Below are 186,147 nucleotides of genomic sequence, written 5' to 3' on the forward strand. Positions count from 1 at the left end.
AGCACCATCGCCAAGGTGGCCCCGGCCAACAGCCGGGTGCTGATCTCGGGCCCGCCGGGCTCCGGCAAGGAGCTGGTGGCGCGGCAGATCCACGAGGCCAGCGCCCGGGCCCGCGCCGAGTTCGTGGCCATCGCCGCCGCCGGCATGACTCCCGAGCGCCTCGACGTCGAGCTGTTCGGCGAGGAGGGGGTCGACGGGCGGCCGCGCAAGATCGGCGTGTTCGAGCGCGCCCACGGCGGCACCCTGTACCTCGACGACGTCGGCGACATGCCGCGCGAGAGCCAGAGCCGGGTGCTGCGGGTCCTGGTCGAACAGCGCTTCCGCCGGGTGGGCGGGGAGCAGGACGTCCAGGTCGACGTGCGCGTGATCACCTCGACCTCGCGCGATCTCAAGGAGGAGATCGCCGCCGGCCGCTTCCGCGAGGACCTGTTCCACCGGCTGAACGTGGTGCCGATCCGGGTGCCGCCGCTGGCTGAGCGGCGCGAGGACATCGCCGAACTGGTGGAGTATTTCATCGAGAGCCTCGCCGCCTCCCAGGGCCTGCCGCGCCGGCGGCTGGGCGAGGACGCCATCGCGGTGCTGCAGGTCCATCCGTGGCCGGGCAACGTCCGTCAGCTCCGCAACAACGTCGAGCGCCTGCTGATCCTCGCCACCGGAGATCCGTCGGAGCCGATCGGCGCCGACGCCCTGCCGCAGGAGGCGACCAACGCCGGCTCCAGCGGCTCGCTGGGGGCCGAACGCATCATCGCCCTGCCGCTGCGCGAGGCGCGCGAAGTGTTCGAGCGGGAGTACCTGGCGGCGCAGATCATGCGCTTCGGCGGCAACATCAGCCGCACCGCCGCCTTCATCGGCATGGAGCGCTCGGCCCTGCACCGGAAGCTCAAGTCGCTGGGCGTGTCGCCGGCGCGGGGCGGCGAGGACATCGACGAAGGATCGGTCGAGGAATGAGTCGCGTCGCCTATGTCAACGGAACCTATCGTCCGCTGCGCGACGCCGTCGTGCACGTGGAGGACCGCGGGTTCCAGTTCGCCGACGGGGTCTATGAGGTCTGGTCGGTGTTCGACGGCCGCCTGGCCGACTTCGAGGGGCACCTGACCCGCCTGTGGCGCAGCCTCGACGAGCTGCGCATCGATCGCCCCATGACGCGCGAGGCGCTGGCGCGGGTGTTGAAGGAGACGGTGCGCCGCAACCGGGTGCGCGAGGGGCTGGTCTACATCCAGATCACCCGCGGCACGGCCCGCCGCGACCATCCGTTCCCGGCCGAGGGCACCCCGCCCAGCGTCATCGTCACCGCCCGCACCCTGCCGCTGGCGAAGGGGAACGCCGCCGCCGAGAAGGGCGTGGCGGTGATCACCCAGCCCGACATTCGCTGGGGCCGCTGCGACATCAAGACCGTGGGCCTGCTGCCCAATGTGCTGGCCAAGCAGGCGGCGAAGGAGCGCGGCGCGGCCGAGGCCTGGATGGTCGACGAGATGGGCCTGGTCACCGAGGGCTCCTCGACCAACGCCTGGATCGTCGACGAGCACGGCAAGCTGCGCACGCGCGACACCCAGTCCAACATCCTGCGGGGGATCACCCGCGCGGCCGTGCTGGAGCTGGCGTCGAGCGAGGGCGTCGAGCTGGAGGAGCGGGCCTTCTCGGTCGAGGAGGCCAAGCGGGCGAAGGAGGCCTTCTACACCTCGGCCAGCGGCTTCGTGATGCCGGCGGTGTCCATCGACGGCGTGAAGATCGGCGACGGAAAGCCGGGGCCGATCGCGACGAAGCTGCGCACCCTCTACCTTGAACGGGCGCGGCGCGAGGCCATCTAGGCGTTGCGACGGACGCAGGCGCCGTTAAGGTGGCCCGACCGGCCCCTCCCGCCGGCAAGCAACAAGAACAGGACCAACCTGCCATGTCGCACGACAAGCGTCAGAACCTTCAGGACACCTTCCTCAACTCGGTCCGCAAGACCAAGACGCCGCTGACCATCTTCCTCGTGAACGGGGTCAAGCTGCAGGGGATCGTCACCTGGTTCGACAACTTCTGTGTGCTGCTGCGTCGCGATGGCCAGTCGCAGCTCGTCTACAAGCACGCCATTTCGACCATCATGCCGTCCGCGCCCGTGCAGCTGTACGAGCCCGACGCTGAAGAAGACTGATTGACCACAAAGCACATCGACCACGCCGTTCCGCTGATCCGGGCGGTCGTCATTCACCCCGACGGACGTAGCGACAGCCCGCGCCTCGCCGAGGAGCGGCTGGAGGAGGCCGTGGGCCTGGCCCGCGCGCTCGACCTCGACGTGCGCGCCGAGGAGATCGTGCGCGTGCGCAAGGTCGCGCCCGCCACCCTGTTCGGCTCCGGCAAGGTCGACGAGCTGGCCGCCCTGGTGCGCGCCGCCGAGGCCGAGGCCGTGGTCGTCGACGACCAGCTCACCCCGGTCCAGCAGCGCAATCTGGAGAAGGCCTGGGACTGCAAGGTCATCGACCGCACCGGCCTGATCCTCGAGATATTCGGCCGTCGGGCGCGGACCAAGGAAGGCCGGCTGCAGGTCGAGCTGGCGCGGCTGGACTACGAGCGCTCGCGGCTGGTGCGGACCTGGACCCACCTGGAGCGCCAGCGCGGCGGCACCGGCTCGACCGGCGGCCCCGGGGAGACCCAGATCGAACTCGACCGCCGTCTGATCGCCGACCGCATCGTCAAGCTGAAGGCCGAGCTGGAGGAGGTGCGCCGCACCCGCGGCCTGCACCGCAAGGCGCGCCAGAAGGTCCCGTTCCCGACGGTGGCCCTGGTCGGCTACACCAACGCCGGCAAGTCGACCCTGTTCAACCGCCTGACCGGGTCCGAGGTGTTCGCCAAGGATCTGCTGTTCGCCACCCTCGACACCACCCAGCGCACCATCCGCCTGCCGCAGGGCCGGCCGGCGATCGTCGCCGACACCGTCGGCTTCATCTCCGACCTGCCGCACGAGCTGGTCGAGAGCTTCCGGGCCACGCTGGAGGAGGTGGGCGAGGCCGACCTGATCCTGCACGTGCGCGACATCGCCAGTCCCGACAGCGACGCCCAGGCGAAGGACGTCGAGGCGGTGCTGGAGCAGATCCCCGCCGTCGAGGGCCGCACCCGCCGGGTGCTGGAGGTCTGGAACAAGATCGACCTGCTGGACGGCGAGGCGCGCGAGGCGACCCTCGCGCAGGCCGAACGGCTGAGAACGCAGGGGCAGGCGGTGGCGGTCTCGGCCTGGACGGGGGAGGGGGTCGAGACGCTGCGCGAGACCATCGCCTCGCTGATCGACGACGACCCGGAGACGGAGCTCACGCTGGAGCCGAGCGAGGGCGAGGCGTTGGCCTGGCTGTACGAGAACGGCCGGGTGACGGGGCGCGAGACGGACGACGCGGGACGGACGCACGTGAAGGTGCGCCTGCATCCGGCGGCGCTGGGGCGGTTCGAGCGGATGTTCGGCTAACCGCCCTTCCACCCTCTCCGACGGGATGGGGACGCCGCTTCCGTCTCCTCCCCGCGCAGCGGGGAGGGGTCAGCCGCCGCGCCGCTCCGCCGCCTTCGCCGCGTCCCACAGCGCATCCATCTCGGCCAGATCCGATTTCTCCGGCGTCCGCCCGGCCTTCGCCAGCTCGGCCTCGATGAAGGCGAAGCGCTTCACGAACTTGGCGTTCGTCCCCCGCAGCGCGTCCTCCGGCTCGACCCCCAGCTTGCGGGCCAGGTTGGCCATCACGAACAGCAGGTCGCCCAGTTCGCCGCGCGCCTTGTCGAGATCGCCGGCGGCGATCTCGGCCTTCAGCTCGGCCACCTCCTCGTCGAGCTTGTCCAGCACTTCGGCCGTGGACGGCCAGTCGAAGCCCACCCGGGCGGCGCGTTTCGTCAGCTTGGCGGCGCGGGCGAGGGCGGGGAGGCCGACCGGCACGTCGTCGAGCACGCCGTGCTGCGCCTTCGCCTTGCGTTCGTCGGCCTTGATGTCCTCCCAGCGCGCCTTCTGGGCGGCGCCGTCGGCCCGGGCCGCCTCGTCCCCGAACACGTGCGGGTGGCGCCGCTCCAGCTTGTCGGCGATGGCCGTGGCCACATCGTCGAAGGCGAACAGCCCGGCCTCCTCGGCCATGCGGGCGTGGAACACCACCTGGAACAGCAGGTCGCCCAGTTCGCCCTTCAGGTCCTCCATGTCGCCGCGCTCGATGGCGTCGGCGACCTCATAGGCTTCCTCGAGGGTGTAGGGGGCGATGGTGGCGAAGGTCTGCTCGACGTCCCAGGGACAGCCGCGCTCCGGATCGCGCAGCCGGACCATGATGGCGTTGAGGCGGTCGATCGGGCTCATGCGGACGGGCTCGGCGGGGTTTCGCGGGCGGCCAGGGCGGCGCGGATGTCCGCATGGCGGGCGGGGGTCAGCGGATAGACGCGCAGGACCGCGGCGGAGACGACCAGCAGCACGACGGGGGCGGCGATGAACAGCCACTGCAGCCCGAGGATGACGCCGGGCGCGTTGACCGCGCCGGGCGCGGCGTCGAAGCCGATCCACTCCAGCACCGCGAAGGCGCCGACCGAGATGGCGTAGCCGAGCTTGGAGGTGGCGTTCAGGATCGAGAACAGCAGGCCGGTGCGATCGGCGCCGTCGTCCAGCCGCACGGCGTCGGAGGCGTCGGCCATCATCGCCCGCAGCAGCAGGTCGGCGGCGCCGAAGGCGAGGCCGGTGATGAAGATGGCCGCGACGGCCGCCGGGAAGTTCCCGGCCGGCACGAGCAGGGTGGCGGCGGCGAAGCTGACCGCGAAATAGAGGCTGCCGACCGCCAGGGCGTGGTGCTTGCCGATGCGGGTGGCGAGGGCGGCCCAGACCGGCGCCCCGACCAGGCCGGCGACGAAATAGACCAGCAGGAGGATCGAGGTCTGGTCGCGCTCGAAGCCCCGCGCCTGCTCGAAGAAGTAGAAGAACAGCACCCCGATCAGGCCCCGGGCGGCGCCGAGCATCAGGTCGGAGACCAGCAGGCGGCGCAGCACCGGGCGGGAGATCAGGGCGAGCGTGGCGCCGAGCCCGCCGTGCGGCGGCGGCGTGACGTTGCGCGGCTCCGGGGTGAACCGTAGGGTCACCAGCAGGGCGAGCGGCAGCAGGATGACGATGAAGCCGCCCTGCATGCGCACGGCCTCCACGTAGGAATAGCCGAGGCCCTGGGCGATGGCGGGAATCAGCAGCACGGCCAGCACGCCGAGGATGTTGAACACCTGCCACCAGCCGTAGATGCGCGAGCGCTGGTCGTAGTCGGGCGAGAGCACCGCCGCCCAGCTCATCTGGCTGAGCAGGCTGATCGAATAGCCGAGGTACATGATCACCAGCCAGGCCGCGAGATGGGCCGGGCCGGCGCCGCGGGCGACGAAGAACAGCATGGCGACGGAGATCATCAGGATCGGCGCGCCGGCGGCCATCCACACCCGGTAGCGGCCCCACTTCGTCGAGGTGCGGTCGATGACCATGCCCAGGAAGGGATCGACCACGATGTCGGCCAGCCGCACGATCAGGAAGATCAGGCTGACCGCCGCCAGCGGCACGCCGACGTGGCTGGCGTAGAACTCCGGCAGGGTGACGTAGACCGGCAGGCCCAGCGCCGCGTACGGCAGGCAGCTGGCCGCGAAGGCGGCGAGCACGGCGTTGGACCGACGCGGGGCGGCGGCGGGGCTGGGGGCAGGGGCCTCGGTCATGGAGGGATCCGCGAACGGCCCGCTGAGTCGGCCGCGACGCCACCATGCCAGCATTCGCCGCCGCCGCTCCATCCCCGCGCGAAGCCCCTTGCCGGGCGCGGCCGGCCGGAGGCACCCTGTCAGGATGAGGTCCGGTCGTCCGCTGCTGTCGCTGCTCGCCGCCGCCGTCGTTCTGGCCGGCGCCGGGGCGGCGTGCGCCCAGGGCCGCGACGGGGCCGAGGCCTGCGATGCGGACGACCTGGAGTGGGCCGCCCCGGCCCTGGCCAACGCGCAGTCGCTGGGTCGGCTGGAGTGGACCCCGTTCGGCGCGGCCGAACTCGGCTGGGAGGCCTACCTGCCGCTGATCCAGCACGAGCTGGGCACCGGCTGCGCGCCCGGCTCGCCGGTCTTCGCCCGCGCCCTCGCCGGCTTCCAGGGCCGCCATGGCCTGCCCGTCACCGGCTGGTTCGACCCGGCCACCTTCCAGGTCTTCCGCGGCCTGTGGCAGGAGCGCCGGCCCTTCATCATGGCGCGGGTGCGGGACGAGCCCTGCCCGGAACCGCCGCCGCTGAACCAGCTGGGCTACCTGGTGGCGGAGGAGGAGCACGCCGACCGCCTGACCCGGCTGCTGCGCCGGGACGTACTGGACGCCTACCGGCGGATGGTCGCCGCCGCCCGCGCCGAGGTTCCGGAGGTCGCCGCCGATCCGGAGCTGCTGCAGATCTTCTCCGGCTTCCGCGATCCCGAGGCCGATGCCGCCCGCTGCGCGCAGCAGGGCAATTGCGACGGCCTGCGCCGGGCGGTCTGCTCGCCGCACCGCACCGGCGCGGCCGTCGACCTGTACGTCGGCCATCTCGCCGGCCTCGGCGTCGACGACACCTCGCCGGCCAGCCGCCTGCACATGAGCCGGGGCCCGGTCTATCGCTGGCTGGTGCGCAACGCCGGGCGCTTCGGCTTCACCCCCTACGTCTACGAACCGTGGCACTGGGAGTGGACCGGCGTCGTCGCCGATCCGCCGGTCGCGGCGGCCCCGTGATCCGGGGGCTGTCTCCGGCCGAAATCGCCCTGGCGCGCGAGGCCTTCGGCGAGGCGCTCGACTACAGCGTGGTGCGCCTGCTCGCCGCCCCGTGGCCGGTCGTCCGCGCCTTCGTCCCCGGCCGCTGGTTCGGACGAGCCTGGATCGTCTGGCCGGCGCGCTCGCTGCCGGCCGACATCGCCGCCGCGCCGCTGGGCCTGCAGGCCACCTTCATCCACGAACTGACCCACGTCTGGCAGGCGGCCCGCGGCGTGAACCTGCTGACCGGCAAGCTGAAGGCCGGGGACCGGCCGGAGTCGTACCGCTATCCGCTCGACGTGGACTGCGCCTGGGACCGGCTGAACATCGAGCAGCAGGCGATGGTGGTCGAGCACCGGTTCCGGCTTGCGCGCGGCCAGAAGGTCCCCGCGGACCGGGCCTTCTACGACCGGGTCTGCCCGATCAATCGGGCCTGAGGCCGGAACCGCGCTGCGTCCGGGGCGATTGTCGGCGAGGGGGCTTGCGCCGGGCGCAACGCGCCCACATTAAGAACCGTAGCTGTTGCAGACAGATCGGAGCAGATCATGACCCGCGTACTCGTTCTCTATCACTCGACCTACGGCCACGTGGAGCGGATGGCCGAGGCCGTCGCCGAAGGGGCGCGGTCGGTCGAAGGCGTGGAGGCCGAAATCCGGCGCGTGCCGGAACTGGTGCCGGAAGAGCTGGCCCGCAAGAGCGGCTACAAGCTCGACCAGGCGGCCCCGATCGCGACCGTCGACGAACTGGCGGACTACGACGCGATCATCGTCGGCGCCGGCACCCGCTACGGAACGGCCGCCTCGCAGATGCGGAACTTCCTCGACCAGACCGGCGGGCTGTGGGCCCGGGGCGGCCTGGTCGGCAAGGTCGGCTCGGCCTTCACCTCCACCGCCACCCAGCACGGCGGGCAGGAGGTCACCCTGATCGGCCTGATCCAGACCCTGCTGCACCACGGCATGCTCGTCGCCGGCCTGCCCTACGCCTGGGCCGGGCAGTCGCGGATGGACGAGATCACCGGCGGCAGCCCTTACGGCGCCACCACCATCACCGGCGGCGACGGCTCGCGCATGCCCAGCGACAATGAGCTCGAGGGGGCCCGCTGGCAGGGCCGCTACGTCGCCGAAACGGCGCGGAAGCTCGCGGTCTGAGCCGCGGGCGTCCGGCTCAGGCCGCCTTGTCCAGCTCCACCATCTGCTGGATGGCGACATAGTCGGTCTTGCCGGTGCCCAGCACCGGCACCTCGCCGACGCGGACGATCTTCTTCGGCACCGCGAGCTCGGGCGCCCCGTGCTCGCGGGCCCATTCCGCCAGCCGCGCCACCTCGGCGTCGGCGCGGTCGGTGACCAGCACCAGCTTCTCGCCCTTGCGATTGTCCGGCACGGCGACCACCGCATGGCGGGCGTCGGGCCAGACCGCGCTGGCCAGTCCCTCCACCGCGGTGAGCGAGACCATCTCGCCGCCGATCTTGGCGAAGCGCTTCGCCCGCCCGAGGATGCAGATGTAGCCCTCCGGGTCGATGTCCACGATGTCGCCGGTGTCGTGCCAGCCGCCCTCGAGCGGCTCGATGGACATCGGATCGTCGGCGGAGAGGTAGCCCTCCATCACGTTCGGACCGCGCAGGAACAGGCGGCCGCCCTCGTCGATCCCCGGAACCGGGTCCAGCCGCCATTCCATTCCGGGCAGGATCTGGCCCACCGTCCCCGGACGGTTGCGGTCCGGATGGTTGACCGCCACCACCGGCGCGGCCTCCGTCGCCCCGTAGCCCTCCAGCAGCTTGAGGCCGTGGAAGCGGGTGTTGAACAGGTGATGCGTCTCGTCGCGCACCCGCTCGGCCCCGGCGACCACGAATTCGAGGGTGTCGAAGTCGTCCGGTCCGGCGACGCGGGCGTACTGGTTCAGGAAGGTGTCGGTGGCGAACAGGATCGAGGCCTTCACCTCCGGCAGCAGCTCGACGATCTGCCTGGCGTGCAGCGGGGAGGGATACTGGAAGGCCTTCATCCCCTGCAGCAGGGGCAGCAGCACGCCGCCCGTCAGGCCGAAGCAGTGGAAGGTCGGCAGCGGGTTGAACATCACCCACTCGGGCTTCAGCTCGATATGCTGGGCCACCTGCCGGCAGTTGGCGACCAGGTTCCACTGGCTCAGCACCACCCCCTTGGGCGCGCCGAAGCTGCCCGAGGTGAAGAGCACCACGCCCGGCGACGACGGCTCGGTCTTCACCCGGAACCGCTTCGGCATCAGTCCGGCCATCAGGCCGTACAGCTTGTCCTGCAGCCCGATCGTGGCGCGCACGTCGTCCAGCCAGACGATCTCCGCCGCCTGGCCGATGTCGGCGACCAGCTCCTCCAGCTTCGCCTGCTGGATGAAACGGCGGGCGGTCAGCACCTTCTTCACCCCGGCGGCGGCGATGGCGGCCCGGATGTTCCGCTCGCCGGCCGTGAAGTTGATCATCACCGGCACGCGTCCGTGGGCGTGGAGGCCGTAGAAGGTGACCACCACCCCCATGCTGGACGGCAGGAGGATGCCGACGCGTTCGTCGGGTTCGGTCATGGCTGCGACCTTGCGTCCCAGCACGAAGGCGGCGCGGATCAGGCCGGTGTAGGTCAGCGGCTTGCGATCCTGGTCCTCGAGGATCTCCTTGTCGCCATAGCGCTCGCGCGCGGCGATGAGGGCGTCGAAGATGGTCTCCTCGCCGGCCTTCGGGTCCAGGGCTACGCGCAAACCTTCATCCTCCGTGCCGGCGCGTTGTCCGCGCCTGTTCTGGGCGCGGCAAACTAGTGCGCGGACCCGGCGTTGAAAAGATGCGTTACCTTGCGTGAGGTTCGGGGCCGCCTTGCCATGGCCGTGCGGAAGGACGACATAGCCGGTTCCCGCCCCCGCCGCGCGAGTTCGCCTTGGTCACCCTGATCGACGCCCTGAAGAAGACGCCCGCCGAGCTGCGTCACCCGGAGAAGCAGAACCGGCCGGAGACGGCGGTGCTGAGGAAGCCCGACTGGCTGCGGGTCAAGGCCCCGGGATCAGGCCAGTACAACGCCACCCGCTCGATCGTGAAGGAGAAGGGCCTCCACACCGTCTGCGAGGAGGCCGCCTGTCCGAACATCGGCGAGTGCTGGAGCCAGAAGCACGCGACCCTGATGATCATGGGCGACACCTGCACCCGGGCCTGCGCCTTCTGCAACGTCAAGACGGGCCTGCCCGACGCGCTGGACCCGGACGAGCCGGTCAAGGTCGGCCTCGCCGTGCAGCAGATGGGTCTCAATCACGTGGTCATCACCAGCGTCGACCGCGACGATCTCTCCGACGGCGGCGCGGCCCACTTCGCCGAGGTGGTGCGCCAGATCCGCCTGCAGGCGCCGCAGACCACGGTCGAGATCCTGACCCCCGACTTCCTGCGCAAGGACGGCGCGGCCGAGGTGATGATCGACGCCCGCCCGGACGTGTTCAACCACAACCTCGAGACGGTGCCGCGGCTGTATCTGAAGATCCGCCCCGGAGCCCGCTACTTCCACAGCCTGCGCCTGCTGCAGATGGTCAAGGAGCGCGACCCGAACCAGTTCACCAAGTCCGGCATCATGGTCGGCCTGGGCGAGACCCGGGAGGAGGTCATGCAGGTGATGGACGACATGCGCTCGGCCGGCGTCGACTTCATCACCATCGGCCAGTATCTGCAGCCGACCCGCAAGCACGCCGCCATCGACCGTTTCGTCACGCCCGAGGAGTTCAAGGCCTACGAGGCCATCGCCCGGGCCAAGGGCTTCCTAATGGTGTCGTCCTCGCCCCTGACCCGCAGCTCGCACCACGCCGGCGAGGATTTCGCCCGGCTGAAAGCGGCGCGGATGGCGCAGAGCGGACGCTGAGCCGCCTTGGCCGTTCACCGCGTCACCCGGATCCTGCCGTATCAGCCCGACCAGCTCGCCGATCTGGTGGCGGACGTGCGCGCCTATCCCGACTTCGTCCCCTGGGTCACCTCGATGCGCGTCTGGAACGAGCGCGAGGAGGCGCCGGGGGTGTCGGTGCTGGACGCCGAGGCCGGCGTCGGCTTCTCCTTCCTGACCGAGCGGTTCTCGACCTGGGTCCGGCACGATCGCAATGCGCCCAAGGTTGAAGTCGGTCTGCTGCGCGGCCCGTTCCACCACCTGAAGAACCGCTGGGAGTTCTTCCCGCACCCGGAGGGCGCGCGGGTGGAGTTCTTCATCGACTTCGCCTTCAGGGCCCGGCTGCTGGACATGATGCTGCAGGCCAACTTCGACCGCGCGGTCGGCAAGCTGATGCACTGCTTCGAGGCCCGCGCCGACGCCCTCTACGGCCGCAAGGCGTGAGCTTCGACTTCGACGCCGTCGTCGTCGGGGCCGGGGCGGTCGGCCTCGCCTGCGGGCGGGCGCTCTCCCGGCGCGGGCTGACGGTGCTGGTGCTGGAGAAGGAGCCGGCCATCGGCCAGGGCGTCTCCTCGCGCAACAGTGAGGTGATCCACGGCGGCCTCTACTATCCGTCGGGGTCGCTGAAGGCCCGCTTCTGCGTCGAGGGCCGACGGGCGCTCTACGCCTTCCTCGACAGCCGCAAGGTCGATTACCGCCGGTGCGGCAAGCTGGTGGTCGCGACCGAGGCGGCCGAGGCCCCGCGCATCGAGGCGATCTTCCAGCAGGCGACGACCAACGGGGTCGAGGGCCTGGCGCACCTCACGGGCGCCCAGGCCCGGGCGCTTGAGCCCGCGCTCGCCGTCCATTCCGCCATCCTGTCGCCCGAGAGCGGCGTGTTCGACAGCCACGGCTACATGCTCGCCCTGCAGGGCGAGATCGAGGACGCCGGCGGGTCGGTCGTCGTCTCCACGCCGTTCGAACGCGCCGAACCGCTGCCGGGCGGCGGGTTCACGATCACCGCGGGCGGGGAGGGCGGGGCGACCCTGACCTCTCGCCTGCTGGTCACGGCGGCCGGGCTGGGGGCGCAGGACGCCGCCGGACGGATCGACGGCTACCCCGCCGACCGCATCCCGGCCGGCCATTTCGGCAAGGGCGTCTACTTCCGGCTGGCCGGCAAGGCGCCCTTCGACCGGCTGGTCTATCCGCCGCCGATCCCGGGGGCGCTGGGGACCCATTACCGCAAGGATCTGGGCGGGCAGGCGGTGTTCGGCCCCGACCTGGAATACGTCGACGTCGAGGACTATTCCGTCGACCCCGCCCGCGCGGCGGCGTTCGAGCGCACCATCCGCCGGTTCTGGCCGGCGCTGCCGGACGGCGCCCTGACCCCGGACTACGCCGGCATCCGGCCCAAGCTGCACGGCCCGGGCGAGCCGCAACCGGACTTCCAGCTGCGCGGGCGGGACGACCACGGCCTCGACGGCCTCGTCGCCCTGTTCGGCATCGAGAGCCCGGGCCTGACCAGCTCGCTGGCCATCGGCGAGGCCGTGGCGGGGATGCTCTCCGATGGTTGAGTCCGACTTCCGGCTGGCCCGCCCGGACGACGCGGTCGCCCTGCAGCCGCTCGTCCACCGGGCCTACCGGGGGGACAGCGCCCGCCGGGGCTGGACCCACGAGGCCGACCTGCTCGACGGCCAGCGCATCGACCTGGCCTCGCTGGAAACGATCCTCGCCGATCCGACCCAGGCGGTGATCGTCGCCGAGCGCGGCGGTGCGGCTGTGGGCTGCGTGCAGGTCTCGAACCGGCGGGGCGGCCTGGCCTATCTCGGCATGCTGACGGTCGATCCGCTGCTGCAGGGCTCCGGGCTCGGACGGCGTCTGATCGCGGCGGCCGAGAGACACGCCGTCGAGCAGTTCGGCGCGCGCCGCATGGAGATGACGGTCATCGTCCAGCGCGTCGAGCTGATCGACTGGTACGCCCGCCGCGGCTATTTGCCGACGGGCGAGGTGCGGCCTTTCCCGGCCACCGACCCGCGGTTCGGCCTGCCCAGGCGTGACGACCTCGCCTTCGTGGTGCTGGCCCGGTCGCTGGCTTGACCCCGGCCGTCGCGTACGGCGACGCTGACGCATGGAGATCGTCACCCCGCGCCTGAAGCTGCGGTCCGCCCGGACGGACGACCTGGCGGCAATGCACGCGGTCCTGTCGGATGCGCGCGCGACCCGCTGGTGGTCGACCCCGCCTCACGCGTCGCTGGACGAGACCGCCGCCTGGCTGGACAGCATGATCGCCAACGGTCCGCGACATCCGGACTTCGTCATCGAGCGCAACGGGGCGGTGATCGGCAAGGTCGGGTTCTGGAAGCCGCCGGAGATCGGCTACATCCTGCATCCGGACCACTGGGGCCAGGGCCTCGCCTTCGAGGCGGCCGCGGCGGCGATCGCCCACGTCTTCGCCACCCTGCCGTTCGCCGAGCTCACCGCCGACGTCGATCCGGACAACGCCGGCTCGATCCGTTTGCTTGAGAAGCTCGGGTTCGTGCGGACGGGCTTCGGCGAACGCACCTGGAACGTGGGCGGCGAGTGGAAGGACAGCGTCTACTACGCCCTGGCCCGCACGGCGTGGGAGGCCGCTCAGAGCACCTCCACCCAGCCCTCGCCCAGATAGTCGCCCTTCTTGCCGTAGCAGAACAGGCCGAGCCGCTCGGCGCTCCGTTCGTCCCGCTGCGAGCTCCAGCGCACCTGCTTGCAGGGCCACGCCCCCACGGGCGCCTCGCCGATGACGGTCAGCGCCAGTTCGGCTCCGGAAATCCCCGTCCATCGGATCGCCTCGCCCACCGCCATCTCGCCCACCCGGTTCTCGAGCGCCCCCATCGGCTGCACCTCCGGAACGTGGTGGCGGATCCAGGAGTCGTAGGATCGTCCGCCCTCGCAGTCGGCGCAGGCGACGCGGTTGAACTCGTCAAAGGCGCGCTCGGCGTTCGCGAGCTCCGGCGAGAACTCCAGACGGTAGGGACCCGGGAGCGCCGGGCTGTAGTTCACCGGTGCGGGATCGGCGAAGGCGGAGACCGGCGCCGCCCCGCCGCCGCCCCGCGCGCCGTCCGACGCTTCCGCCGCGGCTCCATCGGCGGCGCGGCGGTCCCGACGGCCGAACAGGCTCGCCGCGGCCTCCCGGGCGGCGCCCTCGGCGAGGGCCTGCCCCGCCCCGCGGGCGGCGCGTTCCAGCAGGCTCTGGGCCGAGGCGGGGCCGGCGAGGGCGGACAGGGCGGCGGCGGCGAGCAGCACACGGGTGAACATGTCGGTTCCTTCGGGTCTTCACGGGGAAGCGCGGCTGTAGGGAGCCGGCCGTTGGTCAGCCAGTGAATTGCGTGCAAGCTTTGAGACTCGATTTCGTCATCTTCCAACGTCACCGCCCCCGCGCGGCGGCGCTTGAAAAGCCCGGCGGCTTCATGCATAAGCCCGCGCTCGCGTGGCGGCTCTCCCGGGGGCCGCCGCTGTTGTTTTCGCGCCCTCCGGCGCCCGACCAGAAGATTGAGACGGACATGGCCGTTCCGAAGCGGAAAGTATCGCCCTCGCGTCGCAACATGCGCCGCGCCCACGACGCCCTGGGCACGAACGCCTACGTCGAGGACAAGGACACCGGCGAGCTGAAGCGCCCGCACCACATCGACCTGAAGACCGGCACCTATCGCGGCCGCCAGGTCCTGACGCCGAAGGAAGACTAGGTCTTTCCACGCGTTGACGCCGATTGACGGCGCGCGGTTCTCCGCGCGCCGTTTTCGTGCGTTGATAGGGACCCGACCTGCCGGAGCCCTCGCCATGATCCGTCGCCTGCTGCTCGCCTCCGCCGTCCTGGCCCTCGCCGCCTGCGGGGCGCCCGACCCGGACGCCCCCGAGGCCGCCGCCCCCGAATCGGCGGCGCCCGAACCCACGCCGCCGCCGGCGGCTGTTTCGACGAGCCCGCGCCTGACGGCCGACGGATGGGGGCCGCTGCGAATCGGCATGACCCGCGCCGAGGTGGTCGCCGCCCTCGGCGAGGATGCGAACCCGGACGCCGTGGGCGGACCCGACCCCGCCAGCTGCGACGAGTTCCGGCCGGCCCGCGCCCCCGAGGGCCTGCTGGTGATGATCGAGAACGGGCGCCTGACCCGCATCTCCGCGATCCGCGATTCGCAGGTGACGACCGAGCGAGGCTACGGGATCGGCGACCCGGCCGACGGGATCGCCGCCGCCTACGGCGCGGAGGCCCGGCGCGAGCCGCACAAGTACGAGCCGGCGCCGGCGGAGTATATCACCGTGTGGAGCCGCGGCGGCGCCGCCGGCTACGTCGAGAATCCGGACGCCCGCGGCCTCGTCTTCGAGATCGGCCAGGACGGGGCGGTGAAGGCGATCCGCGCCGGCGGGCCCTCCATCCAGTACGTCGAAGGCTGCGCCTGACGCGGAGGGGGGCGGGCGTCCGACAGCAACCCGTTCCTGCGCCTCGATCTTTGAGCCCCCGCCGGTTGGCCTTTCGCGACGGCGGGGCTAAAGCACGGCGCAATTGTCACGGCCGTACACGGAACCGCTCCCATGACCGACATCGCTGAAATCGTCGCCCGCCAGATCCTCGACAGCCGCGGCAATCCGACGGTGGAGGTCGACGTGGTGCTCGACGACGGCAGCTTCGGTCGGGCGGCGGTGCCCTCGGGCGCCTCGACCGGGGCCCACGAGGCGGTCGAGCTGCGCGACGGCGACAAGGATCTGTGGGGCGGCAAGGGCGTCCAGAAGGCGGTCGACGCCGTCAACGGCGAGATCTTCGACGCCCTGTCGGGCATGGACGCCGAGGACCAGCGCCGCATCGACGAGGCGCTGATCTCGCTGGACGGCACCCCGAACAAGGGCCGGCTGGGCGCCAACGCCATTCTCGGCGTCAGCCTCGCCTGCGCCAAGGCCAGCGCGATCAGCTCGAACCTGCCGCTGTACCGCTACCTCGGCGGCGTCTCGGCGCGGGTGCTGCCGACCCCGATGATGAACATCATCAACGGCGGGGCCCACGCCGACAATCCGATCGACATCCAGGAGTTCATGATCCTGCCGACCGGCGCCGAGAGCTTCTCCGAGGCCCTGCGCATGGGCGCCGAGATCTTCCACGCCCTGAAGAAGGCCCTCAAGGACGCCGGCCACAACACCAACGTCGGCGACGAGGGCGGCTTCGCCCCCAACCTGCAGTCGGCCGAGGCCGCGCTGGAGTTCATCACCAGGGCCGGACAGTCGGCCGGCTATCTCGCCGGCGAGGACTTCCACCTGGGTCTCGACGTCGCCTCGACCGAGTTCTTCAGGGACGGCAAGTATGTGATGTCGGGCGAGGGCAAGACCTTCGACCAGGACGGCATGGTCGGCTACCTCGCCGACCTGTGCGAGCGCTTCCCCATCGTCTCGATCGAGGACGGCTGCGCCGAGGACGACTTCGACGGCTGGAAGCTGCTGACGGAACGCCTCGGCGACCGGGTGCAGCTGGTCGGCGACGACCTGTTCGTCACCAATCCGGCCCGCCTGGCGGCCGGCATCGGCGAGGGCCTGGCCAACTCGATCCTGATCAAGGTCAACCAGATCGGGACGCTTTCCGAGACCCTGGATGCGGTCGATATCGCCCAGCGCGCGGGCTATACGGCGGTGATGAGCCACCGCTCCGGCGAGACCGAGGACTCGACCATCGCCGACCTCGCCGTGGCCACCAACTGCGGGCAGATCAAGACCGGCTCGCTGGCGCGCTCGGACCGCACGGCCAAGTACAACCAGCTGCTCCGCATCGAGGAGATGCTGGGTGACCAGGGCGCCTACTACGGCGACGGCATGCTGCTGAAATAGGGGCGGGCGCGACCGCAAAACCTGCGGTCAAGCTACGGTTCGTTAGGCATTTTCGGGCAGGACTGGTCAATCACGAGTTCGCGCTCAGAAGGAGCGTCCGAGTGCCCGAGCGGATGAAGCCCTATCTACCGTCCTGCGTGTTGCTGCTGCTGATCGCCTATTTGGGGGTGCAGGCCCTGACCGGCGAGCGCGGCCTGCTGGGCGGCGGCGAGCGTGAGGCCCTGCTGCTGCGCCGCGAGGCCCAGCTGGCGCGGATCATGGAAGAGCGCCGCGATCTCGAGGTCCGTGTCCGCTACCTGCGCACCGACAGCCTGTCCCGCGACCTGCTCGAGGAACGCGCCCGCGCCGTCCTGGGCTTCGCCGACCCCCGCGACTATGTGATCCGGGTCTCCCATCCGGTGTCGGAACGGGCCTCCGCCGCCAGATCGTGAACTTTAGTTACAGCTTCACCGGGCCGCTTTGCGTTTCGGGAACGAAGGCTGCTAAAGCCCCTTTCCGTAACGACAAGAGGCTCCGCCCGGCGGGGTCCAGCCGGGAGATGACGGATGGCGAAAGCCGCCGCTAAAGCGACCTCGACGAAGATTCCCAACACGCCCCGGGCCTCCAAGGAGGACCTGCTGCGCTTCTATCGCGAGATGGTGCTGATCCGCCGCTTCGAGGAGCGCGCGGGCCAACTGTACGGCATGGGCCTGATCGGCGGCTTCTGCCACCTGTACATCGGCCAGGAAGCGGTGGCGGTCGGCGTCCAGGAGAGCGTGAAGCAGGGCTACGACAAGATCATCACCGGCTACCGCGACCATGGCCACATGCTGGCCGCCGGCATGGATCCGAAGGAGGTCATGGCCGAGCTTACGGGCCGCATCGGCGGCTCGTCCAAGGGCAAGGGCGGCTCGATGCACATGTTCGACGTGCCGACCGGCTTCTACGGCGGCCACGGCATCGTCGGCGCCCAGGTGGCGCTGGGCACCGGCCTGGCCTTCGCCGGCAAGTACCGCGGCGACGACTCCGTGGCCTTCATCTACTTCGGCGACGGCGCGGCCAACCAGGGCCAGGTGTACGAGAGCTTCAACATGGCCCAGCTGTGGAAGCTGCCGGCCATCTACATCATCGAGAACAACCAGTACGCCATGGGCACGAGCATCGACCGCTCGTCCTCGACGACCGACCTCAGCCAGCGCGGCGCCAGCTTCGGCATCCCCGGCGAACAGGTCGACGGGATGGACGTGCTGGCGGTGCGCGACGCCACGGCCCGCGCGGTCAAGCGCGCCCGCGAGGGCGGCGGCCCGTACATCCTCGAGGTCAAGACCTACCGCTACCGCGGCCACTCCATGTCGGACCCGGCCAAGTACCGCACCAAGGAGGAGGTCGACGAGGTCAAGAAGACCCGCGACCCGATCGAGCACGTCAAGGTGCTGCTGGAGCAGGCCTCGGCCACCGAGGACGAGCTCAAGGCCATCGACAACGAAATCAAGGCGATCGTGGCGGAAGCTGTCCAGTTCGCTCAAGAGAGCCCGGAGCCGGATCCGTCCGAGCTCTATACCGACGTTTACGTGGAGGCCTGATCCGTGACCGACATCCTGATGCCGGCGCTGTCTCCGACGATGGAGGAAGGCACCCTCACCAAGTGGCACATCAAGGCGGGCGACACCGTGTCGGCCGGCCAGGTGATCGCCGAGATCGAGACCGACAAGGCGACCATGGAGGTCGAGGCCGTCGATGAGGGCGAGGTGCTCGAGATCCTCGTGCCCGAGGGCTCCGAGAACGTGAAGGTCAACACGCCGATCGCCCGGCTGTCGGGGGACGACGCGGGCGCGACGCCGGCGCAGAACGCCGCCTCGGTCCAGGCGCCGGTGGCCAAGCCCGAGGCCGCGGAGGAGAAGTCCGGCGATCCGGAAAAGGCCCCGCCGCAGACGCCGAGCCCGAAGGTCGAACTGCGCGACCCGGAAATCCCGGCCGACGCGAAGCTGGTCAAGACGACCATCCGCGACGCGCTGCGCGACGCCATGGCCGAGGAGATGCGCCGCGACGAGGCGGTCTTCCTGATCGGCGAGGAAGTCGCCCAGTACCAGGGCGCCTACAAGGTCAGCCGCGAACTGCTGCAGGAGTTCGGCGCCCAGCGGGTGGTCGACACCCCCATCACCGAGCACGGCTTCGCCGGCCTGGGCGTCGGCGCGGCCATGGCCGGGCTGAAGCCGATCGTCGAGTTCATGACCTTCAACTTCGCCATGCAGGCGATCGACCACATCATCAACTCGGCGGCCAAGACCCTGTACATGTCGGGCGGCCAGATCCGCGCGCCGATCGTGTTCCGCGGCCCGAACGGCGCCGCCTCCCGTGTCGCGGCCCAGCACAGCCAGGACTATTCGGCCTGGTACGCCCAGGTGCCCGGCCTGAAGGTGATCGCCCCCTATGACGCGGCCGACGCCAAGGGCCTGCTGAAGGCCGCCATCCGCGACCCCAACCCCGTCGTCTTCCTCGAGCACGAGATGATGTACGGGCTGGAGTTCGACGTGCCGGAGGTCGAGGACTACGTCCTGCCGATCGGCAAGGCCAAGGTCCGCCGCGAGGGAACCGACGTCACCATCACCGCCCACAGCCGGATGGTCGGCTTCGCCCTGCAGGCGGCGGAGGCGCTGGCGGAGGAGGGGATCTCCTGCGAGGTCGTCGACCTGCGCACCCTGCGCCCGCTGGACCACGAGACCATCGTCGAGAGCGTGAAGAAGACCAGCCGCCTGGTCTCGGCCGAAGAGGGCTGGGGGCCGATGGGCGTCGGCGCCGAGGTGGTGGCCCGGGTCATCGAGCACGCGTTCGACTACCTCGACGCGCCGCCGCTGCGCGTCCACCAGGAGGATGTGCCGCTGCCGTACGCCGCCAATCTGGAGGCGCTGTCCCTGCCGGGCGTGGACCGGATCGTCGCAGCCGTGAAGCAGGTGATGGCATGAGCATCGAGAACCAGAGCCTGCCGATCCCCGACGAGGTCCTCCTCGAGGAGGAGACCGAGGTGGCCGAGCTGGCCCGGGTCTGGTGGTGTCGCAACCGGCCGCAGATGACGATCCGGCCCGCCGCCCGGGACCCGCGGCTCATCGGGCTGATCCTCGCCGAGCTGGCGTGGAACTACTCCAACGCCTACGAACGGGCGGTGGGCATGGATCCGGAGAAGGCGTTCTCCGACATCCTGGCCGGCTGGCAGGATGGTCTGGAGATGGTGGCAGAGACCAAGGCGCGAGCGGCGAAATGACCGATATCCTGATGCCCGCCCTCTCTCCGACGATGGAGGAAGGCGTCCTCGCCAAATGGCACGTCAAGGCCGGCGACACCGTCAAGGCCGGCGACGTTATCGCCGAGATCGAGACCGACAAGGCGACCATGGAGGTCGAGGCCGTCGACGAGGGGGAAGTGGCCGAGATCCTCGTCCCCGAGGGAACCGAGGCGGTCAAGGTCAACACGCCGATCGCGCGGCTGAAGGGGGAGGGCGGCGCGCCGGCCCCGAAGCCGGTCGAGGCGCCGAAGCCGGCCGAAGCCGCAAAGCCGAAGGCCGAACCCGCCCCCGCGGGACATGAGAGCGGCCAGGCCGTCGCCACGCCGCAGGGCGTCAAGGCCGCGGCCTCGACCCTGGCTCCCGCGACGTCGGAGGACGGCGGCCGGCTGTTCGCCTCGCCGCTGGCGCGTCGCCTGGCCGCGCAGGCCGGGCTGGATCTGAAATCGATCAAGGGCTCCGGCCCGCGCGGCCGCATCGTGCGCCGCGACGTCGAGGCCGCCGGCAAGGGCGGCGCGGCCGCGCCCGCGGGCGCCCCGGCCGGCGCGGAGCCGCGCAAGGTCCTGTCGCTGGCGCAGATGGGCATTCCGGACGGCAGCTACGACCTCGTGCCGCTGGACGGCATGCGCAAGGCCATCGCCCGGCGCCTGACCGACAGCTTCCGCGACGTGCCGCACTTCCCGCTCACCATCGACTGCGAGATCGACGGCCTGCTGGCCGCGCGGGCGAAGGTGAACGCCCTGCTGGAGAAGGACGGGATCAAGGTCTCGGTCAACGACTTCGTGCTGAAGGCCTCGGCCATGGCGCTGAAGGCGGTGCCGGAGGCCAACGCCAGCTATTCGCCCGAAGGCATCGCCATGCACCACCACGCCGACGTGGCGATGGCGGTGGCGATCGACGGCGGGCTGATCACTCCGATCATCCGCAAGGCCGAGACCAAGACCCTGTCGCAGATCGCGACCGAGTCGAAGGACCTCGCCAAACGCGCCCGCGACCGCAAGCTGAAGCCCGAGGAGTTCCAGGGCGGCACCTTCTCGGTCTCCAACCTCGGCATGTTCGGGATCAAGGCCTTCGCCTCGATCATCAACGAGCCCCAGGGCGCGATCATGAGCGTGGGGGCAGGGGAGCAGCGGCCGGTCGTGAAGAACGGCCAGCTGGCGGTGGCGACGGTGATGACCGTGACCCTGACCTGCGATCACCGGGTCGTCGACGGGGCCGTCGGCGCCCGCTTCCTGCAGGTGTTCAAGGCCATGATCGAGGACCCGGTCACCATGCTGGCCTGAGGCCGGCGCGGGCCCGCAATGCGGGCTACGGGAGGGGGGATGACCGACGCAGCCGCGCAGGCGACGCCGACCGGCGATCCGAAAGGCTGCGGAGCCTGCGGGGCGGCGCTCCACGGCCGCTATTGCCACGCCTGCGGCCAGGACTCGGATGATCGCCCCCGACCCCTGCGCGACTGGGTCGAGGAGGCCTTCTCGGAAGGCAGCCTCGTCGACGGCCGCACCGCCCGCACCCTGATCGCCCTTGCGACCGCGCCGGGCCGCCTGCTCGAGGCGTACCGCAGCGCCGCAGGCAGTCGCTACCAGACACCCACCAAGCTGTTCGTCGTGGCGACGGCGCTGTTCCTGCTGGCCCTGGGGTTCGCGGACGTCGCCCTCTACCAGTTCGTCGCGCGCCCGGTGGACGCGGGACGGCCGGTGACCGCCGTCGCTGACCCTGATGGCGCGACGGTGCACATGGACAACGTCGCCCAGGGCGAACTGTGGATGCGGCGTCGGGTGGAGCCGACGATCGATCCGGCCGTGACCGCGGCCCTGCGCGCGGCGGCGGCGCAGGCGGTCACCGAACGCGACCGGCAGAACCTGCTCTACGAGATCCAGAGCAACCGGGAGCAGGCGCTGATCTCCGAACGGCTGGCGGCGTGGCTGCCGAACGCCTTGTGGCTGCTGATGCCGCTCTATGCGCTGCTTCTGGCGCCGTTCTTCGGCCGGCGGCGCTTGCTGATGGAGCACCTCGTCTTCGCCATGTGGGCCCACGTCATCGGCTTCGGCCTGCTCAGCCTTCTCGCCCTGGCCAACAAGTGGGGCCCGGGCTTCCCGGCCTGGCCCGTGGTCATCCCGTATCTGCTGTACTTCACCGCGGCGGCGTCGTCGTACTACCGGACGCCGCCGTTCAGCGCCCTCTGGCGCGGCGCAGCCCACCTCGCCGCCTATGTGCTGCTCGTCCTGATGCCGGCCACGATCGTCGTCGCCGTCTCGGCCATGGACGTGGAAGCGTTCATCGCCTTTCTGATGGCCTGACAAATTGTATCGCTGCAGGGCAGGGGAGTGGCCCGCCCGGCCCCCGGCGCGTTAAAGAGGCTGCCCGCGGGAGACTCGCGCCAAGGAGGGCCTATGGCTGACTTCGACCTCATCGTGATCGGTTCGGGCCCCGGCGGGTACGTCGCCGCCATCCGCGCCTCCCAGCTGGGCCGGAAGGTGGCGATCGTCGAGCGCGAGAACCTCGGCGGCATCTGCCTGAACTGGGGCTGCATCCCGACCAAGGCGCTGCTCAAGTCCGGCGAGAAGTTCGAGAGTCTGTCACATCTCAAGGACTACGGCCTTTCGGCCGAGAAGGTCGGCTTCGACTTCGACGCCATCATCCAGCGCTCGCGCGGGGTGGCCGCCCAGATGAACAAGGGCGTCGCCTTCCTGATGAAGAAGCACAAGATCGAGGTGATCGAGGGCTCGGCCAGGCTGGAGAAGGGCGCCGCGGCCCCGAAGGTGGTCGTGAAGCTGAACGCCGGGGGCGACCGGACGGTTGAGGCGAAGGCCGTGATGCTGGCGGTGGGCGCGCGGGCGCGGGCGCTGCCGCAGATCGGCCTCGAGGCGGACGGCGAGCGGATCTGGGCCTATCGCGAAGCGCTGGCCCCGAAGCGGCTGCCGAAGTCGTTCGTGGTCATCGGATCAGGGGCGATCGGACTGGAATTCGCCAGTTTCTACAGAGCCCTGGGCGCGGAAGTTACGGTCGTGGAAGCGGTCGACCGGATCATGCCGGTCGAGGACGAGGAAGTGTCGAAGGCGGCCCAGAAGGCGTTCGAGAAGCGCGGCATCCGGTTCCGCGTCGGCGCCCGGGTGACGAAGGTCTCGAAGTCCGCCGCCGGCGTGAAGGTCGACATCGAGGCGGGCGGCAAGGCCGAGACCCTCGAGGGCGAGGTCTGCATCTCGGCCGTGGGCATCACCGCCAACACCGACGGCATCGGCCTGGAGGCGCTCGGCGTCGAGATGGACCGGGGGCACGTCAAGACCGGCCCGCACGGCGAGACCAATGTGAAGGGGCTCTACGCCATTGGCGACTGCGCCGGCGCGCCCTGGCTGGCGCACAAGGCCAGCCACGAAGGCATTCACGCCGCCGAGCACATCGCGGGCTTCCGCTCGCCGAACGTGGTCTCGCCGATCGCGGGATGCACCTACACCCAGCCCCAGGTGGCGTCGGTCGGCCTGACGGAACAGGCGGCGAAGGCCGCGGGCCGCGAGATCAAGGTCGGACGCTTCCCGTTCCGGGTGAACGGCAAGGCGGTCGCGGCCGGAGAGGTCGAGGGCTTCGTCAAGACGATCTTCGACGCGAAGACCGGAGCCCTCATCGGTGCTCACATGATCGGCGCGGAAGTCACGGAAATGGTGCAGGGTTTCGTCACCGCCATCACCATGGAAGCGACCGAGGAAGACATGCACGGCATCGTCTATCCGCACCCGACCATGAGCGAGGCCATGCACGAGGCGTCGCTCGACGCCTGGCAGCGCGTCCTGCACATCTGACCCGCGGCGATGCGGCCGGGGCTGGGCGCCGCCGGCGGCTCAGTTGCGGATCCGGCCCGGCCGCGGCGGCCGGAACCGCGCGCCGGACACTGCGCGTCCGATGCGGCGGATGACGTCGCGACCCTTGCCGATGCGGCCGGCGAACAGGACGAAGCCGTGGATCGTCCCCTTGATCCGCCATTCGCGCGCAACGGCTCCGGCGCGTTTGAGCGCCTTCACATAGGCGGCGCCCTCGTCGCAGAGGGGGTCCAGACTGGCGGTGATCACCACGGTCGGCGGTTGCCGCGACAGCACCTCCGCCGGCGCCAGCAGGGGGGAGGCCGGTGCGGCCTCCCGATCGGCGTCGGGCGGGAAATACTCGCTTTCGGCCCGCAGGATGTCGAACTCGCGGAGAAACCAGGTCCCGTCGCCCAGCGTCTTGCGCGAGGCGAAGCCGGCGTGGGCGCTGGCGGTCGTCACCGGGTAGACAAGGATCTGCAGCGCCACCGGGATCGACGTCTGCTGGCAGGTCGCCGCCGCCAGGTGGCCGCCCGCACTGTCGCCGGTCACCACAAGGCGCATCGGATCGCCGCCGAGCGCCCGGGCGTTGGCTGCGGCCCAGGCGAGAGCCGCCAGGCAGTCGTCCAGCGCCGCCGGGTGTTTGTGCTCCGGCGCCCGACGATAGTCGACGTCCACCACGACGCAGTCGCCGGCCGCGCAATAGGCCCGGCAGACCCGCTCATAGCCGTCGGGATCCCCGAGCACCCAGCCGCCGCCGTGGATGTGCACCACCAGGGGGCGGAGACGGTCGCGCTCGGCCCGGGGCGGCCAGTAGACGCGCAAGGGAACGGGTCCGCGGGGACCCGGGGCGACCCGCTCCTCGACCCGACCCACCGGCGCCGGCGCCGGGCCGTACAGGCCGGCGGCGATGTTCAGTCCCTGCCGGCGTTCGTCGACCGTGGGCTCGGCGGGAGCGCCCGCGAAGTCCGTGGCCATGGCCGCCAGCAGCGCCGCCGTGTCCGGCTCGACCCAGGGCCTTCGCGCGCGGGTCATCTCAGAACCTGAACCCGGCGGTGAGGCGGACCGTGCGGGGGGCGCCGAAATAGGCGAGCTGGTATCCCAGCGAGTCCGACAGGTCGAAGCCCTGCTCGATATGCCGCTCGTCCGTCAGGTTCTGGCCGCCGAGCTGGAGGAACAGGCGGTCATCGCCGTCGCTCCAGCGCACGAAGGCGTCCACCAGGGTGTGGCCCTCCTGGGCGAGGACCTCGCTGGACGAGACGGTCGGATAGACCTTGGAGCGGTACGCCGCGTCGGCTCCCAGGGTCAGGGAGCCGTTCGGCCCCAGGTCGACGACGTAGACGCCGCCGAGCCGCGCCGACCACTCCGGCGCGTTGACCAGATGGCGCTGGTCGCTGATGTCCACCCCGCCGGGGCCGATGTACTCGTCGTACCGTGCGTCGAGATAGCCGACCGTCGCGTTCAGCGTCAGCGCCGGGACCGGACGCGCGGTCAGTTCGAGCTCCGCGCCGCGGATGGTCGCCGCGCCGGCGTTGGTGAAGAGGGCGATGAAGCCGCCGCCGCCGTCTGCGGAGAAGCTCGACAGCTGCAGGTCGGTGTAGTCGTTCCAGAACACCGCCATGTTGGCGACCAGACGCCGGTCCATCAGAGTCGACTTCAGGCCCGCCTCATAGGCCCACAGGGTCTCCGGGTCGTAGGGCGCGGCGCCGGAGGCGTCGTTGGCGCGGCCGTCGAAGCCGCCGGACTTGAAGCCCCGGCTGACGCTGACATAGGCCATGACGTCTTCGGAGATCGCGTAGTCGAGCCCGACCTTCGGCGACCAGGAGTCCCAGCTCGCCGCGGTGTCGATGTCGGTCACCAGCAGCCCGGGATCGTCGCGTTCGGGCGGTGTTGTGATCGGGCCGTAGAAGGTCTGGGTCCGGCGGAAATCCTTGTCCTCGTAGGTGTAGCGCAGGCCCGCCGTCAGGCTGAGCCGTTCGGTCAGGTCGTAGGTCGCCTGGCCGTAGGCCGCATAGGAGCGGTTGCGCTGGTCGTTGATCGAGCCGGTGACGAGGCTGATGACCGGGCCGAGCAGGCCGGAATAGGTCAGGTCAGTCTCGTCGAAATAGAAGACCCCGGCCACGGCGTTCAGACGCTCGCCGGCGTAGGTCAGCTGGAACTCCTGGCTGAACTGGTGCTGGTCTTCGTCGACGTAGACGCCGAACACGGCCAGCGGCGTCGCGTCGAGGTCGAGGTGGCTGGCGTAATCCATGGAGCGCCAGGCGGTGACCGACTTGAACGACCACAGGTCCGACATGGCCCAGTCGGCGGTCAGGGCGACGCCGAAGGTGTCGAGGGCGCTGAGGTCGTTGAAGTCGGCCTCGACCCTGAAGGGATCGGCCAGGGTGTCGGGGTAGAGGCCCAGCACGGGCGTCGCACGCGCCGGGGTTCGCGAGGTGTCGGGCCGATCGCGCGACGCATCCACGTTCAACCGGACCGACAGGTCCCCGGTGGGGCGGTATTCGAGGGACACCCGGCCCGCGATCTGATTCCTGTCGCCGTCGTCCGCGCCGGTGAAGGCGTTGTCCGAATAGCCGTCGCGGCGCGACAGCGACACCGCCGCCTTGCCCAGAACAGTGGCGTCGTCGTTCAGGGCGCCGCCGACGCTGATCCGCGACTCGACCAGTCCGTAGTCGCCGATCGAGGCCTCGGCCCGGCCGCCCGGGTCCGCAGCCAGCGGCGTCGAGACGAACTTCACCGCGCCGCCGATGGTGTTGCGGCCGTAGAGGGTGCCCTGCGGGCCCCGCAGCACCTCGATCCGGTCCACGTCGTAGACCGACAGGAAGGCCCCTTGGGCGCGGCCGAGATAGACGTCGTCCACATAGACGCCCACGCCCGGATCCGCGAAGGCGAGGCTGTCCACCTGGCCCACGCCCCGCAGGTAGACCACGGCGTTGGCGGCGTCGCCCTCGTGCAGGGTCAGGTTGGGCACCGCGCCCTCGAGGGCGGCGATGTCGGACGCCTGCAGGTTTTCGAGGGATTCCGACGACAGGGCGGTGACCGCCACCGGCACGTCCTGCAGCCGCTCTTCACGCCGGCGGGCGGTGACCACCACCTCGTCGAGGGTCGAGGCCTGATCCGTCCCCGGGGGCGCTTCCTGCGCCACGGCGGGCAGGGCGGCCAGCACGGTTGCGGACACGCCGGCGAGCATGAGGGCGCGGCGCGCGCCACGAGCGGTCTGTATCGTCATTGTCGTCCTCCCCCGGTCGCCGCTGACGGGCGATCTCGATGGAGGGATCGCAGCACGGAGCAGGGCAGGCGACTAGCGCAGAGTTGCGCGCGAAACTGTCCGCAAATCCTGCACCCAATCAGGCGTCAGCGAGGGCCGTCCGGATGATCTCGCGGGTGCGCCGCAGGTGGCCGACCATCAGGGCCTCCAGCTTGGGCGTCGGTCGGACCAGGGCCATCCGGCCGTCGTCTCCGGTGCGCTCCTTGACGAGGAAGCCGTCGTCCACCGCGCGCTTGATACGCTCCTCGCGGGTCCGGTTGGAGCCGCTCTTCATCTGCTGACAGGCCTGGCTCATGGTCATGGGGCGACCGTGCCAGTTGGCGATCATGCAGCCGACCAGCAGGTACCAGAACTCCTGGGTGAAGTAGCCGGGGCGCTTCTCGAAGGTCTCGTCCCAGTCGCGGGCATAGGCCTCCAGCGCCTGCGCCCAGACGACGAGTTCATCAGTGTCGCGCGACTCCATGGCCGCAATAGTCCCGAAACGGACGTCAAATTCCAGATTTTCTGCAAGCAGGGGACGCGCGGCGGCCTCGCGCCCACGCCCGGCGCCCGCCGGATCCGCTCGCCGGAGAGCGACGGGCGGACGCGCCCCGGAAGCCGCCTAAGAGATATTATGCGAAACTCCGGCTTGTGGAGTCAGCCTCGCAACGATCGCTCCTGCAGCCTCGCGACGAGGCTGGAGGTGTCCCAGCGCCGGCCGCCCATGGCCTGCACTTCGGAATAGAACTGGTCGACCAGCGCCGTGAGCGCCAGATGACTGCCGTTGGCGCGGGCTTCCTGCAGCACCAGCCCCAGATCCTTGCGCATCCAGTCGACAGCGAAGCCGAAGTCGAACTCGCCCCGCGCCATGGTCTTCCAGCGGTTGTCCATCTGCCACGACTGGGCGGCGCCCCGGGACACGGCTTCGTACACGGCGTCCGGATCGAGTCCCGCCGCCTGGGCGAAATGCACCGCCTCGGCCAATCCCTGGACGACGCCGGCGATGCAGATCTGGTTGACCATCTTGGTCAGCTGGCCGGCGCCCGGCGGTCCCATGTGGCGGACCGCCTTCGCATAGGCGTCCAAGGCCGGCTGCACGCGGGCCAGCGCTGCTGCGTCGCCGCCGACCATGACGCTGAGCTGGCCGCTCTCGGCCCCGGCCTGGCCGCCCGACACCGGGGCGTCGAGGAAGCGGGCGCCCTGCCCTTCAGTCAGCGCAGCCATCTCGCGGGCGACGGTTGCTGAGGTGGTGGTGTGATCGACGATGACGGCGCCGTCGGCCAGGTGCGGCAGCGCCGCGGCGACCACGCCGCGGACATCGTCGTCATCGCCGACGCAGAGGATGAAGAGCCCGGCGCCGGCGGCGGCCTCGGCCACGGTGGCGGCGAAGCGGCCGCCGCAAGCCTCCGCCCAGGTCCGCGCCTTGTCCGGCGAACGGTTGAAGCCGGCGACCTCGTGGCCGGCGGCGACCAGATGGCGGGCCATCGGCGCGCCCATCACGCCGAGGCCGGCGAAACCGATCTTCATGCCAGGTCTCCCAGCGACCCGTATCGGCCGCGCCAGTAGGTCAGGGCCGCGCCGTCGGCGGCGGTGAAGGCGTAGACCCGGCCGACGATCATCATGTGATCGCCCATCGGCAGGCGCTCGTGCGCCTCGCATTCGAACCGGGCCAGGGCTTCCGGCAAACAGGGCGGTCCGTCGGGCGGGCGCTCGAACTCGTCCGGCTGCAGGAAGGCCGCGCCGCGGGCGAAGCGGGTCGCCTTTTCCTGGTCGGCGGCCGGCAGGACATGGATGGCGAACCGCTCGGCCGCCGCGAAGGTCGGCCACCGCTCCGAGCGTTCGTCGAGGCACCACAGGACCAGCCGCGGCTCGAGCGAGACCGAGGTGAAGGAGTTGATGGTCAGGCCGAGCGGGCCCTGGTCGCTGTCGGCCGTGACGACGCAGACGCCTGTGGCGAAGGTCCCCAGCGCCCGGCGGTAGGCGACGGTGTCGGCGGACGGTCGGGCGGGCGGCGGTTCGAGGGTCACGCCCCCGACCTAGGGGGCGCAAGGCCCGGGAGCAAGCCGGGTATGGGAAACGTGGCCTTAACTTCGCATCCGCAGGATGGCCGCCGTCACCACGGAGTCCGCCCCCATGTCCCTGAGCGATCGGCCGATCCTCATCAAGAAGGTCAAGAAGGTCGCCGGGCACGGACATCACGGCGGCGCGTGGAAGGTCGCCTACGCCGACTTCGTCACGGCGATGATGGCCTTCTTCCTGCTGATGTGGCTGATCAACACCACGGATCCGGAGCAGAAGCGCGGCATCGCCGAGTATTTCGCCCCGGCAAGCGTGTCCCAGACCACCTCCGGCTCGGGCGGGATCCTGGGCGGCACGGCGCTGGGCGACGACGGCGCCAAGGGCGCGGGCTCCATGTCGGTGATCACCCAGCTGGCGCCCGAGGCGCCGCCGGACGCGCCCCAGGAGGCCGGGCAGAGCTCGAACCTGGCGGCGGCGAGCGAGGCGGAGCTGCGCGAGGAGATCGAGCGGCGCGAGGCGGCGGACTTCGCCTCGGCGGCCGAATCGCTGCGGCAGGCGATGCAGTCGATGCCCGAGCTGGCGGAGCTGTCGAAGCAGCTGATCATCGACCAGACGCCCGAGGGGCTGCGCATCCAGCTGGTCGACCAGGAGGGCCGCTCGATGTTCGAGGCCAACTCCTCGCGGCCGAACCCGCGGGCGCAGCTGCTGCTGCGGGCGGTGGCGCGGGTCATCAACCAGCTGCCCAACCGGATCTCGATCACCGGCCACACCTCGGCGACGCCGGGGTCGAACCGGGCCAGCGGTCCCAACGACTGGACGCTGTCCTCGGCCCGCGCGGACGCCTCGCGCCTGGTGCTGCAGGGCGCCGGCGTCGATCCCGACCGGGTCTACCAGGTCTCGGGCAAGGCCGGGTCGGATCCGCTGTACCCGGACGATCCGACGCTGGCGGGCAACCGGCGGATCGCCATCGTGCTGCTGCGCGAGGCGCCGGTGCTGCCGACGGACACCAGCCTGTGAGCCGCGCCCGGCCGTCGCAGGCCGGGCTTGCGCGGAAACGCGGAGCCGTCCCACATAGGGACATGCGGGCGTGGCCGGATTTCGGGCGGATTTGGGTGGCGAGGTGAGGCCGTGACCCGCTTCGTCCCGCATCGCCAGCTACGCTTCTACCTGACCTCGGTCGCCCCCTGCCCCTATCTGCCCGGGCAGACGGAGCGGAAGGTGTTCGCCAACCTGCCCTTCTCGGACGGGGCGCACGTCAACGACGAGCTGACCCAGGCCGGCTTCCGGCGCAGCCAGAACATCGCCTACAGGCCCGCCTGCGAGAGCTGCGACGCCTGCGTGTCGGTGCGGATCCCGGTGGGCGGCTTCGCCTTCTCGCGATCGCAACGGCGGGTGCTGGCGCGGAACGGCGATCTGACCCGGGACATGGTCGAGGCGGAAGCGACGACCGAGCAGTTCGACCTGCTGCGCCGCTACCTGCTCGCCCGGCACCCCGGCGGCGGGATGAGCGGCATGGGCTGGCTCGACTATGTGGCCATGGTCGAGGACACGGCGGTGCGCACCCACCTGATCGAGTATCGCCTCCCCTCCTCCGACGGAGGGCCCGGCGACCTGGTGGGGGTATGCCTGACGGACCTGCTCTCGGACGGGCTGTCGATGGTCTACAGCTTCTTCGATCCGGCGCTGGAGGCCCGCAGCCCGGGGCGGTTCGCCATCCTCGACCACGTGCGGCAGGCGCAGGCGGTGGGGCTGCCCTACCTGTACCTCGGCTACTGGGTCCGGGGGTCGGAGAAGATGGACTACAAGGCCGGCTTCCGGCCGATGGAGCAGCTGACCCGCCGCGGCTGGGAGCCGCTGGCCTAGCCGCTGGCGGGGACCGAGGTCCCCTGCCCCGCCGCCGGGCCAGTCCCCGGCGCGGTCCAGGGGCCCGGATCCCGGCCGCCGGCGAATTTCACGAGCGCTTCGACCCGCTTGCCGATCGGCGGATGGGTCGCCATCAGCCCCTCGAGCCCCCGGCCGTCGGGCTGGTTGTCGAAGAACATCTGCTGCACCTCGTCCGGCCCCTTCAGCGCGGACCGGCCCTCGATCTTGCGCAGGGCCGAGATCATGGCGTCCGGGTTCTTGGTCAGCTCGACCGCGCCGGCGTCGGCGACGAACTCGCGCGTGCGCGACAGCATCATCCGGATGACCACGGCCAGGGCTACGCCGATGGCGGCGAACACGAGGCCGATGAGGATCAGCGGGCCGCCGTTGGAATTCCTGGAGCGGCCTCGGCCGGCGTAAAACAGGCCGCGGAAGACCAGCTCGGCGAGCACGCTGATGATGCCGGCGAAGATCGAGGCGATCACCATGGTGCGCACGTCCCTGTTGATGACGTGGGTCAACTCATGGGCCAGCACCGCCTCGAGCTCGTCCCGGGTCAGGGCGTTGACCAGGCCGCGGGTGACGGTGACGCTGTAGCGGCCCTCGTGCAGTCCGGTGGCGAAGGCGTTGAGGCTGTCGCTCTCGATCATGCGCAGGGCCGGGGTCCGCATGCCGCGGGAGATCGCGAGGTTTTCCAGCAGGTTGTAGAGCTCCGGTTCAGACCGTCTCTCAACCTTCCGGGCGCCGGTGACGGCGTCGATGATGAGCTGGTTGCCGAGGTAGGCGATGGCGAACCAGACGGCGGCGGCCGCGAGGGCCATCGGCACGGTCCAGCCGAGCCAGGAGGCGGCCAGGGCCATGTCGTCGCCGAGCCCGCGGCCCGTGCCCGGCAGGACCCCGAACCCCATCAGCACCAGCTGGCCGCCGTACAGGATCAGGACCAGCAGCACCGGGAAGCCGGCGAGCAGCAGGATCGACCGGGTGTTGTTCGCCCAGATGTGGGTCTGGAGCCCGACCGCGCCCATGTCCCGGTCAGGCCTGGAAGCTCACCGTCGGCGGGGCCGCGGTCATGGCGGCGCGCTCGCTTTCGCCGACGTCGAAGAACGGCTTGTCGACGCCGAAGCCGACGAGGCCGGCGAACAGGACGGTCGGGAACTGGCGGCGGACGGCGTTGAACTCGGATACCGCGCTGTTGAAGAAGCGGCGGGCGGCCGCCAGCTTGTTCTCGATGTCCGACAGTTCGGACTGCAGCTGCTGGAAGTTGGTGTTGGCCTTGAGGTCCGGATAGGCCTCGGCCACGGCGAACAGGCGGCCCAGGGCGCCGGAGAGCATGTTCTCGGCCTGCACCCGTTCGTTGACGTTGTGGGCGCCGGCGGCGGCGGCGCGGGCCTGGGTGACGGCGTCGAGGGTGCCGCGCTCGTGGGTGGCGTAGCCCTTCACCGTCTCGACGAGATTGGGGATCAGGTCCTGGCGCTGCTTCAGCTGGACGTCGATGTCGGCGAACGACTGGTCGGCCCGCTGGTCGAGGGCGACGAGACGATTGTAGCCGCCGACCACGACGAACAGGACGACGGCGATGATGACGCCGATGACGATCAGGGTGATCATGTCAGTCTCCACGGCGGGGCGGAGGCCCCTTTCGCCCGACTATCGCCGGTTCCGGCGACGGCGATAAGTGAAATCCGCGTCACGCCGGCCGGGCTCACCGGAACTTCCGCAGCCCCCGCGGGCCCTGACGCCCGGCCTGCGCCCGCTTGCCCAGCCAGTCCTTCCAGTCGGGCCACTGGCGGCGACGACCGCCGCCGTCGACCCATTCGGGACCGGCCTCGGCGTTGAAGGTGGTCACGTCGGCGAGGCCGCCCTGCTTGAACGACTGCAGCTTGACGCCCTTGCCCCGGCCCATCTCGGGCAGTTCGTCGACCCGGAAGATCAGCGCCTTGATGTTGTCGCCGATGGTCGCGACGTGGTCGCCGGCGACGCGCAGCGCGGCCAGCATCTCGCCGTTCAGCACCTGCCGGCCGCCGCGCTTCTGGGCCAGCAGGTCGTCTTCCGGGGCGATGAAGCCGTAGCCGGCCTTCGAGGCGACCAGCAGGCGGGCGCCCGGCTGGTGGGCCAGCAGATTGACCACGCCGACGCCCTCGTCGAGGTCGATCATCAGCCGCACCGGCTCGCCGTGGCCGCGCCCGGAGGCCAGCTTGTCGGCGCCGATGGTGAAGATGCGGCCGTCCGAGGCGGCCAGCAGCAGCTTGTCGGTCGTGTACGCCGGCACGAGGAAGGCGAGGCTGTCCCCCTCCTTGAACTTCAGCTCGGACGGATCGTCGACCTTGCCCTTTGCGGCGCGGATCCAGCCGCGTTCGGAGAGGATGACGGTGATCGCCTCGCGCGGGATGAAGGCCTCCACCGGGGCGAAGGCGGAGGCGTCGACCGCCTCGGCGATCGTCGTCCGGCGCGGCGAGACCAGCGCCTTGCGCACCGCCTCCAGGTCCTTGCCGATCTGCTTCCACTGCTTCGCCGGCGAGCTGGAGAGCGCGCGCAGCTGGGCAAGTTCCTCCGTCAGCTCGTTGAATTCCTTCTCGATCGTCATCTCCTCCAGCCGCGCCAGCTGGCGCAGGCGGGTGTCGAGGATGAAGTCGGCCTGGAGTTCGGTCAGGCCGAAGCGGGCGATCAGGACCGCCTTGGGCTGCTCTTCCTCGCGGACGATGCGGATCACCTCGTCGAGGTTGAGGAAGACGATGCGCAGGCCTTCCAGCAGGTGCAGGCGCTTCTCGACCCGGTCGATGCGCCAGCCGGCCCGGCGCACCAGCACCTCGCGGCGGTGATCGAGGAAGGCCTGCAGACAGGCCTTCAGCCCCATGACCCGCGGCGTGCCGGTGGCGTCGAGCACGTTCATGTTGATCGGGAAGCGGACCTCGAGGTCCGACAGCCGGAACAGGCTCTCCATCAGCACGTCCGGCTCGACCGTGCGGGCGCGCGGCTCGAGCACCAGGCGGATGTCTTCGGCCGACTCGTCGCGCACGTCGGCGAGCAGGGGCGCCTTCTTGTTCTCGATCAGCTCGGCGAGGTCGGCGATCAGCTTGGACTTCTGGACCTGGTAGGGAACCTCGGTGACGACGATCCGCCAGACGCCGCGGCCGAGATCCTCCGTCTCCCAGCGGGCGCGCAGGCGCACGCCGCCGCGGCCGGTCTCATAGGCGTCGAGCAGGGCCGCGTGCCCCTCCACCGCCACGCCGCCGGTCGGGAAGTCGGGGCCGGGGACGATGGCGCACAGATCCGCGGTCGACGCTTCCGGGTTTTCCAGCAGCAGCTGGCAGGCGTCGATCAGTTCGCCGACGTTGTGCGGCGGGATGGAGGTGGCCATGCCCACGGCGATGCCCGACGAGCCATTGGCCAGCAGGTTGGGGAAGCCGGCGGGCAGGACGACCGGCTCCTCGTCCTGGTCGTCATAGGTGGGGCGGAAGTCGACCGCGTTCTGGTCGATGCCGTCCATGAGCAGGACGGCGGCCGGGGTCAGCTTGCACTCGGTGTAGCGCATGGCCGCGGCGCTATCGCCGTCGATGTTGCCGAAATTGCCCTGGCCGTCGACGAGGGGGTAGCGCTGCGAGAAGTCCTGGGCGAGGCGGACGAGGGCGTCGTAGATCGAGGCGTCGCCGTGCGGGTGGTAGCCGCCCATCACCTCGCCGACGACCTTGGCGCATTTGCGCGCCGCCGCCTGCGGGTTCAGCCGCATCTGGTGCATGGCGTACATGATGCGCCGGTGCACCGGCTTGAAGCCGTCGCGCACGTCCGGCAGGGCGCGGTTGGTGATGGTCGACAGGGCGTAGGCGAGGTAGCGGCGCGACAGGGCGTCGCTCATCGGTTCGTCGACGATGCGGCCGCCTTCCGGCGGCGGGGTGTGAACGGTCATGCCAAACTGATTCGAGCGAGGAAGCCGTCAGTCTAGCGCAGGATGGCCGTTCGCGCCGGAAAGCGCCTGTGGGCGATCAGCCCACCGCCTGTTCGATGCCTGTGAGCAGGGTGGCGGCGGTCACCGGCTTGGCGACATGCAGGTCGGCGCCCGCGGCGCGGGCCTCCTCGCGATGCTCGGGCATGGCGTTGGCGCTGAGCATGACGACCGGCGTCGGCGGGACGCCGCGCCGGGCCTCAAGCTCGCGAATGGCGCGGGTGGCGGTCAGGCCGTCCATCCCGGGCATCTGCATGTCCATCAGCACCACGTCGTAGGCTTCGGCCGCAAAGGCCTCCAGCGCCTGCTGGCCGTTCCCGACGATGGTCAGTTCCGCCCCGGTCGAGGCGAGGATCAGCTGGACGACGCGCTGGTTGGTCGGGTGGTCCTCCGCCAGGAGCACGCGCAGCGGCCTGTCGCGACGGGCGGCCTGGGCCGGTTCAGCGTCGTTCGCGGCGCTGTCCGCGCCGGCCTCGGCCCGCGCCAGCGGCAGGTGGACCGTGAACCGGCTGCCGACGCCGGGCGTCGAGACGGCGGCGATGTCGCCGCCCATCATCCGCGCCAGCGAGCGGCAGATCGAAAGCCCCAGTCCCGTGCCGCCGAAGCGGCGCGTGATGCTGGTGTCCGCCTGGGTGAAGCGCCCGAACAGGCGCGCCCCCGTCGCGGCGTCGAAACCGATGCCGGTATCCTGCACCTCGATCCGGATGCGACCGGCGTCGTCCAGGTCGATCCGGATCGTGATCGCTCCGTCGGCCGTGAACTTGACGGCGTTGGACACCAGGTTGTCGACGATCTGGCGCACGCGGGTGCTGTCGCCGATGTACCGCCCCCGGGCCGCCGGATCGTGGTCGACGACCACCTCCAGCCCCTTGTCCGCGGCGCGGGAGCGGCAGCCCTCGATGGAGGCTGCGAGGGTCCGCGCGAGGTCGAACGGCCGGCTCTCGAGATCCAATTGGCCCGCCTCGATCTTGGACACGTCCAGGATGTCCGAGACCAGCCGTTCCAGCACCACGCCGGAATCGCGCACCAGGGCGACCATCTCGGACTGTTCAGCCGTCAGCTCGGTGCGCGACAGGGCGTCGACGATTCCGATCACCCCGTTCAGGGGCGTCCGGATCTCATGGCTCATATTGGCCAGGAAGTCGGACTTCGCGCGGCTGGCCGCCTCGGCGGCGGCCTTCGCCTCGGCCATGGCGCGCTCGGCCGCGACGCGATCCGTCACGTCACGGGCCACGGCGTAGATCAGGTCGCCGTAGCGCTGCGCCCGCCATTCAAGGATCCGGTACGAGCCGTCCGCGTGGGCATAGCGGTTGATGAAGCCCAGCACCGGATCGCCCGGCTTCCGGTTCTCGACCTCGTTGACGCTGACGCGCGTGGCCGCCGCATCTTCCGGGTGAAGGAAGCGCAGGAGAGGCCGCCCCTCCATGTCCTCAGGGCGATGCCCCAGCACCGTCTCCCACGAACGGCTGACCTTGACCGCCCGTCCCTCAAGATCGCGGATGACGAGGAGGTCCAGCGAAACATCGAAGAAGGTGCTGAGGTGCGCATCCTCACCCTCGCGCGGCTCCGACACCGGCTCTTCCGCCACAAGGGACGTTTTGACGAGGGACGCAATACTCATGTCGACTGGCCTTCGGCGGACCCACGGATGCGGGTCGGCGACCGTACAAATCGAGGGTTAAGGCCGCTTGAAGCGGTCAGTCACAGCCGCCCCGCCTCGCGCAGGCGGTCGATCATCCAGACCCGGGCGGGCGGCAGGGGGCGGTCGAGAGGATGGAAGACGAACTGCTCGAGGAAGTGTCCGGTCAGCTCGAGACCGGAGCCGACGTCGCCCTCGCCGAGGCCGGCCTGGGCGCCGAGCAGGAAGGGGGGCAGCTTCAGCAGCTTGTCGGCGTACGGCTCCCCTGCGGCGCGGCTGACGGCGCGGCCGGTGCGGGGGCTGACCCAGACGAGGTCGTCGACCGCCCCGGTGGCGGCGCAGCGGCTGAGGTCGAGGCCGAAGCCGAGGTCCTCGAGCAGACCGGCCTCGAAACGGACGAAGACCGCGGGCCAGACCTCCGGGACGGCGAAGGCGCCGATCAGGGCCTCCAAGGCGAGGAAGGCGCCCGGATGCGGCTCCCGCTCCGGCAGGGCGCCCTGGGCCACGGCGGCCGCGGCGGCGAGGCCGGTCAGGGCCAGGGAATCGTCGAACAGGGCGCTGGGCCCCTCCCCCACCGGCTCCAGCCGGGCCGAGCCGAGGTGCTCGGAGGTGCGGGCGCGGACGTCGGCGACGACGCGGGCGCCGGCCTGCAGGAAGGGCTTCATCCGGCGGGAGGCTCCGCCGGCGACATAGGCGGCGCGGCGGCCGTGGTCGCGGGTGAGCAGCTCCACGACGGCGCCGGTGTCCCCGTGGGCGCGGGCGGCGAGGACGAAGGCGTCGTCGGTGAAGTCCATGGCGACGGCTTAGAGCGGCCGGCGGGGGTTGGCCATACGTTCCGGGCGCCTGTCCGTCGGCGGAGGCGCTACTCCGCGCCGCGGATGACCTCGACCACCTCGCGCGCCCTGTCGTTGGGGACCGCGAAGCTCAGCACATACTGCTCGATCTTCCAGCCGTCGTCGGTCAGGCGCAGGACGCCCGAGCCGCGGGTCTCGCCATAGCTGTCGTTGACGAGCTTCTCCTCGAACCAGGCGATGCAGCGGCACGCGATGGGGGCGAGGGTGATGGTCCGTTCCGTCGCCGGGTAGGACCAGCCGTTCCCGCGGGCGAAGTGGGGCGCGGCGAAGGCCCGGAACTGGTCGAGGGTCCAGTGTTCGGAGGCGTCGGTGCCGACGAAGCGGGCGTCGGGCGTGAACAGGGCGAAATAAGCCTCGCCGTCGGCGGCGGTCGAGGCGGCGTTCAGCCGGTCGAGCACGGCGGCGACCTCCGCGACGGCGGGGTCCGGGGCCTGGACGGACAGGGCGAGGGCGAGGAGGGGCGCGATCATCTGGCCAGCCTAGCGCGGCTGCGGCCTTGTGTCGTCCGCCGCGGGAGCGGGTTGGCGCGGCGGGCGGCGCAGTCCTAGGGTCGGGGCCCCTCCCCGGCCCAGGTCCGCCCATGTCCCGCATCCGCTCCGCCGCCTTTCGCCCGAAGATCATGTCGGCCGACGACGCCGCCTCGCTGATCCGGCCGGGGTCGACGGTGGGGATGAGCGGCTTCACCGGGTCCGGCTATCCGAAGGCGGTGCCCACGGCGCTGGCGGCGCGCATGGAGGCGGCGCACGCGCGCGGCGAAGCCTTCCGGCTGAAGGTCTGGACCGGGGCCTCGACCGGGCCGGAGCTGGACGGGGCGCTGGCGCGCGCCGACGGGATCGAGTTCCGCCTGCCCTACAACTCGGACCCGATCGCCCGCGAGAAGATCAATCGCGGCGAGATGGAATACCTGGACATGCACCTGTCGCAGGTGGCGCCGGCGGCGTGGCAGGGCTTCCTCGGGCCGCTCGACGCCGCCGTGGTCGAGGTGTCGGGGATCACGGAGGACGGATCGCTGATCCCCTCCTCCTCGGTCGGCAACAACAAGACCTGGCTGGACCGGGCCGAGCGGATCATCCTGGAGGTCAACGCCTGGCAGAACCCGGCGCTGGAGGGGATGCACGACATCTACTACGGCACCGCCCTGCCGCCGAACCGCGTGCCGATCCCGCTGGTCCGCGCCGACCAGCGCATCGGGCAGCCGACCTTCCGGGTCGACCCCGCGAGGGTCGTGGCCGTGGTGGAGACCGAGGCCCCGGACCGCAACCTGCCCTTCGCCGATCCCGACGAGAGCGCCCGGGCCATCGCGGGCCACCTGGTCGAGTTTCTGGCGCACGAGGTGAAGGTCGGGCGGCTGCCGGCCAACCTGCTGCCGCTGCAGTCGGGCGTGGGCAATATCGCCAACGCCGTCATGGCCGGGCTGAAGGACAGCCCGTTCGAGAACCTCACCGCCTATACGGAGGTGCTGCAGGACGGCATGCTGGACATGCTGGACTCCGGCAAGCTGCGGGTGGCCTCGGCGACCGCCTTCTCGCTGAGCCCGGAGGCGGCGGCGCGGCTGAATGCGGAGATGGCCGCCTTCCGCGACCGGATCATCCTGCGGCCGCAGGAGATCTCCAACCATCCCGAGGTGATCCGCCGGCTGGGCTGCATCGCCATGAACGGCATGATCGAGGCCGACATCCACGGGGCGGTGAACTCGACCCACCTGATGGGGTCGCGCATCCAGAACGGCATCGGCGGCTCGGGCGACTTCGCCCGCAACGCCTACATCTCGGTGTTCATGAGCCCGTCCACGGCCAAGGGGGGCAAGATCTCGACCATCGTGCCGATGGCCAGCCACGTCGACCACATCGTCCAGGACGTGCAGGTGATCGTCACCGAGCAGGGGCTGGCGGACCTGCGCGGGCTGTCGCCGAAGCAGCGGACGAAGCTGATCATCGGCAGGTGCGCGCACCCCGATTTCCGGGACACCCTGGCCGACTACCACGCCCGGGCGCTGAAGGGCTCGTACGGGCTGCAGACGCCGCACCTGCTGACGGAGGCGCTGTCGTGGCACCAGCGCTTCGTCGAGACGGGCTCGATGCGGCCCTAGCCGCCGCTTTCCGGGACCGGATAGGCGTCGGGCCGGAGCACGCGGGCGAGGGCCAGCAGGTTGCGGGCGGCGATGCGGCCGGTGCGGTCCGACCAGTCGTGGGCCTGGTCGGTGTCGGTGTAGTCCGGGCCCGGACCGGGGCCGAGGTGCCAGTAGGTCCAGCTCTGGCCGGGGATGGTGAAGCCGATGTCGATCAGGGCCTGGCAGACGCTGGCGACGATGTGGTGGGCGCCGTCCTCGTTGCCGGTGATCACCACCCCGGCCACCTTGCCGTAGGCGACCGGCCGGCCGTCGTCGCGGGTCTCGGACAGCATGGCGTCCATCCGCTCGAGGGCGCGCATGCAGACGCTGGAGTGCTGGCCCAGCCAGGTCGGGGTGGCGACGATCAGGATGTCCGCGGCGAGGATGCGCGCATGCACCGCCGGCCAGTCGTCGCCCTCGCCCTGGTCGGTCTTCACGCCGGGCTTCAGGTTCAGGTCCACGAGACGGACGAGCTCTGTCTCCGCCCCGCCCTTCTCCAGCTCGGCCATGACCACCCGCGCCAGCGCCTCCGTGTTCGAGGTCTCGGGCGAGGGCTTGAGGGTGCAGTTCAGGACCAGGGCCTTCATCGCGGTCTCCTTGCGCTGGAGCCGGCGCAATGCGCGGAAACGGATCGCCGTTCCGGCGCTCGTTATTTAACCGGCCGGTTGACAACGCTCGGCCGGCCTCGTATTTAACCGATTAGTTACACAAGACGCCGCGATGCAGACCGATCCGCTCTCCGCCCAGTTCGCCGCCCTCGCCGACCCGACCCGTCGGGCCATTCTGGCGCGGCTGAGCGAGGGCGAGGCCAGCGTCAACGAACTGGCGGAGCCGTTCGACATCAGCCTGCCGGCGGTGTCGAAGCACCTGAAGGTGCTGGAGAAGGCCGGACTGATCAGCCGCGGGCGCGAGGCGCAGTGGCGGCCGGCGCGGCTGGAGCCGATGGCGCTGAAGGGCGTCGCCGAGTGGCTGGAGCACTACCGCCGCTTCTGGGACGCCAGCTTCGACCGGCTCGACGCCTACCTGAAGAAGATCCAGCAAGGAGACGACAATGGCCCAGGAAACTGAGACCAACCCCTGCCACACCGACGGCGTCGCCCACGCCTTCGAGCTGGAGCTGCGTCGGACGATCGACGCCTCGCCCGAGCGGATCTGGAAGGCGTGGATGACGCCGGAGTTGCTGGAGCAGTGGTTCGCCCCGAAGCCGTGGCGGATCTCGGACGTGACGGTCGATCCGCGCCCGGGCGGGGTGTTCAACTTCGTCATGCACGGGCCTGACGGCGAGCGCTTTCCGAACCACGGCGTGTTCCTCGAGGCCGAGCCGAACCGGCGCTGGACCACGACCGACGCCTTCACCCCGGACTGGAGGCCCGCCGGGCAGCCGTTCATGGTGGGGACGGTCGAACTGACGCTGCTGGCGGACGGCCGGACCGAATATGTCGCCACCGCCCGGCACTGGAACGCCGAGACGATGAAGCAGCACGAGGCCATGGGCTTCCACGAGGGCTGGGGCCAGTGCGCCGACCAGCTGGAGCAGTTGCTGAAGAACCACTGATCCCCTCCCCGACCGTCGACCGGAGCCGGCCCAAGGAAGCCTCATGAGCCACGTCGAAGCCATCGCCCGACCGTCCCTGCACCTGCAGCGCGTCTTCGACGCGCCCCGGGCGCTGGTGTGGAAAGCCTGGACGACGCCCGAGACCGTGGTGCTGTGGCTGGGTCCGGTCGAGTGGCCGGCGGTGAGCGTGTCGCAGGACCTGCGGGTCGGCGGCGCGTGGCGAGCCTGCCTGCGGTCGCCGGAAACCGGGCAGGACCTGTGGCAGGGCGGCGTCTATCGCGAGATCGTCCCGCCGGAGCGGCTGGTGTTCACCTTCCGCTGGGACGAGTCCCACGAGGACGGGCCGCCGGTGGACACCCTGGTGACGGTGGCGTTCGCCGAGCTGCCGGACGGCCGCACCCGCATGGACTTCACCCACGAGGGCCTGAAGTCGGAGCAGAGCCTGGTCGGTCATCGCCACGGCTGGACCTCGACCTTCGACCGTCTGGTGGCCTTCCTCGAAAACCAGAACGACGGAGACAATCGATGAAGATCGTGACCAGCCTGAGCTTCAACGGCCAGTGCCGCGAGGCGTTCGAGTTCTACGCGAAGGTGCTGGGCGGCAGGATCACCGCCGCCATGCCCTATTCCGATGCGCCGCCGGAGATGCCGGTGGGCGACAGGTACCGCGACTGGCTGATGCATTGCTGGCTGGAGGTCGGCGACCAGGCGATCATGGGCGCGGACATGGACGTCGACTGGGCGCCCAACGTCGACAAGCCCAAGAACGGCTTCGACGTCACCCTGCACACCGAGGACCGGGCCGAGGCGCAGCGCTGGTTCGAGCAGCTGTCCGAGGGCGGCCGGGTGGTCATGGCCTTCAGCGAGACCTTCTGGTCGCCGGGCTACGGCAGCCTGATCGACCGCTTCGGCGTGCCGTGGATGGTCAACACCGTGCCCGCGGGCGAGTGGCGCGGGCCGCAGGACTGACGACCGGGAGCGGTTCCGGCGCCGCGCCTGCGCGCGCCCAGGGAGGTCATGAGATGCGTACGATCAGAGCCGCCACCTTCGTCTCGCTGGACGGCGTGATGCAGGCCCCCGGCGGGCCGGAGGAGGATCCGACCGGCGGCTTCCGCTTCGGCGGCTGGGTGTTCCCGCACTTCGACGAGGCGCTGGGCGGGTTGATGGATCGCGCCATGGGCGCGGACTACGATCTGCTGCTGGGCCGCCGGACCTACGAGATTTTCGCCGCGCACTGGCCGCACCAGGAGGACGAGATCGCGCGGGTGTTCAACAGCGTGAACAAGTACGTGGTCGCCGGACCGGACGCCCCGATGGACTGGGCCCACAGCCACCGGCTGGAGGGCGATCCGGCGGAAGCGGTGCGGCGGCTGAAGGCGACGCCGGGTCGTGACCTGCTGATCCAGGGCTCCGGCGAGCTGATCCACGCCCTGCTGGCCCACGACCTGATCGACCGACTGACCCTGCTGACGTTTCCGATCGTGCTCGGCCGCGGCAAGCGGCTGTTCGACGCGGGCTCGCAGCCCCAGGCGTGGCGACTGACCGACAGCGAGGTCACGCCCGCGGGCGTGGTGGTCGCCGCCTACGAACGGGGCGGCGAGGTCCCGACCGGCTCGTTCGGCGACCAGCATCCCGGCGAGGCGGAACTGGCCCGGCGCGCGCGCTGGGCCCGCGAGAGCTAGCGCGCCACCGCGGTCGGGAAGGAACGGCCGAGCGCCTCGGCCATGGCCTGCTGCGAGAGCAGCAGGACAGCCTCGCGCTGGTGGAAGTTGTTCGACAGGACGACAACGGTGATCTCCTCGTCCGGCTGCCAGCTCACCAGGTTGCGGAAGCCCGACCAGCTGCCGGTGTGGTAGATCTGGCGGTCGAGGAAGTCGGGGCGGACCTGCCGGCCCAGCGCCTTCTCGTAGAGGCCGAAGCCCCACAGGCGGCGCGGCCGGCCCCGTTCGTCGGGCGTGTCCTCCGGCGCGTGGTCCGCGATCATCTGGCGGTAGCTTTCCGGCGACAGCACCCGTCCCGAGTGGAGAGCCCGGGTCCAGACGAACAGGTCGTCGAGGGTCGAGTACATGGCCCCGGCCCCGAAGATGATGCTGACGTTGGCGTCCGGCTGGGGCGACGGCGGGCCGCCGAGGTTGGCGTAGCCCATGACCACGTCCGAGGCGCCGTCGTCGTAGCCGGTGTCGGCCATGCCGAGCGGCTCGTAGAAGGCTTCGCGCAGATAGTCGTGCAGCGGCCGGCCGCTGGCCTTCTCGACCACGGCGCCGAGCAGGTTGTAGCCGGCGTTGTCGTAGCGGACCTTCGTGCCCGGGGCGAACTGGAGCCGGAACTTCTTCGAGTCCTCGGTGAGTTCTTCCGGGGTCGCCGGCGTGACGCGCCGCAGCCCCCAGCCGGGCCGCGCCATCAGGTCGGGGATGCCGGAGGTGTGGGCCAGCAGGTGGCGCAGCCGGATCGGCGCCCAGGCGGCCGGACAGTCGTCGACCCAGCGGCAGACCGGATCCTCGATCGTCAGCACGCCGTCGTCCTGCAGGCGCAGGATGGCGGCAGCGGTGAACTGCTTGCTCACCGAGGCGAGGCGGAACCGGGAATCGAGCGCCAGCGGACGGCCGGTGGCGCGGTCGGCCATGCCGTGCACCTGGCGGAACAGAATCTCGTCGCCGCGCGCCACCAGCACGCCGCCGGTGAAGCGGTCGGCGCCGCCCCAGCGGTCGAGCTGGTCCTTCAGCTGCGGGAGGCGCTCGACCACTACGAGCGGCGGGCGCGGGGGCGGTGCGGCGGCCACGGCCTCGCCGGCGGGAGCCGGTCGCTGCAGGGTGGCCCAGCCGACTCCGCCGGCGAGGAGCGCGGCGGCGATGGCGAGGAGGCCGAAGGTCAGCCGGGGGTGGTTTCCGGCGCGGCGGGGAACATGGAACAAGGGATCAGACGTCGTACTCGAGACCGAACTGGGCGTAGAGCGCCCGCGAATCCTGCCATTTCGGATCGACCTTGACGGTCAGGAACAGGTGGACGGGACGGTCGAACAGCTCGGTCAGCTCCTCGCGCGACTTCTGCCCGATCCATTTGAGGGTCTGGCCGCCCTTGCCCAGCACGATCGGCCGCTGGCTCTCGCGCTCGACGTAGATGGTCTGCTCGATCCGGGCCGAGCCGTCCGGGCGTTCCTCGAAGGCGGTCGTCTCGACGGCGGCCGAATAGGGCAGCTCCTCGTGGACGCGGAGGTAGACCTTCTCGCGGGTGATCTCGGCGGCGAGGACCCGCAGCGGCACGTCGGCGGACTGGTCCTCGGGATAGAGCCACGGTCCCTCCGGCATGGCCTCGGCGAGGCGGCGGCCGAGGTCGTCCACCCCGTCGCCGCTGAGCGCCGAGATCATGAACACCTCACTGTAGACGCCCGTCTCGAACAGCTCCTGCGACAGGGCCAGCAGGGTGTCGCGACGCATGCCGTCGATCTTGTTGAGGGCGAGGATCACCTTCTTCCCCGACTCCTTCAGGGCCGAGATGATCATCTCGGTGTCTTCGGCCGAGCGGCGGTCGGCGGCCGAGCCGTCCTTGCCCTGGGCGGCGATGTGGGAGGCGGCGTCGACCAGGTGGACCACGGCGTCGGCCTCGTCCGCCCCGCCCCAGGCCGAGGCGACCATGGCCCGGTCGAGACGGCGGCGGGGGCTGAAGATGCCGGGGGTGTCGACCAGCACGATCTGGGCGTCGCCATAGATGGCGATGCCGCGCACGGGGAAGCGCGTGGTCTGAACCTTCTGGGTGACGATCGAGACCTTGGTTCCCGTCAGGCGGTTGACCAGCGTCGACTTGCCCGCATTGGGGGCGCCGATGATCGCGGCGAAGCCGGCTCGCTGGGTGGGGGCCTCGGCCCGGGGTTCGGTCAAATCACGCCTTCACGCTGGAGAAGGGCGGTCGCAGCCGCCTTCTCCGCGTCCTGACGCGAACGCCCCTTCGCGGTCAAGGGCGGATATCCGGCCACGCTGACCTCGACAGTGAAGGTCGGGGCGTGGTCGGAGCCGGTGCGTTCGACAATCCGGTAGGTCGGCAGCGCCTTGCCGTGGCCCAGCGCCCACTCCTGGAGGGCCGACTTGGGATTGGTCAGGGCGGGCCGCGCGGGGGCCGTGAGCTCCTTCTCCCAGACCCGGTCGAACACGGCCCGCGCCGCCTCCGTGCCGCCGTCCAGCCAGACCGCCGCCAGCAACGCCTCCATGGCGTCGCCCAGCACGCTCTCGCGACGCCGGCCGCCCTGTTTCGCCTCGCCCGGCGACAGCCGCATGGCGGGCCCGACGCCGAGGCGCTCGGCGACCCGGGCGCAGGCGCTCTTGTCCACGAGGGCGTGCAGGCGGGCCGACATCTCGCCCTCGTCGGCCGCGGGAAAGTCGCGCAGCAGGCGGTCGGCGACCAGCAGGCCGAGCACCCGGTCGCCGAGGAACTCGAGCCGCTGGTTGTCGAGGAAGGGCCGGCCGCGAGCGTCGCGGGCCGCGCCCTCCCCCACGCTGGGATGGGTCAGGGCCCGCTCCAGCAGGTCGCGGTCGCGAAACTCGTGGCCCAGGGCGCGAACCAGGGTGGAGACGGCCTCGGCCCTGCGGTCGGCCATCAGTGGAGGACGGTGAAGAACCGGCTCGGGCGGACCTTGGTGAACCAGCTGACCGGGTTCCACAGCGAGGCGCCCGGCTGCCACGAGAACAGGATGACCTCGGCCTTGCCGATCAGGTTCTCGGCCGGGACCAGGCCCACGCCCATCGACTGGTCGACGCGGCTGTCGACCGAGTTGTCGCGGTTGTCGCCCATCATGAAGTAGTGGCCGGCGGGCACCTCGAACACCGGAGTGTCGTCGAGGTCGCGGCCGGGGCCGAAGTCCTGGATGCGGAAGGTGCGGCCGCCCGGCAGGGTCTCGTCGGAGGTGACGATCAGCTCGCCGTACATGTTGGTGACGTCCTGGCCGGTGACGGTCACGTTGCGCGCGGCCTCGCCGTTGATGTGCAGGACGTTGTTGATCATCTGGATGCGGTCGCCGGGCAGGCCGACGACGCGCTTGATGTAGTCGGTCCGGTTGTCGCGCGGCAGCTTGAAGACGACGATGTCCCCGCGCTCGGGCTGGCTGCCGAGAATACGGCCCTCGAACACCGGCGGGCTGAACGGGATCGAGTGCTTCGAATAGCCGTAGGTCCACTTGGACACGACGATGTAGTCGCCCTCGTACAGGTTGGGCTCCATCGAGGCCGACGGAATGGTGAAGGGCTGGAACAGCAGCACGCGCAGCACCAGGGCGATCAGCAGGGCGAAGACGATGGTCTTGATGATTTCCCAGCTTTCGCTGCCGCCGCCGCCCTTCTTCGCCTTCTTCCGGCCCTTGCCGCCGCGGGCGTAGACCGGGGTGGCCTCGACGCTCTCGAAGGGCGCGTCGCCGGAGTCGCTCCACACCGGCTTGCGGTCAGTCGACGTCGCCGCCGCGGCCGCAGCCCCGTGATCGGCGGCGGGGGCATGACCCTGGTGGTCGTGGTCGACGGCGTGGCCGTGATGGTCCTGGGCCGCCCCGTGGTCGTCGTGGGACGGCGTCGCATGGCCATGATCGTCATGGGACGCCGCGGCGTGGCCGTGATCGTCATGGGTCGGCGCGTGGGCGTCGTGAGCTGCGCCATGGGCATGGTCGTCGTGGGCAGGCGCGGCGTGACCGTGCTCTTCATGACCGGGGGCGGCATGATGCCCGTGATCGTCGTGGGGAGGCGTGGCGTGACCGTGGTCGTCGTGACCGTGGTCGTCGTGGCCGTGGTCGTCGTGGCCGGCGGCGGCGTGGCCGTGGTCCTCGTGCCCGGTCGCGGCGTGGCCGTGGTCGGCGGGCTGCGGCGCAGCGGCGGCCCCGTGCGCATCATGCGCCGGATCGTGGCCGTGCTCGTCGTGCGGCTTGTGCTCGTCGCTCATGATGACCTGTCCCCCATGCCGCTGCGCGCGGTCTTCAGCCGCGAAACGGGTATAACGTGATTAAGCCATCGGCAAGGCTTCGATCACCACGAAGGCGAGCGCGTACGGGTGCTCGTCGCTGAGGGTCAGGTGGATGCGCGGCGCGTGGCCCGGCGGCAGCAGGCGGGCCAGGTGGTCGGCGGCGTGGCCGGTCAGGGCCAGGGTCGGCTGGCCGGAGGGCAGGTTCACCACCCCCATGTCGCGCCAGTAGACGTCCGACCGCATGCCGGTGCCCAGCGCCTTGGCGCAGGCCTCCTTGGCGGCGAAGCGCTTGGCGTAGCTCCACGCCGGGTCGGGCTTGCGGTCCGACCGCGCCTGCTCGAGGTCGGTGAAGCAGCGGCGCCGGAAGCGGTCGCCGAAGCGGTCCAGCGAGCGCTGGATGCGGCGGATGTCGGTCAGATCCGCGCCGACGCCGAGGATCACGGAAGGTCCGCCGCCGCGGCGTCCATGGCTGCGCGCATCCGGTGGATGGCGGCGGCCAGGCCGACGAACACCGCCTCGCCGATCAGGAAGTGGCCGATGTTGAGCTCGCGCAGCTCGGGGATGGCCATCATCTCGGCGGCGGTCGTGTAGTCGAGCCCGTGCCCGGCGTGGACCTCCATGCCGAGACCGACGGCGCGGGTGGCGGCGGCCTGCAGGCGCTCGAACTCGACCAGCCGGTCGTCGCCGGACAGGTGACAGTAGCGGCCGGTGTGGAACTCGACCACCTGGGCGCCGACGGCGGCGGCGGCGTCGACCTGGTCGGGCGAGGGCTCGATGAACAGGGAGACGCGGACGCCCGCCTCCGAGAGGGCGCGGACGACCGGCGCGACGCGCGCCTCGTGGCCGGCGACGGCGAGGCCGCCCTCGGTCGTCACCTCCTCGCGCCGCTCCGGCACGAGGCAGGCGGCGTGGGGGCGATGTCGCAGGGCGATGGCCAGCATCTCGTCGGTGACGGCCATCTCGAGGTTCAGCGGCCGGCCAGCCTCGGCGCAGAGGTCGCTGAGGGCGGCGATGTCGGAGTCGGTGATGTGCCGCCGGTCCTCGCGCAGGTGGGCGGTGATCCCGTCGGCCCCGGCGGCCAGCGCCTCGCGGGCGGCGCGCACGGGGTCGGGATGGCTGCCGCCGCGGGCGTTCCGGACGGTGGCGACGTGATCAATGTTGACGCCGAGGCGGACGGGGCTGGTCATCGGATCGCAGGCGCAACGGCTGGGTGAAGAGTGCTAGTGAGCAAGGGGTGAGCAGGAGCGTGTCGCCAGGCGCCGCATCGGCCCACTGCTTCGCTTACTAGCACCTTTCATCTCCCGGCCGCGCCCTATTTCGCCAGCCGGCGGCTGCCGGGGTCCTCGACCGGCAGGGCGGCCAGCTCGGGCGGCAGGGCGTCAGCGGGCCAGGCGGGCACATCGAGGGTGGCGAGGGCGACCAGCGGCACGCCCACGTCGGCGCGCCCGCCGGAGCGGTCGACGATGCAGGCGGCGGCGACGACCTCGCCTCCGGCGGCGCGGATCGCCTCGATGCACTCGCGGGAGCTGAGGCCGGTGGTGACGATGTCCTCGACCATCACCACCCGCTGGCCCGGCTCGACATGGAAGCCGCGCCGCAACCGGAAGGCCCCGCCTTCGCGCTCGACGTACATCGACGGAACGCCGAGCCAGCGGGCGGTCTCGTACCCGGGGATGATGCCGCCCACGGCCGGCGAGATGGCCACGTCCACCGGCCCGACGGCGGCGACGATCTTCTCCGCCAGCGCCTTGCACAGCCGGGCGCAGCGGTCGGCGTGCATGAACACGAGGTTCTTCTGCAGGAAGACCGGGCTGTGCAGGCCCGAGGAAAGCACGAAGTGGCCTTCGCGCAGGGCGCCCGCGGCGCGGAATTCGTCGAGGACGTCTTCGGAGGTCAGGGGGGAGCTCATGCCCCTCCCCTACCCCGTCACGCCCTCGCTTTGAAGCGCCGGCTGGTGCGGATCCTCGGCGCTGCGGGCGCCGGGCCGGAGGCCGCGGGCCAGCAGCTCGCGCCAGATCCCCTCGGCGTCCTCGGCGAAGCCGATCAGGTCGAGGTCCTCGGGGGCGATCATGCCGTGCTCGACGAGGGTGTCGAAGCCGACCGCGGCGCGCCAGTACGCCTCGTCGACGAGGACGATCGGCGTGTCGCGGACCTTGCCGGTCTGGCGCAGGGTGACGATCTCGAACAGCTCGTCGAAGGTGCCGAAGCCGCCGGGGAAGACCACCAGGGCGTTGGCGCGCATGGCGAGGTGCATCTTGCGCATGGCGAAGTAGTGGAAGCGGAACGTCAGCTCCGGCGTCGACCAGGGATTCGGCTCCTGCTCGTGCGGCAGGGTGATGTTGAAACCGATGGAGGGGGCCCCGACGTCGTGCGCCCCGCGATTGGCTGCGCCCATCACGCCGGGGCCGCCGCCGGTGGCGATGACGTTGTCGCGCGGCTGCCCGGGGCCGGCGTGCAGGGCCCCGCCCCGCTCGGACGCCAGCCGGCCGAAGGCGCGGGCCTGTTGATACCAGCGGGCGTGGCCGTTGCCGCCGTTCTCGACCACCCGGGCGCTGCCGAACACCACGATGGTGGAGCGGACGCCCCAGGCGCGCAGGGCCTCCTCGGCCTTGGCGTACTCCATCAGGAAGCGGACCCCGCGCATGGAGTCGCCAAGCAGGAAGTCCTGGTCCAGCGCCGGCAGGCGGTAGGAGGGCGAGGCCAGCTGGGCCGCGTTGTCCGGGACGGCGTCCTCGCTCACCCGCGGGCCCGCTCGACGGTGTCGACGGAGGGGTTGGCGCGGAGCGCGGCCATGATGGTCGTGGCGTGACGGGCGTCCTCGACCTCGACGTCGATGTCCACGTCGAAGAAGTCCTGCTGGCGGTGGCTCATCACCAGGTTGAGGATGTTGCCGCCGGCCTCGCCGATGATGGTGGCGACCTGGCCGAGCACGCCGGGGGCGTTCTTGATGGTCGCGCGCAGGCGGGCGGCGGCGACGGCCCCGCGCTCGGCCTGGGCCGTCCACTGCAGGTCCTGCCAGACCGAATCGTCGTCGGCGAAATCGGCCAGCCGCTGGCAGTCGATGGTGTGCACTGTCAGGCCGACGTCCGGCTCGAGAATGCCGACGATGCGGTCGCCCGGGACCGGCGAGCAGCAGTGACCGAAGTGGATGCTGACCCCGGGGGTCAGGCCGCCGCCGCGGACGAAGAGCCGCGCCTGCTCGTCGCCGATGCGCTTGCGGTCGGGGCCGGCCTTGAGCCGCCCCTTGAGGCTGGGGAACAGGGTCTCGCCGACCTTGCTGGCGGACAGGCGACCGCGGCCGATGGCCTCGAACAGCTCGTCCTCCGAGGCGATGGCGAGAGTCTCGAGCGCCGGCTTGAGCGACACCTCGGCCAGCGCCTTTCCGGCCCGGGCCAGGGTCTGGTCGAGGGTGGCGCGGCCCAGCTTCTGGAACTCCTCGCGCTCGGAGCTGCGGATGTGGCGGCGGATGGCCGAGCGGGCGCGGCCGGTGACCGTGAGGGAGCGCCAGTCGGAGGGGATCTCGCGCTTGGCGCCGCGGATGATCTCGACGACGTCGCCGTTCTGCAGTTGGGTGCGCATCGGCTTGAGCTCGCCGTTGATCTTCACCCCCACGGCCGAGTCGCCCACCTCGGTGTGCACGGCGTAGGCGAAGTCCAGCGGCATCCCGCCGCGCGGCAGGGTGATCAGCGCCCCCTTCGGGGTGAAGACGAACACCTGGTCGAGGTACATCTCGAGCTTGGCGTGTTCGACCCAGTCCTCGCCGCCCTCGCCGTGCTCGATCACCTGGACGAGGTGGCGCAGGTTCTGCAGCGGGTCGCGGCCGCCCTGGGCGGCCATGGCCTCGCGGTCGAAGCCGTAGGCGTGGTTCTTGTACGCCCAGTGGGCCGCGACCCCGTCCTCGGCGACGCGGTCCATCGCCTCGGTGCGGATCTGCATCTCGATGCGCAGGCCCGAAGGCCCGACGACCGTGGTGTGCAGCGAGCGGTAGTTGTTCGACTTGGGCGTCGAGATGAAGTCCTTGAACCGCTCGGGCACGACCGGCCAGGCCCGGTGGATGACCCCGAGGGCGCGGTAGCAGTCGTCCTCGGCCTCGACGATGACCCGGAAGCCGTAGATGTCGGACAGGGAGGAGAAGCCGACGGACTTGCGCTGCAGCTTGCGCCAGATCGAGTACGGCGTCTTCTCGCGGCCCAGCACCCGGGCCTTGACCCCCGCCTCCTGCAGCACCCGCTCGACCTCGCGCGAGACGCCCTCGATGGCGCGGCCGTGCTCGAGCTTGAGGGCCTCGAGCCGACGCTCGATGGCGGTGCGGGCGGTCGGGTTGAGGTGCTCGAAGGCGAGCTCCTCGAGCTCGGAGGCGATCGAGTGGATGCCGATCGAGCGGCCGAGCGGGGCGTAGACCTCGAGCGTCTCGCGGGAGATGCGTTCCCGCTTCTCCGGCTTCACGTAGCGCAGGGTGCGCATGTTGTGCAGGCGGTCCGCCAGCTTGACCAGCAGCACCCGCACGTCGCGCGAGATGGCGAGGATGAATTTGCGCAGGTTCTCGGCCTGGCGCGTGTGCTCGGCCTGCAGCTCCAGCCGCGACAGCTTGGTGACGCCCTCGACGAGGTCGGCGATCTCCTCCCCGAACATGCCGGCGATGTCGTCGCGGGTGGCCGAGGTGTCCTCGACCACGTCGTGCAGCAGGGCGGTGACGATGGTGGCGGTGTCGAGCCGGTAGTCGGTGAGGATGCCGGCGACCTGGATCGGATGGGCGAAATAGGGATCGCCCGAGGCGCGCAGCTGCGAGCCGTGCATCTTCATCGCATAGACGTAGGCGCGGTTGAGCAGCCCCTCGTCGGCGGTGGGATCGTAGGCCCGGACCGCCTCGACCAGTTCGAACTGGCGCAGCACCTTGCTGCGGCCGGAATGGTCCGCGGCCGAGGCCGGCGGCGCGGCGCCGTCCGGCTCGTTCAGATTGGCAGCTTCAGGGGTCGGCGCGGGCGATCGCGCCGGCAGGATGGTGATACCGCTGGCGGGGTCCGCCGTCAGTACCGCTCCTCCTGCCCGCCGTCGCGATCGCTCTGCAGCGCGCGGATCAGCTCGGCCTCGGCCATGTTCATGTGCTGCGGCTCGGCCAGCAGGGCGACGGTCTCGGCCTCGTCCTCGGCCTCGGTGCGCTCGTCGACGCGCTGCAGGGTGGTGATGATGTTCTCCTGCAGTTCGGCGGGGACGACGGTGTCCTCGGCCAGTTCACGCAGGGCCACGACCGGGTTCTTGTCGTTGTCGCGGTCGAGCGTCAGCGGCGCGCCGTTGGCGATGTTGCGCGCGCGGTGACCGGCCAGCAGAACCAGACCGAAACGGTTCGGCACCTTCTCGATGCAGTCTTCGACAGTGACGCGGGCCATGAATATCCTCGGACGCGGGGGGAGAACCCGTCAAAATAGAGATGTGACGGCGATTGTGCAACGCCGCATGGGCGGGAATGAGGCGGCGGTTCAGTTCGGGAGCGGATGCGCGTCGCGCCCGACCGGGGCGCTCCGCGCCAGATCGGCGGCCGTCCGGTCGAGGGCGGGATGCCGCCACGCCGGAGCGATCTCCGCCAGCGGTCCCATCACGAACAGGCGCTCGGCCGCGCGCGGGTGGGGCAGGATCAGGCCGTCGAGATCCCCCGCGAGCCGTCCGCAGGCGACGAGGTCGAGGTCGAGGGTGCGCGGCGCATTGGCCCGCGCGCGCTCGCGGCCGAAGGCCTCCTCGATGCGCCCCAGCGCCGCCATGAGGGCGTGGGGCTCGTGTTCGGTGCGCACCAGGACGACGCCGTTCAGGAAGGGCGGATCGTCGGGGTCGGGCCAGGCCGCCGAGCGCCACCAGGCGGAGCGGGCGACGATGTCGATCCCTTCGGCCCGGAACCGCGCCAGCGCAGCCTCGAGCGCTTCCCGGCAATCGGCCCACGGCCCCTTGTCATTGCAGCCGAGGGCGACGATGACGGCGGCCTCCAGGTCGAGACCGCCGTCCGCATCGGAGGGCGGGACCGGATCGGATCTTGCGGAGTCGCTGCTCATGACGCCTGTTCCCGGCGAACGCGTCGCCCTCTTCATCGACGGCGCGAACCTCTACTCGGCGGCGCGCGCGCTGAACGCCGACCTCGACTTCCGCAAGCTCCTCAACCTGTATCGCGAGAGCGGCGTCCTGGTGCGGGCGTATTACTACACCGCCGTGGTCGAGGGCGAGGAGTTCTCGCCGCTGAAGCCGCTGGTCGACTGGCTGGACTACAACGGCTTCTCGGTCGTGACCAAGCCGGTGAAGCGGTTCACCGACAGCGAGGGCCGGTCGCGGACCAAGGGCAACATGGACATCGAGATCGCCGTGGACATGCTGGAGCTGGCCCCGCGGCTGGACCACGCGGTGCTGTTCTCGGGCGACGGCGACTTCCGGCGGCTGGTCCAGGCGGTGCAGGCGAAGGGGGTGCGGGTGACGGTCGTCTCGACGATGAAGTGCCAGCCGCCCCAGATCGCCGACGAGCTGCGCCGGCAGGCCGACGCCTTCGTGGACCTGAACGACCTGCTGCCGGAGATCGGCCGCCCCCGCGCCGGCGGCGCCTGAGCTCAGACGTCGCCGGCCGCCGGCAGGGTGTCCGGAAACAGGCGACGGCCCAGCCACAGGGCCGCCGAGACGAGCAGGATCAGCACCGGCACCTCGACCAGCGGCCCGATGACGGTCGCGAAGGCCACCGGCGAGGCGAGGCCGAAGGCGGCGATGGCCACGGCGATGGCCAGTTCGAAGTTGTTCGACGCGGCGGTGAAGGCCAGGGCGGTGGTGCGCGGATAGTCGACCTCGATCAGCCGCCCCATCAGGAAGCTGACCGTGAACATGACGAGGAAGTAGATGGCCAGCGGGAGGGCGATGCGCAGGGCGTCGAACGGCAGGGCCAGCACCTCCCCGCCCTTCAGGCTGAACATGGCGACGATGGTGAACAGCAGGGCGATCAGGGTCAGGGGCGCGATCCGGTCCAGCACGCGCCGGCGATAGCCCTCCTCGCCCAGCCGCGGGATCAGGATGCGGCGGGTCAGGAAGCCGGCGAGGAACGGCAGGCCGAGGTAGACCAGCACCGCGCCGGCGATGGTCCAGAACGACACCTGCACCACGCTGCCCTCGAGGCCGAACAGCGGCGGCAGCACGCTGAGGAACAGCCAGGCGTAGAGGCTGAAGAAGGCGATCTGGAAGAGCGAGTTGAAGGCGACCAGCCCGGCCACGTACTGGCCGTCGCCGCGGGCCAGCTGGTTCCACACCAGCACCATGGCGATGCAGCGCGCCAGACCGATCAGGATCACCCCGGTCATGTAGGCCGGCTCGTCGCGCAGGAAGATGATCGCCAGGGCGAACATCAGCACCGGGCCGAGCACCCAGTTCTGGAACAGCGAGAGCGCCAGCACCCGCCGGTCGGCGAACACCCGCGGCAGCTCCTCGTAACGCACCCGGGCCAGCGGCGGATACATCATCAGGATCAGGCCGATGGCGATCGGCACATTGGTGGAGCCCACCGACAGCCGGTCCAGGCCTTCCGGCAGGCCGGGGAACAGGGCCCCGAGCGCCACGCCCAGCGCCATGGCGGCGAAGATCCACAGCGTCAGCCAGCGATCGAGGAAGGACAGGCGCCGCGGCGCGGCGGCGCTCACCGGCCGGCCCCCGGGCCGGGCGAGACGACCTCCCCGTCCTCCTTGACGAAGGGCGTGGCGAGCGGCTCCGGCAAGAGGTCCAGCACCGCCTCGGACGGGCGGCAGAGGCGAACCCCCAGCGGCGAGACGACAACCGGGCGGTTCATCAGCACCGGATGGGCGACGATGGCGTCGAGCAGCTGGTCCTCGGTCAGGCCCGGATCAGCCAGCCCCAGCTCCGCGTACGGCGTGCCCTTCTCGCGCAGCAGCGGACGCACCCCCGTCCCCATCCGCTCGACCAGCGCCGCGAGCATCGGCCGCGACGGCGGGGTCTTCAGGTACTCGATCACGTGGGGCTCGATCCCGGCGTGGCGGATCAGGGCGAGGACGTTGCGCGACGTCCCGCAGGCGGGGTTGTGATAGATGACGATGTCCATCGGTCAGCTCCGGGCGGCGGCCAGGGCGGAGGTCAGGGGACCGCACAGCGCGGCGCGGCCCTGACAGCAGTCGTTCAGCAGGAAGCCCACCAGTTCGCCCAGGCGGTCGAGCCCGGCCCGGTAGACGATGGAGCGCCCGTGGCGCTCCGAGGAGATCAGTCCGGCGCGGCTCAGAACGCCGAGATGGGCCGAGAGGGTGTTGGCGGGCACCGCCAGCAGATCGGCGAGCGCCCCTGCCGCCAGGCCCTCCGGCGCGGCCTGGACCAGCAGGCGGAGAGCCTGCAGCCGGGTGGGCTGGGCGAGGGCCGCGAAGGCGGCGATGGCGTCGTCCGATTCCATCCTTCCACGATAATGGAAATGTGCCGCCGGGCAAGCGCCCCGGGCCGGAATCACGCTAGCGGGCCGGGAGATGACGCCCTTTCCGCCCGAAGCCCCGCGCGACTGCCCCCTGTGTCCGCGGCTGGTCGACTACCGGCACGAGAACGCCCGCCGGAACCCGGACTGGTGGAACGGCGCCGCGCCCTCGTTCGGCGATCCGCAGGCGCGCCTGCTGGTGGCGGGACTGGCGCCGGGCCGGACCGGGGCCAACCGGACAGGCCGGCCGTTCACCGGCGACCACGCCGGCTGGCTGCTCTACGAGACCCTGCACCGGACCGGCTTCGCGCGCGGCGGCTACGATCCCGACGGGAAGGACGCCCTGGAGCTGGTCGACTGCATGATCACCAACGCCGTGCGCTGCGCCCCGCCGGGCAACAAGCCCCTGCCGGTCGAGGAGGCGACCTGCCGCCCGTTCCTGCAGGCCCGGCTGGCGGCCCTGCCCCGGCTGAAGGTGATCGTCACCCTCGGCGACGTGTCGCGGCGCAACGTGCTGAAGGCGCTGGGCCGACCGGCCTCGGCCATGGCGGCGGGCCACGGCTCGGAGGGCGAGGCCGGCGGCTATGTGCTGCTGAACAGCTATCACTGCTCGCGGCTGAACACGAACACCGGCCGGCTCACGGCGGAGATGTTCGAGGCGGTGTTCCGGCGGGCCCGCGCGCTGATCGAGGCCTGACAAGGCGGTCGGCCGGACCGGGTGTTGCGCCCGCGTCACGCGAATCACGCAGCGTCCGATGCGCCGTCCGCGGCAGGAACGGCGTCCGGGAGGATGCGTTGACCGGACAGCTTTGGAGGGCTGTCATGCACAGGGGCGAAGGGGTGTTCACCTCACGCGAGCGAAAGGCCGCGCTCTGGGCGCTGGTCGGCGCCGCGCTGATCGCGGCGAGCGGGGTTCTGGTTCAGCAGTACAGCCGGCCGTCGGTCGGCGGACTGAACGGCGATGTGTCGGCGCCGCCGCCCGGCGTGCTGCAGGCGCAGCCGCTGCAGGGCTGAAGCGCGGTCAGCCGCGCTCCTTGAGCAGGCGGGCCTTGTCCCGCTGCCAGTCGCGCTCGGCGGTCGCCTCGCGCTTGTCGTGCACCTTCTTGCCCTTGGCGAGGGCGATCTCGAGCTTCGCCTTTCCCGCCTCGTTCAGATAGAGGCGCACCGGGATGATGGTCCGCCCCTCGCGCTGGACGGCGCCGATCATGCGGTCGATCTGGCGGCGGTGCAGCAGCAGCTTCCGGTGGCGACGCGGCTCATGGTTGAAGCGGTTGGCCTGCTTGTAGGGCGGGATGTCGGAGTTGATCAGCACCAGCTCGCGGCCCTCGGGCGCGACATAGGACTCGGCGATATTGGCGCGGCCGTCGCGCAGCGCCTTGATCTCGGTGCCGAGCAGCTGGATGCCGGCCTCGGTGAAGTCCTCGAGGAAGTAGTCGAAGCGCGCGCGCCGGTTCTCGGCGATCACCTTCGTCTTCGGCTTTTCCGACGCCATCAGCCCAGGCCCGCCGCGGCCATGGCCCGGTCGATGGCCGGCTTGACCGCGTCCGCCGTCGGGACCAGCGGCAGCCGCACCTCCTCGGTGCACAGACCCAGCCGCGACAGGGCGTACTTGGCCGGCGACGGCGAGCTGTCGAGGAACAGGCCCTTGTGCAGGCCGATCAGGCGGTCCTGCCAGTCGCGGGCCGCGGCGTAGTCGCCCGCGGCGGCCGCCTCGTGCAGGGCGACCATGGCCTCGGGGGCGACGTTGGAGGTCACCGAGATCACCCCGACGCCCCCCTGGGCGTGGTAGCCGAGATAGCTGGGATCGTCGCCGGAGATCAGGTCGAACTGCTGGCTCTGGATGTGGGCGCGCATCCAGCTGACCCGCGACAGGTCGCCGGTGGCGTCCTTGATCCCGACGATGTTGGGATGGGCGGCCAGGGCGGCGACGGTCTCATTGGCGAGGTCGACGCCGGTGCGGCCCGGCACGTTGTACAGCAGGACGGGCAGCTGGACGGCGTCGGCGACGGCGCGGAAATGCGCCTCCAGCCCGGCCTGCGAGGGCCGGTTGTAGTAGGGCGTCACCACCAGGGCTCCGTCGGCCCCGACGGTCTTGGCGTGGCGGACCAGGTCGATGGCCTTGTCGGTCGCCGAGGCGCCCGCGCCGGCGATGACGCGGACCCGCCCGGCGGCCACCTCGACGCACAGCTCGACCACCCGACGGTGCTCGTCGGGGTGCAGGGTGGCGCTCTCGCCCGTGGTGCCCATCGGCACGAGGCCGTGAACCCCGGCGGCGATCTGGCGTTCGACCAGCGCCCGGAAGGCGGCCTCGTCCACCTTTCCGTCACGAAGTGGTGTGATCAGGGCGGTGATCACGCCCTTGAACAAGGGGGCGGTCATGGGAACGATGATCCTGCGTGGAAATCGGGCGGCGGTCGCCGGGTAGGCGCGAAGGGTAGGTGGCCGGTCGAGCGACCGCAACCGCAACGAATGGGGATCGGACACGGGATGATCGGAATCAGCTTCGCGGCCGCGCTGGCCCTCCTCGCCCCCGCGCCGGAAAGCCTGATGCCGCCCCAGGTCCCCTACAGCTCTGTCGGCGGCCCGGTCGGCGACGAGCCGCGGGTTCTGGGCGAACAGGACGCGGCCCTGTTCCGCGAGGGGCTGGCCCTGGCGCGGGCGCGCGACATCCCCGGAACCCGCGCGGTGATGGCCCGCATCGGCGACCCGGCCGCGCGCAAGCTGGTCGAATGGGCCCTGCTGGACACCTCAGCGGACCGGATGTCGTGGGCCGAGCTGGCCGACGTCGAGAGCCGCTTCGCGGGCTGGCCGCGCGGGTCGAGCCGCCGCGAGGCGATCGAGAAGGCGCTGGAGCGGGACTACGCCGGGCCGGACGCGGCCCTGGCCCTGTTCGCCCGCTCGGGCCCGACCACCATCGAGGGCGTCATCGCCCTGGCCGACGCGCTGGAGCAGCGCGGCCGCGGCGACGAGGCGCGGCGGCTGGTCCGGGAGTGGTGGACGACCCGGTCCTTCGACGAGGCGAGCCAGAACCGGATCCTGGCGCGCTGGGGCGGCGCCCTCACCGCCGCCGACCACGAGGCCCGGCTGGGTCTGCTGCTGGCGGGACCGCACGGCCCGGCGACGCGGGCGATGACCACGCTGGTCTCGGCGGAGCGGCGGGCGGTGGCCGAGGCGGCCATGGCGCTGCGCACCGCCTACAGCCCCGACGCCATCGTCGCCGGGCTGACGCCGGCGCAGGCGCGCGATCCGGCGGTGGCGCTGGAACGGGCGCGGATCCTGCGGGCGCAGAACCGGCAGTCGGAGGGCTTCGCCCTGCTGTCCGCCCTGCCCCCGGCGGGCACGGCCTCCAGCGACGCGCAGAACACCCTGTGGTCGGAGCGGCGCAACTACTTCCTCGACGCGCTGGAGCGGCGCAACTGGCAGGCGGCCTACGACGCCATGGCCGGACACGGCTTCGTCTCGGGCGAGCGGATGGTCGACGCCGAGTTCTTCGCCGGCTGGGCGGCCCTGACCAAGCTGAACGACCCGGCCCGGGCGGCGCGGCATTTCGAGGCCCTGCGGCAGGCCTCCTCGACCCCGATCACCCAGGGCCGGGCCCTGTACTGGCTGGGGCGCGCGGCGGAGGCCCAGGGCAACACCCCCGCGGCGGTGGAGTTCTACCGGGCCGGCGCCCAGCACATCCAGACCTTCTACGGCCAGCTGGCGGCGGAGAAGGCGGGGCTGACGACCCTCACCCTGCCCGGGGATCCGGTTCCGTCGGCGGCCGACCGGTCCGCCTTCGAGGCCGACGAAAGGGTGCGGGCGCTGCGCATTCTTGGCGAGACTGGCGAACCGGCCCTGTTCCGGGTGTTCGCCTATCAGCTGGACGACGACCTGCCGGGTCCGGCCCAGCTGGCCCTGCTGATGGACGCCGCGCGCGGCTACGGCGAGGAATTCACGGCCATGATGGTCGGCCGGGCGGCCAGCCAGCGCGGCTATCTGATGCCCGAGCGGCAGTATCCGATCCGCGTCCCGCCGCCGGTGGCGGGTGCGGCGCCGCTGGAGTTCACCCTGGCGATCACCCGGCAGGAGTCGAGCTTCGATCCGCGGGCGCGCTCCGGGGCCGACGCCCGGGGCATGATGCAGTTCCTGCCCTCCACCGCCTCCGGGGTCGCCCGCCGGCTGGGCCTGCCCTACTCGGCCGAGCGCCTGTGGGAGCCGGACTACAACATGACGCTGGGCAGCTATCACCTCGGCGAGTTGATGAGCCGCTTCGGCGGGTCGATGCTGCTGACCACGGTCGGCTACAACGCGGGCCCGGCGCGGCCGCCCCAGTGGATCGCGCGCTGCGGCGACCCGCGCGGCGCGCAGGTGGATCCGGTGGACTTCATCGAGTGCGCGCCCTTCACCGAGACGCGCAACTACATGATGCGGGTGATGGAGAACATGGGGGTCTACAGGGCGCGGCTGAACGGCGGCTCTGCGCCCCTGACCCTGTCGCAGGACCTGCGGCGCGGCGCGGCCGAGGGGCCCCGGCCCTACCCCGTCTCCGCCGGCGAGCCGGAGCTGACCGCCCCCGCGCCCGAGCCTTCCGAATAGCGGGTCCCTGACAGCAGCGGCCCGTCGGCGGTCCCGATCCAGCGGCCGGACAGGCCGAACACCCGCGCCAGCACCGGCGGCGCCAAGGCCCGCAGCGGCGGACCGTCGGCGGCGACTTGGCCGCGATCCAGCACCACCACCCGGTCGGCGCATCGGGCGGCCAGGGTCAGGTCGTGGAGGCTGACCAGCACCGCCTGCCCCGCGCTCGCCCGCGCCCGCAGCCGCTCCAGCACCAGCAACTGGGCGTCGGGATCGAGGCCGGCGACCGGCTCGTCGGCCAACAGGGCGGCGGCGTCGGCGGCGAAGGCCCGGGCCAGCAGGACGCGGGCCCGCTCGCCGCCGGACATCTCGGCGACCCCGCGGTCGGCGAGATGGTCCGCCTCGACCTCGGCCAGGGCCCGGCGTGCGGCGGCCAGCGCCTGAGGCCCGGCGAGGAAGGGGGCGCCAAGCGCCGCGACCTCGACCGCCGGGAGATTCCACGCGATGCGCCGTTCCTGCGGCAGCCAGGCGGCGCGGGCGGCGCGCTGGCGCGGCGACAGGGCGCCGACCGCCGCATCGCCGAGGCGGGCGACGCCGGCGGTCAGCGGCAGCAGGCCCGCCAGCACCCGCAGCACGCTGGACTTGCCCGCGCCGTTGGGGCCGACCAGGGCGACCAGCTCCCCTGCCCCGACCGCGAGGTCGACGCCGTCCAGCGCAGTGCGGCCGCCCAGCCGCGCCGTGGCGCCCTGCAGCGTCAGGGCGGGGGTCACAGCCGCCACTCCCGCGCCGCCCGCCAGGCGATCAGGGCGAACAGGGGCGCGCCGACGAGCGCGGTGAAGACGCCGAGCTTCAGCTCCTGGTCGGTGGGGGTGATCCGGGCCAGCACGTCGGCGACGACCAGCATCAGGGCTCCGGCCAGGGCCGAGGGCGCCAGCAGCCGGCCCGGGTCGCCCCGGACCGCGGCGCGGACGAGGTGGGGCGCCGCCAGACCGACGAAGCCGATCACCCCCGCCACCGCCACCGCCGCCCCGGTGGCGAGGGCGGCGGCCAGCAGGGCCAGCACCCGCAGCCGGCCCATGGGCAGGCCGGAGGCGCGGGCCGTCTCCTCGCCCAGGCTGAGCATGCGCAGGCCGGGCGCCGCGGCGGCGGCGAGGGCGGCGGCGGCCAGCACGGCGGGCAGGATCCAGCCGGCGTCGATCCAGCTGCGGTTCTGGACCGAACCGAGCAGCCAGCCCATCACCTCGGCGCTGGCGATCGGCGACGGCGACAGGTTGAAGATCAGGGCGGTGGCGGCGCCGGCGAAGCTGGACAGGGCGACGCCGAACAGGATCAGCGCCTCCGGCGAGCGCACCCGGGCCGAGAACAGCACCAGCAGGCCGCCGGCCGCCGCCGCGCCCGCCAGGGCGGCGACTTCGACCACGCCGGGGACGGCCGCGAGCCCGAGCACGACGGCGACGGCGGCGGCGAAGGCGGCCAGGGCCGAAACGCCCAGCACGCCCGGGTCGGCCAGGGGATTGCGCAGCAGGCCCTGCATGACCGCGCCGGACAGGCCGAGCGCGGCCCCGACCAGGCCCGCCACGACCGCACGGGGCGCGCGCACCTGCCAGAGCACCACGCCGGGGCCGGAGTCCGGACGCCGGAGGGCGTCGGCATACTGCTCCGCCGTCAGGGCGCTCTCGCCGACGAGGACGGCCGCGACGCCGGCGAGGGCGAGAGCGAGCGCCAGCCACAGGGCCAGGCGGCGTCCGGACGGCGGGCTCACCGGCGGCCTTCGGCGAGCAGGACGGCGGCGTCGGCGGCGAACCAGGCCGGACAGGTCAGGACGGCGGCCGGCAGGTCGGCGACGACCCGGCCGGCGGCGGCGCGACGCACGACCGGATGGCGGCCGGGGCCGCGCCGGTCGGCCCGGGCCTGGTCGAAGAAGCCGAGCACGAAGCGCGCCGGCGGCGCGAGGGCGATGCGCTCGACGGACACGGGCTGGAAGAAGGGGCGGACCGCGGCGTTGGCGAGGCCGGCGGCGGCGAGGACGGCGTCCACCAGCGTGCCCTTGCCGGCGGTGAAGCCGCCCGCCGTGAGGTAGAGGGCGGAAGGCCTGTCGGCGGCGCGGGCCGGGGCGGCCTCCGCCAGCCGCGCGTCCATGCGGGCGATCAGCCGTTCGCCCCGTGCAGGAACCTCGAGCGCCGCGGCGACGCTGCGGATGTTGCGCCGGACGCCGGCGAAGTCCGCCGCGTCGCCGATGGTGGCCACCCGCACGCCCTCGGCCTCCAGCCGGCGGAGCAGGCGCGGCTCGCCGCCCCAGTAGCGCACCACGACGTCCGGATGGAAGGCGACCGCAGCCTCCAGCGTCGGGCGCACCCGCCGGCGCCCCTCGGTGGCGCGCCGCAGCCGGGCGTCCGCATCGTCGGCGCGCGGCGAGAGAGCCAGGTCGGCGTCGGGGCGGAGCGCCAGCAGGTACTGGTCGGCGCACTGGTCGAGCCCCATGGCGCGCAGCGGCCGCGCCTCGGCGCCCCCGGCGAGCAGGCCGGCCGCGGCGACGGCCGGGAGCAGGCTGCGCAGCGGCTTCACGGGCGCAGCAGACCGGCGAGCAGGCCCTCGATCATGGTCGCGGCGAGGGTGTCGCGGTCGACCCATTCGAAATAGGGCTTGCTGATCATCAGCGACACCACCCCGTGGCCGCCGGCCCAGAGCGCCTGGGCGGCGGTGCGAGCGTCGACCCGCAGCCGCCCCGCCGCCTCGAGCTCCTCGACCACCTGCTCGAAGGCGCGGAACAGGCCGACCCCCAGCTCCCGCGCGGCGCTCTGGGCGCCTTCGCGCAGCTCGGCGGGGCGGGTCATGTAGACGAGCCGGTAGGCGTCGGGATTGGCGAAACCGAAGGCGACATAGGCCTGCATCATCCGGCGCATGCGCGCCTCGGGCGGGCCGGACTGGGCCACCGCCCGGTCATTGGCCTGCTGCAGCGTCTCGAACGCCTGGCGGCAGATCTCCTGCAGGATCTCGCCCTTGTCGGCGAAGTGCATGTACAGAGCCGTCGAGGACAGGCCGACCTCGTCGGCGATCTTGCGGATGGTCGCGCCCTCGTAGCCGTGCTCGACGAAGATCCGTTCGGCGGCGGCGAGGATCTCCGCGCGCCGCTCATGCCCCTCGCCCTTCGGCTTGCGGCGGGACCGGGCGCTGGCGGGGGCTTCGGCGGGCAAGGACGACTCCGGAGGACGTGGCGCCTGAATAGCGGCTTTCCGGCCCTCCCGCCAACCGGTTGCCCGGCCCGGGGCCTCGCGTTAACCATTGCGGGTGGGCAGGGCTGAAACCACGTGACGGGCGAGCCGCCCGGAGAGGCGCGCTGGGGGCCGCCGCTCGAGGAGAGCGCCGGCCGCCGGGGCCTGTCGTCCTTCCAGTGGCTGGCGCTCATCGGAGTCCTGGCCGGCGGCGCCGTCGCCTTCCGGCTGGAGCCGCAGCGAGCCACGGCCGTGCTGGTCCTCGTCGTCGCTGCAGGCTTTCTGCTGATGGCGGTCTGGCGCGTGGCGCTGGTGCTGCTCAGCGCCCGGCCGCCGCAGCCCCATTCCGCGCCCCGCGACTGGCCGTCGTACACGGTGCTGGCGGCGGTCTACGACGAGGCCGAGGTGGTTCCGCAGCTGATCGCGCGGCTGGCGCGGCTGGACTATCCGGCCGACCGGCTGCAGGGCCTGCTGCTGCTCGAGGCGCACGACCACGACACCCTGCGCGCGGCTCTGGCCACGCCCCGGCCGCCGTGGCTGGAGCTGTTCGTCATCCCGCCCGGGGCGCCGCAGACCAAGCCGCGGGCCCTCAACCACGCGCTCGCCCGGGCCACGGGCGAGCTGCTCACCATCTATGACGCCGAGGACGAGCCCGACCCGCAGCAACTGCGGGCGGCGGCGGCGCGCTTCGCGGCCGACGGGGACGGCCGTCTCGGCTGTCTGCAGGCGCCGCTGCGCATCCGGCGGCTCGGCCGGGAGGGCGCCGATCCCTTCTTCGATCGCCAGTTCGCGGCCGAATACGCGGCCCTGTTCGAGACCGCCCTGCCTGGCCTCGCCCGGCTTGGCCTGCCCTTTCCGCTCGGGGGCACCAGCAACCACTTCCGCACCGCGGCCCTGCGGGCGGTCGGCGGCTGGGACGCCTGGAACGTCACCGAGGACGCCGACCTCGGCTTCCGCCTCTGGGCGCGCGGCTGGCGGCTGGGAGTGATCGACCGCCCCACCCGCGAGCCGCCGCCGGGCGGGCTGGAGCACTGGCTGCCGCAGCGGGTGCGCTGGCAGAAGGGCTATATGCAGACTTGGGGCGTGCACACCCGCCGCCCGTGGCGGCTGGGCCTGCGCGGGCTGGCGGCGCTGACCCTCACGGTGGGCGCCGGCCTCGCCTCGGCCGCCCTGCACGGGCCGTCGGTGGCGTGGATCGCCGCCGCCGTGCTGGTGGCGGCGACCGCCGGCCTGTCGCCCGCCACTCCCTGGCTGTCGCTGGCCGTGCTGGTGCTGGGGGCCGCCGCCGCCTGGCTGGCCTGCGCCATCGGGGCGCGACGGGCGGGCGTGCCCTACGGCCTGCGCGACATGCTCGCCGCCCCGGCCTACTGGAGCCTGCTCAGCCTCGCCTTCGCCCACGCCGCCTGGCGGCTGGTCCGCGAGCCTTTCGCCTGGGACAAGACGCGGCACCGGGCGGATGCGCCCGCCGAGGCCTCGCCCGCCCTCGCAGGCGACGCCATGCTGGACGAGGCGGGGCGCGACCGCCTATCAGCGGCCCATGTCGCCGCGCCTGAACCCGTCGCCTGAGACCCTCGTCACCCGCGGCTGGGCGGACTACGCCCTGCTGGACAGCGGCCACGGCCGCAAGCTGGAGCGTTACGGCCGCTTCACCGTGGTGCGGCCGGAGCCGCAGTGCTTCTGGGCCCCGCGCGATCCGGGCGCCTTCGACCGGGCCGACGCCGTGTTCGATCCGACCGACGAGGACGAGGCCGGCCGCTGGCGTTTCGCCGGCCGGCCGCTGGACACCTTCCCGCTGGCGTGGCGGGAGGTGCGCTTCACCGGCCGCTTCACCCCGTTCCGCCACCTGGCCTTCTTCCCCGAGCAGGCGGCCAACTGGGAGTGGCTGGACGCGCGGGTGAGGAGCCTGCAGCGGCCGCGCGTCCTGAACCTGTTCGGCTACACCGGCGTGGCCAGCCTCGCCTGCGCCGCGGCCGGGGCGGAGGTGACCCACGTGGACGCGTCCAAGAAATCGGTCGGCTATGCGCGGGAGAACGCCGACCTCTCGGGCCTTGCGGACCGGCCGGTGCGCTGGATTGTCGAGGACGCCCGCAAGTATGTGGCGCGCGAGGTGCGGCGGGGATCGAAGTACCACGGGATCGTTCTCGACCCGCCCAAGTACGGGCGCGGCCCGACCGGCGAGGTGTGGCGGCTGTTCGAGGACCTGCCGGGGCTGCTGAAGGACTGCGCCGCCCTGCTGGCCGACGACGCCTCCTTCCTGCTGCTCAACGCCTATGCGGCGCGCATCTCCGGCCTGTCGCTGGCTCATCTGATGGCCGAGGCGACCGCCGGCCGGGGCGGAACCATCGACTGGGGCGAGCTGGCCCTGGCCGAGGACGGTCCGCAGGCGCGGGCGATCGGGCTGAGCTTCTTCGCGCGGTGGTCGGCGTGAGCGACCGGCTGATCACCTCCCTGACCAACGACACGGTCAAGGCCGTGCGCGCCCTGCACATGCGCAAGGAGCGCGAGGCGACCGGGCGGTTTCTCGCCGAGGGGCTGAAGTTCATCGGCGAGGCGCTGGACCAGGGCCGCGCCCCGCGACTGCTGCTGGTCGGCGAGGACGCTCGGCCGCATCCGCTGCTGGAGCGGGCGAAGGCGGAAACGCGGGCGGCCGGGGGCGAGGTGGTGACGGTGACCCACGCCATCCTCGAGAAGATCAGCCGGCGCGACAATCCGCAGACGGTGCTGGGCGTGTTCGAGCAGGTCTATGCGCCGCTGGAGGCCGTCAGCCCGCACGCCGCGCCCTGCTGGGTGGCGCTGGAGCAGGTGCGCGACCCGGGCAACCTCGGCACCATCATCCGCACGGCCGACGCGGCCGGCTGCGGCGGGGTGATCCTGATCGGCGACTGCGTCGACCCCTATTCCGTCGAGGCGGTGCGGGCGACGATGGGCTCGGTGTTCGCGGTGGCGATCGTCCGGACCACGCCGGCGGCCTTCCTGGCCTGGCGACAGGCCTGGCCGGGCAGCGTGATCGGGACCCGGCTGGACGCGACCCACGGCTACCGCGACGCGCCGCTGCGGCGGCCGGCGCTGGTGGTCATGGGCAATGAGCAGGCCGGGCTCAGCGACGAACTGGCGGCGGCCTGCGACGTCAACGTCAAGATCCCCATGCGCGGCCGGGCCGACAGCCTGAACCTCGCCATCGCCACCGGGATCATGGTCTATGCGGTGACCGACGCGGCGTGAGCCGCGGAGCATCACGGGATTCACTTGCCCCGCGCAGGCGGCGGCGCGAGCGTGGCCTTATGCGACCCCTCCTGCTCTCCATCGCCCTGTCAGCCTTCGCCGTCGCCGCTCCCCTGCGCGCCCAGGAGGCGGCGGACTACCGCGCCGACGCCCTGGCCATCGAGGCGCTGGTCGATGCGCAGTACGCCTATGCCGACCGCCTGCCGGGCGGGCGGTTCCCGACCAGCCCCGTGCTGCGAACCGAGGCGGAGGCGGTGAGCGACAGCCGGTCCCTGCTCCGCTACGCCGAGCGGGCGGTGGCGGCCCTCGCCGACCACCATGCGATCACCGGCAGTTCGTTCACCGACAGTTGGGCCCTGGTTCCCAGCTACGCCGACCTGTGGATCGAACCGGAGGGGGAGATGTGGCGGATCACGGCGGTGCGCGAGGCCTCGCCGGCGCAGGCCGCAGGGGTGACGGCCGGGGACGAGCTGGTCGCCGTGGACGGCGTGGCGACGGGCGAGGCGGCGGCCGGCTTCTGGGCCGATCTCGGCCTGGAGGCCACGCCGCAGCGGGCGGCGTACGCCGTGCGGGTGCTGGCGGCGGGCCGCCGCGACCGGCCGCGCGACCTGACCGTGCGCGGTCGCGACGGGGCGATCCGAAGGCTGGCGCTGCCGAACCTCTACGCCCTGCCCCGCGTCGAACGGCCGCCGGTCACGGCCGCGGCCGAGGGGACGGCGCTGGTGCTGCGCCTCAACGACTCCCTCGGGGACACGGCGACCATCGCCGCCTTCGACGCGGCGATGGCGCGAGCGCGGCCGGGGCAGCCGGTGGTGCTGGACCTGCGGGACACGCCGTCGGGCGGGAACACCGTGGTGGCGCGGGCGATCATGGGCTGGTTCGTCGACGAGGCGCGGGCGTACCAGATCCATCGGCTGCCGGCGGAGGAGCGGGAGACGGGGGTGCCGCGGCAGTGGGTCGAGCAGGTGCTGCCGCGCGAAGGCCGCCGGCACGGCGGGCCCGTGGCGGTCCGGGTCGGGCGCTGGACCGGGAGCATGGGCGAAGGGTTGGCGATCGGGATGGCGGCGCTGGGGGCGCGGGTCGAGGGCGGACCGATGGCCGGCCTGCTCGGGGCCGTCTACGACCACAGGCTGCCGAACTCGGGACTGATCCTCAAGCTGCCGACGGAGCGGCTGTACGCCGTAGACGGGACGCCGCGCGAGGCCTTCCGGCCGGAGCCGTGATCAGAAGCTGGCGCCGTCCACCCGGGTGGCGGTCCAGCTGAACGGCTCGATGTCGGTCAGGGTGCGGACGTTGACGGCGACCATCGGGCGTCCGTCGGGCCCCTCCCCGCGCGCGTAGGCCTGGACGCCGCAGGTCTGGCAGAAGCGGTGGCCGATCTTGTGGCTGCCGAAGCGGTATTCGGTCTCCGGTCCCTCGGCGGTGAGCCGGAAGGCGTCGGGGCTGACGAAGCCGAGCACGAAGCCCTTGCGATGGCAGTGGGAGCAGTTGCACTCGATCAGGCCGTCGAGGCTCATCTCGACCTCGAAGGCCACGGCGCCACAGTGGCAGGAGCCGGCGTGGGTCCGAACATCGGTCATCAGGCGTCCTCCAGCAGGACCACTCCGGGAGCGGACTTCAGGGCGCCGCGCAGGGCGCCGTCGAGACGGTAGCGGCCGGGCAGCTTCATCTCCACCTCGCGGCGGCCATCGAGGGCCGCAACCAGCAGGATTTCTCCGCCCTTGCCGTTGCTTGCGGCCGCCCTTTCGAGTCTTGCGCGAAGCGCCTGGGCGTCGGCGGCGCGGGCCGAGACGTGCACCCGCAGGGCCAGCTGGGCGTCGTCCAGCACGGCGTCGAGGCGGCTGGCGTCGTCGCCGAAGAAGCGCACCTCGCCGTCGGCGGCCTTGGCCCGCACCCGCACCATGACCGAGGCCCCGGCCTCCAGCACCTCGCGGCATTTGCGCAGCTGCTCGGGCGGGAACAGGCACTCGAACTCGCCGGTGGGGTCGGAGAAGGTGACGAAGGCGAACTTCTCGCCGGTCCTGGCGCTGGCCCGCTCCTGGCGGCGACGGACGACGCCGGCCATCATGAAGGCCTCGTGGCCGCTCTCGGCCAGCTGGGTCGCCTCGGCCACGAAGGTGACGCGCTTGCGCTTGAGGGCCGGGGCCATGTCCTCCAGCGGATGTCCCGACAGGTAGAAGCCGACCGCGGCCAGCTCCTGGTCCAGCTTCTCCGGCCCGACCCACGGCTCGACCGGCTTCAGGCGCGGGCGGGCGGCGGCGGCCTGGTCGCCCCCGAACAGGCTGACCTGGGCGGAGGCGCGCTCGGCGGCGACGCTCTGGCAGTAGGCCATCAGGGTGTCGGCCTGCTCGACCAGCTGACGGCGGTTGGCGTGGATGCTGTCGAAGGCGCCGGCGCGGGCGAGGTTCTCCAGCGCGCGCTTGTTGACGTATTTCGGGTCGACCCGTTCGAGGAAGTCGAAGATGTCGGTGAAGCGGCCGCCGGTCTCGCGCACCTCGACGAGGTGTTTCATGGCCTCGAGGCCGACGTTGCGGATGGCCCCCAGGGCGTAGAGGACGCTGCCCTGCCCGTCCTCCCAGGCGACGTCGAAGTCGGCCGAGGAGCGGTTCACGTCCGGGGCCTTCACCGGCACCTCGAAACGGCGACAATCCTGATAGAAGACAGCCAGCTTGTCGGTGTTGCTGAGATCGAGGCTCATGGACGCGGCCATGAACTCGACCGGGTGGTTGGCCTTCAGCCAGCCCGTCTGGAAGGAGATCAGGGCGTAGGCGGCGGCGTGCGATTTGTTGAAGCCGTAGCCGGCGAACTTGGCCACCAGGTCGAAGATGCCGCCGGATTGCGCCTCCGGCACCCCCTTCTCGGACGCGCCCTTGATGAAGCGGGCGCGCTGGAAGTCCATCTCCTCCTTCTTCTTCTTGCCCATCGCCCGGCGCAGGAGGTCGGCCTCGCCGAGGCTGTAGCCGGCCAGGATCTGGGCGATCTTCATCACCTGTTCCTGGTAGATGATGACGCCGTAGGTCTCGGTCAGGACCTCCTTGAGCGAGGGGTGCAGGTAGTCGACCTCGGCCCGGCCGAACTTCCGGTCGATGTAGGTGTCGATCATCTCCATCGGCCCGGGCCGGTAGAGGGAGATCAGGGCGGTGATCTCCTCGATGGAGCCGCAGCGCATCTTGCGCAGGGTGTCGCGCATGCCCTGGGATTCCAGCTGGAACACCCCGACGGTCTGGCCCGAGGCCATGAGCTCGTAGGTCCGGGGATCGTCGAGCGGCAGCTGGTTCCAGACCGGGGCGGCGCCGCGGCGCGCCAGGTAGCCGTGGGCGCGGTCCAGCACGGTCAGGGTCTTGAGGCCGAGGAAGTCGAACTTCACCAGACCCGCCGGCTCGACCCACTTCATGTTGAACTGGGTGGCCGGGATGTCGGAGCGCGGATCCTGGTAGAGCGGCACCAGCTCGGTCAGCGGCCGGTCGCCGATGACGATGCCGGCGGCGTGGGTCGAGGCGTTGCGGTACAGCCCCTCCAGCTCCAGCGCCGTGTCGAGCAGGGAGCGCACCGCCGGCTCGGCGTCGCGCGCCTCCTTCAGCCGCGGCTCCAGCTCGATGGCCTGGGCGAGGGTCACCGGATTGGCGGGGTTGGCCGGCACCATCTTGGCGAGGCGGTCGACCTGCCCCAGCGGCATCTGCAGCACCCGCCCGACGTCGCGCAGCACGGCCCGCGCCTGCAGGGTGCCGAAGGTGATGATCTGGGCGACCCGGTCCTTGCCGTACTTGTCCTGGACGTAGCCGATCACCTCTTCCCGCCGCTCCTGGCAGAAGTCGATGTCGAAGTCGGGCATGGAGACCCGCTCGGGGTTGAGGAAGCGCTCGAACAGCAGGCCGAAGCGCAGCGGGTCGAGGTCGGTGATGGTCAGGGCCCAGGCGACCAGCGAACCGGCCCCGGAGCCACGGCCCGGCCCCACCGGAATGCCGTGCGCCTTGGCCCACTTGATGAAGTCCGACACGATCAGGAAGTAGCCGGGGAAGCCCATCTGGACGATGATCCCGACCTCCCATTCGAGGCGCTTCCAGTATTCCTCCTCCGGCGCGGCCGGCGTCACCTGCTGCAGCCGGGCCTTCAGCCCCTCGCGCGCCTGGTGCTCCAGTTCGGCCGGTTCGTCGCGCCCGGCCCCGGTGTCGAAGCGGGGCAGGATCGGCGCCCGGGTGGCGACCAGGAAGGCGCAGCGGCGGGCGATGTCGAGGGTGTTGTCGCAGGCCTCGGGCAGGTCGGCGAACAGCTCGCGCATGGCGGCGGCCGGCTTGAACCAGTGCTCGCCGGTGATGCGGCGGCGATCCTCCTGGCCGGTGAAGGCGCCGTCGGCGATGCACAGCAGGGCGTCGTGGCTCTTCGCCTGCGCCGCCCTGGCGTAGTGGACGTCGTTGGTGGCGACCAGCGGGACGTCGTGGGCGTAGGCCCACTCCACCAGGCCGCGCTCGGCCCGGGCCTCGTGCGGCAGGCCGTGGCGCTGCATTTCCACGTAGAAGCGGTCGCCAAAGGCCGCCCGCATGGCGGCGAGGGCGGCGGCGGCCTCGGCCGTCTTGCCCTGGGCGAACAGCGGGTCGACCGGTCCGTCGGGACCGCCCGAGAGCAGGATCAGCCCCTCGGACCGCTCGACCACCCGCTCCCAGGCCACGCCCGGCTCGTCCATCGGCCCGGCCTCGAGCCAGGCCGCCGAGGACAGGGCGCAGAGGTTCAGCCAGCCGGTCTCGTTCTGGACGATCAGCACCACGGTCGGGCAGCGGGCCCAGCGCTCGGCCATCCGGCCGCCGACGCCGGTCACCGGCAGGGCGCAGGCGACGATCGGCTGCACGCCGGCGTCCCGGGCCGCCTGGCTGAATTCCAGCGCCCCGAACAGGTTGGCGCGGTCGGCCACGGCCACGGCGGGCATGCCGGCGTCGGCGGCCAGCCGCGGAACCTTGCCCGCCTTGATCGCGCCCTCGAGCAGCGAATAGGCCGACCGGACCCGGAGATGGATGAAGCCCTGACCGTTCATCGCCCGTTCGCCACGCCCCTTCGCTCCGTCCCCCGGAAGCCCGCCTATCCTGCCCCGAGTCTCACATCAGCGGCGGCGGAGACACCGCAATCCGCCGGCGGGCGCAGCGCAGGCGGGGATCGTCTGTGGACAGGCCGACCCCCGGAGCGAGACGAAGCGCACTCACACAAAAAGCGGGTGCACATCGTGCACATTTCGCCGCCGGCCCGGTGGCCAACCCCTTGGGCTCCCTGTGTACCGTCACGGAGCCCGGAGCGCGGCCGGGCGCCTCTTCAGGCCGCCGGCAGCATCAGGGCGGCCTGCCACATCACCCACACCACCCCGCCGCACGAAGCCAGCGACAGAAGTTCCCTCATCCAGCGCGCCATCACGGGCCTCCCGGTTGCGTGTTCCGGGATTGTTCTATGTTGCCGGTTTGTTCCCGTCAAGCCGGTGACGCCGCGTCACTTGGACAGGGCCGCCGCGGACCCGCTCGCCTGATCCAGCCGCCTGTCGATCCGGACGAGGAGACGGAGGCCTCCTCCGAGCGCCGCCAGCACGAGCCCCTGGAAGGCGACCGGCGGCATCGGAGGCATGCGGACGCCGAACAGGCTCGGCAGGGCGAAGGCCAAGAGTAGCGCGGAGAGACCCAGGCCGACACCAAGGAGCGCCAGCCCGAATCCGTCCAGAAATCTCCGGAACTCGTCCGGCGTCATCCGCAACCGCACCGCTTGTCTCCCCTGCCCTCAGGCCGCCTCGGCCGCCTGCTCCGCCGCCCGGAAGATGAGCGGCAGGCGCGCGTCCCAGGTGTGATCGGCGACCGCCTTCGCCTTGCCCTTCTGCACCATGGCGAAGGCCTGCGCCGGGTCGTCCAGCAGCGCGCGCAGACGCGCGAAGCCGGCCGGCAGGTCCATCCAGCGGTACATGGCGATGTCGACGCCGTCCTCGAAGACCTGCTCGTAGTAGCGGCTGACGTCGGTGAAGGGCAGCGCCCCGGAGAGCAGGACGGTGAACGGCCGCTCGTGCGAGCCGGCGCCGAAATTGCCGTTGGTGTTCAGCACGACCCGGCTCTGGCGCATCAGCTCGACCACCTTGGGCATCGGCTGCGGGCCGAGGTACTGGACGTTCTTGAAGCGGTACAACTGGTCCTTCCAGTGATCGCCGCAGATGACGACGGGCAGGCCGGTCTTGGCGAGCTTCTTGATGAAGTCGAAGCGGCGGGTGGTGCGCACCACGGTGTCGATGTGCCGGCAGGCGGTGCGGGCGCCGCGGTTGGCCGGATCGGACAGGTCGAGACCGCTGTCGGCCAGCACCCGGTCGAAGATCTCGTGCGGCGGCGCCCATTCGATCGCCAGCGCCTGGTCCAGCGCGGCCTCGAACACCTTGCGCGTCTTCGCCGGCGCCTCGGCCCAGGGGATCTCGGGCCGGTGGCAGGTGCCGGACCACAGCAGCGGGATCGGCCGCGCGGCGTAGGTGTCGAGATCCTCATCCGGCGTCGGGTCGCAAGCCGCCGGATGCGGGAAGAAGGTCAGGCTCGGGTGGCGCGCCGGGCCGTAGATGCTGCGCACCGCCTCGATCTGGGTCGGATCGACCATCAGCAGCGGCGTCTCCGGCGGCGTCCGCTCCAGCCGCTCGGTATGGTTGAAGACGTAGTCCGTGTGCCACAGCACGTGCGGGGCGTTGAACAGCTGGGAGATCGTCTGTCCCGCCGGGGTGCGCAGCTCGCCCAGGATGTTGATGGTGAAGACCAGGTCCGGCCGCACCTCGAGGGCCAGCTCCAGCACCCGGCGCATCAGGTGGCCCGAGGCGACGAGGTCGTCGACGATCACCGTATGGCCGGCCCGGCGCATGGCCCCGGCCGCCAGATCCACGAAGGTCCGGGTGCCGTCGTACTGGGATTGGCCCTTCATGAGCAGGATCAGCATGACCAAGGGCTAGCCGGAGTTGCGATTCCCGCCAACCGCCGCGATCCGGACGGCCGCCGCTCCGGGACAGGGCGCCGCCGCTGTGGCAGGATGGAGCGATGGTGCGCGCCCTTCTCTCCCTCGCCCTCGTGCTGAGCCTGGGCTGTTCGCCGGCGCCGGCCGAACCCGCGCCGCCGGCCGCCGTGCAGGCGCGGGCGCAGACGGCGGTGTTCGCCGGCGGCTGCTTCTGGTCGGCGGAGAAGGCGTTCGAGGGCGCGCCCGGGGTGCTGTCGGCGGTCTCGGGCTTCGCGGGCGGCCGCACCGCCCGTCCGACCTACGAGCAGGTCGTGCGCGGCGGGACCGGCCACATGGAGGCGGTGCAGGTGACCTGGGACCCGGCCGTGACCAGCTACCGCGCCCTCGTCGACCGCTTCTGGCGGACCATCGACCCCACCGACCCGGGCGGCCAGTTCTGCGACCGCGGCCCCTCCTACCGCACCGCCGTCTTCCCGGACGCGGGGCAGCGCCCGGCGGCCGAGGCCTCGCGCGCCGCGGCGGCGCGGGTGCTGGGGCGGGAGATCGTCACCCCGGTGCTGGCGCCGGCGCGCTTCTGGCCGGCCGGGGCCGAGCACCAGGACTTCGCCCGTCGCCATCCGGCCCGCTACGAGGCCTATCGCATCGGCTGCCGCCGCACCTCTCGGCTGCGGGCCGTCTGGGGCGGGGCGGCGATCGGCTGAGACCGCCGCCGGCGGTCCTTACCAGGCCTGGCTCTCGGCCGGGCGCGCCTCCAGATGCCCGTCCTTGAGCGCGAACACCCGGTCCATGTGCCCGGCGAGCTCCATGTTGTGGGTGGCGATCAGGGCCGCGACGCCGGTGGATTTGACGAGATCGTGCAGGGCCTCGAACACCGTCTGGCTCGTGGCCGGATCGAGGTTGCCGGTGGGCTCGTCGGCGAGCAGAAGGCGCGGCCGGTTGGCCAGGGCGCGGGCCACGGCGACGCGCTGGCGCTCCCCGCCCGACAGCTGGGCCGGCTGGTGGGTCAGGCGGTCGGCGAGGCCGAGCTTCTCCAGCAGCTCCGTCGCCCGCGCCCGGGCGGCCTCGCGGCCGACGCCGGCGATGCGCAGCGGCAGGGCGACGTTGTCGCGGGCGTCGAACTCCGGCAGCAGGTGGTGGAACTGGTAGACGAAGCCGATGGCGCCGAGGCGCACCCGGGTGCGGGCGCTGTCGGGCAGCTGGCCCATCTCCTGACCGTCGATGCGCACCTCGCCGGAGGTCGGGTGCTCCAGCAGGCCGGCCGCGTGCAACAGGGACGACTTGCCCGAGCCGGACGGGCCGATCAGGCCGACCACCTCGCCGGGCATGACGTCGAGGTCGACGCCCTTCAGCACGGTCAGGTCACCGGCGGCGGCGGCGTAGGTGCGGCTCAGGCCACGGACGGAGAGGACGGGCTGCGAAAGGTTGGGGGCGGCCTCACTCATAGCGGAGCGCCTCCACGGGATCGAGGCGGGCCGCCTGCCACGAGGGGATCAGGCCGGCGACGCAGCTCATGAAGAAGGACCAGACGGTGACCCAGAAGACGTCCACGGGATCGACCTCGGCGGGAATGGAATCCAGCATGTAGACGTCGGCGTTGAACAGCTGGACGCCCAGCAGCGCCTCGAGGAAGTGCTGGATCGCGCCGATGTTGAGGCAGAACAGCAGGCCCAGCAGCAGGCCGGTGATGGTGCCGAGCACGCCGATGGTCGCGCCGGCGATGAAGAAGATCCGGAGCATCGAGCCCTGGCTGGCCCCGACGGTGCGCAGGATGGCGATGTCGCGGGTCTTGTTCTTCACCAGCATGACGATGCCGGAGATGATGTTCAGCGCCGCGATGGCCACGACCAGGCCGAGGATGATGCTCATCGCCACCCGCTCGACCTTGAGCGCGCCCCAGAAGGCGGCGAGGCGGTCGCGCCAGTCGCTGACGAGGGAGCCGGGGCCGGCGGCGTCACGCAGGGGCTGGAGCAGCTCGCCGACCCGGTCGGGCTCGCGCACCTTGATCTCGATCACGTCCCAGACGCCCTCCTTGCCGAAGAACAGCTGGGCCTGTTCCAGGGGCATGAAGATATAGGCCTGGTCGAAATCGGCGGCGCCGGAGCTGAACACGCCGCCGATGCGGTAGGTCTTCTCGAGGCCGCCGAGGTTGCCGAAGGCGCTGTCGGCGCCGGTGGGCGAATAGAGGGTGATCGGGTCGCCGACGCGCAGGCCGAGGCCCTCGGCCAGGGCCTTGCCGATGATCAGATCGTCGCCGCCGTACGCGCCGCGCCCGAAGCTGCGCTTCGCCCGCTCGTCGAGGCTGGCGTAGACATAGGCCATGGAGTCGAGGTCGCCCGGGGCGATGCCGCGGACCATGGCCCCGGTCGTGCGGCCGGCGGCGCGGACGAGACTCTGGTCCTCGGTCAGGGGGGTGACCGAGACCACGCCCGGCACCTGGCCCAGCCGCGCCACGGCGGCGTCGCGCTCCGGCGAGAGCAGAACCTGGCCCTGCACATAGACGTGGCCGTTGAAGGACAGCATCCGGCTGAGCAGCTCGTTGCGGAAGCCGGCCATGATGCTCATCACGGTGATCAGGGCCATGACCGCCAGGGCGATGGCGACGTAGGAGATGATGGCGATCAGGGCGATGCCGCCCTCCTTGCGCCGGGCGCGGAGGTAGCGGAACGCCAGTCCGAACTCCCAGCCTGCGAAAGGGCCGGCGGGCTTGACCGGCTTCAGGGCCGCTCCGGCGTCGGTCATGCGGTCAGCCTCGCGAGGGCTTCGTCCAGCGACAGGGACAGCTTCTCGCCGGTGGCCCGGCGCTTGAGCTCGACCACGCCGTCGGCGAGGCCCTTCGGCCCGATGGTCAGCTGCCACGGCACGCCGATCAGGTCGGCGGTGGCGAACTTGCCGCCGGGGCGTTCGTCGGTGTCGTCATAGAGAACGTCCTTCCCGGCGGCCTCCAGCCGGGCCACCGCGTCCTCGCAGGCCGCGGAGACGGCGGCGTCGTTGGCGCGCAGGTTGATGACCACCACGTCGAACGGGGCCACGGCGTCGGGCCAGACGATGCCGGCCTCGTCGTGGCTGGCCTCGATGATGGCGCCGAGCAGGCGCGACACGCCGACGCCGTAGGAGCCCATGTGCACCGGGGCGTCCTTGCCGTCGGGGCCCTGCACGTTCGCCTTCATCGGGGCCGAGTACTTGGTCCCGAAGTAGAAGATGTGGCCGACCTCGATGCCGCGGGCCGACAGGCGGTCGCCCTCGGTCGTCTCGGCCTCGAACCGGGCGGCGTCGTGCATCTCCTCGGTGGCGGCGTAAAGGGCGGTGCGCTGGTCAACGATGGACTGCAGGTCGTCCCAGTCCACGTCGCCGCCCGGCGCCGGCATCTCGACCAGCTTTCGGTCGCAGAACACGGCGCTCTCGCCGGTGTCGGCCAGGACGATGAACTCGTGGGACAGATCGCCGCCGATCGGGCCGGTGTCGGCGCGCATCGGCACCGCCTTCAGCCCCATGCGGGCGAAGGTGTTCAGATAGGCCACGAACATCCGGTTGTAGGCCTTGCGCGCCGAGACCTCGTCGATGTCGAAGCTGTAGGCGTCCTTCATCAGGAACTCGCGGCCGCGCATGACGCCGAAGCGCGGGCGGCGCTCGTCGCGGAACTTCCACTGGATATGGAAGAGGTTGAGCGGCAGGGCCTTGTAGCTCTTCACATAGGCCCGGAAGATGTCGGTGATCATCTCCTCGTTGGTCGGGCCGTACAGCAGCTCGCGCTCGTGGCGGTCGGTGATGCGCAGCATCTCGGGACCGTAGGCGTCATAGCGGCCGGACTCGCGCCACAGGTCGGCCAGCTGCAGGGTCGGCATCAGCAGCTCGACCGCGCCCGCCCTCACCTGCTCCTCGCGGACGATCTGCTCGATCCGGCGCAGCACCCGCAGGCCCAGCGGCAGCCAGGCGTAGATGCCGGCGGCCTCCTGGCGGATCAGGCCGGCCCGCAGCATCAGCTGGTGCGAGACGATCTGGGCGTCCGAAGGCGCCTCTTTCAGGGTGGGCAGGAAGTAGCGCGACAGGCGCATGGGGGAGAATCCGGCGTGGGAGGCGTGGGGTGGATGGTTTAGCGGGTCCGGCGGGGCGAAAGCTAGGCCGGGGAAGGGATTAGGGATTAGGGATGAGGGATGAGGAGCTCAACGGCGGGGGCAAGACGGAGCAGTCCGGCCGACCATGCGCCGCCCGACGACCGCTCCCCCGCCTCATCCCTCATCCCTAATCCCTAATCCCCCATCCACCCTACGGATGCGGCCGGGCGATGCCGTAGCGCGCCGCCAGATATGGAATGATCGCCTCGTCCTGCAGGAAGCGGGCGCCGGTGGCGGCGCTTGTCTGCGCGTCCGGCCAGTCCAGTTCGCCGTCCAGCACCAGCAGGGGGCAGGACTGGTTCTCCTCGCCGACGGCCGCGATCACCGCCGGGCGCGGGCGGGGCCAGTCGAGACGGACGATCTCCAGCCGCTCCCGCAGCTGCGGATGAAAGGCCAGCACGCCCTCGATCACCGCCCCGGCCGGGCAGTACCACGGGCCGCCGTGGTCGTCGGTCCAGCCCGGGTTGACCAGGAACAGGCGCTCGGTCACGGCGTCACGCCGCCGGCGGCGCGAGGTCGGGCAGCGGCATCCAGCCGATCCAGACCAGCACCATCACGAGCAGCCAGACCGCGGCCGAGACCCAGGTCGTGGTGAGGAATTTCCGCTTCAGGTCCGGCTGCACCGGCGCGCCCCACTGGGCGCCGTCCTCCGGCCGCTCCTGGTCCTGCTGGTTCATGCCCAGCGGCAGCACGGTGAACAGCACCACCCACCAGCACACGACGTAGATGGCCACCATGGTGAACAGGCCGATCGGCATTTCAGTGCGCTCCCTTCGGCGTTTCCATCAGTTCGACCAGCACCCCGCCCATGTCCTTCGGGTGCAGGAAGATGATCGGCGTGCCGTGGGCGCCGATGCGTGGCTCCCCCGTGCCGAGGATCGTCGCCCCCTTCGCCCGCAGCGCGTCGCGCGCGGCGAGGATGTCCTCCACCTCGAAGCAGACGTGGTGCTGACCGCCCTTCGGGTTCTTCGCCAGAAAGCCGTGGATCGGGCTGTCCTCGCCGAGCGGCTCGATCAGCTCGATCTGGCTGTTGGGCAGGTCGATGAAGCAGACCCGCACCCCCTGGGCCGGCAGCTCGAAGGGCGCCTGCGCCTGCGTCGCGCCGAGCAGGTCGCGATACAGGGCGACGCTGGCCTCGATGGAGGGGGTGGCGACGCCGACGTGGTTCAGTCTTCCGATCATGGCGAGGACTTAGCCGTTCCGGCGGTCCGGGAGAAGGCGGCGCGGTTGTCGCGCCCCGCCCCTCCCCCTTCCGTCACTGCGCGAACGGGTCGGTCGGCGTCGGCCGGGTCGGCAGCGGCATGCGCGGCAGGGGCTCGTCCGAATTGGCGGCGGCCAGCAGCAGCCCGGCCAGCACCACGGCCGCCTGGCGCAGGTCCTCCGGCTTCAGGTGATCGTAGCTGTCGAGCGAGCTGTGGTGCAGCCGGCTGCCATAGTCGAGCGGGTCCTGGATGAACTGGAAGCCGGGGACGCCGACGGTCTGCATGTAGACGTGGTCGGTGCCGCCCGACGGCCGCAGCGAGACGGTGTCGGCGCCGAGGCCGTGGAAGGGCTCGAGCCATTCCTCGAACACGGCGGCGGCGGCGACATTGCCCTCGGCGTTGATGCCGCGGATGCGGCCCGAGCCGTTGTCGATGTTGAAGTAGGCGACGAGATCCGAATAGCCCTCGCGCGGCTGGACCGGCCAGCGGGCGCGCCAGGTCTGGCCGTTCGGCAGGGCGTCCAGGGCCGGGTCGCCCAGCGGGGCGCGGGTGGCGAGGTGACGGTCGACATAGGCCAGCGAGCCGTGCAGCCCCTGCTCCTCGCCGTTCCACAGGGCGAAGCGGATGGTGCGCTTCGGCCGGACGTTCAGCGCCTTCAGGATCCGGGCCGCCTCCATGACCACGGCCGTGCCGGCGGCGTTGTCCACCGCCCCGTCCGCCGCGACCCAGCTGTCGAAGTGGGCGCCGGCCATCACATACTCGCCCGAGCGGCTGGTCCCGGGGATGTCCGCCAGCACATTGTAGGCGTTGACGTCGTCGTCGTGGAAACGGACCTCGCTGAGCATCTCCAGCTTCGGCGCGGCGCCGGCGCGCGAGAGGCGGGCCAGACGGCGGTAGTCCTCGGCCGCCAGCTCCAGCCCGGGGAGCCGGGGCGTGCCTCCGACGCGGTAGGTGTAGCCGGCGCCGTGCAGAAGGCCGCCGTCGCGATAGGACATGCGCACCCAGCCCAGAGCGCCCTCCTCGGCCAGGAAGGCGTCCAGCTGCAGGGCGAAGTTGTCCCGGCCGCCATCGCGGCTGACGGTCACCGGCGCATGGGTCGGCTGCACGTAGTCGGTCCGGCCGGCCAGCTCCTCGTCGGTCCAGCGGCGGAAGAAGGGCTCGGTCGGATCGCTGGCGTCGTTGGGCGCGGAGATCATGACGATCTTGCCGGCCAGCTTGCCGCGGTGCTTCTCGAAGTCGGCGGGGCTGCTCATCGGCGCCAGCACGACCTCGCCGGAGACGGTCCCGTCGGTGCCCGGAGTCCAGGCCACCGGAATGGCGCGCAGCTCCAGCGGCCGGGGCTCGACCATACGCACGTCGGAGCGGACGATCGACCAGCCGCGGCCGAACTCGAAGCCCTCGGCGCGGACGTTCGACAGGCCCCACTCGCGGAACTTCGCCTGGGTCCAGGCCTCGGCCTCGCGCATCTGCGGGGAATTGGTCATGCGGCCGCCGATGCGGTCGGTCAGATGCGCCGCCGTCCGCATCACCTCGGAGTGGTTGAAGCCCTGGTCGAAGATGCCGTTCACAGCGACGAGGTCCGGCGCCTGGGCGAGGGCCGGCGCGGCGGCGAGGACGGCGGCGACGGAGACGGCGGCGAACAGGCGCTTCATGAAGGGGACCCCCGGGAATCAGAACCGGGGGACATTTGACGCGTCCGGCGCGGATGCACAAACCGCCCGTGCGTTCGGGCGCCGCGGAGACCGCTCAGTCCTCGACGTGCGGCGGACAGACAGGCAGGGCGTCGTCCGAGGGCGAGAGGCCGCCGATCACCACCTGGATCACCGGCTCCGGCCACCGCTCGAAGGTGGCCATCCCCGCGGGCACGGTGCAGACGGAGGTGGCGTCCGGCCCCCGGGCCTGGCCGCCGACGTAGCGGACCACGTAGCCCGCGTACTTCAGCCCCTCCTCCTGGCCGTTCTCGACCTTCAGGAGCGAACCGACGTCCCGCCGCCCGTGCAGGGCGAACCGGAGGGTCCCGGAGGCCGCCTGGTTGGGCTGGTCGCGCGAGCCTTCGGCCGGCGGCAGGACGTCTGCAAACTCGATGCGGTCGACGGCGACCAGGTCGTAGGTCCCGTCGGCGTTCCGGCGCAGGGTGGCGCGCTCGCCGATCGCGACGTTCAGGGTGCCCTGCACGTAGCTGGAACGCCGTCCCTCGACCTGTTGCGGCGTCGCCGGGTGGGGAACCTGGATCGCGGCGGCGAAGGCGAGGGTCAGGGGCGCGATCAGCATGGGAACTCCGGCACGGGCGGAGCCTCCGTCCCGGAGCCCCGCGCCATGCATGTCAGGACGGCCCCGCGCGAGCAATGGACAAGGCGCGCCCGCCGGGAATCGTGATCGCTGCGACCGCGAAGCCTCCCGTCTCGTCCACGGCGAAGCCGACCACGCGGGCTGCAGACGGCGCAGACGCGCCGATCCGCGCCCCCGCCGCACGAAAAAGGGGCCGACGACCGCAGCCGCCGACCCCCTTTTTTTCAACGCATCCCGGAGGATGTGCGGATCAGTTGCCGCCCATCATCGAGGCGACTTCGGTGGCGAAGTCCGGGCCCTCGACCTTCTCGACGCCCTCGCCGAGGGCGAGGCGGACGAAACCGGCGACGTGCAGGCCCGGCGCGCCCAGCTCCTTGCCGGTGTTGGCCACGAGCTGCTCGATGGTGACGTCCGGGTCCATGACGAACGGCTGCTTGGTCAGCACCACGTCCTTCTGGAACTTGGCGATCTGGCCCGAGACGATCTTCTCGATCATGTTCTCCGGACGGCCTTCTTCCTTGGCCTTCTCGATCAGCACGGCGCGTTCCTTCTCCACCGCGGCCGGATCGAGGTCGTCGGTGTTCAGGGCCAGCGGCGAGGTGGCCGCGACGTGCATGGCGATCTTGCGGCCGAGCTCGCGCAGGGCGGTCTTGTCGCCGGCGCCGTGCAGGGCGACCAGCACGCCGATGCGGCCGACGCCCGGCGAGACGGCGTTGTGGACGTAGGTGGCGACTACGCCCTCGTCGACCGACAGGCGGGCGGCGCGGCGCAGCTGCATGTTCTCGCCGATGGTGGCGATCATGTTGGTCACTTCGTCCTGGACCGTCTTGCCGGCTTCCAGTTCGGCGCCGTGCAGCGCCTCGACGGTGTGGTGCTCGAGGCCCAGCTCGGCGAAGCGCTTGGCCGCGTTCTGGAACAGCTCGTTGCGGGCCACGAAGTCGGTCTCGGCGTTGAACTCGATCGCCGCGGCGATCTCGCCCTTGCCGTCCTCGCGCGAGGCGACGGCGACGAGGCCCTCGGCGGCGACGCGGTCGGCCTTCTTGGCGGCCTTGGACAGGCCCTTGGCGCGCAGCCAGTCGATGGCCGCTTCCATGTCGCCGTTGGTTTCCTGAAGCGCCTTCTTGCAGTCCATCATGCCGACGCCCGAACGCTCGCGAAGCTCCTTCACGAGGGCGGCAGTGATCTCGGCCATTGTAGTCTCCTGAGTCTTGATATGCGGGTACGGCCGGGTTGTTAGCCCGGCCGTGTGTCAGTCACGCACGACCCTCGCCGGAGGGCCGTCGGGCGATCAGCCCGTGGCCTTCTCGGTCTCGACGGCGTCGTTCGCTTCGGCGGTCGCCTCCTGGGCGGCCTCGTCGGCGACGGCCGGCTCGGCGGCCGCTTCCATCTCGGCGGCGACGCCTTCCGTGCCGGCCGGGGCGGCCTCGGCTTCAGCCTTCGGGGCTTCGGCCTCGCGCAGCATCGGCTCGACCGGGGCTTCCGAAGCGCCCAGGTCGATGCCCGAGGCCGCGGCGCCCGAGGCCAGGCCGTCGAGGACGGCGTCGGCGATCAGGTCGCAGTAGGTCTGGATGGCGCGGGCGGCGTCGTCGTTGCCCGGGATCGGATAGGTGATGCCGTCCGGATCGCAGTTGGTGTCGAGGATGGCGATGATCGGGATGTTCAGCTTGCGCGCTTCCTGGATCGCGATCGCTTCCTTGTTGGTGTCGATCACGAACATGATGTCGGGGATGCCGCCCATGTCCTTGATGCCGCCCAGCGAGGCTTCCAGCTTGTCGCGCTCGCGCTGCAGGCTGAGCAGCTCGCGCTTGACGCGGCCCTCGCCGCCCGACTCCAGCAGGGAGTCCAGCTCGCGCAGGCGGGCGATCGAGCCCGACACGGTCTTCCAGTTGGTCAGGGTGCCGCCGAGCCAGCGATTGTTCATGTAGTACTGGGCGCAGCGCTTGGCGGCCTCGGCGACCGGGTCGGCGGCCTGGCGCTTGGTGCCGACGAACAGCACGCGGCCGCCCTTGGCGGCGACGTCGCGCACGGCGACCAGCGCCTGGTGCATCAGCGGGATCGACTGCGACAGGTCGATGATGTGGATGTTGGAGCGCGCGCCGAAGATGTAGCGCTCCATCTTCGGGTTCCAGCGGTGGGTCTGGTGGCCGAAGTGCGCGCCGGCTTCCAGCAGCGAACGCATGGAGAATTCAGGCAGAGCCATGATCGTCTTGTCCTTTTTCCGATAGACGTTGCGCGGACGGTTAAAGGACCGGATGGTCCCTCGGAACGGAGCCGCCGGGGATGTCTCCCCCGGAAGCGCCACGCCCGCGTGCGAAGTGCGCGCGGTCTCTAGGCGAGTTGCGGGCTGAAAGCAAGGTTGCCTTGCCCCTGCGCCCCACAAGCCGGATGTTCCGGCATGAGCCAGAAAAGCCTGATCCTCGCCGTCGCCTTGACCCTGGGCTCGCCCGGTGCGGCGTCGGCCCAAGCTGCGTCGGACGAACTCAATATCCGACACCAGCCCTGGCCGGGCCGCGAAGCCTTCGCGGGGGTGACGACATCCGCCGCCCTGTCCCGGTCGTGGTCCGCCAATCGCTTCTATGTCGTCACCCTGGGAGAGTGGCCGAACGCCACTCGCCACTGGATCGTCCGTCGCGCGTTCGGCGAGGAACTGGGCCCGGACGCCGGCCGCACGACTGTGGTCTGGGCGGACTCGAGAAGCTGTCCGGCGCTCGCGCCGGTGCTGCAGCGAATGGAGCGCATGCCGGCGGCGAGGATCGATGTCCCGGGACTGGGTTGGGAAGACGACCGGTGGGGCCTCACCTTCGATGGCGTGCATCACCGGTTCTGGAGCCATGTCCGGGATGCGACGACCGGATCGCGCATGACCATGACGCTTGAAGGCAATCTCAACACGCCGGTCGAACGCTGGTGGAGCGAGGCCCTCCGTCGACTGGAGGCCTGCTGGACGACCTCGCCGCCGACCGACGGCTGAGCTCCGTTCGCCAGAGGCCCGCATCGCCTTCGCCTCCATCCGGTCGATGTCGGCAGATGGTCCGCAGCCCGGTGCTCTCAGCCGAGCCACAACTGGCCGGCCGCGGCGGCGGCGGCGAGGATCAGGGGGGCGGCGAAGCGCCCTTTCAGCGTCGATGCGGCCACGACGGCGAGGCCGCCGATGACCACAAGCGGCCAGGCCGCCCCCTCATCGACCAGTCCCGCGGCGAGCTGGAACACCGTGGCGGCGATCACCCCGACGACGGCGCCGGCGACGCCGTCCAGCACGGCGTGAACGGCCGGGGTTCCGACCACCTGCTCCAGCCGGTCGTGGAGGACCATCGAGAAGGCGAAGGCGGGCAGGAAGACGCCGGCGGTGACGGCCAGCGCGCCGGGGAAGCCGCCGGCGGCGTAGCCGACGAAGGTTGCGAAGATGACCAGCGGCGCGGGCATGACTTTGGCCATCACCACCCCGTCGAGGAAGGTCGCGTCGCTCATCCAGCCGCGCGGAACCACGTCGGCGCGGACGAAGGGAATGGCGGTGTAGGCTCCGCCGAAGGTCAGCAGGCCGGCCTTCAGGCCGGTCAGGAACAGGGCGAGGACCGAAGCCGGCGCGGCCGCGGCGACGACGGCGTCGACAGCCTGCGGCGCGGCAGGGCGCAGGAGCCAGAGGGCGGAGATCCCGACGGCCAGGGCCAGCGCTGCGAGGGCCGCGCCCCGGCGGCCGGTCGCCGCCAGCCCATGAACGAGGGCTCCGGCGGGGAGCACGATCCAGAACGGGACGCCGGCCAGCGTCGCCGGCAGGGCCAGCCCGGCGACCAGCCACAGGCTGCGGCCGACAAGAATGTGACGGCCGATGCGCTCCACGGCGCGGGCGATCAGCCCGATCACCGCCGCCTGCGCCCCCAGCAGGGCCGGCGCCAGGGCCCCCTGCCCCACGTCGAAGCGGAACCAGGCCCAGGCGGCGGCGAGCATCAGCAGGAAGCCCGGCAGCATGAAGCCGAGGCCGGCGACCAGCCCGCCCCGGCGGCCCCGCGCCCGCACGCCCATGTGCACGCACAGTTCGTGCGCCTCGGGCCCCGGAAGGGCCTGCATCACCGCCAGCAGCCGGTTGAACCGGGCGGACGACATCCAGCGGTCCCGCTCGACCAGTTCGCGCCGGATCATGGCGATCTGCGCCACCGGCCCCCCGAAGGCGAGCGCCCCGAAGCGCAGGAAGCGCAGGAACAAGGGCCAAAGGCCGATCGGAGGCGGGCGCAGGTCGTCGTCGGCCATCGGCCTCCTATGCCCTCCCCCGAGCCCGGCGTCACCGCCCCCGCATGCGGCCTCGCCAGCCTGGCGTAACGCCGCTATATTGTTCCCGGGAGGGGCTTCAGATGAACCGCGTGCAAGCCGCCCTGTCGGGCGTCGTGATGGCCGCCGCCGCCCTGGCGGGGGTCGCCACATCCCAGGCGCCGCCGCCGTCGCCGGTCGCCGCCGTGCAGGTCGACCTGCCCCGGTCGCGGGAGGACGCGGCGGCGCTCGCGCGGGCGCGGCAGGATCCGCTGGCGGCGCGCATCCGGAGCGTCATGGCGCAGGATTCGCGCACCGCGGCGATGCTGCAGCTGGCCGCGGAGTCGCCGGTTCCGGTGCTGGGCCCGTCCGATCCGGCCCTGCTGGCCGCAGCCCGCCTGTTCACCGGCGACCGCCACTACATGATGAGCCTCGAACGCGGCGGGCAGGTCATCGAGATCTACGGAAGCACCAAGGCCTTCCGCTCGCCCGTGGCGCAGACGCCGGGCGCGGCCGGGCGAACGGCGGCCCCGGCGCGGCTCGCGGTCGCCCGGGCCCCGGCGCGATCCGCCGCAGCGGCCCGGCGGGCGCAGGCGGCGGGGCTGGCGAACCTTCGCACCGAGCAGACCGAGTACGGCCATGACGTCGCCTTCAGCCGCTTCGGCGCCGCCTACAGCGTCAGCTTCATCTGCGACGGCCAGGGCGCGCCCGGCTGCGGCGAGGCCGACGCGGTGGCCTTCGCCGCCAGTCTGGTGCTGATCGGGGGCGGGGCGTGAGACGGCCGGCGTCGCTGGCGGCCCTGCTGCTGCTGACCGCCTGTTCGCCGACCGGTTGCGACGGGACGACTCCCGGGCCGGAGAAGGGCCCGCCGCCGGCCCCCGGGGATGCGGTCGGCCCCTCCGGGCCGCCGGCCGAACCGCCGCCCGAGACGCCGCCGGAGCCCGAGCCGGTCGACTGGCCGCACGAGCCGCCCGGCGGCCTCGCCCCCGGGTCGGGCAGCGGGGCCACGGACCCGACCGTCTGGGCGGCGGGCATGCGCTTTCCGATGAAGGCGGCTCCGGCCTACGCCAACTCCCAGGTCTACGGCTACGGCGGCTTCGCGGCGCCGGGGCCCGGCGGTCAATGCGACCCGCGGAACTACAGCTATCCGTGGCGGGACAATTTCTGCGAGACGCGCTCGTGGACCAACGGCATGTGCCCGGCCGGACGCGGCCATCAGGGGCAGGACATCCGTCCGGCCAGCTGCGAGAAGAAGGTGCACGAGGTGGTCGCCGCCGAGAACGGGCGGATCACCTCGATCGGCAGCTACACCGTCACCCTGCTGGGCGACTCCGGCCGCATCTACCGCTACCTGCACATGGACATGGCCGGGGTGCACGCCCTGCACCCGGACGCGGCCTCGCGCACGGTCGCGCGCGGCCAGACCCTGGGCAAGGTGTCGGCCGACTTCGGCGGCTCGGCCACCACCATCCACCTGCATTTCGAGATCAAGGCGCCGGTGGACACGGGGAGCGGGCCGACGGTCATGTTCGTGCCGACCTATCCGAGCCTGGTGGACAGCTACGGCAGGCTGCTGAACGGGGCCGCCTGACGGGTCAGGTTCCGCGCGGCTTGGCCCGGCTGGTCGCCTCGGCGACGGCGGGATCCTCCGGCCAGGGGTGCCTCGGATAGCGGCCGCGCATCTCGGCGCGCACGTCCTTCCACGAGCCGGCCCAGAAGCGGGGCAGGTCCTTCGTCATCTGGATCGGCCGGCGCGCGGGGGACAGCAGGGCCAGGGTCAGGGGCACGCGACCGCCGCCGACGCTCGGGTGGCTGGTGACGCCGAACAGCTCCTGCACCCGGATGTCGACGCGCGGCCCGCCCTCGGCGGCGTAGTCGATCGCGGCCGAGCCGAGCGGCGTCTGCAGCCGGGCGGGCGCCAGCTCGTCCAGCGCCCGCTGGCGATCCCACGGCACCAGGGCGCGCAGGCCCTGCTCCAGGGCGGCGTCCGGGATGGCGTCGAGCGCCTGCGCCTCGGCCAGCAGCGGCCTGAGCCAGGCGTCGCGGGCTGCGAACAGCCCCGCATCGCTGACGTCGGGCCAGGCGTCGTCCAGCGTGCGCAGGAAGGCCAGCCGGGCGCGCAGGGCGGCGGCGCGTTCGCCCCAGCGCAGGCCGTTCAGCCCGTCGCGTTCGACCTCGGCCTCAAGCGCGGCGGTGACCGCGGCGCGGTCGGGACGGCCCATCTCCTTCTCGTCGACGACGATGGCGCCGATCCGGCGGACCCGTTTCAGCGTCATCCGCCCCGACGGTTCGCGCGACAGCCGGTCCTCGACCTCGATGCGGTGTTCGAGGTCGACGAGGTCCACCGGCGCGGCGAGGCGGATGCGGTCCCGGGCGTCCCCGCCGCCCAGCTCCGCCGCCGCCAGCCACGGCTCGCGGGCCAGCGGCTCGTGCGGGTCCATGAAGGCGCCGCGCCCGGAGGCCAGCCGCACCTCGCCCGGCTTGCCGCGCGCCCGCGCCACCCGCTCCGGAAAGGCCTCGGCCAGCAGGGCGCCGGGATCGACCTCGCCGCCCTGCCCGGCCCCGGCGCTGCGGGCCCAGCGGTCCGCCAGCTTCAGGGCGTCGCGGGCCCGGGGCGAACGATCCCGGTCCAGCGCCCGCAGCCGCTCGCGCAGGTCGACGTCGGTCCCGCCGAGGCCGGGCTCCGACAGCACGGCGGCGATCCGCGCGCCCATGAGGGCGTCGCCCTGGTCGGACGCCGCCGCGACCATGTGCGCCAGCCGGGGCGGCAGGGCGATGCCAGTCAGGCGGCGGCCGTGGCCGGTGAGCGCCCCTTCCGCGTCCAGCGCCCCGAGCCGGGCCAGCACGTTGCGCGCCTCGGCGAAGGCGCCGGCGGGGGGCGGATCGAGCAGGGCGAGAGAGTCGGGCGCACGGGCGCCCCAGCGGGCGAGATCGAGGGCGAAGGCCGTCAGGTCGGCCTCGAGAATCTCCGGCCGCTGGTGCGGGACGAGGCCGCGGGTCTGTTCCTCGTCCCACAGGCGGTAGCAGACGCCGGGCTGCGTGCGGCCGGCGCGGCCGCGGCGCTGCTCGGCCGAGGAGCGGCTGACGCGAACGGTGGCGAGCCGGGTCAGGCCGCTGGCCGGATCGAACCGGGGCACCCGCGACAGGCCGCCGTCGATCACCACCCGCACCCCCTCGATGGTCAGGCTCGTCTCCGCCACCGAGGTGGCCAGCACCACCTTTCGGCGACCGGGCGACGCCGGTTCGACGGCGCGGTCCTGCTCCGCCTTGTCCAGGGCGCCGTAGAGGGGGGCGAGGTCGACGTCGCCCGGCAGGCGGTCGGCCAGCAGCCGCGCCGTGCGGTGGATCTCCCCCTGTCCCGGGAAGAAGGCGAGGATGGAGCCGCCCTCCTCCGCCAGCGCCTGGCGGATCGCGCGGGCCATGGCCTCCTCGAAGCGCTCGGCCGGATTACGGCCAAGGTGGCGGGTCTCGACCGGGAACATCCGCCCCTCGGCCTCGATCACCGGCGCCGTCTGTCCCGAGGCGTCGGCCAGCAGGCGCGAGACGCCGGCGATGTCGAGGGTGGCCGACATGACCAGCAGGCGCAGGTCGTCACGCAGCAGCTGCTGGCTCTCCCGCGCCAGCGCCAGGCCGAGATCGGCGTCGAGGCTGCGCTCGTGGAATTCGTCGAACAGGACGGCGCCGACGCCCTCCAGCCCCGGATCGTCCAGGATCATGCGGGTGAAGACGCCCTCGGTGATCACCTCGATGCGGGTGGCCGGGCCGATGCGGCTCTGCAGCCGGGTGCGGTAGCCGACCGTCTCTCCGGCCCGCTCTCCCAGCGTGGCGGCCATGCGGTCGGCGGCGGCGCGGGCGGCCAGCCGCCGCGGCTCCAGCACCAGCACCTTGCCGTCCGCCAGCCACGGCTGGTCCAGCAGCGCCAGCGGCACGACCGTGGTCTTGCCGGCCCCGGGCGGCGCGGCGAGCACGACCGCAGGCCAGTCCGCGAGGGCGGATTTCAGCGGTTCGAGGACGGCGTGGATCGGGAGCATTGCGGCCCAGATAGCGCGAAGGTCAGCCCTCGGGCGCCGGAATTTTCTGCGCCCTGGCCGCAACGACCGCTTTCACGAAAGCGTCGTCGGAGCTTCACCCTTCGGAAACCGCGTTGCCAGCGCGGACAGGCGCCGCTAGCGTCCGCGCCGAAAACAGCATCAGGCTGTAAGTCGGAGGGGACATTCATGTGGCGCGTTAAGTCGCTCGACGCCATCCTGGCCACGGCCGAGAAGAAATCACTGCATCGCTCGCTGGGCCCGGTCCAGCTGACCCTGCTGGGCGTCGGCGCCATCATCGGCACCGGCATCTTCGTGCTGACCGCCGCGGCGGCGCAGAAGGCCGGGCCGGGGATGATGTGGTCGTTCGTGATCGCCGGCGCGGTCTGCGCCGTCGCCGCGCTCTGCTACTCGGAACTGGCCTCGATGGCCCCTGTGTCGGGCTCGGCCTACACCTACACCTACGCCGTCATGGGCGAACTGCTGGCCTGGATGGTCGGCTGGGCGCTGATTCTCGAATACGCCGTGGCGGCCTCGGCCGTGTCGGTGGGCTGGTCCGGCTATGTGCTGGGCCTGATCGAGAACGCCATGGGATTCGACTGGCCAGACCTGCTGCAGGCCGGGCCGGCGTGGAGCATGAACGGCTGGATCCCGACCCCTGACTTCTCGGTCGGCATCGTCAACGTTCCGGCCATCGTGGTGGCCCTGGCCGTGACCCTGCTGCTGATGATCGGCACCACGGAATCGGCGCGCGTCAACGCCGCCCTGGTGGCGATCAAGGTCGCCGCCCTGACCGCCTTCATCGTCCTGACCCTGCCGGTCCTGAAGACCGGCAACTTCACGCCCTTCGCGCCCAACGGCCTGTTCGGCGAGTCCTCGGGCATGGGCATCATCGGCGCCGCGGCCTCGATCTTCTTCGCCTACGTCGGCTTCGACGCCGTCTCGACGGCGGCGGAAGAGACCAAGAACCCGCAACGCAACGTGCCCATCGGCCTGATCGGCTCGCTGGCCATCTGCACCATCTTCTACCTGCTGGTCGCGGCCGGCGCGGTCGGGGCCATCGGCGCCCAGCCGGTGCTCGGCTCGGCCGGCGAAGCGGTCCAGCCGGGCTCGCCGGGCTTCATCGCCGCCTGCCAGCTGGCCGAGAACGCCAATCGCCTGGTGTGCTCGAACGAAGCCCTCGCCCACGTGCTGCGCGAGATCAACTACCCGGCCGTCGGCAACGCGCTCGGCACCGCCGCCATGCTGGCCCTGCCCTCGGTCATCCTCATGATGATCTACGGCCAGACCCGCATCTTCTTCGTGATGGCGCGCGACGGCCTGCTGCCGGAAGGCCTGGCCAAGGTCCACCCGAAGTGGAAGACGCCCTATGTGGTGACCATCTTCACCGGCATCGCCGTGGCCATCGCCGGGGCCCTGTTCCCGGTCGGCCAGCTGGCCGACATCTCGAACTCGGGCACCCTGTTCGCCTTCTTCATGGTGTCGGTCGCCGTGCTGATGCTGCGGGTGAAGGATCCTCACCGCCGCCGTCCGTTCCGGACGCCGTTCGTCTGGATCATCGCGCCGCTGTCGGCCTTCGGCTGCGCCGCCCTGTTCTGGAACCTGCCGCACGACGCCAAGATGGTGCTGCCGATCTGGGGCGGCATCGGCCTGGTGATCTACCTGCTGTACGGCATCCGCAAGAGCCACGTCGGCCGGGGCATTGTGGACGTGCCGGAGCTGGATCCCGATGCGCCGCACGGGCCGGTGCCGCCGATGCCCGGCGCGCCGTCGCCGACGGACGACCACAGGAACTGATCCTCGATCAGCGCTGGCAAGGGCCCGGGAGCGATCCCGGGCCTTTCGCTTTGTTGCGCCCTGCCCTACAGGCGGAGGCGGACCTGCGGATGTGGCGGAACTGGTAGACGCACTGGATTTAGGTTCCAGCGCCGCGAGGCGTGGAGGTTCGAGTCCTCTCATCCGCACCATCCTGCCTCGCCCCGACGGGCTTCGCAGGACAGGTTCGCCGGCCGGCGGCGAAGCGGGGCGATGAAGAGGCGGTCAGTCCCTCCGCCTCGCGACCGTCCGACGCTGCAGGTTCTTGTTTTGTTCTGCGGTGCTGCTATCCTGCCCGCATGGCCGAAGCAGCGAAGGGACGGGGCGCGCGCACCAATGCGACGGGGCGCTATGAGCCGGTCACGAGGGAGACTTTCGATGACGGGTGGACGTCGGAGGACGCCGAAGCGGCGCCGCTGCGCACCACGCTGACGCCGGAGCGGGCGCGGACCATCATCACCCGCAACACCAGCCCCGACGTGGGCTTCGACCGCTCGATCAACCCCTATCGCGGCTGCGAGCACGGCTGCATCTACTGCTATGCCCGACCCGCGCATGCGTACATGGGCCTGTCCCCGGGCCTCGACTTCGAGAGCCGGCTGTTCTGGAAGCCCGAGGCGGCCGCCCTGCTGGAGCGGGAGCTGTCGAAACCGCGCTACGTCTGCCGGCACATCCACATCGGCGGCAACACCGACCCCTACCAGCCGGTCGAGCGCGAGCTGAAGTCGACCCGGGCGGTGCTCGAGGTGCTGCAGCGCTTCAACCATCCGCTCAGCATCATCACCAAGTCGGTGCTGATCGCCCGCGACGCCGACATCCTCGGCGCCATGGGCCGCGAGGGACTGGCCTCGGCCCTGGTCTCCATCACCACCCTCGACCGCAAGCTGGCCCGGGCGATGGAGCCGCGGGCCTCGACCCCGGCGAAGCGGCTGGAGGCGATCTCGCGCCTGGCCGAGGCCGGGTGCCCTGTCGGGGTCGGCTTCGCGCCGGTGATCCCGGGGCTGAACGACCACGAGCTGGAGTCGGTGCTGGAGGCGGCGGCCAAGGCCGGCGCGACCTCGGCCATGTATGTGACCCTGCGGCTGCCGCTGGAGATCAAGGACCTGTTCCGCGAATGGCTGGCCGACGCCCGCCCCGAGCGCGCCGCCCGGGTCATGTCGCTGGTCCGCCAGACGCGCGGCGGACGCGACTACGACCCCGAATGGTCGCACCGGATGAAGGGCGAGGGCCCGGTGGCCGAGCTGATCGCCGCCCGCTTCCGCGCCGCGACCCGGCGGTACGGTCTGGACGGCCCCCGCGCGGCGCTCGACGTCAGCCGCTTCCGCGTACCGGCCGACGCGCGCCGTCAGCTCGACCTGTTCGACGCCGCCTGAGCGCCGGCCGCGGCCCTCAGCCCGCCGCGGGCAGGTAGGCGGGCGGAAGCGGCGTCTCCGACGTCTCCGCCTGCCAGTAGACCGACAGGATCCACCAGCGCTGGCCGTCGTGGAATAGCTGGATGCTGTTGATCCCGCGCGCGAAGGGCTCGGCGTCGACCCGGCTGTGCAGGGTCTCGTAGGTCGACCAGACGTGCAGGATGCGGCCGAACCGCTCGCTGCGGCGGGCGATCTCGCGCTCGTGGAAGCCCTCGCGAAGCAGGAAGGGCTCGCTGCGCGCGATGTACTCGTCGGGGGTGACCGAGCGGACCACGCCGCGCCCCTCGCGGTCGGTCCCCGACGGCATCAGGCGCGCCGTCGGGTGGAACAACGAGCGGAAGCGGTCCCAGTCGCGCGCCTGACCGGCGTCGCCGGAGATCACCTCGTAGAGGGCGGCGACGATCGCCTCGGGCGAGGCGACGTCGGCCGGCGCGGCGGTCGGGGCCGCCGCCGCGGGCGGCGCGGGGACCTGGGCGGCGGCCGCCGGCGCGGCGGCGAACGCGAGAGCGGCGATCAGAACGGACAGGCGCATCCTCTTCCCTCCCCGGCGCGCGCCGTCAGCCGCCGGCGCGGCGGCCGAACAGCGCGGCCAGCGCGGTGAGACGCGCCTTGTCAGGGCCTGTCGTGCGCCCGGCCGCGGCGGCCAAGGCCTGCGACAGGGCGCCGGCGTCGCCGGCGTCGCCGCCGGCCCGCCAGCTCTCCACGGCCGCCCGCGCCCGGGCGGCCAGTCCCGCCTCCAGCGCCGCGCCGCGGGCGAGCTGGTCGAGATAGGCCTGGGCCACGTCCGGGCTGTCGGGCCAGACGATCCGCGTCTGCGTCTGCGGGTTGACCACCTCGGCCGTGACGGCCTCGGCGGCGGCGATCTCGGCCGCCGAGAGGTGCTCCCCGGGGACCAGCTTCAGCACGTCGAGGCCGCGCGCGATCTCGCTCGCGTAGATGCGGCCGTTGAACCAGTAGGCGGACCAGGCGCCGCCGATCATCAGCCGGTCGGCGTCGATCGGCCCGCGGTCGAACCAGGCGATCTCCTTCGGGTGCGCCGGATCGGTGAAGTCCATCACCGACACCCCGCCCTGGTACCAGGCCTGGACCATCAGGTCGCGGCCCGGGACGGGGATCAGATTGCCGTTGTGGGCGACGCAGTTCTCCGACGCCCCCTGCGCCGCGGGCAGCTTGAAGAAGCTCTGGCCCTTCAGCTGCCGGTTCTCGATCGTCGCCACCAGGTTGGCGCCCCAGTTCGACGGATCCTCGGCGCGGCAACGGGGGCTGGTGCCGCCGCCCCACTCGTCGGTGAAGACCACCCGGTCGCCGGCATTGTTGAAGGTCGCCGAGTGCCAGTAGGCCATGTCCGCGTCGAACAACTCGGAGATGCGGGCCGGGTTCTCCGGGCCCGAGATGTCGAGCAGGATGCCGTTGCCGCTGCAGGCCCCGGCGGCGAGCGCGAGCTCCGGATAGACGGTGATGTCGTGGCAGTGGTTGGTCTGGGCCGTGCGCTGGCTGGCCAGCCCGGCCGCGCCGCCGCGCCACAGGCCGGCGATCTGGCCCGTCTCGCGGTCGGCGAAGATGCGCGGCCGGTTGACGATCGCCGCCCGCTCCGGCGCGTCGAGCGGCACCTCGATCACGTCGATCGAATAGAGGGCGGTCTCCGGATTTTCGCCGGGTTCGCCGCTTGAGCAGATGTCCAGCTCCTCCGTCTTTCGCACGCCGGAGGTGGCCGAGTTGTAGATGTAGAGGATGTTCGGGTCGGTCGGGTGCGGGACCTGGGTGTGCGTATGCGAGCCGCGGCAGGTCTGCACGGCGGCGATCTGGCGCGGCGCATTCAGGTCCGAGATGTCGAAGATGCGGATGCCGCGGAAGCGTTCGGCGTTGACCTCGCCCTCGGCGTCGGCCGTGCCGCAGTCCAGGCGGGCGCGGTTCTGCTCCACCGACATGAACAGCAGGTCGCCGTGGATCGAGACGTCGCCCTGTCCGCCCGGGCACACCACGGACAGGACGAGCGCCGGGGCGCCAGTCCCGCTCAGATCGTAGGCGTTGAAGCCGTGGAAGCTGCCGACGAACAGCCGGCCGTTGGACAGGGCCATGTCGCTGTTGGCGAGGGCCAGCGGGCTGTAGCGCGGCCGCGCCGGCGGCTCCGCGGGGGCGGCCTGGCCTTCGGACCGGCGCGTCGGCGGAGCGAAGATGGCCTCGGGATCGAAGAAGCCGGGCGGCGGAGCGACGGAGTGCTCCAGCTCGAGCCCCGAGGCGGCGCGCCCGGCGTCGCGCAGCCCCGCCGTCAGGGTCGGGCGCGGATCGGCCGTCTGGGCGGACGCCGCCGAGGCGATCAGCACGCCGGCCACGGCGACGGTGGAAAGCAGAAGGTTGCGAACGATCATGGCCGCTCCTGGGGCGTGGGGTTCAGGTCGGAGAGCAGGGACTGCATGCGCAGGATTTCGGCCGCCTGGTCGGCGACAACCGAGCCGAGGAAGTCGGACAGCAGGGTGTCCTCGCCGGCGCCCGGGATGGCCATCAGGCCGTCGACCATGTCGAGAGCGCCCTGGTGGTGCCGGATCATGCCCTCGAGGAACAGACGGTCGAAGGCCGGGCCGCGCGCCGCCGCCAGCGCCTGCATTCGCGCGGGCGAGAGCATGCCGGGCATCAGCGGGACGTCGGAGGCCGCCGCGCCGGGCGCGCCATGGCCGGCGTGGCCCCCATGGCCCGCGTGACCGGCGTGCAGATCCGCGGCCTCGGTCGGCTGGCTGCGCGCCACGAGCCAGTCGCGCATCAGCGCCATCTCGGCTTCCTGGCTGAGGGCGATCCGTTCGCCCAGCCGGCGCACCCGGGAATCGGCCCCGTGAACGCGCAGAAGCTCGACCATCTCCACCGCCTGGGCGTGGTGGACCAGCATGTGCTGCATGAAGCGGACGTCGTCGGCGGTGAAGCCGGTGCGGCTCAATTCCACCGAGTCCGCGGCGCTCATCACCCGCGCCGGCTGACCGGGCGCGCCGGGCTGGAAGATCGGGGGCGTCTGCGGGGCCGGCGCTGCGCCGGCGAGGCTCGCCGCCGCGAGAAGTCCCGAAAGGATCTGCAAGGCTGGGCGGCTCCGGACGCTGACGTTCGGGCACACTAGGGCGCGAAACGCGCAGCCGCCAAGCTGAAACTGGTCAGCGCCGGAACACGGCCACCAGCTCGATATGCGCCGACCACAGGAACTGGTCGATCGGCGTCACCGACTGCACCTGGAAACCGGCCGCGACCAGCTCCCGGGCGTCGCGGGCGAAGGTGGCCGGGTTGCACGAGACGTAGACGACGGTCTCCGCCTTCGTGCCCGGCAGCTGCCGCGTCTGGTCGAGGGCGCCGGCCCGCGGCGGGTCGAGCACCACGGCGTCGCAGCCGCGCAGGTCGTACGGCGCCAGCGGACGGCGGAACAGGTCCCGCGCCTGCGCCTCGACGGGCTTGAGCCGCCGGGCCGAGCCGACGCCGGCCTTCAGCGCCGCGATCGCCGCCGCAGAGCCGTCGGCGGCCAGCACCGGCGCGACCTCCGCCAGCGGGAAGGTGAAGGCCCCGGCGCCGCAGAACAGGTCCGCGACCTTGCGCGCGCCCTTCACCGCCGCCACGGCGCGTTCGACCATGGCCGCCTCCGCCGGGGGCGAGGCCTGCAGGAAGCCGCCGGCCGGCAGGGGTACGACGGCCGGTCCGAAGGCGATCCTCGGCTGGCGGGCCATGACCAGGGTCTCGCCGGCGAGGCTGAGCCGCGCCAGGTCGGCGGCGGCCGCCGCCTCGATGGCGCGCATCTGCGCATCGCGCGACAGGCCCCCGGTGCGCCGCTCCACCCCGGTGACGTCGACGTCCAGCCCGTCGAGGGCCCAGGTGACGTGCAGGGTCGGGGCCGACTTCGGGTGCTCGAGGAAGGGCTCCGCCACCCGGGCCAGGGCGGGAAAGGCGGCGACGAGCCGCGGATCGGCGATGGGACAGGCCGTCACCTCGACCAGCCGCCAGCTCCGGCGCGCCTTGAAGCCCAGCAGGACGCGGCCGTCGGGCCCGCGACGGGCGTGCAGCGCCAGCCTGCGCCGGACTCCGGGCGGCGTCGGCACGACCGGCTCCACCTCCGCATCGAGCCCCTCCCGGCCCAGAGCCAGGCGCACCTGTTCACGCTTCCAGCCGAGATACGGCTCCGCGGCCCAGTGCTGCAGCGAGCAGCCGCCGCAGTCGCCGTAATGCGGGGACGCCGGGGCGACGCGATCCGGGCTGGGGACGACGATCTCCGCCGCCTCGAGCCGTCCCTCGCGCACCTCCCCGCGCACCACCTCGCCCGGCAGGGTCAGGGGCGCGAACACGGGACCGTCGGCGGTCTCGGCCACGCCGTCTCCCTGGGCGGCCACCCGGGCGATCGTCAGCGTCTGGATCATCGGCCGCTCCTAGCCGACCGCGGCGCCCGGCGAAACCTGAACGAAGATGAACGACCCGCTCAAAGGCCGTTCAGGCGGCGGAGCCTACAAGCGATGCAACAGACAGGGGGCCGAACCGTTCGGCCATCGGATTAACCTTTTCGAGGACCAGGTCGATGAACGTTTCCATGACCCGCAAGGCCGCCCTCGGCGCCGCCGCAGTCGCGGCCGCGGGACTGATGACGGCCCCTGCCCCGGCTTCGGCCCAGGCCTACAGCTACCAGGGCGACCGCTACGGATCGTACGACCGCTATGACGACCGGTATCGCTACGACGACCGGTACGGCGGCTACGACTATTGCCGCAGCGACCGCAACCAGCGCACCGCGGCGGGCGCGACCATCGGCGCCGGAGTCGGCGCGGTGGCCGGTTCGCAGCTGGCCGCCCGCGGCCGGCGCACCGAGGGCTCGGTTCTCGGCGGCGTGTTGGGCGCGGTGATCGGCGGCAGCGTCGGTCGCGACTCCGGCCGCGAGTGCGAGCGCTACTATGATCGCTCCGGTTATCGCGGCTACGACGATCGCGGCTACTACGGCGACGACCGGTACGGCTACGATGACCGGTACCGCTCCGACGACCGCTACCGGTATGATGACCGGTACAGCTACGACAGCCGCTACAGCTATGACAGCCGTTACGGCTACGACCGTCGCGAAACCAGCTACGGCTGCCGCACCGTCCGCTACGAGACCCGCGACTGGAACGGTCGGCTGGTCACCCGCTACCAGGAAGTCTGCAACGACTACTGACGAGATCGCGGCGCCGATTATCTTTCAGCCCCCCTGTCGATCGGCGACGTGACGGAGGCCCCCGGTGGAGAGATCCGCCGGGGGTCTTTCCATTTCCGGAGGCAGTCGTCAGGCCGCAGGCGACAGGCGTCAGCGGCGCCGGCTTGCAGCGGACGTCAGGCCGACCTGTCTGCAGAAGGCGAGGCTCAATCTGCTGCCTGCCGCCTGCCGCCTGCCGCCTGCCTGGCCCGGGCCCATAGCAGCCACTCCCGGTTGCCGTCCCCGCCGGGGATCGGACTCTCTGCGGTCGCCTGTACGGCCCAGCCCTGTTCCTCCAGCCAGCCGCTGACGCGGTCGAGGGCCGCCTGCCGGGCCTCCGGGTCGCGCACCACCCCGCCCCGGCCGACGTCGGCGCGCCGCTCCATCTCGAACTGCGGCTTGACCAGGGTGACAAGGTCGGCGCCGGGCGCGGCGAGCGCCAGCGCCGCCGGCAGGACCTTGGCGAGGCCGATGAAGCTGGCGTCGCAGACGACGAGCCCGGGGGCCCGGGGCAGCAAGGCGGGGGTCAGCATGCGGGCGTCGGTCTTCTCGAGATCGACCACGCGCGGATCGCCGGCGATGCGGGGGTGCAGCTGCCCCTGCCCCACGTCGACGGCATAGACCCGGTCCGCCCCGCGCCGCAGACAGACCTCGGTGAAGCCGCCGGTGGAGGCGCCGACGTCGAGCACGGTCCGCCCCTCGACCGCGACCGGCCACATCGACAGGGCGTGGTCGAGCTTCAGCGCCGCCCGGCTGACGAAGTCGTGGGCGTCGACGAAGACGAGCTCCGCATCCTCCGACACCGCCTGCGAGGCGGCCTTCGCGGGCGCGCCGTCGACGGTCACGCCGCCGGCCTCGATCGCCGCCCGCGCCCGCGCCCGGCTCTCCGCCAGCCCGCGCGCGACCAGCAACTGGTCGAGGCGGGTCTTCAAGGCCTCACAGCCCTTCCAGCCGGGCCAGCGCCGCCTGCAGCTTCGCCTTCCCCGCCTCGGCGGCGGCCAGCTTCTCGCGCTGCTCCTCGACCACCTCGGGGGCGGCGCGGGCGACGAAGTTCGGGTTGCCCAGCTTCTTGTTGACGTGGCCGATGTCGCTGTCGAAGGCGGCGATCTCCTTCTCCAGCCGCGCGCGCTCGGCCGCCAGGTCGATGATCCCCGCCAGCGACAGGGCCGCGGTGGCCCCGCCCGAGACGAAGGTCACCGCCCCGGAGGGCGCGCTGTCCGCCGCCGTCAGCTCCGCGACGCGGCCGAGGGTCAGGATCAGGTCGCGGTGACGATCCATCCGCCCCGCCGTCGTCGCGTCGGGCGTGACGAAGGCCAGCGGCGGCTTGGCCGACGGCGGCACGTTCATCTCGGCCCGCAGTTGGCGGATTTCAGTGACCAGGTCGACCAGCCAGCCGATCTCGGCCTCGGCCGCCGCATCGACGAAGCCGTCCGGAAGCGCGGGCCAGGCCGCGCCGATCAGCAGAGGCTCGTCGCGCGCGGCGCCGTCGTTCGCCGTCTGGGCCCACAGCTCCTCGGTGATGAAGGGCATCACCGGGTGCATCAGCTTGAGCGTCTGGTCGAGCGTCCAGGCGGTCATCGCCCGGGTTTCCGCCTTCGCCGCCTCGTCCGCCCCCTGGAACACCGGCTTGGCCAGTTCGAGGTACCAGTCGCAGAAGACGTTCCAGACGAAGCGATACAGGGCCGCCGCGGCGTCGTCGAAGCGCCCGCCCTCCAGCGCCGCCGACACCTGGCGCTCGGCCTTCGTCAGCTCTCCGCGGATCCAGCGGTTGATGGTCTGCTGCACGCCGGCCGGGTCGAAGCCCTCGATCCGGACCGCCTCGTTCATCTGGGCGAAACGGGCGGCGTTCCACAGCTTGGTGCCGAAGTTCCGATAGCCTTCAATACGTTGCTTCGACAACTTGATGTCGCGTGTACCCGACAGGATGGCCATGGTGAAGCGCAGCGGGTCCGCCCCCAGCTCGTCAATGATGCCGAGCGGGTCGATGACGTTGCCCTTGGACTTCGACATCTTCTGGCCCTTCTCGTCGCGGACCAGGCCGTTGATGATCACCCGTCGGAAGGGAACTTCATCCATGAAGTGAAGTCCCATCATCATCATCCGGGCGACCCAGAAGAAGATGATATCGGCCGCCGTCACCAGGTCGGAGGTCGGGTAGAAGCGCTCGAGGTCCTCCGTCTTCTCCGGCCAGCCCATGGTCGAGAACGGCCACAGGGCCGAGCTGAACCAGGTGTCGAGCACGTCCTCGTCCTGGCGCAGCTCGCGGCCGCCGGCCTGGGCGCGGACCTCCTCCTCGGTCTCGCCGACGTAGATGTTGCCGTCCGCGTCGTACCAGGCCGGGATGCGGTGCCCCCACCACAGCTGGCGCGAGATGCACCACGGCTCGATGTTGCGCAGCCACTCGAAGTAGATCTTCTCGTAGCTTTTCGGCTCGAACACGGTGTCGCCCTGCTCCACCGCCTTGATGGCGGGCTGGGCCAGGGTGTGGGCGTCGACGTACCACTGGTCGGTCAGCCACGGCTCGATGACCACGCCGGAACGATCGCCGTGCGGGACGACGTGGCGGGTCTTCTCGATCTCCTTCAGCCAGCCCTCGGCCTCGGCGCGCGCGACGATGGCCTTGCGCGCCTCGAAGCGGTCAAGGCCGCAGTACTCGGCGGGCACGTCGGGCGTATCGGCGTTGGTGATCCGGGCGAAGGCGTCGAGCACGTTCAAGGCTTCAAGTCCGGTGCGCTTTCCGACCCCGAAGTCGTTGAAATCGTGCGCCGGCGTGATCTTCACCGCCCCCGAACCCTTGGCCGGGTCGGCGTAGTCGTCGGCGACGATGCGGATGCGGCGGCCGGTGATGGGATGGTCGATCTCCTTGCCGACCAGACCCGCATAGCGCGCGTCGTCCGGGTGCACCGCCACCCCGGTGTCGCCCAGCATGGTTTCCGGCCGGGTCGTGGCGACGACGATGAAGTCGCGCGTCTCCCATTCCGTCGCCTTGCCGTCCTCGTCGAAGGCGATCGGGTGCTCATAGGTGACGCCGTCCGCCAGCGGATAGGCGAAATGCCAGTAGAAGCCGTCGACCTCGCGCTGCTCGACCTCCAGGTCCGAGATGGCGGTCTGGAAATGCGGGTCCCAGTTCACCAGCCGCTTGTCGCGGTAGATCAGCCCCTCGCGGTACAGCCGCACGAAGACCTTGCGGACGGCGGCGTTCAGCCCCTCGTCGAGGGTGAAGCGCTCCCGGCTCCAGTCGCAGGAGGCGCCCAGCCGGCGCAGCTGGCGCACGATGGTTCCGCCGCTCTCGGCCTTCCATTCCCAGACCTTCGCGACGAAGGCCTCGCGGCCCATGTCGCGGCGGCCGACATTGCCCTGCGCCGCCAGCTGGCGCTCGACCACCATCTGGGTGGCGATGCCGGCGTGGTCGGTGCCGGGCAGCCACAGCACCGCCTTGCCCTTCATCCGGTGATAGCGGGCGAGGATGTCCTGCAGGGTGTTGTTCAGCGCGTGGCCGATGTGCAGCGAGCCGGTCACGTTCGGCGGCGGGATGACGATCGAATAGGCGCCGGCGGCGGTGTCCTGACGGGGGCCGAACAGGCCCGAGGCCTCCCACTGCGCATAGAGGCGGGGTTCGGCGGCCTGGGGGTCGAAGGTCTTGTCGAGCATGGGCTTCGTTTCGGGGATGAGGGCGGCGCTGTCCAGCGCCGCAAAGGAAAAGGGCGGCCCCGCCTCGCGGAGCCGCCCCGTGATGTCGTCGATCAGGGAGGGTCAGCCGGCCGAGCGGGCGATGCGTTCCACTTCCTTGCGTACCTGTTCCTCGACGATGCCGGGCAGGTTGGCGTCGAGCCAGTCCTTCAGCATCGGGCGCAGCATCTCGGCGACCATGGCCTCGATGGTCGAGCCGCTGGCGAAGCTCAGGTCAGGACCGCGCGGGGCGCTGGCCGGCTCCGGCTTGCGCAGGGATGAGGCGAGGCCGGCGAAGGCCGAGGCGGCGCTGGCCGCCGCGCTCTCCCCCACCAGGGCGTCGTAGCCGCCGCCGGCGCTGGCGGAGGGCTCCGGGGCGTGCGCCCCGGCGTCCGATTCGAAGGCGGACCCGCCGGGCGGAGTGTCGTCGACCGGGAAGGGATCGTCCTCGGCCGGCGAGACGTCGAGGTCGCCGATCATTTCAGCCGCCGGCGCTTCCCAGGTGTCGGTCAGCTCCAGCACGTCCTCTTCGGAGGCGGCCGGCTCCTGGACCGAGGGGGTCTCGTCCATCATCGCCGGCGAGACCTCCGGCGCGGCCGGCTCCGGCTCGGCCGCCGGCTCCGGCGCCGCAGCGGGAGCCGTTTCCGCCGGCGCGTCGTCCTCGGAGATGATCCGGCGGATCGACGCCAGGATTTCCTCCATCGTCGGTTCCTGGGCGGTCTGGTCGGTCATGGCGAATCCCCGGGACGCACGCATCCGCGCACGGACATGTCGATCTGGCACAGGCGTGGAGGGGACCCCTCCCCGCAGCCTGTCGTCGCATCAACGCCCCTCGGAATCAACGGGCGTTTTTCGCCTCGCGGGCGACCGGCGGCGTCAGTCCTGCGGCGCGGTGCGCACCACTTCGGCCTTCAGCTGGGCGTCGATCGGCGCATCGGCCTGGTCGGCGGCCGGGGTGATCGGCGGCGCGACCGCCCGGTCGAGGCTTTCCAGCACGCCGTCCCACGGCAGGGCCCCGCGGTTGCGGACCCGCTGGTAGTTGGCGGCCGGATCGTAGGTCTCCAGCGTCGGGTCCAGGTCCGGGCCTTCCAGCCGGCCCATGGCCGCCAGCAGGTTGGCCTGGGCGACGTACTGGTTGCGGCGGGCGCTGGCGAGGGTGACCTCGGCGTTGCGCAGCTCCAGCTCGCCGTTCAGCACGTCGAGCGTGGTGCGCAGGCCGACCTGGGCCTCCTGGCGCACGCCCTCGGCGGCGACGGTGGCGGCGCGCACCGCCTCCTCGCCCGCCTGCAGGGTGGCGCGGGCCGAGATGGCCTGGGCGTAGGCCGAGCTGACCGCCTGCAGGGCGTTGCGGTTCTCGCCTTCGACGTTGATCTGGGCGGCGTTGGCCCGCTCGAGGGCGGCGGCGACGCGCGAGGCGTTGAGCCCGCCGGTGAACAGCGGCACCGACAGGGTGGCGCCGGCGGTCAGCCGGGTGTTGTCGGCGATGTCGCCGAAGCGGTCGAAGTCGGCGTTGGCCCCGCCGTAGCTGGCGGTGGCGCGCACCGAAGGCATGTACTCGGCGCGGGCCGCCGCCACATTCGCCTCGGCGGCGCGCAGGGTGAAGATCGCGGCCCGGATCGAGGGGTTGTCGACCAGCGCCACGTCGAGGGCGCTGTCGAAGTCGGCCGGAACGCCCGGCAGCTCCGGCATCGGCGCCAGATCCCCGGGCGCCTGGCCGACGACGGCGGCGTAGATGGCGCGCGAGGTGGACAGCTGGGCCTGGGCGTTGGCCAGGTCGGCCTCCGACTGGGCCAGCCGGGCCTCGGACTGGGCGACGTCGGTGCGGGTGATCTCGCCGACCTCGAACCGGGCGGTGGATTCCTCCAGCTGACGCTGCAGGACCGACAGGTTGGCCTGGCGGATGCGCAGCACCTCGACGTCGCGGATCACGTCGGCGTAGGCTTGGATCACCGAGGCCAGCACCGACTGTTCGATCTCGCGCAGGTTCTCGCGCCCGGCGAGGATCTCGGCCTCGGCGGCGGTGATGCCGTGGCCGACGCGGCCGCCGGACCAGAGCGTCTGCGACAGGCCGATGCTGGCGGCGGCGCCGTCGCTGTCGGGGTCGAGCGCAGTGTCGGCATAGTCGCGGGCGTAGTCGCCGCTGACGGTCACGCTCAGCGTCGGCCGCAGCCCGGCCCGCGCCTGCACGATCGATTCGTCGAGCGCCCGCTGGTTGGCGCGCTGGGCGAGCAGGGTCGGATTGGTGCGATAGGCCAGCGCGATCGCTTCCTGGAGCGTGTCGGCCCAGGCCGGCGCGCCGGCGCCGCAGAGCACGGCGATGGCGGCGACCGAGGCGAGCGCGCGTGAACGTTTCAGCATTTCGATTCCTGCCTGGCGCGGGATCCGCGCCCCTTCGTATCCCATAGGCCTGATGCGGGAGGCATTGCGCTCGCGCCAGTTAAGTTTTTTTCACCCGTGGGCTGCGCCCCCGCTACAGGGCGAAGGTGGGTTCCGGCGCGAGTTCCGCAAGCACCGGCGGGGCCGCGTCAAAAAGCTCCCGGCGCGAGACGCCCTGCTCGCCGCGGACGTAGAGCACCGCCTTGCCCGTCGGCCCGCTGCGCTCGACCACGGCCAGGCGGCCGCCGACCTTGAGCGCCGCGATCCAGGCCTCCGGTCGCACCGGCGCAGCCGCCTCCGAAACGATGACGTCCCAGCCCTCCCCGACCGGCTCCGCCAGCGGCGCGACCCGGGCGGTCACGCCCTCCTCCGCCAGCACCGGCCCGGCGACGTCGAAGACCGCGCGGTCCGCTTCCTGGGCGGTGACCTCGAGCCCCATGCGGGCCAGCACCACGGCCGCATAGGGACCGGCGATCGACAGGGCCCGCTCGCCCGGCCGGGCGGCGACGGCCATCAGGAGCTTGGACACATCGCGCGGCAGCATCAGGCGGCGGCCGGCGGCCACCTCCGGCTCGACCTCGGCGTAGGCGGCGAAGGCCCGGTCCGGCGGGAGCAGCCGCTCGCGCGGCGCCGCCAGCAGCGCCGCCTGAAGGGCGCGGTCGGTGACGTCGTTCACCCGCACCTGGCTGTCGACCATCAGTTTGCGGGCGGCGGCGTAATCCATGGGAGCTGTCCTGCTGAAATCTGGCGCGCTTATAAGTCTGCGCGTTGCGGCGGACAATCCGATCTGATAGCGAACGCGCCTCGCGATGGCGCGGCCGTTTCACGCGGTCCGCGGCCTGATGGCGGAGTGGTTACGCAGCGGACTGCAAATCCGTGTACGCCGGTTCGATTCCGGCTCAGGCCTCCATCGCGAGTCTCCCCGCCCCGACAGGCCCGGCCTCCCCCTCAGGGGACGGGCGCGGTGATCCAGCCGACGGCGCTCGCGGCGCCGACCGCCGCCGCCACAAGGCTGACGACGAGCGCGGCGCGCCCGTTGCGATGGATGAACTCGAAGACTCCGCCGAACATGGCCTGCACTCCCCCGGACGCGGCCACGACGCCACAAGCGGGGCGGTTCATCAAGGTGTACAAAGCGTTAATCGCGAACTGGTGATCGGTTACGCGCGCCGGGCGAAATGATGCAGGGCGATCGCCCCCGCCGTTCCCACATTGAGCGAATCGAAGCCGCCCGACATGCGGATCGCCGCCGGGGTGCAGCGGGCGATCAGCGCCGGCGGCAGGCCGGGCCCCTCGGCGCCCAGCACCACGGCGACCCGGTTGGCCGGAGCGATCTCCCCGAGCGTCCGCGCCGCGCCGGGCGTCATCGCCACCGTCTCGAAGCCGGCCGCCTGCAGCCGCTCGACCGCCTGCAGCGGGTCGAGGCCGACGGCCATCGGCGTGCGCAGCACCGCCCCCACCGAGACACGAATGGCCTTGCGGTAGAAAGGATCGCAGCAGGCGCGGTCCAGCAGGACAGCGTCCGCCCCGAAGGCCGCCGCATTGCGGAAGATCCCGCCGATGTTGTCATGGTTGCCGATCCCGCAGGCCAGCACCACCAGCGCCCGGCCCGCGAGGGCGTCGATCAGCACCTCGAGCGGCTGCGTCGGCGGCTTCTCCCCGAGCGCCAGAATGCCGCGGTGCAGATGGAATCCGGCGATCCCGTCCAGCACAGCCTGGGGCGCGGCGTAGACCGGGACCCCCGGCGGCAGGACGGCGATCACGTCCGCCAGGGCGGAGACGCGCTTCTCCGCCAGAAGCAGGGCGCGGGGGCGGCAGAGCGAGGCGGGGGAGAGCAGCTGGCGCAGCACCACCTCGCCCTCCGCCACGAACAGGCCCTCGCGGCCGGTGAGGTCGCGCTCGCGGATGTCGCGGAAGGCCTCCACCCGGGGGTCTTCGGGGCTCTCTATGCGGATCATGGGCACTGGCGGATATTTCCCGTTGCGCGACGCGGAGTCGCGCTGCTATAGCGCCCGCCTTCCCGAGCGAAACCTGTTCCGCGGTAGCTCAGTGGTAGAGCAGCCGACTGTTAATCGGCTGGTCGTAGGTTCGAATCCTACCCGCGGAGCCACTCGGCCTTTCCTCCCATCACATCACCTGTTGCGCCGCCGGGCCGCAGCCCCGGGCGGGCCGCATCGACGGCGTGAACAAGAAAAAAGCCCGGCGCGCGCGCCGGGCTGCAAGTTCGGTGATGGTGGGTGTCCCCGAAGAAGGAAGACAGCCTCTCGTTGGGCTGAATTGGTTAACGTGCCGTAAATCACGCCGGCGCGACGTCGGGCAGCCAGGTCGTCTGCCGGGCGCCGGAGGGCCCCGACCAGCGGACCGCCCACCCCTCGCCCGCCCGGGCGGCGATCAGATCGCCGTCTGCGGCCTCGCCGGCGGCCGGCGCGGCGGGCCAGCGGTAGTCCCGGCCGTCGACGGTGACGACGTCCCCGGGCGCGGCGTCGATCATGGCGCTCCAACTGCCGTCGGCGAGCGACCGGACGCGCAGGACGGCGCCGTTCGCCGTCACCTCAACCGGACGGTCCGGCGTGGCGCTGCGGCCCGACGCCAGCGTCGCCCGGCCGTCGCTGTCGATCGCGCCGAGGAGGGCGCCGCCGTCGAGCCGCACGGCCGCGCCGCCGGCCCGGAGCACGGCGACCGGTCCGCGGCCGCCGTCGAGAATCACCAGCCGGTCAGGCGATTCGGCCCCCTCCTGTCCCACCTGGGTCTCCGGACGCAGCAGCAGGGCGCCGCGCGGTCGGGGCACGGGAATCTCGAACCGGCCGTCGTCGCCCGCCACGGCGGCGTAGGCCTCGCCGGCCGCGCTGCGCAGGACCACGCGCGCCCCGGGCTCGGCGGCGCCCGAGAAGACCAGCGCGTCGGCCGAGGGCCGGACCGCGTGGATGGCCGGCGTGCGGGTCCAGCCGTGCTGCGCCGCCGCATCGGGGCGCGGGTCGTCGGCCGGCGGGCCGGAGCAGGCCGCGGCGAGGGCGCACAGGCCCCCGAGGATCGTTGCTTGCGCCCACGTCGCCCGTTTCATCGCGCCGTCCGTCCCGCTAGGAGTGGCCCTCCAGATAGCGCGGCCGACCCGCCGCTGTCTCCCGTTCGCTCGAGGCCCCATGTCCATTCGCATCCAACCCTTCGACGGCCGTTCGGTCTGCCTGTTCTGCGGCTCGTCCGACCGCTCCGATCCGGCCTATACGGAAGCGGCCCGGGCGTTCGGCGCGGCGACGGCGGCGGCAGGCTGGCGGCTGGTCTACGGCGGCGGCGGGGTCGGCCTGATGGGGGCCTCGGCCCGGGCCGCCCATGCGGCCGGCGGGCGGGTGCTCGGCGTCATGCCGGGCTTCCTGCGCAGCCGCGAGCGGCTGTTCGACGAGGTCGAGACGATCGTCGTGACCTCTATGCACGAGCGCAAGACCATCATGTACGACCAGTCCGACGCCTTCGTGGTCGCGCCGGGCGGCGTCGGCACCCTCGAGGAGGTCATCGAGGTGCTCTCGTGGAAGCGGCTCGACCTGCACGCCAAACCCGTCATCTTCCTGAACATCAACGGCTTCTGGGACAGTCTTCTGGCCGTGCTGGAACACAGCATCGCCGAGCAGATGACGCCCGCCTCCTTCCGCGAGGCCTGGTGCGTGGTGGACACGGTCGAGGCGGCCGTGGCGGCCATGCAGGCGGCGGACGACATGCCTCACTTGAAACATGATCAGCGATAAGTAATCGTCGTTCAGTCGCATCGCCGTCCATCGGGCCGGCGGGCGGACCGTGTTTCGAGACCCACCCAACCGCCGAGGGCCCTGCGCCCGAGGCCCGGAGACCTCCCCATGCGCGCCCTCATCGTCGCCGCGGCCCTGTTCGCCGCCGCCCCCGCCCTCGCCCAGTCGAACGCCTCCAGCGCCGTGCTCGTCGACGCCTCGAAGGCGCCGGCCGGCCGCACCATCATCGACGGCGCCGCCTGGCGCTGCGAGGGCGCGAGCTGCACCGCCACGGGCGGCTCCAGCCAGACCCCCGTGCGGGCCTGCCGCCGCGTCGTCGCCCGCTTCGGCCAGGTTTCGGCCTTCACCTACAAGGGCGTGGCCCTGGGCGCCGAGGAGCTCGCCGCCTGCAACGCCTGATCCGGCGCCGAGGCTGAAACGACAGAGGGCCGCCCTTCACACGAGGGGCGGCCCTTTTTCGTTGCGTCCCCGGGACGGGTCAGGCGGTCTCGCCCTGCAGCCTCTTCACGATCCGTTCGCGCCCGATCATCGGCGCGATGGCCGCCATGTCGGGACCATGCGACTGGCCGGTCAGGATCAGGCGCAGCGGCATGAACAGGGTCTTGCCCTTGGCGCCGGTGGCCTCCTTCACGGCCGCCGTCCAGGTCGGCCAGAGGCTCTCGTCCACCGTCTCCGGCAGGGCGGACAGCGCGGCGGCCGCAAAGGCCGGATCCTCGATCACCGGCGCGATCGGACCGCGCACGATCCGGGCCATTTCAACGACATCCGCGAACTTTTGCAGGTTCGGCCGCACGGCGTTCCAGAAGGCCTCCCCGAGGTCTGCGTCGAGCGCCGCCAGCCGCGGCCCGGCCGTACGATAATCCATGGCGTGCAGCGCCTGGGCGTTCAGCCGGTCGAGGTCGGCGGTGTCGTAGCGGGCCGGAGACCGCCCCATCTTCGAGAAGGCGAAGCTCTCGCCCAGCGCCTGCACCGACTCAGCCACCTCCAGCGGGTCCGAGGTGCCGATGCGGCCGAGGTGGCTGGTGATGGCGATCGGCTCATAGCCCTGCTCGCGCATCTCGGAGATCGACAGCGAGCCCAGCCGCTTGGACAGGGCCTGGCCGTCGGCGCCGACCAGCAGCGGCATGTGCGCGAACTGCGGGACCGGCCCGCCCAGCGCTTCGAAGATCTCGATCTGGGCGCCGGTGTTGGTGACGTGGTCCTCGCCTCGGATCACATGGGTGATGTCCATCTCGATGTCGTCGACGACCGACGGCAGGGTGTACAGGAACAGCCCGTCCTCGCGGATCAGCACCGGATCGGACATGGAGCCCGTGTCCACCTCGGCGTGGCCGCGCGCGAGGTCCTCCCAGGCGACCCGCTTGCCGTCGAGCCTGAAGCGCCAGTGCGGCCGGCGCCCCTCGGCCTCGTAGGCGGCCTTTTCGGCCTCGGTCAGGTTGAGGGCGGCGCGGTCGTAGACCGGCGGCAGGCCGCGCGACAGCTGCACCTTGCGCCGACGGTCCAGCTCCTCGGCGGTCTCGTAGCAGGCGTACAGCCGGCCCATGGCCTTGAGCCGTTCGGCCGCGGCCTCATAGCGGTCGAACCGCTTCGACTGGTTGTGGCGCTCGTCCCAGTCGAGGCCCAGCCAGCGCAGGTCCAGCTCGATGCCCTGTTCGAACTCGGCGGTCGAACGGGCCAGATCGGTGTCGTCAATGCGCAGCACGAAGTGGCCGCCCTGCCCCTTGGCGAACAGCCAGTTCACCAGCGCGGTGCGCACGTTGCCGACGTGCAGCTTCCCTGTCGGCGACGGGGCGAAACGAACCTTGACGGGCATGGGGGGACCTTCAGACGCGAGGGCGCGACAGGTCGCGCCCGGAGCCGGTCAAGTCAAGGCGTCCGCGGCTTAATCAGTCGTCCCGGTGCACCCGCTCGCGGCGCTCGTGGCGCTCCTGGGCCTCGACCGACAGGGTGGCGGTCGGACGGGCCTCGAGCCGCCCGAGGCTGATCGGCTCGCCGGTCTCCTCGCAGTAGCCGTAGGAGCCGTCCTCGATCCGGCGCAGGGCCTCGTCGATCTTGGCGATCAGCTTGCGCTGCCGGTCCCGGGTGCGGAGCTCCAGGGCCCGGTCGGACTCCGAGGACGCCCGATCGACGAGATCCGGATGGTTCTCCGTCTCCGCCTTCAGATTGATCACCGTCCCCTTGGACTCGCGGAGGATGTCCTCCTTCCACTCAAGGAGCTTGGCCTTGAAGTAGGCCAGCTGCCGCTCGTTCATGAAAGGCTCGTCCTCGCTCGGACGATACGCTTTCGCTTCGACCGCAGACGCTAATGCGTTCATCGCACTCACGCTTTCAAGCACGCCCCCTCTGGCGCACGTGGGGTATAGGCAGGACAGGGAGTCGCGGCAACAACGCTCGCGCGAGCGTGACCGGCCCTCGTCAACGGACGGGCGGAGCGTGACATTTCTTCATCACTCCGGGCCGCGTCAGCGGGGTTTTGTGAACGATTTCGCCGGTTTATGCTGCGTTGCGGCGAAGATCGGCCTTGGCGAGCTCAACCGCAGCGCGGAGATCGATCTGCTCGAGCAGGCCGTTCAGCGCCGGATCGGCGTCCACCGGCCGTTCCTCGCGCAGCGTCCGCGACAGCCGCTCGAGCGCGCCGTCGCCCGTCTCGCCCGAGAGCAGCGCCAGCTTGAGCTCGTCGAGGCGATCCAGCAGGCCGCCGCCACGGCGGACCGCCCGGCGGCGACGCTCGGTGGCGTCCTCCACGCCCTGCAGGGCCATCAGCGCCGACACGCCGGCCACCCCGGCCACCGGGGCCGCCGCGGCGGCCGCGCCGGCCGGAGCCGCCGGCGCCGCGCCGCCCAGGGAGAAGCCGCCCGCCGCCTTGCCGGCGCGGGACGGGGGGCTCGCGGAGGGGCCGGAGGGACCGGTGACCTTCATGCGGGACGACTCCTGGACATGGCCGACCATCGCGTCCCCCGGTCACCGTTTGGTTAACGGCCCGGCAATTCTTGCCCGGAAGACGCCGTCTGCCGGGGCCGGATGGACTGTATTCCTTGGATTTTTCGGCTGGCACGGCGCTGGCATCCCAGGTCCCGTCAACAGTTCCCGGACGTCCGACCGATGCAGAATCTGCTCGCCTCCCTCCTCGCCGCCACCGCCGTGGCCGGTCTCGCCGGCCCGGCCGCCGCCCAGTCGCGGATCAAGGACATCGCCGCCGTCGAGGGGGTCCGCTCCAACCAGCTGGTCGGTTACGGCCTGGTGGTGGGGCTGAACGGCACCGGCGACTCGCTGCGCAACTGCCCCTTCACCCGCCAGTCCCTGGAGGGGATGACGGAGCGGCTCGGGGTGAACATCCGCGGGGCCAACGCCAACTCCAAGAACATGGCGGCCATCATGGTCACCGCCGAGCTGCCCCCGTTCGCCACCCCCGGTTCGCGCATCGACGTCTCCGTCTCCTCCATGTGCGACGCGAAGAGCCTGCTGGGCGGCACCCTGCTGGTCACCAGCCTGCAGGGCGCCGACGGCCAGGTCTATGCGGTGGCGCAGGGCTCGATCCAGACGGGCGCCGTCTCGGCGTCCGGCGCCTCGGGCTCCTCGGTGACCCGCGGCGTGCCCACCGCCGGCCGCATCGCCTCGGGGGCGACGGTCGAGCGCGAGACCGGCTTTGAACTGGCCAATATGAACGAGGTGCGCCTGACCTTGCGCAATCCGGACTTCACCACGGCCCAGCGGGTCGCCGGCGCGATCAACCAGGTCTATCCGGGCACGGCCCTGGCCGAGAACGGCACCGTCATCGCCCTGCGCGCGCCCGGCCAGATGGGCATGGCCGGCTTCATCAGCCAGGTCGAGAACCTGCCGGTCACCGTCGACGCCCCGGCGCGGGTCATCATCGACGAGGTCAACGGGGTCATCGTCATGGGCGACGCGGTCCGCGTCTCCACCGTCGCCATCGCCCAGGGCAACCTCACCGTCTCGGTGCAGGAGAGCCCCTACGTCAGCCAGCCCGAGCCGTTCAGCCGCGGCCAGACCGCCGTCGTTCCGGACTCCCAGGTGCAGGTCGAGGAAGAGCGCGGGGTGCAGATGCGCATGGTCGGCGGCGGCGCCTCGTTGTCCTCCCTGGTCAACGGCCTCAACGCCCTCGGCGTCAGCCCGCGCGACATGATCTCCATCCTGCAGGCCATCAAGGCCGCCGGCGCCCTGCAGGCCGACATCGAGGTGATGTGAGCATGATCGACGCCCTCTCCTCCCCGACCCCGACCGTCGCGCCGACCGCGCGCATGCGGGAGACCGCGGAGTCCTTCGAGGCCTCCTTCCTCGCCCAGATGCTGAAGCCGATGTTCGAGGGCCTGCGCACCGACGGCATGTTCGGCGGCGGCCAGGGCGAGGAGACCTGGCGCAGCTTCATGATCGAAGCCATGGCGAAACAGACGGTGAAAGCCGGCGGCGTCGGCCTCGCCGACCAGGTCGTCGCCCAGATGCTGAAGATGCAGGAGCAAGGCCAGTGACCGATTCCGCCACCCTCAACGCCACCGCCCGGCTGCGTCAGCTGGTGGACCTCACCCGCCGCCTGACCGCCTCCCTCGTCGAGGAGGCCGAGGCCTTCGAGGCCCGGCGCCCGCAGGACGCCGCGGCGATCGTCGCCGGCACCGCGGAGCTGGCCAACGCCTACCGCCGGGAGTCGGCCCAGCTGAAGGCCAACCCCGCGGCGATCGCGGCCGCCCCGGCCGCCGAGCGCACGGCCCTGATCCGCGCCACCGAGGCGTTCGAGGCGGTGCTCACCCGCCACGCCCGGGCGGTCGAGGCGGCGCGCACGATCTCCGAGGGCCTGGTGCGGACCATAGCCGCCGAGGTCGCCGGCCAGAGAGGCGCGCCATCGGCCTACGGGGCCAGCGGTCGCGCGACCCCGGGCGACGGCCGGGCTGTGGCATACAACCGCACCACCTGAACCCGGCGTTAAGCCTGTCCGGTAGGAAAGCCGTTCAGCATCCTGTCGCAGGATGGGCCGATGAAGAGTCCGTCCCGTCTGCTCGCGCTGGCCTTCGCCTCCGCCGATCTGGTGTTCGAAGTCGATCCCCGGGGAACCGTGGTGGTCGCGATGGGAGCCGGCCCGACGCCGGGAGTCGACCCGGGCGCCCTGTGGGAGGGCCGCCCCCTCTCCGCCTTCCTGTGCAAGGCGAGCCGTCGCGAGGCCGCGCGCGCGCTCGCCGACGTGACCCCGGGCGTCCGCTCCGGTCCGCACGACATCCTCGTCGAGGGCGGCGGCGGCCTGGTGCGTCGCGGCCGCCTGCGCCTGTTCCAGCTGCCTGAACTGGCCCCGGCCGTGTCCTGCGCCATCTCCTGGGAAGGCGCCGCCTTCCCCCTGGCCATTCCGACGGCTCCGCCCCTCCTCGACGCGCCCGCCCTGCTCGACCGGACACGGGCCCTCCTCACCGCCGAGGCCGCCCCGGGCGTGGCCTTCGTCGAGGTCGCGGGTCTGGAAGGCGACGATGAAGCGCATCGCCGGGCGGCGGACCGGGTAAAGGCCGCGCTGCAGGCGGCCTCCATCGACGGAGCCAGCGCCGCCCGGTTGACGGCCGAACGTTTCGCGGTGGTGCAGGCGCCGGATGCCCCCCCCGATCTCGCCGGAGACATCGTGGACGCCGGCGCGGCTGAAGGCGTCGAGCTGGCGCCGGAGGTGGCCGGCCCTGCCGCCCTCGGCGGCGCCAATGCGGAGGCGGCGCTGCGCGCCCTGCGCTTCACCCTCGAGGAGTGCCTTCGCTCCGGCCCCACCACGGCCGCCGCCGGCTTCGGCGCCCGGCTCCGCGAGACGGTGCGCGAGGCCGAACGGTTTCGCGTCATCGTGCGCGAGCGCGACTTCACGGTCCTTTTCCAGCCGGTCGTCGACCTGTCCACCGGCGTCACCCATCACTATGAGGCCCTGTCGCGGTTCGGCCCCGCGGGCCCCTCCGCCATCATCCAGATGGCCGAGGAACTGCATCTCATCGAGGGCTTCGACCTCGCCGTCGCCGAGAAGGCCCTGCAGCAGATGCGCCGGCCCGGCAGCGGGCTGATCAAGATCGCCGTCAACGTCTCCGGCCGTTCGCTGGCGACGGACGCCTATGTGACCGGGCTGCTGCGCATGACCGCGGCGGCGCCCGAGAGCCGCAAGCGACTGCTGGTCGAGGTCACCGAAACCGCCGCCCTGAAGGATCTGGAGACGGCGAACCGGCGGCTGAAGGCGCTGCGCGATGCGGGGGTGCGGATCTGTCTCGATGACTTCGGGGTTGGGGCCGCCACCTTCGACTACCTCGGCCGGCTCACCCTCGACGCGGTCAAGATCGACGGCTCGTTCGTGCGGGACGTCGTGGGCAGCGACAGGGCGCGCATCCTCGTCAGCCGTCTGGCCGGGCTCTGCGGGGACCTGGGGCTGGAGAGCATCGCCGAGATGGTCGAGACCGAGGACCAGGCGCGGGTGGTGCGGGAGCTCGGCGTCACCCATGGCCAGGGCTGGCTGTTCGGCCGCCCCGAGGCGGAGCCGCGCCCCGCGCCGGCGCCTGCGGCCCGGCTGACCGGGCGCGGCGATCAGCTCGCCGCCCGCGGCTGACCCAGCGCCAGCCGGCGCCCCACACCGATCTGGTCGAGGAAGTCCGCGTCGTGGCTGACCACGACCAGCGCCCCGTCCCACGCCCGCAGCGCCGTCTCGACCGCCGCCACGGAGTCGAGGTCGAGGTGGTTGGTCGGCTCGTCGAGGATCAGCAGCTGAGGCGGCCGCGCGCCGGTCATCACGCAAGCCAGGGCCGCCCGCAGGCGCTCGCCGCCGGAGAGGCTCCCGACCCGCTTCTCCGCCGCCGTGTTGCGGAACAGGAACCGGGCCAGCGCCGCCCGGGCCCGATGCGGCGAAGCCTCCGGATTGAGCCGCAGATAGCCGTCCAGCAGGGTTTCGTCCGACCGGAGCAGGGCGGCGTCCTGGTCGAGGAACGCCGCGGCGACGGGCCGCTCGATCCGTCCCTCCGTCGGCTCAAGAAGACCGGCCATCAGCCGGAGCAGGGTCGTTTTGCCAGCCCCGTTGGGCCCGGTGATCGCCAGTCGCTCCGGCCCCGCCAGACGCAGCGAAAGCGGCCCCGCCGCCCGGCGTCCGTCGGGCGCGTCCCAGGCCGCCCCGTCTAGCGCCAGCACCGTGCGCCCGGCGGCCAGGCCGGCCGACGGCAGCGGAATGTCGAGCGCCCGCACCCGCTCCACCCGCTGCCGCGCCTCCGCCAGCTCCGCCGCCGCGGACCGGGCGCGGCGTTCGGCCAGCCGGTCCTCGCGGCCGCCGGAGTTCTCCGCCCGCTCCTTCATCGCGCCGAGCAGGATCTTCGGTTCGGAGGCCCTGAGCGCGAACGCCCGGCCGGCGCGATCCCGCCGCGCCTTGCGCTCGACGGCCCGCTGCGCCTCACGTCCCGCCCGCTCGACCGCCCGCTCCGCCGTCTCCAGCCCCCGGTCCGCCGCCGCCCGCTCGGCCGCCTTGCGCTCGGCGTAGAGATCGTAACCTCCGCCGTGGGTCGCCGCCCCGAGTCCCGACAACTCGACGATCCGGTCCATCCGGCGCAGCAGGCCGCGGTCGTGGCTGGCGACCACCACCCCGCCGGGCCAGCGTGCGAGCACGTCCGCCACCCGAGCCCGGCCGTCGGCGTCCATGTGGTTGGTCGGCTCGTCGAGCAGCAGCAGATCCGGCGGGTCCAGCAACAGGCCCGCCAGCCGCAGCCGGGTCTGTTCGCCGCCGCTCAGCGAGGCGACGGGACGGGAGGCGTCGAGGTCCGGCAACCCCACTTCGGCCAGCGCCGCCGCGATGCGTCCTTCCAGCGTCCAGTCCGCCGCGGCGAGGTCCTCCTCGCGCCCCTGCCCCGCCAGCACCCGGGCCAGCACGGCCAGGGGCCCGGCGACGCCCAGCGCCCGGGCCACGGTCTCGCCCGGCCCGGGCTCGCGCCGCTGTTCGAGCCAGCCCACGCTTCCGACGCGCGTGACCGCCCCCTCGGCAGGGTCGGCCAGTCCGGCGATCAGGCGCAGCAGGGTGGTCTTGCCGGTCCCGTTGCGGCCGACGACGCCGGTGCGCTCGCGCCCGAAGGCGAGGCTCAGGTTTTCGAAGAGGGTCCGGCCGTCAGGCGTGCGGGCGGCGACGCGGTCGAGCGTCGCGAGCGCGGATGGGGACGGGCTTGGGTTTGGGCTGGAGAGCGACACAGGCGAGCACGAGCAGCGGAGCGGAAAGGGCGACAGCGATTTCCAGCGTGCTGATCATGGTCCTCGGGCCTTCGGGCCGTTCACTCGTACGGGATGAAGATGCGGGCCGCTCCGTCCCGGCGCAAGCTTTTTCGCCGCTCGCGGACGATCACGAGACCGTGCCAGAGGGTCGCACCGGCCCGCCGCGACTGGCTCGCCCGGCGGCTGTGGCCTAGATCGGCGGCATGCAACCGCCCGCCGCCTCCGAAGCCATGGTCAGCCGGCGCGAGGCGCTGACCGAGGAAATCCGCGCCGAAACCGGCATCGACGAGCCGATGATCGCCAGCCTCGTCGACGCCTTCTACGCCCGGGTGCGCGCCGACCCGCTGCTCGGCCCCGTGTTCGACGCCCGCATCACCGACTGGGAGCCGCACCTGCAGCAGATGCGGCTGTTCTGGTCCTCGGTGGCGCTGATGAGCGGAGTCTACCACGGCCGGCCGATGCCGAAGCACCTGCCGCTGCCGGTCGACGCCGTTCACTTCGACCGCTGGCTCGAGCTGTTCGAAGGGACGGCGCGCGAGGTCTGCCCGCCCGCCGCCGCCGACCACTTCATCGAACGCGCCCGCCGCATCGCCCAGAGCCTCGAACTCGGGATCGCCGGCGCCCAAGGCGTGCTGCTGCGCCGGGGCGAGCGCTACGTCCGCACGCCGGAGCCGTGGTCGCCGCCCCGGTGACCCGGTCCTGCTGCCATCTCCTGTCAGCAGCCGTACGCCGCCAGCCACAATGTTCCCGCATTGTTCTTGCTGAATCCGACGAATTGCTCCCCATATAGCAGCGTCGCGCCGGAGCCTGCTCCGGCTCCCCCGCGTTCCCGGATTCCATGACCGAAAAGCACAACTTCATCCGCGTGCGCGGCGCGCGCGAGCACAATCTCAAGGGCGTCGACGTCGACATCCCGCGCGAGAAGCTGGTGGTCATGACCGGCCTGTCCGGCTCGGGCAAATCCTCGCTCGCCTTCGACACCATCTACGCCGAGGGCCAGCGCCGCTACGTCGAGTCCCTGAGCGCCTACGCGCGCCAGTTCCTCGAGCTGATGGGCAAGCCGGACGTCGACCTGATCGAGGGCCTGTCGCCGGCCATCTCCATCGAGCAGAAGACGACCTCGAAGAACCCGCGCTCCACCGTCGGCACCGTCACCGAGATCCACGACTACATGCGCCTGCTGTGGGCCCGCGTGGGCGTGCCCTACTCGCCGGCCACCGGCCTGCCGATCGAGAGCCAGACCATCAGCCAGATGGTCGACAGGCTGACCGCCCTCCCCGACGGCGAGCGCCTGCTGCTCCTCGCCCCGGTCGTGCGCGGCCGCAAGGGCGAGTACCGCAAGGAGATCGCCGAGTGGCAGCGGCAGGGCTTCCAGCGCCTGAAGATCGACGGCGAGTTCTACGCCATCGAGGACGCGCCGACGCTCGACAAGAAGTTCAAGCACGACATCGACATCGTCGTGGACCGGATCGTCACCAAGGCGGGGCTGGAGGGGCGCTACGCCGACAGCCTGCAGACGGCGCTGGGCCTCGCCGACGGCATCGCCACGGCCGAATGGGCGACCCTGGCCGAGGGCGAGAGCGAGCCGCGCCGCATCGTCTTCTCCGAGAAGTTCGCCTGCCCGGTGTCCGGCTTCACCATCAGCGAGATCGAGCCGCGGCTGTTCTCGTTCAACAACCCGTTCGGCGCCTGCCCCGTCTGCGACGGCCTCGGCGTCAAGCTGGCCTTCGACGCCGACCTGGTGGTGCCGGATCGCGACAAGACCCTGCACAAGGGCGCGGTGGCTCCCTGGTCCCGCGGCCCGTCGCCGCTGTACACCCAGACCCTGCAGTCGCTCAGCCGCCACTACGGCTTCTCGATGGACAAGCCGTGGCATGAGCTGCCGCCCAAGGCCCGGCAGATCATCCTGCACGGCTCGGGCGGCGAGAAGATCAAGTTCACCTACGACGACAACGCCCGGAAGTACGAGACCTCCAAGGCCTTCGAAGGGGTCCTGCCCAACCTCGAGCGGCGCTGGCGCGAGACCGACTCGGCCTGGGTGCGCGAGGAGCTGGGCCGCTACCAGTCCGAGACCCCGTGCGAGGCCTGCGGCGGCAAGCGCCTGAAGCCCGAGGCCCTGGCGGTCAAGGTGGCGGCGAAGGACATCGCCGAAATCTCCGCGCTGTCGATCAAGGCGGCCCATGACTGGTTCACCGGGCTGGAGGGCCAGCTCACCGACAAGCAGATGGAGATCGCGCGGCGGATCCTGAAGGAGATCAACGACCGCCTGCGCTTCCTCAACAACGTCGGCCTCGACTACCTCAACCTGTCGCGCAGCTCCGGCACCCTGTCCGGCGGCGAGAGCCAGCGCATCCGTCTGGCCAGTCAGATCGGCTCCGGCCTGACCGGCGTGCTCTACGTGCTGGACGAGCCGTCCATCGGCCTGCACCAGCGCGACAACACCCGCCTGCTCGACAGCCTCAAGGGCCTGCGCGACCTCGGCAATTCGGTGCTGGTGGTCGAGCACGACGAGGAGGCCATCCTCACCGCCGACCACGTCATCGACATGGGCCCGGCCGCCGGGGTCCACGGGGGCGAGGTCTGCGCCGAAGGCACGCCCGAAGAGGTGATGGCCAACCCGAACTCCCTGACCGGCAAGTACCTGACCGGCGAGCGCGAGATCGAGCTGCCGGCGGAAGGCCGCCGGCCGGTCGACCGCAAGAAGATGCTGAAGATCACCGGCGCGCGCGGCAACAACCTGAAGAACGTCACCGGCGAGATCCCCGGCGGCCTGTTCACCTGCGTCACCGGCGTCTCGGGCGGGGGCAAGTCCACCTTCACCATCGAGACCCTCTACAAGGCGGCGGCGCGCCGCCTGCACAACGCCTCGGACGCCCCGGCGCCCTTCGACCGCATCGAGGGGCTGGAGCTGTTCGACAAGGTCATCGACATCGACCAGAGCCCGATCGGCCGCACCCCGCGGTCGAACCCGGCCACCTACACCGGCGCCTTCGGCCCGATCCGCGACTGGTACGCCGGCCTGCCGGAGTCCAAGGCCCGCGGCTACGGCCCCGGCCGCTTCTCGTTCAACGTCAAGGGCGGCCGCTGCGAGGCCTGCCAGGGCGACGGCGTCATCAAGATCGAGATGCACTTCCTGCCCGACGTCTACGTCACTTGCGACATCTGCAAGGGCAAACGCTACAATCGCGAGACGCTGGAGATCGTCTTCAAGGGCAAGAGCATCTCCGACGTGCTGGACATGACGGTCGAGGAGGCGGCGAACTTCTTCAAGGCCGTGCCCTCGATCCGCGACAAGATGCTGACGCTGGAGCGGGTCGGCCTCGGCTACGTCAAGGTCGGCCAGCCCGCCACCACCCTGTCCGGCGGCGAGGCGCAGCGGGTCAAGCTGTCCAAGGAGCTGTCGCGCCGCGCCACCGGCCGCACCCTCTACATCCTCGACGAGCCGACCACGGGCCTGCACTTCGAGGACACCCGCAAGCTGCTGGAGGTGCTGCAGGAGCTGATCGACAGCGGCAACACCATCGTCGTCATCGAGCACAACCTCGACGTCATCAAGGTCGCCGACTGGCTGCTCGACTTCGGCCCCGAAGGCGGCGACGGGGGCGGCGAGATCGTAGCCGTGGGCACGCCTGAACAGGTGGCGCAGAACCCCGCCAGCTGGACCGGCAAATACCTCAGGGAGGTGCTGGACCGCCACGAACAGCGCCGCAAGGCGCGGGTGGCGGCGCTGAAGAAGCGGGCCTGAGGCGCGGGCGGACGCCGGCGGATCAGGCCGTCGGCGTCGACTTCAGCCCGAGGTAGGCCGCCGCGAACGGCGCGTAGAGCACGCCGACCGTGAGGGCCGAAACGATGGCGTCCACCACGGCGCTGGCGATCACCCACGGATTGCTGACGTCAAGGGCGGCGCGAATGATCTCCGGATCGCTGTGCGCGCCGAAGTTCCAGCTCTCCAGTCCCGACATCATGGCCAGGGGCATGGTCACGATCGACGCCAGCAGGCCGATGATCAGGGTCATCACCAGGGCGATGATCGCCATGCCGAACAGGGGCCAGAAGCGCCCCCGCGTCATCGCGAAGGAGTCGAAGAAGGCCATGCGTTTCTCGGCCACGGTGATCGGGACCGCCAGACTGAGGCGCACCGCCAGCCAGACGATCAGGGCGAGGCCGGCCAGACCCGCGAGCAGCCCGACCAGCCATCCCCAGTTCGCGCCCGACGCAGCGCTGACGCCGGCGATCAGCCCGATGAGAACCATGACGACGAAGCAGAGCAGGCCCATCAGGATCGACAGCACCAGACTGACCACCAGCACCCGCCATTCGTCCATCCCGAGTCGCAGGTAGCCGAACGATCGGGCGCCCGGCTCAAGCACGCCGCGGGCCACCGCCGCATAGAGCATGGCGCTGACCAGCAATCCCAGCGGCGCCAGCCACACCACCCGCAGCAGGACGGCGCCGAAGGTCTGGAAGAGCTGGCCCACCTCTTCGGGGGTCGGGGAGCCCGCCTCCATCGCCTCGGCCATCTCGCTCCAGGCGATCAGGGGATCGATGGCGGTGGACATGGCGAACAGGGCGGTCAGGCTCAGCACGGCGTAGAGCAACGCCCACGCCACCAGGGCGATGGGGTTGCGGCGCACGAGGCGAAATCCCTCGAAGGCAGCGTCGGTCGCCGAAAAGGCCATCATCCCCTCCTGAGCTGGCGTCCCATCCTAACCCGGTCCGGTCAGGCGGGTGAACCCGATTCGGCCTCTGCGGGAGCCGCCGAGGCCGCCTGCGCGGCCGTCAGCTGCCGGCAGGCCGAGGCGAACGGCGCCACAGACAGCGTCAGGAAGGCCCCGTAGAGCCAGGTCGCGACGAGGCCCACGAGCGTCAGCCACGGCCAGTTGACCGCCAGCCACGCGTGGATGTGCGGGAACGGATTGTCTCCGGCAGGGGGCCAGTCGCCGGCGTGCGCCCCGATCGCCGCGACGAGCCCGGCCGCGGCGATGAGGATCAGCACCACCTCCAACGCCAGCACGATCAGGATGATCACCAGCATCAGTCCCAGCAGCGGCCAGCCCTGGCCGCGGGCCAGCCGCCAGCCGCGCTCGAAGGCGAAGTCCCGGTCCAGCACGCTGGCCGGCGCGATCAGGCTGAGCCGCGCGAGCGCCCACAGAAGGGCGACGAAGGCGGCGACGCCCAGCACCAGGCCGGCGCCGATCGCCACGCCCTTGCCGACGCCCCACAGGCTGGCCACCAGCGCAGCGCCGAGCAGCAGCACCGCAATCGTCACGACGTACAGGCCCACGCCTATGGCAAGGCCGACGACCGCCACCCGCAGCTCGTCCATGCCGATGCGCAGCGAGAAGAAGCTGCGCTCCGACGGTCGCAGGATGGCGCGCATGACGGCGGCGTAGGCCAGGGCCATGCCGAGCAGCTGCCCCACATTGCCCAGCATGGAAGCCAGCTGGAACTGGACCATGTGCGTCATCATCAGCCGGTCAAAAGCCGGGTCGTCCGCCGACGGATCCACCGGCATGTGCGCGATCAGGTCGCCCATGGCGGGCAGGATCAGCGCGAGCGCGGCAAAGCCGGGCCCGGCCACGATCAGCCCCCAGACCAACACCGCCGCCGGCCGCCGGCGCATCAGCCCGAAGGCCTCGCCGAGCGCCGCGCCCATGGAAAACCGCATCCTCGCCCCTCCTCGTCCCCACGGCCAAGCTAGCCCGGATCGACCTCCGTCGCTAGAAGCCGCGGATGAACCCGACTCCCTCCCCCGTCCACGTCATCGGCGGCGGCCTCGCCGGCTCCGAGGCCGCCTGGCAGATCGCCTCGGCCGGCGTGCCCGTCGTCCTGCACGAGATGCGCGGCGTGCCCGGCGTGAAGACCGACGCCCACCACACCGACGGCCTGGCCGAGCTGGTCTGCTCCAACTCCTTCCGGTCGGACGACTGGGAGTACAACGCCGTCGGCCTGCTGCACGCCGAGATGCGGGCCCTGGACTCGATCATCATGGCCTGCGGCGACGCCCACCAGGTCCCCGCCGGCGGCGCCCTGGCGGTCGATCGGGAGGGCTTCTCGCAGGCGGTCACCGCGAAGCTGACCGCTCACCCGCTGGTCACCGTCGTGCGCGAGGAGGTCGCCGGCCTGCCGCCGGAAGAGTGGGACAACGTCATCGTCGCCACCGGCCCGCTGACCTCCCCCGCGCTGGCCGAGGCCATCCTCAAGACCACGGGCGAGGAGAGCCTCAGCTTCTTCGACGCCATCGCCCCCATCGTCCACGCCGACTCGATCGACTTCGACATCGCCTGGCGCCAGTCGCGCTACGACAAGGCCGGCCCGGGCGGCGACGCCGCCGCCTACGTCAACTGCCCGATGACGAAGGACCAGTACGACGCCTTCATCGACGCCCTGCTGGCCGGGCCGAAGGCCGAGTTCAAGGAGTGGGAGGACGTCCCCTATTTCGACGGCTGCCTGCCCATCGAGGTGATGGCCGAGCGGGGCCGCGAGACCCTGCGCCACGGCCCGATGAAGCCGGTCGGCCTGACCAACCCGCGCGACCCGACCGTCAAGCCGCACGCCATCGTGCAGCTGCGCCAGGACAACGCGCTGGGCACCCTGTTCAACATGGTCGGCTTCCAGACCAAGCTGAAGTACGGCGCCCAGACCGAGGTCTTCCGCATGATCCCGGGCCTGCAGAACGCCCAGTTCGCGCGCCTCGGCGGCCTGCACCGCAACACCTTCCTCAACTCGCCGAAGCTGCTCGACCGCCAGCTGCGCCTGAAGGCCCTGCCCCGCCTGCGCTTCGCCGGCCAGGTGACGGGCGTCGAGGGCTATGTCGAGTCCGCCGCCATGGGCCTGCTCACCGGCCGCCTCGCCGCCGCCCAGGCGCTGGGCCGCGACCTCGCCCCGCCGCCGGCGGAGACCGCCATCGGCGCCCTCGTCGAGCACATCACCGGCGGCCACCTCGAGGGCTCGAAGTTCCAGCCGATGAACATCAACTACGGCCTTCTCCCCCCGCTCGAGGCCCCGCGAGTCGACGAGGAGGGCCGCCGCATCCCGCCGAAGGACCGCGGCCGGGCGAAGAAGCGGCTGATGAGCGTGCGGGCGCTGGAGGCGCTGAAGGCCTGGCGCGACGCCGCCTGATCACCAGACGGTCATCCGACGCAGCGTCCCGTCGCGCATGATGTAGTGGTGCGCCAGGGCCGCGGCGGCGTGCAGTCCCACGAGCCAGTAGCCGATCGTCGCCAATGTCTCGTGGATGGCCTCGGCGCGGTGGGCCAGTCCCTCGTTCGGCGGGACGAGCGGCGGCAGAGGCAGGCCGAACAGGCGCACCGGATCGCCCTCGGCGCTGAGGATGACCCAGCCCAGCACGGGCATGGCGATCATGAAGGCGTACAACGCCAGATGCATCAGCGCCCCGGCGCGGTCGCTGCGGCCGCCGCGCCGACGGACGGGACCGAACCGGCGGGCCGCCGCCCGGATCCAGACGAGGCCGAAGACGGTCAGGCCGAGACTGAAGTGCCACGCCTTCAGCGCCTCGCGCATGTCGCTGCCGCGCGGATAACCCTCGCGCAGCAGGATCGTCGCGTATACGGCCACGAGCAGCAGCAGCATCAGCCAGTGCAGGGCGATCGACAGCCGGCTGTAGGCCGCCGGCGCGCCGGGACGGAAGTGGGTCATGGACGGGCTCCGTCAGGGAACCCCGCCAGCCTGCTCCGCCGCGGCCGGCGGAGCTTTGCGCGCGCGCAATCCCTCAGACGATCGTCCCGAACGCCCGGCCGATCACCGAGGTGACCGCCATGGCGAGGGCGCCCCAGGACACCACCCGGACCGCCGAGCGGACCGGCGGCGCCCCGCCCGCCTGCGCGCCCAGCACGCCGAGGCTGGCGAGCCCAAGGAGCGCCGCCGCGATGACCCAGGCGAGGATCGCCGTCTCCGGCGCGAACGCGGCCACCAGCAACGGCAGGGCCGCGCCGGCGGCGAAGGTCGCCGCCGAGGTCAGGGCCGCCTGGACCGGCCGGGCGGTGGAGATCTCGGAGATCCCCAGCTCGTCGCGCGCGTGCGCCCCCAGCGCGTCCTTCTCCATCAGCTGCAGCGCCACCTTGCGCGCCAGCTCCGGCTCCAGGCCGCGGGCGGCGTAGATCCCCGCCAGCTCCTCGACCTCGGCCTCGCGGTCGGTCGCCAGCTCGGCGGTCTCGCGGGCGAGGTCGGCCTTTTCGGTGTCGGACTGGGAGCTGACCGAGACGTATTCGCCGGCCGCCATCGACATCGCCCCCGCCGCCAGCCCGGCCACCCCGGCGATCAGCACCGCGCTGCGCGTCCCGTCGGCCGCCGCCACGCCCGCGACCAGACTCGCCGTCGACACCAGGCCGTCGTTGGCCCCCAGCACGGCGGCCCGCAGCCAGCCGATGCGGGCCACCCGGTGCCGCTCGGCGTGGGTCTTCATGCGGATCATGGCGCGCGCTCCCGTGCGGCCTGATCGAAGCCCGGTTCCCCGACGCGCGCAAGCGCCGGAACGGCGCGGGCGGCGTTCAGCCGGCGGCGATCCAGTCGCTGATCAGGCGAACCAGGTCAGACCGGGCGCGGGCGATGTCATCGAGCGTGCGGAACTGGACGACCCCGCGGTCCGGGGACGGCCAGCGGGCCAGGCCGGCGGCGTCCCGGAAGGCGACCCCGGACGCTCTCGCCGCGCCGCGGTGCAACACCAGCCGCCAGCCGCCGTTCCGATCCAGCCCGAGCGTGACCCGATCCTGTCCCCCCACGGCGAAGCTGGGCGCGTTCCACTTGATGCTTTCCGCCCAGGTCGCCGGAACCGCCGTCACCGTCTCGCGCAGCCGCTCGATGCCCGCGCGCGCCTCCGGCTCCTGCCGCTCCAGCCAGTCCTGCACCTCGCCGGCCATCTCAGACCCTTCCCCGCGCCACCGCCCACACCAGCCGCAGCCGCTTGAGCGGTTCCGGCGTATCCGGATTCCGCAGCGCCGCATGGGCCACGGCCGGGAAGCCCGCGGGCGGCAGGGCCTTCAGCGCCGCGTTGGCCGCCGGACGCAGGGCCGCCGCCTCGTCCGCCCGTCCGGTCAGGATCAGGCCCCGCACCCGCGCCGCATCCGCCACGGCGGTCTCGCGCCCCGGTCCGGCCAGCACCCGCACCGCCGCCTGGGCGGGACGGACGAACAGGTCCTCCAGATCGTGCGGCCGCCGGTGGGCGCGGTCGATCTGGGCCTCGATCAGGGCGTCGGCCCAGCCGCGCTCCAGCCCGCGCCGCTCCACCGCGCCGGCCAGCGCCTCCAGCACCGGATGGCCCCTGCGCGGCGCGCCGGCGAACACCCCGTCCATCTGCTCCGTCCACCAGGTCAGGCGCATCTCGGCCAGCAGCGGCTGGCTGACCCTGGCGGGGACGGCGGCCAGTTCCGCCTCGAAGGCGTAGAGGGCGATCAGGTCGGCGCGCGCCTGTTCGTCGGCGACGAAGCGGCTGGACAGCCAGCGGTCGGGGTCGGCGGCGCGAACCTGGGCGTCGAGATCGGACATCGCAGCCCCATAACGCGAAAGGCCGGGGAGGTCGCCCTCCCCGGCCGCAGCGGTCTTCGGCCGTCCGGTCAGCCGAACAGGGTCTGGTACATGGCCATGGAGGTCAGCATCGGCAGCGACAGCAGCAGGTTGGTGCGGCTGCCCAGCATGGCCAGGCGGGCCGCCCGGGCCTTCTTCTCGTCGTCGGCCGGGACAATGCCCAGCACCCGCTTCTGGTTCGGCCAGATGATCCCCCAAACGTTGAGGAACATGACGACGGCCAGCCAGACGCCGATGCCCATCAGGGCGAACTGCTGGTCGCCCTCGACCATGCCGCCGGCGAGGCCGAAGCTCAGCACCTCGAGGGCGTAGGCGTGGCCGCGCGTGAACATCACCGCCAGACCGGCCAGCACCGTCACCAGCGCCGCCCAGCGGAACCAGAACAGGGCTTCCGGGGCGATGTGCCGGCTCACCGCCGGCTTCAGCTCGGCCGGGATGGCCGGCATCACCCGGATCTGCACGAAGTTGAAGTAGTACAGCAGGCCGATCCACAGAATGCCGGCCACGACGTGGACCCAGCGCAGCACGGCCTGCCAGAAGCCGAGGTCGTAGCCCCCGGGCGCGATGCGGCCGAAGGCGAAAATCATCACCGCCGCCATGACCAGGCTCAGCAGGATGGTGGTGCGGAAGTTTGCGAGCAGCTTGCCGAACATCGGGAACGCCCCTCCCCGGGCGTGAATCAATGAAGCGCGACCTTACAGCCGCGCCTCACCGACGAACACCGAAAGTGTCAGCGCCCCTCAGGGGCGGGAGGCCATGCCCAGCTTGACCGGCTGCGCCTCGTCCGACGAGCCGCCGCGCTTGACGCCCCACAGCAGGATGATCGGCGCGCCGACGTAGATCGACGAATAGGTGCCGACGATGATGCCGAACATCAGGGCGATGGAGAAGCCGAACAGCGCCTCGCCGCCGAGGAAGGCCAGCGCCGCCAGCACCATGACCGCGGTCAGGCCGGTGATGATGGTCCGGCTCAGCGTCTCGTTGATCGACAGGTCGATCACCTCGCGCAGCGGCATGGTCTTGTACTTGCGCAGGTTCTCGCGAAGGCGGTCGAACACCACCACGGTGTCGTTCATCGAATAGCCGATGACGGTCAGGATGGCGGCGACCATGTTGAGGCTGAACTCCAGCCGCATGACCACGATCAGGCCGAACACCAGGATCACGTCGTGGAGCAGGCCGGCCACGGCGCCGAGCCCGAACTGCGGCTCGAAGCGGAACCAGATGTAGGCGAACATCAGAACCACAGCCAGGCCGAGGGCGATCAGGCCGGAGCGGAACAGCTCGCCCGACACCTTGGAGCCGACCACCTCGACCCCGGAATAGGTCACCTCGCCGACGGCGCCGGAGATGGCCCCCTCCACGCGGCGCACCACCTGGGTCTGGTCCGCGCCTTCCGGGATCTGGAAGCGGACGACGGCGGTGGAGCCGTCGGCGACGTTGGTGTCGCGACGGGCGATGCCCTGCACCTGCACGTCGCCGAGGCCGAGGTCGCTGACCGAGCCGCGGATGTCATCCAGCGCCAGCACCTGCCCGGCCGGCTTGGCGACCTCCAGCGAGGCGCCGCCGCGGAAGTCGATGCCCATGTTCAGGCCGGGCCAGAAGCAGCCGATAATCGAGGCGATGCAGAGCACCGCCGAGAGCGCGCCGAACAGTTTCGCGAAGCGGACGAACTGGAAGTTCGTCTTCTGCGGCAGCAGTTTGATGAGGGGCCATCCACGCATCGCCATCACTCCGCGATCGGCAGTTTCTTGGGTTTGGCCACCTTCAGCCACAGGGCCAGCCCGACCTGGGCGACCAGCACCGCCGACAGCATCGAGGTGAACACCCCGATGGTCAGGGTCCACGCGAAGCCGCGCACCGGACCGGCGCCGAACACGAACATGATCAGCGCCGCCACCAGGGTGGTCAGGTTGGCGTCGACGATGGTGCCCATGGCCTTGTTGAAGCCGGCGTCCATCGAGGCGATCACGCTCCGCCCGGACCGGGCCTCGTCGCGCATGCGCTCGTAGATCAGCACGTTGGCGTCCACGGCCACGGCGAAGGTCAGCACCAGACCGGCGATGCCGGGCAGGGTCAGGGCGGCGCCGATCATCGACATGGAGGCGATGATGAGCAGGCCGTTGAGCAGCAGGCCGATCACGGAGATGCCGCCGAACAGCAGGCCGTACGACCCCAGCATGAACAGCACGATGATCAGGAAGCCGACCGCCGTCGAGATCGCCCCGGCCTGCACCGCGTCGGCGCCCAGTTCGGCGGTGACGGTGCGGCGCTCCTGCACCTTCAGCGGCGCCGGCAGGGCCCCGCCGTTCAGCAGGTTCACCATCTCCGAGGCTTCCTGGATGGAGAAGCGGCCCTCGATGATGCCCGAGCCGCCGGTGATGGCGCTGCGGATGGTCGGGGCCGAGATGACCTTGCCGTCGAGGATGATGGCGAAGGGCCGGCCGATGTTGGCGGCGGTGGCCTCGCCGAAGCGGCGGGCGCCTTGGCCGTCGAACCGGAAGCCGATGGCGGTCTGCTGGTTGGCGTCGGTGGTGACCTCGGCCTTGGTCAGGTTCTCGCCCGAGACGAGGATGCGCCGCTTGACGAGGTAGGGGGTTCCGACGTCGTCGAACAGCACCTCCGAGCCCGGCGGCACGGCCCCGGCCAGCGCCTCCTGCAGGGAGTTCTCGACGTCGACCATCTGGAAGGTCAGCTGCGCGGTCTGGCCGACCAGCCGCTCCAGCTCGGCCGGATCGCTCTGGCCCGGCGCCTGGACGACGATCCGCTCGGCGCCCTGACGGGTGATGGAGATCTCCTTGGTGCCGGTGCTGTCGAGGCGGCGACGAACCACCTCGATCGACTGGGTCACGGCGTCAGAGCCCATCGAGGCCATCGCCCGTTCGGTGAATGCGTAGCGGATCCGGTCGCCCTGGCGCTGCACCGTGCGGTCCACGGTCCCGCTCGGCCCCACCGTGACCAGCGCCCGCATCGCCTCGATCGCCTGGTCGATCTGCCCCGGATTGGCCAGGGCGACCATGACGCCGTCCTCCTGCCGCACGATGCCGGTCACCGGCACGTTGGCCTCGGTGAGCACCGTGCGCGCGTCCTCGGCCAGGTTGGTCAGGCGCTTCTCGCGCATGGCCGGCACGTCGACCTCGAGCAGCAGGTAGGAGCCGCCCTGGAGGTCAAGGCCGAGGTTGACGCCGCTCGACGGCAGCCAGCCCGGCAGCGCCGCGCGCTGCGCCGGCGTCAGCACGTTGGGGAAGGCGAACAGCAGCCCGAACAGGAGCGACAGGGCGAGAAGGACGACCTTCCAGCGCGACAGATGGATCATGCGGGCTGTTCCCGACCTTTCAGGCGGCTGTTCAGGCCTTGGCGTCGTTGGCGGCGATGGCGGTGCGGTTGCGCACCTCCGAGACCATCGACTTGACCACGCGCACGTTCACGCCCTGGGCGATCTCGACCATGGCCTCCTCGTTCTCGACGCGGGTCACCTTGCCGATCATGCCGTTCGACATCACCACCGTGTCGCCGCGCTTGATCGCGTCGATCATCGCCCGGTGTTCCTTCATCCGCTTCTGCTGCGGACGGATCATCAGGAAGTAGAACAGGACGAAGATCGCCACGAAGGGCAGGAAGTTCAGGAAAAGGGCCATGGGCCCCCCGTCGGCAGCAGTCATCGGTCGGTCCTTGATCGGGCCGGCGGACGCGCGGCGGCGCCCCCGGAAAATGAGGCGCGGAACCTAGGGCGCGCCGGGAGACTTTGCAACGCAAGCCGCCGGCGCGCGCCGACGCCTGCGCTATCGGGGCAACACGCCCAGCGGGTCGACGGCGTTCGGTTCGTCCCCGCGCATGCGCCAGGTCTCGAAGTGCATCGACGGCCGGCCGTCGCCCGCGGTGGTCCCTACGGTGCCGATCACCTGCCCCGCCTGCACGTCCTGGCCGTCCTGCACCGTCTCCGAGCCGAGGTGGCCGTACACGGTGCGCCAGCCGTCGCGGTGGACGATCAGCACGGTCAGACCCTGCCCCGCCAGGTCGTCGCCGACGTAACCCACCCGGCCGGCTGCGGCGGCCCGCACCTCCGCCCCGGCGGGCGCGGCGATATTGATTCCGTTGTTGCGCTCGCCCAGCCCCACCGGGCCGAAGCGTCGCACCACCTCGCCGCGCACCGGCCAGTCGAGGTTGACCGTGCTCGCCGTCGGCGGAGCGGTCGGTGCGGCGGTGGCGGCGGGTTCCCGCGACGGCGGCAGCGGTCGCGGGGCCGCAGTCGGCGGCGGCGGCGGAGGCGGCGGAGGCGGCGGCGGAGCGGCCTCCGGCGTGCTCATCCCGATCGGAGACGGGCCGGTGGCGTAGGGATCGCCGCCGATGTCCACCGCCCCCTGCGGCAGCACCAGCCGCTGCCCCGGCGCGATGTCGGCGCGCGGCCCGAGATTGTTGAGGTCGATCAGCACCTGCACCGGCGTCTGGAAGCGGCGGCCGATGCCGGAAATGGTGTCGCCGCGCTGGATCTCGTAGGTCGCGCCGGCGACGGCGGCGGGGCGGGCGGCCGACGGCGGCGGCGGGGCGGCGAATCCTTCGGAGGCGGGACCCGCAGCCGGAACCCGGCCGGAACCGGTCGAGACCGGCGCGTCCAGCGCTCCGCCCTCGATGTCGGCCACCGGCGCGGTGGACGGCGGCGGCGCCTCGCGGGCGGGATCGGTCGATCCCCGACCCCCCTCGCCTGAAGGCGCGGGCGTCGCCGGCGTCGTGGGATAGACGGGTGCCCGGCCCGCGGACGGGGGCGCGCCGGCGTAGATCGGATAGCGCGGCGAGTCCGGATAGCTCGAGCACGCCGCCAGCGTCATCAGCGCGCCCAGCGCCAGCGCCGCCCGTCGTCCCGCCGTCATCCAGTCCATTCGCCCGCTCCCGAATCCGCGTCCCGCCTGCCGGGCCACCCTCGCCCGTGAACCGCGCCAAAGTTGGGCGGGAAGGTTAATGAGAAGGGAACAGGGATTAGGGAATAGGAAATAGGGAGCAGGGAGAGAACAGACGCCAGGGCCAGGCGCCCTGCGCCGGCAACCACACCTGACCCGGCGCACCGACCAATCGCCGTTCACCAAACTCCTGTTCCCTAATCCCTAATCCCTACCCCCTACTCCCTGGCTCATCCCTCCTTCGCCGTCCCCTCCACCAGCGGCACGAACCTGACCTCCGCGAGGCTCTCGCGGCGGAAACTCCCGTCTTCCTGGCCGACGTAGCGGTGCAGCATCTGCACCGAGGTGCGGCCCACCGGCACGACGAGGACGCCGCCGGGCTTGAGCTGGTGCAGCAGTTCCGTCGGCTCGCCCGGCGCCGCGGCGGTCACCATGATGCGGTCGAACGGCGCCTGCTCGGGCCAGCCGAGCCCCCCGTCGCCGTGGCGGGTGATGACGTTGTCGATGCCCAGCTGACGCAGCCGCCCCTCGGCCTCGGTCAGCAGGCTGCGGTAGCGCTCGACCGAATAGACGTAGCGCGCCAGCCGGCTCAGCACCGCCGCCTGGTAGCCGGAGCCGGTGCCGATCTCCAGCACCCGGTGCCGCGGCTGCACGTCCAGCGCCTGGGTCATCAGGCCGACGATGTACGGCTGGCTGATGGTCTGGGCGCAGTCGATCGGCAGCGGCTTGTCGTCCCACGCCTGGTCGAGGAATTTCTCGTGCACGAACACCGAGCGGTCGATCGACTCCATCGCCGCCAGCACGCGCGGGTCGGTCACCCCCTGCTGCCGCAGCCCGAGGATCAGCCGTCCGGCCCGATCGTCGTGCAGCTTCATCGCACCACCTTCAGCGAGAGCCGGTCGACGTAGAGCAGCCGATCGGAGGGGCAGCCCTCGACTTCCGCGGCGCCCACCGCCGCGAGCGGCACGGCCCTCCCGCGCACCGCGACCCGGCGGCCGTCCCAGTGGCCGGCGGAGCGGACGAACCGGCCTGTCAGATCGACCGGCAGGCAGCTTCCGTCGTCGAGCCGCAGCCGGCCGCGGGTGGAGCCATCGATGCGCGGCATCTCGAGCCGGCCCCGCAGCCGGCACCAGCCGGCGGCGTCGCAGCCCGAATCGATCCACGGCCGGTCGAGCCACCCCGTGCGCGTCTGCACGCCCATGCAGCCGGCGGCCCCGACCGCGAGCGCGGCCATGGCCGACGCCGCCCTCACGCCGCCGCCCTCGCCTTCGGCGGCGCGCCGCCCAGCATGCCCTTCAGGTCGTTGACGCTCGGCATGTGGGTCAGGTCGATGTGCAGCGGCGTCACCGAGATCCGTCCTTCGTCCATGGCGCGCAGGTCGGTGCCGTCGGCGTGCTCCTGCTTCTCCCCGCGGAAACTCATCCAGTAGTAGTCCCGGCCGCGTAGATCGGTGCGCCGCACCGCGTGCATCTCGCCGATGTCGCGGAAGCCCTGGCGGGTGACCTCCACCTCCCGGACCAGCGCCGGCGGCAGGGCCGGGAAGTTGACGTTCATCACCACCCCCGCCTGCCACGGCTGCTCCAGCAGCCGCTCGACGATGCCCGGCGCGAAGGCCTCCGCCGTCTCCCAGTGCGCCCGCACCTCGTCATGGAAGCGCTCGAGGCTCTGGCTGAGGGCGATCGAGCGGATGCCGAAGGCCATGCCCTGCAACGCCCCGGCCACCGTCCCCGAATAGGAGCAGTCCTCACCGACGTTGTGGCCGCGGTTGACGCCCGACAACACCAGGTCCGGCTTGTCCGGCATCAGGTCGTTGACCGCCAGCACGACGCAGTCGGTCGGCGTCCCCGTGACGGCGAAGCGCTTGTCGCCGAGCCGGTTGACGCGCAGCGGCTCGGTCAGGGTGACGCCCCGCCCCTTGCCCGACTGCTCCACCTGGGGCGCGCAGATCCACACGTCGTCCGAGAGGCTGCGGGCGATCCGCTCAAGACAGGCCAGCCCCTCGGCCTCGATTCCGTCGTCGTTGGTCAGCAGAATTCGCATGCCGGTCTGACTAGTCCGAAGCCCGCCGGGGCGCATCCGAAAAGTTGCCCGCGCGTCGGTCTGCGGTCGGCTCAGCCGGCGGCGATCCGCTCGACGCCGCCCATGTAGGGGACCAGCGCGGAAGGCACGCGGATCGATCCGTCGTCCTGCTGACAGTTCTCCAGGATCGCCACCAGCGTGCGACCGACCGCCAGGCCCGAGCCGTTCAGGGTGTGCACGAACTCGGTCTTCTTCTCGCCGTCGCGCTTGAAGCGCGCGTCCATGCGCCGCGCCTGGAAGTCCCCGCAGTTCGAGCACGAGCTGATCTCGCGATAGGTGTTCTGCGACGGCAGCCAGACCTCGAGGTCGTAGGTCTTGCGCGCGCCGAAGCCCATGTCGCCCTTGCACAGCAGCACCTTGCGATAGGGCAGCTCCAGCTTCTGCAGGATGGCCTCGGCGCAGCCCACCATCCGCTCGTGTTCGGCCTCGGAGTCCTCCGGCCGGGCGATCGAGACCAGCTCGACCTTGTAGAACTGGTGCTGACGAATGAGGCCCCGGGTGTCCCGGCCGGCGGATCCCGCCTCGGCGCGGAAGCAGGCGGTCAGCGCCGTCAGCCGGATCGGCGTCTTCAGTTCGCTCTCGGGCAGCTGCTGGCCCATCACCGTCGCGGTCAGCGACACCTCGGCGGTGGGAATCAGCCACCGGCCGTCGGTCGTGCGGAACAGATCGTCGGCGAACTTCGGAAGCTTGTCGGTGCCGTAGGCCGCGGCGTCATTGACCAGAAGGGGCGGATTGACCTCGAGATAGCCATGCTCGCCGGTCTGCACGTCCAGCATGAACTGGCCGATGGCCCGCTCCAGCCGCGCCAGCCCGCCCTTCAGCACGGCGAAGCGCGCGCCCGACATGCGCGCCGCCGCCTCAAAGTCCAGCAGCCCCAGCGCCTCGCCGAGGTCGGCGTGATCCTTGGCCGGCCCGCCTTCGCGGGGCGTTCCCCAGCGGCTGACCTCGACGTTGCCGCTTTCGTCCTCGCCGTCCGGCACGTCGTCCGCCGCCAGGTTCTTCTGCGCCGCCAGCAGGTCGCGCAGCTTCGCCCCGACCTCCCGCTCCGTCTCCTCGGCGGCGGCGATCTCGCCCTTCAGGCTCTCCACCTCGGCCTTCAGCCGCTCGGCCTCGGCCATGTCCTTCTTCGCCATGGCCGCGCCGATGGCCTTGGACGCGGCGTTCCGTTTCGCCAGCCCCTCCTGCCCCGCCGTCTGCGCCGCACGCAGCTCGCGATCCAGTTTCAGCAGCTCGTCGACGATCGCCCGCGCGTCCTCCACCCCGCGCGACGACCACCCGGCGACGAAGGCGTCGGGATTGTCACGGATGGCGCGGATGTCGTGCATGGCAGGTCTCCCGGGAAGGAAGCGACCTCCTAGCCCCCGCCGGGGTTTCCGCCAACCCGCCGGGCGTCGCCGTTGCGTCCCCCGGACCGGATCTTCCCGCACGCCGGCGCCCGAAGCGGCGAACAGACGCGGCCGCCGTCACAAATCCCTGATGACCGCGGGGAGCCGGCAGGTTCATAACCGCCGCCGCATCCGGGATACGACGCCATGCTCTTCGACCGCCGCCGCCTGCTCTCCGCGGGCCCCGCCGCCCTCGCCTTCACCGGCCTCGCGCGTCACGCCGCCGCCCAGGCCGCCGGCGAGGAGACCTACGTCAACGAGGTGCACGGTTACGGCCCTCTCGTCCGCGACCCGAACCGCCTGCTCGACCTGCCGGAGGGCTTCACCTACCAGGTCATCTCCCAGAGCGGCGACACCATGGACGACGGCCTGTTCGTGCCGGGGCAGCCGGACGGCATGGGCTGCTTCGACCTCGGCGACGGCAAGGTCGCCCTGGTCCGCAATCACGAGCTCAAGGGCTCCAGCGCCCTGCACCGCAATCTGGGTCCCGGCGGCCTGCACCAGGAGCGGATCAGTCTGCTCGACCCGGCGAAGGCCTACGACACCTACAAGGACGGCCGCCCCCTGCCCGGCGGCACGACCACCCTTGTCTATGACCTGAACGCCCGCCGCACCGTGCGCGAACACCTGTCGCTGGCCGGCACCTCGACCAACTGCTGCGGCGGCCACACCCCCTGGGGCAGCTGGCTGAGCTGCGAGGAGACCGAGCAGACCCCCGCTGATTCGGACGTCACCCGGGCGCACGGCTTCGTGTTTGAAGTGCCGGCCCGGGCCACGGGCCTCGTGGATCCCGTTCCCCTGAAGGCCATGGGCCGGTTCGATCACGAGGCCGTCTGCATCGATCCGCGCAACGGCGTCGCCTATCTGACCGAGGACAAGAACGACGGCCTGTTCTACCGCTTCATCCCGACGACGCCGGGTCGGCTCGCCGAGGGCGGCCGACTGCAGGCCATGGCGTGGCGCGGCGCCCCGGGCGCCGACACCCGCAACCAGGAGGCCCGCGCCTGGGCCGTCGGCGACTGGCGCGAGGTCGTCTGGATCGACGTTGAGGACGTCGAGTCGCCGAACGGCGACCTGCGGCAGCGCGGCCACGCCGACGGCGCAGCCCTTGTCGCCCGCGGCGAAGGGATCTTCTGGGGCGACGGCGAGCTGTACCTGACCGCCACCTCGGGCGGCCCGCTGCGGCGCGGCCAGATCCTGCGCTACATCCCGTCTCCCGACGAGGGCCGGACCGGCGAGGACCGCCGCCCCGGTCGGCTGCAGCTGTTCGTCGAGAGCGCCGACGAGAAGACCCTCAACATGGGCGACAATCTCACCCTCGCGCCCTGGGGGCATCTCGTGGTGTGCGAGGACAACTACTCCGAGGACATCCGCAACCACCTCAAGGGCGTCACCCCGGACGGCAAGGTCTATACGATCGGCCGCAACGTCTTCACCGGCAACAGCGAGTTCGCCGGCGCGGTGTTCTCGCCCGACGGCGAGGTCCTGTTCGTCAACATCATGTACCCGGGCATGACGCTGGCGATCAGAGGCCCCTGGACCTCGGTCCGGATATGAACAGCCGCGGCTGCGACCGGCGGACCAGCCACAGGTTCACCGTCGCCGCCGCCAGCACCAGCGCCGCCCCCGCCTGGTGCAGCGCGCCCAGCCACAGCGGCACGGCGTGCATCAGGGTGACGACGCCCAGGGCCGCCTGCAGCCACAGGGCCGCGGCGAGAACGAAGGCGGAGGCGCCCAGGCCCTCGGCCAGCCGCCAGCGCCACGCCTGCACTGCATAGGCCGTCCCGGCCGCGAGCAGCACATAGGCCCAGACCCGGTGGTTGAACTGCACCAACGCCTGGTCGTGCAGGAAGGCCACCGCGCCCCGGCCCCAGTCGACCGGCGGGAAGACGGCGCCGTTCATCAGCGGCCAGTCGGTGTAGACGAAGCCCGCCTTGGCCCCGGCCACCAGCCCGCCCAGCAGGCACTGCAGGAACACCGCCCCGAGCATCAGGGCCGCGCCCCGGCTCCAGCCGGCGGGCGAGCGCGAGGTCTCCTCGCCGTTCCACGCCTCCAGCCCGGTCCAGATCAGGCCGGCGAAAATCAGGAAGGCGAGGCCCAGGTGCACGGTCAGCCGCTCGGGCGCCACGTCGACCCTCTCGGACAGGCCGCTGGACACCATCCACCAGCCGATCAGCCCCTGCAGGCCGCCCAGTCCCAGCAGCACCACGCACCGCGCCACCAGCCGCCGCGGGACGCGACGCATCAGCAGCAGGACGGCGAAGGGCGCGGCGAAGGCCAGGCCGATCAGCCGGCCGAGGAACCGGTGCGCCCACTCCCACCAGAAGATGCCCTTGAACTCGGCCAGGGTCATGCCGGCGTTGACCTCCCGGTACTGCGGGATCTCGCGATACTTCGCGAACGCCTCGTTCCAGTCGGCGGCGTTCATCGGCGGCAGGGCGCCCATGATCGGCTTCCATTCGGTGATCGACAGGCCCGAGCCGGTCAGCCGGGTGACCCCGCCGACCACCACCATGGCGAACACCAGCGCCGCTACGGTCCACAGCCAGATCGCCGTGGTCCGGCTCCGATCGCCCCCGCCAATACGCTTCATTCGACGCCCGCCGCTCCGCTCGCTAGAGTGCCGGCGCGCCTCTGGTCGCGCTTCGGCCCGAGCGGTATGCCCGCCGACGACGGCGAGATCGAGTCGCTTTTCGGCGTCCCTTCGCCGCAAGTCTGGAGAGCCGGGTGCAGTACGCCGACATCGCCATCGCCGTCCTTGGAGCCTTTGTTCTGGCCTGGGCCGCCGACGCCCTCACCGGCCGCCGGGGTCTGTTCGCCGCCTCGCTGGTGTCCGGCGTCGGAGCCATCGCCGGCTGGTTCCTGGCGGTGCGCGTCTTCGCCGTCTCGACCATGGACCAGTGGGACTGGCTGCTCTGGTCGCTCGCGGCCTCGGTCATCGCCCTGGTCGCCTTCTTCCTGTTCCGGAGCAAGCGCTGATGGGACCCCGCGCGCGCCGCTTCGTGGCCATGCTCGGAGTCCTGGCCTTCCTCGTGTTCTGGATCTGGGGCGCCATCGCCCTGCGCGGCGTCCTGCCGCCGGGTCCGCTGATCGACCTGCTGGTCTTCGCCGTGGCCGGAATCGGCTGGGGCGTGCCGCTCTACCCGCTGTTTCGCTGGGCCGAGAAGGGCGGGAAGTAGGCGGGGTCCAAGGGAGGAATGGTCGGAGCGACAGGATTCGAACCTGCGACCCCTTGACCCCCAGTCAAGTGCGCTACCAGGCTGCGCCACGCTCCGAGAGGCGCTCCCTATAGACGGCCTCGGCGCCGTCGCAAACCCAAAAAAGCGGCCGTCAGGCGCTTCGCGACAGCACCGCCTCAAGCCGCGCCCGCGCGCCCTCCAGCTCGGCGAGGACCTGCCGCAGCCGCACGGTCGGAGCCGCCGGCGCCGGGGGCGGCGGCGGGGGAGCAGACTCGCCCTCCGGCTCGAAGGCGACCCGGCCCTCGGGATCGCCCCAGGCCGCGATTCGCCGGAGCCCCTGCTCCCGGTGCAGCCGCTGCACGCCCTTGATGGTCAGGCCCTCGTCGTGCAGCAGCCGGCGCACCGCCTTGAGCAGGACGATGTCCTGGGGGCGGTAGAAGCGTCGGCCGCCTGCCCGCTTCAGCGGCGACACGAAGGTGAACTTGGTCTCCCAGAAGCGCAGCACGTGCTGCGGCGCCCCGACCTCCTCGGCCGCCTCGGAAATGGTGCGGAAGGCGTTCGGGCTCTTGGCCACGGTCAGGCGGGGGCGACGGCGTCGTGCACCCGGCCCTTCATGATCTGCGAGGCCCGGAAGCTGATCACCCGGCGCGGGTGGATGGCCGCCGGTTCGCCGGTCTTGGGATTGCGGCCCATGCGCGCCCGCTTCTCGCGGACCTGGAATACGCCGAAGCCGGACAGCTTCACCGTCTCGCCGCGTTCAAGGGACTCCACGATGAGCTCGAGCGTGCGTTCGACCAGCATCGAGCATTCCTGTCGCGACAGCCCCACCTCTTCGTGGACGGCCTCGCACAGGTCCGCGCGGGTCAGAGTCTGCGCCACCGCTGTCTCCCCTCAGTGCTCAGTGGCGGACATAAAAGGCCAGCCACGTTGAAATGGAAAGGCGAATTGCGTTTCAGAGGCGAAACGCGCACGCCCCCCAGGTCAGCCCGCCGCCCATCGCCTCGACCAGCACCAGGTCGCCGCGCCGGATGCGCCCGTCCTGGACAGCCGCGTCGAGGGCCAAGGGAATCGAGGCGGCGGAGGTGTTGGCGTGGGTCGCCACCGTCGAGATCACCTTGTTCTCGTCCAGGCCCAGCCGCTCGCCCACGCCGCGGATGATGCGCTGGTTGGCCTGGTGCGGCACAAACCAGTCGACATCCTCGATCGTGATGCCCGAGGCCTCGCAGGCGGCGGTGATCGCCTCGGCGATGTTGACCACGGCGTGGCGGAACACCTGGTTGCCGGCCATGCGCAGGTGGCCGACCGAGCCGGTCGTCGCCGGCCCGCCGTCCACGTACAGCAGGTCCGTCTTGCCGCCGTCACACCGCAGGGCGAAGCCGAGGAGGCCGCGGTCCGCCTTGGTCCCCTCCCCCTCCTGCGGCTCGAGCACGACCGCCCCGGCGCCGTCGCCGAACAGCACGCAGGTCGACCGGTCGGTCCAGTCCATCAGGCGCGTCATCTCCTCGGCCCCGATCACCAGGGCGCAGCGGGAAATGCCGCGGGCGACGAAGCCGTCGGCGACGCTCAGCGCATAGACGAAGCCCGAGCACACCGCCTGGACGTCGAAGGCCGGGCAGACCGGAACGCCCAGCTTGCGTTGGACGATCGAGGCCGTGGCCGGGAAGGTCATGTCGGGTGTGGTGGTCGCCACGACGATCAGGTCGACCTCCTCCGGCGTCCGGCCGGCGTCCGCCAGCGCCCGCCGCGCGGCCGCGACGGCGAGATCGCTGGTCGGCTCGTCGTCCCGCGCCTTGTGCCGCTGCCGGATGCCGGTGCGCTCGACGATCCACTCGTCGGAGGTGTCGACGATCTTCGCCAGATCGGCGTTGGTGACCACCTGTTCCGGCAGGTAGGAGCCGACGCCGGTGACGGCGCTGCGGGTGACGCTCACTGGGAAGTCTCCTGGGCCGGATCCGAAGGCGCGGCCGGCGGCTGTTCAAGCACGGCCGTCAGGCGGTTCAGGCTGTGACCCACCTTGGCCAGATAGTCGCTGCGGGCCAGTTCGACGGCGATGCGGATGGCGTTGCCGAAGCCGCGCGCGTCGGCGCCGCCGTGGCTCTTCACCACGATGCCGTTCAGGCCGAGCAAGGGTCCGCCGTTGATCGCGCCGGGATCGATGCGCTGCTGCATCCGGCGCAAGGCCGGGAGGGCCAGCAGGGCGCCGGCCTTCGCGAGAGGGCCCGAGGTCAACGCCTGCTTCAGCAAGGCCGAGATGAATCGCGCCACCCCCTCCGCCGTCTTCAGGGCGATGTTGCCGGTGAAGCCGTCGGTGACGACCACGTCGACGGTGCCGCGAGCGATGTCGGTGCCCTCGACGAAGCCGCGATAGTCGAGGCCGAAGCCGCCTTCGCGCAGGATTCGCGCGGCCTCGCGCACCTCCTCGTGGCCCTTCATGTCCTCGGAGCCGACGTTGAGCAGGCCGATGGTCGGACGTTCGACTCCGTGCACCGCCTGGTGGAAGGCCTCGCCCATGATGGCGAACTCCACCAGCTGCTCGGCGTCGCTCTCGATATTGGCGCCGACGTCCAGCACCGCCGTCACCCCGCGCAGGGTGGGCCAGCTGGCCACGATCGCCGGACGCTCCAGCCCGTGCGCGGACATGCGCAGGATCAGCTTCGAGATGGCCATCAGGGCGCCGGTGTTGCCGGCCGAGACGACCGCGGCCGCCTCCCCCGTCTTCACCGCCTCGATGGCGTTCCAGAGGCTCGAGCCCTTGCCGCGGCGCATGGCCTGGGCGGGCTTCTCGTCCATGGCGACGGTCTTGTCGGTGTGCCGGATCTCGCAGACCTCGGGCCCGAGGCCGCACTTCTGGAGCTCGGCGCGCAGCGCGGTCTCGTCGCCGTGGAGGAGGAAGCGAACCCCGTCGCCGCCGTGTTCCTGCCGGTAGTGGCGGACGCCGCCGACCACCACCGGCGGGCCGTGGTCGCCGCCCATGGCGTCGAGCGATATCAGGACAGGGGAAGGCAAGCCGTTTCGACTCCGTCGCGCCGCCGGGCGGCGCTGGTCAGGGGCGACGATAGCGCCGCGTCGGGGGGATGCAACCGGACGGACCCTGCGTCAACCTTCGTCGTCGGGGCGCAGCTTGCGCAGCACGGCGAACGGCGATTCCTCGGCGGGTTCCGGCGGCTGCACGAACTCGGCGCCCGGCTTGCGCGGGAACGGGTCGAGGCGCAGCGCGAGCTGTTCCACGGCGTACTGGCCAAGATCGATCTGGCCGTCCTCGATCAGGTCGGGCGTGGAATCGTCGAGGGTGATCACGATCTCGTCGTCGGTCGCCGTCGGCGCCTCCGCCAGGGACACGGCGAAGGTCTCGTCGATCTCGACGGGGAGCGGCTCCAGCGTCACGCCGCAGATCTGCTCGAGCCGCGCCCGGATGCGTCCGGTCAGGGACCAGCCGCCGGCCGTCGGCTGCAGGCTCACGTCCGCCTCGAACATGTCCAGAGAGGCGAGATCCAGCGCCCGCGCGATGCGCCGCCGCGCGGCCTCGTCGGGCCTCAGCACCCGCGTCAGGCCCGCACCGGCCTGGTGCAGGCGGACGGGTTCGCTGTAGGGCAGCTCGGGAGGGGTCATTGCGGAAGCTCCGCCCACGCCGGGGCGGAAAGCACCGCGGCGAGGGGTTGGTTGGCCAGGCGTTTGCGGCAGTCGAGGGCGTAGGCGGCGAGGACCGGCGCGCCCGGCGCGTCCGCATCCTCGAACACATTGCGCGCCAGCGAGGCGCGAAGGGTGTCGGAATCCCCGTCGCGGAGCGGCGACTCCCAGGCGGACATGCGACCGTAGAGGGCTTCCCCCAGCCGCCGCATCTTCTTGCCGACCGAGATGTCGCCGACGCCCAGCTCGCGCAGCGCGTTGTCGAGGGCGGAGACGTAGACATCGAACAGCTGCTGGCCGATCTCCGCCCCGCGCTCGCCCTCGTCGCGGAGCCGCATGGTCAGCAGCAGGACGTGCAGGGTGTAGAGCTCGAAGCGCGCGTCGATCCGGTCGGCCACGCCCAGCCGGGTGTAGAAGTCCGGCTGCCGGGCCTGGCGCACGGCCTGCTCGTACAGGCTGTCGCCGACGCGTCCGCGGCGGGAGCGGAAGAGATTCTGAAGCATGACTGTCGGCCCCTTTTCCGCCGCGGCGTTGAACTAAGGCGCAGGTCCGGCTAGGTCAAAGACCTTGTTTCTCCCGCAGGCGCGCCCATGCTCCGTACGAAGCTCCTCCTCGCAGCCCTCTCGACGGCGGCCCTCGTCACCGCCTGCGCGCCCGTCGTGGGACAGAACGGCTTCCAGGCGGTCGACGCCAAGCCGGCGGACATCGTCGCCGGGACCGATACGCGCGAGACCGTGCTGACCAAGCTCGGCACGCCGTCGACCACCTCGACCTTCGAGAGCGACAGCATCTGGTACTACATGAGCCAGGTGACCGAGAAGTACACCTACAACCGGCCGCAGGTGACGCAGCGGACCATCACCGAGATCACCTTCAACGACGCGGGTCAGGTGGCCGCGGTGCGCACCCTCGGCCTCGACGACGGCCAGCGCATCGCCATGAACGACCGCGAGACGCCGACCCGCGGGCGCCAGCTGACGATCCTGGAGCAGCTGCTGGGCAATGTGGCGCGCGGGCAGCTGCCGCGCACGGAAGAGGACATCCCCGGCCAGCGCCGCCCGGACTGACCGCCCCCCTCCTCGACAGGCACGAAAAAGCGCCCCGGAGAGCGATCTCCGGGGCGCTTTCTGCAGGACGGGTCGGCTCAGACGATCCGGCCGCTCGCCAGCACCGCCAGCAGCAGCAGGGCGACGATGTTGGTGATCTTGATCATCGGGTTCACCGCCGGGCCGGAGGTGTCCTTGTAGGGATCCCCGACCGTGTCGCCGGTCACCGCGGCCTTGTGGGCCTCGGAGCCCTTGCCGTGGACGACGCCGTTGCGATCGGTGAAGCCCTCCTCGATCACCTTCTTGGCGTTGTCCCAGGCGCCGCCGCCCGAGGTCATCGAGATGGCCACGAACAGGCCGGTGACGATCACCCCCATCAGCATGGCGCCGAGGGCGGCGAAGGCGTTGGCCTTGTCGGGCTGGATCATCAGGACGACCACGAACAGCACGATCGGCGACAGCACCGGCAGGAGCGACGGCACGATCATCTCGCGGATCGCCGCGCCGGTGAGGATGTCGACCGCGCGGCCATACTCCGGCTTCACATCGCCGGTCATGATCCCGGGGTTCTCCCGGAACTGGCGGCGCACCTCGGCCACGACCGACTCGGCGGCGCGGCCCACGGCGGTCATCGACATGCCGCCGAACAGGAAGGGCAGCAGCCCCCCGAACAGCAGACCGACCACGACGTAGGGGTTGGCCAGGTCGAAGGCGACCGTGCCGAGGCCCTCGAAGAAGCTGCCCGGCGCCGCTTCGGCCGCGAAGTACTTCAGGTCCTCGGTGTAGGCGGCGAACAGCACCAGGGCGCCGAGGCCGGCGGAGCCGATGGCGTAGCCCTTGGTCACCGCCTTGGTCGTGTTGCCCACGGCGTCGAGGGCGTCGGTCGAGTGCCGGACGTCCGGCGGCAGGCCGGCCATCTCGGCGATCCCGCCGGCGTTGTCGGTCACCGGGCCGAAGGCGTCGAGCGCGACGATCATCCCGGCCACGCCCAGCATGGTGGTGGTGGCGATGGCGATGCCGAACAGGCCGGCGAGCTGGTAGGTCGCCACGATGCCGACGATGATGGTCAGCGCCGGCAGGGCCGTGGACTCCAGCGACATGGCCAGGCCCTGGATGACGTTGGTGCCGTGCCCGGAGACCGAGGCGTTGGCCACCGACTTGACCGGCCGGTAGTTGGTGCCCGTGTAGTATTCGGTGATCACCACGATCGCCGCGGTCACCGCCAGGCCGACCATGCCCGACCAGAACAGGCTCATCGGCTCGATGGTCAGGCCGCCGGAGGTGACGACCGGGCCGAGCAGGTCCTCGCCGCGGAGGAACTGGAACAGGCCGAAGATGGCGGCGATGGAGAGCACGCCGGTGACGATCAGCCCCTGGTAGAGGGCGCCCATGATGTTCTGCGACTTGCCGAGGCGGACGAAGAACGAGCCGATCACCGAGGTGACGATGCACACCGCGCAGATCAGCAGCGGCAGCAGCATCATGACTTCGACATAGGGCTGGCCGCGGAAGAAGATGGCCGCGAGCACCATGGTGGCGACCGTGGTCACCGCATAGGTCTCGAACAGGTCGGCGGCCATGCCGGCGCAGTCGCCGACGTTGTCGCCGACGTTGTCGGCGATGGTCGCGGCGTTGCGGGGATCGTCCTCCGGGATGCCGGCCTCGACCTTGCCGACCATGTCGCCGCCGACGTCGGCCCCCTTGGTGAAGATGCCGCCGCCGAGGCGGGCGAAGATGGAGATCAGCGAGGCGCCGAAGCCGAGGGCGACGAGTCCGTCGATGACCTCGCGGCTGGTCGGCTCGAAGCCCGCGCCGAGGGTGAGGAAGGCGAAGTAGCCGGCCACGCCGAGCAGGGCCCCGCCGGCGACGAACATGCCGGTGATGGCGCCGGAGCGAAACGCCAGATCGAGGCCTTTCGACAGGCTCTCGGAGGCGGCCTGGGCGGTGCGGACGTTGGCGCGGACCGAGATCAGCATGCCCGCGAAGCCGGCGGCGCCGGAGAGCACCGCGCCGATGGCGAAGCCGATCGCCGCCCACGGACCGATCAGGAAGAAGGCGGCGATCAGGATCACGACCCCGACCACGCCGATGGTGGTGTACTGGCGGCGCAGGTAGGCGGAGGCGCCCTCCTGGATGGCCGCGGCGATCTCCCGCATCCGGTCGGTGCCGGTGGAGGCCTTCATCAAGGCGGCGGTCTGGACGGCTCCGTAAAGCACCCCCAGTCCGCCTGCGGCTATGACAAGCCACAGATAGCTACTCATGGTGTTTCCAAACCCTGTCATGTTGAGGCGCCCGGCCCTTGGCGCGGGGGGCGTTTTCGCCTCTCACCGCCTTCCGGTCCCCCCGTGCGCGGCGGACGCAGGTTGCGTCCTTGGGGAATTGCGGCGGAACGGTGCCAAATGCGTCCAAAGGACGCAACAGGCTTGGTGAACGGCGGTCAACCGGTCGGAACGCCCGTGCGCCGGCGCGGCGCCTGGCTGACCACCTCGACGCGGGTGACCGCGCCGCGGCCGGCGATGGCCGCCGCCGAGCGCATCAGGCTGGCGGCCAACGCCGAGGCGTCCAGCCGGGTCCAGTCGTCGGCCACCACGAAGGGGGTGCGGTGGGCGGCGCGCACGAGGGCGTCGCGCAGGAAGGGCTCCTTCAGCCGCATCGTCTCCGGCGTGGCCGAACCGCCGAGGTGGAGACGGAGCGAGACGAAGACGTAGTTGCGCAGGCGTCCGCCGGCGATGACCGGCAGGCCGACCCCGGGAATGCTGAGGCTGGCGCCGGCCGCCGGGGGGCGGTCGGAGGCGCCCGCCGCCGACGCGGAGGCGAGGGCCGGAACGGCGACGGGAGCGGCGAGGAGGTCACGGCGGCGCATGGGCCGATCCTGCCGCCGCGGTCTTGAGAAACCGTTTCAGCCGTGGGCGTAGCCCGGCCGGGCGAAGACCACGGGGCGGCCCCGGAAGCGGGCCTCCAGCCCGTGCCCCGCCGCCACCCGGCCGATGCGGGTGAGACGGATGTGCCGACGCTCCGCCTCGCGCCTGACCGCCGCCTCGTCGCGGGCCGGCGCGGTGAAGACGATCTCGTAATCGTCCCCGCCGGTGACGAGCTGTTCCAGCCCCGCCTGCGGATCCACCCGGCCCTCGAACCAGGCCGTCCCCGCCGCGGACAGCGGGGTGAGTTCGAGATCGATCTCGACCCGGACGCCGCTGGCGGCCGCGAGGTGGCCAAGGTCGGCGACCAGACCGTCCGAAACGTCCATGGCCGCCGTGGCGAGGTCGCGAACCACCGGCGCGAAGGCCACCGGCGGGCTCGGGGTGCGGTAGTGATCGGTCAGGGCGGCGAGGCGCTCGGGATCCAGCGACAGCCGGTCCTGCACCGCCTGCAGGCCCAGCCAGCCGTCGCCGATCGCCCCGGTGACGAAGACCAGGTCGCCCGGCCGGGCGCCGGCGCGGGACACCGCCTGCCCCTTCGGAACCCAGCCGAGGGCGGTCACGGAGAAGGCGGCGGGCCCCGGGGTCACCACGGTGTCGCCGCCCAGCAGCGCCACCCCGAACAGCTTCTGGTCGGTCCGCAGGCCGTCGACGAAGGTCATCCGCTCGGGCCAGCCGCAGCGGGCCGACCAGTGGCAGGCGAGCAGGTAGCCGAACGGCTCCGCCCCCTTGGCGGCGAGGTCGGACAGGTTCACCCGCAGCAGCTTGCGGGCGACGGTGTCGAGCGGATCCTCGGGCAGGAAGTGGACGCCCTCGACGATGGCGTCCTTGGTCAGGACGAGGTCGTAGCCGGGGCGGGACGGCAGGACGGCGACGTCGTCGACCAGCCCCCTCGCCCACTCCGGATGGGCCAGCGGCGCCAGCAGCCGGCGGATGGTCTCGAACTCGCCGGCGACGTCGAGCGCGGGCATGACGCCTCCGGCTAGCTGCGGACGTCCCGGGCCACCCCGTCGAGGGCGGCGTTGACGAACTTGGCCTCGGCGTCGTCGAAGAAGGCCTTGGCCAGCTCGACGTACTCGTCGATGACGATCTCCTTCGGCACGTCGCGGCGGTCGAGCAGCTCCCAGGCGCCGGCGCGGAGCAACGCCCGCAGCGTCGAGTCCAGCCGCTCCAGCCGCCAGTTCGACGCCAGCCGCGCCTTGACGGCGGCGTCGACCTCGCGCTGGCGCGCCACCACGCCGCGGACGACGTCGGCGAACCAGGCCTCGTCGGCCTCGGCCAGCGGCTGACCCTCGATGTCGCCGTCGAAGCGGTGGTTGGCGAACTCGCCGATCACCGTCTCCACCCCCTCCCCGGCCAGCTCCATCTGGTAGAGGGCCTGGACGGCGGCGAGGCGGGCCACGGTGCGGGCGCGGCGCTGGCGGGAGCTGAGGCCGGGCTCGGCGCGGGACTTTTCGGCCCCGGCGAGCTGCTCGAGGACGGACTGGAGGCTGTTCGGTTCGGTCACGCGCCCAGTCCTACGCGCAGGCGCTTGCGCAAGGCAATGAGGTCGAGACAGGCGCGGGCCGCGGCGCCGCCCTTGTCGCCCTCGCTGCGGCGGGCGCGGGCCCAGGCCTGGTCCTCGTCCTCGGGGGTCAGGATGCCGTTGCCGATGGCGAGGCCCTTGAGCCCCAGCTGCATCAGGCCGGCCGCCGACTGGTCCGAGACGATCTCGAAATGGTAGGTCTCGCCGCGGATCACGCAGCCGAGGGCGACGTAGCCGTCGTAGCGCGGGGCGGTCGGATAGCGGCCCGCCTCCTCGGCCATGGCGATCGCGGTCGGCACCTCGAGGGCCCCGGGCACAGAAACCACGTCGTAGCTGGCCCCGCGGGCGCGCAGGGCGTCGGTCGCCCCGTCCAGCAGGGCGTCGGCCAGGGCGTCGTAGAAGCGGGCCTCGACGACGAGAATGCGCGGACCCTCGCTCATGCCTGGTCCTCCCCGTCCATGTCGCGCCAGCCGACGATGCGCAGGCCGTAACCCTCGAGGGCGGCCGGGTTCGGGCGCGTGGAGCTCATCACGATCATGTCGCGCACCCCGAGGTCCTTGAGGATCTGCGCCCCGACGCCGTAGTTGCGCAGGGCCCGCTCCACCGCCTTCGGCCGCTCGACGCTGGCCAGCCGCTCCGCCAGCCCCTGCAGTTCGGGATCGCGCAGGAAGACGGCGACGCCGGCGCCGGCGTGGCCGGCGATCTGGCGCAGGGCGCGGGGCACATAGTCCTGCCGGGACTCGACGTGGCCGAGCAGGTCGGCCGCGAAGTCGACCTGGTGCATGCGGACGAGGGTCGGCCGGTCGGACTCGACCTTGCCGTGGACCAGGGCCACGTGCTCCACCCCCTCGACCACGTTGCGGTACAGCATCATGCGGAACGGGCCGCCGTGGACGCTCTCGAACGGCGTGTCCATCACCCGCTCGACCAGCCGCTCGGTTCGCCGGCGGTAGGCGATCAGGTCGGCGATGGTCCCGATCTTCAGCCCGTGCAGCTGGGCGAAGGCGATCAGGTCCGGCATCCGCGCCATGGTGCCGTCGTCGTTCATGATCTCGCAGATCACCCCGGCCGGGGTCAGGCCCGCCATGCGGCTGATGTCGACGGCGGCCTCGGTGTGGCCGGTGCGGACAAGGACGCCGCCGTCGCGGGCGACCAGCGGGAAGACGTGGCCCGGCGAGACGATGTCGTCGGCGCCGCGGTGCGGATCGACGGCGACCTGGATGGTGCGGGCCCGGTCGGCGGCGCTGATGCCGGTGGTGACGCCCTCGCGCGCCTCGATCGAGACGGTGAAGGCGGTGCCCATGCCGGCGCGGTTCTCGGCGGCCATCGGCGGCAGGCGCAGCTGGCGGGCGCGCTCGGCGGTGATGGCGAGGCAGATCAGGCCGCGGGCGTGCCGGGCCATGAAGTTGATCTGGTCCGGGGTGGCGAACTGGGCCGGGATGATGACATCGCCCTCGTTCTCGCGGTCCTCGGCGTCGACGAGGATGTAGGGCCGCCCGTTGCGGGCGTCCTCGAGGATGTCCTCGATCGGGCTGATCGGGCTGTCGTTCATATTGGCCGCCGGTTGCATCAGGCCGTCTCCTGCCACCGCGCGAGGTATCGCGCCAGCATGTCGATCTCGAGATTGACCCGATCCCCGGCCGCAAGCGTCCCGAGGGTGGTCGCCGCGAGCGTGTGCGGAATGATGTTGACGCCGAAATGGCGATCCTCGACCGCGTTGACGGTCAGGGAGACGCCATCGACCGTGATCGAGCCCTTGGGCGCGATGAAGCGGTGCAGCGGCGCCGGCGCCTCGATGTCGATGCGGCGCGAGCCGCCCTCGGGCGTCACCGAGAGCACGCGGCCGAGCCCGTCGACATGGCCGGAGACGATGTGGCCGCCCAGCTCGTCGCCGAGTTTCGCAGCCCGCTCGAGATTCACCCGCCGGCCGGTCGCCCAATCGCCGAGGGTGGTCTTCGACAGGGTCTCGTCCGAGACCTCGACCGCGAACCAGCCGGGACCGGTCTCGGTCACCGTCAGGCAGCAGCCGGCGTGGCTGATCGAGGCGCCGAGCTCGATCGTCGCGGTGTCCCAGGCGGTTTCGATCACATAGCGCCGGTCGCGCTCGGTCGGCCGAACCTCGCGCACGCGGCCGATGTCGGTGACGATGCCGGTGAACATCAGGTCGTCCTCGCCGCGAAAAAAGGGTGTCCCGGGAGTCCCGTGAGTCCCGAACCGCGCCGGGGGCGGCCGCACGCGGTCCGGGCCGGTCGCGCCGCGACCGGGTTCCAGCATTGGCGCAGCGCTCCGACAGAAACGGTCGCAGGGCGGGCGTCAGCGGATCGCGTCATAGCGTTCCCAGAGATCGTCGCCGAGGGGTTCGGCGGACAGGCGCCGGAACTGGGGGGCCTCGGCCAGCTTTGCAAGCGCGAGGGCCGCGACGCAGGGCCGCCCCTCCCCGCCCAGCAGGATGGGCGCGCGGAACCACTCCAGCCGATCCACCAGACCGGCCCGGAGGAAGCTTGCGGCCACCTGGCCGCCGCCCTCGATCAGCACCGAGGTCGCGCCGGCGCGGCCGATCGCCTGCAGCGCCGCCGCGGGCGCGGGACGGCCCTCCGCCGCCTCGACCTGCTCCACCCGGGCCTCCCCGACCGGCCGGGGCGCGGCCGCGGTCAGGATCAGGCTGTCGCCGCGGGCCACCTGCGCCGTCGGCGGGGTGCGCAGCCGGCTGTCCAGCACCACGCGCAGCGGCTGGTCGACCGGACGCCCCGGCAGCCGGGCGGTCAGCGCCGGATCGTCGGCCAGCACCGTCTCGACGCCGACGAGGATGGCGTCGTGGGCGGCGCGCAGCCGGTGACCCTCCTGCCGGGCCGCCTCGCCGGTGATCCACCTCGATTCGCCGCTCGCCGTGGCGATCCGCCCGTCGAGGGAGGTCGCCAGCTTCAGGGTGACCCGCGGCCGCATCAGCCCCGGCCGGACCCGTCGTCGTCCTGCCGCTCGTTCAGCCCCTCCGCCCCGAGGAAGCGGGCGAAGTCGCCGGTGTGGCGGAAGTCCTTGTAGACCGAGGCGTAGCGGACGTAGGCCACCTCATCGACCGACTTCAGCGCCTTCATGATGAAGTCGCCGACGGTCGAGGACGGGATCTCGGTCTCGCCGAGGCTCTCCAGCTGGCGGACGATGCGGCTGACGAGCTGTTCGATCTGCTCCGGCTGCACCGGCCGCTTGCGCAGGGCGATCCCCAGCGACCGCTCCAGCTTGTCGCGGTCGAAGGGCGTGCGCCGGCCGTTGCGCTTGAGGATGACCAGCTCGCGCAGCTGGACCCGTTCGAAGGTGGTGAAGCGCCCGTTGCACTGCGGACAGGACCGCCGGCGCCGGATCGCCGCGCCGTCGTCGGACGGGCGGCTGTCCTTCACCTGGGTGTCCGGGTTTCCGCAGAAGGGGCACTTCATCGGCGCGTCATCCGTAGATGGGGAAGCGGCGGGTGAGCTCGCGCACCTCGCCGGCGACCCGCTGCGACACGGCGGGGTCGGCCTCGTCGCCGCCCTTCATGCTGTCGATCACATCGGCGATCCAGTGTCCGACCTGCCGGAACTCGTCGACGCCGAAGCCGCGGGTGGTGCCCGCCGGCGTGCCGAGGCGGACGCCGGAGGTGACGGTGAAGGGCGCCGTGTCGAACGGCACGCCGTTCTTGTTGCAGGTCATCAGGGCGTGCTCGAGGGCCGCCTCGGTGGCCTTGCCGGTCACGCCCTTGGGCCGCAGGTCGACCAGCATCAGGTGGCTGTCGGTGCCGCCCGAGACGATGGCCGCGCCGCGCTCGACCAGCACGGCGGCCAGGGCGCGGGCGTTGTCGACCACCTGGCGGGCGTAGGCCTTGAACTCGGGCTTCAGCGCCTCGCCGAAGGCCACGGCCTTGGCGGCGATGACGTGCTCCAGCGGCCCGCCCTGCAGGCCCGGGAAGACGGCCGAGTTGATCTTCTTGCCCAGTTCGACGTCGTTCGACAGCACCATGCCGCCGCGCGGGCCGCGCAGGGTCTTGTGCGTCGTGGTGGTGACGACATGGGCGTGGGGCAGCGGGTCAGGATAGACCCCGCCGGCGACGAGGCCGGCGTAGTGGGCCATGTCGACCATCAGATACGCCCCGACGCTGTCGGCGATCTCGCGGAAGCGGGCGAAGTCGATGTGCCGGCTGTAGGCCGAGGCCCCGGCGAGGATCAGCTTCGGCCTCTCCTGCTCCGCCATCTGCGCCACGTGGTCGTAGTCGATCAGGTGGTCGTCCTCGCGGACCTTGTAGGTGACCGGGCGGAACCACTTGCCCGACTGGTTGGCCGGCGAGCCGTGGGTCAGGTGGCCGCCGCAGGCCAGATCCATGCCGAGGAAGGTGTCCCCCGGCGTCAGCAGGGCCTGGAACACGGCCTGGTTGGCCTGGGCGCCGGAGTGCGGCTGGACGTTGGCGAAGGCGCAGCCGAACAGCTGCCTGGCGCGCTCGCGGGCGAGGTTTTCGGTGACGTCGACATATTCGCAGCCGCCGTAATAGCGGCGGCCGGGATAGCCCTCGGCGTACTTGTTGGTCAGCACCGAGCCCTGGGCCTCCAGCACCGCCCGGGAGACGATGTTCTCGGAGGCGATCAGCTCGATCTGCTCCTGCTGGCGGCGCAGCTCGCCCTGGACGCCGCCGAAGATGTCGGGATCGGCCTCGGCGAGGGGTTTCGAGAAGAAGGCGGCGTGGGTGAAGGCGGTCACTGGAATCCCCGGATGGCGGCGATCCATTTACGCCCGGGGACGGGCAGCCACAACATCTTGTGGTCAGCGGGCGGCCAGCGCCCGCTGGAGCTTGGCCAGGGCGATCCGCTCCAGCGCGCGCGGCTCGCTGGCGGGCCCGATGGCGGAGACCTCGATGCCCGTCGCCTCGTGGACGGCCGCGCACTTCAGGAAGGCCCCGCGGCGGGTGAATTCGACGATCACGCCGGACGGCGGCGGCGGCGGCCTCATCGTCCCGCCCCGCCGTCGGCCCATGCGGGGAAGGGCAGGTGCAGCGCCGCGAGGCGGTCGCGCGGCGGCAGGTCGCCCGGTTCCCGGGCCATGACGAACCAGCGCAGTTCCGGATGCGGCCAGGGACAGGCCCGGGCGTGCAGGCCGGCGCCCACGGCCAGGGCGGCGACCCGCGCAGGCGTGAACTCCACGCACTCCGGATAGGCCCAGTCGGTGGTGGCCACGGGCGGGCCGGCGGTCTCCGGCCCGACCAGCCAGTTGCTGAGGATCAGGCCGCCCGGCGCGAGCGTGGCGGCGAACGAGGCCAGGGCCCGGGCGGCGGGCCCCTCGCCCGTGTGCGAGAACACCGACTGGGCGATGATGAAGTCGAAGCGCTCGCCGAAGACGTCGGCCCGGAAGTCGGCGTTGTGGTCGAAACGCGGCCGCTTCAGCCGTCGGGCGTCCTCGCCGAGCTCGTGGCGAAACCCCGCCTCCACCAGGTCCGCCGCCGGCTCGACGCCGAAATAGCGGTCGGGCTGCAGGTAGGGGATGGCGAGACGGCCGAGCCGCAGGGAGCCGCAGCCGAAGTCGAGCAGGCGGTGGTGCTCGCGCAGCCCCAGCAGGAACAGCAGGGCGAACTGGGAGCCGGCGGCGAGGTCGTACCGCTGCGGCTGGCCGACGAAGCTCCGGTGGAGCGGCCACTGTTCGAACGCGGTTGTCGGCGGCTTTGCGGTCATTCCGCGGCCGGGTCAGGCGACGGCGGGGAGGCGGGCCACGTTGCAGTGGGTCCAGAGCCTGTCCATGGCGCGGACGAGGTCGTCCATCATGGCGTCGTCGTGATTGGGCGAGGGGCGATCAGCCGGTCCCGGGCCTTCCCGGGCGCCGTCCGGACCGCGAGCGCGGCCGCCGGCACGGCCCGTTCCCCGGACGCCGTCCCCCGCCGCTGCAGCCTGTCGGTCAGGCCCGGCTTCAGCCGCCGAGCGCGCTGCGGCCGGTCCGGCGCATCCGGTCCGGGCGGGTCCCCGTCGACGTGCGGGGCGAGGCGGTCCAGCAGGGTGTCGAGGATCGCCTCGATTCTCAGCAGTTCGTCCTCGGGCAGGTCCCCCATCAGCTCGTCGCGCAGGTCCGCTGCAATGACGTCGAGCGCCTGCAGGGTCTCGATCCCGCCGGGCTCGAGTCGCACCAGCTTGGCGCGACGATCGCCGACCAGGTTCTCCCGACGCACCAGCCGCTGGCGCTCGAGGGTGTCCAGCTGGCGAACCAGCGCCGGCCCCTTGATGCCGATTCGCTCGGCCAGTTCGGTCTGGATCAGGCCGAGGGGCGAGGTGGCGAGATGGTAGAGGGCGCTCTGGTGCACATCGGTCTGGCCCCGCTCCGCCAGCCTCTCCCGGAGGCGCGCGCGCCAGCGCCGGCCGGTGAGGATGAGCTTGTAGGCCACGCTGAGTTGGACCCGCTCGCGCGGCGTCTTCGAGGGCAGGACGTCGGAAAGACTGTTACGCGGCATGCTCTGGTTCTCGCCTCCGGCGGGGATTGCCGCATCGGAGCAGGCCTGCTGCCTGCCGATCAAGGAATGACCCAAATCATTTAAGAACGAATGATTTGCTGACGAACAGTTCGTTGCCAAAGAAAACGTAAGAAATTTCTAAACATGTTTGAATGAATGTCGGCCTCGTCCAACCCTCGGAGGCGACATGATCGGCAAAACTCGCAACCGCATCGTAGAACTTGAAGAGAAAGCGAGAGCGCTTTCCTCGTTCGTTGATGCGATAAACAGGTCGCAGGCGGTCATCGAGTTTGACACACAAGGAAATATCCTCGCGGCAAACGAGAATTTCCTCAACGCCATGGGGTATCGCCTTGAAGAGATTCGGGGCCGCCACCACCGGATGTTCGTCGATCCGCAATACGCGCAGTCTCCGGAGTATTCGGACTTCTGGCGGCGGCTGAACGCCGGCGAGTTCTTCGCCGAGCAGTTCGTGCGCTACGGCAAGGGCGGTCGCCGGGTGGTGATCGAAGCCTCCTACAACCCGATCTTCGACCGCGACGGCAAGACGGAGAAGGTGGTGAAGTTCGCCACCGACGTGACGGCCGTGGTCGAGGAGCGCGAGCGCAACGAGGCCGAACGGGCGGCCGCGGCGCGAGAGCAGGCCCGGGTGGTGGAGATCACCGCCCAGTCGCTGTCGGCGCTGGCCGACGGCGACCTGACGGCGCGCATCGCCGAGGAGTTCCCCGGCGACTACCGGAAGCTGCGCGACGACTTCAACGCGGCGATGGCGAAGCTCGAGGACGCCATGGGCGAGATCGCCAGCAACACCGGCGCGCTCAAGTCCGGGGCGGGCGAGATCAGCCAGGCCGCCGACGATCTGTCGCGGCGCACCGAGCAGCAGGCGGCCACCCTTGAGGAAACCGCCGCGGCGCTCGACCAGATCACCGCCACCGTCAAGCGCACCGCCGAGGGCGCCCAGCGCGCCGGCTCGGTGGTCACCTCGGCCAAGACCGACGCCGAGCGTTCGGGCGAGGTGGTGTCGCGGGCGGTCGAGGCCATGGGCGACATCGAGCGGTCCGCGGGCCAGATCAGCCAGATCATCGGCGTCATCGACGAGATCGCCTTCCAGACCAATCTGCTGGCCCTCAACGCCGGCGTCGAGGCGGCGCGGGCGGGGGATGCGGGCAAGGGCTTCGCGGTCGTCGCTTCCGAGGTCCGCGCCCTGGCGCAGCGCTCGGCCGAGGCGGCCAAGGAGATCAAGACCCTGATCTCCGCCTCGACCAACCAGGTGAAGACCGGCGTCAGCCTCGTCGGCGAGACCGGCCAGGCGCTGACCGCCATCGTCGAGCGGGTCGCCGAGATCAACGGCCTGATGAGCGAGATCTCCGCCTCGGCCCAGGAACAGGCCACGGCGCTGGCGGAGGTCAACACCGCCGTCAACCAGATGGACCAGACGACCCAGCAGAACGCCGCCATGGTCGAGCAGTCCACCGCCGCCAGCCACAACCTCACCCAGGAGTCCGAGCAGCTGTCGCAGCTGGTGGGCCGCTTCCGGACCTCGGCTTCGCAGCCGCAGCCGGGGCGCGGCGCCGGCGGCGAACCGGTTCCCGCCAACCGCGGTCACCGGGCGATCCAGGAGTCGCAGGCGAAGATCGCCGGGTTCGCCCGCCGCTACGCCGCGGCTCCGACCCGCGGCGCCAACGCCCTGGCCCTGAGCCCCACCGCCGAGGCCGATTGGGAAGAGTTCTGATGCAGGGCCGCTACCCGCTTCCGGCGCGTCTGGAAGGCCCGGCGCTCCAGCAGGTCAGGACGGATCTCCTCTCGCTTCGCGGCGGTGATCTCGACCTCGACGGAGCGGGCGTCCAGCGCATCAACGGGCTGGGCCTGCAGCTGCTGATGTCGGCCATCAGGACCTGGAGCCACGACGGCCGCTCGCTCCGGATCGTCGAGGCCACGCCGGAGCTCGGCGCCGCCCTCGCCTTCGCCGCGACCCCCATCACAGGAGACCTGTCGTGAGGACGACAACTGTTCTGACGGTCGACGACAGCCGCACCATGCGGGACATGCTTCGCCTCGCCCTCGTCGACGCCGACTTCAACGTCATCCAGGCCGTCGACGGCGTGCACGGCCTGGAGGTGCTCAGCGAGCACGAGCCGGACGTCATCATCACCGACATCAACATGCCCAACCTCGACGGCTTCGGCTTCATCGAGGGCGTGCGGCGCGACGAGAAGCACGCGGCCACGCCGATCCTGGTGCTGACCACCGAGAGCGATCCCGGGAAGAAGCAGCGGGCCCGCGACGCCGGCGCCACCGGCTGGATCGTCAAGCCCTTCGACGCGGTGAAGCTGGTCGACGCGGTGCGGAGGGTGGCCGCATGACGACCGGCGCCGGCGATCCGATGGAGGCCATCCGCGCCACCTTCTTCCAGGAGTGCGACGAGCTCCTGACGGAGCTGGAGAGCGGCCTGCTGGCGATGCAGGAGGAGACGGCCGACGGCGACACGGTCAACGCCGTGTTCCGCGCCGTCCATTCGATCAAGGGCGGCGCCGGCGCCTTCGGTTTCGACGCGCTGGTGCGCTTCGCCCACGTGTTCGAGACCACCCTCGACGAGCTGCGCTCCGCCCGGCTGGCGGCCGATCCGGAGCTGATCGCCACCCTGCTGCGCGCTGGCGACGTGCTGGCGGACTTCGTCGCCTCCGCCCGGTCGGGCGGCTCGGACGAGCCGGCCTCGGCCGCCCAGGTGGTGGCGGAGCTGGACCGCTATGTCTCGACCGACGTCGACGGGGCGGGGGAGGAGATGGACTTCGACTTCCAGCCCGCCGCGGTTTCGCTGGACGAGCCGCCGGCGCCGGCGGAAGCCGCGCGGTTGACTGTCCGCCTCCGCGCCGGCGCCGAGCTGTTCCGCAAGGCCAATGACGACCTGAAGCTGTTGCGCGACCTGGAGCGGCTGGGGGAGGCGACGATCGCCGTCCGCGCGGAAGGCCTGCCGATGCTGGACCAGCTGGACGTCGCCACGCCCTGTCTGGCGTGGGAGGTCGGGCTGACCGGACCGGGCGTGGACGAGAACGCCGTGCGGGCCGTGTTCGAATTCGTCGACGGCGACTGCGAGCTGGAGATCCTCGCCGCCGACCCCGAGGCTGTCGCCGAACCCGCGGCTGTGGCCGAACCCGCGGCGATCGCGGAGTCCGGCGAGGAGACGCCCGACGCGGTGCTCAGCCGGCTGCTGGCCGAAATCCAGGATCCGGAAACGCCGGCCGCCGCCCCTTCGGCCGCGGCGCCTGCGGCCGCGCCGGCCGCGCCGGCCGCCGGTCCGACGCCCGCCGCGTCCGCCGACTCTTCCGTGCAGACCACCATCCGCGTCGACCTCGAGCGGATCGACCGCCTGATCGACCTGGTCGGCGAGCTGGTCATCAACCAGGCGATGCTGGCGCAGCGGGTCGTCGAGGCGGGACTGGCGCGGTCGAGCACGATCGCCCTCGGACTGGACGACCTGGAGCAGCTGACCCGGGAGATCCAGGACAGCGTCATGGCCATCCGCGCCCAGCCGGTGAAGTCGGTGTTCCAGCGCATGCCCCGGCTGGTCCGGGAGGTCGCCGCGGCGACCGGCAAGCAGGTCCGGCTGGTCACCGAGGGCGAGGCGACCGAGGTCGACAAGACGGTGATCGAGCGGCTCAGCGAGCCGATCACCCACATGATCCGCAACGCCATCGACCACGGGCTGGAGACGCCCGAGGAGCGGCTGGCGGCGGGCAAGTCTCCGGAGGGGCAGGTGCGTCTCAGCGCCCGCCACCGCTCCGGGCGCATCATCATCGAGGTCTCGGACGACGGCCGCGGCATCAATCGCGAGCGGGTGCGGGCGATCGCTGTCGACAAGGGCCTGATCGCCCCCGAAGCGGCCCTGACCGACGAGGAGGTGGACAACCTGATCTTCGCCCCCGGCTTCTCCACCGCCTCCTCCGTCTCGGACATCTCGGGGCGCGGCGTGGGCATGGACGTGGTCAAGCGCTCGATCCAGGCGCTGGGCGGCCGCATCGTCATCAACTCCCGGCCGGGGGAGGGGTCGACCTTCGTTCTCAGCCTTCCGCTGACCCTGGCGGTGCTGGACGGCATGGTGGTGAGCGTGGGCGACCAGACGCTGGTGGTCCCCATCAGCCTGATCGTCGAGACCCTGAAGCCGAAGGCCGCCGAGGTGCGCGCCCTCGGGCCCGCCGGCACCGTGCTGGCGATCCGGGGCAGCCATGTGCCGTTGATCGACGTCGGCCGCTCGCTCGGCGCCGCGGCCGCCGAAAGCGGGGCCCTGGCGGGGGTGACCCTGCTGGTCGAGAGCGAGCTCGGGGGCCTCGCCGCCCTGCGCGTCGACGCGATCCAGGGGCAGCGCCAGGTCGTGATCAAGAGCCTCGAGCAGAACTACCGGCAGGTGGAGGGCGTCGCCGCCGCCACCATCCTCGGCGACGGCCGCGTCGCCCTCATTCTCGATGTGGACGGGTTGCTCGCCGCGCGGCGGCGGCAGCCGGCGGTCCGTGACCTTCCCCAAGCCCTAGCGAGTTGAGCCATGAGCCCTGCCGAGGACAGACGAGAGCTGATCGCGTTCCGGATCGGTGAACAGGAGTTCTGCGTCGACATCCGCGCCGTGCGTGAGATCCGCGGCTGGACGCCGGCGACGCCGCTGCCGCACTCGCCGGCCTATGTACGCGGCGTCATCAACCTGCGCGGGGCCGTGCTGCCGATCATCGACCTGAGCAGCCGCCTGGCCCTCGGGACGGCCGAACCCTCGGCCCGGCACGTGATCATCGTCGCGCGCGTGGGCCTGCGCACCGTGGGCCTGCTGGTGGAGGCGGTGTCGGACATCCTGACCATCTCCGACGAGATGATCCAGGCGACGCCGGACATCGCCTGCGAGGTGGTGCGCTCGTTCGTGAAGGGCGTGATCCCGGTCGACGGCCGGATGATCAGCCTGATCGCCCTGGACGGGCTGCTGCCGGAAACCCCGACGGAGATGGCCGCTTGAACGCAGCGTTGCAGGCCGAGCCGGCCCTTGTTCAGGGCGAATTCGAGTACACGGCCGCCGATTTCCGGAACCTGGCGGGTCTTCTCTACGGCATGGCCGGCATCGAGCTGGCGGACATCAAGGCGCCGCTCGTCTATTCGCGCCTGGCCAAACGCCTTCGCGCGCTCGGCCTCAGCCGGTTTCGTGACTACTATGCGCTGCTGCGCGACCCGAAGTCCGAGGAGGAACGGTCCGCCTTCCTCAGCGCCCTGACGACCAACGTCACCCGCTTCTTTCGCGAGCCCCACCACTTCGACGCCCTGCGACGCCAGATCGAGGGCCAGCTGGCGCCCGCCGCCCGGGCCGGAGCCCGGGTGCGCCTGTGGTCGGCCGGCTGTTCGCTCGGCCATGAGCCGTATTCGATGGCCATGGTGCTGCTCGAGGCGCTGCCGGAGGCGGCGGAGCTGGACGTTCGCATCCTCGCCACCGACATCGACCCGCAGGTGGTGCGCCAGGCGGGCGCCGGGCGCTACCGGTCGGAGGACCTGTCTCCACTCGCGCCGGCGATGCGCGAGCGGTGGACCCGCACGGTCGGCGACGAGCGCGAGATCAGCGCCGAGGTCAAGGCGCTGGTGCGCTTCGGGGTGCTGAACCTCCACGCCCCGTGGCCGATGTCGGGGCCGTTCGACGTCATCTTCTGCCGCAACGTCGCCATCTATTTCGACGCCCCGACCCAGGCGCGGCTCTGGGAGCGGATGGCGGCCATCCTCACCCCCGAAGGCCGCCTCTACATCGGCCATTCGGAGCGGGCCGAAACGCCGATGCTCCGCACGGAGGGCCTGACCATCTACCGGAGGGCCGGCTGATGGGGGAGGCCTACAAGGTTCTGATCGTCGACGATTCCGCCACCATGCGGGCGATGATCGGGGCTGCGCTGCGCACCGAGCCGAGGCTGCAGGTGGTCGGGGAGGCCGCCGATCCGCTGCAGGCGCGCGAGGCGATCCGGGCCCTTTCGCCGGACGTCCTGACGCTCGACGTCGAGATGCCGCGCATGAACGGGCTGGAGTTCCTCGAGCGCCTCATGCGTCTGCGGCCGATGCCGGTGGTCATGGTCTCGACCCTGACCGAGCGGGGCGCGGACGCGACGCTGGCGGCGCTCGAACTCGGCGCGGTGGACTGCATCGCCAAACCCACCGGTCTGACGCCGGACCGTTTCCGCGGCCTCGCCGCGACCGTGCTGGCGGCGGCGCAGGCGCGTCCGCGCACCCGTCGTCCGCTGCCCCAGGTCGCCGCCGGCTACCAGCCGAGGGGCTCGCTCGTGGCGATCGGCGCCTCCACCGGCGGCGTGGAGGCCCTGCTGACGGTGATCGGCGGCTTCCCCGCCAACTGTCCGCCCACCGTCGTCACCCAGCACATGCCGGCCAGCTTCACGGCCAGCTTCGCCGCCCGTCTCGACCGGGTCTGCGCACCCCGGGTCAGCGAGGCCCGGGACGGCGACCCGCTCGAGATCGGGCGGGTCTACATCGCGCCGGGCGGCGAGGCCCACCTGGAGATCGAGCGCCGGGGCGGCCGCCTCGTCTGCCGTCTCGTGGAGGGGGATCTGACCTCGGGCCACCGCCCCTCCGTTGATCGCCTCTTCGGCTCGGTCGCGGAGGTCGCCGGACCGGCCGCGGCCGGGGCCCTGCTGACCGGGATGGGTCGCGACGGGGCCGAAGGCCTGCTGCGGATGCGCAGGGCCGGGGCCCAGACGATCGCACAGGATGAGACCACCAGCGTGGTGTTCGGCATGCCCCGGGTCGCCTGGGAGCTGGGCGCCGTGCAGCAGCAACTGCCGCTCGAAGCCATCGCCGGCGCCGTCCTCTCCGCGACCGGCAAAACTGTCCAGGGAGCCGCCTGATGCCTGCAGCCAACTCGCTCAAGGTTCTGGTCGTCGACGACCAGCAGACCATCCGGGCGCTGATCCGCAACAGCCTGAAGGACCTCGGCGTCAGCGTCATCGAGGACGCGGTCGACGGCGAGGACGCCCTGCGCAAGCTGCTCGCGGGCAACTTCAACCTCATCATCTCCGACTACAACATGCCCAAGCTGGACGGGCTGAACCTTCTCCGGGCCGTGCGGGCGGCGCCGCAACTGAAGCAGATCGGCTTCATCATGCTGACCGGCCGGGCCGACACCGATCTGGTCAAGCGGGCGGTGCAGTTCGGGGTCAACAACTACCTGGTGAAGCCGTTCACCGTCGCCACCCTGCGGAGCAAGATCGAGGCGGTCTACGGGGCGCTCACATGACCTCCCGACGGGTTCATGTGGTCCAGGGCGAGCACGCCGTCAGCGGCGACCCCGCCGTCTGCCTGACGACGGTGCTGGGGTCGTGCGTCGCCGCCTGCGTGTGGGATCCCGACGGCGGCGTGGGCGGGATGAACCATTTCCTGCTCCCGCAGGCGCCCGACGGCGAACCGGGCGATCGCCGCTACGGCGTCCAGGCCATGGAGCTGCTGATCAACGGTCTGCTGCAGTCCGGCGCCCGGCGCGACCGGCTGCAGGCCAAGGTGTTCGGCGGGGCCCGCATGAGCCGGCGCATGGCCGACATCGGCGGTCGCAACGCCGCCTTCGTGACGCGCTTCCTGGCCCACGAGGGCATCGTCCTGCACGGCTCCAGCCTCGGCGGCGACAGCGCGCGCCGCATCCAGTTCTGGCCCGCCACCGGGCGGGCGCGACAGCATCTGGTCAGCGAAACGCCGGCGGAGACCCTGCAACCGGCGCTCCATGCCCCGACGGCGCCGGCCGGCGAAGTGGATCTGTTCTGATGTCGCCGCGGGCTTCCACCGACATGGCCGGGCTGTTCGACGTCCTGTCGCGGGAGCTCGGCCGCTGGGGCGGAGCCGTCGACCGCATCGAGCGCGCGGTGGGCCGGGTCGTGCAGACCGGCGTCGCGGACCCGTCCGACCTCGCCACCCTCCAGGAGCTCGACGCCCTCCATCAGCACCTGCGGGAGCTGGAGCGGTTCTGCGCGGCCATCGCCGCAGAACCCCTCCCGGCCGACGCCGATGCAGACGGCCGTCGTCGCCTCGCCGCGGCGGGTCTCAACCTTCAGGGTCTGGCGGACCGCCTCGCCGGCCAGGCCGAGCAGGCGGCCCCCGCCGCCGTGGTGGAGTTCTGGTGAGCGATGCCGGGCCCCGACACCAGCATCAATCTGCGGGCGGCCACGGTGTTGACCGCGGACGAGAACCAGTCGGGTCTCGACATCCTCGGCCAGATCCTGATGGGATTCGGCGTCCAGCGGGTGATCCGGGCCCAGACCCCTGACGAGTTCCGCCGCCATGTCGAGACGCACCACATCGACCTCGTCATCCTCGACTCCAATCTCGGCGGCGGCATGGGCTACGAGCTGGTCCACTGGCTGCGCCGCCTTCCGGCCGAACCCAAACGCTTCACGCCCGCGATCGTGCTCGCCGGCTACACGCCGCTGTCCCAGGTCGAACAGGCGCGGGACTGCGGCGCCAGCTTCATGGTGGCGAAGCCGATCAGCGCCAACGTCCTGCTGGACCGGATCGTCTGGATCGGGCGAAGCGCGCGCCCGTTCGTCGAGGCGCCGGCCTATGTCGGCCCTGACCGGCGGTTCAAGAACGAGGGCGTCCCCTTCGGGGCCGCGGGTCGGCGGAGCGGAGATCTGTCCGGGGACCTGGGCGAGGCGGTCCAGCCCAACCTGTCGCAGTCGGAGATCGACGACCTCATGACGCCCAAGAGGATGATCCTGTGAGCGCCGTCGTCATCCGCCCCGTCTTCACCTCCCTGCAGAAGATGATCGACAGTCCGGGCGGCCGCCGGGCGGCCGACGTGCTGCAGGCGGCGGCCGCGAATCTCGCCGGGCTCGAGGATCGCCTCGCCGGCGAACTGGACGGGGTCCTCGAGGGCCTCAGGAGCCTGATCGACGGCCCGGGCCGCGGACGGCCGGATCCCGCGGCGTTCGCCGAGATCCGCCGGCTTGTAGAGCATGCGCTCAGCCTCTGCGGGCCGCTGGGCGAGACCGACCTGGCCGCCGCGATCCAGATGCTCGGCGTGCAGGCGGACACCCTGTCGGAGACCGACTGGTGGCCCGAGCGCGCGCTGGGGCCGGCCCTGGACCTCGTCTGCCTCCGCAGGGCGGGGGCGCTGCCGGAGGGGGCGTTCGGCCGGCTGATGGAGCAGCTCCAGCTCTGCCAGAAGCGCTATCGCGAGCAAGCCTCGCGCCGCGCGCGGAGCGAGGCGACACCGGACGCTGTCGCCGGCGCGGAGGCCGGCCTGCGGCGAGACGGACGATGATCCGGCCGTCGACCGGCCAATCGGCCGTTCTCCAGCATCCGCGGCGGCCCTCCGGACGTAGCCGTTGCAGTCCGCCGCCTTGGCTTCACAGTACGCACATCCGGGGGCGTTGAATGGCAAAGGTCTGGTCCGGAATAACCGGTGAGCAGATTCGGGCCGGCCGCGCGCTTGTCCGCATCGAGCAGGCGGAACTCGCCCGCCGCAGCGGCGTGAGCCTGGAAACGGTGAAGCGGCTCGAGCGGGTCCACGGCGGCGTCGGCGCCCATTCGCGGACGCTCGACGCGATTCTCGGCGCGTTCGCAGAGCTCGGCGTGATGTTCGACAACTGCGAGGAGGGCGAGGGCGTCTGCCGGATGGACGCCCGGGCGACGTCCGGCGGCGGGGGGGCTCCGCCGGACGCGGCCGCCGGCCTCCGCACGGCCGCTCGCGCCGCGCTGCACCAGGTGGTGTTCCACAGCCGGGCCGCCGCGGGCGTCGACCTGCAGGCGTTGATCCGCGACCTCGCAGGCGCCGCCTCGCGGCAGGTTGCGGCCGGGGTGACAGGCGTCGTCTTCGTCTACGACGGGCGGATCGTCCAGGCCCTCGAGGGGCCGAGGAGCGTCGTTTTCGAGCGTCTCGGCGAGGTCGCCGCAAGCCTGAAGCACGAGGACCTGCTGGTCGTCCGAAGCCGTCCGATGGTTCGCCGCAGTTTTCTGGACCTGAGAGTCTGCTGCGGGCTCTTCGAGACCGACGAGGCGGCCTTCGTCTCGCAACCGAACCTGCGGCGGGGGCTCCGACCGGAAGAGGTCTCGACCGCAGGCCTGTTCGATCTGCTGACGGCCGTCTACGGCCTGGCGGCACAGCCGCCGCGCACCGCCGGGGCGGGGGCGAGCCCCTGTCCGCTCGCCGGCGAATGCCTCGACCAGCGTTGCGCGATTCGCGCCTCGGCGGTTCCGGCCTGATGCTGCGACGTCCTGCCGCGAAGGGCGCTGATACGCCCCTGCAAGCGTCACCTCTGCCGCGTCAGGGGCGCCTGCCGGCGGCGGGGGCGACATGGCCGCACCCGCGGCGGTTCGCCTGCCGGGAGAGCTCAGGTTCACGATCCTCGATCCACCGGCTAGCCGGGCGCGAAGTGACCAGGTCGGAGGATGCGAATCTTGGAGTCTGAAGGCAATGCCGCCGCCGGAAAGCGGCCGGGCGCCAGCCCGGGACGGCGACACAGGACCTTCGGACTGAAGCGCGCGTCCACGACGCGCGCCGGCGTGATCGACCGCGCCGAGGACATCCTGGCCAGCATTCTGAACCTCACCGCGGAGGGGGTCATCGTCGCAGACGGGGACCTGAGGATTCTCGTCTTCAGCAGCGGGGCCGAGGCGATCTTCGGGTATGCGGCGAACGAGGTGTTGGGGCGGTCCGTCGAAATCCTGATACCGCAGGAGTTCCGCCGACAGCATCGGGATCACGTCGACGAGTTCAAGTCGCGGAAGCAGACGTCCTCGAGGATGCGCGGGCGGATGCAGACCATGGGGCTGACCCGGTCGGGCGAGCTGAAGCCGGTGGAGGTGGATCTGTCCCGGCTGCAGGCCGCGCAGGGAGAGATCATCACGGCCATCGTGCGGGACGTGACGGAGCGGGTCGAGACCGAACGCCTGCTGTCGGCCGCCGCGGAAGCGGCGAACACCGCCAATCACGCCAAGAGCGCCTTCCTGGCGGCCATGAGCCACGAGATCCGGACGCCGCTGAACGGCATCCTCGGAATGGCGCAGGCGATGGCGCAGGACGAACTGCCGACGCGACAGCGCGAACGCCTCGCCGTCCTCAGGGATTCCGGCGCGAGCCTGCTGCAGATTCTCAACGACCTCCTCGACCTGTCCAAGATCGAGTCGGGCAAGCTGACGCTGGAAGAGGCGGAATTCGACATCGAGGAGCTTCTGCGGAGCGCCTGCGCCGCCTTCGCGTCCCTCGCCGCCCAGAAGGGCCTCGCCTATGAGCTGAAGGTCTCGGAGGGCGCGCGCGGCCGATATCGCGGCGATCCCCTGCGCCTGCGCCAGATCCTGCACAACCTCATCTCGAACGCGATCAAGTTCACCGAGCAGGGGCGCGTCGAGGTCGCCGTGAGCCGGCGTGGCGGTCGTCTGGTGATGGTGGTGCGCGACACCGGGATCGGCATACCCAGGGATCGCGTCAGCCGGATCTTCGACCGGTTCGAACAGGCGGACGTCTCCACCACGCGCCGGTTCGGGGGAACGGGGCTGGGCCTGGCCATTTGTCACGAGCTTGTCCGCCTGATGGGCGGAACGATCCAGGTCCGCAGCGAGCCGGGGCGGGGGACGGTCTTCCGGGTCGAGGCGCCGACGCCGCGCGTCAGCAGCGCCGCTTCGTCCGACGGGAAGAGCGCCGACGCCGCGCCCGGGACGCGGGCGCTTCGCATCCTCGTCGCGGAGGACAATCCCACGAACCAGATCGTCATCCGGAGCCTGCTGGAAGCCGCCGGGCTCGATTGCGTGGTCGCGCCGGACGGCGCGGCGGCGCTGGAGGCGTGGCAGGCGGGCGAGTGGGATGTGATCCTGATGGACGTCCAGATGCCGGTCATGGACGGTCCGACGGCGACGGCGGCCATCCGGGCGATAGAGACCGAGGAAGGCGGCGGGCGGATTCCCATCCTGGGCGTCACCGCCAATGCGATGGCCCATCAGATCGAGGAGTACATCGCCGCTGGCATGGATGGCGTGATCGCCAAGCCCATCCAGCTCACGGAGCTTCTCACCGCGATCGGGGAGCTGGTCGAGTGAGCGTCCAGTCGTCCGAACTGATCGATCCCGCCCGCCGCGCCTGCGAGGAGGAAATCTTTCGCCTCCTGACGTGGAGCGCCCGGAGGTGGCGAACCCGCGTGAACGAGGCGCTGGCCGACGTCGGCCAGACCGATGCGCGGCACGCAACCCTGCAGGTGCTTCGCCAGGCGTCAGGCGGATTGATCCAGTTCGACCTGGCGCGACGCCTGAACGTCAGCGGCCCGACGCTGGTGGGCATCCTCGACGCGCTCGAACGGCAGGGGCTGATTGCCCGGGGCGCCCTGATGGGCGACCGCCGCGCAAACCTGATCCGGCTCGAAGACAAGGGGGCCGCCCTGCTGGATGATCTGGATCGGCGGGTGCAGGACGTCAGGGCCGACCTGCTGTCCGGTCAACCGCTGGCCCGACTGCAGGCCACGGCCGAGGTGTTGCGCGACATCTCCGGCGGTCTCCGTCCGGTGGAGCGGGAACGCCGCCGGCCCGCGGCCGGCCCCGGGAAGCGGACCCGGGCCGGGTCGTAGGGGGCCGGTTCCCTCGCGGGCTCAGTCGTCGGCGAAGGACCGGGGCTCGCGAGGAATCCCGCTGCGGCGGGCGCGCAGGAAGTCCGCGCACCGGTCGGCGACCTCAAGCAGGGCGCGGCGCCTCTCGGGATTCTGCTCGGGAATGGCGCGGGTGATCATCCGGGCGACTCTCCGGCGGCACTCTTCAGGGGTGAAATCGATCAGCGTCATGCTCGTGGAAGTCGCGGCGTGGCGCCGGGTTCCCGGCGCGGCCCGGGCTTCGACCCGTCGTCGGCGGAGACCGAAAGAAAGCTGGACCAGGCGGCCGCCAGCGCCTCCCGGTCGTGCGCGTTCTCGAACATGGCCTGTCCCTGGGCGTGAGCGTCGCGCGCCTTGGCGCGGAGCGCCTCGAGACGCGCCGGGTCCCGCTCGACGCGAGCGACCTCGGTCAGAAGCCCGACCAGGTGCAGCAGCACCGACGGGGAGCCGCCGGCGTGCTCGCGGATCATGTCGAACATGGCGTCGGTGATGTCTTCATAGGCGAGGGGCCGCAGTCTGAGCCGGACGACCCCGTCGCACTCCCGCACCCCGTCATCGATGTGGCGGTCCGCAAGCCAGGCCAGGAGCGCGCCGAGCCGGTCCAGCACGGCGATGGCCGTGCGCGGGTCGTTGACGCCGGGGGAGAGCGCGCGAACCGCGACCTCCACCAGCTGCTCGATCGGGAAGATCAGGTCCGCCGGCGAGCCGGCCTGCCGGCTGAGGGCGATCCGGCTCCACAGCGCCTCCTCGGCCCTGTCCGGCGCCCGGGAGACGAGGGCGAGGGGCGCGCCCTGCAGGACGAACTCGCCGGGCCGCTTGAGCAGGGTCACCACGCAGTCGTGCTCGTCGGCCCAGTCCACAAGCGCGGCGCCGTCGACCTGCTGCAGATAGCCGGATCCCCGCACGCGCACCGTATCGGCGACGTTCCAGTCGACAGGGTCGTCTTGCGGGCGTGGCGGCGTTTCGGACGTCACCCGGCGCAGCTGGCGGACGACGTCATCGTGCACGAGGTCGATCACCGTGCCGACGTTGATGCGGCTCGCGACGTGATGGACGAAGTAGATCATCAGGGCGATGCAGCCGCCGGCCAGCGCCAGGCCCACCGTCACGCCGAGGGTCGGCACGAAGGCCTCCTCCTCGCCGCCCCGCACCGAGCGGAGAACGACGAGGGCGTAGCCGAAGGTGCCCAGGAGCACCCCGAGGGTCGTCTGGTTGCCCCGGTCGCGCATGAAGTTGCCGAGCAACCGCGGCCCCATCTGGCTGGAGGCGAGCGTGAGGGCGGCGATGGTGATGGAAAAGAGCGTGCCCGCCACGGCGATGGTGGAGGAGGCGATGGCTCCGAGCAGGGTGCGCGCGCCGGTGTCGCCGCCGCCGTAGACCCAGGAGTCCGGCAGCCAGGAGGGGAGGAGGTCCAGGGCCTGGACCCGGACCACGAGCAGCCCCAGACCCGCCAGGGCGACCGCGATCAGCCCGGGAACCAGCCAGAAGGCGTTCGCCACCTGCACGAAGAACCGCAGCAGCCGCGCCTTCATGGGTTCAACCGGGGCATCACGGATCCTCGTCTGGCCCGCGCCGTGGTCCGGAAGGGCGCCCGCGCGGCTCGCGCGTAAGCAGCGAAGTACAGCGGTCAAGGTTCCGCGAACGTCCGCCCGCCGCCCCGGCGGGCGGGCGGGCGGACGGCGCGGCAGGCGCGACGGCCGCAGGGGCCGCCGCCGCTTACGGCGTCAGAACGAGACCGAGAGGCGAATCCCGACGTTGTGCGTCTCCAGCTTCCGCCCGTACTGGCCGGAATAGCCGAGACGCGCGCTGACGCCGCCGCCGAGGCCGGAGCCTTCGCCGAGCAGCTCCACGCCCGCCTCCGTCTCCCAGACGGTCCGGTCCAGCGGCTGGCTGGTGAGGAACGGATCGGCGAGCGTGCCGGCGCCCTCGAAGCGGGTGAGAACGCCGGGATTCTCCCCGTCCACGACATGGCTGGCGCCCACCGACAGGTAGGGCCGGACCACGCCGCGCGACGCCGCGAACTCGCCGCCGACCTCGAAGCGCGGCCGGATGCGGACGGTGGTTTCGCCATTCTGGTCGAAGACCAGGTTCAGCGGACCGACGCCCGTCTCGGAGAAGCCGGACTGCTCGTAGTGGGCCACGGAGACTTCCATCACCGGGCGCAGGTAGAGGCTGGAGCTTCCGACTGTTCCCGAAAGGCGCGCGGCGGCCTGCTGGAAGTCGAACTCCTGGCGCCCGGCGGCGAAGGCCGGGCCGGCGGGGGTGACGACGCCGCGCTGGACGTCCAGCTTCGCCTCTCCGGCGGTGACGGTCAGACCGGCGTCGACCGGGCCGAAATCACCGCGGACCAGCAGGCCGAGCTGGCGGCGCTCGCCGTCCGAGATGGCGCGGCCTTCCAGTTCGCCACGCACGTCCTCCAGCGAGAAGGCCGCGCCGACGGTGATCGGGGACGAGCCGACACGCATCTCGGCGCCGCCCTGCAGGCCGCGGGATTCCTCGCCGAAGCCCCAGGTGTCGAAGGTCTCGTCGAAGTCCACCTCGGCCGCGGCGCCGCGGACCCAGACGCAGCGGTCGCCGGTCGGGCTCCAGCGGCCCGAGGCCTGCGGACAGCCGAACATGCCGTCGCTGAAGCGCCCCGCCGCGTAGGTCGCGGCCACGGCGTTGTCGGCGTAGGCCTCCGGCATGAAGCTGTCGTAGACGCCGCCGAGTAGGGCGTTGTCGGGGATCCAGAACAGCATCTCGATGACGTCGTTCAGCGGATCCGCCCCGCCGGCCGCCTGCACCCGGTTGATGTAGTCCCCGACGCTGTTGCGGTTGTCGTTGAAGTTGGCGTCGGCGGGCGAGAAGTCGATCGTGTAGTTGAGCAGCAGGGCGTCCGCCGTCGCCTCGAGCCCGAACCGCGCCACCGCCGACGTCGGAGCGTCCAGCACCGCGCCGGCGTCGGTCAGACCGCCGGGGGCGGAGACGAGGACGGCGGTGAAATCGCCCGGCTTGACCTCGGTGACGTTGTTCGGCCGCAGGTCGAACAGGCCGGCGACGGTGGCGGACCCGTTCAGGGTCAGCCGGTCCGTCTCCTGGGTCACGCCCGAGAGCGCGAAGTCGAGATCGAGGTCGAAGGTCGCGCCCGCCGTCTGCAGGAAGTCGCCGTCCACCTCGGTGACCTGCACGTTGCGGACGTCGCCCGGGGCGATCAGGCCGTGGTTGGTCAGCAATCCGCCGCCCAGGTCGATGTAGTCGAGGCTGACCAGCGCGGCGTCGAGAGCGTTGACGAAGGCGTTGGTCTCCGCCGCCAGGGGGCGGACGGCGAAGGGGGTGATCCCGGCGCGGCCGTCGAGGTCGATGTTGCCGACCACCAGACCATTGTTGATGATGGTGTCGTCGCCGGTCGTGCCCTCGATGGCGAGACCGGACTCCGCCGAGGCCGAGCCGTTGATGACGACGGTGTTGGTCGCGCCGCCGTCGATGAAGACGCCGCGGCCGTAGACCGAACCGCCGCGGAAATGGCCGTTCAGCACGGCGTCGATGTCGCCGACTCCGTCCTTCGCCGCGCTCTGGAACACCGCCGCGACGCCGTTCTTGCCGGTGGCGAAGACGTCGCCCGTGTGGTTGACGGTGACGTTTCCGGCCACGCCGTCGTTGCCGAACGAGCCGATGAAGCCGAGGCCGATGCCGGAGCCGTACAGGCCGCCGCCGCCGCCGACCGACTGGGCGAAGATGCCCATGCCGCCGACGGCGTTGATGACGATGTTTCCGGTGGAGTTGACGACCACGTCGCCGCCGTCTCCGCCCGCTCCGGCGAAGGGATTGATGCCGAGGCTGAGCGAGAAGTCGCCGATGCCCAGCGACACGTCGCCGGCCACGCCGCCGCCGCCGCCGACGGACTGGGCGAAGATGCCGTAGGCCCCGAAGCCTTCGGTGACGATGTCGCCGGTGTGGGTGACGGTCACGTCGCCGCCGTCGCCGCCGGAGCCGCCGACGCCGGAGAAGACCACCTGGCCCAGCTGGCCGATGGCGCCTTCGCCGCCGGTGCCGCCGCCGCCGCCGACGGACTGGGCGAAGATGCCGTGGGCCAGAACGCCGGAGGTGTGGATCGAGCCGGTGTTCAGCACCGTCACGTCGCCGCCGTCGCCGGCCGAGCCGCCCATGCCGCCGACGCCGATGCCGAAGGCGGGCTGCTGCAGCGACTGGGCGAACTCGACCGCCGCCTCGATGTCGCCCTTGACCCCGAGCAGGTCGGAGAAGTCCTCGCGGTAGGTGTAGGGATCGCCGTTCTCGTCCTCGCCTTCCGAATAGTCGGTGGCGCCGCCGTTGCCGCCGCCGCCGCCGATCGACTGGGCGAAGATCCCGCGCGCCAGGAAGCCTTCGGTGACGATGACGCCGGAGTTCTCGACCGTGACGTCGCCGCCGTTCCCGGCCACGCCGCCCTGGCCGCCGACGCTGATCTCGCCCGCCAGGCCGGAGCCGCCGTTGCCGCCGCCGCCGCCGATCGACTGGGCGAAGACGCCGTGCGAACGCACCCCCTGGGTGTAGATCAGGCCGGCGTTCAGCACCGCGACGTCGCCGCCGTCGCCGCCGCCCGCGCCCTGGCCGCCGATGGCGATGGAGCCGCCCTTGGCGTCGCCCTTGTTCACCTGGTCGAGGAAGAAGCCGATCTCGCCGCCGGTCTCGGTGACCAGGCCGCCGTTGCCGCCGCCGCCGCCGATCGACTGGGCGAAGACGCCGACCGAGTCCGCCTCGGCGGTGTAGATCTGGCCGCGGTTGTCGACGTCGACGTCCCCCCCGTCGCCGGCCGCCCCGCCCGAGCCGCCGACCGTGACGCTGACCTGCTGGGCCTTCTTGGTGCCCTTGGCCTTGGGGGAGAACACCAGGGCGTAGCCGCCCGCGTCGCCGCCATTGCCGCCGCCGCCGCCGACCGACTGGGCGAAGACGCCGTTCGAGCCGCTGGACAGGGCCGCCAGCATGCCGGTGTTGACCACCGAGACGTCGCCGCCGTCGCCGCCGGCCGCGCCCTGGCCGCCCATGGTGATGGCGTAGGCGCCGTTCTGGCCGGCGCCGAAGGCCGCCGCGGTCGAGGTGGAGACTCCCCCGTCGCCGCCGCCGCCGCCGACCGACTGGGCGTAGATCACGTTCGACTGCTCGCCGCGGGTGATCATCTGGCCCGAGTTGACGACCGAGACGTCGCCGCCGTCGTTCCCCGCGCCGCCGGCGCCGCCGACGTTCAGGGTGATGTTCTTCGAGTTCGAGCCGAAGCTGTAGGTTCCCGAGCCCGCGCCCGTGTAGTCGGTGAAGCCGTTCTCGTCGAAGCCGGCGAGGCCGCCGGCGCCGCCGCCGCCGCCGATCGACTGGGCGAAGACGCCGTGCGAGGCCTCGCCGTTGGTGTCGATCAGGCCGCTGTTGGCGACGGTGACGTCGCCGCCGACCGCGCCCAGACCGCCGATGCCGCCCATGGCCAGTTCGAGGTTGACCGAGTTGGAGCCGGACAGGGTGACGCCGCCGGCCGAGCCGCCCGTGCCGCCGCCGCCGCCGATCGATTGGGCGAAGACCCCGATGGAGCCGTCCCCTTCGGTGACGATCAGGCCGCTGGTGTCCACCGCGACGTCGCCGCCTCGCGTGCCCGGGCCGCCGAAGCCGCCGATCCGGCCGCCGATGTTCTTGGAGCCGCTGCCGCCGAAGTCGGCGCCGAAGACAAAGCCCCCGTTGCCGCCGCCGCCGCCGACCGACTGGGCGAAGACCGCGTGGGCCACGTCGCCCATGGTGCCGATGTCGGCGCGGTTCTCGACCGTGACCAGGCCGCCGGCTCCGCCGACGCCCCCGGCCCCGCCGACGCTGAAGCTGAGGTTCAGCGACTTGTTGGGCGACAGACCGCCCGAGAAGGCTCCGGCCCATCCGCCGTCGCCGCCGCCGCCGCCCACCGACTGGGCGTAGAGGCCGTGCGAGCCGGTTCCCTCGGTCAGGACCACGCCGTCGGCGAAGACGTCGACCACGCCGCCGTCGCCGCCCACGCCGCCGAAGCCGCCGACCGCGGCGCTGATCGCCACCGTGTCCTTGCCGCCGGAAATGGCGCCCGAGACCGAGAAGCCGCCGGAGCCGCCGCCGCCGCCGACCGACTGGGCGAAGACCCCATGGGCGGTCTCGCCCGTGGTGTGGACTCCGGTGGTGACGTCGACCTCGACCCGCCGGCCGTCGCCGCCGTCGCCGCCGAAGCCGCCGAGCGACAGCGAGGCCGAGGCGTTGGTCCCGGGCGAGAAGGCGCCGGCCAGCGAGCCGGACCAGCCGCCGGCGCCGCCGCCGCCGCCGATCGACTGGGCCTGGACGCCGTGCGCCCGGTCGCCGGCGGTGTCGATCAGGTCGGTCGCGGTCACGCGGACCTCGCCGCCGTCGCCGCCGCCGCCGGCGAAGCCGCCGATGGACAGGGAGCCGGCGCCGCCGTCCTTGCCCGCCGCCACGGCGCCCGAGACGGAGAAGCCGCCCGAGCCGCCGCCGCCGCCGATCGACTGGGCCAGGATGCCGACGGCGTCGTCGCCGAGCGTGCCGATGGAGCCGTTGGCCAGCACGGTGACGAGGTCGGACGCCCCGCCGTCGTCGCCGAAGCCGCCGATGGAGACGCTGGCCCCGCCGGCGCTCTGGCCGGCCGCGACGTTGATCGATCCGGACCAGCCGCCGTTGCCGCCGCCGCCGCCGATCGACTGGGCCGTGATGCCGCGCGCCCGGTCGCCGCGGGTGCGGATGTCGCCGTCGGCCCTGACCTCGACGGTCGAGGCGTCGCCGCCCCCGTCGCCGAAGCCGCCCACCGAGACGCTGGCGCCGCCGGCGTTCTGGCCGGCCGCGACGCTGCCGCTGACCGAGAAGCCGCCGTTGCCGCCGCCGCCGCCCAGCGACTGGGCGAGAATGCCGTTGGCGTCCGCGCCCTCGGTGAAGATGTTCCCCGAGGCCGCGACCTTGACGCTGTCGCCCTGGCCGCCGCCGTCGCCGAAGCCGCCGACGCCCACCGCGGCCGAGCCGGCCGTCTGGCCGGCGCCGACCGCCAGCACGCCGGACCAGCCGCCGTTGCCGCCGCCGCCGCCGATGGACTGGGCCGTGATCCCGTTGGCGCGGTCGCCCTTCGTCGCGATCTGGCCGGCGGTTTCGACGACGACCTTGCCGCCGTCGCCGCCCGTGTCGCCGAAGCCGCCGATGGACAGGGCGCCCGAGCCGGCGTTCTGACCGGCGCCGACGCCGGCCGCGAGGGAGAAGCCGCCCGAGCCGCCGCCGCCGCCGATCGACTGGGCGAAGACGCCCGAGCTGTCGTCGCCCTCGGTGAAGATGTCGCCGTCGGCCTCGACGGTGACCAGGCCCGAGGCGCCGCCGGCGCCGCCGAAGCCGCCGACGCTGACCGCGGCCGAGCCGGCCGTCTGCCCGCCGGCCACCGCCAGCGAGCCGGACCAGCCGCCGTTGCCGCCGCCGCCGCCGATCGACTGGGCGGTGATCCCGTTGGAGCGGTCGCCGCGCGTCGAAATCTGGCCCGCCGTGCGGACCGTGACCGCCATGGCGTCGCCGCCGGCGTCGCTCTGGCCGCCGATGTTGACCGAGGCCGAGCCCGCGGTCTGGCCGCCGGCCGCGGCGAGGCCCACGCTGAAGCCGCCGAGGCCGCCGCCGCCGCCGATCGACTGGGCGAGGATCCCCGCGGCGTCCGCGCCCTCGGTCCAGATGTCGCCGTTCGCCTCGACCAGGACGACGTCGCCGTCGCCCCCGCCCGCGCCGCCGCCGCCCAAGGTGACGTCGATCGCGCCCGCCGTCTGGCCGCCGGAGGCCGCCACCCCGCCTGACCAGCCGCCGGCGCCGCCGCCGCCGCCGATCGACTGGGCGAGGATGCCGGCCGAGCGATCGCCGGCCGTGAAGATGTCGCCGGAGGCCTTGACCGTCACCAGCGCCGACTCGCCGCCGGTCCCGCCGCCCCCGCCGACCGAGACGGCGGCCGAGCCGGCCGCCACGCCGGCGCCCACGGCCGCCGTGGCCGAGAAGCCGCCGGTCCCGCCGCCGCCGCCGATGGACTGGGCGAGAATGCCGTAACTGTCGACGCCGCGCGTCGAGATGTCGCCGGCCGCGTTGACGGTGACCAGGTCTCCGTCGCCGCCCGCCGCCCCGGAGCCGCCGACGCCGACGCTGATCGCCCCGCCGACCTTGCCGGCCCCGACCGCGAAGCTGCTGGACCAGCCGCCCGCGCCGCCGCCGCCGCCGATGGACTGGGCGTAGATGCCGGAGGACCGGTCTCCGAGGGTCGAGATGTCGCCATCGGCGGTGACCGAGACCTCGTCGCCGTCGCCGCCGCCGGCGCCCTTGCCGCCGATCGCCACCGAGCCGGCGATGCCGACCGGACCGCCGGCGATCGAGGCCGCCACGGCGAAGCCGCCGGCCCCGCCGCCGCCGCCGACCGACTGGGCGAAGATGCCGTGGCTGTCGACGCCCAGGGTGGCGATGTCCGCGTCGCCGGTGACGGTGACGAATCCGCCGTTCCCGCCGCCGCCGCCGTTGCCGCCGATGCCGAAGGAGAGGTTGCCGAAGGCGCCGGCGGAGCCGCCGGCGCCGTACCCGCCGCGGCCGCCGCCGCCGCCCACGGACTGGGCGAAGATGCCCGTGGCGTAATCGCCTTCGGTGACGATCAGACCGCCGTGGTTGACCACCACGTCGCCGCCTTCGCCGCCGGCGCCGCCCGCGCCGCCCACGGAGATGTTGAGGAAGGCGCCGACGCTGGTGGCGCTGCCGCCCGCGCCGCCGCCGCCGCCGACCGCCTGGGCGAAGACGCCGCCGGCGCCGTCGCCGGTGGTGTGCACCCGGCCGGTCGTGGTCACCGTGACGAGGCTGCTGTCGCCGCCGGCCCCGCCGGCCCCGCCGACAGCGGCCAGGCCGCCGCCAAAGCCGCCGGCGCCGCCGCCGCCGCCGATCGACTGGGCGAACAGGCCGAAGGCGTCCTGACCGGCGGTGAAGACGTCGCCGCTGTTGGTCAGGGTCACGGCTCCGCCGGCGCCCGCGGCGCCCCCGCCGCCGCCGACGCCGATCAGGCCGGCCCCGCCGCCCGCGAAGCCGCCGCCGCCGCCGATCGACTGGCCGATCATGCCGAAGGCCCGGTCGCCTGTCGTCTCGATGCGGCCGCTGTTGGCGAGGCTGACGGCCTGGGCCGCGCCGGACGCGCCTCCGCCGCCGCCGACGGCGATGAGGCCGCCGGCCGAGGCGCCGCTGCCGCCGCCGCCGCCGATCGACTGGCCGAACATGCCGTGGGAGTCGGCGCCCGTGGTCAGGATGTCGCCGCTGCTGGACAGGTTGACGAGGCCGCCCGAACCGGCGGCGCCGCCCGTCCCCCCGGCCGCGCCGAGGCCGCCCGCGCCGGCCGCGGAGCCGCCGCCGCCGCCGATCGACTGGCCGAAGATGGCGTGGGCGCGCTGGCCGGTGGTGGTCAGGTCGCCGGCGCTGGAGATGATCACGGTGCTGGCGCCGCCCGCGGCCCCGCCGCTGCCGCCGACGCCGACCGCGCCGCCGGCCCCGCCGCCGGTGCCGCCGCCGCCGCCGATCGACTGGGCGATCAGGGCGTGGGCGTCGTCGCCGGTGGTGCTGACGTCGGCGGTCGCGCCGGTCAGGATGGTGACCGCGCTGCCGACGCCCCCGACGTTGCCGGAGCCGCCGATCGCAATCAGGCCGCCGGCGCCGGAACCGTCGCCGCCGCCGCCGCCGATGGACTGCACCAGCACCCCGTACGCACGCGCCCCCGAGGTGTGCACGGCGCCGTCGATCTCGGCGCGCGCCACGCCGCCGTCGACCCCCGAGCCGCCGGCCCCGCCGACCGCCCCGATGGCGCCCGCGCCGGCGGCGTTCCCGCCGCCGCCGCCGATCGACTGGACCAGCACGCCGATCGAGTCGGCGCCGTGGGTGCGGACCGAACCGCCCGCCGCCACCCGTCCGACCGCGCTGCCGCCCACGCCGCCCGAACCGCCGGAGCCGCCGGAAGCGTAGAAGGCGCCGCCGGAGGAGCCCGCCGATCCGCCCGAACCGCCGATCGACTGCACCAGCAGGCCGTAGGAGATGTCGCCGAATGTCTCGACCGAGCCGGAGACGACCCCTTCGGCCGAGCCGCCGGCGCCGCCTGCGACGGCGCCGGGCGCCAGGCCGGCGAACAGGCCGCCCGAGACGCCGCCCGTTCCCGCCACGCCGCCGATGCTGCGAACGGTGATCCCGTGCGACAGGAAGCCGTTGGTGACCACGCTGCCGGCGTTGTCGAAGTAGACCGAGCCGCCGCGGCCGCCGCCGCCGGCGCCGCCGCCCTTGCCCACGCCCACGGCGGCGACGCCTTCGCCGCCGTCCCCGCCGCGGCCGCCGACGCTGGCGATGTAGACGCCGCCCCCGCCGCCCACGCTGAGGGCGCCGTCGTTCCGGTAGGTGATCGATCCGCCGGCGCCGCCGTCGCCGCCGTCGCCGCCCTCGCCGTAGCCGATGCCGGAAATGCCGAAGCCGCCTTCACCGCCCCGCCCGCCGGTGGAGGTGATGCGCAGCGCCGGGCCGCCGGGGAGGGTGATGTTGCCGGCGTTGACGCCGTTGATCGCCGTCGGCGTGTGCCCGTTCCCGGCGTCGCCGCCGAAGGCGGTCGCCAGGGGCAGGAAGATGTCCGTGCCGTCCGAGCCCTTGGGGGCGACCGGATCCTGCGCCACCTGCGCCAGGGCCGTCTCCGGCGCCAGCAGTCCGAAGGCGCACACAGCGGCGCCTCCCAGCAGGCCGGCGCGCAGGGTGGCGGGGCGCCGGGCCTCGACGCTCAGGCGGGGCCTGGCCGCAGGCGGGGCCGGAATCGCAAGGTCCCACGAGGCGTCGATGATGGTCACTGCCGGTCTCCCCAATCGCCCGCAGACAGAGGTCCGCAGCCTCGCAAGAGGTGCGTCGGTTCAGCGGGAGGGGCAAGCGCGCTCTCGCCGTGAGCGAGCCACGCCGGGGGGCGACCTCACGCGGGAAGGGAGTTCTTCGTCGCGGAGCCCTCCGCCTGCGCCGGAAGGGGCGCGGGGAAGGCGATGGTCGCTGTGAAGCCCTGCGGCGTCCCGCGCGTCGTCAGCGAGCCTGCGTCCCCGTACGTCGCCGCCAGACGCTCGCGGATGTTGCGGAGGCCCGTTCCGGTTCCGGCGGCGAGCGAAGGCCGCCCCGGGCCGTCGTCGCTCACCGACAGGGTCATCTGCCCCCCGGCGCACCGCGCGCGAACCACGATCGCCACCTGGCGATCCGTGGATGCGACGGCGTGCTTCACGGCGTTCTCCACAAGCGGTTGCAGCAGGAAAGGGGTGATCCGCACCTCGCGAAGGTCTTCGGGGATGTCGGTCTCGACGACGAGGCGGTCTCCGAAACGCACGCGCTCCACATCAAGGTAGGCTTCGAGCGCCTCGAGTTCATCGGCGATCGCGACCGGCGCGCCCTGATCCGCCAGAAGCGAGGCGCGAAGGAAGGCGGCCAGGTTCATCGCCGTCGCATCCGCCTCCTTCAGGCGTCCTGTGACGATCAGCGCTGACAGGGAGTTGAGGGCGTTGAAGATGAAGTGGGGGTGCAACTGCAGTCTGAGCGCTGTGAGCTCGGCCCGCTGGGCCGCGCCCTCGGCCTCGATCAGGCGTCGCTGGGACAGAAGCAGGCTTGCGGCCATCGCATAGCAGCCGAAGATCCAGAAATAGATCATCAGGCTGATCCGCAGGCCGACCTCCACGGCGCCCCCCGGGGTCTCGACGACAAACGCGGCGCCCAGCCCCGGCGGCATCAGGCGGCCCAGGACCCAGCCGGAGATGTGCACGTCCAGCAAGGCCTGAAGCGCGGCGAGGAGTACGACGGCCAGGCCGGCGATCAGCCACCGTGCGACACCGCGAAGTCCTTCGGTCCGGAGCAGGATCTCGTGCAGGGGCCAGGTGAGAAGCAGCCCGTGGGCCGTCCAGATCAGCGGAAACAGCAGCAGCAGAGGATCGGTGTTCAGGGACAGGGTGAACAGCAGGTGGCCCACCAGGGCCAGGCCCCACAGCATCAGGGCCAGGACGATCGAACTCCAGCGGGGGTCGTGGAGCAGGTTCGGGACACCCGCGGCGGGGCGGGAACGCAGGGGGGGCATCGAGCGGACTCGCCAGACGGACGACCTTGTCCGGAGGGGGCCGAGATTTCCTTATGCGACCGATGAACTCAACAGACCGGGGCCGGCCGTCGGCCCGTTTGGTCGCACCGGCGGCGGCTTTGGCAGCGGGGGAGCCGTTCCATCGCATCCGCGGCCTTCCCCATCTCACCCCGCGTGGCGGACGTCCGGCCGGCCGGTAGTCTTCGTCTCCTTCGCAAGGCCCGGTCACGGACCCGCCGCCGCCCGGGCGGCGGCGCCAGGAGGAGGCAGCAGATGTGGGACGGTCTGGACCAGACGCACACCGCTCCGGCGGACGGCGGGACGGTCCACCCGCAAGTCGCCCCTGACGGGCGAAGCCGGCCAGTGGCGCTGTTCGTGGGGCCGCAGGACGGGGCCTGCCGCGCCGAGGCTGTCGCCCGCGACGGCGGACTCGTGGTCGTCCGCGTCGGTGACGCCGCCTCGGCGGAGGCGGCTCTCAGCCAGCAGTCCGTGAACCTGGTCGTGCTTGTGGGCGGCCCCGACGGCCGCATCGACTTCAGCGCCTGCCATCGGCTGTCCGCCCTGCGCGCCGCGCCCGTCCTGGTGGTCGCTGCGGCCGAGCACGAGCTCGACAGGGTGCTGGCGCTCGAGCTGGGCGCAGACGGCTGCGTCGCGCAGGGCTGCTGGGATCGCGAACTGATCGCCCGCATGCGTGCGCTCACGCGCCGCGCGGCCCGGCCGACGCTCGCTTCCGCCGCCGCGACCCTGCGCTTCCGCGACTTTCGCCTCGACCTTTCGAAACGTGAACTGCGCCGCCTCGACGGCAGTCGCCTGCGCCTTTCGCGTTCGGAATTCGATCTGCTGGACCTGTTTGTCGGCGCTCCGTCTCGACTGCTGTCATCGGAGGAGATCGCAAAGGCTTTCGCGGCCGGGGAAACGCTCAATCCGCGCGCCGTGGCGGTGCGCGTCTACCGCCTCCGGCGCCGGCTGCGGGACGGGTCGGGGCCGGATCTCATCCGGACGGTCCACGGCATGGGCTACGTCTTCGAGGCCGCGGTCAGGCCGGAATGACGCCCTGATTTGCGACGAACCGGATCGGGCGCGCGACGAAACGGATCGCATCCTGCCCCGCCCGACATAGAAGGGATCTTTCCCTGGCGAGAGGCCTCGGCATGCGAACACCGAACGTCTTCCGCGAACCGGAAGCCCGTCAGGCGCTGATCATCGCCGCCGGGATCTGGGCCGCTTCCGTGCCGGTGTTCATGGCTCCGACCTTCGCCGCGCCGAAGCCTGCTCCGGCCTGGGCCTGGCTGGCCATGGGCCTGGTCGCCCTGACCGGAATCCTGCTGACGCCCGTTCTCCTCGGGGTGGTGGAGGCCGTCGACCGCCGCGCCCGTCGGCCCCTCCGGCTGGCCATGATCGTTCTGGCCGTCGTCATCGTGGCCCTTGTCCATTCGGTGATCGACGCAGCGATCCAGGACGCCTTCATGTCCTGGTTCGATCCGGGCTCGCGGAGGACGATGTTCATCGACAAGGACGGGCGGATGACTCCGGCTCCGCTCCAGTACTATGTGCTGCTGAACTTCATCATCCTGCTGTGGGTGCACACGGGGGTGACCGTTCTGGGGGTGCTGAACCGCGTCAACATGAGGACGCGCCGCCAGGAGGTCGCGACGGCCAGGGCGGCGGCGGCGGCCAACGACGCCCGCCTCGCGACCCTGCGCCTGCAACTCAGCCCGCACTTCATGTTCAACACGCTGAACGCAATCTCGAGTCTGATCCTGATCGGCCGCAGTGCGGATGCGGAACGCATGCTGGCCCGCCTGTCCGACTTCCTGCGCGCCTCCCTCGGACCGGAGGAGGCGGAGTTCGCGCCGCTCGGATCCGAGCTTTCAGCCGTCAGCGCCTACCTGGACATCGAGAGCCTGCGGTACGACGGCCAGCTGACCGTCGAGGTGACCGATGACAGAAGCCTGCAAGGGGCCCTCGTGCCGACGTTCCTGCTTCAGCCGCTGGCCGAACAGGCGGTCGCCCATGCAGTGAGCCCGCCGCGCCGCGAGGTCACGGTCCGGGTGCGGGTGTCGAAGATCGTCGACGGTCTGAGCATCGAGGTGCGGAGCCTCTCGGCGGGAGACGCGGGATCGTCGGACCCGCCCCTGCTGCATCTCGCGGCGGTGCGAGCCCGCCTGCGCGCCGTCTACGGGGATCGGGCGGCAATCGACGGGGCCTCGGACGCCGGAGGTTTCGCCGTGACCGCCCGTCTGCCGCTGGGAACTCCCGCAGGGGGCGCTTCATGACGCCGCTCCGCGTGTTGCTCGTCGACGACGAGCCGCTGGCGTTGGCGCGGCTCGAGGTCGGATTTCGCGAGATCGCCGACACCGTGATCGTGGGAGTGGCCCGGAACGGCGACGAGGCGATCTCCCGCATCGAGTCGCTTCGGCCCGACGTCGTGATCCTCGACGTGAAAATGCCGCTGCGGGATGGGCTGGAGGTCGCTCGCAGCCTGGGCGAGAGCGATGCGCCTGAAGTCGTGTTCGTCACGGCTTTCGAGCAGTTCGCTCCCGACGCCTTCGAGATCGAGGCCGCGGACTATCTGTTGAAGCCGATCCGCTTCGAGCGGCTGCGCATTGCGGTGGAGCGCGCGCGCCGTCGACGGGCGGCGCGGGAGTCCGGAGCGCGGATCGAGGAACTGGAGAACGTCGTCGAGGCCCTGCGCGCCGACGCCCGGGGCAAGGTCGAGCCGGGCGCAGCGTACGAAAGCGAACTCTGGATCCCGACCTCGCACGGGGCGGTGCGGGTCGCCGCCAGCTCAATCATCTGGATCGAGGCGGCGCGGGACTACGTCATTCTGCACACCGCCGCGCGTAGCCTGATCCTCCGGGAGACCATGGCGCGGATGGAGGAAAGGCTGGACCCCGCGCTGGTCCTGCGTGTGCACCGATCCGCCTTCGTCAACCCCGCAGCGGTCACGGGCATCCAGCGGCTCGGCAAGGGGCAGTTCGCCGTGATCCTGTCTGACGGCCAGACGGTCACCGTGGGCCCCAACTATTCGCAGGCGGTTCTTGCAGTCCTGAGCGCCCGCGGGCGCCGCTGAAGCGCCTGCGGGCGAATCCCCCGGAAACCAAGGCCTCTCACGTTCGGTGGCGGCGCTGATCCGCAACCGGCGGCCGGCCCCTCGCCACGTCGCCTCCCCGGGCGGGACCGCCCCGTCGTCGTCAGGGTCGTCCCGGTCGCAGCGGGAGCGCGCTCGTCGCGTGCGCGGACGGATTCATCGAAACGCCCTTTCCGGAACCGCCGTCGCGGTCCCTCCTTGGGAGGCCGTCGCTCCGGACTTCCCCCTTGAGAGCGAAGGCTCGTCTCGTGAGGCGACACCAAACGAAGTCGTCGGGCGGCGGCGCAAGTCGCCGCCCGACGACGGCGGTGCAACGGCGGTTCGCTTGCCGGGGCGCCGCCGCGGCGGAGTTCAGACGTTGGAAGTCAGGCCTTTCAGGATCAAGGCGGTCATCACGATCGAGATCGACGCGGCGGACGCCTACGTCGTCGAAGCGCATCGGCGGGACCTCGACGCGGTGGTGGCGGAACTGGAGGCGCGGCACGGTTCCGCCCGGATGAGGATCATGGGACGGCGGCCCCGGTCGAGTCCGAGGGCGGGTCCGCCTCCGGTGCTTGGGCCGGAGTTCGAGATCGTGAAGGTTCGCTATGCCGGGTGACCGGAACGGACCCTCGACCAATGCGCTCGCGGCCATCGTGAACCTGCTCCACGAGACGTTCGGGGATTTCACCCTGACCGAGCTGTCGACCCTGGTTGCGGCTTGCCAGCACGAGGGTCTGTCCGTCTCCAGCCTGGCGCGGGTCTGTCGCTTCACGGAAGCGACGGCCTCGCGGACCATCCGGAAGCTGGCGCCGGCTGATCTCCCCGGGGCGTTGCCGCCTGCGCGGGGGTTGCTGACGCTCGCCCGCGCCGCGACCGACAGCCGGTCGCGTTATGTGTTCCTCACCCCACGCGGACGAGCCCTGTGCCGGACCTTCGACGAGATCATCGCTGACCGGCGGCGCCCGCCGTTGTCGGGAGCAGAGGCTCCGTCCCCCGTCGGAGCGGCGGGCGCCGCCGGGGGATCAGCCGGCGATCCGTCGGCTCCGGACCGTGGCGTTCCTGCGGCCGCCTGAGGGATTGTGGCAACTGTATAAGAGATTTGTTGCGTCATCCCGCGTGCGAACACTTGCAGACGTGTAATGGTAAATCCTGTTGCGGAAAGGATATAAAGCAAATTCAACGGACGGGTACGGTAATTATGTCAGTTGATTGACGGCGTAGCTTTGCGAAACCTTCCTTGCCGCGTCGTGCGGCGCGACCCGATACCGCCCGCTCAGGCGGTTCGCGAGGAGGAAGTAATGAGACATCGCAACAGCCGGGTTCGGCTGATCACGTCAACGATGCTGGCAGGAGTCATGGCGGCCGCGGGGCCGGTCGCGGTCACGCTGATGAGTCCCGCGGTGGCGACGGCGCAGGACTACACCAGCGGCATCCTGTCCGGCTATGTGCGCGACAGCGCCGGCGCTCCGATCGCAGGGGCCGAGGTGTCGGTGACGTCGGCCCAGGGCGCAACCCGGCAGACGGTGACCTCCGCCGACGGCTCCTTCCGCGTGCCCGCGCTCGCCGTGGGTTCCTATACGGTGCAGATCAGCTCCCGCGCAGGCAGCGCCTCTGATCAGGTTTCCGTGTCGCCGGGCGGCGCGACCTATGACTTCACCGTGGGATCCTCGACCGACACCGATCTCGGAGAGATCGTGGTGACCGCCCAGCGCATCCGCGACTTCAACGCCACAGACACGGGCATGAGCGTGGATGTCCAGGAGTTCGCAGAGCGGGTGCCGACCGGCCGGTCGATCAACTCGGTGACCCTGTTCGCGCCGGGCGCGAGTGCGCCGGACGCCTCGATCAATGCGGGCTCGCGCCGCAACCAGTCCCTGGTGTCGCTCTCCGGCACGTCCGCCGCCGAAAGCGTCTACTACATCAACGGCATGAACGTCACGGACCAGCGCTCCTTCCTGGGCTATGGCGAGTTGCCGTTCGACTTCATCCAGACGATCGACACCAAGACCGGCGGCTATCAGGCCGAATACGGCCGTGCGACCGGCGGCGTCGTCAACATCGTGACCCGCTCGGGCAGCAACGAATGGACAGGCGGCGTCAGCGCCTTCTTCAGCCCCGACAGCCTGCGCTCGAACCGCTACACGTCCTACTCCCAGGGCGGCAGCAACGTGGCGGGCATCGAGGAGTTCAACCAGTTCTCCTCGTCGGAGACCCAGGACTACACGATCCACGCCGGCGGGCCGCTGTGGCGCGACCACCTGTTCTTCTTCGGCGTCTACAACATGCGTGACGTCCAGCAGGAGGGGCCCCGCAGACGCAACCACTCCTACAACGCCGGAACGGGCGTGATCACGCCTGCCGCGACCCTGTCGCAAACGGTGACGTCCTATGATGATCCCCGCTGGGCGGTGAAGCTGGACGCGGTCATCAATCCGGACCACCGGATCGAGGCCACCTTCATCGACGACAAGACGGTGACGACCTCCCAGGTGCGCACCTTCTCGGCCGCCACGGGCGACCTGACCGCCACCGCGGACCCGGTCTTCTCGGAGGCCGGCGGCCTCACCTCCATCTACAAGTACACGGGCGTGTTCACGGACTGGTTCACCCTGTCCGCCCTGTATGGCAAGCAGGAGAACTCCTACGTCGACTCCGGCGCGCCGACGTCTCTCCCCGGCGTGTTCGACGACATGGCGCCCGGCGGTCCGCGCTATCTGACCGCCGGCCGCCCCGCCCTGTACAACCTGTCAGGCGGAGACGTCCGTGAGACCACCCGGGTCGACGCCGACTTCTACTTCAGCCTGCTGGGCGACCACCACGTCCGGGTCGGCTGGGACAAGGAAGAGCTCACCTCCGTCGCGAACAATGCGTACTCGGGCGGGGCCTTCTATAACGCCGCCGCGCCCGGCTCCTGCGCGCCGGGAGCGGGCGCGGCCGGGTGCATCGTCGTGCAGACGTTCGCCAACCGCGGCACGTTCACCGCAGAGCAGACCGCCCTCTACGTCCAGGATTCCTGGGACATCACGCCGGATCTGTCGATCCAGCTCGGCGTCCGGAACGACAAGTACGACTATCTGAACGGCGCGGGCCAAAGCTATGTGGCCATCGATGACCAGTGGGCGCCGCGCCTCGGCTTCAACTGGGATCCCAGCGGACGCGGCGTCGACCGGATCTACGGATCGATGGGCGACTACTACCTGCCGATCGCGACCAACACCTCCATCCGCGCCTCGTCCGGTGAGATCTACACCTACGAGTACTTCCAGGCGTCCCGTGACGCGGCCGGCAATCTGGTCATGAACGGCGACGCGCCGCAGCTGGGTCCGCGCTACGCGATCAGCTACCTGAGCCCGCCCGGCACGCCGGCCCGGGAACAGGTCGCCGAGCGCGACCTGAAGCCGATGTACGAGCGCGAGTTCATCCTCGGCTACGAACACCGCTTCGAGGACGGGATGTTCGCCGACTGGAGCGCGGGCGTCCGGTACATCAACCGCAACCTCGAGAGCGCGATCGAGGACACGCAGATCGGCGACGCCGTGGCCCGCTACTGCATCCGCAACGGTCTCACCACCTGCGTGGTGACGGACGGCCCCGACACCTACACGCCGGCCGATGGAACGGACTTCGCGAGCTACTTCAACTATGCGCTGATCAACCCGGGCGACGGCGCGTCGGTGCTGGTCGACCTGCAGGCCGACCCGCGAACCCTGCCGGACGGTTCGCCCAACCCGGCCTACAACCCGCAGATGATCAACTTCACTGCTGCGGACATGAACCTGCAGGAAGTCGATCGCAGCTACGAGGCGCTGGAGTTCACCTTCGAACGCCCGTTCGACGGCACCTGGGGGCTGCAGGGCTCGTACACCCTGGCCGAGTCGAAGGGGAACTATGAAGGCGCCGTGAAGTCGGACATCGGCCAGCTGGATACGTCCATCACCCAGGACTACGACCACGCGGCCAACCAGCTTGGCGGCTACGGCTATCTGCCGAACCACCACCGACACACCTTCAAGGCGTTCGGCTCCTGGGCGCCGACCGACCGTCTCGGGATCGGGGCCAACTTCACCGCCCAGTCCGGCCGCTACTACGGCTGTATCGGACGGGTGCCGCTGTCGGTGGATCCGTTTGCGCCGACCTCGGGGACGCCGTCGGGCTGGTACTGCCCGCTCGGCGCGGGCAACACGACCATCCCGACTCCGCGCGGCTCGCAGGGCAAGACCGACTGGGTTTACCAGCTGGACCTGAACTTCAACCTTGTCCTGCTCGACACGCCCGACCGCGGCCGACTGTCTGCGTCTCTCGACGTTTTCAACGTCTTCGACGGCGACACGGCCACGCGCGTGGTCGAACAGGGCCTGATCCGGACCGGCTCGAACCGCCCGGACGCCCGCGCGCCGTTCTACGGGATGGCCCGCAGCTACCAGGCGCCGCGCAGCGTGCGTTTCGGTCTGCGCTACACCTTCTGACGGCGTAGCAACGGGAGACGGGCCGGCGAGCGCAAGCTCGCCGGCCCGTTTTCGTGGGGCGGCGGCTGGACCGGGACGCAGGTTCCCCATCCAGCCGCGGCCGCCCTATGCCGCCTGGATGAACGCCAGCAGGTCGGCGTTGACGAGGTCCGGGTGGGTGGCGAACAGCCCGTGGGACAGGCCCGGATACGTCTTCAGCGTGCCGTTCGGCAGCAGCTTGATGGCCTGACGCGCGGACGCGTCGATCGGCACGACCTGATCGTCCTCGCCGTGCAGCAGGAGCACCGGCAGCGAAACGGCTTTCAGATCCTCGGTGAAGTCGGTCTCGGAAAAGGCGGTGATGCAGTCGTACTGGGCCTTTGCGCCGCCCGCCATGCCCTGGCGCCACCAGTTGCGGATCAGGCCTTCGCTGACCTCCGCTCCTTGGCGGTTGAAGCCGTAGAAGGGGCCCGAGGGCACATCGAGGAAGAACTGCGCGCGGTTCCGCCTGAGCGCCTCACGGAAGCCGTCGAACACCGCCATCGGCAGGCCGCCGGGGTAGGCCGCGGTGGCCAGCATGATCGGCGGCACGGCGCCGATCAGCACGGCCTTGGCGACGCGGCCGGGCCGGCTGCGGGCGACGTAGCGGATCGCCTCGCCCCCGCCGGTGGAGTGGCCGATATGGATGGCGTTCTTCAGGTCGAGCGCCTCGGCCAGTTCCGCCACGTCCGCGGCGTAGGTGTCCATGTCGTTGCCCGTGTCGGTCTGGTCCGATCGACCGTGGCCGCGGCGGTCGTGGGCGATGACGCGGAACCCCTTGTCCAGGAAGAACAGCATCTGGTTGTCCCAGTCGTCGGCGCTGAGCGGCCAGCCGTGGTGGAAGACGATGGGCTGGGCGTCCCGGGGGCCCCAGTCCTTGTAGAAGAGGCGGGTGTTGTCGGAGAGGGTGAGGTGGGTCATGGCGGAGTCCTTTGAGAGGGGGTGAGAGGCGAAGACGGCTTCGGTTGGTCTGAAGGGATCAGTTCGACCGCTCGCCGGCGCTGCGGGCGGCCTGGTCGATGACGTCGGCGACGGCGCGCGGCTGCGAGATCATCGGCACGTGGCTGGCGCGAATCTCGACCTTGACGGCGCCGATCTTGTCCGCCTGCTGACGCAGCATGGCCGGGGCGATGGCGGCGTCTTCGGTGGCGACGATGAACCAGCTCGGGCGCGTCCTCCAGGCGGCCTGGGTGACCGGCGTGGCGAAGGCCGACATGGCGATCGGCACCTGGGAGTCGCGCATGAAGGCGGCTTCCGCGTCGCTGACGTCGGCGGCGAAGCCTTCCTTGAAGCGCTCGGCGCTGATGAAGCCGAACCCGTCGGCCTGTTCTTCGATCACGAAGGTCGAGGGGATGCCGAAGCCCTCGTACTGGTCGCCGGCCGTCTCGCCCACATCGGCGGTCAGGGCGGAGACGTAGACCAGGCCCTTCACCTTTTCGTCGACGCCGGCCTCGGTGATCACCACGCCGCCCCACGAGTGGCCGACGAGGATGGTCCCGCCGTCCTGGCGGGCGAGGGCGCGCCGCGTGGCGGCCACGTCGTCCGCGAGGGAGGTGAGGGGGTTCTGGACGAGGGTGACCCGATAGCCGCGGGCGGTCAGGTCGTCATAGACGGCGCGCCAGCCCGAGCCGTCGGCGAAGGCGCCGTGAACGAGCACGACGTTACGGACCGTCTGGGTCGCCGGAATCGTCTGGACGGCCTGGGCCTGGGCGGCTCCGCCGATGCTGGCGGCGCCGACGGCGGCGAGGAGGATGCTGCGGAACTTGTTCATGGGGGTCTCCTTTGGAGCTGGGCTGGACGGTGATGGCGTACGGGTAAGAACGGAATGGCGATAACAGTTATCGCGCAACACATTGATGCGCGCGGGCGCGGACGCATGTCAAGCCAATAATTATCGCGACAGGTCTTTTCTCCTGCCTTGGGCGTCCGGAGCGCGCCGCCGGGGGGCGGGATCAGCCGCCGTGTGGATGGGCGGACGGAGAGCTGGCCGGGGGCGCGCTCCGGACGCCCAAGGCAGGAGAAAAG

189 protein-coding genes and 4 tRNA genes (1 of these 193 only partly in view) are annotated in these 186,147 nt (G+C 71.6%); 82 read left to right on the plus strand and 111 right to left on the minus strand.

What is annotated here, in order from left to right; all coding sequences use genetic code 11:
* From H2038_RS00855 to hflX, 4 genes are all read left to right on the plus strand, one after another.
* A protein-coding gene (locus H2038_RS00855; protein ID WP_292108560.1) for a sigma-54 dependent transcriptional regulator crosses the window boundary here: on the plus strand, positions 1–948 show its 3' portion. The gene continues 468 nt to the left of window position 1, outside the view; the window shows 948 of its 1,416 coding nt (coding positions 469–1,416); the start codon falls outside the window, past its left edge; it ends in the stop codon at positions 946–948.
* A complete protein-coding gene (locus H2038_RS00860; RefSeq protein WP_292108561.1) occupies positions 945–1,808 on the plus strand; it encodes a D-amino-acid transaminase in 864 nt (287 codons plus the stop codon). The genes H2038_RS00855 and H2038_RS00860 overlap by 4 nt, the downstream gene beginning before the upstream one ends.
* An 83-nt stretch (positions 1,809–1,891) precedes the next feature.
* Positions 1,892–2,137 (plus strand): RNA chaperone Hfq, encoded by a 246-nt coding sequence (gene hfq / locus H2038_RS00865; RefSeq protein WP_292108562.1) that lies wholly within the window; start codon positions 1,892–1,894, stop codon positions 2,135–2,137.
* The gene (hflX, locus tag H2038_RS00870; RefSeq protein ID WP_292108563.1) at positions 2,138–3,439 is read left to right on the plus strand and encodes a GTPase HflX; all 1,302 of its coding nucleotides are present in this window, start codon (positions 2,138–2,140) and stop codon (positions 3,437–3,439) included.
* Between the two features lie 69 nt (positions 3,440–3,508).
* Here the strand turns inward: hflX and mazG are convergent, their stop codons facing one another.
* Together mazG and H2038_RS00880 are read right to left on the minus strand one after the other, a co-directional pair.
* A complete protein-coding gene (mazG, locus tag H2038_RS00875) occupies positions 3,509–4,300 on the minus strand; it encodes a nucleoside triphosphate pyrophosphohydrolase (protein ID WP_292108564.1) in 792 nt (263 codons plus the stop codon).
* The gene (locus H2038_RS00880) at positions 4,297–5,673 is read right to left on the minus strand and encodes an MFS transporter (protein ID WP_292108565.1); all 1,377 of its coding nucleotides are present in this window, start codon (positions 5,671–5,673) and stop codon (positions 4,297–4,299) included. Before H2038_RS00880 ends, mazG begins: the two co-directional genes overlap by 4 nt.
* Positions 5,674–5,797: 124 nt before the next feature.
* On the opposite strand from H2038_RS00880, the gene H2038_RS00885 reads away from it, so the two are divergent.
* The 3 genes from H2038_RS00885 (at position 5,798) to wrbA (ending at position 7,854) form a co-directional block, all read left to right on the plus strand.
* A complete protein-coding gene (locus tag H2038_RS00885; protein WP_292108566.1) occupies positions 5,798–6,688 on the plus strand; it encodes a D-alanyl-D-alanine carboxypeptidase family protein in 891 nt (296 codons plus the stop codon).
* Positions 6,685–7,143 carry a hypothetical protein gene (locus H2038_RS00890; protein WP_292108567.1) on the plus strand — a complete coding sequence of 153 codons (459 nt, stop codon included), beginning with the start codon at positions 6,685–6,687 and terminating at the stop codon, positions 7,141–7,143. The genes H2038_RS00885 and H2038_RS00890 overlap by 4 nt, the downstream gene beginning before the upstream one ends.
* A gap of 108 nt (positions 7,144–7,251) precedes the next feature.
* Positions 7,252–7,854, plus strand: coding sequence for an NAD(P)H:quinone oxidoreductase (gene wrbA, locus H2038_RS00895; protein WP_292108568.1), 603 nt, complete (start codon positions 7,252–7,254; stop codon positions 7,852–7,854).
* Positions 7,855–7,870: 16 nt separating this feature from the next.
* Here the strand turns inward: wrbA and H2038_RS00900 are convergent, their stop codons facing one another.
* Positions 7,871–9,424 (minus strand): AMP-binding protein, encoded by a 1,554-nt coding sequence (locus H2038_RS00900; protein ID WP_292108569.1) that lies wholly within the window; start codon positions 9,422–9,424, stop codon positions 7,871–7,873.
* A gap of 173 nt (positions 9,425–9,597) precedes the next feature.
* On the opposite strand from H2038_RS00900, the gene lipA reads away from it, so the two are divergent.
* Genes lipA through H2038_RS00925 form a run of 5 tightly spaced genes read left to right on the plus strand, consistent with a single transcriptional unit; the run spans position 9,598 to position 13,222 of the window.
* The gene (gene lipA, locus H2038_RS00905; protein WP_292108570.1) at positions 9,598–10,560 is read left to right on the plus strand and encodes a lipoyl synthase; all 963 of its coding nucleotides are present in this window, start codon (positions 9,598–9,600) and stop codon (positions 10,558–10,560) included.
* Between the two features lie 6 nt (positions 10,561–10,566).
* A complete protein-coding gene (locus H2038_RS00910; RefSeq protein WP_292108571.1) occupies positions 10,567–11,022 on the plus strand; it encodes a type II toxin-antitoxin system RatA family toxin in 456 nt (151 codons plus the stop codon).
* Positions 11,019–12,131, plus strand: coding sequence for an NAD(P)/FAD-dependent oxidoreductase (locus H2038_RS00915; protein WP_292108572.1), 1,113 nt, complete (start codon positions 11,019–11,021; stop codon positions 12,129–12,131). The genes H2038_RS00910 and H2038_RS00915 overlap by 4 nt, the downstream gene beginning before the upstream one ends.
* Positions 12,124–12,654: a GNAT family N-acetyltransferase gene (locus H2038_RS00920; protein WP_292108573.1), complete on the plus strand. Its 531-nt coding sequence runs from the start codon at positions 12,124–12,126 to the stop codon at positions 12,652–12,654. Before H2038_RS00915 ends, H2038_RS00920 begins: the two co-directional genes overlap by 8 nt.
* A 31-nt stretch (positions 12,655–12,685) precedes the next feature.
* The gene (locus H2038_RS00925; protein WP_292108574.1) at positions 12,686–13,222 is read left to right on the plus strand and encodes a GNAT family protein; all 537 of its coding nucleotides are present in this window, start codon (positions 12,686–12,688) and stop codon (positions 13,220–13,222) included.
* On the opposite strand, the gene H2038_RS00930 is transcribed toward H2038_RS00925, so the two are convergent.
* The gene (locus H2038_RS00930; protein ID WP_292108575.1) at positions 13,189–13,851 is read right to left on the minus strand and encodes a hypothetical protein; all 663 of its coding nucleotides are present in this window, start codon (positions 13,849–13,851) and stop codon (positions 13,189–13,191) included. The two genes, H2038_RS00925 and H2038_RS00930, sit on opposite strands and share 34 nt — an antisense overlap.
* 245 nt (positions 13,852–14,096) lie before the next feature.
* Here H2038_RS00930 and rpmF point away from each other — a divergent pair, with 245 nt between their 5' ends.
* The 10 genes from rpmF to lpdA all read left to right on the plus strand — a co-directional run bounded on the left by rpmF (position 14,097) and on the right by lpdA (position 23,454).
* Positions 14,097–14,279: a 50S ribosomal protein L32 gene (rpmF, locus tag H2038_RS00935; protein WP_056449735.1), complete on the plus strand. Its 183-nt coding sequence runs from the start codon at positions 14,097–14,099 to the stop codon at positions 14,277–14,279.
* Positions 14,280–14,373: 94 nt separating this feature from the next.
* Entirely contained in the window at positions 14,374–14,991 is a 618-nt protein-coding gene (locus H2038_RS00940; protein WP_292108576.1) for a hypothetical protein, read from the plus strand.
* A gap of 132 nt (positions 14,992–15,123) precedes the next feature.
* Complete coding sequence (gene eno / locus H2038_RS00945; RefSeq protein WP_292108577.1) at positions 15,124–16,401, plus strand: phosphopyruvate hydratase; 1,278 nt, start codon at positions 15,124–15,126, stop codon at positions 16,399–16,401.
* A gap of 101 nt (positions 16,402–16,502) precedes the next feature.
* The gene (locus tag H2038_RS00950) at positions 16,503–16,832 is read left to right on the plus strand and encodes a septum formation initiator family protein (protein WP_292108578.1); all 330 of its coding nucleotides are present in this window, start codon (positions 16,503–16,505) and stop codon (positions 16,830–16,832) included.
* A 114-nt stretch (positions 16,833–16,946) separates the two neighbouring features.
* Entirely contained in the window at positions 16,947–17,963 is a 1,017-nt protein-coding gene (pdhA, locus tag H2038_RS00955; protein ID WP_292108579.1) for a pyruvate dehydrogenase (acetyl-transferring) E1 component subunit alpha, read from the plus strand.
* Positions 17,964–17,966: 3 nt separating this feature from the next.
* Positions 17,967–19,343, plus strand: coding sequence for a pyruvate dehydrogenase complex E1 component subunit beta (locus H2038_RS00960; RefSeq protein ID WP_292108580.1), 1,377 nt, complete (start codon positions 17,967–17,969; stop codon positions 19,341–19,343).
* On the plus strand, positions 19,340–19,639 hold the full coding sequence (locus H2038_RS00965; RefSeq protein WP_292108581.1) for a DUF5076 domain-containing protein: 300 nt from the start codon (positions 19,340–19,342) through the stop codon (positions 19,637–19,639). The genes H2038_RS00960 and H2038_RS00965 overlap by 4 nt, the downstream gene beginning before the upstream one ends.
* The gene (locus tag H2038_RS00970; protein WP_292108582.1) at positions 19,636–20,940 is read left to right on the plus strand and encodes a pyruvate dehydrogenase complex dihydrolipoamide acetyltransferase; all 1,305 of its coding nucleotides are present in this window, start codon (positions 19,636–19,638) and stop codon (positions 20,938–20,940) included. The genes H2038_RS00965 and H2038_RS00970 overlap by 4 nt, the downstream gene beginning before the upstream one ends.
* A gap of 39 nt (positions 20,941–20,979) precedes the next feature.
* Positions 20,980–21,957 carry a DUF3667 domain-containing protein gene (locus tag H2038_RS00975; protein WP_292108583.1) on the plus strand — a complete coding sequence of 326 codons (978 nt, stop codon included), beginning with the start codon at positions 20,980–20,982 and terminating at the stop codon, positions 21,955–21,957.
* A gap of 93 nt (positions 21,958–22,050) precedes the next feature.
* Positions 22,051–23,454, plus strand: a complete 1,404-nt coding sequence (gene lpdA / locus H2038_RS00980) for a dihydrolipoyl dehydrogenase (RefSeq protein ID WP_292108584.1) — start codon at positions 22,051–22,053, stop codon at positions 23,452–23,454.
* 39 nt (positions 23,455–23,493) lie between these two features.
* On the opposite strand, the gene H2038_RS00985 is transcribed toward lpdA, so the two are convergent.
* The 5 genes from H2038_RS00985 to H2038_RS01005 form a co-directional block, all read right to left on the minus strand.
* Positions 23,494–24,486 carry an alpha/beta hydrolase gene (locus H2038_RS00985; protein WP_292108585.1) on the minus strand — a complete coding sequence of 331 codons (993 nt, stop codon included), beginning with the start codon at positions 24,484–24,486 and terminating at the stop codon, positions 23,494–23,496.
* A 1-nt stretch (position 24,487) separates the two neighbouring features.
* Positions 24,488–26,680 carry a TonB-dependent receptor gene (locus tag H2038_RS00990; RefSeq protein WP_292108586.1) on the minus strand — a complete coding sequence of 731 codons (2,193 nt, stop codon included), beginning with the start codon at positions 26,678–26,680 and terminating at the stop codon, positions 24,488–24,490.
* 118 nt (positions 26,681–26,798) lie between these two features.
* A complete protein-coding gene (locus tag H2038_RS00995; protein ID WP_292108587.1) occupies positions 26,799–27,182 on the minus strand; it encodes a MarR family winged helix-turn-helix transcriptional regulator in 384 nt (127 codons plus the stop codon).
* Positions 27,183–27,355: 173 nt separating this feature from the next.
* Positions 27,356–28,225, minus strand: coding sequence for an NAD(P)-dependent oxidoreductase (locus tag H2038_RS01000; protein ID WP_292108588.1), 870 nt, complete (start codon positions 28,223–28,225; stop codon positions 27,356–27,358).
* The gene (locus H2038_RS01005; protein ID WP_292108589.1) at positions 28,222–28,725 is read right to left on the minus strand and encodes a flavin reductase family protein; all 504 of its coding nucleotides are present in this window, start codon (positions 28,723–28,725) and stop codon (positions 28,222–28,224) included. The genes H2038_RS01000 and H2038_RS01005 overlap by 4 nt, the downstream gene beginning before the upstream one ends.
* Before the next feature lie 106 nt (positions 28,726–28,831).
* On the opposite strand from H2038_RS01005, the gene H2038_RS01010 reads away from it, so the two are divergent.
* Positions 28,832–29,734 (plus strand): flagellar motor protein MotB, encoded by a 903-nt coding sequence (locus tag H2038_RS01010; RefSeq protein ID WP_292108590.1) that lies wholly within the window; start codon positions 28,832–28,834, stop codon positions 29,732–29,734.
* A gap of 111 nt (positions 29,735–29,845) precedes the next feature.
* Positions 29,846–30,580, plus strand: a complete 735-nt coding sequence (locus H2038_RS01015) for an arginyltransferase (protein WP_292108591.1) — start codon at positions 29,846–29,848, stop codon at positions 30,578–30,580.
* Here H2038_RS01015 and H2038_RS01020 read toward each other — a convergent pair.
* From H2038_RS01020 to H2038_RS01045, 6 genes are all read right to left on the minus strand, one after another.
* Positions 30,577–31,605, minus strand: a complete 1,029-nt coding sequence (locus H2038_RS01020) for a M48 family metallopeptidase (protein WP_292108592.1) — start codon at positions 31,603–31,605, stop codon at positions 30,577–30,579. The two genes, H2038_RS01015 and H2038_RS01020, sit on opposite strands and share 4 nt — an antisense overlap.
* 7 nt (positions 31,606–31,612) lie before the next feature.
* Positions 31,613–32,188, minus strand: coding sequence for a LemA family protein (locus H2038_RS01025; RefSeq protein ID WP_292108593.1), 576 nt, complete (start codon positions 32,186–32,188; stop codon positions 31,613–31,615).
* Between the two features lie 94 nt (positions 32,189–32,282).
* Positions 32,283–34,484: a DNA topoisomerase IV subunit A gene (gene parC, locus H2038_RS01030; protein ID WP_292108594.1), complete on the minus strand. Its 2,202-nt coding sequence runs from the start codon at positions 34,482–34,484 to the stop codon at positions 32,283–32,285.
* Positions 34,485–34,560: 76 nt separating this feature from the next.
* Entirely contained in the window at positions 34,561–36,141 is a 1,581-nt protein-coding gene (locus H2038_RS01035) for an ATP-binding protein (protein WP_292108595.1), read from the minus strand.
* An 80-nt stretch (positions 36,142–36,221) separates the two neighbouring features.
* Positions 36,222–36,953, minus strand: coding sequence for a DNA repair protein RecO (gene recO / locus H2038_RS01040; protein WP_292108596.1), 732 nt, complete (start codon positions 36,951–36,953; stop codon positions 36,222–36,224).
* 68 nt (positions 36,954–37,021) lie between these two features.
* Positions 37,022–37,483, minus strand: a complete 462-nt coding sequence (locus H2038_RS01045; RefSeq protein WP_292108597.1) for a nuclear transport factor 2 family protein — start codon at positions 37,481–37,483, stop codon at positions 37,022–37,024.
* A 110-nt stretch (positions 37,484–37,593) separates the two neighbouring features.
* Here H2038_RS01045 and H2038_RS01050 point away from each other — a divergent pair, with 110 nt between their 5' ends.
* Positions 37,594–39,102 carry an acetyl-CoA hydrolase/transferase family protein gene (locus tag H2038_RS01050; protein ID WP_292108598.1) on the plus strand — a complete coding sequence of 503 codons (1,509 nt, stop codon included), beginning with the start codon at positions 37,594–37,596 and terminating at the stop codon, positions 39,100–39,102.
* On the opposite strand, the gene H2038_RS01055 is transcribed toward H2038_RS01050, so the two are convergent.
* The gene (locus H2038_RS01055; protein WP_292108599.1) at positions 39,099–39,710 is read right to left on the minus strand and encodes a flavodoxin family protein; all 612 of its coding nucleotides are present in this window, start codon (positions 39,708–39,710) and stop codon (positions 39,099–39,101) included. The genes H2038_RS01050 and H2038_RS01055 overlap by 4 nt on opposite strands.
* Before the next feature lie 133 nt (positions 39,711–39,843).
* Here H2038_RS01055 and H2038_RS01060 point away from each other — a divergent pair, with 133 nt between their 5' ends.
* From H2038_RS01060 to H2038_RS01080, 5 genes are read left to right on the plus strand one after another with little or no spacing between them, the layout of a single operon-like run.
* Positions 39,844–40,191: a metalloregulator ArsR/SmtB family transcription factor gene (locus H2038_RS01060; protein WP_292108600.1), complete on the plus strand. Its 348-nt coding sequence runs from the start codon at positions 39,844–39,846 to the stop codon at positions 40,189–40,191.
* Positions 40,175–40,678: an SRPBCC family protein gene (locus H2038_RS01065; protein ID WP_292108601.1), complete on the plus strand. Its 504-nt coding sequence runs from the start codon at positions 40,175–40,177 to the stop codon at positions 40,676–40,678. Before H2038_RS01060 ends, H2038_RS01065 begins: the two co-directional genes overlap by 17 nt.
* Before the next feature lie 43 nt (positions 40,679–40,721).
* Positions 40,722–41,207, plus strand: a complete 486-nt coding sequence (locus tag H2038_RS01070) for an SRPBCC domain-containing protein (protein ID WP_292108602.1) — start codon at positions 40,722–40,724, stop codon at positions 41,205–41,207.
* Positions 41,204–41,647, plus strand: coding sequence for a VOC family protein (locus tag H2038_RS01075; RefSeq protein ID WP_292108603.1), 444 nt, complete (start codon positions 41,204–41,206; stop codon positions 41,645–41,647). The genes H2038_RS01070 and H2038_RS01075 overlap by 4 nt, the downstream gene beginning before the upstream one ends.
* Before the next feature lie 53 nt (positions 41,648–41,700).
* Positions 41,701–42,360 carry a dihydrofolate reductase family protein gene (locus H2038_RS01080; protein ID WP_292108604.1) on the plus strand — a complete coding sequence of 220 codons (660 nt, stop codon included), beginning with the start codon at positions 41,701–41,703 and terminating at the stop codon, positions 42,358–42,360.
* On the opposite strand, the gene H2038_RS01085 is transcribed toward H2038_RS01080, so the two are convergent.
* Genes H2038_RS01085 through lepB form a run of 4 tightly spaced genes read right to left on the minus strand, consistent with a single transcriptional unit; the run spans position 42,357 to position 46,093 of the window.
* Positions 42,357–43,589: a serine hydrolase gene (locus tag H2038_RS01085; RefSeq protein ID WP_292108605.1), complete on the minus strand. Its 1,233-nt coding sequence runs from the start codon at positions 43,587–43,589 to the stop codon at positions 42,357–42,359. The two genes, H2038_RS01080 and H2038_RS01085, sit on opposite strands and share 4 nt — an antisense overlap.
* A gap of 4 nt (positions 43,590–43,593) precedes the next feature.
* The gene (era, locus tag H2038_RS01090) at positions 43,594–44,553 is read right to left on the minus strand and encodes a GTPase Era (protein WP_292108606.1); all 960 of its coding nucleotides are present in this window, start codon (positions 44,551–44,553) and stop codon (positions 43,594–43,596) included.
* Complete coding sequence (gene rnc, locus H2038_RS01095) at positions 44,550–45,266, minus strand: ribonuclease III (protein ID WP_292108607.1); 717 nt, start codon at positions 45,264–45,266, stop codon at positions 44,550–44,552. The genes era and rnc overlap by 4 nt, the downstream gene beginning before the upstream one ends.
* Positions 45,266–46,093 (minus strand): signal peptidase I, encoded by an 828-nt coding sequence (gene lepB / locus H2038_RS01100; protein WP_292108608.1) that lies wholly within the window; start codon positions 46,091–46,093, stop codon positions 45,266–45,268. Before lepB ends, rnc begins: the two co-directional genes overlap by 1 nt.
* A 60-nt stretch (positions 46,094–46,153) precedes the next feature.
* On the opposite strand from lepB, the gene H2038_RS01105 reads away from it, so the two are divergent.
* Entirely contained in the window at positions 46,154–46,651 is a 498-nt protein-coding gene (locus H2038_RS01105; protein WP_292108609.1) for a hypothetical protein, read from the plus strand.
* Here H2038_RS01105 and acpS read toward each other — a convergent pair whose 3' ends face one another.
* From acpS to folK, 7 genes are all read right to left on the minus strand, one after another.
* Positions 46,652–47,053 carry a holo-ACP synthase gene (gene acpS / locus H2038_RS01110; RefSeq protein WP_292108610.1) on the minus strand — a complete coding sequence of 134 codons (402 nt, stop codon included), beginning with the start codon at positions 47,051–47,053 and terminating at the stop codon, positions 46,652–46,654.
* A complete protein-coding gene (locus H2038_RS01115) occupies positions 47,050–47,799 on the minus strand; it encodes a pyridoxine 5'-phosphate synthase (protein WP_292108611.1) in 750 nt (249 codons plus the stop codon). Before H2038_RS01115 ends, acpS begins: the two co-directional genes overlap by 4 nt.
* A 125-nt stretch (positions 47,800–47,924) precedes the next feature.
* Positions 47,925–48,509, minus strand: coding sequence for an orotate phosphoribosyltransferase (gene pyrE / locus H2038_RS01120; protein WP_292108747.1), 585 nt, complete (start codon positions 48,507–48,509; stop codon positions 47,925–47,927).
* Positions 48,510–48,530: 21 nt separating this feature from the next.
* The gene (locus tag H2038_RS01125; RefSeq protein WP_292108612.1) at positions 48,531–49,352 is read right to left on the minus strand and encodes a TIGR00730 family Rossman fold protein; all 822 of its coding nucleotides are present in this window, start codon (positions 49,350–49,352) and stop codon (positions 48,531–48,533) included.
* Entirely contained in the window at positions 49,349–51,505 is a 2,157-nt protein-coding gene (locus H2038_RS01130) for a bifunctional (p)ppGpp synthetase/guanosine-3',5'-bis(diphosphate) 3'-pyrophosphohydrolase (protein ID WP_292108613.1), read from the minus strand. Before H2038_RS01130 ends, H2038_RS01125 begins: the two co-directional genes overlap by 4 nt.
* 134 nt (positions 51,506–51,639) lie before the next feature.
* Entirely contained in the window at positions 51,640–51,999 is a 360-nt protein-coding gene (rpoZ, locus tag H2038_RS01135) for a DNA-directed RNA polymerase subunit omega (protein ID WP_292108614.1), read from the minus strand.
* Positions 52,000–52,089: 90 nt separating this feature from the next.
* A complete protein-coding gene (gene folK / locus H2038_RS01140) occupies positions 52,090–52,653 on the minus strand; it encodes a 2-amino-4-hydroxy-6-hydroxymethyldihydropteridine diphosphokinase (protein WP_292108615.1) in 564 nt (187 codons plus the stop codon).
* Here folK and H2038_RS01145 point away from each other — a divergent pair.
* The gene (locus H2038_RS01145; protein ID WP_292108616.1) at positions 52,652–53,194 is read left to right on the plus strand and encodes an NYN domain-containing protein; all 543 of its coding nucleotides are present in this window, start codon (positions 52,652–52,654) and stop codon (positions 53,192–53,194) included. The genes folK and H2038_RS01145 overlap by 2 nt on opposite strands.
* A 2-nt stretch (positions 53,195–53,196) precedes the next feature.
* Here the strand turns inward: H2038_RS01145 and arsB are convergent, their stop codons facing one another.
* From arsB to H2038_RS01160, 3 genes are read right to left on the minus strand one after another with little or no spacing between them, the layout of a single operon-like run.
* Positions 53,197–54,267 (minus strand): ACR3 family arsenite efflux transporter, encoded by a 1,071-nt coding sequence (gene arsB, locus H2038_RS01150; RefSeq protein WP_292108617.1) that lies wholly within the window; start codon positions 54,265–54,267, stop codon positions 53,197–53,199.
* A complete protein-coding gene (gene arsC / locus H2038_RS01155) occupies positions 54,264–54,683 on the minus strand; it encodes an arsenate reductase (glutaredoxin) (protein ID WP_292108618.1) in 420 nt (139 codons plus the stop codon). Before arsC ends, arsB begins: the two co-directional genes overlap by 4 nt.
* Before the next feature lie 3 nt (positions 54,684–54,686).
* Positions 54,687–55,022 (minus strand): helix-turn-helix transcriptional regulator, encoded by a 336-nt coding sequence (locus H2038_RS01160; RefSeq protein ID WP_292108619.1) that lies wholly within the window; start codon positions 55,020–55,022, stop codon positions 54,687–54,689.
* 70 nt (positions 55,023–55,092) lie between these two features.
* Between H2038_RS01160 and H2038_RS01165 the strand changes: the two genes are divergently transcribed.
* Together H2038_RS01165 and H2038_RS01170 are read left to right on the plus strand one after the other, a co-directional pair.
* The gene (locus tag H2038_RS01165) at positions 55,093–55,734 is read left to right on the plus strand and encodes a uracil-DNA glycosylase (protein ID WP_292108620.1); all 642 of its coding nucleotides are present in this window, start codon (positions 55,093–55,095) and stop codon (positions 55,732–55,734) included.
* A 125-nt stretch (positions 55,735–55,859) separates the two neighbouring features.
* Positions 55,860–56,051 carry a hypothetical protein gene (locus tag H2038_RS01170; protein WP_292108621.1) on the plus strand — a complete coding sequence of 64 codons (192 nt, stop codon included), beginning with the start codon at positions 55,860–55,862 and terminating at the stop codon, positions 56,049–56,051.
* 7 nt (positions 56,052–56,058) lie between these two features.
* Here H2038_RS01170 and smpB read toward each other — a convergent pair whose 3' ends face one another.
* Both smpB and dapA read right to left on the minus strand, forming a co-directional pair.
* On the minus strand, positions 56,059–56,529 hold the full coding sequence (gene smpB / locus H2038_RS01175; RefSeq protein WP_292108622.1) for an SsrA-binding protein SmpB: 471 nt from the start codon (positions 56,527–56,529) through the stop codon (positions 56,059–56,061).
* Positions 56,529–57,416 carry a 4-hydroxy-tetrahydrodipicolinate synthase gene (gene dapA, locus H2038_RS01180; protein WP_292108623.1) on the minus strand — a complete coding sequence of 296 codons (888 nt, stop codon included), beginning with the start codon at positions 57,414–57,416 and terminating at the stop codon, positions 56,529–56,531. The genes smpB and dapA overlap by 1 nt, the downstream gene beginning before the upstream one ends.
* A 108-nt stretch (positions 57,417–57,524) precedes the next feature.
* On the opposite strand from dapA, the gene H2038_RS01185 reads away from it, so the two are divergent.
* Entirely contained in the window at positions 57,525–59,615 is a 2,091-nt protein-coding gene (locus tag H2038_RS01185) for a lytic transglycosylase domain-containing protein (RefSeq protein ID WP_292108624.1), read from the plus strand.
* Here the strand turns inward: H2038_RS01185 and H2038_RS01190 are convergent.
* The 4 genes from H2038_RS01190 to H2038_RS01205 are packed head-to-tail and all read right to left on the minus strand — an operon-like array spanning position 59,555 to position 62,788.
* The gene (locus H2038_RS01190; protein ID WP_292108625.1) at positions 59,555–60,364 is read right to left on the minus strand and encodes an ABC transporter ATP-binding protein; all 810 of its coding nucleotides are present in this window, start codon (positions 60,362–60,364) and stop codon (positions 59,555–59,557) included. The two genes, H2038_RS01185 and H2038_RS01190, sit on opposite strands and share 61 nt — an antisense overlap.
* Entirely contained in the window at positions 60,361–61,356 is a 996-nt protein-coding gene (locus H2038_RS01195; RefSeq protein ID WP_292108626.1) for an iron ABC transporter permease, read from the minus strand. Before H2038_RS01195 ends, H2038_RS01190 begins: the two co-directional genes overlap by 4 nt.
* Positions 61,353–62,159 (minus strand): ABC transporter substrate-binding protein, encoded by an 807-nt coding sequence (locus H2038_RS01200; RefSeq protein WP_292108627.1) that lies wholly within the window; start codon positions 62,157–62,159, stop codon positions 61,353–61,355. Before H2038_RS01200 ends, H2038_RS01195 begins: the two co-directional genes overlap by 4 nt.
* The gene (locus tag H2038_RS01205) at positions 62,156–62,788 is read right to left on the minus strand and encodes a TetR/AcrR family transcriptional regulator (protein ID WP_292108628.1); all 633 of its coding nucleotides are present in this window, start codon (positions 62,786–62,788) and stop codon (positions 62,156–62,158) included. The genes H2038_RS01200 and H2038_RS01205 overlap by 4 nt, the downstream gene beginning before the upstream one ends.
* A 114-nt stretch (positions 62,789–62,902) precedes the next feature.
* Between H2038_RS01205 and H2038_RS01210 the strand changes: the two genes are divergently transcribed.
* The 4 genes from H2038_RS01210 to H2038_RS01225 are packed head-to-tail and all read left to right on the plus strand — an operon-like array spanning position 62,903 to position 67,251.
* Entirely contained in the window at positions 62,903–64,372 is a 1,470-nt protein-coding gene (locus tag H2038_RS01210; RefSeq protein WP_292108629.1) for a glycosyltransferase family 2 protein, read from the plus strand.
* The gene (locus H2038_RS01215; protein ID WP_292108630.1) at positions 64,344–65,234 is read left to right on the plus strand and encodes a class I SAM-dependent methyltransferase; all 891 of its coding nucleotides are present in this window, start codon (positions 64,344–64,346) and stop codon (positions 65,232–65,234) included. The genes H2038_RS01210 and H2038_RS01215 overlap by 29 nt, the downstream gene beginning before the upstream one ends.
* Positions 65,231–66,028 (plus strand): RNA methyltransferase, encoded by a 798-nt coding sequence (locus H2038_RS01220; protein WP_292108631.1) that lies wholly within the window; start codon positions 65,231–65,233, stop codon positions 66,026–66,028. Before H2038_RS01215 ends, H2038_RS01220 begins: the two co-directional genes overlap by 4 nt.
* 59 nt (positions 66,029–66,087) lie before the next feature.
* Entirely contained in the window at positions 66,088–67,251 is a 1,164-nt protein-coding gene (locus H2038_RS01225; RefSeq protein ID WP_292108632.1) for a PDZ domain-containing protein, read from the plus strand.
* Here the strand turns inward: H2038_RS01225 and H2038_RS01230 are convergent, their stop codons facing one another.
* The 4 genes from H2038_RS01230 to H2038_RS01245 form a co-directional block, all read right to left on the minus strand.
* Positions 67,252–67,608: a GFA family protein gene (locus tag H2038_RS01230; protein ID WP_292108633.1), complete on the minus strand. Its 357-nt coding sequence runs from the start codon at positions 67,606–67,608 to the stop codon at positions 67,252–67,254.
* Positions 67,608–71,054, minus strand: a complete 3,447-nt coding sequence (gene dnaE / locus H2038_RS01235; RefSeq protein WP_292108634.1) for a DNA polymerase III subunit alpha — start codon at positions 71,052–71,054, stop codon at positions 67,608–67,610. The genes H2038_RS01230 and dnaE overlap by 1 nt, the downstream gene beginning before the upstream one ends.
* A 443-nt stretch (positions 71,055–71,497) precedes the next feature.
* Positions 71,498–71,749, minus strand: a complete 252-nt coding sequence (locus H2038_RS01240) for a hypothetical protein (RefSeq protein ID WP_292108635.1) — start codon at positions 71,747–71,749, stop codon at positions 71,498–71,500.
* A 30-nt stretch (positions 71,750–71,779) separates the two neighbouring features.
* Positions 71,780–72,958 (minus strand): glycosyltransferase, encoded by a 1,179-nt coding sequence (locus H2038_RS01245; protein ID WP_292108636.1) that lies wholly within the window; start codon positions 72,956–72,958, stop codon positions 71,780–71,782.
* Between the two features lie 98 nt (positions 72,959–73,056).
* Between H2038_RS01245 and msrA the strand changes: the two genes are divergently transcribed.
* Entirely contained in the window at positions 73,057–73,674 is a 618-nt protein-coding gene (gene msrA / locus H2038_RS01250) for a peptide-methionine (S)-S-oxide reductase MsrA (RefSeq protein WP_292108637.1), read from the plus strand.
* An 18-nt stretch (positions 73,675–73,692) separates the two neighbouring features.
* Here msrA and H2038_RS01255 read toward each other — a convergent pair whose 3' ends face one another.
* The 10 genes from H2038_RS01255 to rpsB form a co-directional block, all read right to left on the minus strand.
* Positions 73,693–74,415, minus strand: coding sequence for an ABC transporter ATP-binding protein (locus H2038_RS01255; protein ID WP_292108638.1), 723 nt, complete (start codon positions 74,413–74,415; stop codon positions 73,693–73,695).
* Complete coding sequence (locus H2038_RS01260) at positions 74,408–75,712, minus strand: lipoprotein-releasing ABC transporter permease subunit (protein ID WP_292108639.1); 1,305 nt, start codon at positions 75,710–75,712, stop codon at positions 74,408–74,410. The genes H2038_RS01255 and H2038_RS01260 overlap by 8 nt, the downstream gene beginning before the upstream one ends.
* Positions 75,709–77,025 carry a proline--tRNA ligase gene (proS, locus tag H2038_RS01265; RefSeq protein WP_292108640.1) on the minus strand — a complete coding sequence of 439 codons (1,317 nt, stop codon included), beginning with the start codon at positions 77,023–77,025 and terminating at the stop codon, positions 75,709–75,711. The genes H2038_RS01260 and proS overlap by 4 nt, the downstream gene beginning before the upstream one ends.
* A 211-nt stretch (positions 77,026–77,236) precedes the next feature.
* Positions 77,237–77,575 carry a DUF3088 family protein gene (locus H2038_RS01270; RefSeq protein ID WP_292108641.1) on the minus strand — a complete coding sequence of 113 codons (339 nt, stop codon included), beginning with the start codon at positions 77,573–77,575 and terminating at the stop codon, positions 77,237–77,239.
* Between the two features lie 4 nt (positions 77,576–77,579).
* Positions 77,580–77,843 carry a DUF1467 family protein gene (locus tag H2038_RS01275; RefSeq protein ID WP_292108642.1) on the minus strand — a complete coding sequence of 88 codons (264 nt, stop codon included), beginning with the start codon at positions 77,841–77,843 and terminating at the stop codon, positions 77,580–77,582.
* A gap of 1 nt (position 77,844) precedes the next feature.
* A complete protein-coding gene (gene mce / locus H2038_RS01280) occupies positions 77,845–78,267 on the minus strand; it encodes a methylmalonyl-CoA epimerase (protein WP_292108643.1) in 423 nt (140 codons plus the stop codon).
* 73 nt (positions 78,268–78,340) lie between these two features.
* Complete coding sequence (locus H2038_RS01285; RefSeq protein WP_292108644.1) at positions 78,341–79,939, minus strand: M20/M25/M40 family metallo-hydrolase; 1,599 nt, start codon at positions 79,937–79,939, stop codon at positions 78,341–78,343.
* Positions 79,940–80,033: 94 nt separating this feature from the next.
* Positions 80,034–80,558, minus strand: coding sequence for a hypothetical protein (locus H2038_RS01290; RefSeq protein WP_292108645.1), 525 nt, complete (start codon positions 80,556–80,558; stop codon positions 80,034–80,036).
* Between the two features lie 268 nt (positions 80,559–80,826).
* Positions 80,827–81,768: a translation elongation factor Ts gene (gene tsf / locus H2038_RS01295; RefSeq protein ID WP_292108646.1), complete on the minus strand. Its 942-nt coding sequence runs from the start codon at positions 81,766–81,768 to the stop codon at positions 80,827–80,829.
* 96 nt (positions 81,769–81,864) lie between these two features.
* Complete coding sequence (gene rpsB / locus H2038_RS01300) at positions 81,865–82,776, minus strand: 30S ribosomal protein S2 (RefSeq protein WP_292108647.1); 912 nt, start codon at positions 82,774–82,776, stop codon at positions 81,865–81,867.
* Between the two features lie 195 nt (positions 82,777–82,971).
* On the opposite strand from rpsB, the gene H2038_RS01305 reads away from it, so the two are divergent.
* Positions 82,972–83,547 carry a hypothetical protein gene (locus tag H2038_RS01305; protein WP_292108648.1) on the plus strand — a complete coding sequence of 192 codons (576 nt, stop codon included), beginning with the start codon at positions 82,972–82,974 and terminating at the stop codon, positions 83,545–83,547.
* A gap of 77 nt (positions 83,548–83,624) precedes the next feature.
* Here H2038_RS01305 and chrA read toward each other — a convergent pair whose 3' ends face one another.
* Entirely contained in the window at positions 83,625–84,821 is a 1,197-nt protein-coding gene (chrA, locus tag H2038_RS01310; RefSeq protein ID WP_292108649.1) for a chromate efflux transporter, read from the minus strand.
* A gap of 101 nt (positions 84,822–84,922) precedes the next feature.
* Here chrA and H2038_RS01315 point away from each other — a divergent pair, with 101 nt between their 5' ends.
* Positions 84,923–85,594 (plus strand): hypothetical protein, encoded by a 672-nt coding sequence (locus tag H2038_RS01315; protein WP_292108650.1) that lies wholly within the window; start codon positions 84,923–84,925, stop codon positions 85,592–85,594.
* Complete coding sequence (locus tag H2038_RS01320; protein WP_292108651.1) at positions 85,591–86,409, plus strand: M23 family metallopeptidase; 819 nt, start codon at positions 85,591–85,593, stop codon at positions 86,407–86,409. Before H2038_RS01315 ends, H2038_RS01320 begins: the two co-directional genes overlap by 4 nt.
* A 4-nt stretch (positions 86,410–86,413) precedes the next feature.
* Here the strand turns inward: H2038_RS01320 and hrpB are convergent, their stop codons facing one another.
* The gene (gene hrpB, locus H2038_RS01325; protein WP_292108652.1) at positions 86,414–88,849 is read right to left on the minus strand and encodes an ATP-dependent helicase HrpB; all 2,436 of its coding nucleotides are present in this window, start codon (positions 88,847–88,849) and stop codon (positions 86,414–86,416) included.
* Positions 88,850–89,035: 186 nt separating this feature from the next.
* On the opposite strand from hrpB, the gene H2038_RS01330 reads away from it, so the two are divergent.
* From H2038_RS01330 to H2038_RS01340, 3 genes are all read left to right on the plus strand, one after another.
* Positions 89,036–90,643 (plus strand): amino acid permease, encoded by a 1,608-nt coding sequence (locus tag H2038_RS01330; RefSeq protein WP_292108653.1) that lies wholly within the window; start codon positions 89,036–89,038, stop codon positions 90,641–90,643.
* Between the two features lie 85 nt (positions 90,644–90,728).
* A tRNA-Leu gene (locus H2038_RS01335) sits at positions 90,729–90,813 on the plus strand.
* 147 nt (positions 90,814–90,960) lie between these two features.
* Positions 90,961–92,034 carry a PA0069 family radical SAM protein gene (locus H2038_RS01340; protein ID WP_292108654.1) on the plus strand — a complete coding sequence of 358 codons (1,074 nt, stop codon included), beginning with the start codon at positions 90,961–90,963 and terminating at the stop codon, positions 92,032–92,034.
* Positions 92,035–92,050: 16 nt separating this feature from the next.
* Here H2038_RS01340 and H2038_RS01345 read toward each other — a convergent pair whose 3' ends face one another.
* The 4 genes from H2038_RS01345 to H2038_RS01360 all read right to left on the minus strand — a co-directional run bounded on the left by H2038_RS01345 (position 92,051) and on the right by H2038_RS01360 (position 96,452).
* Positions 92,051–92,605 carry a hypothetical protein gene (locus H2038_RS01345; protein ID WP_292108655.1) on the minus strand — a complete coding sequence of 185 codons (555 nt, stop codon included), beginning with the start codon at positions 92,603–92,605 and terminating at the stop codon, positions 92,051–92,053.
* A gap of 25 nt (positions 92,606–92,630) precedes the next feature.
* Complete coding sequence (locus tag H2038_RS01350; RefSeq protein ID WP_292108656.1) at positions 92,631–94,442, minus strand: hypothetical protein; 1,812 nt, start codon at positions 94,440–94,442, stop codon at positions 92,631–92,633.
* Positions 94,439–95,137 carry a DUF305 domain-containing protein gene (locus H2038_RS01355; RefSeq protein ID WP_292108657.1) on the minus strand — a complete coding sequence of 233 codons (699 nt, stop codon included), beginning with the start codon at positions 95,135–95,137 and terminating at the stop codon, positions 94,439–94,441. The genes H2038_RS01350 and H2038_RS01355 overlap by 4 nt, the downstream gene beginning before the upstream one ends.
* Positions 95,138–95,210: 73 nt before the next feature.
* Positions 95,211–96,452: an RNA methyltransferase gene (locus H2038_RS01360; protein ID WP_292108748.1), complete on the minus strand. Its 1,242-nt coding sequence runs from the start codon at positions 96,450–96,452 to the stop codon at positions 95,211–95,213.
* 170 nt (positions 96,453–96,622) lie between these two features.
* Between H2038_RS01360 and H2038_RS01365 the strand changes: the two genes are divergently transcribed.
* Positions 96,623–97,240, plus strand: coding sequence for a glycine zipper 2TM domain-containing protein (locus H2038_RS01365; RefSeq protein ID WP_292108658.1), 618 nt, complete (start codon positions 96,623–96,625; stop codon positions 97,238–97,240).
* Between the two features lie 185 nt (positions 97,241–97,425).
* Here the strand turns inward: H2038_RS01365 and H2038_RS01370 are convergent, their stop codons facing one another.
* The 5 genes from H2038_RS01370 to H2038_RS01390 form a co-directional block, all read right to left on the minus strand.
* Complete coding sequence (locus tag H2038_RS01370; RefSeq protein WP_292108659.1) at positions 97,426–98,190, minus strand: TlyA family RNA methyltransferase; 765 nt, start codon at positions 98,188–98,190, stop codon at positions 97,426–97,428.
* 4 nt (positions 98,191–98,194) lie between these two features.
* On the minus strand, positions 98,195–100,909 hold the full coding sequence (locus H2038_RS01375) for a valine--tRNA ligase (RefSeq protein WP_292108660.1): 2,715 nt from the start codon (positions 100,907–100,909) through the stop codon (positions 98,195–98,197).
* Positions 100,910–101,011: 102 nt separating this feature from the next.
* Complete coding sequence (locus H2038_RS01380) at positions 101,012–101,659, minus strand: DUF2497 domain-containing protein (RefSeq protein ID WP_292108661.1); 648 nt, start codon at positions 101,657–101,659, stop codon at positions 101,012–101,014.
* Between the two features lie 144 nt (positions 101,660–101,803).
* Entirely contained in the window at positions 101,804–103,285 is a 1,482-nt protein-coding gene (locus H2038_RS01385) for a TolC family outer membrane protein (RefSeq protein WP_292108662.1), read from the minus strand.
* Between the two features lie 112 nt (positions 103,286–103,397).
* On the minus strand, positions 103,398–104,027 hold the full coding sequence (locus tag H2038_RS01390) for a protein-L-isoaspartate O-methyltransferase (RefSeq protein ID WP_292108663.1): 630 nt from the start codon (positions 104,025–104,027) through the stop codon (positions 103,398–103,400).
* 112 nt (positions 104,028–104,139) lie between these two features.
* Here H2038_RS01390 and H2038_RS01395 point away from each other — a divergent pair.
* Positions 104,140–104,213: transfer RNA gene (locus tag H2038_RS01395), tRNA-Cys, on the plus strand.
* 38 nt (positions 104,214–104,251) lie between these two features.
* On the opposite strand, the gene H2038_RS01400 is transcribed toward H2038_RS01395, so the two are convergent.
* Both H2038_RS01400 and H2038_RS01405 read right to left on the minus strand, forming a co-directional pair.
* Positions 104,252–104,425, minus strand: coding sequence for a hypothetical protein (locus H2038_RS01400; protein WP_292108664.1), 174 nt, complete (start codon positions 104,423–104,425; stop codon positions 104,252–104,254).
* Positions 104,426–104,463: 38 nt separating this feature from the next.
* A complete protein-coding gene (locus H2038_RS01405) occupies positions 104,464–105,261 on the minus strand; it encodes an RNA methyltransferase (protein WP_292108665.1) in 798 nt (265 codons plus the stop codon).
* Positions 105,262–105,338: 77 nt separating this feature from the next.
* Here H2038_RS01405 and H2038_RS01410 point away from each other — a divergent pair.
* Positions 105,339–105,413 (plus strand) — tRNA-Asn (locus H2038_RS01410).
* Positions 105,414–105,599: 186 nt separating this feature from the next.
* Here H2038_RS01410 and H2038_RS01415 read toward each other — a convergent pair.
* On the minus strand, positions 105,600–106,364 hold the full coding sequence (locus H2038_RS01415; protein WP_292108666.1) for a hypothetical protein: 765 nt from the start codon (positions 106,362–106,364) through the stop codon (positions 105,600–105,602).
* A gap of 79 nt (positions 106,365–106,443) precedes the next feature.
* Here H2038_RS01415 and H2038_RS01420 point away from each other — a divergent pair, with 79 nt between their 5' ends.
* Both H2038_RS01420 and H2038_RS01425 read left to right on the plus strand, forming a co-directional pair.
* Complete coding sequence (locus H2038_RS01420; RefSeq protein ID WP_292108667.1) at positions 106,444–107,040, plus strand: TIGR00730 family Rossman fold protein; 597 nt, start codon at positions 106,444–106,446, stop codon at positions 107,038–107,040.
* A 108-nt stretch (positions 107,041–107,148) separates the two neighbouring features.
* On the plus strand, positions 107,149–107,439 hold the full coding sequence (locus H2038_RS01425) for a hypothetical protein (RefSeq protein WP_292108668.1): 291 nt from the start codon (positions 107,149–107,151) through the stop codon (positions 107,437–107,439).
* A 79-nt stretch (positions 107,440–107,518) separates the two neighbouring features.
* On the opposite strand, the gene gltX is transcribed toward H2038_RS01425, so the two are convergent.
* From gltX to H2038_RS01440, 3 genes are all read right to left on the minus strand, one after another.
* A complete protein-coding gene (gene gltX / locus H2038_RS01430; RefSeq protein ID WP_292108669.1) occupies positions 107,519–108,853 on the minus strand; it encodes a glutamate--tRNA ligase in 1,335 nt (444 codons plus the stop codon).
* Between the two features lie 73 nt (positions 108,854–108,926).
* Positions 108,927–109,355: an RNA polymerase-binding protein DksA gene (dksA, locus tag H2038_RS01435; RefSeq protein ID WP_292108670.1), complete on the minus strand. Its 429-nt coding sequence runs from the start codon at positions 109,353–109,355 to the stop codon at positions 108,927–108,929.
* Between the two features lie 178 nt (positions 109,356–109,533).
* Positions 109,534–109,959 carry a flagellar assembly protein FliX gene (locus H2038_RS01440; RefSeq protein WP_292108671.1) on the minus strand — a complete coding sequence of 142 codons (426 nt, stop codon included), beginning with the start codon at positions 109,957–109,959 and terminating at the stop codon, positions 109,534–109,536.
* A gap of 183 nt (positions 109,960–110,142) precedes the next feature.
* Between H2038_RS01440 and H2038_RS01445 the strand changes: the two genes are divergently transcribed.
* The 4 genes from H2038_RS01445 to H2038_RS01460 are packed head-to-tail and all read left to right on the plus strand — an operon-like array spanning position 110,143 to position 113,605.
* Positions 110,143–111,246, plus strand: coding sequence for a flagellar basal body P-ring protein FlgI (locus H2038_RS01445; protein WP_292108672.1), 1,104 nt, complete (start codon positions 110,143–110,145; stop codon positions 111,244–111,246).
* A gap of 2 nt (positions 111,247–111,248) precedes the next feature.
* On the plus strand, positions 111,249–111,527 hold the full coding sequence (locus H2038_RS01450; protein ID WP_292108673.1) for a rod-binding protein: 279 nt from the start codon (positions 111,249–111,251) through the stop codon (positions 111,525–111,527).
* The gene (locus tag H2038_RS01455) at positions 111,524–111,967 is read left to right on the plus strand and encodes a flagellar basal-body protein FlbY (RefSeq protein WP_292108674.1); all 444 of its coding nucleotides are present in this window, start codon (positions 111,524–111,526) and stop codon (positions 111,965–111,967) included. The genes H2038_RS01450 and H2038_RS01455 overlap by 4 nt, the downstream gene beginning before the upstream one ends.
* A 60-nt stretch (positions 111,968–112,027) precedes the next feature.
* The gene (locus tag H2038_RS01460; RefSeq protein ID WP_292108675.1) at positions 112,028–113,605 is read left to right on the plus strand and encodes an EAL domain-containing protein; all 1,578 of its coding nucleotides are present in this window, start codon (positions 112,028–112,030) and stop codon (positions 113,603–113,605) included.
* On the opposite strand, the gene H2038_RS01465 is transcribed toward H2038_RS01460, so the two are convergent.
* Positions 113,584–115,218, minus strand: coding sequence for an ABC-F family ATP-binding cassette domain-containing protein (locus H2038_RS01465; protein WP_292108676.1), 1,635 nt, complete (start codon positions 115,216–115,218; stop codon positions 113,584–113,586). The genes H2038_RS01460 and H2038_RS01465 overlap by 22 nt on opposite strands.
* A gap of 224 nt (positions 115,219–115,442) precedes the next feature.
* On the opposite strand from H2038_RS01465, the gene H2038_RS01470 reads away from it, so the two are divergent.
* Together H2038_RS01470 and uvrA are read left to right on the plus strand one after the other, a co-directional pair.
* Positions 115,443–115,931, plus strand: a complete 489-nt coding sequence (locus tag H2038_RS01470) for a group III truncated hemoglobin (protein WP_292108677.1) — start codon at positions 115,443–115,445, stop codon at positions 115,929–115,931.
* Between the two features lie 146 nt (positions 115,932–116,077).
* Positions 116,078–118,984: an excinuclease ABC subunit UvrA gene (gene uvrA, locus H2038_RS01475; RefSeq protein WP_292108678.1), complete on the plus strand. Its 2,907-nt coding sequence runs from the start codon at positions 116,078–116,080 to the stop codon at positions 118,982–118,984.
* 22 nt (positions 118,985–119,006) lie between these two features.
* On the opposite strand, the gene H2038_RS01480 is transcribed toward uvrA, so the two are convergent.
* Entirely contained in the window at positions 119,007–119,918 is a 912-nt protein-coding gene (locus H2038_RS01480) for a hypothetical protein (RefSeq protein ID WP_292108679.1), read from the minus strand.
* 41 nt (positions 119,919–119,959) lie between these two features.
* Positions 119,960–120,907 carry a hypothetical protein gene (locus H2038_RS01485; RefSeq protein ID WP_292108680.1) on the minus strand — a complete coding sequence of 316 codons (948 nt, stop codon included), beginning with the start codon at positions 120,905–120,907 and terminating at the stop codon, positions 119,960–119,962.
* 65 nt (positions 120,908–120,972) lie between these two features.
* On the opposite strand from H2038_RS01485, the gene trmFO reads away from it, so the two are divergent.
* The gene (trmFO, locus tag H2038_RS01490; protein ID WP_292108681.1) at positions 120,973–122,361 is read left to right on the plus strand and encodes a methylenetetrahydrofolate--tRNA-(uracil(54)-C(5))-methyltransferase (FADH(2)-oxidizing) TrmFO; all 1,389 of its coding nucleotides are present in this window, start codon (positions 120,973–120,975) and stop codon (positions 122,359–122,361) included.
* Here the strand turns inward: trmFO and H2038_RS01495 are convergent, their stop codons facing one another.
* The 13 genes from H2038_RS01495 to serS form a co-directional block, all read right to left on the minus strand.
* Positions 122,362–122,898: a cytochrome b/b6 domain-containing protein gene (locus H2038_RS01495; RefSeq protein WP_292108682.1), complete on the minus strand. Its 537-nt coding sequence runs from the start codon at positions 122,896–122,898 to the stop codon at positions 122,362–122,364. It abuts the gene before it with no gap.
* Positions 122,899–122,971: 73 nt separating this feature from the next.
* Positions 122,972–123,673, minus strand: a complete 702-nt coding sequence (locus H2038_RS01500) for a VIT family protein (protein ID WP_292108683.1) — start codon at positions 123,671–123,673, stop codon at positions 122,972–122,974.
* Between the two features lie 76 nt (positions 123,674–123,749).
* The gene (locus H2038_RS01505; RefSeq protein WP_292108684.1) at positions 123,750–124,118 is read right to left on the minus strand and encodes a DUF1801 domain-containing protein; all 369 of its coding nucleotides are present in this window, start codon (positions 124,116–124,118) and stop codon (positions 123,750–123,752) included.
* A gap of 1 nt (position 124,119) precedes the next feature.
* Positions 124,120–124,743 (minus strand): squalene/phytoene synthase family protein, encoded by a 624-nt coding sequence (locus H2038_RS01510; protein ID WP_292108685.1) that lies wholly within the window; start codon positions 124,741–124,743, stop codon positions 124,120–124,122.
* A 68-nt stretch (positions 124,744–124,811) separates the two neighbouring features.
* Positions 124,812–125,435: a hypothetical protein gene (locus H2038_RS01515; protein ID WP_292108686.1), complete on the minus strand. Its 624-nt coding sequence runs from the start codon at positions 125,433–125,435 to the stop codon at positions 124,812–124,814.
* An 87-nt stretch (positions 125,436–125,522) separates the two neighbouring features.
* Positions 125,523–126,512 (minus strand): protein translocase subunit SecF, encoded by a 990-nt coding sequence (secF, locus tag H2038_RS01520; RefSeq protein ID WP_292108687.1) that lies wholly within the window; start codon positions 126,510–126,512, stop codon positions 125,523–125,525.
* A complete protein-coding gene (gene secD / locus H2038_RS01525; protein WP_292108688.1) occupies positions 126,512–128,098 on the minus strand; it encodes a protein translocase subunit SecD in 1,587 nt (528 codons plus the stop codon). Before secD ends, secF begins: the two co-directional genes overlap by 1 nt.
* A 31-nt stretch (positions 128,099–128,129) precedes the next feature.
* The gene (gene yajC / locus H2038_RS01530) at positions 128,130–128,444 is read right to left on the minus strand and encodes a preprotein translocase subunit YajC (RefSeq protein WP_292108689.1); all 315 of its coding nucleotides are present in this window, start codon (positions 128,442–128,444) and stop codon (positions 128,130–128,132) included.
* 120 nt (positions 128,445–128,564) lie between these two features.
* On the minus strand, positions 128,565–129,659 hold the full coding sequence (locus H2038_RS01535; RefSeq protein WP_292108690.1) for a peptidoglycan DD-metalloendopeptidase family protein: 1,095 nt from the start codon (positions 129,657–129,659) through the stop codon (positions 128,565–128,567).
* Positions 129,660–129,907: 248 nt separating this feature from the next.
* The gene (locus H2038_RS01540) at positions 129,908–130,552 is read right to left on the minus strand and encodes a protein-L-isoaspartate(D-aspartate) O-methyltransferase (protein WP_292108691.1); all 645 of its coding nucleotides are present in this window, start codon (positions 130,550–130,552) and stop codon (positions 129,908–129,910) included.
* Positions 130,549–130,911 (minus strand): hypothetical protein, encoded by a 363-nt coding sequence (locus tag H2038_RS01545; RefSeq protein WP_292108692.1) that lies wholly within the window; start codon positions 130,909–130,911, stop codon positions 130,549–130,551. The genes H2038_RS01540 and H2038_RS01545 overlap by 4 nt, the downstream gene beginning before the upstream one ends.
* A gap of 14 nt (positions 130,912–130,925) precedes the next feature.
* A complete protein-coding gene (gene surE / locus H2038_RS01550; protein WP_292108693.1) occupies positions 130,926–131,717 on the minus strand; it encodes a 5'/3'-nucleotidase SurE in 792 nt (263 codons plus the stop codon).
* A 71-nt stretch (positions 131,718–131,788) separates the two neighbouring features.
* Positions 131,789–133,081 (minus strand): serine--tRNA ligase, encoded by a 1,293-nt coding sequence (serS, locus tag H2038_RS01555; protein WP_292108694.1) that lies wholly within the window; start codon positions 133,079–133,081, stop codon positions 131,789–131,791.
* A gap of 207 nt (positions 133,082–133,288) precedes the next feature.
* Here serS and H2038_RS01560 point away from each other — a divergent pair, with 207 nt between their 5' ends.
* Entirely contained in the window at positions 133,289–134,698 is a 1,410-nt protein-coding gene (locus tag H2038_RS01560) for an alkaline phosphatase PhoX (protein WP_292108695.1), read from the plus strand.
* On the opposite strand, the gene H2038_RS01565 is transcribed toward H2038_RS01560, so the two are convergent.
* The gene (locus H2038_RS01565) at positions 134,667–135,734 is read right to left on the minus strand and encodes a COX15/CtaA family protein (protein ID WP_292108696.1); all 1,068 of its coding nucleotides are present in this window, start codon (positions 135,732–135,734) and stop codon (positions 134,667–134,669) included. The genes H2038_RS01560 and H2038_RS01565 overlap by 32 nt on opposite strands.
* A 134-nt stretch (positions 135,735–135,868) precedes the next feature.
* On the opposite strand from H2038_RS01565, the gene H2038_RS01570 reads away from it, so the two are divergent.
* Together H2038_RS01570 and H2038_RS01575 are read left to right on the plus strand one after the other, a co-directional pair.
* Positions 135,869–136,120, plus strand: a complete 252-nt coding sequence (locus tag H2038_RS01570; protein WP_292108697.1) for a transglycosylase — start codon at positions 135,869–135,871, stop codon at positions 136,118–136,120.
* Positions 136,120–136,320, plus strand: coding sequence for a DUF2842 domain-containing protein (locus H2038_RS01575; RefSeq protein WP_292108698.1), 201 nt, complete (start codon positions 136,120–136,122; stop codon positions 136,318–136,320). Before H2038_RS01570 ends, H2038_RS01575 begins: the two co-directional genes overlap by 1 nt.
* A 19-nt stretch (positions 136,321–136,339) precedes the next feature.
* Here H2038_RS01575 and H2038_RS01580 read toward each other — a convergent pair.
* From H2038_RS01580 to H2038_RS01610, 7 genes are all read right to left on the minus strand, one after another.
* A tRNA-Pro gene (locus tag H2038_RS01580) sits at positions 136,340–136,416 on the minus strand.
* Between the two features lie 55 nt (positions 136,417–136,471).
* Entirely contained in the window at positions 136,472–136,894 is a 423-nt protein-coding gene (locus H2038_RS01585; RefSeq protein WP_292108699.1) for a MerR family transcriptional regulator, read from the minus strand.
* Between the two features lie 2 nt (positions 136,895–136,896).
* Positions 136,897–137,199 carry an integration host factor subunit alpha gene (locus tag H2038_RS01590; RefSeq protein WP_292108700.1) on the minus strand — a complete coding sequence of 101 codons (303 nt, stop codon included), beginning with the start codon at positions 137,197–137,199 and terminating at the stop codon, positions 136,897–136,899.
* A 73-nt stretch (positions 137,200–137,272) separates the two neighbouring features.
* Complete coding sequence (locus tag H2038_RS01595; protein ID WP_292108701.1) at positions 137,273–138,250, minus strand: beta-ketoacyl-ACP synthase III; 978 nt, start codon at positions 138,248–138,250, stop codon at positions 137,273–137,275.
* Positions 138,247–139,326, minus strand: coding sequence for a phosphate acyltransferase PlsX (gene plsX / locus H2038_RS01600; protein WP_292108702.1), 1,080 nt, complete (start codon positions 139,324–139,326; stop codon positions 138,247–138,249). Before plsX ends, H2038_RS01595 begins: the two co-directional genes overlap by 4 nt.
* 90 nt (positions 139,327–139,416) lie before the next feature.
* The gene (locus H2038_RS01605; protein WP_292108703.1) at positions 139,417–139,929 is read right to left on the minus strand and encodes a DUF177 domain-containing protein; all 513 of its coding nucleotides are present in this window, start codon (positions 139,927–139,929) and stop codon (positions 139,417–139,419) included.
* Entirely contained in the window at positions 139,926–140,450 is a 525-nt protein-coding gene (locus tag H2038_RS01610; protein WP_292108704.1) for a ubiquinol-cytochrome C chaperone family protein, read from the minus strand. Before H2038_RS01610 ends, H2038_RS01605 begins: the two co-directional genes overlap by 4 nt.
* Positions 140,451–140,537: 87 nt before the next feature.
* Here H2038_RS01610 and bamE point away from each other — a divergent pair, with 87 nt between their 5' ends.
* Positions 140,538–141,014 (plus strand): outer membrane protein assembly factor BamE, encoded by a 477-nt coding sequence (gene bamE / locus H2038_RS01615; RefSeq protein ID WP_292108705.1) that lies wholly within the window; start codon positions 140,538–140,540, stop codon positions 141,012–141,014.
* 77 nt (positions 141,015–141,091) lie between these two features.
* On the opposite strand, the gene H2038_RS01620 is transcribed toward bamE, so the two are convergent.
* The 14 genes from H2038_RS01620 to H2038_RS01685 all read right to left on the minus strand — a co-directional run bounded on the left by H2038_RS01620 (position 141,092) and on the right by H2038_RS01685 (position 152,287).
* Positions 141,092–143,254: a sodium-translocating pyrophosphatase gene (locus H2038_RS01620; protein WP_292108706.1), complete on the minus strand. Its 2,163-nt coding sequence runs from the start codon at positions 143,252–143,254 to the stop codon at positions 141,092–141,094.
* A 176-nt stretch (positions 143,255–143,430) separates the two neighbouring features.
* Positions 143,431–143,856, minus strand: a complete 426-nt coding sequence (locus H2038_RS01625) for a hypothetical protein (protein WP_292108707.1) — start codon at positions 143,854–143,856, stop codon at positions 143,431–143,433.
* A gap of 36 nt (positions 143,857–143,892) precedes the next feature.
* A complete protein-coding gene (gene thiL, locus H2038_RS01630; protein ID WP_292108708.1) occupies positions 143,893–144,882 on the minus strand; it encodes a thiamine-phosphate kinase in 990 nt (329 codons plus the stop codon).
* Between the two features lie 11 nt (positions 144,883–144,893).
* Positions 144,894–145,418, minus strand: a complete 525-nt coding sequence (nusB, locus tag H2038_RS01635; RefSeq protein ID WP_292108709.1) for a transcription antitermination factor NusB — start codon at positions 145,416–145,418, stop codon at positions 144,894–144,896.
* The gene (ribH, locus tag H2038_RS01640) at positions 145,415–145,876 is read right to left on the minus strand and encodes a 6,7-dimethyl-8-ribityllumazine synthase (RefSeq protein ID WP_292108710.1); all 462 of its coding nucleotides are present in this window, start codon (positions 145,874–145,876) and stop codon (positions 145,415–145,417) included. The genes nusB and ribH overlap by 4 nt, the downstream gene beginning before the upstream one ends.
* Positions 145,873–147,006 (minus strand): 3,4-dihydroxy-2-butanone-4-phosphate synthase, encoded by a 1,134-nt coding sequence (gene ribB / locus H2038_RS01645; RefSeq protein ID WP_292108711.1) that lies wholly within the window; start codon positions 147,004–147,006, stop codon positions 145,873–145,875. The genes ribH and ribB overlap by 4 nt, the downstream gene beginning before the upstream one ends.
* Positions 147,006–147,596, minus strand: a complete 591-nt coding sequence (locus tag H2038_RS01650; protein ID WP_292108712.1) for a riboflavin synthase — start codon at positions 147,594–147,596, stop codon at positions 147,006–147,008. Before H2038_RS01650 ends, ribB begins: the two co-directional genes overlap by 1 nt.
* A gap of 153 nt (positions 147,597–147,749) precedes the next feature.
* On the minus strand, positions 147,750–148,379 hold the full coding sequence (locus tag H2038_RS01655; protein ID WP_292108713.1) for a RibD family protein: 630 nt from the start codon (positions 148,377–148,379) through the stop codon (positions 147,750–147,752).
* Positions 148,379–148,864, minus strand: coding sequence for a transcriptional regulator NrdR (nrdR, locus tag H2038_RS01660; protein WP_292108714.1), 486 nt, complete (start codon positions 148,862–148,864; stop codon positions 148,379–148,381). Before nrdR ends, H2038_RS01655 begins: the two co-directional genes overlap by 1 nt.
* Positions 148,865–148,871: 7 nt before the next feature.
* Positions 148,872–150,182: a serine hydroxymethyltransferase gene (gene glyA, locus H2038_RS01665; protein WP_292108715.1), complete on the minus strand. Its 1,311-nt coding sequence runs from the start codon at positions 150,180–150,182 to the stop codon at positions 148,872–148,874.
* 36 nt (positions 150,183–150,218) lie between these two features.
* The gene (locus H2038_RS01670; RefSeq protein ID WP_292108716.1) at positions 150,219–150,404 is read right to left on the minus strand and encodes a hypothetical protein; all 186 of its coding nucleotides are present in this window, start codon (positions 150,402–150,404) and stop codon (positions 150,219–150,221) included.
* On the minus strand, positions 150,401–151,120 hold the full coding sequence (locus H2038_RS01675; RefSeq protein WP_292108717.1) for a class I SAM-dependent methyltransferase: 720 nt from the start codon (positions 151,118–151,120) through the stop codon (positions 150,401–150,403). Before H2038_RS01675 ends, H2038_RS01670 begins: the two co-directional genes overlap by 4 nt.
* Positions 151,121–151,206: 86 nt before the next feature.
* A complete protein-coding gene (locus H2038_RS01680; protein WP_292108718.1) occupies positions 151,207–151,887 on the minus strand; it encodes a MarR family transcriptional regulator in 681 nt (226 codons plus the stop codon).
* A 76-nt stretch (positions 151,888–151,963) separates the two neighbouring features.
* Complete coding sequence (locus H2038_RS01685) at positions 151,964–152,287, minus strand: hypothetical protein (protein ID WP_292108750.1); 324 nt, start codon at positions 152,285–152,287, stop codon at positions 151,964–151,966.
* Between H2038_RS01685 and H2038_RS01690 the strand changes: the two genes are divergently transcribed.
* The 15 genes from H2038_RS01690 to H2038_RS01760 all read left to right on the plus strand — a co-directional run bounded on the left by H2038_RS01690 (position 152,195) and on the right by H2038_RS01760 (position 164,450).
* Complete coding sequence (locus H2038_RS01690; RefSeq protein WP_292108749.1) at positions 152,195–153,619, plus strand: PAS domain-containing methyl-accepting chemotaxis protein; 1,425 nt, start codon at positions 152,195–152,197, stop codon at positions 153,617–153,619. The two genes, H2038_RS01685 and H2038_RS01690, sit on opposite strands and share 93 nt — an antisense overlap.
* Entirely contained in the window at positions 153,619–153,885 is a 267-nt protein-coding gene (locus H2038_RS01695) for an STAS domain-containing protein (protein WP_292108719.1), read from the plus strand. Before H2038_RS01690 ends, H2038_RS01695 begins: the two co-directional genes overlap by 1 nt.
* Positions 153,882–154,250 carry a response regulator gene (locus H2038_RS01700; RefSeq protein WP_292108720.1) on the plus strand — a complete coding sequence of 123 codons (369 nt, stop codon included), beginning with the start codon at positions 153,882–153,884 and terminating at the stop codon, positions 154,248–154,250. The genes H2038_RS01695 and H2038_RS01700 overlap by 4 nt, the downstream gene beginning before the upstream one ends.
* Complete coding sequence (locus H2038_RS01705) at positions 154,247–156,421, plus strand: chemotaxis protein CheA (protein WP_292108721.1); 2,175 nt, start codon at positions 154,247–154,249, stop codon at positions 156,419–156,421. Before H2038_RS01700 ends, H2038_RS01705 begins: the two co-directional genes overlap by 4 nt.
* Positions 156,422–156,424: 3 nt before the next feature.
* On the plus strand, positions 156,425–156,880 hold the full coding sequence (locus H2038_RS01710; protein WP_292108722.1) for a chemotaxis protein CheW: 456 nt from the start codon (positions 156,425–156,427) through the stop codon (positions 156,878–156,880).
* A complete protein-coding gene (locus H2038_RS01715) occupies positions 156,877–157,725 on the plus strand; it encodes a protein-glutamate O-methyltransferase (protein ID WP_292108723.1) in 849 nt (282 codons plus the stop codon). Before H2038_RS01710 ends, H2038_RS01715 begins: the two co-directional genes overlap by 4 nt.
* Positions 157,725–158,756 (plus strand): chemotaxis response regulator protein-glutamate methylesterase, encoded by a 1,032-nt coding sequence (locus tag H2038_RS01720; protein ID WP_292108724.1) that lies wholly within the window; start codon positions 157,725–157,727, stop codon positions 158,754–158,756. The genes H2038_RS01715 and H2038_RS01720 overlap by 1 nt, the downstream gene beginning before the upstream one ends.
* Complete coding sequence (locus H2038_RS01725; protein ID WP_292108725.1) at positions 158,756–159,145, plus strand: response regulator; 390 nt, start codon at positions 158,756–158,758, stop codon at positions 159,143–159,145. Before H2038_RS01720 ends, H2038_RS01725 begins: the two co-directional genes overlap by 1 nt.
* Positions 159,142–159,663: a chemotaxis protein CheD gene (locus tag H2038_RS01730; RefSeq protein WP_292108726.1), complete on the plus strand. Its 522-nt coding sequence runs from the start codon at positions 159,142–159,144 to the stop codon at positions 159,661–159,663. Before H2038_RS01725 ends, H2038_RS01730 begins: the two co-directional genes overlap by 4 nt.
* Complete coding sequence (locus H2038_RS01735) at positions 159,663–160,019, plus strand: hypothetical protein (protein WP_292108727.1); 357 nt, start codon at positions 159,663–159,665, stop codon at positions 160,017–160,019. The genes H2038_RS01730 and H2038_RS01735 overlap by 1 nt, the downstream gene beginning before the upstream one ends.
* Before the next feature lie 3 nt (positions 160,020–160,022).
* Positions 160,023–160,616 (plus strand): PleD family two-component system response regulator, encoded by a 594-nt coding sequence (locus tag H2038_RS01740; RefSeq protein ID WP_292108728.1) that lies wholly within the window; start codon positions 160,023–160,025, stop codon positions 160,614–160,616.
* Positions 160,613–161,158, plus strand: a complete 546-nt coding sequence (locus H2038_RS01745; protein ID WP_292108729.1) for a hypothetical protein — start codon at positions 160,613–160,615, stop codon at positions 161,156–161,158. Before H2038_RS01740 ends, H2038_RS01745 begins: the two co-directional genes overlap by 4 nt.
* Before the next feature lie 209 nt (positions 161,159–161,367).
* Positions 161,368–162,099: a BLUF domain-containing protein gene (locus tag H2038_RS01750; RefSeq protein WP_292108730.1), complete on the plus strand. Its 732-nt coding sequence runs from the start codon at positions 161,368–161,370 to the stop codon at positions 162,097–162,099.
* Positions 162,100–162,399: 300 nt separating this feature from the next.
* Positions 162,400–163,929, plus strand: a complete 1,530-nt coding sequence (locus H2038_RS01755) for an ATP-binding protein (protein ID WP_292108731.1) — start codon at positions 162,400–162,402, stop codon at positions 163,927–163,929.
* Positions 163,926–164,450 carry a MarR family transcriptional regulator gene (locus tag H2038_RS01760; protein WP_292108732.1) on the plus strand — a complete coding sequence of 175 codons (525 nt, stop codon included), beginning with the start codon at positions 163,926–163,928 and terminating at the stop codon, positions 164,448–164,450. The genes H2038_RS01755 and H2038_RS01760 overlap by 4 nt, the downstream gene beginning before the upstream one ends.
* A 21-nt stretch (positions 164,451–164,471) precedes the next feature.
* Here the strand turns inward: H2038_RS01760 and H2038_RS01765 are convergent, their stop codons facing one another.
* The 4 genes from H2038_RS01765 to H2038_RS01780 form a co-directional block, all read right to left on the minus strand.
* Positions 164,472–164,609: a hypothetical protein gene (locus H2038_RS01765; protein WP_292108733.1), complete on the minus strand. Its 138-nt coding sequence runs from the start codon at positions 164,607–164,609 to the stop codon at positions 164,472–164,474.
* A 47-nt stretch (positions 164,610–164,656) separates the two neighbouring features.
* A complete protein-coding gene (locus tag H2038_RS01770; protein ID WP_292108734.1) occupies positions 164,657–166,000 on the minus strand; it encodes a DUF2254 domain-containing protein in 1,344 nt (447 codons plus the stop codon).
* 192 nt (positions 166,001–166,192) lie between these two features.
* A complete protein-coding gene (locus H2038_RS01775) occupies positions 166,193–175,312 on the minus strand; it encodes an autotransporter outer membrane beta-barrel domain-containing protein (protein WP_292108735.1) in 9,120 nt (3,039 codons plus the stop codon).
* A 116-nt stretch (positions 175,313–175,428) separates the two neighbouring features.
* Positions 175,429–176,565: a histidine kinase gene (locus H2038_RS01780; protein WP_292108736.1), complete on the minus strand. Its 1,137-nt coding sequence runs from the start codon at positions 176,563–176,565 to the stop codon at positions 175,429–175,431.
* Between the two features lie 363 nt (positions 176,566–176,928).
* On the opposite strand from H2038_RS01780, the gene H2038_RS01785 reads away from it, so the two are divergent.
* The 5 genes from H2038_RS01785 (at position 176,929) to H2038_RS01805 (ending at position 184,104) form a co-directional block, all read left to right on the plus strand.
* Complete coding sequence (locus H2038_RS01785) at positions 176,929–177,615, plus strand: winged helix-turn-helix domain-containing protein (protein WP_292108737.1); 687 nt, start codon at positions 176,929–176,931, stop codon at positions 177,613–177,615.
* 101 nt (positions 177,616–177,716) lie between these two features.
* The gene (locus tag H2038_RS01790; RefSeq protein ID WP_292108738.1) at positions 177,717–178,841 is read left to right on the plus strand and encodes a histidine kinase; all 1,125 of its coding nucleotides are present in this window, start codon (positions 177,717–177,719) and stop codon (positions 178,839–178,841) included.
* The gene (locus H2038_RS01795; protein ID WP_292108739.1) at positions 178,838–179,638 is read left to right on the plus strand and encodes a LytTR family DNA-binding domain-containing protein; all 801 of its coding nucleotides are present in this window, start codon (positions 178,838–178,840) and stop codon (positions 179,636–179,638) included. Before H2038_RS01790 ends, H2038_RS01795 begins: the two co-directional genes overlap by 4 nt.
* A 376-nt stretch (positions 179,639–180,014) precedes the next feature.
* Entirely contained in the window at positions 180,015–180,254 is a 240-nt protein-coding gene (locus H2038_RS01800; protein WP_292108740.1) for a hypothetical protein, read from the plus strand.
* A 739-nt stretch (positions 180,255–180,993) separates the two neighbouring features.
* Positions 180,994–184,104: a TonB-dependent receptor gene (locus tag H2038_RS01805; protein WP_292108741.1), complete on the plus strand. Its 3,111-nt coding sequence runs from the start codon at positions 180,994–180,996 to the stop codon at positions 184,102–184,104.
* 105 nt (positions 184,105–184,209) lie between these two features.
* Here H2038_RS01805 and H2038_RS01810 read toward each other — a convergent pair whose 3' ends face one another.
* Both H2038_RS01810 and H2038_RS01815 read right to left on the minus strand, forming a co-directional pair.
* Complete coding sequence (locus H2038_RS01810) at positions 184,210–185,043, minus strand: alpha/beta hydrolase (protein ID WP_292108742.1); 834 nt, start codon at positions 185,041–185,043, stop codon at positions 184,210–184,212.
* A 58-nt stretch (positions 185,044–185,101) separates the two neighbouring features.
* The gene (locus H2038_RS01815) at positions 185,102–185,893 is read right to left on the minus strand and encodes an alpha/beta hydrolase (RefSeq protein ID WP_292108743.1); all 792 of its coding nucleotides are present in this window, start codon (positions 185,891–185,893) and stop codon (positions 185,102–185,104) included.
* Positions 185,894–186,147: the final 254 nt, after the last annotated feature.

Source organism: Brevundimonas sp. (assembly GCF_013912005.1).
Classification (GTDB): Bacteria; Pseudomonadota; Alphaproteobacteria; order Caulobacterales; family Caulobacteraceae; genus Brevundimonas.

Excerpts from the sequence above, each read along its gene's own strand:
- H2038_RS00860 (WP_292108561.1), top strand. The coding sequence starts at position 945 with ATGAGTCGCGTCGCCTATGTCAACGGAACCTATCGTCCGCTGCGCGAC.
- hfq (WP_292108562.1), top strand. The coding sequence starts at position 1,892 with ATGTCGCACGACAAGCGTCAGAACCTTCAGGACACCTTCCTCAACTCG.
- mazG (WP_292108564.1), bottom strand. The coding sequence starts at position 4,300 with ATGAGCCCGATCGACCGCCTCAACGCCATCATGGTCCGGCTGCGCGAT.
- H2038_RS00880 (WP_292108565.1), bottom strand. The coding sequence starts at position 5,673 with ATGACCGAGGCCCCTGCCCCCAGCCCCGCCGCCGCCCCGCGTCGGTCC.
- H2038_RS00885 (WP_292108566.1), top strand. The coding sequence starts at position 5,798 with ATGAGGTCCGGTCGTCCGCTGCTGTCGCTGCTCGCCGCCGCCGTCGTT.
- wrbA (WP_292108568.1), top strand. The coding sequence starts at position 7,252 with ATGACCCGCGTACTCGTTCTCTATCACTCGACCTACGGCCACGTGGAG.
- H2038_RS00920 (WP_292108573.1), top strand. The coding sequence starts at position 12,124 with ATGGTTGAGTCCGACTTCCGGCTGGCCCGCCCGGACGACGCGGTCGCC.
- H2038_RS00925 (WP_292108574.1), top strand. The coding sequence starts at position 12,686 with ATGGAGATCGTCACCCCGCGCCTGAAGCTGCGGTCCGCCCGGACGGAC.
- H2038_RS00930 (WP_292108575.1), bottom strand. The coding sequence starts at position 13,851 with ATGTTCACCCGTGTGCTGCTCGCCGCCGCCGCCCTGTCCGCCCTCGCC.
- rpmF (WP_056449735.1), top strand. The coding sequence starts at position 14,097 with ATGGCCGTTCCGAAGCGGAAAGTATCGCCCTCGCGTCGCAACATGCGC.
- H2038_RS00940 (WP_292108576.1), top strand. The coding sequence starts at position 14,374 with ATGATCCGTCGCCTGCTGCTCGCCTCCGCCGTCCTGGCCCTCGCCGCC.
- eno (WP_292108577.1), top strand. The coding sequence starts at position 15,124 with ATGACCGACATCGCTGAAATCGTCGCCCGCCAGATCCTCGACAGCCGC.
- pdhA (WP_292108579.1), top strand. The coding sequence starts at position 16,947 with ATGGCGAAAGCCGCCGCTAAAGCGACCTCGACGAAGATTCCCAACACG.
- H2038_RS00965 (WP_292108581.1), top strand. The coding sequence starts at position 19,340 with ATGAGCATCGAGAACCAGAGCCTGCCGATCCCCGACGAGGTCCTCCTC.
- H2038_RS00970 (WP_292108582.1), top strand. The coding sequence starts at position 19,636 with ATGACCGATATCCTGATGCCCGCCCTCTCTCCGACGATGGAGGAAGGC.
- H2038_RS00975 (WP_292108583.1), top strand. The coding sequence starts at position 20,980 with ATGACCGACGCAGCCGCGCAGGCGACGCCGACCGGCGATCCGAAAGGC.
- lpdA (WP_292108584.1), top strand. The coding sequence starts at position 22,051 with ATGGCTGACTTCGACCTCATCGTGATCGGTTCGGGCCCCGGCGGGTAC.
- H2038_RS00985 (WP_292108585.1), bottom strand. The coding sequence starts at position 24,486 with ATGACCCGCGCGCGAAGGCCCTGGGTCGAGCCGGACACGGCGGCGCTG.
- H2038_RS00990 (WP_292108586.1), bottom strand. The coding sequence starts at position 26,680 with ATGACGATACAGACCGCTCGTGGCGCGCGCCGCGCCCTCATGCTCGCC.
- H2038_RS00995 (WP_292108587.1), bottom strand. The coding sequence starts at position 27,182 with ATGGAGTCGCGCGACACTGATGAACTCGTCGTCTGGGCGCAGGCGCTG.
- H2038_RS01000 (WP_292108588.1), bottom strand. The coding sequence starts at position 28,225 with ATGAAGATCGGTTTCGCCGGCCTCGGCGTGATGGGCGCGCCGATGGCC.
- H2038_RS01010 (WP_292108590.1), top strand. The coding sequence starts at position 28,832 with ATGTCCCTGAGCGATCGGCCGATCCTCATCAAGAAGGTCAAGAAGGTC.
- H2038_RS01020 (WP_292108592.1), bottom strand. The coding sequence starts at position 31,605 with ATGGGCGCGGTCGGGCTCCAGACCCACATCTGGGCGAACAACACCCGG.
- H2038_RS01025 (WP_292108593.1), bottom strand. The coding sequence starts at position 32,188 with ATGATCACCCTGATCGTCATCGGCGTCATCATCGCCGTCGTCCTGTTC.
- parC (WP_292108594.1), bottom strand. The coding sequence starts at position 34,484 with ATGACCGTTCACACCCCGCCGCCGGAAGGCGGCCGCATCGTCGACGAA.
- H2038_RS01035 (WP_292108595.1), bottom strand. The coding sequence starts at position 36,141 with ATGAGTATTGCGTCCCTCGTCAAAACGTCCCTTGTGGCGGAAGAGCCG.
- recO (WP_292108596.1), bottom strand. The coding sequence starts at position 36,953 with ATGGACTTCACCGACGACGCCTTCGTCCTCGCCGCCCGCGCCCACGGG.
- H2038_RS01045 (WP_292108597.1), bottom strand. The coding sequence starts at position 37,483 with ATGATCGCGCCCCTCCTCGCCCTCGCCCTGTCCGTCCAGGCCCCGGAC.
- H2038_RS01050 (WP_292108598.1), top strand. The coding sequence starts at position 37,594 with ATGTCCCGCATCCGCTCCGCCGCCTTTCGCCCGAAGATCATGTCGGCC.
- H2038_RS01055 (WP_292108599.1), bottom strand. The coding sequence starts at position 39,710 with ATGAAGGCCCTGGTCCTGAACTGCACCCTCAAGCCCTCGCCCGAGACC.
- H2038_RS01060 (WP_292108600.1), top strand. The coding sequence starts at position 39,844 with ATGCAGACCGATCCGCTCTCCGCCCAGTTCGCCGCCCTCGCCGACCCG.
- H2038_RS01065 (WP_292108601.1), top strand. The coding sequence starts at position 40,175 with ATGGCCCAGGAAACTGAGACCAACCCCTGCCACACCGACGGCGTCGCC.
- H2038_RS01070 (WP_292108602.1), top strand. The coding sequence starts at position 40,722 with ATGAGCCACGTCGAAGCCATCGCCCGACCGTCCCTGCACCTGCAGCGC.
- H2038_RS01075 (WP_292108603.1), top strand. The coding sequence starts at position 41,204 with ATGAAGATCGTGACCAGCCTGAGCTTCAACGGCCAGTGCCGCGAGGCG.
- H2038_RS01080 (WP_292108604.1), top strand. The coding sequence starts at position 41,701 with ATGCGTACGATCAGAGCCGCCACCTTCGTCTCGCTGGACGGCGTGATG.
- rnc (WP_292108607.1), bottom strand. The coding sequence starts at position 45,266 with ATGGCCGACCGCAGGGCCGAGGCCGTCTCCACCCTGGTTCGCGCCCTG.
- H2038_RS01105 (WP_292108609.1), top strand. The coding sequence starts at position 46,154 with ATGACCCTGGTGGTCGTGGTCGACGGCGTGGCCGTGATGGTCCTGGGC.
- H2038_RS01115 (WP_292108611.1), bottom strand. The coding sequence starts at position 47,799 with ATGACCAGCCCCGTCCGCCTCGGCGTCAACATTGATCACGTCGCCACC.
- rpoZ (WP_292108614.1), bottom strand. The coding sequence starts at position 51,999 with ATGGCCCGCGTCACTGTCGAAGACTGCATCGAGAAGGTGCCGAACCGT.
- H2038_RS01145 (WP_292108616.1), top strand. The coding sequence starts at position 52,652 with ATGACGCCTGTTCCCGGCGAACGCGTCGCCCTCTTCATCGACGGCGCG.
- folK (WP_292108615.1), bottom strand. The coding sequence starts at position 52,653 with ATGAGCAGCGACTCCGCAAGATCCGATCCGGTCCCGCCCTCCGATGCG.
- arsC (WP_292108618.1), bottom strand. The coding sequence starts at position 54,683 with ATGGACATCGTCATCTATCACAACCCCGCCTGCGGGACGTCGCGCAAC.
- H2038_RS01160 (WP_292108619.1), bottom strand. The coding sequence starts at position 55,022 with ATGGAATCGGACGACGCCATCGCCGCCTTCGCGGCCCTCGCCCAGCCC.
- H2038_RS01165 (WP_292108620.1), top strand. The coding sequence starts at position 55,093 with ATGACGCCCTTTCCGCCCGAAGCCCCGCGCGACTGCCCCCTGTGTCCG.
- H2038_RS01170 (WP_292108621.1), top strand. The coding sequence starts at position 55,860 with ATGCACAGGGGCGAAGGGGTGTTCACCTCACGCGAGCGAAAGGCCGCG.
- smpB (WP_292108622.1), bottom strand. The coding sequence starts at position 56,529 with ATGGCGTCGGAAAAGCCGAAGACGAAGGTGATCGCCGAGAACCGGCGC.
- dapA (WP_292108623.1), bottom strand. The coding sequence starts at position 57,416 with ATGACCGCCCCCTTGTTCAAGGGCGTGATCACCGCCCTGATCACACCA.
- H2038_RS01185 (WP_292108624.1), top strand. The coding sequence starts at position 57,525 with ATGATCGGAATCAGCTTCGCGGCCGCGCTGGCCCTCCTCGCCCCCGCG.
- H2038_RS01215 (WP_292108630.1), top strand. The coding sequence starts at position 64,344 with ATGTCGCCGCGCCTGAACCCGTCGCCTGAGACCCTCGTCACCCGCGGC.
- H2038_RS01225 (WP_292108632.1), top strand. The coding sequence starts at position 66,088 with ATGCGACCCCTCCTGCTCTCCATCGCCCTGTCAGCCTTCGCCGTCGCC.
- H2038_RS01230 (WP_292108633.1), bottom strand. The coding sequence starts at position 67,608 with ATGACCGATGTTCGGACCCACGCCGGCTCCTGCCACTGTGGCGCCGTG.
- dnaE (WP_292108634.1), bottom strand. The coding sequence starts at position 71,054 with ATGAACGGTCAGGGCTTCATCCATCTCCGGGTCCGGTCGGCCTATTCG.
- H2038_RS01240 (WP_292108635.1), bottom strand. The coding sequence starts at position 71,749 with ATGACGCCGGACGAGTTCCGGAGATTTCTGGACGGATTCGGGCTGGCG.
- H2038_RS01245 (WP_292108636.1), bottom strand. The coding sequence starts at position 72,958 with ATGCTGATCCTGCTCATGAAGGGCCAATCCCAGTACGACGGCACCCGG.
- msrA (WP_292108637.1), top strand. The coding sequence starts at position 73,057 with ATGGTGCGCGCCCTTCTCTCCCTCGCCCTCGTGCTGAGCCTGGGCTGT.
- H2038_RS01255 (WP_292108638.1), bottom strand. The coding sequence starts at position 74,415 with ATGAGTGAGGCCGCCCCCAACCTTTCGCAGCCCGTCCTCTCCGTCCGT.
- H2038_RS01260 (WP_292108639.1), bottom strand. The coding sequence starts at position 75,712 with ATGACCGACGCCGGAGCGGCCCTGAAGCCGGTCAAGCCCGCCGGCCCT.
- proS (WP_292108640.1), bottom strand. The coding sequence starts at position 77,025 with ATGCGCCTGTCGCGCTACTTCCTGCCCACCCTGAAAGAGGCGCCTTCG.
- H2038_RS01275 (WP_292108642.1), bottom strand. The coding sequence starts at position 77,843 with ATGCCGATCGGCCTGTTCACCATGGTGGCCATCTACGTCGTGTGCTGG.
- mce (WP_292108643.1), bottom strand. The coding sequence starts at position 78,267 with ATGATCGGAAGACTGAACCACGTCGGCGTCGCCACCCCCTCCATCGAG.
- H2038_RS01285 (WP_292108644.1), bottom strand. The coding sequence starts at position 79,939 with ATGAAGCGCCTGTTCGCCGCCGTCTCCGTCGCCGCCGTCCTCGCCGCC.
- H2038_RS01290 (WP_292108645.1), bottom strand. The coding sequence starts at position 80,558 with ATGCTGATCGCGCCCCTGACCCTCGCCTTCGCCGCCGCGATCCAGGTT.
- tsf (WP_292108646.1), bottom strand. The coding sequence starts at position 81,768 with ATGGCCGAGATCACTGCCGCCCTCGTGAAGGAGCTTCGCGAGCGTTCG.
- rpsB (WP_292108647.1), bottom strand. The coding sequence starts at position 82,776 with ATGGCTCTGCCTGAATTCTCCATGCGTTCGCTGCTGGAAGCCGGCGCG.
- H2038_RS01305 (WP_292108648.1), top strand. The coding sequence starts at position 82,972 with ATGAGCCAGAAAAGCCTGATCCTCGCCGTCGCCTTGACCCTGGGCTCG.
- chrA (WP_292108649.1), bottom strand. The coding sequence starts at position 84,821 with ATGGCCGACGACGACCTGCGCCCGCCTCCGATCGGCCTTTGGCCCTTG.
- H2038_RS01315 (WP_292108650.1), top strand. The coding sequence starts at position 84,923 with ATGAACCGCGTGCAAGCCGCCCTGTCGGGCGTCGTGATGGCCGCCGCC.
- hrpB (WP_292108652.1), bottom strand. The coding sequence starts at position 88,849 with ATGCTCCCGATCCACGCCGTCCTCGAACCGCTGAAATCCGCCCTCGCG.
- H2038_RS01330 (WP_292108653.1), top strand. The coding sequence starts at position 89,036 with ATGTGGCGCGTTAAGTCGCTCGACGCCATCCTGGCCACGGCCGAGAAG.
- H2038_RS01340 (WP_292108654.1), top strand. The coding sequence starts at position 90,961 with ATGGCCGAAGCAGCGAAGGGACGGGGCGCGCGCACCAATGCGACGGGG.
- H2038_RS01345 (WP_292108655.1), bottom strand. The coding sequence starts at position 92,605 with ATGCGCCTGTCCGTTCTGATCGCCGCTCTCGCGTTCGCCGCCGCGCCG.
- H2038_RS01350 (WP_292108656.1), bottom strand. The coding sequence starts at position 94,442 with ATGATCGTTCGCAACCTTCTGCTTTCCACCGTCGCCGTGGCCGGCGTG.
- H2038_RS01365 (WP_292108658.1), top strand. The coding sequence starts at position 96,623 with ATGACCCGCAAGGCCGCCCTCGGCGCCGCCGCAGTCGCGGCCGCGGGA.
- H2038_RS01375 (WP_292108660.1), bottom strand. The coding sequence starts at position 100,909 with ATGCTCGACAAGACCTTCGACCCCCAGGCCGCCGAACCCCGCCTCTAT.
- H2038_RS01380 (WP_292108661.1), bottom strand. The coding sequence starts at position 101,659 with ATGACCGACCAGACCGCCCAGGAACCGACGATGGAGGAAATCCTGGCG.
- H2038_RS01385 (WP_292108662.1), bottom strand. The coding sequence starts at position 103,285 with ATGCTGAAACGTTCACGCGCGCTCGCCTCGGTCGCCGCCATCGCCGTG.
- H2038_RS01390 (WP_292108663.1), bottom strand. The coding sequence starts at position 104,027 with ATGGATTACGCCGCCGCCCGCAAACTGATGGTCGACAGCCAGGTGCGG.
- H2038_RS01400 (WP_292108664.1), bottom strand. The coding sequence starts at position 104,425 with ATGAACCGCCCCGCTTGTGGCGTCGTGGCCGCGTCCGGGGGAGTGCAG.
- H2038_RS01405 (WP_292108665.1), bottom strand. The coding sequence starts at position 105,261 with ATGATCCGCATAGAGAGCCCCGAAGACCCCCGGGTGGAGGCCTTCCGC.
- H2038_RS01415 (WP_292108666.1), bottom strand. The coding sequence starts at position 106,364 with ATGAAACGGGCGACGTGGGCGCAAGCAACGATCCTCGGGGGCCTGTGC.
- H2038_RS01420 (WP_292108667.1), top strand. The coding sequence starts at position 106,444 with ATGTCCATTCGCATCCAACCCTTCGACGGCCGTTCGGTCTGCCTGTTC.
- H2038_RS01425 (WP_292108668.1), top strand. The coding sequence starts at position 107,149 with ATGCGCGCCCTCATCGTCGCCGCGGCCCTGTTCGCCGCCGCCCCCGCC.
- gltX (WP_292108669.1), bottom strand. The coding sequence starts at position 108,853 with ATGCCCGTCAAGGTTCGTTTCGCCCCGTCGCCGACAGGGAAGCTGCAC.
- dksA (WP_292108670.1), bottom strand. The coding sequence starts at position 109,355 with ATGAACGCATTAGCGTCTGCGGTCGAAGCGAAAGCGTATCGTCCGAGC.
- H2038_RS01440 (WP_292108671.1), bottom strand. The coding sequence starts at position 109,959 with ATGAAGGTCACCGGTCCCTCCGGCCCCTCCGCGAGCCCCCCGTCCCGC.
- H2038_RS01445 (WP_292108672.1), top strand. The coding sequence starts at position 110,143 with ATGCAGAATCTGCTCGCCTCCCTCCTCGCCGCCACCGCCGTGGCCGGT.
- H2038_RS01450 (WP_292108673.1), top strand. The coding sequence starts at position 111,249 with ATGATCGACGCCCTCTCCTCCCCGACCCCGACCGTCGCGCCGACCGCG.
- H2038_RS01460 (WP_292108675.1), top strand. The coding sequence starts at position 112,028 with ATGAAGAGTCCGTCCCGTCTGCTCGCGCTGGCCTTCGCCTCCGCCGAT.
- H2038_RS01470 (WP_292108677.1), top strand. The coding sequence starts at position 115,443 with ATGCAACCGCCCGCCGCCTCCGAAGCCATGGTCAGCCGGCGCGAGGCG.
- uvrA (WP_292108678.1), top strand. The coding sequence starts at position 116,078 with ATGACCGAAAAGCACAACTTCATCCGCGTGCGCGGCGCGCGCGAGCAC.
- H2038_RS01480 (WP_292108679.1), bottom strand. The coding sequence starts at position 119,918 with ATGGCCTTTTCGGCGACCGACGCTGCCTTCGAGGGATTTCGCCTCGTG.
- H2038_RS01485 (WP_292108680.1), bottom strand. The coding sequence starts at position 120,907 with ATGCGGTTTTCCATGGGCGCGGCGCTCGGCGAGGCCTTCGGGCTGATG.
- trmFO (WP_292108681.1), top strand. The coding sequence starts at position 120,973 with ATGAACCCGACTCCCTCCCCCGTCCACGTCATCGGCGGCGGCCTCGCC.
- H2038_RS01495 (WP_292108682.1), bottom strand. The coding sequence starts at position 122,898 with ATGACCCACTTCCGTCCCGGCGCGCCGGCGGCCTACAGCCGGCTGTCG.
- H2038_RS01500 (WP_292108683.1), bottom strand. The coding sequence starts at position 123,673 with ATGATCCGCATGAAGACCCACGCCGAGCGGCACCGGGTGGCCCGCATC.
- H2038_RS01505 (WP_292108684.1), bottom strand. The coding sequence starts at position 124,118 with ATGGCCGGCGAGGTGCAGGACTGGCTGGAGCGGCAGGAGCCGGAGGCG.
- H2038_RS01510 (WP_292108685.1), bottom strand. The coding sequence starts at position 124,743 with ATGTCCGATCTCGACGCCCAGGTTCGCGCCGCCGACCCCGACCGCTGG.
- H2038_RS01515 (WP_292108686.1), bottom strand. The coding sequence starts at position 125,435 with ATGTTCGGCAAGCTGCTCGCAAACTTCCGCACCACCATCCTGCTGAGC.
- secF (WP_292108687.1), bottom strand. The coding sequence starts at position 126,512 with ATGGCGATGCGTGGATGGCCCCTCATCAAACTGCTGCCGCAGAAGACG.
- secD (WP_292108688.1), bottom strand. The coding sequence starts at position 128,098 with ATGATCCATCTGTCGCGCTGGAAGGTCGTCCTTCTCGCCCTGTCGCTC.
- yajC (WP_292108689.1), bottom strand. The coding sequence starts at position 128,444 with ATGACTGCTGCCGACGGGGGGCCCATGGCCCTTTTCCTGAACTTCCTG.
- H2038_RS01535 (WP_292108690.1), bottom strand. The coding sequence starts at position 129,659 with ATGGACTGGATGACGGCGGGACGACGGGCGGCGCTGGCGCTGGGCGCG.
- H2038_RS01540 (WP_292108691.1), bottom strand. The coding sequence starts at position 130,552 with ATGAAGCTGCACGACGATCGGGCCGGACGGCTGATCCTCGGGCTGCGG.
- H2038_RS01545 (WP_292108692.1), bottom strand. The coding sequence starts at position 130,911 with ATGGCCGCGCTCGCGGTCGGGGCCGCCGGCTGCATGGGCGTGCAGACG.
- surE (WP_292108693.1), bottom strand. The coding sequence starts at position 131,717 with ATGCGAATTCTGCTGACCAACGACGACGGAATCGAGGCCGAGGGGCTG.
- serS (WP_292108694.1), bottom strand. The coding sequence starts at position 133,081 with ATGCACGACATCCGCGCCATCCGTGACAATCCCGACGCCTTCGTCGCC.
- H2038_RS01560 (WP_292108695.1), top strand. The coding sequence starts at position 133,289 with ATGCTCTTCGACCGCCGCCGCCTGCTCTCCGCGGGCCCCGCCGCCCTC.
- H2038_RS01565 (WP_292108696.1), bottom strand. The coding sequence starts at position 135,734 with ATGAAGCGTATTGGCGGGGGCGATCGGAGCCGGACCACGGCGATCTGG.
- H2038_RS01575 (WP_292108698.1), top strand. The coding sequence starts at position 136,120 with ATGGGACCCCGCGCGCGCCGCTTCGTGGCCATGCTCGGAGTCCTGGCC.
- H2038_RS01605 (WP_292108703.1), bottom strand. The coding sequence starts at position 139,929 with ATGACCCCTCCCGAGCTGCCCTACAGCGAACCCGTCCGCCTGCACCAG.
- H2038_RS01610 (WP_292108704.1), bottom strand. The coding sequence starts at position 140,450 with ATGCTTCAGAATCTCTTCCGCTCCCGCCGCGGACGCGTCGGCGACAGC.
- bamE (WP_292108705.1), top strand. The coding sequence starts at position 140,538 with ATGCTCCGTACGAAGCTCCTCCTCGCAGCCCTCTCGACGGCGGCCCTC.
- H2038_RS01620 (WP_292108706.1), bottom strand. The coding sequence starts at position 143,254 with ATGAGTAGCTATCTGTGGCTTGTCATAGCCGCAGGCGGACTGGGGGTG.
- H2038_RS01625 (WP_292108707.1), bottom strand. The coding sequence starts at position 143,856 with ATGCGCCGCCGTGACCTCCTCGCCGCTCCCGTCGCCGTTCCGGCCCTC.
- thiL (WP_292108708.1), bottom strand. The coding sequence starts at position 144,882 with ATGCCCGCGCTCGACGTCGCCGGCGAGTTCGAGACCATCCGCCGGCTG.
- ribH (WP_292108710.1), bottom strand. The coding sequence starts at position 145,876 with ATGAGCGAGGGTCCGCGCATTCTCGTCGTCGAGGCCCGCTTCTACGAC.
- ribB (WP_292108711.1), bottom strand. The coding sequence starts at position 147,006 with ATGCAACCGGCGGCCAATATGAACGACAGCCCGATCAGCCCGATCGAG.
- H2038_RS01650 (WP_292108712.1), bottom strand. The coding sequence starts at position 147,596 with ATGTTCACCGGCATCGTCACCGACATCGGCCGCGTGCGCGAGGTTCGG.
- H2038_RS01655 (WP_292108713.1), bottom strand. The coding sequence starts at position 148,379 with ATGCGGCCGCGGGTCACCCTGAAGCTGGCGACCTCCCTCGACGGGCGG.
- nrdR (WP_292108714.1), bottom strand. The coding sequence starts at position 148,864 with ATGAAGTGCCCCTTCTGCGGAAACCCGGACACCCAGGTGAAGGACAGC.
- glyA (WP_292108715.1), bottom strand. The coding sequence starts at position 150,182 with ATGGATCGCCGCCATCCGGGGATTCCAGTGACCGCCTTCACCCACGCC.
- H2038_RS01670 (WP_292108716.1), bottom strand. The coding sequence starts at position 150,404 with ATGAGGCCGCCGCCGCCGCCGTCCGGCGTGATCGTCGAATTCACCCGC.
- H2038_RS01675 (WP_292108717.1), bottom strand. The coding sequence starts at position 151,120 with ATGACCGCAAAGCCGCCGACAACCGCGTTCGAACAGTGGCCGCTCCAC.
- H2038_RS01680 (WP_292108718.1), bottom strand. The coding sequence starts at position 151,887 with ATGCCGCGTAACAGTCTTTCCGACGTCCTGCCCTCGAAGACGCCGCGC.
- H2038_RS01695 (WP_292108719.1), top strand. The coding sequence starts at position 153,619 with ATGCAGGGCCGCTACCCGCTTCCGGCGCGTCTGGAAGGCCCGGCGCTC.
- H2038_RS01705 (WP_292108721.1), top strand. The coding sequence starts at position 154,247 with ATGACGACCGGCGCCGGCGATCCGATGGAGGCCATCCGCGCCACCTTC.
- H2038_RS01710 (WP_292108722.1), top strand. The coding sequence starts at position 156,425 with ATGAGCCCTGCCGAGGACAGACGAGAGCTGATCGCGTTCCGGATCGGT.
- H2038_RS01720 (WP_292108724.1), top strand. The coding sequence starts at position 157,725 with ATGGGGGAGGCCTACAAGGTTCTGATCGTCGACGATTCCGCCACCATG.
- H2038_RS01725 (WP_292108725.1), top strand. The coding sequence starts at position 158,756 with ATGCCTGCAGCCAACTCGCTCAAGGTTCTGGTCGTCGACGACCAGCAG.
- H2038_RS01730 (WP_292108726.1), top strand. The coding sequence starts at position 159,142 with ATGACCTCCCGACGGGTTCATGTGGTCCAGGGCGAGCACGCCGTCAGC.
- H2038_RS01735 (WP_292108727.1), top strand. The coding sequence starts at position 159,663 with ATGTCGCCGCGGGCTTCCACCGACATGGCCGGGCTGTTCGACGTCCTG.
- H2038_RS01740 (WP_292108728.1), top strand. The coding sequence starts at position 160,023 with ATGCCGGGCCCCGACACCAGCATCAATCTGCGGGCGGCCACGGTGTTG.
- H2038_RS01765 (WP_292108733.1), bottom strand. The coding sequence starts at position 164,609 with ATGATCACCCGCGCCATTCCCGAGCAGAATCCCGAGAGGCGCCGCGCC.
- H2038_RS01770 (WP_292108734.1), bottom strand. The coding sequence starts at position 166,000 with ATGAAGGCGCGGCTGCTGCGGTTCTTCGTGCAGGTGGCGAACGCCTTC.
- H2038_RS01780 (WP_292108736.1), bottom strand. The coding sequence starts at position 176,565 with ATGCCCCCCCTGCGTTCCCGCCCCGCCGCGGGTGTCCCGAACCTGCTC.
- H2038_RS01790 (WP_292108738.1), top strand. The coding sequence starts at position 177,717 with ATGCGAACACCGAACGTCTTCCGCGAACCGGAAGCCCGTCAGGCGCTG.
- H2038_RS01795 (WP_292108739.1), top strand. The coding sequence starts at position 178,838 with ATGACGCCGCTCCGCGTGTTGCTCGTCGACGACGAGCCGCTGGCGTTG.
- H2038_RS01805 (WP_292108741.1), top strand. The coding sequence starts at position 180,994 with ATGGCGGCCGCGGGGCCGGTCGCGGTCACGCTGATGAGTCCCGCGGTG.
- H2038_RS01810 (WP_292108742.1), bottom strand. The coding sequence starts at position 185,043 with ATGACCCACCTCACCCTCTCCGACAACACCCGCCTCTTCTACAAGGAC.
- H2038_RS01815 (WP_292108743.1), bottom strand. The coding sequence starts at position 185,893 with ATGAACAAGTTCCGCAGCATCCTCCTCGCCGCCGTCGGCGCCGCCAGC.